Source organism: Mesorhizobium sp. 113-1-2 (genome assembly GCF_016756475.1).
GTDB classification, from domain to species: Bacteria; Pseudomonadota; Alphaproteobacteria; order Rhizobiales; family Rhizobiaceae; genus Mesorhizobium; species Mesorhizobium loti_C.
In genome coordinates this window covers 1,299,041-1,524,054 of the sequence record NZ_AP023242.1, presented here as the reverse complement: position 1 = coordinate 1,524,054, position 225,014 = coordinate 1,299,041, and the positions used below count along the sequence as shown (strand labels likewise).

Annotated in this window: 219 protein-coding genes, 1 tRNA gene, 1 other RNA gene, 3 pseudogenes and 1 riboswitch (2 of these 225 running past the window's edge); of the genes and pseudogenes, 100 read left to right on the top strand and 124 right to left on the bottom strand. The window is 63.4% G+C overall.

Going from position 1 to position 225,014, the window contains the following annotated elements; genetic code table 11:
- From JN279_RS07295 to JN279_RS07275, 5 genes are all read left to right on the top strand, one after another.
- On the top strand, positions 1-561 hold the 3' portion of the coding sequence (locus JN279_RS07295; RefSeq protein WP_096451106.1) for an ABC transporter permease. 417 nt of this gene lie to the left of the window's left edge; only the last 561 of its 978 coding nucleotides appear in the window; the start codon falls outside the window, past its left edge; it ends in the stop codon at positions 559-561.
- Positions 558-1,433: a MurR/RpiR family transcriptional regulator gene (locus tag JN279_RS07290; RefSeq protein ID WP_095201206.1), complete on the top strand. Its 876-nt coding sequence runs from the start codon at positions 558-560 to the stop codon at positions 1,431-1,433. Before JN279_RS07295 ends, JN279_RS07290 begins: the two co-directional genes overlap by 4 nt.
- The gene (locus JN279_RS07285; protein ID WP_202352410.1) at positions 1,430-2,329 is read left to right on the top strand and encodes a PfkB family carbohydrate kinase; all 900 of its coding nucleotides are present in this window, start codon (positions 1,430-1,432) and stop codon (positions 2,327-2,329) included. Before JN279_RS07290 ends, JN279_RS07285 begins: the two co-directional genes overlap by 4 nt.
- A gap of 102 nt (positions 2,330-2,431) precedes the next feature.
- Positions 2,432-2,929, top strand: a complete 498-nt coding sequence (purE, locus tag JN279_RS07280) for a 5-(carboxyamino)imidazole ribonucleotide mutase (RefSeq protein WP_202352409.1) — start codon at positions 2,432-2,434, stop codon at positions 2,927-2,929.
- Positions 2,926-4,002, top strand: a complete 1,077-nt coding sequence (locus JN279_RS07275) for a 5-(carboxyamino)imidazole ribonucleotide synthase (RefSeq protein ID WP_202352408.1) — start codon at positions 2,926-2,928, stop codon at positions 4,000-4,002. Before purE ends, JN279_RS07275 begins: the two co-directional genes overlap by 4 nt.
- Positions 4,003-4,017: 15 nt before the next feature.
- On the opposite strand, the gene JN279_RS07270 is transcribed toward JN279_RS07275, so the two are convergent.
- Positions 4,018-4,437, bottom strand: coding sequence for a lysozyme inhibitor LprI family protein (locus JN279_RS07270; protein ID WP_202352407.1), 420 nt, complete (start codon positions 4,435-4,437; stop codon positions 4,018-4,020).
- Positions 4,438-4,669: 232 nt separating this feature from the next.
- On the opposite strand from JN279_RS07270, the gene ykgO reads away from it, so the two are divergent.
- From ykgO to JN279_RS07250, 4 genes are all read left to right on the top strand, one after another.
- Positions 4,670-4,795 (top strand): type B 50S ribosomal protein L36, encoded by a 126-nt coding sequence (gene ykgO / locus JN279_RS07265; RefSeq protein WP_006327841.1) that lies wholly within the window; start codon positions 4,670-4,672, stop codon positions 4,793-4,795.
- Between the two features lie 109 nt (positions 4,796-4,904).
- Positions 4,905-5,513, top strand: a complete 609-nt coding sequence (locus tag JN279_RS07260) for a tetratricopeptide repeat protein (protein WP_202352406.1) — start codon at positions 4,905-4,907, stop codon at positions 5,511-5,513.
- A gap of 143 nt (positions 5,514-5,656) precedes the next feature.
- Positions 5,657-6,724, top strand: a complete 1,068-nt coding sequence (locus tag JN279_RS07255) for an alpha/beta fold hydrolase (protein ID WP_202352405.1) — start codon at positions 5,657-5,659, stop codon at positions 6,722-6,724.
- Position 6,725: 1 nt separating this feature from the next.
- Positions 6,726-7,190 (top strand): hypothetical protein, encoded by a 465-nt coding sequence (locus tag JN279_RS07250; RefSeq protein WP_202352404.1) that lies wholly within the window; start codon positions 6,726-6,728, stop codon positions 7,188-7,190.
- Positions 7,191-7,252: 62 nt separating this feature from the next.
- Here the strand turns inward: JN279_RS07250 and pyk are convergent, their stop codons facing one another.
- Together pyk and JN279_RS07240 are read right to left on the bottom strand one after the other, a co-directional pair.
- Positions 7,253-8,689, bottom strand: a complete 1,437-nt coding sequence (pyk, locus tag JN279_RS07245) for a pyruvate kinase (protein WP_096451118.1) — start codon at positions 8,687-8,689, stop codon at positions 7,253-7,255.
- A complete protein-coding gene (locus JN279_RS07240) occupies positions 8,686-9,132 on the bottom strand; it encodes a DUF1036 domain-containing protein (protein WP_244734696.1) in 447 nt (148 codons plus the stop codon). Before JN279_RS07240 ends, pyk begins: the two co-directional genes overlap by 4 nt.
- On the opposite strand from JN279_RS07240, the gene JN279_RS38145 reads away from it, so the two are divergent.
- The 4 genes from JN279_RS38145 (at position 9,089) to JN279_RS07225 (ending at position 11,890) form a co-directional block, all read left to right on the top strand.
- Complete coding sequence (locus JN279_RS38145; protein ID WP_244734830.1) at positions 9,089-9,277, top strand: hypothetical protein; 189 nt, start codon at positions 9,089-9,091, stop codon at positions 9,275-9,277. The two genes, JN279_RS07240 and JN279_RS38145, sit on opposite strands and share 44 nt — an antisense overlap.
- 143 nt (positions 9,278-9,420) lie before the next feature.
- Positions 9,421-10,218 carry an N-formylglutamate amidohydrolase gene (locus tag JN279_RS07235; RefSeq protein WP_202352402.1) on the top strand — a complete coding sequence of 266 codons (798 nt, stop codon included), beginning with the start codon at positions 9,421-9,423 and terminating at the stop codon, positions 10,216-10,218.
- An 11-nt stretch (positions 10,219-10,229) separates the two neighbouring features.
- Positions 10,230-10,538, top strand: coding sequence for a DUF1244 domain-containing protein (locus JN279_RS07230; protein ID WP_096458051.1), 309 nt, complete (start codon positions 10,230-10,232; stop codon positions 10,536-10,538).
- 176 nt (positions 10,539-10,714) lie between these two features.
- On the top strand, positions 10,715-11,890 hold the full coding sequence (locus JN279_RS07225; RefSeq protein WP_202352401.1) for an MFS transporter: 1,176 nt from the start codon (positions 10,715-10,717) through the stop codon (positions 11,888-11,890).
- Here JN279_RS07225 and JN279_RS07220 read toward each other — a convergent pair.
- Entirely contained in the window at positions 11,854-12,762 is a 909-nt protein-coding gene (locus JN279_RS07220) for a LysR family transcriptional regulator (RefSeq protein WP_202352400.1), read from the bottom strand. The genes JN279_RS07225 and JN279_RS07220 overlap by 37 nt on opposite strands.
- 114 nt (positions 12,763-12,876) lie before the next feature.
- On the opposite strand from JN279_RS07220, the gene JN279_RS07215 reads away from it, so the two are divergent.
- Positions 12,877-13,836, top strand: coding sequence for an SDR family oxidoreductase (locus JN279_RS07215; protein ID WP_202352399.1), 960 nt, complete (start codon positions 12,877-12,879; stop codon positions 13,834-13,836).
- Between the two features lie 27 nt (positions 13,837-13,863).
- On the opposite strand, the gene JN279_RS07210 is transcribed toward JN279_RS07215, so the two are convergent.
- The 5 genes from JN279_RS07210 to JN279_RS07190 all read right to left on the bottom strand — a co-directional run bounded on the left by JN279_RS07210 (position 13,864) and on the right by JN279_RS07190 (position 21,882).
- Entirely contained in the window at positions 13,864-14,022 is a 159-nt protein-coding gene (locus JN279_RS07210) for a DUF3309 family protein (protein ID WP_096451130.1), read from the bottom strand.
- Positions 14,023-14,136: 114 nt separating this feature from the next.
- Positions 14,137-17,310 carry an efflux RND transporter permease subunit gene (locus tag JN279_RS07205; RefSeq protein ID WP_202352398.1) on the bottom strand — a complete coding sequence of 1,058 codons (3,174 nt, stop codon included), beginning with the start codon at positions 17,308-17,310 and terminating at the stop codon, positions 14,137-14,139.
- A 79-nt stretch (positions 17,311-17,389) separates the two neighbouring features.
- Entirely contained in the window at positions 17,390-18,565 is a 1,176-nt protein-coding gene (locus JN279_RS07200; RefSeq protein ID WP_202352397.1) for an efflux RND transporter periplasmic adaptor subunit, read from the bottom strand.
- A gap of 892 nt (positions 18,566-19,457) precedes the next feature.
- Positions 19,458-20,588: a patatin-like phospholipase family protein gene (locus JN279_RS07195; RefSeq protein ID WP_202352396.1), complete on the bottom strand. Its 1,131-nt coding sequence runs from the start codon at positions 20,586-20,588 to the stop codon at positions 19,458-19,460.
- A gap of 205 nt (positions 20,589-20,793) precedes the next feature.
- Entirely contained in the window at positions 20,794-21,882 is a 1,089-nt protein-coding gene (locus tag JN279_RS07190) for a citrate synthase/methylcitrate synthase (RefSeq protein ID WP_202352395.1), read from the bottom strand.
- A 93-nt stretch (positions 21,883-21,975) separates the two neighbouring features.
- Between JN279_RS07190 and JN279_RS07185 the strand changes: the two genes are divergently transcribed.
- Positions 21,976-23,115 carry a citrate/2-methylcitrate synthase gene (locus tag JN279_RS07185; protein ID WP_202352394.1) on the top strand — a complete coding sequence of 380 codons (1,140 nt, stop codon included), beginning with the start codon at positions 21,976-21,978 and terminating at the stop codon, positions 23,113-23,115.
- A gap of 15 nt (positions 23,116-23,130) precedes the next feature.
- Here the strand turns inward: JN279_RS07185 and ftrA are convergent, their stop codons facing one another.
- Entirely contained in the window at positions 23,131-24,129 is a 999-nt protein-coding gene (gene ftrA, locus JN279_RS07180) for a transcriptional regulator FtrA (protein WP_096458057.1), read from the bottom strand.
- A 109-nt stretch (positions 24,130-24,238) separates the two neighbouring features.
- On the opposite strand from ftrA, the gene JN279_RS07175 reads away from it, so the two are divergent.
- Positions 24,239-24,661, top strand: a complete 423-nt coding sequence (locus JN279_RS07175) for a rhodanese-like domain-containing protein (protein ID WP_244734434.1) — start codon at positions 24,239-24,241, stop codon at positions 24,659-24,661.
- 28 nt (positions 24,662-24,689) lie between these two features.
- On the opposite strand, the gene phaR is transcribed toward JN279_RS07175, so the two are convergent.
- On the bottom strand, positions 24,690-25,301 hold the full coding sequence (gene phaR, locus JN279_RS07170) for a polyhydroxyalkanoate synthesis repressor PhaR (RefSeq protein ID WP_096458060.1): 612 nt from the start codon (positions 25,299-25,301) through the stop codon (positions 24,690-24,692).
- Between the two features lie 81 nt (positions 25,302-25,382).
- Positions 25,383-25,610 carry a hypothetical protein gene (locus JN279_RS07165; RefSeq protein ID WP_202352391.1) on the bottom strand — a complete coding sequence of 76 codons (228 nt, stop codon included), beginning with the start codon at positions 25,608-25,610 and terminating at the stop codon, positions 25,383-25,385.
- Here JN279_RS07165 and JN279_RS07160 point away from each other — a divergent pair.
- From JN279_RS07160 to JN279_RS07135, 6 genes are all read left to right on the top strand, one after another.
- Positions 25,597-26,775, top strand: coding sequence for an acetyl-CoA C-acetyltransferase (locus JN279_RS07160; RefSeq protein ID WP_096451142.1), 1,179 nt, complete (start codon positions 25,597-25,599; stop codon positions 26,773-26,775). The two genes, JN279_RS07165 and JN279_RS07160, sit on opposite strands and share 14 nt — an antisense overlap.
- Before the next feature lie 91 nt (positions 26,776-26,866).
- On the top strand, positions 26,867-27,592 hold the full coding sequence (phbB, locus tag JN279_RS07155) for an acetoacetyl-CoA reductase (RefSeq protein ID WP_096451144.1): 726 nt from the start codon (positions 26,867-26,869) through the stop codon (positions 27,590-27,592).
- Positions 27,593-28,301: 709 nt separating this feature from the next.
- Positions 28,302-31,754, top strand: coding sequence for a helicase-related protein (locus tag JN279_RS07150; protein WP_096451146.1), 3,453 nt, complete (start codon positions 28,302-28,304; stop codon positions 31,752-31,754).
- Positions 31,755-31,769: 15 nt separating this feature from the next.
- Positions 31,770-32,156: an RNA-binding S4 domain-containing protein gene (locus JN279_RS07145; RefSeq protein WP_096451148.1), complete on the top strand. Its 387-nt coding sequence runs from the start codon at positions 31,770-31,772 to the stop codon at positions 32,154-32,156.
- Positions 32,157-32,403: 247 nt separating this feature from the next.
- Complete coding sequence (gene fdxA / locus JN279_RS07140) at positions 32,404-32,742, top strand: ferredoxin FdxA (RefSeq protein WP_008873823.1); 339 nt, start codon at positions 32,404-32,406, stop codon at positions 32,740-32,742.
- A gap of 369 nt (positions 32,743-33,111) precedes the next feature.
- Positions 33,112-33,693, top strand: coding sequence for a CarD family transcriptional regulator (locus JN279_RS07135; protein ID WP_010911999.1), 582 nt, complete (start codon positions 33,112-33,114; stop codon positions 33,691-33,693).
- An 83-nt stretch (positions 33,694-33,776) separates the two neighbouring features.
- On the opposite strand, the gene JN279_RS07130 is transcribed toward JN279_RS07135, so the two are convergent.
- From JN279_RS07130 to JN279_RS07120, 3 genes are all read right to left on the bottom strand, one after another.
- Positions 33,777-34,550, bottom strand: a complete 774-nt coding sequence (locus JN279_RS07130) for an amino acid ABC transporter ATP-binding protein (protein WP_096451150.1) — start codon at positions 34,548-34,550, stop codon at positions 33,777-33,779.
- Positions 34,547-35,227: an amino acid ABC transporter permease gene (locus JN279_RS07125; RefSeq protein WP_096451152.1), complete on the bottom strand. Its 681-nt coding sequence runs from the start codon at positions 35,225-35,227 to the stop codon at positions 34,547-34,549. The genes JN279_RS07130 and JN279_RS07125 overlap by 4 nt, the downstream gene beginning before the upstream one ends.
- Before the next feature lie 139 nt (positions 35,228-35,366).
- Entirely contained in the window at positions 35,367-36,140 is a 774-nt protein-coding gene (locus tag JN279_RS07120; protein WP_096451154.1) for an amino acid ABC transporter substrate-binding protein, read from the bottom strand.
- A gap of 326 nt (positions 36,141-36,466) precedes the next feature.
- Here JN279_RS07120 and JN279_RS07115 point away from each other — a divergent pair, with 326 nt between their 5' ends.
- Positions 36,467-37,330, top strand: a complete 864-nt coding sequence (locus tag JN279_RS07115) for an RNA polymerase factor sigma-32 (RefSeq protein WP_096451156.1) — start codon at positions 36,467-36,469, stop codon at positions 37,328-37,330.
- Positions 37,331-37,503: 173 nt separating this feature from the next.
- The gene (locus JN279_RS07110; RefSeq protein WP_096458062.1) at positions 37,504-39,471 is read left to right on the top strand and encodes a caspase family protein; all 1,968 of its coding nucleotides are present in this window, start codon (positions 37,504-37,506) and stop codon (positions 39,469-39,471) included.
- A 69-nt stretch (positions 39,472-39,540) separates the two neighbouring features.
- Here JN279_RS07110 and JN279_RS07105 read toward each other — a convergent pair whose 3' ends face one another.
- The 4 genes from JN279_RS07105 to thiB all read right to left on the bottom strand — a co-directional run bounded on the left by JN279_RS07105 (position 39,541) and on the right by thiB (position 44,809).
- The gene (locus JN279_RS07105) at positions 39,541-41,010 is read right to left on the bottom strand and encodes a M48 family metalloprotease (RefSeq protein ID WP_096451158.1); all 1,470 of its coding nucleotides are present in this window, start codon (positions 41,008-41,010) and stop codon (positions 39,541-39,543) included.
- A gap of 257 nt (positions 41,011-41,267) precedes the next feature.
- On the bottom strand, positions 41,268-42,044 hold the full coding sequence (thiQ, locus tag JN279_RS07100) for a thiamine ABC transporter ATP-binding protein (RefSeq protein WP_096451160.1): 777 nt from the start codon (positions 42,042-42,044) through the stop codon (positions 41,268-41,270).
- Positions 42,037-43,632, bottom strand: coding sequence for a thiamine/thiamine pyrophosphate ABC transporter permease (gene thiP / locus JN279_RS07095; RefSeq protein WP_096458065.1), 1,596 nt, complete (start codon positions 43,630-43,632; stop codon positions 42,037-42,039). The genes thiQ and thiP overlap by 8 nt, the downstream gene beginning before the upstream one ends.
- 178 nt (positions 43,633-43,810) lie before the next feature.
- Positions 43,811-44,809, bottom strand: coding sequence for a thiamine ABC transporter substrate binding subunit (gene thiB / locus JN279_RS07090; protein WP_096451162.1), 999 nt, complete (start codon positions 44,807-44,809; stop codon positions 43,811-43,813).
- A gap of 43 nt (positions 44,810-44,852) precedes the next feature.
- A riboswitch (TPP riboswitch) is annotated at positions 44,853-44,967 on the bottom strand.
- 88 nt (positions 44,968-45,055) lie between these two features.
- Here thiB and JN279_RS07085 point away from each other — a divergent pair.
- The 4 genes from JN279_RS07085 to JN279_RS07070 all read left to right on the top strand — a co-directional run bounded on the left by JN279_RS07085 (position 45,056) and on the right by JN279_RS07070 (position 48,233).
- A complete protein-coding gene (locus JN279_RS07085; protein WP_096451164.1) occupies positions 45,056-45,700 on the top strand; it encodes a thiamine diphosphokinase in 645 nt (214 codons plus the stop codon).
- A 1-nt stretch (position 45,701) separates the two neighbouring features.
- A complete protein-coding gene (locus tag JN279_RS07080; protein WP_096451166.1) occupies positions 45,702-47,522 on the top strand; it encodes an ABC-F family ATP-binding cassette domain-containing protein in 1,821 nt (606 codons plus the stop codon).
- Positions 47,523-47,691: 169 nt separating this feature from the next.
- Positions 47,692-47,934 (top strand): type II toxin-antitoxin system CcdA family antitoxin, encoded by a 243-nt coding sequence (locus JN279_RS07075; RefSeq protein WP_096451168.1) that lies wholly within the window; start codon positions 47,692-47,694, stop codon positions 47,932-47,934.
- A complete protein-coding gene (locus tag JN279_RS07070) occupies positions 47,934-48,233 on the top strand; it encodes a CcdB family protein (protein ID WP_096451170.1) in 300 nt (99 codons plus the stop codon). Before JN279_RS07075 ends, JN279_RS07070 begins: the two co-directional genes overlap by 1 nt.
- A gap of 32 nt (positions 48,234-48,265) precedes the next feature.
- Here JN279_RS07070 and JN279_RS07065 read toward each other — a convergent pair whose 3' ends face one another.
- Both JN279_RS07065 and JN279_RS07060 read right to left on the bottom strand, forming a co-directional pair.
- A complete protein-coding gene (locus JN279_RS07065) occupies positions 48,266-49,945 on the bottom strand; it encodes a hypothetical protein (protein WP_096451172.1) in 1,680 nt (559 codons plus the stop codon).
- Positions 49,946-50,020: 75 nt separating this feature from the next.
- Positions 50,021-51,319: an adenylosuccinate synthase gene (locus JN279_RS07060; RefSeq protein ID WP_096451174.1), complete on the bottom strand. Its 1,299-nt coding sequence runs from the start codon at positions 51,317-51,319 to the stop codon at positions 50,021-50,023.
- Between the two features lie 213 nt (positions 51,320-51,532).
- On the opposite strand from JN279_RS07060, the gene JN279_RS07055 reads away from it, so the two are divergent.
- Positions 51,533-52,465 (top strand): DMT family transporter, encoded by a 933-nt coding sequence (locus JN279_RS07055; protein ID WP_202352390.1) that lies wholly within the window; start codon positions 51,533-51,535, stop codon positions 52,463-52,465.
- Between the two features lie 32 nt (positions 52,466-52,497).
- Here the strand turns inward: JN279_RS07055 and serA are convergent, their stop codons facing one another.
- The 5 genes from serA to glmM form a co-directional block, all read right to left on the bottom strand.
- On the bottom strand, positions 52,498-54,099 hold the full coding sequence (serA, locus tag JN279_RS07050) for a phosphoglycerate dehydrogenase (protein WP_202352389.1): 1,602 nt from the start codon (positions 54,097-54,099) through the stop codon (positions 52,498-52,500).
- A gap of 64 nt (positions 54,100-54,163) precedes the next feature.
- A complete protein-coding gene (locus JN279_RS07045; RefSeq protein ID WP_096451180.1) occupies positions 54,164-55,339 on the bottom strand; it encodes a phosphoserine transaminase in 1,176 nt (391 codons plus the stop codon).
- Between the two features lie 202 nt (positions 55,340-55,541).
- Positions 55,542-56,324 (bottom strand): outer membrane protein, encoded by a 783-nt coding sequence (locus tag JN279_RS07040; protein ID WP_096458068.1) that lies wholly within the window; start codon positions 56,322-56,324, stop codon positions 55,542-55,544.
- 240 nt (positions 56,325-56,564) lie between these two features.
- Positions 56,565-57,404 carry an outer membrane protein gene (locus JN279_RS07035; protein ID WP_096451182.1) on the bottom strand — a complete coding sequence of 280 codons (840 nt, stop codon included), beginning with the start codon at positions 57,402-57,404 and terminating at the stop codon, positions 56,565-56,567.
- 247 nt (positions 57,405-57,651) lie between these two features.
- Positions 57,652-59,004 (bottom strand): phosphoglucosamine mutase, encoded by a 1,353-nt coding sequence (gene glmM / locus JN279_RS07030; RefSeq protein WP_096451184.1) that lies wholly within the window; start codon positions 59,002-59,004, stop codon positions 57,652-57,654.
- A 369-nt stretch (positions 59,005-59,373) separates the two neighbouring features.
- Between glmM and JN279_RS07025 the strand changes: the two genes are divergently transcribed.
- The gene (locus tag JN279_RS07025; RefSeq protein WP_096451186.1) at positions 59,374-60,210 is read left to right on the top strand and encodes a hypothetical protein; all 837 of its coding nucleotides are present in this window, start codon (positions 59,374-59,376) and stop codon (positions 60,208-60,210) included.
- A gap of 252 nt (positions 60,211-60,462) precedes the next feature.
- Entirely contained in the window at positions 60,463-60,915 is a 453-nt protein-coding gene (locus JN279_RS07020) for a hypothetical protein (RefSeq protein ID WP_096451188.1), read from the top strand.
- A 321-nt stretch (positions 60,916-61,236) separates the two neighbouring features.
- Here the strand turns inward: JN279_RS07020 and ftsH are convergent, their stop codons facing one another.
- From ftsH to ybgC, 10 genes are all read right to left on the bottom strand, one after another.
- Positions 61,237-63,165 (bottom strand): ATP-dependent zinc metalloprotease FtsH, encoded by a 1,929-nt coding sequence (gene ftsH, locus JN279_RS07015; protein WP_095201160.1) that lies wholly within the window; start codon positions 63,163-63,165, stop codon positions 61,237-61,239.
- Between the two features lie 122 nt (positions 63,166-63,287).
- A complete protein-coding gene (gene tilS / locus JN279_RS07010) occupies positions 63,288-64,661 on the bottom strand; it encodes a tRNA lysidine(34) synthetase TilS (RefSeq protein WP_096451190.1) in 1,374 nt (457 codons plus the stop codon).
- Positions 64,662-64,719: 58 nt separating this feature from the next.
- Positions 64,720-65,823 carry a tol-pal system protein YbgF gene (gene ybgF / locus JN279_RS07005; RefSeq protein WP_202352388.1) on the bottom strand — a complete coding sequence of 368 codons (1,104 nt, stop codon included), beginning with the start codon at positions 65,821-65,823 and terminating at the stop codon, positions 64,720-64,722.
- Between the two features lie 179 nt (positions 65,824-66,002).
- On the bottom strand, positions 66,003-66,509 hold the full coding sequence (gene pal / locus JN279_RS07000; RefSeq protein ID WP_095201157.1) for a peptidoglycan-associated lipoprotein Pal: 507 nt from the start codon (positions 66,507-66,509) through the stop codon (positions 66,003-66,005).
- A 245-nt stretch (positions 66,510-66,754) separates the two neighbouring features.
- On the bottom strand, positions 66,755-67,132 hold the full coding sequence (locus JN279_RS06995; RefSeq protein WP_096451194.1) for a four helix bundle protein: 378 nt from the start codon (positions 67,130-67,132) through the stop codon (positions 66,755-66,757).
- Between the two features lie 38 nt (positions 67,133-67,170).
- The gene (gene tolB / locus JN279_RS06990; protein WP_096451196.1) at positions 67,171-68,481 is read right to left on the bottom strand and encodes a Tol-Pal system beta propeller repeat protein TolB; all 1,311 of its coding nucleotides are present in this window, start codon (positions 68,479-68,481) and stop codon (positions 67,171-67,173) included.
- A 40-nt stretch (positions 68,482-68,521) separates the two neighbouring features.
- The gene (locus JN279_RS06985; RefSeq protein ID WP_096451197.1) at positions 68,522-69,679 is read right to left on the bottom strand and encodes a cell envelope integrity protein TolA; all 1,158 of its coding nucleotides are present in this window, start codon (positions 69,677-69,679) and stop codon (positions 68,522-68,524) included.
- Positions 69,680-69,686: 7 nt separating this feature from the next.
- Entirely contained in the window at positions 69,687-70,139 is a 453-nt protein-coding gene (tolR, locus tag JN279_RS06980) for a protein TolR (RefSeq protein ID WP_096451199.1), read from the bottom strand.
- Between the two features lie 10 nt (positions 70,140-70,149).
- Complete coding sequence (tolQ, locus tag JN279_RS06975; RefSeq protein WP_010912029.1) at positions 70,150-70,860, bottom strand: protein TolQ; 711 nt, start codon at positions 70,858-70,860, stop codon at positions 70,150-70,152.
- A gap of 421 nt (positions 70,861-71,281) precedes the next feature.
- Complete coding sequence (gene ybgC, locus JN279_RS06970; protein ID WP_096451201.1) at positions 71,282-71,752, bottom strand: tol-pal system-associated acyl-CoA thioesterase; 471 nt, start codon at positions 71,750-71,752, stop codon at positions 71,282-71,284.
- A gap of 159 nt (positions 71,753-71,911) precedes the next feature.
- Between ybgC and JN279_RS06965 the strand changes: the two genes are divergently transcribed.
- Positions 71,912-73,162, top strand: a complete 1,251-nt coding sequence (locus tag JN279_RS06965; protein WP_096451203.1) for a glycoside hydrolase family 5 protein — start codon at positions 71,912-71,914, stop codon at positions 73,160-73,162.
- An 86-nt stretch (positions 73,163-73,248) separates the two neighbouring features.
- On the opposite strand, the gene JN279_RS06960 is transcribed toward JN279_RS06965, so the two are convergent.
- The 6 genes from JN279_RS06960 to JN279_RS06935 form a co-directional block, all read right to left on the bottom strand.
- Positions 73,249-74,145 carry a metallophosphoesterase gene (locus JN279_RS06960; protein ID WP_096451205.1) on the bottom strand — a complete coding sequence of 299 codons (897 nt, stop codon included), beginning with the start codon at positions 74,143-74,145 and terminating at the stop codon, positions 73,249-73,251.
- Between the two features lie 159 nt (positions 74,146-74,304).
- On the bottom strand, positions 74,305-75,342 hold the full coding sequence (gene ruvB, locus JN279_RS06955; RefSeq protein ID WP_096451207.1) for a Holliday junction branch migration DNA helicase RuvB: 1,038 nt from the start codon (positions 75,340-75,342) through the stop codon (positions 74,305-74,307).
- Positions 75,343-75,385: 43 nt separating this feature from the next.
- Positions 75,386-76,006 carry a Holliday junction branch migration protein RuvA gene (gene ruvA / locus JN279_RS06950; protein WP_202352387.1) on the bottom strand — a complete coding sequence of 207 codons (621 nt, stop codon included), beginning with the start codon at positions 76,004-76,006 and terminating at the stop codon, positions 75,386-75,388.
- A 13-nt stretch (positions 76,007-76,019) separates the two neighbouring features.
- Positions 76,020-76,529 carry a crossover junction endodeoxyribonuclease RuvC gene (gene ruvC / locus JN279_RS06945; RefSeq protein ID WP_056575418.1) on the bottom strand — a complete coding sequence of 170 codons (510 nt, stop codon included), beginning with the start codon at positions 76,527-76,529 and terminating at the stop codon, positions 76,020-76,022.
- Positions 76,530-76,621: 92 nt separating this feature from the next.
- A complete protein-coding gene (gene rcdA, locus JN279_RS06940; protein WP_172222804.1) occupies positions 76,622-77,155 on the bottom strand; it encodes a protease adaptor protein RcdA in 534 nt (177 codons plus the stop codon).
- Positions 77,156-77,538: 383 nt separating this feature from the next.
- Entirely contained in the window at positions 77,539-77,919 is a 381-nt protein-coding gene (locus JN279_RS06935) for a hypothetical protein (RefSeq protein ID WP_202352386.1), read from the bottom strand.
- 327 nt (positions 77,920-78,246) lie between these two features.
- Between JN279_RS06935 and JN279_RS06930 the strand changes: the two genes are divergently transcribed.
- A complete protein-coding gene (locus tag JN279_RS06930) occupies positions 78,247-78,798 on the top strand; it encodes a DUF2269 family protein (protein ID WP_202352385.1) in 552 nt (183 codons plus the stop codon).
- A gap of 42 nt (positions 78,799-78,840) precedes the next feature.
- Here the strand turns inward: JN279_RS06930 and JN279_RS06925 are convergent, their stop codons facing one another.
- The 3 genes from JN279_RS06925 to JN279_RS06915 all read right to left on the bottom strand — a co-directional run bounded on the left by JN279_RS06925 (position 78,841) and on the right by JN279_RS06915 (position 80,990).
- Positions 78,841-79,611 (bottom strand): sulfite exporter TauE/SafE family protein, encoded by a 771-nt coding sequence (locus JN279_RS06925; protein WP_096451217.1) that lies wholly within the window; start codon positions 79,609-79,611, stop codon positions 78,841-78,843.
- A 114-nt stretch (positions 79,612-79,725) separates the two neighbouring features.
- A complete protein-coding gene (locus JN279_RS06920; protein WP_202352384.1) occupies positions 79,726-80,454 on the bottom strand; it encodes a class I SAM-dependent methyltransferase in 729 nt (242 codons plus the stop codon).
- 83 nt (positions 80,455-80,537) lie between these two features.
- Positions 80,538-80,990: an Lrp/AsnC family transcriptional regulator gene (locus tag JN279_RS06915; protein WP_202352383.1), complete on the bottom strand. Its 453-nt coding sequence runs from the start codon at positions 80,988-80,990 to the stop codon at positions 80,538-80,540.
- Between the two features lie 132 nt (positions 80,991-81,122).
- Here JN279_RS06915 and JN279_RS06910 point away from each other — a divergent pair, with 132 nt between their 5' ends.
- The 4 genes from JN279_RS06910 (at position 81,123) to JN279_RS06895 (ending at position 84,512) form a co-directional block, all read left to right on the top strand.
- Complete coding sequence (locus JN279_RS06910) at positions 81,123-82,007, top strand: DMT family transporter (protein WP_202352382.1); 885 nt, start codon at positions 81,123-81,125, stop codon at positions 82,005-82,007.
- A 72-nt stretch (positions 82,008-82,079) separates the two neighbouring features.
- Entirely contained in the window at positions 82,080-82,721 is a 642-nt protein-coding gene (locus JN279_RS06905) for a PH domain-containing protein (RefSeq protein WP_202352381.1), read from the top strand.
- Between the two features lie 101 nt (positions 82,722-82,822).
- Positions 82,823-83,470 (top strand): thiamine phosphate synthase, encoded by a 648-nt coding sequence (locus JN279_RS06900; RefSeq protein ID WP_202352380.1) that lies wholly within the window; start codon positions 82,823-82,825, stop codon positions 83,468-83,470.
- Positions 83,471-83,516: 46 nt separating this feature from the next.
- Complete coding sequence (locus JN279_RS06895) at positions 83,517-84,512, top strand: tetratricopeptide repeat protein (protein WP_446720396.1); 996 nt, start codon at positions 83,517-83,519, stop codon at positions 84,510-84,512.
- Positions 84,513-84,527: 15 nt separating this feature from the next.
- Here the strand turns inward: JN279_RS06895 and JN279_RS06890 are convergent, their stop codons facing one another.
- Positions 84,528-85,544 carry a zinc-dependent alcohol dehydrogenase family protein gene (locus JN279_RS06890; protein ID WP_202352378.1) on the bottom strand — a complete coding sequence of 339 codons (1,017 nt, stop codon included), beginning with the start codon at positions 85,542-85,544 and terminating at the stop codon, positions 84,528-84,530.
- A 108-nt stretch (positions 85,545-85,652) separates the two neighbouring features.
- On the opposite strand from JN279_RS06890, the gene JN279_RS06885 reads away from it, so the two are divergent.
- The 7 genes from JN279_RS06885 to JN279_RS06855 all read left to right on the top strand — a co-directional run bounded on the left by JN279_RS06885 (position 85,653) and on the right by JN279_RS06855 (position 91,718).
- A complete protein-coding gene (locus tag JN279_RS06885) occupies positions 85,653-86,504 on the top strand; it encodes a LysR family transcriptional regulator (protein ID WP_202352377.1) in 852 nt (283 codons plus the stop codon).
- Between the two features lie 116 nt (positions 86,505-86,620).
- Positions 86,621-87,187, top strand: coding sequence for an elongation factor P (gene efp, locus JN279_RS06880; protein WP_019861758.1), 567 nt, complete (start codon positions 86,621-86,623; stop codon positions 87,185-87,187).
- A 24-nt stretch (positions 87,188-87,211) separates the two neighbouring features.
- Positions 87,212-88,012 (top strand): inositol monophosphatase family protein, encoded by an 801-nt coding sequence (locus JN279_RS06875; RefSeq protein WP_202352376.1) that lies wholly within the window; start codon positions 87,212-87,214, stop codon positions 88,010-88,012.
- A gap of 82 nt (positions 88,013-88,094) precedes the next feature.
- The gene (gene trhA, locus JN279_RS06870; RefSeq protein ID WP_202352375.1) at positions 88,095-88,781 is read left to right on the top strand and encodes a PAQR family membrane homeostasis protein TrhA; all 687 of its coding nucleotides are present in this window, start codon (positions 88,095-88,097) and stop codon (positions 88,779-88,781) included.
- A gap of 201 nt (positions 88,782-88,982) precedes the next feature.
- The gene (locus JN279_RS06865) at positions 88,983-90,008 is read left to right on the top strand and encodes a MotA/TolQ/ExbB proton channel family protein (protein ID WP_096451239.1); all 1,026 of its coding nucleotides are present in this window, start codon (positions 88,983-88,985) and stop codon (positions 90,006-90,008) included.
- Position 90,009: 1 nt separating this feature from the next.
- On the top strand, positions 90,010-91,041 hold the full coding sequence (locus tag JN279_RS06860; protein ID WP_095201131.1) for a peptidoglycan -binding protein: 1,032 nt from the start codon (positions 90,010-90,012) through the stop codon (positions 91,039-91,041).
- A gap of 248 nt (positions 91,042-91,289) precedes the next feature.
- Complete coding sequence (locus JN279_RS06855) at positions 91,290-91,718, top strand: hypothetical protein (protein ID WP_096451241.1); 429 nt, start codon at positions 91,290-91,292, stop codon at positions 91,716-91,718.
- Between the two features lie 89 nt (positions 91,719-91,807).
- On the opposite strand, the gene JN279_RS06850 is transcribed toward JN279_RS06855, so the two are convergent.
- Positions 91,808-92,161 (bottom strand): DUF1304 domain-containing protein, encoded by a 354-nt coding sequence (locus JN279_RS06850; RefSeq protein ID WP_096451243.1) that lies wholly within the window; start codon positions 92,159-92,161, stop codon positions 91,808-91,810.
- Positions 92,162-92,405: 244 nt separating this feature from the next.
- Here JN279_RS06850 and JN279_RS06845 point away from each other — a divergent pair, with 244 nt between their 5' ends.
- Complete coding sequence (locus tag JN279_RS06845; RefSeq protein WP_096451245.1) at positions 92,406-93,890, top strand: carboxypeptidase M32; 1,485 nt, start codon at positions 92,406-92,408, stop codon at positions 93,888-93,890.
- Positions 93,891-94,133: 243 nt separating this feature from the next.
- Entirely contained in the window at positions 94,134-96,038 is a 1,905-nt protein-coding gene (locus tag JN279_RS06840) for a DUF3857 domain-containing protein (protein WP_202352374.1), read from the top strand.
- 59 nt (positions 96,039-96,097) lie between these two features.
- Here JN279_RS06840 and JN279_RS06835 read toward each other — a convergent pair whose 3' ends face one another.
- Positions 96,098-97,897 carry an ABC transporter transmembrane domain-containing protein gene (locus JN279_RS06835; protein WP_202352373.1) on the bottom strand — a complete coding sequence of 600 codons (1,800 nt, stop codon included), beginning with the start codon at positions 97,895-97,897 and terminating at the stop codon, positions 96,098-96,100.
- Positions 97,898-98,103: 206 nt separating this feature from the next.
- On the opposite strand from JN279_RS06835, the gene rpmE reads away from it, so the two are divergent.
- Complete coding sequence (gene rpmE, locus JN279_RS06830; RefSeq protein ID WP_096451251.1) at positions 98,104-98,325, top strand: 50S ribosomal protein L31; 222 nt, start codon at positions 98,104-98,106, stop codon at positions 98,323-98,325.
- 55 nt (positions 98,326-98,380) lie between these two features.
- Here rpmE and JN279_RS06825 read toward each other — a convergent pair whose 3' ends face one another.
- The gene (locus JN279_RS06825; protein WP_202352372.1) at positions 98,381-99,088 is read right to left on the bottom strand and encodes a hypothetical protein; all 708 of its coding nucleotides are present in this window, start codon (positions 99,086-99,088) and stop codon (positions 98,381-98,383) included.
- Positions 99,089-99,248: 160 nt separating this feature from the next.
- On the opposite strand from JN279_RS06825, the gene JN279_RS06820 reads away from it, so the two are divergent.
- Entirely contained in the window at positions 99,249-100,358 is a 1,110-nt protein-coding gene (locus JN279_RS06820) for a helix-turn-helix domain-containing protein (protein WP_202352371.1), read from the top strand.
- 16 nt (positions 100,359-100,374) lie between these two features.
- On the opposite strand, the gene JN279_RS06815 is transcribed toward JN279_RS06820, so the two are convergent.
- On the bottom strand, positions 100,375-101,004 hold the full coding sequence (locus JN279_RS06815; RefSeq protein ID WP_096451257.1) for a TetR/AcrR family transcriptional regulator: 630 nt from the start codon (positions 101,002-101,004) through the stop codon (positions 100,375-100,377).
- Between the two features lie 126 nt (positions 101,005-101,130).
- Between JN279_RS06815 and JN279_RS06810 the strand changes: the two genes are divergently transcribed.
- Positions 101,131-101,958: an NAD(P)H-binding protein gene (locus tag JN279_RS06810; RefSeq protein WP_096451258.1), complete on the top strand. Its 828-nt coding sequence runs from the start codon at positions 101,131-101,133 to the stop codon at positions 101,956-101,958.
- A 1-nt stretch (position 101,959) separates the two neighbouring features.
- On the top strand, positions 101,960-102,436 hold the full coding sequence (locus JN279_RS06805; protein ID WP_202352370.1) for an anthrone oxygenase family protein: 477 nt from the start codon (positions 101,960-101,962) through the stop codon (positions 102,434-102,436).
- A 25-nt stretch (positions 102,437-102,461) separates the two neighbouring features.
- Here JN279_RS06805 and JN279_RS06800 read toward each other — a convergent pair whose 3' ends face one another.
- The 4 genes from JN279_RS06800 to JN279_RS06785 all read right to left on the bottom strand — a co-directional run bounded on the left by JN279_RS06800 (position 102,462) and on the right by JN279_RS06785 (position 104,920).
- The gene (locus JN279_RS06800; protein WP_202352369.1) at positions 102,462-102,788 is read right to left on the bottom strand and encodes a SelT/SelW/SelH family protein; all 327 of its coding nucleotides are present in this window, start codon (positions 102,786-102,788) and stop codon (positions 102,462-102,464) included.
- Entirely contained in the window at positions 102,785-103,540 is a 756-nt protein-coding gene (locus tag JN279_RS06795; RefSeq protein ID WP_202352368.1) for an RDD family protein, read from the bottom strand. The genes JN279_RS06800 and JN279_RS06795 overlap by 4 nt, the downstream gene beginning before the upstream one ends.
- A gap of 93 nt (positions 103,541-103,633) precedes the next feature.
- Entirely contained in the window at positions 103,634-104,383 is a 750-nt protein-coding gene (locus JN279_RS06790) for a YebC/PmpR family DNA-binding transcriptional regulator (protein ID WP_096451266.1), read from the bottom strand.
- 213 nt (positions 104,384-104,596) lie between these two features.
- Positions 104,597-104,920, bottom strand: a complete 324-nt coding sequence (locus JN279_RS06785; RefSeq protein ID WP_096451268.1) for an ArsR/SmtB family transcription factor — start codon at positions 104,918-104,920, stop codon at positions 104,597-104,599.
- Positions 104,921-104,972: 52 nt separating this feature from the next.
- Between JN279_RS06785 and JN279_RS06780 the strand changes: the two genes are divergently transcribed.
- The 3 genes from JN279_RS06780 to JN279_RS06770 are packed head-to-tail and all read left to right on the top strand — an operon-like array spanning position 104,973 to position 106,367.
- Positions 104,973-105,455 carry an SRPBCC domain-containing protein gene (locus tag JN279_RS06780; RefSeq protein WP_096451270.1) on the top strand — a complete coding sequence of 161 codons (483 nt, stop codon included), beginning with the start codon at positions 104,973-104,975 and terminating at the stop codon, positions 105,453-105,455.
- Positions 105,456-105,477: 22 nt separating this feature from the next.
- Positions 105,478-105,870, top strand: a complete 393-nt coding sequence (locus JN279_RS06775) for a VOC family protein (RefSeq protein ID WP_096451272.1) — start codon at positions 105,478-105,480, stop codon at positions 105,868-105,870.
- A gap of 29 nt (positions 105,871-105,899) precedes the next feature.
- The gene (locus JN279_RS06770) at positions 105,900-106,367 is read left to right on the top strand and encodes an SRPBCC family protein (protein WP_096451274.1); all 468 of its coding nucleotides are present in this window, start codon (positions 105,900-105,902) and stop codon (positions 106,365-106,367) included.
- A 19-nt stretch (positions 106,368-106,386) separates the two neighbouring features.
- Here JN279_RS06770 and JN279_RS06765 read toward each other — a convergent pair whose 3' ends face one another.
- The 5 genes from JN279_RS06765 to ssrS form a co-directional block, all read right to left on the bottom strand.
- Positions 106,387-107,154 carry a TerC family protein gene (locus tag JN279_RS06765; RefSeq protein WP_202352367.1) on the bottom strand — a complete coding sequence of 256 codons (768 nt, stop codon included), beginning with the start codon at positions 107,152-107,154 and terminating at the stop codon, positions 106,387-106,389.
- 78 nt (positions 107,155-107,232) lie between these two features.
- Complete coding sequence (locus JN279_RS06760; RefSeq protein ID WP_202352366.1) at positions 107,233-108,057, bottom strand: TIGR00282 family metallophosphoesterase; 825 nt, start codon at positions 108,055-108,057, stop codon at positions 107,233-107,235.
- Positions 108,058-108,110: 53 nt separating this feature from the next.
- The gene (locus JN279_RS06755; RefSeq protein WP_202352365.1) at positions 108,111-108,641 is read right to left on the bottom strand and encodes a DUF3592 domain-containing protein; all 531 of its coding nucleotides are present in this window, start codon (positions 108,639-108,641) and stop codon (positions 108,111-108,113) included.
- 77 nt (positions 108,642-108,718) lie between these two features.
- Positions 108,719-109,303: a 5-formyltetrahydrofolate cyclo-ligase gene (locus JN279_RS06750; protein WP_202352364.1), complete on the bottom strand. Its 585-nt coding sequence runs from the start codon at positions 109,301-109,303 to the stop codon at positions 108,719-108,721.
- Between the two features lie 103 nt (positions 109,304-109,406).
- Positions 109,407-109,562, bottom strand: a non-coding RNA gene (gene ssrS, locus JN279_RS06745) — 6S RNA.
- 137 nt (positions 109,563-109,699) lie between these two features.
- Between ssrS and JN279_RS06740 the strand changes: the two genes are divergently transcribed.
- The 7 genes from JN279_RS06740 to msrB all read left to right on the top strand — a co-directional run bounded on the left by JN279_RS06740 (position 109,700) and on the right by msrB (position 114,270).
- On the top strand, positions 109,700-110,539 hold the full coding sequence (locus JN279_RS06740; RefSeq protein ID WP_096451280.1) for an AAA family ATPase: 840 nt from the start codon (positions 109,700-109,702) through the stop codon (positions 110,537-110,539).
- 92 nt (positions 110,540-110,631) lie between these two features.
- Complete coding sequence (locus JN279_RS06735) at positions 110,632-111,078, top strand: GNAT family N-acetyltransferase (protein ID WP_096451282.1); 447 nt, start codon at positions 110,632-110,634, stop codon at positions 111,076-111,078.
- A 62-nt stretch (positions 111,079-111,140) separates the two neighbouring features.
- Complete coding sequence (locus JN279_RS06730; RefSeq protein WP_096451284.1) at positions 111,141-111,335, top strand: type II toxin-antitoxin system HicA family toxin; 195 nt, start codon at positions 111,141-111,143, stop codon at positions 111,333-111,335.
- Positions 111,336-111,346: 11 nt separating this feature from the next.
- Positions 111,347-111,751, top strand: a complete 405-nt coding sequence (locus JN279_RS06725) for a type II toxin-antitoxin system HicB family antitoxin (protein WP_096451286.1) — start codon at positions 111,347-111,349, stop codon at positions 111,749-111,751.
- Between the two features lie 6 nt (positions 111,752-111,757).
- A complete protein-coding gene (locus JN279_RS06720) occupies positions 111,758-112,948 on the top strand; it encodes a vWA domain-containing protein (RefSeq protein WP_096451288.1) in 1,191 nt (396 codons plus the stop codon).
- Positions 112,949-112,966: 18 nt separating this feature from the next.
- Positions 112,967-113,764 carry an MBL fold metallo-hydrolase gene (locus JN279_RS06715; RefSeq protein ID WP_202352363.1) on the top strand — a complete coding sequence of 266 codons (798 nt, stop codon included), beginning with the start codon at positions 112,967-112,969 and terminating at the stop codon, positions 113,762-113,764.
- A gap of 101 nt (positions 113,765-113,865) precedes the next feature.
- Positions 113,866-114,270, top strand: a complete 405-nt coding sequence (gene msrB / locus JN279_RS06710; RefSeq protein WP_013892492.1) for a peptide-methionine (R)-S-oxide reductase MsrB — start codon at positions 113,866-113,868, stop codon at positions 114,268-114,270.
- Positions 114,271-114,337: 67 nt separating this feature from the next.
- Here msrB and JN279_RS06705 read toward each other — a convergent pair whose 3' ends face one another.
- The 14 genes and pseudogenes from JN279_RS06705 to JN279_RS06645 all read right to left on the bottom strand — a co-directional run bounded on the left by JN279_RS06705 (position 114,338) and on the right by JN279_RS06645 (position 127,900).
- On the bottom strand, positions 114,338-114,646 hold the full coding sequence (locus JN279_RS06705; protein ID WP_202352362.1) for a hypothetical protein: 309 nt from the start codon (positions 114,644-114,646) through the stop codon (positions 114,338-114,340).
- A 7-nt stretch (positions 114,647-114,653) separates the two neighbouring features.
- Positions 114,654-115,094 (bottom strand): hypothetical protein, encoded by a 441-nt coding sequence (locus JN279_RS06700; protein WP_202352361.1) that lies wholly within the window; start codon positions 115,092-115,094, stop codon positions 114,654-114,656.
- Between the two features lie 50 nt (positions 115,095-115,144).
- On the bottom strand, positions 115,145-116,041 hold the full coding sequence (locus JN279_RS06695) for a haloacid dehalogenase type II (RefSeq protein WP_244734433.1): 897 nt from the start codon (positions 116,039-116,041) through the stop codon (positions 115,145-115,147).
- A gap of 80 nt (positions 116,042-116,121) precedes the next feature.
- Positions 116,122-116,874: an AraC family transcriptional regulator gene (locus tag JN279_RS06690; protein WP_202352360.1), complete on the bottom strand. Its 753-nt coding sequence runs from the start codon at positions 116,872-116,874 to the stop codon at positions 116,122-116,124.
- A gap of 69 nt (positions 116,875-116,943) precedes the next feature.
- Positions 116,944-117,204 (bottom strand): DUF2312 domain-containing protein, encoded by a 261-nt coding sequence (locus tag JN279_RS06685; protein WP_010912082.1) that lies wholly within the window; start codon positions 117,202-117,204, stop codon positions 116,944-116,946.
- Positions 117,205-117,366: 162 nt separating this feature from the next.
- Complete coding sequence (gene pyc / locus JN279_RS06680; protein WP_202352359.1) at positions 117,367-120,825, bottom strand: pyruvate carboxylase; 3,459 nt, start codon at positions 120,823-120,825, stop codon at positions 117,367-117,369.
- Between the two features lie 290 nt (positions 120,826-121,115).
- Positions 121,116-122,231: a branched-chain amino acid ABC transporter substrate-binding protein gene (locus JN279_RS06675; RefSeq protein WP_202352358.1), complete on the bottom strand. Its 1,116-nt coding sequence runs from the start codon at positions 122,229-122,231 to the stop codon at positions 121,116-121,118.
- 137 nt (positions 122,232-122,368) lie between these two features.
- Complete coding sequence (locus JN279_RS06670; protein WP_013892487.1) at positions 122,369-122,716, bottom strand: DUF6867 family protein; 348 nt, start codon at positions 122,714-122,716, stop codon at positions 122,369-122,371.
- Between the two features lie 17 nt (positions 122,717-122,733).
- A complete protein-coding gene (locus JN279_RS06665) occupies positions 122,734-123,462 on the bottom strand; it encodes an ABC transporter ATP-binding protein (RefSeq protein ID WP_096451304.1) in 729 nt (242 codons plus the stop codon).
- Entirely contained in the window at positions 123,462-124,565 is a 1,104-nt protein-coding gene (locus JN279_RS06660; RefSeq protein ID WP_244734432.1) for an ABC transporter ATP-binding protein, read from the bottom strand. The genes JN279_RS06665 and JN279_RS06660 overlap by 1 nt, the downstream gene beginning before the upstream one ends.
- Positions 124,565-125,689: pseudogene (gene livM / locus JN279_RS06655) on the bottom strand (high-affinity branched-chain amino acid ABC transporter permease LivM); the annotation flags it as partial. The pseudogene livM and the gene JN279_RS06660, both read right to left, overlap by 1 nt.
- Positions 125,690-125,833: 144 nt before the next feature.
- Positions 125,834-126,160, bottom strand: a pseudogene (locus tag JN279_RS38795) (DUF3382 domain-containing protein); the annotation flags it as partial.
- 4 nt (positions 126,161-126,164) lie between these two features.
- Entirely contained in the window at positions 126,165-127,067 is a 903-nt protein-coding gene (locus JN279_RS06650) for a branched-chain amino acid ABC transporter permease (protein WP_096451310.1), read from the bottom strand.
- A 446-nt stretch (positions 127,068-127,513) separates the two neighbouring features.
- Positions 127,514-127,900 (bottom strand): ectoine synthase, encoded by a 387-nt coding sequence (locus JN279_RS06645; protein WP_095201092.1) that lies wholly within the window; start codon positions 127,898-127,900, stop codon positions 127,514-127,516.
- A 133-nt stretch (positions 127,901-128,033) separates the two neighbouring features.
- Here JN279_RS06645 and JN279_RS06640 point away from each other — a divergent pair, with 133 nt between their 5' ends.
- Entirely contained in the window at positions 128,034-128,936 is a 903-nt protein-coding gene (locus JN279_RS06640; RefSeq protein ID WP_202352357.1) for a LysR substrate-binding domain-containing protein, read from the top strand.
- Here JN279_RS06640 and JN279_RS06635 read toward each other — a convergent pair.
- Genes JN279_RS06635 through JN279_RS06625 form a run of 3 tightly spaced genes read right to left on the bottom strand, consistent with a single transcriptional unit; the run spans position 128,929 to position 132,210 of the window.
- On the bottom strand, positions 128,929-129,930 hold the full coding sequence (locus tag JN279_RS06635) for a 4-hydroxyproline epimerase (RefSeq protein WP_202352356.1): 1,002 nt from the start codon (positions 129,928-129,930) through the stop codon (positions 128,929-128,931). The genes JN279_RS06640 and JN279_RS06635 overlap by 8 nt on opposite strands.
- A 16-nt stretch (positions 129,931-129,946) precedes the next feature.
- Positions 129,947-131,260 carry an NAD(P)/FAD-dependent oxidoreductase gene (locus tag JN279_RS06630; RefSeq protein ID WP_202352355.1) on the bottom strand — a complete coding sequence of 438 codons (1,314 nt, stop codon included), beginning with the start codon at positions 131,258-131,260 and terminating at the stop codon, positions 129,947-129,949.
- Between the two features lie 14 nt (positions 131,261-131,274).
- Positions 131,275-132,210 carry a dihydrodipicolinate synthase family protein gene (locus JN279_RS06625; protein ID WP_202352354.1) on the bottom strand — a complete coding sequence of 312 codons (936 nt, stop codon included), beginning with the start codon at positions 132,208-132,210 and terminating at the stop codon, positions 131,275-131,277.
- A gap of 70 nt (positions 132,211-132,280) precedes the next feature.
- Here JN279_RS06625 and JN279_RS06620 point away from each other — a divergent pair, with 70 nt between their 5' ends.
- Positions 132,281-132,985, top strand: coding sequence for a GntR family transcriptional regulator (locus JN279_RS06620; protein ID WP_202352353.1), 705 nt, complete (start codon positions 132,281-132,283; stop codon positions 132,983-132,985).
- Between the two features lie 8 nt (positions 132,986-132,993).
- Here JN279_RS06620 and JN279_RS06615 read toward each other — a convergent pair whose 3' ends face one another.
- Together JN279_RS06615 and JN279_RS06610 are read right to left on the bottom strand one after the other, a co-directional pair.
- Positions 132,994-133,305 carry a hypothetical protein gene (locus JN279_RS06615; protein ID WP_202352352.1) on the bottom strand — a complete coding sequence of 104 codons (312 nt, stop codon included), beginning with the start codon at positions 133,303-133,305 and terminating at the stop codon, positions 132,994-132,996.
- Positions 133,306-133,534: 229 nt separating this feature from the next.
- Positions 133,535-133,912 (bottom strand): winged helix-turn-helix transcriptional regulator, encoded by a 378-nt coding sequence (locus JN279_RS06610; RefSeq protein WP_244734431.1) that lies wholly within the window; start codon positions 133,910-133,912, stop codon positions 133,535-133,537.
- 83 nt (positions 133,913-133,995) lie between these two features.
- Here JN279_RS06610 and JN279_RS06605 point away from each other — a divergent pair, with 83 nt between their 5' ends.
- Both JN279_RS06605 and JN279_RS06600 read left to right on the top strand, forming a co-directional pair.
- A complete protein-coding gene (locus JN279_RS06605) occupies positions 133,996-134,325 on the top strand; it encodes a nuclear transport factor 2 family protein (RefSeq protein ID WP_202352351.1) in 330 nt (109 codons plus the stop codon).
- Positions 134,322-135,122: an SDR family oxidoreductase gene (locus tag JN279_RS06600; protein WP_202352350.1), complete on the top strand. Its 801-nt coding sequence runs from the start codon at positions 134,322-134,324 to the stop codon at positions 135,120-135,122. The genes JN279_RS06605 and JN279_RS06600 overlap by 4 nt, the downstream gene beginning before the upstream one ends.
- A 62-nt stretch (positions 135,123-135,184) precedes the next feature.
- Here JN279_RS06600 and JN279_RS06595 read toward each other — a convergent pair whose 3' ends face one another.
- A complete protein-coding gene (locus JN279_RS06595; RefSeq protein WP_202352349.1) occupies positions 135,185-136,681 on the bottom strand; it encodes a CoA-acylating methylmalonate-semialdehyde dehydrogenase in 1,497 nt (498 codons plus the stop codon).
- Positions 136,682-136,843: 162 nt separating this feature from the next.
- Here JN279_RS06595 and JN279_RS06590 point away from each other — a divergent pair, with 162 nt between their 5' ends.
- The 3 genes from JN279_RS06590 to JN279_RS06580 all read left to right on the top strand — a co-directional run bounded on the left by JN279_RS06590 (position 136,844) and on the right by JN279_RS06580 (position 140,465).
- Positions 136,844-137,725 (top strand): LysR family transcriptional regulator, encoded by an 882-nt coding sequence (locus JN279_RS06590; protein WP_096458081.1) that lies wholly within the window; start codon positions 136,844-136,846, stop codon positions 137,723-137,725.
- 149 nt (positions 137,726-137,874) lie between these two features.
- Positions 137,875-138,318: a hypothetical protein gene (locus JN279_RS06585; RefSeq protein WP_096458084.1), complete on the top strand. Its 444-nt coding sequence runs from the start codon at positions 137,875-137,877 to the stop codon at positions 138,316-138,318.
- Entirely contained in the window at positions 138,315-140,465 is a 2,151-nt protein-coding gene (locus tag JN279_RS06580; RefSeq protein ID WP_096451328.1) for a phospholipase D-like domain-containing protein, read from the top strand. The genes JN279_RS06585 and JN279_RS06580 overlap by 4 nt, the downstream gene beginning before the upstream one ends.
- A 16-nt stretch (positions 140,466-140,481) precedes the next feature.
- Here JN279_RS06580 and JN279_RS06575 read toward each other — a convergent pair whose 3' ends face one another.
- The 10 genes from JN279_RS06575 to rsfS all read right to left on the bottom strand — a co-directional run bounded on the left by JN279_RS06575 (position 140,482) and on the right by rsfS (position 150,058).
- Positions 140,482-141,738 (bottom strand): D-amino acid dehydrogenase, encoded by a 1,257-nt coding sequence (locus JN279_RS06575; protein WP_095201080.1) that lies wholly within the window; start codon positions 141,736-141,738, stop codon positions 140,482-140,484.
- Positions 141,739-141,862: 124 nt separating this feature from the next.
- Positions 141,863-142,408 (bottom strand): nucleoside-diphosphate kinase, encoded by a 546-nt coding sequence (locus JN279_RS06570; RefSeq protein ID WP_244734430.1) that lies wholly within the window; start codon positions 142,406-142,408, stop codon positions 141,863-141,865.
- Positions 142,409-142,419: 11 nt separating this feature from the next.
- The gene (gene rnk / locus JN279_RS06565; RefSeq protein ID WP_096458089.1) at positions 142,420-142,842 is read right to left on the bottom strand and encodes a nucleoside diphosphate kinase regulator; all 423 of its coding nucleotides are present in this window, start codon (positions 142,840-142,842) and stop codon (positions 142,420-142,422) included.
- Between the two features lie 275 nt (positions 142,843-143,117).
- Entirely contained in the window at positions 143,118-144,263 is a 1,146-nt protein-coding gene (alr, locus tag JN279_RS06560) for an alanine racemase (protein WP_202353659.1), read from the bottom strand.
- A 65-nt stretch (positions 144,264-144,328) separates the two neighbouring features.
- On the bottom strand, positions 144,329-144,850 hold the full coding sequence (locus JN279_RS06555; protein ID WP_096451330.1) for an RNA pyrophosphohydrolase: 522 nt from the start codon (positions 144,848-144,850) through the stop codon (positions 144,329-144,331).
- Between the two features lie 35 nt (positions 144,851-144,885).
- A complete protein-coding gene (locus tag JN279_RS06550) occupies positions 144,886-146,067 on the bottom strand; it encodes a divergent polysaccharide deacetylase family protein (protein WP_202352348.1) in 1,182 nt (393 codons plus the stop codon).
- Between the two features lie 193 nt (positions 146,068-146,260).
- On the bottom strand, positions 146,261-147,592 hold the full coding sequence (locus JN279_RS06545) for a S41 family peptidase (protein WP_202352347.1): 1,332 nt from the start codon (positions 147,590-147,592) through the stop codon (positions 146,261-146,263).
- Position 147,593: 1 nt separating this feature from the next.
- Positions 147,594-148,964, bottom strand: coding sequence for a murein hydrolase activator EnvC family protein (locus JN279_RS06540; protein ID WP_096451332.1), 1,371 nt, complete (start codon positions 148,962-148,964; stop codon positions 147,594-147,596).
- A 206-nt stretch (positions 148,965-149,170) separates the two neighbouring features.
- On the bottom strand, positions 149,171-149,653 hold the full coding sequence (gene rlmH, locus JN279_RS06535) for a 23S rRNA (pseudouridine(1915)-N(3))-methyltransferase RlmH (RefSeq protein WP_096451334.1): 483 nt from the start codon (positions 149,651-149,653) through the stop codon (positions 149,171-149,173).
- 27 nt (positions 149,654-149,680) lie between these two features.
- Positions 149,681-150,058, bottom strand: coding sequence for a ribosome silencing factor (rsfS, locus tag JN279_RS06530; protein WP_023766075.1), 378 nt, complete (start codon positions 150,056-150,058; stop codon positions 149,681-149,683).
- A 242-nt stretch (positions 150,059-150,300) separates the two neighbouring features.
- Between rsfS and JN279_RS06525 the strand changes: the two genes are divergently transcribed.
- Entirely contained in the window at positions 150,301-151,152 is an 852-nt protein-coding gene (locus JN279_RS06525) for a mechanosensitive ion channel family protein (protein WP_096451336.1), read from the top strand.
- A 33-nt stretch (positions 151,153-151,185) separates the two neighbouring features.
- Here JN279_RS06525 and JN279_RS06520 read toward each other — a convergent pair whose 3' ends face one another.
- The 5 genes from JN279_RS06520 to obgE all read right to left on the bottom strand — a co-directional run bounded on the left by JN279_RS06520 (position 151,186) and on the right by obgE (position 156,702).
- Complete coding sequence (locus tag JN279_RS06520) at positions 151,186-152,484, bottom strand: MFS transporter (protein ID WP_202352346.1); 1,299 nt, start codon at positions 152,482-152,484, stop codon at positions 151,186-151,188.
- A gap of 95 nt (positions 152,485-152,579) precedes the next feature.
- Positions 152,580-153,167, bottom strand: coding sequence for a nicotinate-nucleotide adenylyltransferase (locus tag JN279_RS06515; RefSeq protein ID WP_096458100.1), 588 nt, complete (start codon positions 153,165-153,167; stop codon positions 152,580-152,582).
- 72 nt (positions 153,168-153,239) lie between these two features.
- Complete coding sequence (locus JN279_RS06510) at positions 153,240-154,526, bottom strand: glutamate-5-semialdehyde dehydrogenase (protein WP_202352345.1); 1,287 nt, start codon at positions 154,524-154,526, stop codon at positions 153,240-153,242.
- A gap of 3 nt (positions 154,527-154,529) precedes the next feature.
- Positions 154,530-155,666, bottom strand: coding sequence for a glutamate 5-kinase (proB, locus tag JN279_RS06505; RefSeq protein WP_202352344.1), 1,137 nt, complete (start codon positions 155,664-155,666; stop codon positions 154,530-154,532).
- Positions 155,667-155,670: 4 nt separating this feature from the next.
- Positions 155,671-156,702, bottom strand: coding sequence for a GTPase ObgE (obgE, locus tag JN279_RS06500; protein ID WP_096451344.1), 1,032 nt, complete (start codon positions 156,700-156,702; stop codon positions 155,671-155,673).
- Positions 156,703-156,834: 132 nt separating this feature from the next.
- Between obgE and JN279_RS06495 the strand changes: the two genes are divergently transcribed.
- Positions 156,835-157,704, top strand: coding sequence for an endonuclease/exonuclease/phosphatase family protein (locus JN279_RS06495; protein ID WP_202352343.1), 870 nt, complete (start codon positions 156,835-156,837; stop codon positions 157,702-157,704).
- Positions 157,705-157,711: 7 nt separating this feature from the next.
- On the opposite strand, the gene JN279_RS06490 is transcribed toward JN279_RS06495, so the two are convergent.
- The 4 genes from JN279_RS06490 to JN279_RS06475 all read right to left on the bottom strand — a co-directional run bounded on the left by JN279_RS06490 (position 157,712) and on the right by JN279_RS06475 (position 160,023).
- A complete protein-coding gene (locus JN279_RS06490) occupies positions 157,712-158,245 on the bottom strand; it encodes a GNAT family N-acetyltransferase (RefSeq protein WP_202352342.1) in 534 nt (177 codons plus the stop codon).
- Between the two features lie 21 nt (positions 158,246-158,266).
- The gene (locus JN279_RS06485; RefSeq protein WP_202352341.1) at positions 158,267-158,854 is read right to left on the bottom strand and encodes a GNAT family N-acetyltransferase; all 588 of its coding nucleotides are present in this window, start codon (positions 158,852-158,854) and stop codon (positions 158,267-158,269) included.
- Between the two features lie 117 nt (positions 158,855-158,971).
- Positions 158,972-159,241 (bottom strand): 50S ribosomal protein L27, encoded by a 270-nt coding sequence (rpmA, locus tag JN279_RS06480; protein ID WP_010912120.1) that lies wholly within the window; start codon positions 159,239-159,241, stop codon positions 158,972-158,974.
- Positions 159,242-159,339: 98 nt separating this feature from the next.
- Positions 159,340-160,023: a 50S ribosomal protein L21 gene (locus JN279_RS06475; RefSeq protein WP_096451350.1), complete on the bottom strand. Its 684-nt coding sequence runs from the start codon at positions 160,021-160,023 to the stop codon at positions 159,340-159,342.
- Positions 160,024-160,403: 380 nt separating this feature from the next.
- Between JN279_RS06475 and JN279_RS06470 the strand changes: the two genes are divergently transcribed.
- The 4 genes from JN279_RS06470 (at position 160,404) to JN279_RS06455 (ending at position 162,901) form a co-directional block, all read left to right on the top strand.
- Positions 160,404-160,493: transfer RNA gene (locus JN279_RS06470), tRNA-Ser, on the top strand.
- 70 nt (positions 160,494-160,563) lie between these two features.
- Positions 160,564-160,956, top strand: coding sequence for a hypothetical protein (locus JN279_RS06465; protein WP_202352340.1), 393 nt, complete (start codon positions 160,564-160,566; stop codon positions 160,954-160,956).
- A 92-nt stretch (positions 160,957-161,048) separates the two neighbouring features.
- Positions 161,049-161,987, top strand: coding sequence for an HNH endonuclease (locus JN279_RS06460; RefSeq protein WP_202352339.1), 939 nt, complete (start codon positions 161,049-161,051; stop codon positions 161,985-161,987).
- A gap of 362 nt (positions 161,988-162,349) precedes the next feature.
- Positions 162,350-162,901: a DUF4142 domain-containing protein gene (locus JN279_RS06455; protein ID WP_202352338.1), complete on the top strand. Its 552-nt coding sequence runs from the start codon at positions 162,350-162,352 to the stop codon at positions 162,899-162,901.
- A gap of 60 nt (positions 162,902-162,961) precedes the next feature.
- On the opposite strand, the gene JN279_RS06450 is transcribed toward JN279_RS06455, so the two are convergent.
- On the bottom strand, positions 162,962-163,903 hold the full coding sequence (locus JN279_RS06450; protein WP_202352337.1) for a helix-turn-helix domain-containing protein: 942 nt from the start codon (positions 163,901-163,903) through the stop codon (positions 162,962-162,964).
- Between the two features lie 195 nt (positions 163,904-164,098).
- Between JN279_RS06450 and JN279_RS06445 the strand changes: the two genes are divergently transcribed.
- Positions 164,099-164,443, top strand: a complete 345-nt coding sequence (locus tag JN279_RS06445) for a hypothetical protein (RefSeq protein WP_202352336.1) — start codon at positions 164,099-164,101, stop codon at positions 164,441-164,443.
- Positions 164,444-164,466: 23 nt separating this feature from the next.
- Here JN279_RS06445 and JN279_RS06440 read toward each other — a convergent pair whose 3' ends face one another.
- Positions 164,467-164,751 (bottom strand): hypothetical protein, encoded by a 285-nt coding sequence (locus tag JN279_RS06440; RefSeq protein ID WP_202352335.1) that lies wholly within the window; start codon positions 164,749-164,751, stop codon positions 164,467-164,469.
- Between the two features lie 153 nt (positions 164,752-164,904).
- Here JN279_RS06440 and JN279_RS06435 point away from each other — a divergent pair, with 153 nt between their 5' ends.
- The 8 genes and pseudogenes from JN279_RS06435 to JN279_RS06405 all read left to right on the top strand — a co-directional run bounded on the left by JN279_RS06435 (position 164,905) and on the right by JN279_RS06405 (position 170,671).
- Positions 164,905-165,390: a hypothetical protein gene (locus JN279_RS06435; RefSeq protein ID WP_202352334.1), complete on the top strand. Its 486-nt coding sequence runs from the start codon at positions 164,905-164,907 to the stop codon at positions 165,388-165,390.
- Between the two features lie 486 nt (positions 165,391-165,876).
- On the top strand, positions 165,877-166,719 hold the full coding sequence (locus JN279_RS06430; RefSeq protein ID WP_202352333.1) for a transporter substrate-binding domain-containing protein: 843 nt from the start codon (positions 165,877-165,879) through the stop codon (positions 166,717-166,719).
- Between the two features lie 90 nt (positions 166,720-166,809).
- A complete protein-coding gene (locus tag JN279_RS06425) occupies positions 166,810-167,556 on the top strand; it encodes an ABC transporter permease (protein WP_202352332.1) in 747 nt (248 codons plus the stop codon).
- Positions 167,557-167,565: 9 nt separating this feature from the next.
- Positions 167,566-168,297, top strand: a complete 732-nt coding sequence (locus JN279_RS06420; RefSeq protein ID WP_202352331.1) for an ABC transporter permease — start codon at positions 167,566-167,568, stop codon at positions 168,295-168,297.
- Entirely contained in the window at positions 168,297-169,112 is an 816-nt protein-coding gene (locus tag JN279_RS06415; protein WP_202352330.1) for an ABC transporter ATP-binding protein, read from the top strand. The genes JN279_RS06420 and JN279_RS06415 overlap by 1 nt, the downstream gene beginning before the upstream one ends.
- Position 169,113: 1 nt before the next feature.
- Complete coding sequence (locus JN279_RS38665; RefSeq protein WP_274608666.1) at positions 169,114-169,248, top strand: hypothetical protein; 135 nt, start codon at positions 169,114-169,116, stop codon at positions 169,246-169,248.
- A 92-nt stretch (positions 169,249-169,340) separates the two neighbouring features.
- The gene (locus JN279_RS06410; RefSeq protein ID WP_202352329.1) at positions 169,341-169,601 is read left to right on the top strand and encodes a hypothetical protein; all 261 of its coding nucleotides are present in this window, start codon (positions 169,341-169,343) and stop codon (positions 169,599-169,601) included.
- A gap of 300 nt (positions 169,602-169,901) precedes the next feature.
- Positions 169,902-170,671: pseudogene (locus JN279_RS06405) on the top strand (SDR family oxidoreductase).
- 29 nt (positions 170,672-170,700) lie between these two features.
- On the opposite strand, the gene recQ reads toward JN279_RS06405, so the two are convergent.
- The gene (gene recQ / locus JN279_RS06400) at positions 170,701-172,533 is read right to left on the bottom strand and encodes a DNA helicase RecQ (RefSeq protein ID WP_096451360.1); all 1,833 of its coding nucleotides are present in this window, start codon (positions 172,531-172,533) and stop codon (positions 170,701-170,703) included.
- Positions 172,530-174,176, bottom strand: a complete 1,647-nt coding sequence (locus JN279_RS38140; protein ID WP_096451362.1) for a sulfotransferase — start codon at positions 174,174-174,176, stop codon at positions 172,530-172,532. The genes recQ and JN279_RS38140 overlap by 4 nt, the downstream gene beginning before the upstream one ends.
- 176 nt (positions 174,177-174,352) lie before the next feature.
- On the opposite strand from JN279_RS38140, the gene JN279_RS06390 reads away from it, so the two are divergent.
- On the top strand, positions 174,353-175,774 hold the full coding sequence (locus tag JN279_RS06390; protein ID WP_096451364.1) for a coniferyl aldehyde dehydrogenase: 1,422 nt from the start codon (positions 174,353-174,355) through the stop codon (positions 175,772-175,774).
- Between the two features lie 181 nt (positions 175,775-175,955).
- Here the strand turns inward: JN279_RS06390 and JN279_RS06385 are convergent, their stop codons facing one another.
- Both JN279_RS06385 and uxaC read right to left on the bottom strand, forming a co-directional pair.
- Positions 175,956-176,294 carry a cupin domain-containing protein gene (locus JN279_RS06385; protein ID WP_096451366.1) on the bottom strand — a complete coding sequence of 113 codons (339 nt, stop codon included), beginning with the start codon at positions 176,292-176,294 and terminating at the stop codon, positions 175,956-175,958.
- A gap of 26 nt (positions 176,295-176,320) precedes the next feature.
- The gene (gene uxaC, locus JN279_RS06380; protein ID WP_096451368.1) at positions 176,321-177,730 is read right to left on the bottom strand and encodes a glucuronate isomerase; all 1,410 of its coding nucleotides are present in this window, start codon (positions 177,728-177,730) and stop codon (positions 176,321-176,323) included.
- Between the two features lie 154 nt (positions 177,731-177,884).
- Between uxaC and JN279_RS06375 the strand changes: the two genes are divergently transcribed.
- Positions 177,885-179,378, top strand: a complete 1,494-nt coding sequence (locus JN279_RS06375; protein ID WP_202352328.1) for a mannitol dehydrogenase family protein — start codon at positions 177,885-177,887, stop codon at positions 179,376-179,378.
- 52 nt (positions 179,379-179,430) lie between these two features.
- On the opposite strand, the gene JN279_RS06370 is transcribed toward JN279_RS06375, so the two are convergent.
- The 6 genes from JN279_RS06370 to JN279_RS06345 all read right to left on the bottom strand — a co-directional run bounded on the left by JN279_RS06370 (position 179,431) and on the right by JN279_RS06345 (position 185,248).
- Positions 179,431-179,838, bottom strand: a complete 408-nt coding sequence (locus tag JN279_RS06370; protein ID WP_096451372.1) for a F0F1 ATP synthase subunit epsilon — start codon at positions 179,836-179,838, stop codon at positions 179,431-179,433.
- Positions 179,839-179,937: 99 nt separating this feature from the next.
- A complete protein-coding gene (gene atpD / locus JN279_RS06365) occupies positions 179,938-181,512 on the bottom strand; it encodes a F0F1 ATP synthase subunit beta (RefSeq protein ID WP_096451374.1) in 1,575 nt (524 codons plus the stop codon).
- 70 nt (positions 181,513-181,582) lie between these two features.
- Entirely contained in the window at positions 181,583-182,470 is an 888-nt protein-coding gene (locus tag JN279_RS06360) for a F0F1 ATP synthase subunit gamma (RefSeq protein WP_096451376.1), read from the bottom strand.
- Between the two features lie 46 nt (positions 182,471-182,516).
- Positions 182,517-184,046, bottom strand: a complete 1,530-nt coding sequence (atpA, locus tag JN279_RS06355) for a F0F1 ATP synthase subunit alpha (RefSeq protein ID WP_095204821.1) — start codon at positions 184,044-184,046, stop codon at positions 182,517-182,519.
- Complete coding sequence (locus JN279_RS06350; RefSeq protein WP_202352327.1) at positions 184,046-184,606, bottom strand: F0F1 ATP synthase subunit delta; 561 nt, start codon at positions 184,604-184,606, stop codon at positions 184,046-184,048. The genes atpA and JN279_RS06350 overlap by 1 nt, the downstream gene beginning before the upstream one ends.
- 246 nt (positions 184,607-184,852) lie before the next feature.
- The gene (locus tag JN279_RS06345) at positions 184,853-185,248 is read right to left on the bottom strand and encodes an AGROH133_08824 family phage infection protein (protein ID WP_202352326.1); all 396 of its coding nucleotides are present in this window, start codon (positions 185,246-185,248) and stop codon (positions 184,853-184,855) included.
- Positions 185,249-185,610: 362 nt separating this feature from the next.
- On the opposite strand from JN279_RS06345, the gene JN279_RS06340 reads away from it, so the two are divergent.
- The gene (locus JN279_RS06340; RefSeq protein ID WP_202352325.1) at positions 185,611-188,586 is read left to right on the top strand and encodes a hypothetical protein; all 2,976 of its coding nucleotides are present in this window, start codon (positions 185,611-185,613) and stop codon (positions 188,584-188,586) included.
- Positions 188,587-188,607: 21 nt separating this feature from the next.
- Here JN279_RS06340 and JN279_RS06335 read toward each other — a convergent pair whose 3' ends face one another.
- Together JN279_RS06335 and JN279_RS06330 are read right to left on the bottom strand one after the other, a co-directional pair.
- Positions 188,608-189,303: an aspartate/glutamate racemase family protein gene (locus JN279_RS06335; RefSeq protein WP_202352324.1), complete on the bottom strand. Its 696-nt coding sequence runs from the start codon at positions 189,301-189,303 to the stop codon at positions 188,608-188,610.
- A gap of 50 nt (positions 189,304-189,353) precedes the next feature.
- Positions 189,354-191,537, bottom strand: coding sequence for a primosomal protein N' (locus JN279_RS06330; RefSeq protein WP_202352323.1), 2,184 nt, complete (start codon positions 191,535-191,537; stop codon positions 189,354-189,356).
- A gap of 90 nt (positions 191,538-191,627) precedes the next feature.
- Here JN279_RS06330 and fsa point away from each other — a divergent pair, with 90 nt between their 5' ends.
- On the top strand, positions 191,628-192,284 hold the full coding sequence (gene fsa / locus JN279_RS06325) for a fructose-6-phosphate aldolase (RefSeq protein WP_019861850.1): 657 nt from the start codon (positions 191,628-191,630) through the stop codon (positions 192,282-192,284).
- An 87-nt stretch (positions 192,285-192,371) separates the two neighbouring features.
- Here fsa and JN279_RS06320 read toward each other — a convergent pair whose 3' ends face one another.
- From JN279_RS06320 to leuS, 3 genes are all read right to left on the bottom strand, one after another.
- Positions 192,372-194,864: a DNA translocase FtsK gene (locus JN279_RS06320; protein ID WP_202352322.1), complete on the bottom strand. Its 2,493-nt coding sequence runs from the start codon at positions 194,862-194,864 to the stop codon at positions 192,372-192,374.
- 267 nt (positions 194,865-195,131) lie between these two features.
- Positions 195,132-195,710 carry an LPS assembly lipoprotein LptE gene (gene lptE / locus JN279_RS06315; RefSeq protein ID WP_096451388.1) on the bottom strand — a complete coding sequence of 193 codons (579 nt, stop codon included), beginning with the start codon at positions 195,708-195,710 and terminating at the stop codon, positions 195,132-195,134.
- Positions 195,697-198,321: a leucine--tRNA ligase gene (gene leuS / locus JN279_RS06310; protein ID WP_202352321.1), complete on the bottom strand. Its 2,625-nt coding sequence runs from the start codon at positions 198,319-198,321 to the stop codon at positions 195,697-195,699. Before leuS ends, lptE begins: the two co-directional genes overlap by 14 nt.
- A gap of 156 nt (positions 198,322-198,477) precedes the next feature.
- Here leuS and JN279_RS06305 point away from each other — a divergent pair, with 156 nt between their 5' ends.
- The 4 genes from JN279_RS06305 to JN279_RS06290 all read left to right on the top strand — a co-directional run bounded on the left by JN279_RS06305 (position 198,478) and on the right by JN279_RS06290 (position 201,101).
- On the top strand, positions 198,478-199,140 hold the full coding sequence (locus JN279_RS06305; RefSeq protein ID WP_202352320.1) for a YggS family pyridoxal phosphate-dependent enzyme: 663 nt from the start codon (positions 198,478-198,480) through the stop codon (positions 199,138-199,140).
- 53 nt (positions 199,141-199,193) lie between these two features.
- Entirely contained in the window at positions 199,194-199,448 is a 255-nt protein-coding gene (locus JN279_RS06300) for a type II toxin-antitoxin system Phd/YefM family antitoxin (protein ID WP_096451394.1), read from the top strand.
- 149 nt (positions 199,449-199,597) lie between these two features.
- The gene (locus JN279_RS06295; protein WP_202352319.1) at positions 199,598-200,647 is read left to right on the top strand and encodes an aldo/keto reductase; all 1,050 of its coding nucleotides are present in this window, start codon (positions 199,598-199,600) and stop codon (positions 200,645-200,647) included.
- 112 nt (positions 200,648-200,759) lie between these two features.
- Positions 200,760-201,101, top strand: coding sequence for a hypothetical protein (locus tag JN279_RS06290; protein WP_202352318.1), 342 nt, complete (start codon positions 200,760-200,762; stop codon positions 201,099-201,101).
- A 38-nt stretch (positions 201,102-201,139) separates the two neighbouring features.
- On the opposite strand, the gene JN279_RS06285 is transcribed toward JN279_RS06290, so the two are convergent.
- Both JN279_RS06285 and JN279_RS06280 read right to left on the bottom strand, forming a co-directional pair.
- The gene (locus tag JN279_RS06285) at positions 201,140-201,850 is read right to left on the bottom strand and encodes a neutral zinc metallopeptidase (protein WP_210347618.1); all 711 of its coding nucleotides are present in this window, start codon (positions 201,848-201,850) and stop codon (positions 201,140-201,142) included.
- A 137-nt stretch (positions 201,851-201,987) separates the two neighbouring features.
- Complete coding sequence (locus tag JN279_RS06280) at positions 201,988-202,893, bottom strand: LysR family transcriptional regulator (RefSeq protein WP_202352316.1); 906 nt, start codon at positions 202,891-202,893, stop codon at positions 201,988-201,990.
- 140 nt (positions 202,894-203,033) lie between these two features.
- On the opposite strand from JN279_RS06280, the gene JN279_RS06275 reads away from it, so the two are divergent.
- Complete coding sequence (locus JN279_RS06275) at positions 203,034-204,215, top strand: MFS transporter (RefSeq protein ID WP_202352315.1); 1,182 nt, start codon at positions 203,034-203,036, stop codon at positions 204,213-204,215.
- Between the two features lie 59 nt (positions 204,216-204,274).
- Positions 204,275-205,309 (top strand): aldo/keto reductase, encoded by a 1,035-nt coding sequence (locus tag JN279_RS06270; protein ID WP_096451406.1) that lies wholly within the window; start codon positions 204,275-204,277, stop codon positions 205,307-205,309.
- Positions 205,310-205,469: 160 nt separating this feature from the next.
- Here the strand turns inward: JN279_RS06270 and JN279_RS06265 are convergent, their stop codons facing one another.
- Positions 205,470-205,742: an usg protein gene (locus JN279_RS06265; RefSeq protein WP_096458115.1), complete on the bottom strand. Its 273-nt coding sequence runs from the start codon at positions 205,740-205,742 to the stop codon at positions 205,470-205,472.
- Positions 205,743-206,045: 303 nt separating this feature from the next.
- Here JN279_RS06265 and acs point away from each other — a divergent pair, with 303 nt between their 5' ends.
- The 3 genes from acs (at position 206,046) to JN279_RS06250 (ending at position 209,735) form a co-directional block, all read left to right on the top strand.
- Positions 206,046-208,001 (top strand): acetate--CoA ligase, encoded by a 1,956-nt coding sequence (acs, locus tag JN279_RS06260; RefSeq protein ID WP_096451408.1) that lies wholly within the window; start codon positions 206,046-206,048, stop codon positions 207,999-208,001.
- The gene (locus tag JN279_RS06255) at positions 208,001-208,750 is read left to right on the top strand and encodes an MOSC domain-containing protein (RefSeq protein WP_202352314.1); all 750 of its coding nucleotides are present in this window, start codon (positions 208,001-208,003) and stop codon (positions 208,748-208,750) included. The genes acs and JN279_RS06255 overlap by 1 nt, the downstream gene beginning before the upstream one ends.
- A gap of 166 nt (positions 208,751-208,916) precedes the next feature.
- Complete coding sequence (locus JN279_RS06250; protein ID WP_202352313.1) at positions 208,917-209,735, top strand: sugar phosphate isomerase/epimerase family protein; 819 nt, start codon at positions 208,917-208,919, stop codon at positions 209,733-209,735.
- Positions 209,736-209,750: 15 nt separating this feature from the next.
- Here JN279_RS06250 and JN279_RS06245 read toward each other — a convergent pair whose 3' ends face one another.
- The 3 genes from JN279_RS06245 to JN279_RS06235 form a co-directional block, all read right to left on the bottom strand.
- Complete coding sequence (locus JN279_RS06245; protein WP_096451414.1) at positions 209,751-211,013, bottom strand: SAM-dependent methyltransferase; 1,263 nt, start codon at positions 211,011-211,013, stop codon at positions 209,751-209,753.
- Positions 211,014-211,410: 397 nt separating this feature from the next.
- Positions 211,411-212,835: a pilus assembly protein TadG-related protein gene (locus JN279_RS06240; protein ID WP_202352312.1), complete on the bottom strand. Its 1,425-nt coding sequence runs from the start codon at positions 212,833-212,835 to the stop codon at positions 211,411-211,413.
- 313 nt (positions 212,836-213,148) lie between these two features.
- Positions 213,149-214,018: a transglutaminase-like domain-containing protein gene (locus tag JN279_RS06235; RefSeq protein WP_202352311.1), complete on the bottom strand. Its 870-nt coding sequence runs from the start codon at positions 214,016-214,018 to the stop codon at positions 213,149-213,151.
- A gap of 169 nt (positions 214,019-214,187) precedes the next feature.
- On the opposite strand from JN279_RS06235, the gene JN279_RS06230 reads away from it, so the two are divergent.
- A complete protein-coding gene (locus tag JN279_RS06230; protein WP_202352310.1) occupies positions 214,188-214,853 on the top strand; it encodes an HAD-IA family hydrolase in 666 nt (221 codons plus the stop codon).
- A 60-nt stretch (positions 214,854-214,913) separates the two neighbouring features.
- Here JN279_RS06230 and JN279_RS06225 read toward each other — a convergent pair whose 3' ends face one another.
- Positions 214,914-215,135 (bottom strand): DUF1674 domain-containing protein, encoded by a 222-nt coding sequence (locus tag JN279_RS06225; protein WP_095204306.1) that lies wholly within the window; start codon positions 215,133-215,135, stop codon positions 214,914-214,916.
- 105 nt (positions 215,136-215,240) lie between these two features.
- Here JN279_RS06225 and htpX point away from each other — a divergent pair, with 105 nt between their 5' ends.
- From htpX to purH, 4 genes are all read left to right on the top strand, one after another.
- Entirely contained in the window at positions 215,241-216,260 is a 1,020-nt protein-coding gene (htpX, locus tag JN279_RS06220; RefSeq protein ID WP_202352309.1) for a zinc metalloprotease HtpX, read from the top strand.
- Positions 216,251-217,639: an RsmB/NOP family class I SAM-dependent RNA methyltransferase gene (locus JN279_RS06215; protein ID WP_202353657.1), complete on the top strand. Its 1,389-nt coding sequence runs from the start codon at positions 216,251-216,253 to the stop codon at positions 217,637-217,639. Before htpX ends, JN279_RS06215 begins: the two co-directional genes overlap by 10 nt.
- A gap of 223 nt (positions 217,640-217,862) precedes the next feature.
- A complete protein-coding gene (locus JN279_RS06210; protein ID WP_096451428.1) occupies positions 217,863-219,587 on the top strand; it encodes a heparinase II/III family protein in 1,725 nt (574 codons plus the stop codon).
- 84 nt (positions 219,588-219,671) lie between these two features.
- Positions 219,672-221,288 carry a bifunctional phosphoribosylaminoimidazolecarboxamide formyltransferase/IMP cyclohydrolase gene (purH, locus tag JN279_RS06205; RefSeq protein ID WP_096451430.1) on the top strand — a complete coding sequence of 539 codons (1,617 nt, stop codon included), beginning with the start codon at positions 219,672-219,674 and terminating at the stop codon, positions 221,286-221,288.
- A 134-nt stretch (positions 221,289-221,422) separates the two neighbouring features.
- Here the strand turns inward: purH and JN279_RS06200 are convergent, their stop codons facing one another.
- Both JN279_RS06200 and JN279_RS06195 read right to left on the bottom strand, forming a co-directional pair.
- On the bottom strand, positions 221,423-222,799 hold the full coding sequence (locus JN279_RS06200) for an MFS transporter (RefSeq protein ID WP_096451432.1): 1,377 nt from the start codon (positions 222,797-222,799) through the stop codon (positions 221,423-221,425).
- 249 nt (positions 222,800-223,048) lie between these two features.
- Positions 223,049-225,014, bottom strand: partial view of an NAD-glutamate dehydrogenase gene (locus tag JN279_RS06195; RefSeq protein ID WP_096451434.1) — the final stretch only. It continues 2,825 nt past the right edge of the window; the window shows 1,966 of its 4,791 coding nt (coding positions 2,826-4,791); the start codon falls outside the window, past its right edge; it ends in the stop codon at positions 223,049-223,051.

Genomic DNA, 225,014 nt, shown 5'->3' with positions numbered 1-225,014 from the left:
AGCACCTACAGAGCGCTGGCGCTGATCTATACCGGCGGCAATCCGGTGCTCGGCCTGCCCGCCAGCTTCCGCGCCATCTTCAACGGCTCGCTGTTCGGCCTGCCTCTGGCGGTCATCATCGTCGCCTGCGTCGCTGTCATCGCCTGGATCATGCTGAAGAAGACGCCGTTCGGCGAGTATCTGCTGGCCGTCGGCGGCAATGAGGAGGCGGCCTACATTGCCGGCGTGCCGATCGCCCGCACCAAGATCGCCGCCTATATGATCTCGGGCCTGCTGGCGGCACTGGCCGCGCAGATCCTGATCGGCCGGCTGGGTGCGGCCGAACCCATCCTCGGCAATCTCTGGGAACTCGACGCGATTGCCGCCGCGGCCATCGGCGGGGCATCGCTGATGGGCGGCAAGGGCAGCATCGTCGGCACCATCCTCGGCGCCGTCATCCTCGGGGCCATGCGCAACGGTTTGACGCTGATGAACGTGCAGTCCTTCTATCAGCTCTTGGCAACTGGTCTTATAATCCTCGCCGCGATGCTTATCGATCGTGTGACGAGGGGGCGTGGATGACCTTGAGCGGGCTGGACCTGAAAGCGGTAGGACCGCGCATCCGCATGATGATGCCGCATCTCACCCCGCTGGAAGCGAAGGTGGTGGAAACCGTCTTCGGCCGGCGCGGCTTCGATGAGACGATCCCGCTGAAGCAGATCGCCGAGGAGTCCGGCGTGTCCGAGGCGATGGTGGTCAAGATCGCCAAGAAGCTCGGCTTCTCCGGCTATCGCGACTTCCGCACCGCCGTCTATGAATACAGCCGCCTGCCGACGGCCGAGATGCATCAGGAACTGTCGTCCGACGACAGTTCGGCGGAGATCGTGCAGAAGGTGTTCCGCACCTCGATCCAGGCGCTGGAGGAGACGCTCGCCATCCTCGATATCGAGGATTTCGACCGTGCCGCCGAGCTGCTCTTCCGGGCGAAGAACCGTGATTTCTATGGAGTCGGCGGTTCGGCGCAGATCGCACGCGACGTCTCGCACAAATTCCTGCGGATCGGCATCCGCGCATCGGTCTACGACGATTCGCACATGATGCTGATGTCGGCCTCGCTGCTTGGCGCGGATGACATCGCTGTCGGCTTCTCGCATTCCGGCAATACCTCGGCCGTCATCGACGCCATACAGCTCGCGCGCAAGAATGGCGCACGCACGCTGGCCATCACCAATTACGACAACTCGCCGCTGGCCCAGATCGCCGACATCGTGCTGTGCTCGACCGCGCAAGGCTCGCCGCTGATGGGCGAGAACGCGGCGGCGCGCATTGCCCAGCTCAACATACTCGACGCACTGTTCGTGGCGGTGGCGCAACGCGACTACCAGGCGGCGGAGCGCAATCTTGGCCGCACCATGTCGGCGGTCACGTCGAAACGAAAAGACCGGGGCTCATGACGCTGCCGAAAACGCCTCTGGTCACCGTCTTCGGCAGTTTGCATTACGACATCATGGTCGACGCCCCCGATCGCCCGCGCAAGGGCGAGACGGTGACCGGCCAGGCCTGGCACCCGAAATGCGGCGGCAAGGGCGGCAACCAGGCGGTTTCAGCGGCACGGGCCGGCGCCAGATCCGCAATGATCGGCGCCGTCGGCGACGACGATTTCGGCCGTGCGCTGCTGGCCAATCTCGATCGCGGCGGCGTCGACCGCCGCTTCGTGCGGGTGGCCGCGGGCGCCGGCTCCGGCATGAGCGTGGCGATCTTCGACGCAGGCGGCGACTATGGCGCGGTGATCGTCTCGGGCAGCAATCTGACGCTCGGCGATGTCGACATTACCTCGGCTTCCGGGATGATAGCCCAGACGACGGTGCTTCTATTGCAGAACGAAGTGCCGGAAGCCGCCAACATTGCCGCCGCTCGCGCCGTGAAGGCGCAAGGCGGCTACGTCGTGCTCAACGCGGCCCCGGCGCGCAAGCTTTCCGACGAGTTAATCGCGCTGGTCGACATCCTCGTGGTCAATGCCATCGAGGCGGAATTCCTGGCCGGCATGGCGGTGGTCGAGAGGCTCGACGGCGCCGCGCAGGCGGCACGGCTTCTGGTCTATCTCTGTCCCGTGGCGATCGTCACGGCGGGCGGCGAGGGCGTCGCCTGCTGCGACAGGACCGGCGAGGCCTTCGCTCTTCCCGCCATCCCGGTCAAGCTTGTCAGCACCCATGGCGCGGGCGATGAATTCGTCGGCGCGCTGGCCGCGGCACTTGCCCGTGGGCAGGACATACGGGCGGCCGTCACCGCCGCCAACGCCGCTTCGGCCCTGCTGGTCTCGACGCCCGAGGCCGAGCGTCAAGGCCTCTAGTGGGCCGGTTTCCGCCTTGCCGGACTGCAAGCAGGCCTGCCTATCCTTGCAGCCTCGCGCGAATTCCGCTAAGGCGCGCCTTTGTCGCCGGGGAGCAGAAGCTTGAACGACCAACGCGCCGACGTCGCCATCATCATGGGCAGCCAGTCCGACTGGGCAACGATGCGCCAGGCGGCCGAAACGCTGGAGGCGCTGGGCGTTCCGCACAAACGGCTGATCATCTCCGCGCATCGCACGCCTGACAGGCTCTATGATTTCGCCAAGGGCGCCAAGGCCGCCGGCTACAAGGTGATCATCGCCGGCGCTGGCGGCGCGGCGCATCTGCCTGGCATGACGGCGGCAATGACGCCGCTGCCGGTGTTCGGCGTGCCGGTGGAATCAAAGGCGCTGTCGGGACAGGATTCGCTGCTCTCGATCGTCCAGATGCCGGCCGGCATTCCGGTGGGTACACTGGCCATCGGCAAGGCCGGTGCGGCCAATGCGGCCCTGCTGGCGGCCGCCGTGCTGGCGCTCTACGACGACAAGCTTGCCCAGCGCCTGGATGCCTGGCGCGCCTCGCAGACCGCCAAGGTCGCCACTGAGCCGACGGATACGCCGTGAGCCTGCCCGCCGGATCGACCATCGGCATCATTGGCGGCGGCCAGCTCGGCCGCATGTTGGCGATGGCGGCCGCCCGCCTCGGCTACCGCACCATCGTGCTGGAGCCGCAGGCGGATTGTCCGGCGGCACAGGTCGCCAACCGGCAGATAACGGCCCCCTATGACGACCCGGTCGCCCTTGCCGAACTGGCGGCGGCAAGTTCCGTCGTCACCTACGAGTTCGAGAACGTGCCGGTCGCGGCGGCAGAAGCGCTTGCCGCCAAGGTTGCGGTCTATCCGCCAGCGCGCGCGCTTGACGTGGCGCAGGACCGGGTGAGCGAAAAGACATTCCTCAACGGCATCGGCATTGCCACCGCGGACTTCCGGCCGGTCGACACTGACGAGGAACTGACGTCGGCGCTGAAAGCATTCAGCGGCAGCGGCATATTGAAGACGCGGCGCATGGGCTATGATGGCAAGGGCCAGCGCGTCTTCCGCAACATGGAAACGGGCGGTTTTGCCGGCACCTGCGAGGCGATGGGCAATGTGCCGCTGATCCTGGAAAGCTTCGTGCCCTTCGAGCGCGAAATCTCGGTGATTGCAGCGCGCGGCTTGGATGGCGCCGTGGCTGCCTACGATCCGACCGAGAATGTCCACCGCCACGGCATTCTCCACACCTCGACCCTGCCGGCCAATGTCAAACCCGAAACGGCTGATGCAGCGCGTGCGGCAGCGGCAAAAATCCTGTCGGCGCTCAATTATGTCGGCGTCATCGGTGTCGAGTTCTTCGTGCTTTCCGACGGTTCGCTGCTGGCCAATGAGATCGCCCCGCGTGTCCACAATTCCGGCCATTGGACCGAGGCCGCCTGCATCGTTTCTCAGTTCGAGCAGCACATCCGCGCCGTTTCCGGCCTGCCGCTGGGCAGCCCGGACCGCCATTCCGATTGCGTGATGGAAAACCTGATCGGCGACGACGTGTTGCGCGTCCCGGCCCTGCTCGCCGAGCCAGACCTGATGCTGCATCTCTACGGCAAGGCCGAGGCGCGGCCCGGCCGCAAGATGGGCCATTTCACCCGCATCAGCCGCCGCGTTTAACGCCCTGAAGCCAACCTACTGAACCTCGTCGCTGTTCTCGTCGGGACTGGCGCAGCTCGCATCGCCTTCCTCGCAATTGGCCGAGGCGGCGAGCTGCTTGATGCGCTCATTGGTCAGCCTGGTCAGACATTCTGAAACCTCCATCGCGTGGATGGAGCCGCCGGCGCTGGCGGCGGTGGTGTGCGCGCATTCGGCGTCACGGAAGGCGATCCAGGCGCGTTGTGCCGCCTGCAGCAATCTTTTGCTGTCGGCATCATCGGAGCTGATCAGGTTCTGATAAGCGGCATTGAGCCTGGCGTCCGCGGCCTGATAGTCCTCGCCGGCGCAGATGTTCATCATCTGCTGGCTGTCGTCGGAGCGGTCGCATTCCTGCGCGCGTGCAACCGATGCTCCCGCCAGCAAGACAAGGCAGGCAGACAGGAATGTTCGGCGCATGGTCATCCCCCAAATCACTTGAAACCAAGGCATCATCCCAGCCCGCCTGGGACCGTGCAATGCCGAGGGAGCCGACATGGCGGATATTTGATGATATGGGGGTGTGGAGCACGCTTGCGGTTGACACGGACAAGGCTCCTCGTTTATGAGCCACCCACCGTTGAAAAGGCGCGTCTTCTGGCGCGCCTTAAAATTTCGACCCGGGACCGGGTCCACACCGACAGGCAAGACCATGAAGATCAAGAATTCGCTCAAGGCGCTCAAGGCGCGTCACCGCGACAACCAGCTGGTTCGCCGCAAGGGCCGCGTTTACATCATCAACAAGACCGCCCCGCGCTACAAGGCGCGCCAGGGCTGAGCTTTCGGCCGGAGGCTTTTCGCCTCCGCCCATTGATGCTTGTCGGCCTGCCGACCTTCTCGCGCTAAAATCACTTTGCTGTTCCGCCGCCCGGGACTAGGATCGGGCGATGCGGATTCTTTTTGCATTTTTGATAGCTCTCCCTGTTTCCGGCGCCATAAGCGTGCCGGTCTGGGCCGCGGACGATCAGCCCGCAGCGCCGGCTGCCCCGGAGGCTCCCGCCGCGCCGATGACCAAACAGGCCCGGCTCGACAAGCTGTTCTCCGACCTCAAGCGCGAACGCAACGAAAAAGCCGCCGAACGCATCGCTGGCAACATCTGGAGCGAATGGTTCCAGTCCGGCAGCGCCTCGATCGATCTGATGATGCTGTGGTCGCAAAAGGCGATGGATAACCAGAAATTCGACGTCGCGCTCGATTTCCTCGACCAGGTGGTGACCTTGCAGCCGACCTATGCCGAAGGCTGGAACCGGCGCGCCACAGTGCATTTCATGATGAAGAACTACGGCAAGTCGATGGCCGACATCGACCGCACGCTGCAGCTCGAGCCGCGCCATTTCGGCGCGCTGTCGGGTCTGGCGCAGATCATGGCACTGACCGGCCACAAACAGTCGGCGCTCGAGGCTTGGCAGAAGGTGCTGGCCATCTACCCGATGATGCGCAGCGCCCAGGACCAGGTCGCGACACTTTCCGAAGAGCTTGCTGGCGAGGGAATTTGATCCCTGAAGGGAGTAAGGGAATAGGGCAGTAAGGCAGTAGGGGTACCTCGGGACACTCACCCTACTGCCCTACTGCCCTACTGCCCTACTGCCCTACTGCCCTCCCCCAAAACCAATCCCAGCCCACCTCCGTATATCCCCGCATGAACCTGATCTACGCCGCCTTCGCCTTCCTTCTCGCATTCATCCTTGTCCTGGTCGGCGTCACCCGTGCCGGCTCGTGGCTTATCGAGCGTCGCTATCAGCCGATCGGAGAATTCGCCGATATCAACGGCGCCCGTATCCACTATGTCCACATTCCGGCACCCGCCAATGCGGAGCTGCCAGCGATCGTCTTCATCCACGGTGCCAGCGCCAATCTCAGGGATCAGATGCTGCCGCTGAGGCCACTGCTCGAGGGCCGGGCCGAGATGCTGTTCTTCGACCGGCCGGGTCATGGCTGGTCGGGGCGCGGCCCTGGCAACAATGAGGATCCGTCGGCGCAGGCCGCCACCATCGCCGCCCTGATGAACCGTCTTGGCATCAAGAAGGCGATCATCGTCGGCCATTCCTTCGGCGGCGTGGTGACGGCGGCTTTCGGCCGCGAGCATGCCGACAAGACGCTCGGTCTCGTCTTCCTGGCGCCGGCAACCCATCCCTGGCCGGGCGGCGCGACATCCTGGTACTACGATCTGACCACCGTTCCGGTGATTGGCCGGCTGTTTTCCGAGACACTGACCTATCCGGCCGGAACGCTTCAGATGGCCGATGCGACGACCTGCGTGTTCTCACCCAACAAGGTGCCGGACAATTATCTCAACACAGCCTCGATTCCGCTGGTGTTGCGGCCTGCAGCCTTTCGCGCCAACGCCGCCGACGTTGCCGGGCTCTACGCCTATGCGCTTGGCGCCGCACCGCACTACAACCAGATCACCGCGCCGACCGTCGTCATCTCCGGCGACCGCGACAAGGTCGTCTACGCCCATATCCATTCCGCCGGCCTGGTACGCGACATCTCGGGCGCTGAACTCGTCTGGGTACACAATCTCGGCCACAAGCCGGACTGGATCGCCGCCGACCTCGCCGTCGGCGCCATCGAGAAGATCGCCGGCAAGGATGTCGACCTGGAGGCGATGGCCAGAACGGTGGAGGCCCGGATTGCCGGCGACGCCTATGGTGTGGGCAAGTGCGCCGACATCAAGGAACCGCACGCCGAGCTCGCGCCGACCTGACATGTATGTCCTCAAGCATGGCATCAAGAAAAACCCGGAAAAGCGATGGGCGCTGCCGGATCGCATCTTCTTCGGCTACGGCGCGTGCCACATTCTCGCCGGCACGTTCCTCGAACATCCGCCTCTTGAAGGATTTTGTGCGGAACGTATCCTTCCGGCCGAGAGCTTCGCGGGAAACCATATCTACGTGACGAACGGCGTCATCGCTTTCGACTACCACGGTTACTCCGGCCGCGACCGCCTCCTGGATCATCATCGAAGGGGTTGGGCCTCCCACAGCGCCGGTTGGCACTGCACGATCGAGAAGGTCGATTTCAACTTGCTCGACACGGCCGAATTAAATCAGCGCAAGATGCTGGGTCCGGATCAGTATCTGTATCACGCCGTTCTTCGTGCGCGCCGGTTTCTTCAACGCATAGACCACGCTGGAGCTGCGGCAAGAGCGCTCAGGATCGCGACGGCTTGAAGCCATTCGGGCCGCACTCTTGAAAGGCGCTCGGCCAATGTTTCCGTGAAGGATGAACCGCTCTAACGGCTGCCTTGCGTTTCCGACCCGACATAGGCGATGCGCAGCATGTTGGTCGAGCCGGGTGTCCTCAGCGGCACGCCGGCCGTGATGATGACGCGGTCGCCCGGCTTGCCGAAGCCTTCTTCCAGTGCAATGCGGCACGCGCGATTGACCATGTCGTCGAGGTCGATGGCATCGGGCGAGACGACGCAATGCGTGCCCCACAAAAGCGACAGCCGCCGCGCCGTGTTGAGGATCGGCGACAGCGCGATGATCGGCACCTGCGGCCGTTCGCGCGCGGCGCGCAGCCCGGTGGTGCCGGACGCCGTGTAGGTGATGATCGCCGACAGTTTCAGCGTCTCGGCGATCTCGCGGGCGGCCAGTGAAATGGCGTCGGCGCCTGTCGCTTCCGGCTCGGAGCGCTGGGCGTTGATGATGCCGGCATAGGTTGGGTCGGTTTCGACCTTGGTGGCGATGCGGTTCATCATCGCCACGGCCTCGACCGGATAGGCACCCGCCGCCGATTCCGCCGACAGCATGATGGCGTCGGCGCCCTCGAAGACGGCGATCGACACGTCGGAGACTTCGGCGCGCGTCGGCACCGGTGCGGTGATCATCGATTCCAGCATCTGCGTGGCGACCACCACCGGCTTGCCGGCGCGGCGCGCGGCGCGCGTGATCTGCTTCTGGATGCCGGGCACCGCTTCCAGCGGCATCTCGACGCCGAGGTCGCCACGGGCGACCATCAGCGCGTCGGACAGTTCGATGATCTCGGCCAACCGGGCAACGGCCTGCGGCTTTTCGATCTTGGCCATGATCAGCGCCCGGCCGCGCGCGATCTTGCGCGCTTCAGCCAGATCTTCGGGGCGCTGCACAAAGGACAGCGCGATCCAGTCGACACCCGTGGCGAGCACCGCGTCGAGGTCCTTGCGATCCTTCTCGGTCAGCGCGCCGACCGGCAGGTCGGTATCGGGCAGGCTGACCCCCTTCTTGTCGGAAATCGTGGTGCCGGCGACGACGGTGCAGGTGATCGACTTGCCGTCGCTCTTCACGGCCTTCAGCTCGAGCTTGCCGTCATCGATCAAAAGACGGTGACCAGCCTCGACCGAACTCAGGATTTCCGGATGCGGCAGGTAGACTCTGGTCGACGTGCCGGGCTCGGGATTGTCGTCGAGCGTAAAGGTCTGGCCTGGCGTCAGCACTTCCTTGCCATTGGCGAACTTGCCGACGCGCAGCTTGGGGCCTTGCAAATCGGCGAGGATACCGATCGGCCGGCCGACCTTCTCCTCGACGGCACGGATGCGGCCGACCAACGTACGCATCAACTCGTGATCGGTGTGGCTCATGTTGATGCGGAACACATCGGCGCCCGCTTCGAACAGTTTCTTCAGCATCTCCTCGGAGGAGGAGGCCGGACCGATTGTGGCTAGGATCTTGACCTTGCGGCTGCGTCTCATTGACTATTTGTTCCCGGGGCGGCTGGTGCGCCTCCCGTTGCGGGCTCATCGGTCAGCTGGACCATCCAGCTTGCCTGTTCGCCCGTGTCATATTCCTGAAATCCGGCGCGCTGGAAGCCCCGGGCGACGCAGTCGTTTACGCCGGCGATCTTGAACTCTTTTTCAGCCACGCACATGTTGATCGGGCCGTCCCAGCGTCCACCGCGCTCGGCGTCTTCTGCATAAAGATAGTAAAACCTTGATGACAGCGGCCCTTCGATCAACGTCTTGCAGCTCGATCCTTCGATGTGCCACCAGCCCTCGGTGATCCAGCCGGCCTTGGCGCGATAGCCGATGCCGACGCCGACCAGGTTCTGCGTGGCGTTGCAGACGCGGAAATCGGCGCGCGCCGGCGAGGCCATGACCATCGCCGACAGGCCAACGGTCAGCATCAGGAGCGGCATGGCAAAGGCAGAGCGCATGCGCTGCCTGCCGGCGGAACCCATCCCAATACCCCTCAAGAACCACATCAGCATCTCTCTGCGCCCCTTTTCGGAAAAGTCCGGGCGCATGTCAACGCGCCGTTTTGACCAATTCCAATCGATTTAGGAAGGCTCCCGGCGCACTATCCGTCGCCCCTCGCCAGATTTCAGCGGAAACCTTGGCCAAACAACGGCATTGCGCACACGTCGTCTTCGTGGAATGACGATAGCACCCTCCCCGGAAGCCAGCGAACAGACCATTTCCCGCCAATGACCCGATCCACAGTTTTCGCGCCTTTCGACATTGTCGAGGGCGACCGCAAGCGGGGCATCGTGCTTCTGGCCGATCATGCCCGCCGCGACCTGCCCGAGGACTATGGCAGCCTCGGCCTGCCCGCGGCAGAATTCGACCGCCACATCGCCTATGACATCGGCGTTGAAATGGTGACGCGTGAACTCGCCGGCTTGCTCGACGTACCGGCGGTCATCGCCAATTTCTCGCGGCTGTTGATCGATCCCAATCGCGGCGAGGACGATCCGACGCTCATCCGCCAGCTCTATGACGGCACCGTGGTGCCGGGAAACTATCCCATCGCGGCGGAGGAGCGCGAAGGGCGGCTCGACCGCTTCTACCGTCCCTACCACGACGCCGTCGGCGCCATGATCGCCTCGGTCGCGCAGGCTTCCGGCCAGGCACCCTTCATCTTCTCGGTGCATTCCTTCACGCCGGTCATGCAGGGCAGGCAGCGCCCGTGGCATGTGGGCATCCTGTGGGATCGGGACGACCGGGTGGCGCGGCCGCTGATCGATATGCTGGCCGAGGACAAAGACCTCGTTGTTGGCGACAATGAGCCCTATGACGGCGCACTGCGCGGCGACACCATGTTCAAACACGCCATCGTCAATGGCTATGCCCATGCGCTGATCGAAATCCGCCAGGATCTGATAGCGGACCAGAAGGGGGCGATCGCCTGGGCCGAGCGTCTGGCACCGATCGTTGACGCCATCGACCGCCGTCCCGATATACATGTCGTGAAGATGTTCGGCTCGCGCACCGGGCCGCTATGACGGAGGTTTCGATGACCGAACTCAGCGACGAGCAGAAGCGCGACTTCGAGGCCGCCGCCTTTCGCCGGCTGGTCGAGCATCTCAGGGAACGCAGCGACGTGCAGAACATCGACCTGATGAACCTCGCCGGCTTCTGCCGCAACTGCCTGTCGAACTGGTATCGCGAAGCGGCCAATGCCGAGGGCGTCGATCTAAGCAAGGACCAGTCGCGCGAGATCGTCTACGGCATGCCGTATGCTGAATGGCAGGCGCTCAACCAAACGGAAGCGTCGGACGCCAAGAAGGCGGAGTTCGAGGCCAGGCGGCCGAAGGATCACTAGCGGTTCTATATGGCACGCCCCTGCGACGGGAGGAGCGCCTGCGATAATCTCCAAAGCCGCCCTGTTCCTCAGAGGGTCCGCACTTGGTCCAAGCACTTGCTCGGACGCGGTTCTTGACTGAAAATTGAATCGATCTAATTTGCCGTGCAAAACCATTTTCTGACCGGATTCGCCTGATGATCGCGTCGAACGCCATGCAGACTGCCATTCGCGGGCGATGGGCCGTGGCCGCCATTTTCCTCGCCAATGGCTTCCTGACCGGCAGCTGGGCGCCGCAGATTCCGGTGTTCCTGACCCGGCTCGACATCTCGAAATTCACGCTTGGCCTGCTGATCCTTTTGTTCGGCGCCGGCGCCGTCACCGCCATGACCTGGTGCGGCCACCTGATCTCGAAACACGGCTCGCGCAGCGTGCTGCGCTGGTTCGGCCTGTGCGGCAGCCTCGGCCTGCTGGTCGTGGCGCTGGCGCCCAACGTACCGCTGGCGGCCATCGCCATGTTCATCTTCGGCGGCTCGATCGGCGGCATGGATGTCGCGATGAATGCGAATGCGGTGGTGGTCGAGCGAAAATTGTCCCGCGCCATCATGTCCTCCTCGCACGGCTTCTGGAGCCTCGGCGGTTTCGCCGGCGGCGCGCTTGGCGGCTTTGCCATCCAGCACTACGGTCACCTCGCCCATGCCGCGGTGGTGACCGTGCTCGCCTTCGCAGCGATCGCGATTGCCGTCGGCTACCTCGTCGCCGAGGACAGGCCACAGGCGGTCGAGCATCACAAATTCACGTTGCCGGCGAACCCGCTTGTCTACCTCGTCGGCCTGATGGCATTGCTGACGATGGTCTCCGAGGGTGCGGTGCTCGACTGGGCGGCACTGTATCTCAGGCAGGAACTCGGCGCCGACCTTGCCGTCGCCGGCCTCGCCTATGCCGCCTTTTCCGGCGTCATGGCGATCATGCGCTTCTTCGGCGACGGCGTGCGCAACCGTTTTGGTGCGGTGGCGACGCTGCGCGGCTCGGCCATTGTCGCTGCCGTAGGCATGCTGATTGCAGGCCTGTCGCCTTCGCCCTGGCTTGCGATCGCGGCCTTTGCACTGTGCGGCTTCGGCATCGCCAACATGGTGCCGATCATCTTTTCGGCCGGCGGCAACCAGGAAGGCATGTCGTCGGGCACTGGCATGAGCGTTGTCACCACCATGGGCTATTCCGGCATTCTGGTGGCCCCGTCCGCGATCGGCTTCGTCGCCGAGCATTCCAGCTTCGGGCCGATCTTCGTCGCAATGTCGGTGCTGCTGATCGTCGTCTTGCTGATGGCGGGCCTCGCTCACCGCGCCGAATTCGCCGCCGCCCCCGCCGAATAGCGCTTCAGCTCCTCGTGGAGGAAATCCGCCACGCGGCGGATGCGCACGCTGCTGCGCACATCGCGATGCATGGCGAGCCACACTGGCAGGCTTGGCAGCGGCAGGCCAGGCAGCAGCTTCTCCACCAGCGGATCGCGGTCGGCCAGCGGCTCCTGGCCGAGGCCGATGCCGTTTCCCGCCCGCACCGCCTCCCACAGGACGATCTGGTTGTCGGCCCTGAACCGGAAACTGCTCCGGGTGACCGGGAGGCCGAATTGCGCAAAGCCCCGGATCATCTCGTCGCTGCGATCGAAACCGATCAGCGGGTGATCGACGAGGTCGGCCGGCACGAGCGGGCGGCCACGCCGGTCGAGATAGGAAATCGCCGCGCAGGCGCAGAGCGGGATGTCGCAGACCTTGCGCGCCACCAGTTCGTTCTGCGCCGGCTTGACCATGCGGATGGCGATATCGGCATCCCGGCGCAGCAGGTTCTCGACCTGGTTCGAGGCAACGATCTCGACCTCGATGCCGGGTTCCTCAATGCCGAGCCGTGCCATCATGTCGGGCAGCACATAGGCCGCCACCACTTCACTGGCGGCGATACGCACCGTGCCTTCGATGGCCTCGACCGAGCCCAGCGCCAGCCGTGAAAAAGCACTTGCCTGCTCGCTGACCGCCTTGCCGCGCTCGAACAGCGTGGCCCCGGCTTCCGTCAGTGCATAGCCGTTGCGCCCACGCCGGAACAGGGTGACACCGAGCGCCTGCTCCAACTCCCCGATGTGACGCCCGAGCGTCGGCTGGCTGGCCGACAGTTTTCGCGCGGCGGCTGACAGGCTGCCGGTTTCCGCGACCGTGACGAAGCTTTTGATCAGGTTCCAGTCGATGTCTGCCATTCAATAATGAATATCAAACCTGCATACATCGTCAATTTCAATTCATCCGTGAGGTAATCATATTCGACCTGCAAACACCGATACGGACCGCAAACACCAAGCAGGAGAACTCAAATGACCAAGATCGCAATTCTCGGCGCCAATGGCCGGCTCGGCCGCGTGGTTGCCAAGGCCTTCATCGACGCCGGCTTCGACGTCCGCGCAATCACCCGCACCGGCAAGGTGCCGGCAGAACTGCAGGGCGCGACGGCGGTTGCCGGCGATGCGCTGGACCGTCAATCGCTGATCCGCGCCACCGAGGGCGTCGATATCATCTTCAACGGCCTCAACCCGATCTATACCGACTGGGGCAAATGCCTGCCGATGGCCGAGAATGTCATGGCCGCCTGCCATGCCAACAACACGCTGCATCTGTTCCCCGGCACCGTCTACAATTACGGCTCGCCGATGCCGGCGGTGATCACGGAAGACACGCCGTTTCACCCGACGACCGAGAAGGGCCGCATCCGCTGTGCCATGGAGGAGCTGTTCCGCCGCGAGGCCGACGCAGGCCGGGTGCGCACCATTCTGCTGCGCGCCGGCGATTTCTTCGGCGGCACCGGCAGCGGCTCCTGGTTCGACCTGGTCGTCGCCGCCAAGATGAGCAAGGGCGTCTACACCGCGCCCGGCCCGGCCGACCTCGTGCATGAATGGGCTTACCTGCCGGATTTCGCCGTGGGCTTCGTCGCGCTGGCCAGGAATCTCGACAAGCTCGGCTCCTATGAGGCGCTGAATTTTCCCGGCCATGCGGTCACCGACCTGCAGATCAGGGCCGCCGCCGAAAAGGCGCTTGGCCGACCGCTGAAGATGAGCTCGATGCCCTGGTGGGTGCTGCGCGCCGGCAGCCCGTTCGTGGCGATGTGGCGCGAGATCGTCTCGATGTCCTATCTGCGCTTCGAGCCGCACCAGCTGGCTTCGACGCGGCTGGAAGGCATCATCGGCGAAATCCCGCACACGCCGCTGGATCAGGCGGTCGCCCACGCCCTCGAGGACATCGGCATCGCCACTGTGAACGGCGTTTCGAAAGCGGCCTGAACGCAACGCTGAGGGCGGCGCGCCAACTCAGAGCCGCCCCATCAAAAGCAGCACCAGAACCACCACCAGCACCACGCCGACAATGCCCGAGGGTCCATAACCCCAGGAGCGCGAATGCGGCCAGGCCGGCACCGCGCCGATGAGGACAAGGATCAGGACGACGATGACAAGCGTGCTGATCGGCATGAGACATTCCCCGCGTTCTTGCCGAGACGATGCTTCGCATTGCTCGTGCAGGGACAATGCAAAAGGCCGCCCGGTTGTTCCGGACGGCCTTTGCCGATCAGATTGGCGTTCGGTCTATTCCGCCGCTTTCGGAAAAGCGATCGCCGGCTCGCCGCCCGCATCCCGGCCCGGTGTGCCCGTCGACGAAACCGTTCCCTTGCCGCGCCGGAATACCCGGCGGAAAAAGGCGTAGAAGCGGCTGTTCTTGCTGCGCGTGAAGATCATCAGCATCGACGGCGTCACCACCAGTGTCAGCAAGGTAGCGAAGGACAGGCCGAAGACGATGGCCGAGGACAGCGAAATCCACCATTGCGTCGACGGCGCGTTGATCGTCGTCTCGTGATGGAAGATTTCCAGCCCAAGGCCGAAGGCGATCGGCAGCACGCCGAGGATCGCCGACACCGCCGTCAGCACCACCGGGCGCGCACGCTCGCGGCAGGTCTGCAGCACCGCATCCATCTTGTCCCAACCCTCTTCGCGCAGCCGGTCATAGGTGTCGATCAGCACGATGTTGTTGTTCACCACCACGCCGGCCAGCGCGATGACGCCAATGCCCGACATGACGATGCCGAACGTCTCGCCTGTAATCAGTAGCCCGAGAAGCACGCCGATCGTCGCCATGACCACACAGGACAGCACCATCAGCACGCTGGTGAACTTGTTGAACTGCATCAGCAGCACGAGGAAGATCAGGAAGATCGCCGCGCCAAAGGCTTTGATAAGGAATGAGCCGGCCTCGGCGCTGTCCTCGTTCGAGCCGGCCAGCTTCCAGCGGATCCCGCTGCCGAGATTCATGTCGGTGACGGCCTGGGTGACCTCCTGCTGCACGGCGGCGACCTGGGTGCCGGCGCTGACATTGGCCTGCACCACCACGGTGCGTGCGCCGTCGATGCGGTTGAGGATGCCAACGCTCGGCTTCGCCTTGCGGACGACGAAGTTCGAGATCGGCACCGATCCTTGCGAGGTCTGCACCCTGAGCTCGTCGAGCGTCGACAGCGTGCGCCGGTCCTCCGGCAAGCGCAGCCGGATGTCGACCGCCTTGTCTGCGCCGGCAGGCCGGTATTCCGACAGCTTCAGACCGTTGGTGACGAGCTGCACCACCGTCCCAACCGAAGTCGGGCTGATACCGTATTGCGCAGCCTTGGCGCGGTCGACCTCGATCGCCCATTCGACGCCGGGCGGCGGCAAGCCATCGGAAATGTCGATGACGCCGGGCACCTTGGCGATGCGCGCCGCAACGGCGCGCGCCTTCTCGTCCAGTCCCTTTGGGTCGACGGCCGAAAGCCTGATCTGGATCGGCTTGCCGGTCGGCGGGCCGGCTTCCGGCACGCGCACCTCGACATCGACGCCGGGAATGCCGGCCATTACGCCTCGCAGATCGCTCAGGATCTGGTTCGCCGACTTGCGCTCGCGCCAGTCGATGAATTCATACTGGATGACGCCGACCACGTCTTCCGGGACATCCTGGCCACCGCCTTGCGTCTTGCCGACGCGGGTGTAGACAGATTTGATGCCGGGCCAGCCAAGCATTCTGTCTTCCGCAATCTTCGTTGCGGTGTCCATTTCGGCCAGCGACAGGTTGCCCCGCGCGTGCACATAGAGCAGGCCGTAGTCGGGCTCGACGCTGGGGAAAAATTCGACACCCGCGCCATATTTCACATAACCAACGAATACGCCGGTCAGCAAGACAACGGTAAGCACCAGCACGGTGATGGGGAAACGGACGGCCTGTTTGACGATGGCCATGTACCAGCCATCGCGATTGTCGTCCTCATGATGCTCGGGCGCCTTGGCGAAGATCGCCCCCAGCGTTGGTGCGAACACCAGCGCATAGAGCATCGAGGCCGAGAGCGTGACGATCAGCGTGATCGGCATATACTTCATGAAGTCGCCGATGATGCCGGGCCAGAACAGCAGCGGCGAGAAGGCGGCGATGCGCGTCATCGTCGCCGCGATGACCGGACCGGCCATGCGCTTGGCGGCTAGCGCGAACGCGTCCGCCTTCGGCATGCCTTCACTCATCCGCCGTTCCGCGAACTCGGTGACGATGATGGCGTCGTCGACGAGCATACCGACAGCCAGGATCAGGCTGAACAGCACGATCATGTTGATCGTGTAGCCCATCATCGCAAGAAGCAGGATGCCGATCAGGAAGGATGATGGAATGGCCAGGCCGATCAGCAGCGAGGCACGGCCGGACAGCGCGTAGAGGATGACGATGAACACCAGGATCACCGCGATCATGACATGGTTCTGCAGGTCTCCCAGCAACTGATTGACAAAGACCGACTTGTCCTGCGTGTAGGTGACGTTCATGCCTTGCGGCATGGCCTTGACGAAGGCGTCGGACACAGCCCGCACCTTGGTGAGCGTGTCGATCAGATTGGCGCCGATGCGCTTCTTCACCTCGATGGCGATGGCCGGTTTGCCGTTGAGGCGCGTGATCGTGGTGGCGTCGGCGAAGGTCGAGCGGATCGTCGCGATGTCCTTGGCCTGCACCACGGCATTGGGACCTGCGACCACCGGCAGCGCCGCCACATCCTCCGGCGTCTCGATCAGCGACGGCACCTTGACGGCGTATTTGCCCTCCGACCCCTCGATGTTGCCGGCGGCAACGAGACTGTTGGAAGCACCGACGGCGCCGATCAGCTGGTCGAGCTGCAAGCCGTAGGAAGACAGCTTCATCGGATCGATGACGACCTCGACGAGGTCGTCGCGGGAACCCTGCAGCGAGCCTTCGAGAACGCCCGGCACTTCCTCGATGCGGTCGCGCAGCTCGCGCGCGGCGGCGGCCAGCACGCGTTCGGGCAATTCGCCCGACAGCGTGACGACGAGCACCGGGAACTCGGAGATGTTGATTTCGGTGACGACAGGCTCCTCAGCCGCCTGCGGCAGGTCGGCCTTGCCGTCCTGCACCTTGGAGCGCGTATCCTGCAGCGCCGTCGCCAGGTTTGTCTGCGGCTGGAACTCGACCATTACATAGCCGCCGCCCTGGAAGGCGGCCGAGCGCATCTCCTTGAGGCCTTTGAGGCTCTTCAGCTTGTTTTCCATCGGTCGCAGCAGAAGTCGCTCGGAATCCTCCGGCGAAATGCCCTGATAGATCAGGCTGACATACATATTCGGAACCGGGACATCCGGCTCAGCTTCCTTTGGCGTCGACTGATAGGCAAACCCACCAGCGATTAAGAGGAAGACCAGGACCGCGATGGTCAGGCGGGCGTTGTTGATCGCGAGTTTGACGATATCCATGGCTAACGCCTGTCGTTGAATTTCAGGAGCTGCGTCGCAGCCGATTGACCCCGCCCGGGGTATCCCGCCGTAGCCAGCGCTACTGCGTCCCGGCGGTGGCTTCGCCGATCAGCTTGTTGATGGTCGCCTGGTCGGCCTCGACCGGCTTGACCTCATCGCCTTCCTTCACCAGCTCCTGGCCGGCGACGATGATGCGTGCATCGGCCGGGATGCCGCCGAGCACGAGGCCGGTCGGCGTGTCGTCGACGAGATCGATCGGGAAGAACGCCACCTTGTTGTCCTTGCCGACGGCGCGGATGCCGAGATCGCCCTTGTCGCCGAGCGTCACCACCGAACGGGGCAGCAGGACCGCATCGGTCGGCAATGCGCTGAGCTGGATCTCCGCCGTCATGCCGGCCGGCACCGAGCCATCGCCATTGGGGATGGCGACCTCGATACGGAAGGTGCGGGTCGCCGACGACGCGTCGCGGCTGATATAGCGCACCGTGCCCTCGACGGTCTGGCCGCTGACCAACCGAACGCTGGCCTTGTCGCCGATCTTGAGATAGCCGAGGTCGCGCTCACTGATTTCGCCGCGCGCGATCACCGGATCGAGCTTGAGGATGGTCGCCACCTCGCCGCCCTGCATGACGGAGCTGCCGAGTTCCACCGGCACCCGGTCGATGACGCCGTCGAACGGCGCCTTGACTTCGTTGCGGTCGAGCTCGGCCTGCGCGGTATCCAGCTGCGACTGCGCCAGGGTCAGATTAGAGCGGGCGGTGTCGAGCTGCAGCTTGGGCAAATTGCCGGTCTTCATCAGCCGCAGCGACGCGTCCAGTTCGGCCTGGCGCTGAGCCACGAGCTGCTTGGCATTGTCGACCATCGAGATCTTTTCCTCGGCCGCCAGCATCAGCACCAGATCGCCCGTCTTGACGTGATCGCCTTGCTTGACCGGCAGCTTGTCGATGACGCCGGCGACGCGGGTTGCGAGCACGGCGCGCTTGTCGGCCTCGGTCAGGCCGGAAATACGGATGGCGCGCGCATAGGTCTTGCGCGGCGGCGTCACCACGGCAACGGTGCGCAGCGGCGCCTTCGGTTCGGCTTCCGCCGTCTTCGGCTTGCTCGCGTCCGGCGCCTTGCCCTGCTCGACCTCGGCTGCCTTGGCCCTGTTGGCCGCTACGCTGCCGACCGATGAGAATTCGCCTGTCCCCATCCACGCCGCGAAACCAATGAGCACAACAATGGCTGCAAGCTTGTGAAACCTGATTTTAGGCATCGTCATTTTTCCACTGCGGGTTCGGCCAGCACCGCGCCTTCATGACGCGGGCGCGTCGCCGATATGGGTGCGCGCCTGACCGTGTTCAATTTGCCGTGATAGGCGAGCGTGCTTCTACATCAAAGTTGCACTGCAATATAGTCCGAAAGTTGCAGCAGCATTGCGTAGCCGGGCAAGGTGTGGCCGCCGCGAAACTGTTCTCGACTTGCTAAAATACCGGTTCAGCGGACTTGCAGCCGGCTGATGATCTACCCTCCCAAGACCAGTCCCGAACGACCGATCCGTCATTGCCGACGAGCAACGCGATGCTCGTCGAAATACCGGCGTCATCACCCACCGGACTATTTACCCTTGATGCGGATTTTGACCGGCTGGCCAGATCATTTTCGGTCAACGAAGGACATCAAGCTCCGGCGACGTGGCGCCTGACCAATATATTGGAATTGCTCGGAAAATGTCACGATGCGCCAATCAGGCGGAGATTGCCCGAGGCCGGTTCGTTGATATTGAACCCGGCGTCGGGAGGGTCGGCACCCCACGGCACTGGAGCGTCTGAGATCGGGGTGGCCCCCCGGTTCGCGAGGTGACGCGAACACGGTGCGGCTGCGGAAACTCAGGCCATTTTCCGTGTCAATTTGCAGGACTGGTGTCGATCGTTCCGCTCACGATTTTCCAGCCACACTGTCCGACCGCGCTCGGCATCGTGGGAATATTGGTGGCAGCAGGCGTCAGCATGATGAAGCCTCCTCCACACGCGAAGGTTGTCGCCTTGCCGGATCGCCCCACCCGCTATTCCGATTTCCGGAAGACCTCGCTGATGGTCTTGATCGATCCGGAGATAGCCGGGCAGCGCCTGACCAGATCGGCTATTGCTCCTTTGGCGCCGACGGGTTCAGGCCCGCCGGCGCTCCGCTTCCGGGTTCTTGCGTGCGGCGAGGAACTCCTTGACTCGGCGGCCCGGTGCGGGACCGCGCAGCGGCTTGAAACCGTCATCGAGTTCGCCGGAGAGATCGAGCGTCGGCCGCTTACCGACCGCGTCGTAATTCTCGTCCAGCCAGTCGCTGGCGGCGGTGCGGCCGAGATCTCTGAGATAGGTCAGGAACGCCCATTCAGCATTGACCTTCGACGATGCCGACAGGTCCTTGAACGCCTCGTCGGCATCGATGCGGTGCATGCGGATGTCGCGGTACTCGCCATGCGGCAGCCGGCCGGCGGCGATCAGTTCCTTGACGAAGGCGATCGAGCGGAATTCGCGCAGCAGCCCGGCATTGAAGGTGATTTCGTCGATGCGGTTCTGTATCTCGTTGGCGCTCCTGGGCGTCCCCTCGCGCACCACCGGATTGATCTGCACCAGCAGCACATCCTCGGTCGCCGCCGTCTTGAAAAACGGGAACAGCGCCGGGTTGCCGCCATAGCCGCCATCCCAATAGGGCACGCCCTTGATCTCGACGGCGCGGAACAATTGCGGCAGGCAGGCCGAGGCCATCACCGTGTCGAGGTCGATCTCGCCATCGGAAAACACCCGCAACTGTCCGGTCTCGACATTGGTGGCGGAGATGAACAGCTCCATCGACTTGCAGGCACGGACATTTTTGAAGTCGATCTCCTGCTGCACCACGTCGCGCAGCGGATTGAGGCCGAGCGGGTTGGCGACATAGGGCGAAAACACCCGCGACATGGTGTCGAAGACGACGTAGCCCGGCGTGTTCTCGATCGACCAATTGCCCCAGGCGACATCCCACGGCATGCGCTGCACCGGACTGAACCGGCCTTTCGCCGCCACGGCGCGCCAGAAATCGTCGAGCTTCTTGCGCGCGCCCTCGACCCCGCCGCGCACATATCCGTCGGCCAGCGCCACCGCGTTCATGGCGCCGGCGCTGGTACCGGACACCGCTGCGATCTCCAGCCTGCCATCCTCCAGCAGGCGATCCAGAACGCCCCAGGAGAAGGCGCCATGCGAGCCGCCGCCCTGAAGCGCGATGTTGATCTTCTTCTTTTCCTCCGCCTTGCCGTTCTTCGTCATGGCGTTCCTGTCATGCTGATGCGCCAGCCCGCCCCAACGTCATTGAAGGAAGCAGTCATTGGCGGCCTATGTTGCAGTGCAGCATATAAGGACGAACCAAGGCAAGAACACGAACACGGTCGCGTGATCACATGAAATTTCATTTATGCAGAAAGCCCCTCCACTGAAGCGGAGAGGCCCTCATCTTTCGAAACAGACCGGGTGTCTAGGCAACCAGATCCGGCACCGGACCAACATAGCGCGATTGCGGCCGGATCAGCCGCCCCGTCGTCTGTTGCTCGCGCGCATGCGCGATCCAGCCTGCAACGCGCCCGGCGGCGAAGGCATTGCTGAAGGCCTGTGGCGGGAAACCCGCCGCTTCCAGCACCAGCGCGGTGTAGAATTCGACATTGGTCTGCAGCGAGCGCTGCGGCTTGGCGATCCGCAGCACTTCGAGCGCCGTCTTTTCGACCTCCTCGGCGAAAGCCAGCCGGCGGCCGGTCTCGCCCGCGCCACCGAGCTGCCGCACGACTGCTTTCAGCACGTCGGCGCGCGGATCGCGCACACGGTAGATACGATGGCCGAAACCCATGATCCGCCTGCCATGCGCGATCTCGTTGCGCAGCCAGCCGGCCGCATCGCCATGCGCCTCGATTGCGTCAAGCATCTCGATCACCGGGCCGGGCGCGCCGCCATGCAGCGGCCCCTTGAGCGCGCCAAGCCCGGCCAGCACCGAGGAGGTCAGCCCGGCCAAAGTCGAGGCGACAACGCGGGTGGCGAAGGTCGAGGCGTTGAGGCCGTGGTCGCAGACGGTCACCAGATAGGTGTCGAGCGCCTTTGCCAAGGCCGGCGACGGGACCGAACCCCTGAGCATCCGCAACATGTCGGCGGCATGACCGGCCTTGCCATCCGGCGCGATCGGCTGCTCGCCGCGCTGCAGACGCAGCAAGGCCGGCGTCAGCACCGCGGGCGCCGCGATCAGCCGCAAGGCATCTTCCAAGGTCTCGCCATCCGGCAGCAGAGCCATGCCGGCGCGCATGGCGCTGTAGGTTTCGAGTGGCGCCAGCAGCGACAGCGAAGGCAGGGTCCGCTCGAACACCTCGGCACGCGCCTCACCCAGTTGCGCCGTCAGTTCGGCATCGCCAGGCAGATCCTCGAAGAAGCCGTCGAGCAACAGCCTGATAACCTGCGGAAAGCTCCATCGCCCGGCCAGTTCCGGCAGCGAATGACCACGGATCGTCAGGCGCCCGCCCAGACCATCCACGTCGGACAGCACGGTTTCGGCCGCCACTACATCATCGAGCCCATTCGCCATAGCCTTGTCTCCTTGAAGCTTTTGCGGATCGGAGATAAGGCTGGACAAACCAAGCATCAATCTTGATCAATAGAATCAATATCAGGGCCGAAAATGTCGGAATGGCTGTCGCGGGAAGAGGCGCTGGAGAGGCTCAAGGTGCGGCCACAGACGCTCTATGCCTATGTCAGCCGCGGGCGCATCGGCATGCAGCCGGATGAGGCCGACCCGCGCCGCAGCCGGTACCGCGCCGATGACATCGCGGCGCTGGCAACCCGCCGGGCGCGCGGACGCAGCCCCTCGGCCATCGCCGAAAGCGCCATCGCCTGGGGTGAGCCGTCGATCGTCACCGCAATTTCGACCGTTGTGCACGGTCGCCTCATCTACCGGGGGCAGGACGCCGTTGCGCTCTCCAGATCGGCAACGCTGGAGGAAACCGCCGCCGTGCTGTGGGGCCTGGCTGAACCGGTGGCTTTCAAGACGCCGTCGTCGCAGGCGCCTCATCCAGTCGGCCGCGCCTCGACCTTTGCCCAGCTTGCCTTGCTTGCCAGCCAGGGGCGGCCTTCGCTTGGACGCAGCGCCGCCTCGCTGTGCACCGAGGCCGCGCAAACGGTGGGAGCGCTGGCTCAGTCGCTGGGCGCCGCAGCCGGCAAAGAGCCCGTCCATCTGCGGCTGGCGCGAGGCTGGTCGGTGGATGACGCCGGTGCGGAAGCCATACGGTGCGCCCTTGTCCTGCTTGCCGATCATGAACTCAACGCATCGACCTTCGCTGCCCGCGTTGCGGCCTCGACCGGAGCCTCGCCTGCCGCATGCCTGCTGGCGGGCCTGGCAACGCTGTCCGGCCCGCGCCATGGCGGCGCCGGCGAGGCTGTGATGCAGCTCGCCGAGGATGCCGCAAGACACGGCGCCGATGCAGCGATCCGGCGCTGGCTCGGCCACGACCGGCCATTGCCGGCATTCGGCCATCCGCTCTATCCCGACGGGGATCGCCGTGCCACCGCACTTTTGGCCGCTATCCCCGTCGACGAGACACTGCGGCAGCTGGAAAAGGCCGCGATTGCCATGACCGGCACGCGGCCGAATATCGACTTCGCCCTGGCTGCGCTGACACGCGGTCTCGGTCTGCCGCGCGATGCGCCGTTCCATCTGTTCGCGCTGGGACGCAGCGTCGGCTGGGCCGCGCACATGGTCGAACAGATCGTCAGCGGCAGCATCATCCGGCCGCGCGGCCGCTACGAGGGACTGTTGCCCTGACCGTGTGTGACGTCGTCAGGCGGAGTTGGCATTGGTCCCGAACCGCGCTCGATAGGCTGCGGGCGTGGTGGCGAATTGCTGACGGAAGTGATGCCGCAACGTCGCTGCCGCGCCAAAGCCGGCGGTTTCGGCAATCCGCTCGATCGGCAAGGCGGTGTCCTCCAGCAAAGTGCGCGCCCGCGAAAGCCGCTCCGAAAGCAGCCAGCGCGCCGGCGTGACACCGGTCGCGGCGGCGAAGCGGCGCAGAAATGTCCGCTCGCTCATTCCAGCCAGGCCGGCCAAAGTGGCAACAGAATAGTCGGCGGCGATGTCAGCGCGCATTCTGTCGATCAGCGGCCCGAGCCGGCTGCGTTCGTGCGGCTCCGGAACGGAACTCTCGACATACTGCGCTTGGCCGCCATCCCGATGCGGCGGCACGACTAGGCGGCGTGCCACCATGTTGGCCGCCTTGGTGCCGAAGTCGCGCCGGACCAAGTGCAGGCACAGATCGATGCCGGCCGCGCTGCCGGCCGATGTCAGCACATTTCCCTCATCGATGTACAAGACGTCAGGAACCACGGTGATGTCCGGGTACATCTCCCTCAGCCGCTCGCTGTAGCGCCAATGCGTGGTTGCCTTCTTGCCTGACAGCAGCCCGGCCGCGGCAAGCACGAAGACGCCCGAGCAGATGGACAGGATGCGCGCGCCCCGCTCATTGGCCTTGCGAAGCGCTTCGATCAGCAAGGGCGGCACTGGACACTCCACACCGCGCCATCCCGGCACGATCACCGTGCCGGCCTCGCCGATCAGGTCAGGTCCGCCGTCGGCGACGATGCGTACACCGCCCATTGCGCGCATTTCGCCGGCGTCGATGCCGGCGACTGCGAAACGGTACCAATCCGCACCCATCTCCGGCCTGGGCAAGGCGAACATCTCGGCCGCCACGCCGAACTCGAACGTGCACAGCCCGTCATAGGCGACAGCAACGACAAGCCGATTGGGAGGGGGCGGTTTGGCAGGCGGCACATTTGGCATGATCTTGACGATATATGGCAAAGCTGCCAGCTGCAATCGCCTGGCTCGGTGCGCTACCTCAGCTCCAGCAAAAGTGATGGAGACCAGCTCCATCAGAGATGGAGACCCCTTGACGAGCTATGTGACAGACATTCCGGCGGCATCACCGGAAATTGCCCGCGACCACTTCCTAGGCCGGCTTTCCGTCGAGACCGACTGTTCCGACGTCGCCGCGACCCTGCGCGCCGGCGAGCCGGACTTTGTGCTTCTGCATGTGGTCGGTTCGCCTGATGCCTATGAGCGCCGCCATGTACCCGGCGCGCTGCATCTGCCGCACCGTGAGATATCGGCCGAGCGGATGGCAGAGTGGCCGGCAGGCACGCTGTTCGTGGTCTATTGCGCCGGGCCGCATTGCAATGGCGCGGACCGCGCGGCGTTCAAGCTGGCCAGCCTCGGCCTGCCGGTCAAGATCATGATCGGCGGCATAACAGGCTGGCAGGACGAAGAGCTGCCTTTCGCCTCAGGCAAGGAGCCTGGTGCTCTGCGGGCGTGATCCGAACGCGTAGCCGTGCCTTACCGGCTCACGACATCGTGTCGAGCTTGCGCTGCATCGCCGCGATCTGGTCCTTCAACTGCTGCAGATCGTCGGACTTCTCCGGCGGCGCATCCTTCCTGGCCGGTTCGGCGGGAGCCGCGGCCGGCGCCGAGCCTGCGGGGGGAAAAGGCGTGAACAGCCGCATCGCGTTCTGGAACATTTCCATGTTGCGGCGTGTCTGTTCTTCCAGCGCCTTCATCGGCGTCGCAATTTTCATGACGTCCAGCGGCGACTTGCCGATTGCGCCCTTCATCTGCTCGCGAAACCGCTCCTGCTCCTTGGAGAAAGCGATCATCGACTGTTCGAGGAAGCTCGGCACGATCATCTGCATCTGGTCGCCATAGAAGGCGATCAGCTGGCGCAGGAACGGGATCGGCAGCATGTTCTGCCCATCCTTGTTCTCCAGCTCGAAAATGATCTGGGTCAGCACCGGATGCGTGATGTCGTCACCGGTCTTGGCGTCCTGGACGGTGAACTCCTCGCCTTTCTTGACCATCTCGGCCAGATCCTCGAGCGTCACATAGGTGCTCGTCCCCGTATTATAGAGGCGGCGGTTGGCGTATTTCTTGATAATGATCGGATCGTCTTTTGCGGCCATCTGCATCCTCCCCGGACACCGGCACGCCTGAGTAAGCAGCCGGTAACGATTGCGCCCTTTTCGAGGATATGCGCAAAAGCCTTATAATTCCAAGCAGTTTGTGCAGTGCGGGATCACATAATGCTGCATAGCAGGCAAAATATGCTGCGCAGCAGCGGCCAGCCTGCCGGCACGGCGACGCGTGACCTGCTTGGCGCGCATGGGCGCCATGCCGATTTCCGGTTTGACTTGGGGTTGGGAAAGGGCAAGAAAAGTCCTCAACGACAGAACAACACCTTGAAGTCTGGAGAAGAAAATGTCCGATTCCATCGTCATTGCCAGCGCCGCGCGCACGGCCGTCGGCTCCTTCAACGGCGCCTTTGCCGCCACGCCTGCGCATGAACTCGGCGCCGTCGTCATCAGGGAACTTCTGTCGCGCGCCGGTGTCGAGGCCGCCGAGGTCGACGAGGTCATCCTCGGCCAGGTGCTGACCGCGGCTCAAGGACAGAACCCGGCCCGCCAGGCCTCGATCCTTGCCGGCCTGCCCAAGGAAACCACCGCCTGGGGCCTCAACCAGGTTTGCGGCTCGGGCCTGCGCGCCATCGCGCTCGGCATGCAGCAGATCGCCACCGGCGACGCCAAGGTGATCATCGCCGGCGGCCAGGAATCGATGTCGCTGTCGCCGCACGCCGAACATCTGCGCGCCGGCGTCAAGATGGGCGACTACAAGATGATCGACACCATGATCAAGGACGGCCTGTGGGACGCCTTCAATGGCTACCACATGGGCAACACCGCCGAGAACGTCGCCCGCCAGTTCCAGATCACCCGTGACGACCAGGACCAGTTCGCGCTGGCCTCGCAGAACAAGGCCGAGGCCGCGCAGAAGGCCGGCAAGTTCAAGGACGAGATCGTCGCCTTCACCATCAAGGGCAGGAAGGGCGACACCATTGTCGACCAGGACGAATACATCCGCCATGGCGCCACGCTCGACGCCATGACCAAGCTGAAGCCGGCCTTCGACAAGGATGGCACGGTCACTGCCGCCAACGCTTCCGGCATCAATGATGGTGCGGCCGGCGCGCTGCTGATGAGCGAAGCGGAAGCCGCAAGGCGTGGCATCACCCCGCTGGCGCGCATCGCGTCCTGGGCAACCGCCGGCGTCGATCCAGCGATCATGGGCACCGGACCCATTCCGGCCTCGCGCAAGGCTTTGGAAAAGGCCGGCTGGTCGGTCGGCGATCTCGACCTTGTCGAAGCCAACGAAGCCTTTGCCGCCCAAGCCTGCGCCGTCAACAAGGACATGGGCTGGGATCCTTCGATCGTCAACGTCAATGGCGGCGCCATCGCCATCGGCCACCCGATCGGCGCCTCGGGCGCGCGCATCTTCAACACGCTGGTCTACGAGATGCGCCGGCGTGGCGCCAAGAAGGGCCTTGCCACGCTCTGCATCGGAGGCGGGATGGGCGTCGCGCTCTGCGTGGAAGCGCTCTGACAAAAACTGAAGATGGGCGGCGCGAGCCGCCCGTTTCCTATCCAGTGCCTGCTAAGCCCGACAACAGGGCGATTTCAAAAAGGGGAAATGCATGACCAAGGTTGCAATCGTCACGGGTGGATCGCGCGGCATCGGCGCGGCGATCTCGATAGCTTTGAAGAATGCCGGCTATTCGGTTGCCGCGAACTATGCCGGCAACGACGAGGCGGCGGCGAAGTTCAAGGCCGAAACCGGCATTCCGGTCTACAAATGGTCGGTTGCCGACTATGACGCTTGCGCTGCCGGCATCAAACAGGTCGAGGCCGACCTCGGCCCGGTCTCGGTTCTGGTCAACAATGCCGGCATCACCCGCGACGCCATGTTCCACAAGATCACTCGCGAGCAGTGGAAAGAGGTTATCGACACCAATCTGTCTGGCGTTTTCAACATGACGCATCCGCTGTGGAACGGCCTGCGCGAGCGCAAGTTCGGCCGCGTCATCACCATCTCCTCGATCAACGGCCAGAAGGGCCAGGCCGGCCAGGTCAACTACTCCGCCGCCAAGGCCGGCGATATCGGCTTCTCGAAGGCGCTTGCGCAAGAGGGTGCTCGCGCGGGCATCACCGTCAACGTCATCTGCCCCGGCTACATCGCCACGGAGATGGTCAAGGCGATCGACGAGAAGGTGCTCAACGAACGGATCATCCCGCAGATCCCGGTCGGCCGCCTCGGCGAGCCGGAAGAGATCGCGCGTTGCGTCGTCTTCCTCGCTTCCGAAGATGCCGGCTTCATCACCGGCTCGACCATCACGGCCAATGGCGGCCAGTACTTCGCCTGAGATGTCCAGCGGCTTCAACCCGTGACGAACGGACCGGGAAACCGGTCCGTTTCCAATTGACGCCCAGGAGCCAAAACGCCTCACCGCGGCGCGATGACCCAATCCGGCACGCAAAGGTTAATGGCGACAGCGGCGTCTGTGCGAACCCTGTGGCCAAGCCTGTGGATTGTCGGTGGATAAGCTGTTCACAACACAAGATATTGAGGGAACAAAACGGGAAAATAGCTTCGGCGCTGCTTTGTCGCCGATTCGTTCCGGCTTTGAGCGGAAGTTAACGTTAATGGCCCGGAATCCGCTGTAGCTGCTTAACGCCCGGTTCAGAAAGATTAACAATTTCATAATCTTGAGCGGCGGACACCGGGTCGCTGCCCTCGTTGCCCGGCAAAGGTTAAGGCCAGAGATCGCCCAGCATAAAACGGGCCAATTCGACGATTCAGCATGTGGTGAGACTCATGGTCACAAAATCCATATGTAGCCGTGAACAAAAGCTGAATCTGAGCGAGTCGCCGATTCGTCGCTGATTCGTTCCAGACTCGTTCCATCAGTTAAGCAGCAGCCAATTTAGCGCTAGACATAGAGGCCTTCGAGCCGCCGGTGGAACATTCCGCTTTCGCTTCGCGCCCGAAATCCCTATGTGTCGCCTGTCATACGCGCCAGTTGAGGCACGCTCCCGACAACCAGAGGCCTGAAAGCCCATATTTCCGAGCCGATGAACATCCAGCCCAAACACACCGAGCCGCTGATCCTGTCGGGCCGCGACGTGACCGCCGTGCTTGGGCCGACCAACACCGGCAAGACCCATCTCGCCATCGAGCGCATGGTGGCGCATGAGACCGGCATCATCGGCCTGCCGCTCCGGTTGCTGGCCCGGGAGGTCTACACCCGCGTCTGCGAAAAGGTCGGTGCCCACAAGGTCGCGCTGATCACCGGCGAGGAGAAGATCCAGCCGCCAGGCGCCAAATATTCGGTCTGCACCGTCGAAGCCATGCCGCGCGAGACCGACGCTGCCTTCGTCGCCATCGACGAGGTGCAGCTCGCCGGCGACCTCGAGCGCGGCCACATCTTCACCGACCGCATCCTGCATCTGCGCGGCCGCCAGGAAACGCTGCTGTTGGGTGCAGCCACCATGCACGGCATCCTGCAGCGCCTGCTGAAGGGCGTCTCGGTGGTGACGCGGCCGCGGCTGTCGCACTTGGCCTATGCCGGTTCGAAGAAACTGACCCGCCTGCCGCGGCGCACCGCGATCGTCGCCTTCTCCGCCGACGAGGTATATGCCATCGCCGAGCTGATCCGCCGCCAGCAGGGCGGCGCCGCCGTCGTGCTCGGGGCGCTCTCGCCGCGCACCCGCAACGCCCAGGTGGCGCTGTTCCAGTCGGGCGATGTCGACTATCTCGTCGCCACCGACGCCATCGGCATGGGCCTCAACCTCGATCTCGACCATGTCGCCTTCGCCCAGAACCGCAAATTCGACGGCTACCAGTATCGCAATCTGACGGCGGCCGAGCTTGGCCAGATCGCCGGCCGCGCCGGCCGGCATCTGCGCGACGGCACCTTCGGCGTCACCGGTCAGGTCGACCCGCTTGACGAAGAGCTGGTCAAGAAGATCGAGAGCCATGATTTCGATCCGGTGAAGGTGCTGCAGTGGCGCACCGCGCATTTCGACTTCGCCAGTCTCGATGCGCTGAAGCGCTCGATCGAGACCAACGCACCGGTCGAGGGCCTGACGCGCGCGCTGCCGGCGGTCGACGCACAGGCGCTCGAATATCTCTCCCGCGACGGCGACATCCGCGCGCTCGCCACCGATGCCAAGCGCGTGGCGCTGCTGTGGGAAGCTTGTGCTCTGCCTGACTACAGGAAGATCGCGCCGGCCCAGCATGCCGACCTCATCGCCTCGATCTACATGGACCTTGCCCGCCACGGCCATGTCGACGAAAACTACATGGCCGAGCAGGTGCGCCGCGCCGACACCACCGAGGGCGACATCGACACGCTGTCGCACCGCATCGCCCAGATCCGCACCTGGACATTCGTGTCGAACCGGCCCGGCTGGCTGGCCGATCAGGCACACTGGCAGGAAAAGACGCGCGAAATCGAAGACAGATTGTCGGATGCGCTGCATGAGCGGTTGACGAAACGCTTCGTAGACCGCAGGACTTCCGTCCTCATGCGGCGCCTTAGAGAAAATACCATGCCTGAAGCCGAAATTAGTCCTACCGGAACCGTCCTTGTCGAAGGCCATCATGTCGGCGAGTTGCAAGGGTTCCGCTTCACCGCCGACCAGACCGCCGGCGGCGAAGACGCCAAGGCCGTGCGAACGGCCGCGCAAAAGGCGCTGGCCGCCGAATTCGAGGCGCGTGCCGAACGTTTTGGCGCCTGCGCCAACGGCGACTTGGCGCTCGGCTCGGACGGCACGCTGCGCTGGATCGGCGCGCCGATCGGCACGCTGGTCTCCGGCGAAGACGCGCTGAAGCCGCGCCTGGTGTTGCTGGCCGACGAACAACTGACCGGCCCGGCGCGCGACAAGGTCGCCGCGCGCGCCGAACGGTTCGTCAATTTCCAGATCGAGTCGCTGCTGAAGCCGCTGGTCGACCTGAAGAACGCCGACCAGATTTCCGGTATTGGCCGGGGCATCGCCTTCCAGCTGGTCGAGAATTTCGGCCTCATCAACCGCCGCGACATCGCCGAGGAGATGAAGTCGCTCGACCAGGAAGGCCGCGCGGCACTGCGCCGGCTCGGCGTGCGCTTCGGCGCCTACCATGTCTTCGTGCCGGCGCTGATCAAGCCGGCGCCCGCCGGGCTGGTGACCTTGCTGTGGGCGCTGAAGAACGACGGCAAGGACAAGCCTGGTTTCGGCGACGTGGTCCACGCGCTGGCGTCGGGCCGCACCTCGGTGGTGATCGATCCGGCCTTCGACAAGGCCTTCTACAAGCTTGCCGGCTACCGCAATCTCGGCCGCCGCGCCGTGCGCATCGACATATTGGAACGGCTGGCGGACCTCATCCGTCCGGCGACCAACTGGAAGCCCGGCCTCGGCCAGCGTCCGGACGGCGCCTATGATGGCCACTCCTTCATGGTGACGCCGCCGATGATGTCGATCCTCGGCGCCACCGCCGACGACATGGAAGAGATCCTGAAAGGTCTCGGCTACCGCGCCGAGCCGAAGCCGGCGACCGAAGTCAAGGCGCGGCTCGAGGCGCAGGACACTGCCGCGCGCGAAGCCGCTGCAGCAAAGCTTGCGGCGGAAGAAGCCGCACGCGCCGAGCAGGCCAAGGCGGCGGAAGCCGCGGCAACGGATGCAGCCGCCGAAGCGGCGGTCGAGGGTTCGGAGCCGGCTGTTGCCGAGACCGCCATCGAAGCGCCGGCCGAAGCCATCGCGGAAGTGGCGGCGGAGCCCGTCGCGGAGGAGCAACCGGAAACTCCGGCCGAAGCCGTGGAAGAGCCCGCTACAGAGGCCGCTGTTGCTGAAGTGGCTGCTGAACCTGCTGCCGAGCCAGAGGCGGAAGCCATTGCTGACGTCAGTGTCGCTGAGGGCGCCGACGCCCTAACCTCCCCCTCGATGGGGGAGGTCGCTGCGCGAAGCGACGCGGGTGGGGGTGATGGCGCCAACGATTCAGGCAGTGCTGACGGTACCGCCGCTCCCCCCACCCCGGCGCTGCGCGCCGACCCTCCCCACGAGGGGGAGGGTCAAGTGGCCGAAGCGCCCAAACCGATCCTGCTGTGGCGCCAGGGTCGTTTCGAACAGCGCCCCCGTCATCACGAAGGCCGCAACAACCGCCAGCGCAACGGACAAGCGCGCGGCCGAAACAATGCACCCACCGATGCCGCCGGCGCACAGGCCACGGCTGCTCCCGGAGAACGTCCCGAGGGACGACGCGATGGCGCCGGCAAGCCGCGCTTCGACCGTTCGAAGTTCAAGCCCAAGCCGCAAGGTGAAGGCGAACAGCGCCGCGACGGCCGCCCGCAAGGCGAACGTCCCGAGCGCCGCGAAGGCCGTCCCGACTGGAAGGGTGGCCGGCCCGAGGGCAAGGGTGGTCCCGATCGCGGCAAGGGCGGCGCAAAGCCGGCCTTCCAATCAAAGCCGCGCGAGGAACGTCCAGTGCGCTTCGACCCGGATTCGCCCTTCGCCAAGCTCGCCGCCTTGCGCGACCAGCTGAAGAAGTAGGCTCGGTGTGGTTCGATGGTTGCTGAAGGCCGCCAGCGCATCGACAAATGGCTGTTCTTCTCGCGCGCGGTGAAATCGCGCTCGCTGGCGGCGAAGCTGGTTGTCGCCGGGCGGGTGCGCATCAATCGCGACAAAGCAGCGCAGGCCTCCGATCTGGTCAAGCCGGGCGACGTGCTGACCATCACGCTCGACCGCCGCATTTTCGTCTGGAAGGTGCTCGGCGCCGGGGTCAGGCGCGGCCCGGCTGAGGAAGCCCGCACCCTCTATGAGGACATGTCGCCCCCGCCGACGCCGAAGGGCGAGGTGCTTCCCGATGCCATCCCGGCGCTGCGCGAGGCCGGCAGCGGCCGCCCGACCAAAAGAGAGCGCCGGCAGACCGACCGTTTGCTTGGCGAAGAGTGAGACCTGCCGGCTCTAAAGTGAGCCGATCTCAGGCCAACGGCGGACACGCGACGGAACGGAACCCGGCAAACAAGCCGCTCGACGCGACATCGCACGCCCTTGTCGCGCCTGCGGCCTGGAATGCCATTCCTGAAACGCCGAAGCCGACGGGCATCGCCACCCTTGCAAGCGACGGGCAAAGGCGTTACCTCACGGAAAAAGCCCAAGAAAACTGGCCCATTAAGCTGGGACATCCCGGAGCCGACCGATGACCTATGTCGTGACCGACAATTGCATCAAGTGCAAATACATGGACTGCATCGAGGTCTGTCCGGTCGACTGTTTCTACGAAGGCGAAAACATGCTCGTCATCCATCCCGACGAGTGTATCGACTGCGGCGTCTGCGAGCCCGAATGCCCCGCCGACGCGATCAAGCCCGACACCGAGCCCGGTCTCGACAAATGGCTGCAGATCAACACCGAATATGCCGAGAAATGGCCCAACATCACCGCCAAGAAGGAACCGCCGGCCGACGCCAAGACGTTCGACGGCGAGGCCGGCAAGTTCGAGAAATACTTCTCGGCCGAGCCCGGCGAAGGCGATTGACAATACGGCCGTTAAGGCTTGTATGACGCAGCGTAACGGGCACACTGGATTAACCGCCTTGACAGGCGGCGATTGGTTGTGGCCTTCGCTTATGCAGCAAAACCTTGATTCTTCCGACTTTTTGTGTTACATCAGCCAAACATGCCGGTGACACAACGTCGATTTATGGCGCAGACGCCCCAAATCACTGAAAGGTGAAAATCCCATTCCGGACCAGAGCGATCTGGGCCAGGCGGTCGCAGTTCGTGCGGTTTGCCGGTCCCGGCCTTTCCGGTGGGTTCATCTGTTGTGCGGCTAACGATCGGTTTCCCCGGTCGCACGAGTTCAGCCGGCACCGCCGCCGGCCCACAACAAGGAGTTCAGGGCGTAATGGCAACGATCACCCCACAGAAGAAGTCCACTGGTGCGCGTCATGGTTTCAAGACCGGCGAATACATTGTCTACCCGGCGCATGGCGTCGGCCAGATCGTGTCGATCGACGAGCAGGAAGTGGCCGGCCATAAGCTGGAACTGTTCGTCATCGACTTCCAGAAGGACAAGATGCGCCTGAAGGTGCCGGTCGCCAAGGCGACCTCCATCGGCATGCGCAAGCTGTCGGAAGAGGATTATGTCGAGCGTGCGCTGAAGGTCGTGCAGGGCCGCGCCCGCGTCAAGCGCACCATGTGGTCGCGCCGCGCCCAGGAATACGATGCCAAGATCAATTCCGGCGACCTGATCTCGATCTCGGAAGTCGTGCGCGACCTCTACCGTGCCGACAACCAGCCGGAGCAGTCCTATTCCGAGCGCCAGCTTTACGAGGCGGCACTCGACCGCATGGCCCGCGAGATCGCGGCCGTCAACCGCATGTCGGAAACCGAAGCCGTGCGCCTGATCGAGGTCAACCTCAACAAGGGCCCTAAGCGTGGCGCCAAGGCCGACAACGAGGAAGCCGAGCAGGAAGAAGCTGCCTGAGCTCTTGAGCCTTTAAGTTCACGAAAAACCCGGCCGCGCGCCGGGTTTTTTGTTTTGGAAGATCGGTCGCGGCGGGTAGCCGTCTACGCCTGCCCCCCGCCCTCCTTCTCCGCTTCCTGCTTCAGCGTCGCGATAAACCGCTTCGTCCGCTCACGCTCCGGATTGCCGAACAGCACGGCCGACGGCCCTTTTTCGACGACGACGCCGGCATCGAGGAACACCGCTTCCTGAGCGATCTTGGAGGCAAGCCGCAGATCATGCGTTGCCATCACCATGGTCGTGCCTTCGCTGGCGAGCTTGCCAAGCACGTCGACCACCTCTTGCGCCAGTTCCGGATCGAGCGCCGAGGTCGGCTCGTCGCAGAGCAGCACTTTCGGCGACGGCGCCAAGGCGCGGGCGATCGCCACACGCTGCTGCTGGCCACCTGAGAGCGTCGCCGGCCAGGCATCGGCCTTGTGGGCCATGCCGACCTTTTCCAGCAAAGCGAGCGCTCGCTCGCGCGCCCTCTCCGTCGGCCACTTCAGCACCGTCACCAGCCCTTCCATGACATTCTCGATCGCGGTGCGGTGCGGGAACAACTGGAAGTTCTGGAACACCATGCCAGTCTGCAGGCGCAGCCGCCTGATGTCGGCGGCCGGCACCTTGACGCCCGGACGAAACTCAAGCGTCTCGTCGCCGATGCGCACCGTGCCCGAAGTCGGGATTTCCAGGAGGTTGATGCAGCGCAACAGCGTGCTCTTGCCGCCGCCCGAAGGGCCGACAAGCGCCGTGACGCTGCCTTCGGCAATCGCGACCGTCACGCCCTTCAGCACGAGATTGTCGCCGAAGCGCTTTTCGATGTTGGTGAGGCCGATCATGAGCGTGCCTCCAGGAAGCCGCCATAGCGGTTGAGCCGTTCCTCCAGCCGCGTCTGCAAGGCCGACAGCACCGAGCTCATCGCCAGATAGAGGATCGCTGCCTCGACATAGAGGATCAGCGGCTCATAGGTGGTGGCGACGATACGCTGCGCCGCCTGGAACATTTCCGGCACGGTGATGGCGGCGGCCAGCGACGTGTCCTTGACCAGCGAGATGAAGGTGTTGGAGAGCGGCGGCACCGCGACGCGTCCGGCCTGCGGCAGGATGGTGCGCCGCATCGCCTGGCTCCAGGTCATGCCGATCGAATAGGCGGCTTCCCACTGGCCCTTCGGCACCGAGCCGATGGCCGCACGGATGATTTCCGACGTGTAAGCGCCGATGTTCAGCGTGAATCCGATCAGCGCTGCGGTGAAAGCATCTAGCAGGATGCCGACCGACGGCAGGCCGTAGAAGATCAGGAACAACTGCACCAGAAGCGGCGTGCCGCGGAATATCCAGACATAGAAGCGCACGACCGCGACCAGCGGGTTCGGCCCGAACAACCGGCCGAGTGCCGCGCCCAGGCCGACGGTCAGGCCGAGAACGAAGGACAACAGCGTCAACGGCACGGTGAAGATCAGGGCGGCCCAGAGCAGCGAAGGCAGCGACTCCAGCATCAGTTGCAGCCAGTGCGGCACGAAAGACCCTCCGGAATGATCGAGACGGCATCATTGAAACGCGAATGCGAGCGCCATATCACGACAAAAGCGGCGAGCCGTCAAAAGACGCTCGCCGCTGAGTGCTTTGCGGGACCCATGGCCGGCCCCTCCCAAAAAATTACTTCGAAACGTCCTGGCCGAAATAGGTGTCGGCGATCTTCTTGTAGGTGCCGTCGGCCTTGATGTCGGCCAGCGCCTTGTTGATGGCGGCGACCAGTTCCGGATCGCCCTTGCGCACGATGACGCCGGAATAGTCGGCGTTTTCCTCTTGTGCGGCGATCTTCACATTGGCGTCGGGCTTGTGCTTCTTGAAGTCGAGGAACGACAGGCTGTCATTGATCGTAGCGTCGGCGCGGCCGGTGAGCAGCAGCTGGATCGACTGGTCGAAGCCGTCGGTACCGACCAGCTCGGCGCCGTTCGTCTCAGCCAGCTTGCCAAAGTTCGAAGTCAGCGACTGCGCCGACTTCTTGCCCTTGAGATCGGCGAAGGTCTTGATGTCGGTGTTGTCGCCGCGCACGATCAGCACCGCCTTGGAGGCGATGTAGGGATCAGAGAAATCATACTTGGCCTTGCGGGCGTCGGTGATGCCAACTTCGTTGATGACAGCGTCATAGCGGCTGACGTCGAGGCCGGCGATCAGACCGTCCCACTTGCCTTCGAGGAACTCGACCTTGACGCCGAGCTTGTCGCCGATTGCCTTGGCGATTTCGACGTCGAAGCCGACCAGGGCGCCGGAAGCGTCATGATAGGTGAAGGGTGCGTAGGTGCCCTCGGTGCCGACCTTGAGGGTCCCGGCCTGCTTGATCTGGTCGAGATTGGCGCCGGCGTGGCCAGCGGTGACCGCCAGGGCCTGCAGCGTTCCGGCGACGATAAGCGACTTGAGCCATTTCATTTTTTTGTGATCCCGTCCTTGGCCTGATGTCAGGCTTGTTGTGAGGACTGGAAAATGACAGATGCCGGCCGAAAGAATAAGGAACCAGATTTCAAAAACAAAGAAGTCCAGAAACCAAATTCTCTAAAAGCGATTTTTCGCAGCGTTTGAGGACTCCCGGCAACCGCATCGAAATCGCCCGGACGGCATCGCTCGCCTGCCCGCGCCAGCGGAACCTTTCTCGCGCATGGCAGTTTTGGCTGTTCTAGGGCGCGACGCCGCAATTTCAACCGGTGCCCTGCCAGTTCGTAACGTCGGCTATATCGCCTGAGCCAGGGGAGCGCCTCATGATGGAAGACACGGCAGGACGGATCATGGTCCGCGCGGCAATGAAGGCTCCCTACCTCGAACGCGATGAGGAACATCGGCTGGCCTTGCTCTGGAAGGAAGACAACGACCAGAACGCGTTGCACTGCATCACCGTCGCCCATATGCGGCTGGTCATTTCCATGGCCTCGAAATTCCGTCACTACGGCTTGCCGCTTGGTGACCTGATCCAGGAAGGCCATGTCGGTCTGCTGGAGGCCGCCGCCCGCTTCGAGCCCGAGCGCGAAGTGCGGTTTTCGACCTATGCAACGTGGTGGATCCGCGCCTCTATGCAGGACTACATCCTGCGCAACTGGTCGATCGTGCGCGGCGGAACGAGTTCGGCGCAGAAAGCCCTGTTCTTCAATCTGCGACGCCTGCGCGCCCGGCTGGCGAACGGCGCGGAGCCGCTCTCCAACACAGCGCTCTACCACGAGGTGTCGGTTGCGCTTGGTGTCTCCGAGGCTGATGTGGCGATGATGGATTCACGGCTGTCCGCGCCCGACTCCTCCCTGAACGCGCCGCTTGCCGACGATGCGGGCGCCACCGAGCGGATGGATTTCCTGGTTTCGGACGACCCCCTGCCCGACGAGATCGTCGGCGACAAGATCGATGTCGCGCGTCGTTCCCTCTGGCTGAAAGCGGCTCTCGCTGCCCTCAACGCCCGGGAGCTTCGCATCATCGAGGAACGCCGGCTGACCGACGAAGGCGCCACGCTCGAAGCCCTCGGCGAAACGCTGGGCATTTCCAAGGAACGCGTCCGCCAGATCGAGGCGCGCGCCATGGAAAAGCTGAAGCTGGCGCTGGTGAAACAGAACCCGGAATTTCTGGCGACGGCCGCCTGACGGCAATAGAGCGATTCGAGATTTAAAATATAAGATTTATTTTAAATAAAATATGTCGCTGTAGCGGGGGATTCTATTCTTTTTAAGCTTGCGGATTGTGATTTCTCTAAAAGATCCAGGCATGGCAAAAAGCCTCTTTGGGCTACCAGACCATAACAAAGGTGGGTTTTGCCATGCTGAAACGCTACGCGTTCCTTGCGGCCTTGATTATCATGAGCCTCTCGACGCTCGACGCTCGCGCCGATCGAAGGGTTGCGCTGGTGATCGGCAATTCGCAGTACCAGCAAATCCCGGCGCTCAAGAATCCGGACAAGGACGCTGAGGACGTTTCGAACACGTTCCGGCAGGCCGGTTTCGACGTGTTCGTCGCCAAGGACGTGACCAAGCTCCAATTCGAAGAGAAGTTCCGCAACTATCTGGCCGCCGCCGACGGCGCCGATCTCGCCGTCGTCTATTATTCCGGCCACGGCTTTCAGATCGGCGGCGAGAATTTCCTGATCCCGGTCGATGCGTCGCTGAAGGATGCGGCCGACATGGAGGTCCAGACAATCAGGCTTGACGACGTGCTGCAGCAATTGCGCACGAAGTCGAAGATCCAGATGATCATCCTCGATGCCTGCCGCAACGATCCGTTCCCGCGCAAGGACTACTGGCTGCGCGACCAATTGATCGTCTCCGGCGGCACCGGGCTCGCGCAGGTAACAGGCTCGCAGAATGCGCTGATTGCCTTTGCCACCGAGCCCGGCTCCGTCGCCTATGACGGGTCCGGCGATCTTAGCCCCTTCTCATCGGCCTTTTCCCGCCGCGCGCTGGCGCCGAACCAGGAAATCCGCGCCGTCATGGCGGCGGTGCGCCGCGATGTGGTCAAGGCGACCAATGGCAGGCAGGTTCCGTGGGAGAATTCCTCGCTGATCGACGATGTCGTGCTGATGCGCGAGGCGGAGCAACCGGCGCTGCCGGCGCCCGACGCCCAGCAAAGCCAGCAAGTAGCGGAGCGCGGTATCCAGGCCGCCGCAGCCGCCGAAGCTATCGAAAATCACGACATCAGCGTCCCGGTCGGCGTCGGTCCGATTGCGCTGAAGCTGGATTTTCCGGCCAAGGATGCCTCGATCAACCTCAAACTGGCCGGCTATCCGGCCGTTGGAACGCTGTCTTTGCCGGATCGCGTCCTGTCGCCGCAGTCGAGCCTGATGGCCGCTGAAGTCGATCAATTGCGCTACGAGCCGCAGATCGGCTCGGTGGCTCCCGTCGAGATTGGCTTTCAAATCCGCGCCGGCGACGCGTCGAAACGGGCGACGATGACACTGTCGCCGAGCATCGACCCCTGCGACCAGGCCGCCGGCGAGCCGCTCGACCTGCAAGGCGTCGTCCCCGGCCGGTTACCGAACGAGATTGCGGGCGGCGCGGTCGAGGCTTGCGAGGCGGCGGTGAAAGCCTATCCCGATATCGCCCGCTTCCGTTACGAACTCGGGCGGGCGCTGCTGGCCGCCGGCAACATCGACGAGGCCAGGAAGGCCATCCAGGAAGCGTCCGACAAGGGACACGTCCGCGCCGTCTACGAGCTCGGCTACCTCGCCTCCTCGGGAATAGGGATGCCCGTGGATGCCACGCAAGCGAATGGTCTCTATTCGCAAGCGTCCGACAGGGGCGACCCCTACGCCATGAGCGCGTGGGGCCGCGCCCTGTTCAATGGCGTCGGCGTCCAGCGCGATACCGGCAAAGGACTTGACCTCATGCTCACGGCAGCAGCGATGGGGCATATCGGCGCCATGAATGATCTTGCGATGATCTTCAAGGAAGGCCGCAATGGCGTGCCCGCCGATCCGGCCCGTGCCTTGGCTTTCCTCAGGGCCGGCATCGAGCGGCAAGAGGCCTATTCGATGGGCGTTCTCGGTCTTTCGCCCAGGCCAAGCACGCTGACGGTCGCGGCGTGCAAGCCCAAGGTGGTGACGAAAGTCATCACGAAGATAAAGGTGATCCGTACACCTGTCCCAAAAGCGCCGCCGCCGAAGATCGTCAAGCCAAGGGTCCCGATAGTGCCGGGGGAAACCGGACCAGCGCCCTGGCGTGGCGGCAATGGCGGCGACTCTGACCACAACACCGGCGGTGGCAACACTGGCGGTGGCAATACTGCCGGATGAGCCACGCCATCGCCGCACAAGCAGTGTCGAAACTGACTATTCCGCAGCGGCCTGAACGCCGACGCCGACTTACTTGTCGGTGACGATCTTGACCTTGTCGCCGGCCGAAACCGCGGCCCCCGGCGACAGCGCATTGAGCACCCGGAACAGGTCGAGCTTGCGGTCGACGCCGACCATCTGCGCGGCGAGCGAGCCCATGGTCTGGCCCGGCTGCACGGTGAGCACACGGATATGCAGCGGCTTCAAGGCCGCCTTTTCCGCAGGACTGAGGATACGAAACGACCCGCTGACCGAGCGCGCCACCGTCTCCAGCGAGGTGCTGGCCGACGGTGCCGCGGTCAGCAGCCGGTAGACTTGGCCGCCGGCGCGGATCACCGCGATATCGAACTGCCAGCCTTCCGCGCCGGCATGCGCGGTCGCGGCCTCGTTGCCGTTGATGGTTTCCTGCTTGACGGTGCTGTCGTCGAGACCGGCCACCCAGCCGCTTCTGATGTAGTCGGTCAAGGCGCGGTTCTTGTCGATCGAGACGCCGTCGAAGCGGATCGCAATGTCGCCCGGCCCCGTCGCCGTCACCGCCGCCGCCGAATTGTCGATGATGAAACCGTCCGGCACCGTGAAGGAGACGCCGAGGCCCGGATGAAGGAAGGTCTCGCCGCGCACATAGCCTTCTTCCGGCGTATCGCCATAGAGCAGGCCGTCTATGCCGGCGAGGAAAGAATCGCGGTCGCGCGTGCCGACCCCGGGCATGCCGAACTGGCGGGCGTGACGCTGCGCCAGGTCGATACGCTGTGGCGTGTTGGGGTGCGTCGCCAGGAAGTCGAGGCTGGCATCGGTGGCACCGCTGATCGAGCGGAAGTCGGTATAGGCCGACATCGACTGCAGGAAGCGGCCAGCGGCATAGGGATCGTAGCCGGCTTCGCCGATCGACTTGATGCCGATGGCATCCGCCTCCAGCTCCTGGTTGCGCGAGAACTGCGCCAGTCGGAGCTTGCCGCGGATCAATGCCGCCTTGGCGGTCGGGCTGTCGCCGAGCACATCCGAGACCACCTTGGTCGCCAGGCCTTCCTCGGCCTCCAGCTGCTGACGCTGCAGGCCGTGATTGGCGGTGACGTGGCCCATCTCATGCGCGATGACGGCGGCGAGTTCCGACGAATCATTGGCGAGCGCCAAAAGGCCGCGCGTGATGTAGAGATAGCCGCCCGGCAGCGCGAAAGCGTTGACGTTCGGCGAATTGAGAATGGTGATGCGATAGGTCTGGGTCGGGTTCGCCGACACCACGGTCAGATTGCCGACCACCTTGGCAACCATGCGCTCGAGCTTGGGATCGGAATACTCGCCACCATAGGTGGCCAGGATGCGCGGATGCTGCGCCTTGGCGAGTTCGGCAAGCTTGTTGTTGGCGCCGACATTGTCGACCGTGATCGGCCTGTCGGACGGCTGGAAGCCGGACTCCTGGACTTCCGGAGGCGTGAACATCTGGCAGCTTGCCAAGGCCACGGCAAAGCCGGCCAGCGCCAGAAAGCGCGCCAGCGGATTCATTCGTAGCTTGTCGACGCCGATCGCCAGAACGGCTTCCTTTCAGGTCCCGGCGCATGACCACGAAAATCGGGGGCGATCCTCGGAACCCATCATGCGCTAAAAACAAACTTCTACAGCATCCGTCGCGCGTCCCTCGGGGCGTGCGGCGGATGCTGTAGGCAAATCACGGCTTGTGCCGACCAGTAGGCGGACCTAGCCACACTACTTCTGCCATGGCAAGCAAGCGCCCCATCGCCTGTAGCCGGTTTGACCGTAAATTATGTCGGCTTCCGGGCAATATCTCGTGATACCGCATTCCCGGCACTCGCACCGACATAGCGCTGGAACACCTCCGGACCAGCCCCGGCAAAGAAATCTTCCGCGCTGCCGGTGGCAGCGACTGCACCATTGTCCAGAAACACCACATTCTGGCCGATCCGGTGGGCATCCTGAGGCTGATGCGTGACGAACAGCACTGTCATGCCGCGTTCGGCATGCAAGCCGGCAACCAGATCGAGCATGTCGTCGCGCAAGGCCGGCCCCAGCGAAGCAAAGGGTTCGTCGAGCAGAAGCACCGGGCGATCGCGCACCAGGACGCGCGCCAACGCAACACGCTGGCGCTCGCCGCCGGAGAGTTCATGCGGCAAGCGTCTTTCCTTGCCGCCAAGCCCTGTGCGTTCCAACGCCTCGGCGATGGCGATTCGATCGGCCTCGGTCAGCCGCAGCGCTGGCGAGCGGCCGAGCCCGACATTCTGCTCGACGGAAAGATGGGCAAAAAGATTGTTTTCCTGGAACACCATCGACACCGGCCGCGCGGCTGGCGGCGCGGCGCCGACATCGGCCCCGCCGATCAGCACGCGGCCGGACTGCGGTGTCTCGAAGCCAGCGATCAGGTTGAGCAACGTCGACTTTCCCGAACCGCTCGGCCCCATAATGGCGGTGATTTCCGCCGCGGCGAACCCGACATCGAAAGCAATCAGCGCCTCGCCATAGCTGAACGAGACCTTGTCCAGCCGTACCGGAACGCCCTTCCTGCCCACCGCCCCGTCAGACATTACGGACCTTTTCCCTTCCCAGCCAATCCGCGGCCAGTACCAAAGCGAGGCAGACCAGGCCAAGCAACAGCGCCAGGCCGGCGGCGTCCTCGGTGCGGTAGCTGCCCATGCGCGAAAGCAGAAGGTAAGGCAAGGTCTGCACGGAATCACTGCCGAACAGCGCAATGACGCCGAGATCGCCAAGCGACAGCGCCATGGCGAAAGCAAAAGCGGTGGCGAGCGGCCGCCGCAATGACGGCCAGTCCACCAGCCGCAGCCTCGCCCAGCCGGAAATGCCGAGCTGCGCGCAGAGCCGTTCGTGACGCTCGCTCGCCGCGTCATAGGCGGGGCGGACGGCGCGCAGCGCGAACGGCATCGCCATAACAGCATTGACGGTGGCGACCATGACCGGGGCGATGGCAAAGACATCGCCGGCATGGCGCAGCAACAGGAACCAGCCGGCGCCGATGACGATCGGCGGCACGACCAGGACAAAACCGGCGCCGGTGTCGGTTGCATGTTCGAGCACTGTCCTTGGACCGGCGCGGCGGTTCAACGCCAGTGCCCGTCGCGCCATGGTCAGGGCCAGCGACAGCATCACCGAAAGCAGCGCCGACAGGAAGGCCAGCACCGCACTGGTCAGTGTAACCTGCCGAACAGTGGCTTCGCCGGCGAGCCGGCCGAGATCGGCCCCTAACCCGGCGAGCACCGTGGCCGCCATGGGTCCGACAACGAACAGCAGCGCCAGCACGATAAGCGCGGCGTTCAGTGTGGTCTCGGTCCCGTTGACGGAGAGATAGCGGCGCGGCGCGACCGGCAGGTTGGTGTCGCCGACGACATTGGCGCCAAGCCGCGTCAGCGCCAGCACCACGACGAAGGTGAGCGCGATCTGCAGCGTCGTCAGGGCGACAGCCCGCGCGGGATCGAAATCGAAGCGCAGCGCCTGGTAAATGCCGACCTCCAGCGTCGTCGCGGCCGGCCCACCGCCCAGCGTCAAAACGATGGTGAAGGATGTGATGCAGAGCATGAAGACCAGACCGGCGACGCCGGGTAAGGCACCGCGCAGCGTCGGCCATTCGATCAGCCGGAACGCCGGCCGCGCCCCCATGCCGAGCTGGCTCGCCAGCCGCCATTGGTCGGCGGGAATGGTCTGCAGCGCCTCAAGGAACAGCCGCGTCGCCAACGGCAGGTTGAAGAAGACGTGGGCGACGAGAATGCCGGGCAGGCCATAGATGCCTGGCCAGCCCTGACCGCCGACGGCGCTGAACAGCCCGGCGAAATAGCCGGCGCGGCCGTAAAGCGCGAGAATGCCGAGCGCCGCGACGATCGCCGGCAGCGCCAGCGGCACGGCGAAGAGCTGCAGGATGAAGGCGCGGCCGAAAAAACGCGGATGCCGCGACAGCGCGCGTGCGACGAACAGAGCTGGGATAACCGAGAGCAGGGTCGAAAGGGCTGCCTGCCAGAGCGTGAAGCGCACGACACGTAGGAGATAGGGATCGAAAGCTGCCCAGGCGCCCGAAAGGTCATGAGCGCCTTCGACAAGCAGCCCGGCAAACGCGCCGCCGATCAGCAGTGTGATGGCGGCGAGCGCGATGATGCCGGCACTGATGCGGGAGTCAGACGCGCGCCTTCCACCCTCCCCTTTGTGGGGAGGGTCGGAACGCGGATGCCGCGAAGCGGTGTCCGCGAGCCGGGGTGGGGGTGAGGCAGTGCTCAGCGTCGCAGCCCCCACCCCGCTCCGCTTCGCGGATCGACCCTCCCCACAAGGGGGAGGGTGAGAAGCGCACTCATTTGCTCATCACCGCCAGCCATTCATCGACCCAGGCCTTGCGGTTGGCCGCGACCTCTTCGGGGCTGAACAGCAAGGTCTTGGTCGGCTTGACCAGTTTGTCGAAGGCCGGGTTGAGCGGCTTGTCGGTCTTTCCAGCCGGGAACATCCAGTTGGTCTCGGGGATGGCGTCCTGGAATTTCGGGCCGGTCATGAAGGCGATGAATTTTGCCGCCAGCGGGTTCTTGGCGCCGGTCGTGGTGATGCCAGCGACCTCGATCTGCAGATACTCGCCTTCCTCGAAGGAAGCCGCCTGGTAGCGCTGCGTGTTCTCCGCGACCATGTGGTAGGCCGGCGACGTCGTGTAGGACAGCACCATCGGCGCCTCGCCCTTGGTGAACAGGCCATAGGCCTCGCTCCAGCCCGGCGTCACGGTGAGCACCTTTGTCTTGAGCTTGGCCCAGGCTTCCGGCGCCTTGTCGCCATACACCGACTTCACCCACAACAGCAGGCCGAGGCCGGGTGTCGAGGTGCGCGGATCCTGGATGACGATCTTGTCGTCGGTGCTGCCTTCGACCAGTTCCTTCAGGCTCTTGGGCGGCGTCTTCAGCTTCTGCGTGTCATAGACAACAGCGAAATAGCCGTAATCGAAGGGCACAAACGTATCGTCGCTCCAGCCACCCGGCACGTTGACATCGGAGACCGTGCCATGCGGGGCGAACAACCCGCTAGCCTTGGCATCAGCGGTGAGATTGGTGTCGAGGCCGAGCACGATATCGGCCTTGGTCGACGCCCCTTCGAGCTTGACGCGGTTGAGCAGCGCCACGCCATCGGCGACCGAGACGAACTCGACATCGCAGCCGCATTCGGCCTCGAATTCCTTCTTAACCACGGGGCCGGGACCCCAGTCGGCGGTGAAGCTCTCATAGGTGTAGACGGTGAGCTTGTCCTTGGCCAAGGCCGGCCCGGACAGCGTCACGACCATGGCTGAGACAAGAGCGTATAAAAGCGTGCGCATCGGCGCCTCCTTCGTTCGAATTGAAAGGAATTGAGGCGTCGGACTGGCCGAAACGTCTAATCCCTCCGCCGGTACAAACCGGATCAGGTTCAGCGGGTTGGCGAGATTGCCTCTCAGCCGGTCCGCGAAGATCGCGTCCGGCACCCCGTTAGAGCGTTTCGACACATAGGCCCGGCCGAGGAACCGCGCAAGTGGCAGTTTGCCGGCCTTCCGTTTCCGCTGCCGGGCTGGTACAGGCCACCAGATATGAGCACATTCACCATCCTGCTTGGCGGCGATCTCATCCGCACGCCCCGGCTCGACCGCCAGGTCGAAGGCTCACGCGTCATCGCCGCGGATGCCGGCATCGGCCATGCCCGGCTGCTCGGCCTTGTGCCCGAACTGTGGGTGGGCGATTTCGATTCGGTTCCCGCCGATCTCCCCGCCGACCTCGCCGCGGTGCCGCGCCAGACCTTCCCGGCGGAGAAGGACAAGACCGACGGCGAACTGGCGGTCGCCGCAGCCCTCGAGCGCGGCGCGACTCGTCTTGTGCTGGCGGGTGCCTTCGGCGGCAAGCGTGCCGACCACGCTTTCCTGCATCTGGCGCTCGGCTTGCGGCTGGCCGAGGCCGGAACGGATGTGCTGCTGACCAGCGGCGCCCAGGAAGGTATCCCCCTGCTGTTGGGAACGGCCGGCTTCGACTATGCCGACGGCACGCTGTTTTCGATCCTCGGTTTTTCCGAGCTTGCCGGCCTGACCGTCACCGGCGCGAAATGGCCGCTGAACCAGGTCGAGGTGGCCTTCGGTTCTTCACTGACCATCTCCAACGAGGTTCGGGGCCGCCTCGAGATCGCGCTCGGCCACGGCCGCGCACTGCTGCTCGCGCATCCCTATCCGCTACCCGAAAGCTGACATGGCCCCGCCCCTTCTCAATCTCGACGGGATAAAACTGACCTTCGGCGGCACGCCGCTGCTCGATGGCGCCGCCTTGACGGCTTCGGCCGGCGACAAGATTGCCCTGGTCGGTCGCAATGGATCCGGCAAGTCGACGCTGCTCAAGATCGCCGCCGGCCTGATCGAACCGCAGGACGGCGAGGTGTTCCGTCAGCCTTCGGCGACCGTCCGCTATCTGCCGCAAATGCCAGACATGGAAGGTTTCGCCACCGTGCGCGCCTATGTCGAGGCGGGGCTGGGGCCTGCCGACGATCCGTACCGCGCCAGCTATCTGATGGAGCATCTCGGTCTCACGGGCGAGGAGCGGCCGGGCGATCTCTCCGGCGGCGAGGCGAGGCGCGCCGCCCTGGCGCGCGTCATGGCGCCGGAGCCCGACATTCTGCTGCTTGATGAGCCGACCAACCATCTTGATCTGTCCGTCATCGAATGGCTCGAAGAGGAGCTCGTCCGCACCTCATCGGCGCTCATCGTCATCTCGCACGACCGCCGCTTTCTCGAGCGCGTGTCGCGCGCCACTGTCTGGCTCGACCGGGGCCAGACCCGCAGGCTGGACAAGGGTTTCGGCCATTTCGAGGAATGGCGCGACCTGGTTCTGGAAGAGGAAGAGCGCGAACAGCACAAGCTCGGCCGCCAGATCGTGCGCGAGGAACACTGGCTGCGCTACGGCGTGACGGCGCGGCGCAAGCGCAACATGCGCCGGTTGGGCGAGTTGCAGACCATGCGCCAGCGCTTCCGCGGCCATCGCGGCGCCGAAGGGACGGCGACCATGGTGGCGAGCGACGCCGCCGAATCCGGCAAGTTGGTGATCGAGGCGAAGAACATCGAGAAGAGCTTTGGCGACCTCACCGTGGTCAAAGGCTTCTCGACCCGCATCCAGCGTGGCGACCGCGTCGGTCTCGTCGGCCCGAACGGCGCCGGCAAGACGACGCTTTTGAAGATGCTGACCGGCGAATTGGCGCCGGACGCCGGTTCGATCAGGCTCGGCACCAATCTGGAAATCGCCACACTCGACCAGAAGCGCGAGGCGGTCGATCCGCAGGAGACGCTGGCGCAATACCTCACCGACGGGCGCGGCGAAAACCTCGTCATCAATGGCGAGCAGCGCCATGTCGTCTCCTACATGAAGGATTTCCTGTTCAAGCCGGAGCAGGCACGCACGCCGGTGCGCGAACTGTCCGGCGGCGAGCGGGCGCGGCTGATCCTGGCGCGCGTGCTGGCGCGGCCGGCGAACCTCCTGGTGCTCGATGAGCCGACCAACGATCTCGACATGGAGACGCTGGAGCTGCTGCAGGAACTGGTCGCCGGCTTTGCCGGCACCGTCATCCTGGTCAGCCACGACCGTGATTTCCTCGACCGCACGGTCACCAGCATCATCGCACCGGACGGCGACGGGCGCTGGATCGAATATGCCGGCGGCTATTCCGACATGCTGGCGCAGCGCGGCGGCACCAGGCTCGACGACCGCAAGGCGCGCGCCAAAGCTGAAGCCGGCGACGCACAGTCGCCAGGCAAGAGCGAACCGGCAGCCCCGAAAGGGCCTGCGAAGAAACTGTCGTTCAAGCAGAAATTCGCCCTGGAATCGCTCCCCAAGAAGATCGAGGCGGTGACCGCGTCGATCTCGCGGCTGGAGAACAACATCGCCGACCCGGCCTATTACGAGCGCGATCCGGCCTCGTTCCAGAAGACCATCGCCGCCCTCGACAAGGAGCGCGCCACGCTGGCCGCGCTCGAGGAAGAGTGGCTGGAACTGGAGATGCTGCGCGAGGAGATGGAAGGGTGACGAGCATTCGGCCGTAGGCCGATCAATCGACAACGATTTGTCGATTGAAGCGACGAACCGCCCGCAGCCATAGCGGAGGGCCGGGCGCTCCCACCCGCAACCCAGGTCGCTCGATTATTGCCTCCATACGAGAATGCGCATACATTATGCGCATATTGCGGAGGCTATTATGCGTAAGATTGCCTTGAATGCGATCCGTCAGCCAGCCAATCTGTCGATCGATTCGAACCTCATGAGGGAAGCCAAGGGGCTGGACGTGAATGTCTCACGCGCCGCGGAAGCTGGCATCGCGGAGGCGGTGGCGGCTGAAAAAACGCGGCTGTGGAAGCTTGAGAACCGCGCCACGATGGACGCCTGGAACGACTACGTCGAAAAGAACGGCATCCCCTTGGAAGAGCACCGGCAGTTCTGATGCCCCGCTATGATGTCTTCGCCGGTCGGATCGAAGGCAACTATCTGCTCGACGTTCAATCCGACCTGCTCGACAATTTCAAGACCCGAGTAGTCGTCCCTCTGCTGCCGGTCGCGACGGTGCCGCCACCGATGCGAAAGCTTCATCCGATCTTCGAGATCAACGGCCGAAAGCTGGTCATGGCGACACACCTGATTGCCACCGTCCCAGTGAGTGAATTGGGGGAAAGTCGCCTGAACCTGACAAAGCACCACGACGACATCGTCGCCGCGCTCGACATGCTGTTCCAGGGCTTCTGAACGAAGGCGACAGCCGAGCGAAACGCCCGTCGTCAGCCCGCTGTCTTCGCCTGCCAGGCCTTGATCGCCTCGTCGAAGACCTTCTCGCCCGGAATGCCTTTTTCCATGGTCAGCAGCGCCCGCCGTCCGGTCTTGTAGACCACCGGCACATCGATCCAGTCCTGGCCGCGCAGCAAGGTCATGTTGGCGTCCTCGTCGGCCTTGGTGTCGTTGAGCGCAACGAGGAAGAAGCCGTCGGCGATCTTGGCCGGAATTCCGATCAGCGGGCTGCCGGCATCCTGCTCCGAACTCTTCATGGCGACGCGCAATATGTTGTCGACACCACCGCCCTCGAAACCGTCGGGCGTCAGGAAGATCATCTCGATGATATGGCTGGCCGGCAGCGTCTGGTCGGTGTTGCGGCGGATGGTCATGCGCAGCTGGATGTCCTTGCCGGGAATGGTCGCCTCGGCGCGGATCGCCGGCTCGGGCGGCAGGTCGCCGCCGGGCGATTCCTGCACCAGCGACCACACGATGCTGCCGGGCTCGGCCGAACCCTGCGCCGTGCTGGTGCGCTCCTCATAGAAGATCGCCTTCTGGCCGACCGGCACCGAGCTTGCCGTCGCTGGAGCGGCGGCCGCCGGTGCTGCGGGCGCAGCGCCTGTAGGTGCTGCCGGCGGCGTGGCGGCAGCATCGGCCGGCGCCGCCGGTGCGGTTCCGTTGGCAGGCGGGGTTGCGGCGGGGGCGGTGCCTGCCGCAGGCGCAGGTGCGGCTGCGGCTGGTGCCGCCGCGGCGGGCGCGGCTGCAGCCGGTGGCGGCGCGGCCGGCGCATTCGTCGCCGATGGCGGCGTGGTCAGCGCGGCGACGGATTCCCCCTCGCCTATGCCGGTTTGTCCACTGGCCGGGCCGGGGTCGGTTTCGCCGCCTTCAGGCGTCAGCCGCTGCGTGAATTTCGTCGCTTCGGCGCCCGCTGCAGGTGCCGGCGGCGTCGCCGCCGCGTCGGTCGCCGGCTTGGCCGGTGCCGGTTTCACCGGTTCGGTCTTGGCAACAACCTTGCTGCCGCCCAGGCCCAGCATCTTGCCGAAAGCATCCTTGTTCAGCCAGATGCCATAACCGCCGCCGGCAACGACCAGCAAGGCGACAACGGCGGCGATCAGCCCGCCATAACTGCGCTTGCGCTCGGCCGGACGCAGGCGCTGGAACGTATCGGCCGCCGCCGGCTCGTCGTCGTTCGGGAAGACATCGGCGCGGTCATCGTCCTGCTCCGCATCCATGCCCGGCAAGGCATGGTCGGCGAGGTCGGGGGCTACTGGTTGCACCGGCGCGGGCTTCTGCCAGCTCGGCTCGGTCTTGGCGGCAGGCGGCGGCGCGGGACGGCTAGGCTCGGGCTTCGCGGCTGGCGGTGCCGGCCACGCCGGCTCCGCCTTCACCGGCTGGCGCGTGTGGCTCGGCTGGTTCTTGTTGCGGTCGATCGAGGAAAAGATGTGTTCCAGCTCGGCAAGCGGATCCGTTTCCGGCACGCTCTTGGCATAGTCGCGCTCGACGCTGGCAATGGCGTCTTCCAGCGAGCGCTTCTGCTTGGCTATGACCTCGGCGGCCAGCGGCGGCGAATATTCCGCGAGCTTCTTTGCCAGCGCGGAACGGGCACCATCGTAGGTCCGTGTGCGCGTTTCGGGCGTCGGCTCGCCGTATTTGTCGAGCGCCTTTTTCAGAACAGCAACGAAATCTGCCATGCTTCAGTCGACCTGTATTTTGCTTCCGCGCCGGCCCCCGCAAATCAGCCGCTATGCCCGGAAAGGCTTCAGAAACTAGTCTTGAAACGGATCGGTCACAAGTATCGTGTCGTCCCGTTCCGGGCTGGTGGAGAGGAGGGCTACCGGCGCGCCGATCAACTCCTCTATGTACCGGACATATTTGACGGCCTGGGCCGGAAGATCGTTCCAGCTGCGCGCGCCGGCAGTGGTGCCTTTCCACCCTTCCAGCGTCTCGTAGACCGGTTCGACACGGGCCTGCGCGCCCTGGCTCGCCGGCAAATAGTCGATCATCTCGCCGTCGAGGCGATAGCCGGTGCAGACCTTGATCTCGTCCAGCCCGTCGAGCACGTCGAGCTTGGTCAGCGCGATGCCCTTGATGCCGTTGACGGCGACGGCCTGGCGCACCAGCACCGCGTCGAACCAGCCACAGCGGCGCTTGCGCCCGGTGACGACGCCGAATTCATGGCCGCGCGTGCCGAGGAATTCGCCGATCTCGTTCTTCTGTTCGGTCGGGAACGGACCTTCGCCGACGCGCGTCGTGTAGGCCTTGGTGATCCCAAGGACATAACCGATGGCGCCCGGACCGACGCCCGAGCCGGCGGCGGCCTGGCCGGCCACCGTGTTGGACGAGGTGACGAACGGATAGGTGCCGTGATCGATATCGAGCAGCGTGCCTTGCGCCCCCTCGAACAGGATGCGCTCGCCGGCGCGGCGCTTGTCGTCGAGGATCTTCCAGACACGGTCCATATAGGGCAGGATCTCATCCGCGACCGAGGTCAATTCCGCCATGATCGCGTCATGCGTGACTTCGCCATGGCCAAGCCCGCGGCGCAGCGCATTGTGGTGCGTCAGCAGCCTGTCGACCTTCAGGGGAAGCGTTTCCAAATCCGCCAGATCCATCACCCGCACCGCGCGCCGACCCACCTTGTCCTCATAGGCGGGACCAATGCCCCGGCGGGTCGTGCCGATCTTCGTCCCGGAATTTGAGGCGGCGTCCTCACGGAATCCGTCCAGCTCCCGGTGCAACGACAGGATAAGCGCTGTGTTTTCGGCTATTTTCAGGCGATCCGGCGTCACGTCGACACCCTGCGCCTTGAGCTTCGCCACTTCCGCCACGAAAGCATGCGGATCGAAGACGACGCCATTGCCGATGATGGACAGCTTGCCCTGCCGCACGACGCCGGACGGCAACAGCGACAGCTTGTAGACCTTGCCGTCGACGACCAGCGTGTGGCCGGCATTATGGCCACCCTGGAAACGCACCACGACATCGGCACGCTCCGACAGCCAGTCGACGATCTTGCCCTTGCCTTCGTCGCCCCATTGCGAGCCGACGACCACCACATTGGCCATGTTTCTTTTCCCTTGAGACGCCGCCGAGCGGCTTGGATATGGTTCGAAACGACAGGCCTCTATAGCGTCAAGACCTCGCGAGTGCGACCTTTCTTTGCCGCCGAAAATGCCCTGAGGCACAACAATTTTCGGCTTTGACATCATTTACTTGGACAGGCGGTGGCAATAGGCCGGCAAACACCGTAGCGCATCCGCCGCGGCCGGAATCCCGCGATGCATCGACACGCCTACTTATTCCTGCTGCTCACCACCTTGCTGTGGGGCGGCAATTCGGTGGCCGGCAAGCTCGCGGTCGATCATGTCTCGCCGATGATGCTGGTCTTCCTGCGCTGGATGCTGGCGGTGGCGATCCTGCTGCCGATCGGCTGGCGCACGATCCAGGAGGACTGGCCGGTGGTGCGCAGGCACCGGCTCATCCTGGCGGCACTCGGCGCCAGTGGCTTCACGCTGTTCAACACCATCTTCTACACGGCGCTCAACTACACGACCGCCATCAACGTCTCGATCGAACAGGCGGCGATGCCGATCCTAATCATCGTTGCCAATTTCATCTTCTTCCGGCTGCGCGTGAACTGGGCGCAGATCGCAGGCGTCGTGCTGACCATTGCCGGCGTCATCCTGACCGCTTGCCACGGCGACCCGCGCCGGCTGCTGACGCTGGAGCTCAATTTCGGCGACGCCATCATGCTGGTGGCGGTCGTCCTCTACAGCGGCTATTCGGTCGGGCTGCGGCTGAAGCCTGCGATGCGCTGGCAGAGCCTGATGCTGGCCATGTCGATCGCCGCGCTCATCACCTCGCTGCCCTTCTTGCTGTGGGAGGTCGCTGCCGGCAAGGTCATCGTGCCCGACGCGCGCGGCTGGACGGTCATCGTCTACACTGCGATCGGCGCCTCGGTCATCTCGCAGATAACTTACATCAGGGGCAACGAACTGATCGGCGCCAACCGCGCCGGCCTGTTCATCAATCTGGTGCCGATCTTCGGCACGCTGCTTTCGGTGCTGATCGTCGGCGAGACGTTCCAGCTCTATCAGGCACTGGCGCTTGTGCTCGTGCTGGGCGGCATCGGTCTCGCCGAATACAGCGGGCGCAAGATGGCGATGACCCCGCCGTCAAGGCGCGCTGAGCAGCAAGAAGGCGCGACATAGGCCGCGCCTTCCGATCTTGGCAAAAAGCCGGATCAGATCCCGCCCACGTCGAACTGCAGCCGTTTGGCCGAGTCGATCGACTTGTGCGCCCGCACCTGCTCCAGCACTTTTTCCGGGAACGGCGCGTCGAGATAGAGCAGCGCGATGGCGTCGCCGCCCGGCCGGTTGCGGCCAAGCTGGAAGTTGGCGATGTTGACGCCGTTCTCGCCGCACACCGTGCCGAGCAGGCCGATGATGCCGGGAGCATCGGCATTGGTGGTGTAGAGCATGTGCTGTCCGACCTCGGCGTCGAGGTTGATGCCCTTGATCTGGATGAAGCGCGGCTTGCCGTCCGAGAAGCAGGTGCCGGCGATCGACCGCGTCATGTGCTCGGTCTTGACCGTCAGCTTGATGTAGCCGTCGAACACGCCCGACTTGTCGCGCTTGACCTCGGCGACGATGATGCCCCGCTCTTTCACCATGATCGGCGCTGACACCATATTGACGTCGGCGACCTGCGGCCTGATCAGCCCGGCAAGGGTGGCACTGATCAGCGCGCGCGTGTTCATCGTCGCCGTCGAGCCGTCGAACAGGATCTCGACCTCCTTGATCGGATCCTCGGTGACCTGGCCGACAAAGGCGCCGAGCACTTCGGCGAGCTTGACGAAGGGCTTCAGCCGCGGCGCTTCTTCCGCCGTGATCGACGGCATGTTGATGGCGTTGGAGACCGCACCCTTGATCAGATAGTCGGCCATCTGCTCGGCGACCTGCAGCGCGACATTCTCCTGCGCTTCCGCCGTCGAGGCGCCGAGATGCGGTGTCGCCACCACGTTTTCCATGCCGAACAGCGCGTTCTGTTCGGCCGGTTCGACCTCGAACACGTCGATGCCGGCACCCGCCACCTTGCCGCTCTTCAGCGCCGCGATCAGATCGGCCTCGACGACCAGCCCGCCGCGCGCGCAATTGATGATGCGCACGCCGTTCTTCATCTTGGCGATTGCCGCGGCATCGATGATGTTGCGCGTCTTGTCGGTCAGCGGCGTGTGCAGCGTGATGAAGTCCGCGCGCGAGAACAGCTCGTCGAGCTCGACCTTGTCGACGCCGAGCTCCTCGGCACGCTTGTCCGACAGGAACGGGTCGAAGGCGACGACATGCATCTTCAGGCCGACGCCGCGCGTCGCCACGATCGAACCGATATTGCCGCAGCCGATGACGCCCAGCGTCTTGCCGGTGATCTCGACCCCCATGAAGCGGTTCTTCTCCCACTTGCCGGCATGGGTCGAGGCGTTGGCCTCCGGGATCTGTCGCGCCAGCGCGAAGATCATCGCGACCGCATGTTCGGCCGTCGTGATCGAATTGCCGAAGGGCGTGTTCATCACGATGATACCCTTGCGACTCGCCGCCGGTATATCGACATTGTCGACGCCGATGCCGGCGCGGCCGATGACCTTGAGGTTCGGGGCGGCGTTGATCAGCTTCTCGGTGACCTTGGTCGCCGAGCGGATGGCGAGGCCGTCATACTGGCCGATCACTTCGAGCAGCTTTTCCTTGTCCTTGCCGAGGTCGGGCAGATAGTCGACCTCGACGCCGCGATCCTTGAAGATCTGCACGGCGGTGGGAGAAAGTTTGTCAGAGACGAGAACGCGGGGCGCCATGGCGGCCTCCTTGAAATGGGGATTGATCCGGGAATGGGCGGCCCGCAGGCCGCCACGGAAAGTCTCAGGCCGCCGCCTTCAGCGACGCCTTCTGCGCGGCGAAGGCCCAGTCGAGCCAGGGCAGCAGCGCTTCGAGATCTGATGTCTCGACCGTCGCGCCGCACCAGATGCGCAGGCCGGGGGGCGCGTCGCGATAGGAACCGATGTCATAGGCGACGCCTTCCTTGTCGAGCGCCGAGACCAGCCCCTTGGCGAAAGCCGCCTGCCCGTCGGCATCGAGCGCCGCCACATCGGGATCGGTGAAGGACAAGCAGACGGACGTGTTCGACCGCGTCGCCGGATCGACTGCGAGATGGCCGAGCCATGACGACTTGTCGACAAAACCGTCGAGCACGGCGGCATTGGCATCCGCTCTGGCAATCAACGCATCGAGGCCGCCGGCCGACTTCGCCCATTGGAGCGCGTCGAGATAGTCCTCGACGCACAGCATCGACGGCGTGTTGATGGTCTCGCCCTTGAAGATGCCTTCGATCAGCTTGCCGCCCGAGGTCAGGCGGAAGATTTTCGGCAGCGGCCATGCAGGTTTGTAGCTCTCCAGCCGCGCGACAGCGCGGGGCGACAGGATCAGCATGCCGTGTGCGCCCTCGCCGCCAAGCACCTTCTGCCAGGAGAAGGTGACGACATCGAGCTTTTCGAAATCGAGCCTCTGCGCAAACGCCGCCGAAGTGGCATCGCAGATGGTCAGGCCGCCGCGCGCGGCAGGAATGAAATCGCCGTTCGGCACGCGCACGCCCGATGTGGTGCCGTTCCAGGTGAAGACCACGTCACGGTCGAAATCGATCTTGGCCAGATCCGGCAGGTCGCCATAGCCGGCCTCGAGCTTACGCACGTCTGGCAGCTTCAACTGCTTGACCACATCGGTGACCCAGCCGGAGCCGAAGCTTTCCCAGGCGACCATGTCGACGCCGCGCTCGCCGAGCAGCGACCACAGCGCCATCTCGACAGCACCTGTGTCCGACGCCGGCACGATGCCGATGCGGTAGTCGGCGGGAACCTGAAGGATTTCGCGCGTCAGCTCGATCGCCTGTTCGAGCTTGGTCTTGCCGATCTTGGCGCGATGGGAACGGCCGAGCGCGGCATTTTTGAGCGCCTCGACCGACCAGCCGGGACGTTTTGCGCAGGGACCTGAGGAGAAATTGGGGTTTGCCGGACGGAGTCCGGGCTTCGTATGCGTCGTCATCGTGGTCTATCCTTCCAGATAGTGGCCCCTCGTTGGGGAGGGGTGGCCCACGGACGGCGATATGCGTTCAGGCTTCGGGCGTCAAGAGGAAAGTTTTTGTCGCTGCCGGGATACCGGCGAATCCGTGATCAGGATCGCGTGATTTCAAACGCAAACGGCGGACCTCAGGGATCCGCCGCCAAAATGCTGATCTATCCCGGGCCTACCAGAGATCGTAGCGCAGCCCGACCTTGACCTGGTGATTGCTGATTCCCTTCTTGACCGGAAAGGAGGTCAGGCTCTCGGCCGTCACATACTCCGCGCTCGGGGCGGAAAAATACTGATAGCCGAGATCGACGGAAACATTCTTCGTCACCTGGTAGGCAAGGCCCGCATTCAGCGTATAGGCGAGGGAATATTTTGTCGCATTGTCCTGCACGCTGAAACTGTTGGCGGGGACATTGTTGTCCGTGTAACTCGCCGAAAGCTTGTGCGTGCTACGGACAAAACCGATGCCGGCGCCAACATAAGGCGTGATTCCGACATATGTGCCGAGATCGACATAGCCATTGAGTATCCCTGAGAAGGCATAGTTCTTCAGGGATCCCGATCCCTGGGTCGGAAATGTCGGCAGTGCGACGACGGCTGAATCGTCATAGCTGAAGTTGGCGTTGTTACCCGGCAAATAGCCGAAGTTGAGATCGGCGCGGAGATAATCGTTGAAATGATATCCGAAGCCGACGCTCGCGAAGACCGCGTTCTCGCTCTCGCTAAAGCTTTCATCGTTGATCGTTGACGGGAAGGTGAAATCCCCATTTTTGAAGCTCTTCTGCACCAGATAGGAGACGTCGCCGCGCAGATACCAGCCGGAGCCGACCTCGACCGGCACATAGTCGGGCGCCTGATCGGCGTAGATCGGCGGATCGTAATCGGCGGCGAATGCCGGTGTCAGCGGCAAGAGGCCGAGTCCGGCAAGCGCCAGCACAATACGCGATGTGAGTGTCATGGTCCCGACTCCCGGATTTGGCGACATCTGCAATCAACACGGCAGCCATCGTTTCAGGAAGCATTGTTAACCATAGTGGTTAAGTCACGGTTAAGGCTAACAGAGCGTTAGCGAATTCATTTCAGCTAATGCATGTCGCTCCAAATTGACCTTGCTCCCAGACACTTCATTGGCGACAGCACAAACGAAAACCGCCCGGTCAAGCCGGGCGGTTCGCGTCTATTCGAGGCAGTAAAGTTCTTACTTGGTGTAGATCGGCTCAGGTTCGGGCTGGTAGGCCACCACCGGTGCCGCGCACCCATTGTTGCCGCCGAACTGATAGCGCAGGCCGCCGCGCACCTCGTGGGTGTTGATGCCACGGTCGAAGCCCGGGCCGGAGCTGGTCACATCCCATTCGAACATGCGGCCGCCCTGGATATGGGAGAAGCGATAGCCCGCATCGAGGATGATCTTGTCGGTCAGGCAGTAGGAAGCGCCGGCCATGAGCGCGTAAGCGAAGCGCCAGTTGGATGCTCCCGGATTGCGCTCGGTAGCGCCCGGGGTCGGGTCATAGACGGTATCCCATTTGACATGCGCGCCGCCGATGCCGGCGCCGACATAAGGCGTGATGCCGTGCCAGGTGCCGATATCGACATAGGCATTGGCGAGCAGCAGGAAGGCGCTCATCTTCGACGCTTCGACCGAAGTCGAAACGAGATCCGAGGTACCGCCGTTGAAGTTCGACTTGAACCAGTAGTCGGCGGTCACGTCAGTGCGGAAGTGATCGTTGATCTTGTAGCCGACGCCGCCGCCGAGCGAGAAGCCGCCCTTGAGCTTGCCGTAGTCGAAGCTCTTGCCGCCGGGCGTGACCGAACAGTTACAGGGATCGACTGTGTAGGTCATGTAGTCGATGCCGCTCACGTACGACTTGTGGTAATCGAGGTCGCCACGGATGTACCAGCCACCGACATCGACCGGCTGCTCATAGACCGGCGGCGGTGCCTCTTCGACCTGCGGCTCGGGCAGGTCGGCTGCAAACACTGGCCAGGCCAGGCCCGCGAACAGCAGCGCGAACAGGGCCTTTCTTGCTGTATTGAACATGCTTGTCACCCCTAGGAACCCTCGGAACGCGATCGCGTCCGAATGAGATTGGCTTTCAAGCGTGGATAATGAATTGGAAAAGTTAAAAGGCGTTTAACCCTGTCGATTAACCACGAATCTCTAAAATTCGAAGGATTCGGGGATGATTTCGACAGTCTGAGGTCAGTTCCCGGCCAACAAAAAAGCCCGCCGGAAGGGCGGGCCTCGATGCAATCAGCGGCGTGGCGTGCCGCGGGCGCGCCGGAGATCAGGCGGCGCTGCGGGTCTCCGAAATGACCTCGACGATGTCGTTGACGACGGCCTCGACCAACTGCGGATCGTCGCCCTCGGCCATGACACGGATCAGCGGCTCGGTGCCGGACGGACGGATGACCAGCCGCCCGGCCTTGCCGAGACGGTGGCGTGCATCCTCGATGGCGGCTTTGACCGGAGCTTCCTCGAGCGGCTTGCCGCCGGCGATACGGACATTCTTCAGGAGTTGCGGCACCGGTTCAAACTTCTTCGACAGTTCGCTGACCGGACGGCCCTGGCGCTTGATGCAGGCCAGCACCTGCAGCGCCGATACGAGGCCATCGCCGGTGGTCGAGAAATCCGACAGCACAATGTGGCCCGACTGCTCGCCGCCGACATTGAGCCCGTGCGCGCGCATGTGCTCCACGACGTAGCGGTCACCGACCTTGGTACGGTGCAATTGCAGCTTCATGTCGCCGAGGAAGCGTTCGAGGCCGAGATTGGACATGACCGTCGAAACCACGCCGCCGCCGGCAAGCCGTCCACTCTGGTGCCAGGACTCGGCGATCAGCGCCATGATCTGGTCGCCATCGACGATCGTGCCATTCTCGTCGACGATGACGACACGGTCGGCATCGCCATCGAGCGCGATGCCGATATCGGCGCGCACTTCGTGCACTTTCTTCTGCAGGCCGGCCGGATGGGTCGAGCCGCATTCCTTGTTGATGTTGAAGCCGTTCGGTTCGACATTGATGGCCACGACCTCGGCCCCAAGCTCCCACAGCGCCTCGGGCGCCACCTTGTAGGCGGCGCCATTGGCGCAATCGACAACGATCCTGAGGCCCGAGAGCGACATCGAGCGCGGCAAGGTGCGCTTGGCGAATTCGATATAGCGGTCATGCACACCGTCGACGCGCTTGGCGCGGCCAAGCCCGTCGGAATCGGCGAGTGCCAGATCTATATCCTTGTCGAGCATGCTCTCGATGCGCTCTTCGATCTCGTCGGAGAGCTTGTAGCCGTCCGGCCCGAACAGCTTGATGCCGTTGTCGTAATAGGGGTTGTGCGAAGCCGAGATCATGACACCGATATCGGCGCGCAGTGAACGCACCAGCATGGCAACGGCCGGGGTCGGGATCGGGCCGAGCAGGAACACGTCCATGCCTGCGGCGCAAAGGCCGGCCACCATCGCATTCTCGATCATGTAGCCGGAAAGCCTGGTGTCCTTGCCGAGAACGACACGATGGCGGTGGCTGCCGCGCTGGAACGAAAGGCCGGCGGCCATGCCGACGCGCATGGCGATTTCAGCGGTCATCGGAAACTTGTTGGCGCGCCCGCGAATGCCGTCGGTGCCGAAGTAATTTCCTGCCATGCTAGTTAGAGTCCCTGACGGTTCTTTTGCCGGCATCTCATGCCACAATTGGCCGATGCGCCATGATCACATTGTGTGATTATATGTTACCAATCCTTAGAAAATCATTGTTGTGCGCTGCACACAACAAGGCCGCAACCCAACATGCTGGCACTGTGGCACGGCAATATACCAGTTCTGCGAGCTATTCGGCGCAGCTGCACGCGGAAAATCTTGTTTTCAACCCGGTAAGGGACAATGATTTCATCACCTTATCGGGAGAACCGAGCTTCCGGCGATATATACCTCACTTAGCATCTGGCGCAACCGATCGTTGAGCGTTATTGATTCGCCGGGACGTATAATGGGCTGCTGCAACGGAGAAACGCTATGCTCATCCACCGACTTGCCACTTTGACCGGCCTTGCCGTAGCGACGTTGTTCCTGGCTGCGCCAGCCAACGCGTTGACCATGGCCGAATGCAGCACGAAGTATAACGCCGCCAAGGATGCGGGGACACTTGCCGGACAGACCTGGAACCAGTTCCGCAAGGCACAGTGCGGCACCGACGCCGCGGCCACCACCGACACCAAGCCGGCAACGACCAAGGCTGCCGAAACCAAGCCGGCCAAGGCCGCCAAGCCTGCGGCCGCGGCGGCCGACAGCACGGCCAAAGGCCTGACGGCTAAGGAATGCAGCGCCAAGTACCAGGCGGCTAAGGCCGCCGGCACGTTGAACGGCATGAAGTGGAACGACTTCCGCAAGGCTGAATGCGCCGCCGGCGCATCCGCCGCCGCCGACACCACCAAGCCGGCAACCACCAAGGCCGCCGCGGCTGCCGCCGACGGCAAGGGCCTGACGATGGCCGAGTGCAGCGCCAAGTACCAGGCTGCCAAGACGGCCAACACGCTGAAGGGCCAGAAGTGGAACGACTTCCGCAAGGCCGAATGCGGCGCCGCTGCCGCCGATGACGACACCGTGCCTGCTCCAAGTGAAGCAAATTACACCAAGGAGCCGGCAAAGCCGACGACGGTTGCGCCCAAGGGCGTCACCTTCCCATCCGCGATCTCGCCGAAATATGCCAGCGAGACCCCCGGAAAGGGCCGCATGCATACCTGTCTCGACCAGTATTATGTCCTCAAGGACGCCAACGCGCTTGGCGGCCTGAAGTGGATCCAGAAAGGCGGCGGCTTCTACAGCCTGTGCAATGCCAAACTGAAGGGCTGATCGCCTAGTTATTCGAAGAAAGAAGGCCCACGCATCGTGAGATGCGCGGGCCTTTTCGTTGCGCGTTTGTTGCGCGCGAAGACGCTTGCGGCTCTACCCGCATCTGCATCTGTCGGGAACGACCGGCATCATCAACCCGCCCACACTTCCGACCGGCAGGTTTTATAAGTAGCTCGCAAAGATTCCGGTTGAACATATACGGAACAAACAGTATACAAAAGGACATCGAACGTTATCAACCAGGAGGGTCTTATGTTCAATTTGAAATTGGCGGTATTGGCTGTGACGGCATTGGTTGCCTGGGGCGTCGCCCCTGCAAGCGCACTGACGATGAAGGAATGCGGCGAGACCTATCGGGCAGCCAAGGAAGGCGGCACTCTGAACGGCATGGACTGGGCCGCTTTCCGCAAGGAGAAATGCGCGACGTCCGCAGCGGAGAGTGTCAGCGCGGATACCGTCAAAACCGCGCCGCAGCCGAAAAAGGAAACCAGCGCGGCGGTCGCCCCCACTGTAGCGCCGGCGGGCGTAACATTCCCGACCACCCTTGCCGCCGAGTTCGAGACCGAAAAGCCCGCGAAGGCGCGGATGAAGACCTGCCTGCAGGGTTACCACGGCAACAAGGAGGCGGGTACGTTAAACGGCCTTCGCTGGATCCAGAAGGGCGGCGGCTATTACAGCCTGTGCAATGCGCGGCTTAAGGGCTGATCGCCAGCAGCATTCGAAAAGCAAAAGCCCGCGAGCCGCAAGGTTCGCGGGCTTTTTGTGGACTGCGGAAGATAGTCCAACTGCCGCCAGTGGCCACGCGGCCAATCTCCCCCCTCCTGGGGATTGAGGAGCGATCCGCGCAGCGGACTGAGAGCCAATTGCCTGGCTTTCAGAGCAACGAAAGCCTGCAAGGCAGAGGGGCGCGAAGGATCGCCGCTTTCATTCCAGCTTGGGACCGCGCCCCCAGCCGCTCTCCAATTCCAAACAAAAACGCCGCGGACCAAGCCGCGGCGTTTCTCGATCAGTCTTTCTCGCGCCACCTCAACTCGATGGTTGGGGCTCCATGCCGCCTTCGGGCTCGGGACCCTTCTTGCGGCGGCCGCCGGACTTCGGCACGGCCGAGCCACGGCTGGGCGGCGTGTCGTCGCCAAGGTCGCGCGCCGGCTTCTCGCCGGCGATCAGCTGCTTGATCTCGTCGCCCGACAGCGTCTCGTATTCGAGCAGGCCCTGGGCCAGCGCGATCCATTCCTTCTTCTTCTTTGTCAGGATGGACTTTGCCGTCGAATAGGCCTCGTCGATCAGGCGGCGCACTTCGGCGTCGATGATCTGCGCGGTCTCTTCCGAGATGTTCTGTGTGCGCGCCACCGAATGGCCGAGGAACACTTCCTCCTGGTTGTCGCCATAGGCGACATGGCCAAGCTTGTCGGAGAAGCCCCAGCGCGTGACCATGGCGCGCGCCAGCTTGGTTGCCTGCTCGATATCGGAGGAAGCGCCCGAGGTGATGTTCTCCTTGCCGAACTTGAACTCCTCGGCGACGCGGCCGCCCATCATGATGGCGAGGCGCGAGATCATGTACTTATAGCTCATCGAATAGCGGTCGCCCTCCGGCAACTGCATGACCATGCCGAGCGCCCGGCCACGCGGGATGATGGTGGCCTTGTGCAGCGGATCGGCCGACGGCACGTTGAGCGCCAGTATGGCGTGGCCGGCCTCGTGATAGGCGGTCAGCTCCTTCTCGGCCTGGGTCATGGCCGACGAACGGCGCTCGGCGCCCATCATGATCTTGTCCTTGGCGTCCTCGAACTCGGCCATGGTGACGAGGCGCTTGTTGCGCCGCGCCGCCATCAGCGCGGATTCGTTGACTAGGTTCATCAGGTCGGCGCCGGAGAAGCCCGGCGTGCCACGTGCCACGACCTTGAGGTCGACATTGGGCGCCAGCGGCACGTTGCGCACATGCACCTTGAGGATCTTCTCGCGGCCGACGATGTCGGGGTTCGGCACCACCACCTGGCGGTCGAAACGGCCCGGCCTGAGCAGCGCAGGATCGAGCACGTCGGGGCGGTTGGTGGCTGCGATCAGGATGATGCTTTCGTTGGATTCGAAACCATCCATCTCGACCAGCAGCTGGTTCAGCGTCTGCTCGCGCTCGTCATTGCCGCCGCCGAGGCCGGCGCCGCGATGGCGGCCGACGGCGTCGATTTCGTCGATGAAGATGATGCAGGGGGCATTCTTCTTGGCCTGGTCGAACATGTCACGCACGCGGCTCGCGCCGACGCCGACGAACATCTCGACGAAGTCCGAACCGGAAATGGTGAAGAACGGCACGTTGGCTTCGCCGGCGACCGAGCGGGCGAGCAGCGTCTTGCCGGTGCCGGGAGGGCCGACCAAAAGCACGCCGCGCGGAATCTTGCCGCCGAGGCGCTGGAACTTCTGCGGATCGCGCAGGAATTCGACGATCTCTTCCAAATCTTCCTTGGCCTCGTCGACGCCGGCGACATCCTGGAAGGTGACGCGGCCATGCGCCTCCGTCAGAAGCTTGGCTTTCGACTTGCCAAAACCCATCGCACGCCCGGATCCGGACTGCATCTGGCGCATGAAGAATATCCAGACGCCGAGGATCAGGATCATCGGCAGCCACGAAATCAGGTAGCCGAACAGCGAATTGGAACCGTCGGTCTCAGGCCGCGCATTGATGGTGACGTTCTTGTCCTGCAGCCGCGAGACCAGCTGGGGATCGCCGGGCGAATAGGTCTGGAAGCTGGTGGAATTGTCGGTGTAGGTGCCGGTGATGCGTGCGCCCGCAATGGTCACCGTCTTGACCCGGCCGGCCGCGACATCCTGCAGGAACTGCGAATAAGGCACATCGCTCGAAGCCCCGCGCGTCTGCGGCGTCTGGAACAGATTGAAAAGCGCGATGAGCAGGACCGCTATGATCGCCCAGAGCGCGAGATTGCGATAGTTCGGATTCATCAATTGTCCCGTTGGCGTCCGCACACGGACAGCATCATGAGAGGAAACTTGGGCCTAACATAGGGAGAGCGTCTCCCCTTGCCAAGCAGAACAGCACGTCTGGGTTAAGCTTTCGGCCACCATCAATCGGCACTGTGGCCGCGCAATGGCGGAGCGGGAAGCGGTGACGCTCCGATCAGCCCGGCTGCGGCCCGCGCTGGCGCCAGATCGAAGGACGGCAGGAAGCGGGCAAAAGGCGACACGACCGGCCGTACCGCGAACCCTGGCGACCCCGGTTCGCCCTGCGGCAGACGAGGATTTTCAAGGGCTTGCCGCGATGCCGGTTCCGCAGCCAAAGCGGCGCGCATCAGGCTCGCCGGGGTTTCTCCATCATCGACCGCCAGCCGCTTCGCTGCTGCCGCACCCAACGGAGCGATCAACAATGCGCCTGACCTGTCGTTCAATGTGATGTGGCGGCGGCCGTCCCAGACGGCGTTGTCGGCGACCATGGCAGCCTGCGGCAAACCCCGCGCCTCGCGGCGCAGGAAGAGGCCGGCACGCCGGAAATCGACCACGGTCCGCGACAATGTGGCGCAAAGAAATCCGGCCTTCAGCCGGCCGAACAATGCCTCGCTACGCGCCTGGTCCGGCAGAAAGGCAACGCCGCCGGCGGTGGCCAGCAGGATACGCAACGCGTAGATGGCCGCCCGATTGTCGTCCACGGTCAGCAGAGCGGGATCGAGGCGGATGAGGCCGATGGCTGGCTGGCTGGCGAAGCGATGGATCAGATCGGCGGCGCCGGCGCCAAGCTGCCTGCGTTCGACGGCGGCCTGCCCGGCGAGCAGCAGCACATCCTCGATACGCCCGACAGTTTCGCCGGCAACAGCGGCGCGCACACGCGGCCGCTCGAAGGCCTCGTCGATATTGGTCGGATCATCGGCCCAGCCGACATGCTCACGCCCCAAGAAATCGCGAAGCGCCGAGCGCCGCGTGCCCAGAAGCGGGCGAACGATCCACTCGCGCCAGTCATAAAGGGTGGCCGGCGCCATGCCGGCAATCCCGCGGCCCGCCATGAAGGCAAACTCTCGGCCCTTATCCCGCGCCTGCCGCATCAGCACCGTCTCGGCTTGGTCGTCGGCGGTATGGCCAGTCACGATCAGGCCGATGCCTTCCGCGCGCGCCGCCTGTGCCAGCAAATGGTAGCGCGCTTCCCGCGCCGCCGCCGGCAGACCAGTCGATGGTTTGCTTCCGGCCCAGACCAGGGTGCGGTGGGCAATGCCACGCTCCAGGCAAAGCTTCGCTACAGCTTGCGCCTCGGCTGCCGAGCCCTGCCGCAAGCCATGGTCGACCGTCGCAGCCAGCAGCTTCGCGGACGGCGCGGTTCGGTCGAGATGCTGTTTGAGAAGAAGAAGCAGGGCGGTCGAGTCGCTGCCGCCGGACACGGCCGCGACGGCGCCGTGGGTAAAATCGATATGCGAAAAAAGTCCGGTCGAAAGATCAGGCTCGGTGTCGAGCATCAACGCATGTCGACCAAAAGTGGTCCCAGCTTTGGGAATAAGACATGCCTAGGAAAAATCAGCACGCAGCCAGGGCCTTCTCCTGCTTGACGCGTTCCTTGAGTGCATTGGAAATATCGGGGTAGCGCTTGCCGACTTCGCTGAAGGTGGCGCAGGCAACGTCGTGCTGCTTGAGACCGACCAGCGACACGCCGAGCTTCAACAGCATGTCGGGCGCCTTCTTGGCCTTCGGGTAGTCCTTGCTGGCGGCGAGGAAGACTTCGGCCGCGTCGCGGTATTTCTGCTGGCCAAGCAGCGATTCACCAAGCCAGTAATGCGCGTCCGCCGTCTTGGCGTCCTTGGGGAAGCGCGAGATATGATCGCGGAAACCCTGTTCGGCGGTGCTGTAATCGCCCGACAGGATGAACTGATAGGAATTGCGGTAGAGCTCTTCCGGGTCCTTGGTGGAAGGCAGCGCCGCGACGATCGTGCCATTGGACTTGCCGGCCTTGGCCGGTGCCTTGGTGGCCGGGGCAATATCTTGCGTCGGCGCGGTCGACTGGGTGTTGCCGCCGGCATCGATCACATTGCCGTTCTTGTCGACGGTGATGGAACCAAAGGTCTTTTCCGGCGCGCCGGTGCCCGGGATCACCTTGCCTGGATCGCCATCGGGTGATTCGACGATGACGTCCTCGACCGTCTTGCCGCCGGTCGACTGATCGCTGCCAGTAGCGGCGCCGGCATCAGCCGGCGCCTGCGTTGCCGGGACCGCGGCCACGTCGGTGTTGGTGTCAGTGGTTGCGTCGGACTTCTTCTTCGGCGCCGCCGGTGTCTGTCCGCCCTGCGAGCCGCCTTCCAGTTGCTGGAAGCGGAACTCGTTGTCTTCCTGCTGCTTGCGGATTTGCTCCTGCATCTGCAGGACCTGGAAATTAAGTTCCTCGATCTTGCCGTTCATCTGGCGCAGCTGGTCTTCCAGGCTTGTGACGGCAGTAGGATCGGACTGCACCATCTGAACCTGATCCAGGTTCTTCTTTTCACCGAAAAGCTTCGGCAATTCGATGCTGGGCAGATGGAAGGAAAACCCGCTGTCGGTTGATTGCCCCGTGCCGCTAGCCCCCAGGGCTGTGACGCCTGAAAGGAGCAGCAGCGCAAGCGTGCCGCTCAGAACCGATCTCAAATGCATGTGCCTCTCGCCGTGTGTCGTTGGTCTGTTTCGCGCCTTCCAACCAGAGTGGGACCAGCCAAGCGCCCTCGGCTCATAGCAGGGCGCGAGACTTCGGCCAAATTTTGTTTCGGACACCCAGATATGAAAAAGGCGGCCCGGAGGCCGCCTTTCGCGAAGCTGTGTTGTATTTTTGCCGATCAGGAACCGGCGCCGCTGAGCGTGGTGACCGCACGGCGGTTCTGCGACCAGCAGGAGATGTCGTCGCAGACCGCGACCGGACGTTCCTTGCCGTAGGAAATGGTCTTCAGGCGGCTGGAAGCGACACCCTTGGACACGAGGAAGTCGCGGGTGGCGGCGGCGCGGCGGGCGCCAAGCGCCAGATTGTATTCGCGCGTGCCGCGCTCGTCGGCATGACCTTCGACGACGATGGCATACTGCTTGTACTGGTTCAGCCACTGCGCCTGGCGCGAAAGCGTCTGCTGTGCGTCAGCTCGGATCGAGGTCGAGTCCGTGTCGAAGAAGATGCGGTCGCCGATATTGACGGTAAAGTCCTGCGCCGAACCCGGCGTTGCAGCGCCCGCGCCGTTGAGGCCAAGGTCAGCGGCGTTGTTCGGCGTCTTCTTCGAGGCGCAACCGGTGATGGCGAGCATCGCCACCAGCGCGATCATGGCCGGGTTTCTGGTAAGTGCTGCGATACGGCCCATGCCGCCTCTCCTTCGTATTTCGAGTGATCGTATTCGAGTGATTTCGTTGATCACCCAGTAACCACGTTTGGGTTAACCGGCATTCAAGAAACACGGTTAAAAATTGGTTTAGCTGCCCGTCCGCAGCCGTTTGGCTTGAAGCCACAGTTGGCGCGGACCCTAGGCGGAAATGCGGCCAAAACGCGACAAAGGCGTGGAAAATGGGGAACTGAAGAACTGGGGAATTGAAGAATTGGAGAAAGAGGTCACTTGAGCGCTCCTCTGAGATTCACCAGCATTCCGTAGATCTGGCTATAGGAATGCTGCCACCTGTCGAGCTGTGTCTTCTGTATGTACTCAAGGTCGAACGCGTAGGAGATCCATGTCTCCACTTCGCTGCACGATCCCATCGCCATCGAAATAAAGCGCGCGAATTCGGCTTTGGAGTGAGGTTGTTTGGCAAAACCCTCGGCCAGATTGGCGCAGATTGCCTTGCTGGAGCGACGCAACTGGTCGGCGAGCGCATATTGCTCGATCTTCGGAAAGGCAAGCGTGGCTTTGTGAATCTCAAGAGAAGCCGCGTAGGCGCGCTTGTAGACCTCAAGGTCTCTGGCGCGCCCAACGTAGTGTCCCTGCTTCTCCATTCCTCAGTTCTTCAATTCCTCAATTCTCCAATTCCCTCTTATTCCAGCAGCGGCGACCAGGCGGGATCGGACGCGAAGTTCGACGTCGGAATCGGCTGCTCGTTCCGGCCGGTAAGATCGACCGAAACCAGTTTCGGGCCGCCATTGGAGTCGCGGAAGAACATCAGCACGCGGCCGTTCGGCGCCCAGGTCGGTCCTTCCTGCTGGAAGCCCGAGGACAGGATGCGCTCGCCCGAACCGTCGGTCTTCATGACGCCGATCTGAAACTCGCCGCCGGTCTGCTTGGTGAAGGCGATGAGGTCGCCGCGCGGCGACCACACCGGCGTCGAATAGACGCCATCGCCGAAGGAGATGCGGGTCTGGCCCGAGCCGTCGGCGCCCATCACATAAATCTGCGCGCGGCCGCCACGGTCGGAGGTGAACACCACCTTGCTGCCGTCGGGCGAATAGGAGGGCGAGGTGTCGATGGCGGTCGAATTGGTCAGCCGCGTCGTCGAGCGGCTGCGCAGATCCATGGCGAAGATGTTGGAATTGCCGTCGTCGCGCAGCAGGCTCATGATCACCTTCTGGCCGTCGGGCGAGAAGCGCGGCGCAAACGTCATGCCCGGGAAATTGCCGACCAGTTCGCGCTGCCCGGTCTCAATCTGCAGGAGATAGACCCTGGGCTGGCCGCTTTCATACGACATGTAGGTGATTTCCTGCCGGTTCGGCGAGAAACGCGGCGTCAGCACGATCGAGCGACCATCCGAGAGATAGCGGACATTGGCGCCGTCCTGGTCCATGATAGCCAGGCGCTTCTTGCGCGCATTCTTGGCGCCGGACTCGTCGATGAACACCACGCGCGTATCGAAATAACCCTTCTCGCCGGTCAGCCGCTCATAGATGGCGTCAGCGATGATGTGGGCGACGCGGCGCTGGTTGGCGTCGTTGGCGAAGAACTGTTCGCCGGCCATCTGCTGTCCAGCAAAAGTGTCCCAAAGCCGGTACTGCGCACGGATGCGCCCGTCTGCTTCCTTGCTGACGCTGCCGGTGACCAGCGCTTGGGCGTTGATCACCTTCCAGTCGTCGAAGCGAGGGGCGGCGTCCGGGTTCGTTATCTTCTCGATGAAGGCGCTCTTGTCGATCGGCGCGAACAGGCCGGAACGCTTCAAATCAGCAGTGACGATCTGGGATATCTGGGCGCCAAGCGCGTCGCCACCCTGGAAATCCGTGATGGCGATCGGCAGCGGCTCGACATTGCCCTTGTTGACGTTGAGCTCGACGAGCGCCCATGCCGGCATGGGGATTACGGCCGTCATGCCCAGCGCCATGGCTGCAATCGTCAGGAGCGGCTTGAGGAAAGATCTCATATCTTCTCGCTTCTCTTCTTTGATTGGGTTGACGCCAGGCCTAAAGGCCGAGCATCTCCCTTGGATCGAAAGTGACCCGGATGTCGTTCCAGATATCCTGTTTGCCGGCAGGAACCTGCAGGCCGGCCACGTCGCATTTCTGAACCGCGCGAACCGCGCTTTCATCGAACTGCCGGTTGCCGCTCGACTTTTCGACGGACGGGCGTCCGTCGAGCTTGCCGGAGTTGTCCAGGTTGAAGCGCACGACGACGACGAAATTTTCCGAGCCTTCCAGCCCGACCGGCAAGGTCCAGCAACCGCCCAACTGGCTTTCCAGGGCGCCCTGCTCCGACTTCGACAACTTCTGGCCCTGATCCTTGTCGCCACCGAGCGAGGCCTGCTGCGTCGAGCGCTTGGCGCCGCCGCCGGATGGCTTCTGCTTGTCGAGGAGAGCGGAGATCTCGGCGGCGTTGAACTGCTTGTCGTCGGATTTCGGTTTCGACGAGGCTTCCTTGACCGGCTTGTCGGCATCCTTGCGTTCCGGCGCCTTGGCGCTTTCAGCCTGGGCCGGCTGCGGCTTCGGCCGTGCCTCAGGTGCCGGCGCCGAACTCGGCAATTGCGTCTCTTCGGTCGGCGGGTCCTTGGCTATGGCCTCGGCGACGGCATCCGGCTTGACCTCGGGCGTCGGATCGATAGCAGCGGTCTTGTCCTGCGGCGGCGGGGTCGGCGCCGGCTTGGCCGGCGTCGGCTTGGGCTCGGTCTGCTTGACCGGCTCGGGCTTGACCTCTTCCTTGGGCGTCGGCGCCGGCGCCACTTCCGTCGCCGGAATGGGCTTCGGCTTTTCCTGCGGCTTCGGCACGTCCTCGGTCTTCGGCTTTTCTTTCGGAGTCGGCGCCGGCGGCGGAGCCGAGGTCGTGTCGACCGGCTTCGGTTTGGCCTCCGGCGTTATCGGCTTGTCGGTGTCGACGCTGTTTTCGCCGATCTTCTGCGAAGCCGGCACGATGTCCGGACGCTGCGTCGGCAGCGGCGCCGGCTTTTCATGCATCACGGCCTTCTTGTCGCCCTGCAGCGTCTGCGCAATGGCTTCCATCGGCACGATATCGACCGCGACGGACTCGACATCGGCGGACGGAAGCGCTGCCGGCGCCGACAGCGTGAACAGGCCGAAGGCCAGCACCGCCGTATGTAAGATCACCGATGTGGTGAGGCCGGTCTTCATCTCGCGTCTATTGATCCTGTTCCTGCAGCGAAACCAGGCCGATATTCTTGTAGCCGGCGGCCGAAATGCGGGCCATCACCTTCATTGCCGTGCCATAGTCGGTGGACTTGTCACCACGTATGAAGATGCGCTCCTCGTAGCCGGTCTTCGAGATCGCCTGTAGCTTGGCCACCAGCTCCTCGATCGGGATCTCGGTTTCCTGCAGGAATATCTTGCCCGTGGCATCGATCGAGACGGTGATCGGCTGCGTATCGGCATTCATCGCCTTGGCCTGCGTGTCAGGCAGGTCGATCGGCACGCCGACTGTCAACATCGGTGCCGCGACCATGAAGATGATCAGCAGCACCAGCATCACGTCGACCATCGGCGTGACGTTGATTTCGGACATCAGCGCATGGTGACGGCCGCGCCGCCTGTGGCCGCGCCCGCCGCGTCCCGCCATGCCTACGGACATACCCATCAGCTACTCCTCAGGCCTTCGGCGCGACTTTTTCATCGATTTGGCGCGAGAGTATGGCGGAGAACTCGTCGGAGAACCCTTCCATGCGCACCGCGAGTTTGCTCGCATCCGATGACAGCTTGTTGTAGGCGATGACCGCCGGGATGGCGGCGAGCAGGCCGATGGCCGTCGCCAGCAGCGCCTCGGCGATGCCGGGCGCAACCACTGCAAGGCTGGTGTTCTTGGAGCCGGCAATGGCCTGGAACGAGGTCATGATGCCGATGACCGTGCCGAACAGGCCGATGAAGGGGGCTGCCGAACCGGTGGTGGCGAGGAAGCCGAGCCGCCCCTCCAGCTTCTCCATCTCGCGGGTCAGCGCCAGGTCCATCGCCTTGTCGATGCGGGTCTGCAGCCCGAGTGGCGTCTTGGCGCCCTTCTCGAAACTCTTCTTCCACTCGCGCATGGCAGCGACGAAAATGGCGCCCATGCCTGAGGTTTTGCGGTCGGCGAGCGTGCGGTAGAGCTCCTCCAGCGACTGTCCGGACCAGAAGACCTGCTCGAAGCGGTTCAGCGCCAGCCGCATGCGGCCATAGGCAACCAGCTTGTCGATGATGATCGCCCAGGTCCAGACCGAGGCGCAGAGCAGCCCGATCATGACCAGCTTGACCACCCAGCTGGCCTGCATGAACAGCGCCCAAATCGACAATTGCGCGCCCGGATCGGCGAGTGCGATATTTTCCATCGTTACGTCCTTAAGATTTTCCGGGCGAAGCTGGCGGCTGGCCCATGGCATCCCTTGTGGTCGGTTCGCACGCAGCTACCGGACACCCCAAACCGTGCCGTTGTCGGCCTTTTCAGGGCAAATATTGGTGAAAGGAAGGCGCCGGATTGCGCCAATCTTCACCAATCTCTTCATGAACCGTTATGGTTAAGGATGGGTTAGTGAATAAGGCGCGGCGCATTGCCGCGCCCGCCTGCTGCAATGCCCTCGTCCAAGCGCGACGCCGGGTGGGCTGAGATTCAGGTCAGGCCGAGTCGAAAACGGCGGACGCCGAGAACCGGAGCGGGGCGTACTTTTGGGTACGTGAGCTCAGTTCTACTGCGACGCAGTAGAACGGGGAAGCGCAGGAGACCGCCGTTTGCAGGCCGGCCTCACCTGAATATCAACCCACCCGAGGCATGAACGCCGCGACCCATTCCTTGGGAAAACGCCTCGGCCGGCCGTTCTCGCCGATGATCGCCGCCTCGACCTTGGCTTCGACCAGGATCTCGTCGCCACGCTTGAGCTGCTGGGCCATGAAGATGCGCGCGCCGGAAATGCTGTCGGTGCTTGTGTCGACGGTCAGGATGTCGTCGATGCGGGCGGGGCTGCGGAAGTCGATCTCCATGCGGCGCACCACCCAAACGATCTTCTCGCCATGCTTGCCGTCGGCGAGCTCCGTATGATGCACGCCGGTGAGCCTGAGATAGTCGGAGCGGCCGCGCTCGAGGAATTCCAGATAGCGCGCGTGGTAGACGACGCCGGAGAAGTCGGTGTCGGCATAATAGACCCGCGCCATCAGCCGGTGGCCGAACGCCGTCAGCGCGCCGGAAAGCCCCGCCAGCAGCGTCGCCGATTCACCATGATCGCCCATTGCGCTTCCTTTTTCAGTCTCGACGAGGCACCTGTTCCCTAGAGCAATTCCAGGAAAAGTGTGAGCGGTTTTCCGTCCGGAATTGCGTCGAAACAAAGAGTTAGAGTGGCTCGCCGTTTCTGTGAAACGGTGAACTACTCTAACGTGACATGGCATCGGATGGCACTGTTGACGGCGATGATCAAGCGTTTGATGGCGGCGCTGCTTGTGCTGATGGTTTTGGCTTGGCCCGGCCAGGCGGCGACTTTTACGATGAAGCGCGGCCTCAATCTCGACCAGTGGGTCACCTGGCCCGGCGAGGACCAATGGGGCGACGCCAAGGCGATCCTGCCCTATCCGGAATGGCGGAAATTCCTCAAAGACGACGACCTTAAGGCGCTGAAGGAGGCTGGCTTCGACTTCCTGCGCATGCCGGTCGATCCCTCACCCTTCCTGTCCGACCAGACCACGGCGTTGCGTGATGACCTCTATGCCAGCGTGCTGGACTCGGTGCGCATGATCAACCGCGCCGGCCTGAAGGTGATCGTCGATATGCACATGATCCCGGCGGGCAGCAGCCGCAAGATCGGCATGGCGCAAGTGATGGACGACCCGCAGACCTTCGACCGCTATGTCGACATGGTGCGCAAAATGGGTCGCACTTTGGCCAGCGAAGATCCCAGACAAGTCGCCTTCGAGCTGATGAACGAACCGATCGTCGATTGCGACAGCGACGGCACCAGCCTGTGGCCGGACCGCCAGCGCAAATTGTTCGCCGCGGCGCGATCCTCGGCAACCAAGCTGACCCTGGTGCTCACCGGCGCCTGCTATTCCGCCGCCTCGTCCCTGGAAAAGATCGATCCCAAGGCGACCCCCGATGACAATGTCATCTGGACCTTCCATTCCTACGATCCGTTCCTGCTCACCCATCAGGGCGCGACCTGGGCCGGCGATTTTATTCCCTACGTGACCGGCCTGCCCTATCCGCTGACATCAGTGCCGAAGGCGCAGCTCGACGTGACGCTTGACACCATCCGCGCCCGGATCAAGGCCGAGGCGCCGTGGACACGGCAAAGTGGCCTGCTGGCCTATCTCGACGAACAGGTCGCCAGCATGGACAGCCCCGACAAGCTGCTCGGCCTGATGGATGCGCCGTTCAACAAGGTCGAGGCATGGGCCGAGGCCAACGGCATCAACCCGGAAAACATCACGCTGGGTGAGTTCGGCATGATCCGCCAGGAATACGGCAATGCTTATGTGATGCCGGCCGAGTATCGGGCCGCCTATGTCAAGGACATGATCGCACGCGCCGAAGCGCACGGCTTCTCATGGTCGGTCTGGAGCTATGGCGGTGCCTTCGGCATCGTCGACGCCTTCAATGGCGACAAGGCCGAGCCTGACGTGATGGACGTGATCCGCTCGCTTCACTGAGGCCGGGCATGATCCCGAAAAGTGGATCCCGGTTTTCGGACAAACGGTTTCCGTTTGTCCTGAGATCATGCCCAAAACGTAAGATTTCAACCGAGGTCGATCTGCAGGATCTCCGGCCGCACGCCGAAACGCACCGGCATGATGCTGAAGCCGAGCCCGCCGGAGACGATCAAATTACGATCGTTCTCGACGACATGGCCGTAGGCGTAGCGATTGCCGAAACGCGACGGAACGACGGGCGAATAGCCGAACAGCCGCACCTGCCCGCCATGAGTGTGGCCCGACAAGGTCAGCGAAACCCGCCACGGCACGGTCGGGAAAATGTCAGGCTCATGGGCGAGCAGGATGATCGGCGCAGTGTCACCGACCTTGGCCAGCGTGCCGTCGAGATCGTCGAGCCCCTTGCAGTCATCACCCCTCCTGGCCGGCAGCAGCGCCAGTTGGTCGGCCAGGCCGGCGATCCAGACGCCATGGCCATCCTTCTCCAGGCGCACGACATCATTCTCCAGCACCGGGATGCCGACCTTCTCCAGGGCCTTGCGCGCGATGATCGGGCCGGCTCCGGCGCGCTGCGCGAAGCCGTCGCTCCACCAATCGTGATTACCAAGGATCGACAGGACGCCGAGCGGCGCCTTGAGGCCCGACAACGCGGATGCCCATTGCGATGGCGTCACCGGCCCCGTCACCAGAGGCATGCCGGCAATGTAGTCGCCCAGCAGCACAATGACGTCCGGCTGCAACGCGTTCGCGTCTTCGCAGAGCGAGGCAATATGCTCCTGCGTCATCCAGGGCCGGCAGGCGTGGATGTCGGCGAGCGCGACAACCCTCAGCTTCAGGCCATCAGGCCAGTGCGGCGGCTTCAGCGCGTAGCGCTTCACATGCGTCAAAAGCATCGGCTCGATGCCGACCGCATAGGCGCCGAGCGCGGCAGCGGTCAGGAACGACCCGCCGACAAAGCGCAGGAACCCGCGTCTGGTTATCATGGATTGGCTCCCAGCCCTTCGATCGCAGCGGTTCCCCGCACGCGTTCGATAAAATCCAGGATTACGCCGGCAAATCGGCAAAGACGCGCAGATTTTGCGCAGGACGGGTCACATATCCTTGATCACTGGTCTGGGAACTCGCGCCGGATCGCTTGGCGGCTATTCTTCCTGGAACAGGTTGATCTGCTGCTGTGCCAGGTCCTTCGGCGCGTCGAGGCCGAGATGGCGCCATGCATTGGCCGTCAGCATGCGTCCGCGTGGCGTGCGTTGGATGAAACCCTGCTGGATGAGATAGGGTTCGATGATGTCCTCGATGGCGTCGCGCGGCTCGGATAGGCCGGCGGCGATGGTCTCGATGCCGACCGGCCCACCGCCGAAATTGCGGGCGATCATGGAGAGATAGCGCCGGTCAAGCGCGTCGAGGCCGAGCGCGTCGACTTCCAGCCGGGTCAATGCCTCGTCGGCGATGTGACGGTCGACATGGCCATCGCCGGCGACCGAGGCGAAATCGCGCACACGGCGCAACAGCCGGCCGGCGATGCGTGGCGTGCCGCGCGCGCGCCGCGCGATCTCCAGCGCGCCGTCGTCGCCGAGCGGCATTTGCAGGATGCGGGCGCCGCGCCGCACGATCTGCTCCAGCTCCTCGACCGTGTAGAAGTTGAGCCGCACCGGAATGCCGAAACGGTCGCGCAGCGGATTGGTGAGCAGGCCAAGCCGCGTGGTGGCGGCGACCAGCGTGAAACGGGCAAGGTCGATCTTCACCGAACGCGCCGCCGGTCCCTCGCCGATGATCAGGTCGAGCTGGAAATCCTCCATCGCCGGATAGAGGATTTCCTCCACCGCCGGGTTCAGTCGATGGATTTCGTCGATGAACAGCACGTCGCCTTCTTCGAGATTGGTGAGAAGCGCCGCGAGATCACCCGCCTTGGCGATGACCGGCCCTGAGGTCGAGCGGAAATTGACGCCGAGTTCGCGTGCCATGATCTGCGCCAGCGTCGTCTTGCCGAGCCCCGGCGGACCGACGAACAGCACATGGTCGAGCGCCTCGTTGCGGCCCTTGGCAGCCTCGATGAACACTTTGAGATTGGCCCGCACCGCCGCCTGGCCGACAAAGTCGGCGAGCGTCTGCGGCCGCAAGGTCTGATCGGCATCCTCGCCGCGTTTTTCCGGCGCAATGAGACGGGGCGACAGGCTCATGCTGCCTTCCTCGCACAAGGCAGAGGACCGGACAAGCGAGCCCTCACCGCGCCAGTTCCTTCAGGCCGAAGCGGATCAGCTTCGAGGCGTCCGCGTCCTCGCCCGCTGTCTTCAGCGCTGCGGCAACCGCATTGGCGGCGGTGTCGCGCGAATAGCCGAGATTGACCAGTGCCGAGACCGCGTCGGTGATCGGTGCGGCTGCTACGCCTTCACCAAGCTCCTGCTTCAGGCCGATGGTGCCGGAGGCAGTACCCGCATAGGCCGGCGCCTTGTTCTTCAATTCGGTAACGATGCGCTCGGCCACCTTTTTGCCGACGCCAGGGGCTCGGCTGACCATGGCGATGTCGCGCAGTGCAATCGCATTGGCGAGGTCGGCCGGCGTCAGGGTCGACAGGATGGCAAGCGCTACCTTGGCGCCGACACCCGGCACATTGTTCATCAGCAACCGAAACCACTCGCGCTCAAGCTGCGACTGGAAACCGTATAGCCGGATCATGTCCTCGCGCACATAGGTCTCGATGAACAGCACCACCGCTTCGCCAGGTGAAGGCAGCGCCGCCAGCGTGCGCGCCGAGCAATAGGCGACATAGCCGACGCCATGAATGTCGACGAGACAATGATCCTCGTCGATCTCGTCCAACGTGCCCTTGAGCTTGCCGATCATTTCCGACAGCCTCTCATGACGCCAGCGCCATCCGATAGGCGGCGCTCTGGCGGTGATGCGCATGGCAGATGGCTATGGCCAGCGCGTCGGCGGCATGTTCGGTGTCGAAGGTCGCCTTGGGCAGCAGCACCTTGACCATCATGTGGATCTGCTTCTTGTCGCCATGGCCGACGCCGATGACAGCCTTCTTCACCGCATTGGGCGCATACTCGGCGACGACCAGGCCGGCCCGCGCCGGCACCAGCATGGCGATGCCGCGCGCCTGGCCGAGTTTCAGCGTCGCCACTGCATCCTTGTTGACGAAGGTCTGTTCGACGGCCGCCTCATGCGGCATTGCCGCATGCAGGACTTCGGCAAGCCCGTCATGCAATTGGCAGAGCCGCGTCGCCAGTGCCGCCTTGTCCTCGGAGCGCACGGTGCCGGACGCGACGAAGCGCAAGGAATTGCCGAGGCTCTCGACGATGCCCCAGCCGGTGCGCCTGAGCCCCGGATCGATACCAATGATGCGAATCGCGTCCCCCATCCGGTTACTTTACCTCCGGGGGACAGCGATGCCAGCGAAATGTGAACAAACCGGAAACGGCATCTATCGAGCCGGAAATATTCCGAAGCCGATTAGTTGCGGGCGAAAGCGGTGTTGAGCAGGCTGATCTGGTCCGAAACCGGATTGGGCCGGCGGCCCACAGGCTGCATGTCGACCACTGCGCCGGCGCCGTAGATCTCGTCGTCCATGCGGCGCACCAGCGCCTGCAGGCGAAGCGAGCGGTTGACGAGGTCGAGGAAATCCTCGGGCAGTTCGGCCCAGCCAGCGGCTTCGTCATGCGCGGAAGCGGTATCGAGGCGCACCTTGGATTTTTCCGAAGCGACCTGGTCGCGGGTCATTTCGCCGGAATTGGCCGCACGCTGCAAAAGCAGCCAGGAGGCAACCTGCATCAGCCTGGTCGTCAGCCGCATCGATTCGGCCGCGTAGAGCGTGGCCGCCAGCCGCGACAGCTTCTTGGCCTCGGCGCGGCCCTTGCCGTCGAGATATTCAGCCGCCTGTTCGACCAGCCCCATGCCTTCCTGGTAGAGCGGTTTGAAGGAATGCGAAAAAACCCGACGCTCCGCCAGTTTAACGGTTTTCGCACTGCCCTTCGAAGGCTCGTTCATTGCTACGCCCCTGCACTTGCAACCGGCCGATTCGGTTCTCTGCCGATACACCCGGCACCCTATCCAACTGAAGCTTGAAAATGCGCTTCGCCGGGGGTGAAGGCAAGCACATGTTTAACAGAAGGTTAACAGCGGACCGACACCCGGCGTGCAACCGGAATGCGGACAAAAAAAGAGCCGCGGATAAGGCGGCTCTCAGGAGTTTAACAGGGAGGCGTCAAACAAAGTGGCTCCAACCACTCGGTAAGAATCCAGATCACTGGATGCGCATAGTAAACGCCTGTAAAGCTTAATGAACCTTTAACGGCACCGATGTTTTTTGACTGAACGCCCCATTCCTGTGCCGTAACAGCACAGCCCCAAGAACCCTATCGGCCTTCGATTCAGGCCTTTTTCCAGACCGCGGGCAGGGCGATAAAGGCAAACAGGAGCATGGCCGCGTAGAAGCCCATCGAAGACGCCGCCACCATCGGTTCGATCGCGGCATTGCCGGCAAGCAGGAAGTAGAGGCCGATCAGCAGGCCGATGCCGCTGATGGCCGTCAGCCAGAAATGGACGACGGCCAGCGTCTTTTGTCCGACCGCCGGAAACAGATGATAGAAGAAGGCGAAGACTGCCGACATCAGCCATCCCGCGACCATGGTGTGAGCGTGGGTCGGCATCTGGCCATGATCCTGGCTGATCGCCATGTGGATGCCGAGCGCCATCCCGCACAGTGCATAGATGATCGCCAGTGTGAAGAAATTCCGTGCTACCCCTTGCATGCTTGTCCCCTCGAATTGCCTTTTCCCGTTTTCGGGAATGGGTTGATCGTCAGGCGATTGCTGTCGCCACCGGGCTCCCGGTGTCGGCGCACTAGCATCGGCAGTGTTTCAAGACGATGTCGCGCTCCCCTGACGCATCCGACAATAGCAGAAATGAAACCGCGCATCGGCTTGTTGTTGGCAACCGCGCTGGTTGAAAGCCGCCGAAACAGAAACTGTTTTTCGCGACATCGTTCCGAAACAGGCGCCACGCTAAACGCCCGCTCCTCTGGCGGCCGGGGCATATCCGCTCCGCCGCAAAACCCGAAATATCCCAAGGAGCAACGGATGGACTGGTATTCGATCGTCAAATTTCTCCACATCGTCTCGGCCATTTTGTGGGTCGGCGGCGGCTTCGTGCTGTTCCTGCTCGGCGTGCTTGCCGAGCGCGCCGGCAACATCGCGGACAAGCTTCAGGCGATGCGCGCCAGCGGACAGCTGGGCGGGTGTTTCTTCGCGCCGATGTCGATGCTCACCCTGATCTTCGGCCTGATCATGTGCAGCTTCTGGGTCGGCTTCTCCGACCTGTGGATCATCATCGGCCTGGTCGGCTACGCCACGACCTTCTCGATCGGCATGTTCATCTTCAAGCCGACCGGCGAGCGCATGGGCGCGATGATCGCCAAGGAGGGCGTCACGCCGGCTGTGCTTGCCATCGGCCAGCGCATGATGAGCGCGGCGCGCTTCGACTATGCGGTGATGCTGGTGATCGTCGCCGACATGGTGCTCAAGCCGACCATGCATGATGTCGGCATCCTCGCTGGCATGATACTGGTCCTGGTGGTGGGCGCCACGCTGGCCTTCAGTGGAAGCCGCCGGCTCGTGGAAAGCGCCGCCTGACGCTGGCGGTGAACCGCGCGCGGCAGCAAATCCGCCGGCCTGTTACATCAGGCCGGCAAGACCATCCCACAAAAGCTTCAGCGCCACGACCGCCACGGTCGCGTAGGTGAAGGGATAAAAGATCTCGGGCCGCATCCGCCGCACCAGCCAGGCGCCGGCGATGGTCGACAGCGGCGCCAGCGGCATCAGCACGGCCGATGCCGTCAGATTGGCGGTGTCGAACTGGCCGAGCGCGAAATAGGGGATGAGCTTCAACGCATTGGTCGCGGCAAAGAAGATCGCGGCCGTGCCCGACAGGACCTTGGGGTCGAGCCGGATCGGCAAGGCATAGACCTGGAAGGGCGGGCCGCCGACATGGGCGACGAAGCTGGTGAAGCCGGCAACCGTCCCCCAGATCGCCGCGGCCAGGCGGTTGGGCTCGGCGGCATGGTCGGCGCCATGGCGGAACTGCAGATAGAGCCAGCGCAACACGAAGATGATGGCGACGGCGCCGACGATCAGCCGCACCGCCTCTTCGGTGACCAGTGCGGCCGTCAGCCAGCCGAGGCCAATGCCGATGACGGCGCCCGGCATCATGTCGACCAGCATCTTGCGGTCGTAAACGCCCCACCACGTCCACACCGAGACGATGTCCATCAGGCACAGGATCGGTAAGAGGATGGCGGCCGCCTGCACCGGCGGTATGGTCAGCGCCATCAGCGGCACGCCGACGAAACCGACGGCGCCGCCAAACCCGCCCTTGGACAGGCCGACCAGAATGACCGCCGGTATGGCGGCCGCGTAGAACCACGGATCGAGAAGCAGGCCTGACATGGGGAGGGACTGGTCTGGAGGGAAGGCGTCAGTGCCTGAATAACCCAGAATTGCGTTTCGGGCGACTGCAAATCCGGACCGGTTGCCGAACACCCGCCAATGTCCGGCTCGTGCCTATCGCCGCGCCGAGACCAGCAGGAACATCGGCCGCTCGAGTTCTTCCGCCAGTTCCGGCCTGGCCGTGATCTGGGCGTCCGTCGGACAGAATTCCTCGACATGCCCGATGGTGAAACCGGACCGGATCAGCGCGTTCAGCGTGGTGCCGATGGTGCGGTGGTGTTTCACCACGCCCTTGGCCAGCCAGTCGGTCCTGCGCGGACCTTCCACCAGATACCGGTCTACAGGCCATGTCCTGCGGCCTTCGGCATCGACCGCCCAGCTGGGCCTGGTCGGAGCCATGTAGATCGGATGTTCCGTCGAGAAGACGAAATGCCCGCCCGGCGACAAGGCCTGATGCACCGTCCTGAACAGGCGCGCGACGTCCTCGACATAGTGCAGCGCAAGCGAGCTGTAGGCGAGATCGAAGCTGGCTCGCGGCAGGCTGAGCTGGTCAAGGTCGGCTCGCTCATAGATGATGCCTGCGTCCGGGCCGGCCGCCCTCGCCCGGCCCAGCATGTTCTCCGACAGGTCCAGCCCAAGGACGTGGCTCGCCCCGTGCTCATGCGCCCAGCGGCAGAACCAGCCGAAGCCGCAGCCGAGGTCGACGATGCGCAAACCGCCGACTTCAGGCAGTATCGCCCGCAGCGCCGGCCATTCGGCGGCACCGTCCAGGCCTTCGATCGACCGGCCAAGCTGGCTGTAGCCCGCGAAGAAATCCGGCTGGTCATAGATATTCTGTGCCATGTCCGTCCTCGTCTCTCAGCCTATCATCTGACGAACTGACATTTGGTGGACTGGCCGCGCATTTCCACCATGGCCATGTGGAGTCAAGACGATGACGAAGTCCCGAGTGGCGGCGGCCGCCGCCGGATCGGTTGCGCCTTGATGATGGCGGTGCTTGTCTCGGCCTTATCGGCAATGCGGTCGAGAATGCCGTCGAGATCGCCGATCGAGCGCACGAACAGCCGCGCGACGAAACAATCATCACCCGTCACCTTGTCGCATTCGGCGAACTCGGCAATCTCCTCGATCAGCTTCTGGACGATATGCAGCTTGCCCGGCAGAGGCTTGATGCGCACGATCGCCTGCAAGGTGTAGCCGAGCGCCAGCGGATCGATCTCGACGGTGAACGCCCGGATGACGCCGCGCTCCTCGAGCCGCCGCAGCCGCTCCGAAACGCTCGGCGACGACAGCCCGACCTGGGCAGCCAGTTCCTTCAGCGAGGTCCGCGCATCCCTCACCAGGATTTCGAGGAGACTTCGGTCGAGATCGTCAAGCATTTCAGATTTCTCACAAATTCGCAGAAGTTACCTAATATAATTAGGCAATCTCTCCATACCGCCTTTTCCACGAGATGGAAAGTGTCCACATCGCATGAGATCATGTGCCCTCAACAGGTCCAGAGGTCTATCATGAACGATACGGTACGCGGCACGGTCGAAATGTCGGCCGCAATGGCGATCCTGGGAACGATCGGATGGTTCGTCATCATGTCCGGCCAGCCGATCATGGATGTGGTGTTCTGGCGCTGCGCGTTCGGCGCGGTGACGCTGCTGATTATCTGCGCTTGCCTCGGATTGCTGCGCAACAGGCTGTCCTTGCGCGTCATCGGTCTCGCCGCGCTTGGTGGTGCGGCCATCGTCATCAACTGGCTGCTCCTGTTCAGCGCCTTCTCGCGCGCTTCGATCTCGATCGCCACCGCCGTCTACAACACCCAGCCCTTCATGCTGGTCGGCTTCGGCGCGCTCTTCTTCGCCGAGCGGCTGACGCTGACCAAGCTGACCTGGCTGACAATCGCCTTCGCCGGCATGGTGCTGATCGTCGAGGCGGCCCCTGACGCCGGCGATGTCGGCACCAACTATTTTGCCGGCATCCTCATGGCGCTGGCGGCCGCCTTCTTCTGGGCCGTCGCGGCCATCGTCACCAAGAAACTCAAGGGCACACCGCCGCATCTGATCGCGCTGATCCAGGTCTGCGTCGGCGTCGTCATGCTGGCGCCCTTCGCCAACCTCGCGCATCTTCCGGCCGATGCATGGAGCTGGGCCATGCTGGCGACGCTCGGCATCGTCCACACCGGGCTGATGTACATATTGATGTACGGCGCCATCCAGAAGCTGCCGACGCATCTGCAGGGATCGCTGTCCTTCATCTATCCGGTCGTCGCCATCCTGGTCGATGTCGTGGCTTTCGGCCATCGGCTGCATCTCAGCCAGATCATCGGCGCCGCTTTGATCCTGACGGCGGCGGCCGGCATGAATCTCGGCTGGTCGCTGTGGAAGTCGAAAGTGCCGGCGTAGCCTCCTCGAATGTGGATGGCTGCGACGATACTTTCGAACCCATGATCTCGCGGCGGATAACGCGTTGCTGATTTGCGCGGCGATCGCCGTCCGTGCGATGTGGATGCGGGCACAAAGCAACGGGGTAAAGGCGTGGCGCTCGGATCTTTTCAGGGACGGCTGTTGCCCCGCGAACACATCGTTTGGAGCGGCATTCCCGCGCAAGGCCTGTTCTTCACCAGCCGGGATATGTTTCTCATTCCGTTCAGCCTGCTCTGGTGCGGTTTTGCAATTTTCTGGACCTATACCGCGGCAACGCAAGGTGCGCCGCTCTTCTTCGACGCATGGGGCGCAATGTTCATCTGCATCGGGCTCTTCTTCGTGTTTGGCAGATTTGCTGTCGACGCTTGGCTGAGACAGCGCATCTCCTATGCGGTCACCGACAAACGCATTCTCATCATGCGCACCGCGCCTTTCGCCACCTTCACATCGATCGATCTGGAGCGTCTTCCCGACATCCAGCTCACCGGCGAGGGCGAAAAGCGCGGCAGTTTGCGCTTCGGCGCAGCGGCATCGGTCTTCGGAAGTCCGGGCGGCTGGTCTCAATCGCGCTGTCGAAGTTTTGGCAGCTGGTCGCCGGCTCTCGACCCCGTGCCGCAGTTCCTTGGCATCGAGGACCCGTCGAAAGTCTTCGACATCGTCACGAAAGCCCGCAATGGTCTTCGCTCCACCTGATGTCGCCTGACAGCTGACGCCTGTTCAATTCCGGCAGTTTGCTCTATGCCGCAATCCAACCATCTTCGCCCGGCATAGGCGAAACCCGGGATTGAAGAACCATGAACGACGCCACACCCCCAAATCGCTGCCGCATCGTGCTGATCACTCCGCCCGGCGTGCCGGCCGCCCGCATCGCCACCGCATTCGACGGTGGCGACGTCGCTTCGCTGATCCTGCCCGAGAACGGCATGGACGAGGCCTCCTTCCAGGCCTTTGCCGAACAGATCGTGCCGGCGGCGCAGGCCGCGGGGGTGGCGGTCGTCATTGCCGGCGACACCCGCGTCGCGGGGCGTGTCCAGGCCGACGGCATCCATGTCGAGGTCTCCAAGGCCGAGCTTGCCGAGACGATCGAACATTTCCAGGCGAAAATGATGGTTGGCGCCGGCGGTGCCAAGACGCGGGACGATGCGCTCGAGCTTGGCGAGACGCGGCCCGACTACATCTTCTTCGGCCGCTTCGGCTACGACAACAAGCCCGAGCCGCATCCGCGCAACCTGTCGCTGGGACGATGGTGGGCCGACATGATCCAGATCCCCTGCATCGTCATGGCCGGGTCCGATCTGGCTTCCATCGAGGAAGTGGCGGCCACCGGCGCCGAATTCGTCGCGTTGTCGAGCGCAGTCTTCGCCGATGGCGTCGATCCGCAAGCGGCGATTGCCCGAGCCAACGCGCTGCTCGACGAAACCGCGCCACGCTTCGAGGACTGATGTGGTTCCGGTGAGGCTTCCCCTTCAGGCCTTGCTTGCAGCGGCCATGATTCAGGCCGCCGCCGCCGAAACCATACCCTTGCCGCAACCCAAGCCTGAAGCCGGCGTGCACACCGACAAGCCGATCGAAAACCAGCTGCCGCAACCCGCCACCACGGCGGAGCCCGCACCGCTGCCCTCGGCCGACAGCATCAATCCAGACCGTTTCGGGGCCAAGCCCGCGGACGCGGCCTATGGCGCCTTCCAGCGCGGGCTCTACAAGACGGCCTACAACCTGGCGCTGCCCCGCGCGCAAAACGGCGACCCGGCGGCGCAGACATTGGTGGCCGAAATCCTGTCGCGCGGGCTCGGCGTGCCGTTGAACGCGGCGGAGGCGGCAAAATGGTATGCTAGCGCTGCGGAGCAGGGCGTGCCGGAATCGCAGTTCCAGTATGCGCTGATGCTGCTCGACGGCCGTTACGTCAAGAAGGACACGAAGGAGGCCTACGCGCTGATGCAGGCGGCCGCCGAAGCCGGCAACCAGCTGGCGCAGTTCAATTTCGCGCAGATGCTGGTCCAGCAGGATCCCGGCGAGGCGGGTCTAGCCAAAGCAGCCGCCTATTATGAGCGCGCTGCCGCGACCGGTCTCGCCGACGCGCAATACGCCATGTCCCAGATCTACGCCAACGGCGTCGGAGGCAAGCCGCGCGACGATGTGCAGGCAAGGCGCTTTTTGGCGCAGGCGGCACGGCAGAACTACGATACCGCGCAGATCGATCTCGCCGCCTGGATGATCGAGGGCCGCGGCGGCGCCCGCGACCTGAAATCGGCGTTCGGCTGGACGAAGCAGGCTGCCGAGGGCGGCAATGTCGCCGCCCAGAACCGCCTGGCAAAGCTCTATATGCAAGGCATCGGCACCGACCCGGACCTGGTGCTCGCCGGCGCCTGGTATATCGTCGCCCGCCGCGCCGGTCTCATCGATCCCGACATGGACGATTTCCTGCAAGGGCTGGGCGACGACCAGACCAAGCAGGCTCTGCAGAAGGCGAACCGCCTGCCTTGATGGCGGCCCGTGCAGTCATTGCATGTGATCGAGGACGACCTTGCCAAATGGCGAGCCATGTTCGAGATGGTGAAAAGCCTCTTCTGCCTCCACCCAGGGAAAGACCCGATCGACCACCGGCCGCAGTCCGTTCACGAGGAGCGCCCGGTTCATCGCCTCGAAGGATTCGCGTGAACCGACCGGTATGCCGCGCGCCGTGACCTGGCGGCGAAAGATGTCGAGCGGATTGATCGACCCGTCGCTGCCGCCGAGATAGCCGATGACGTTGATCTGGGCGCCGCGCGCCGCGGCCTTCAACGATTGCTCGAAGCTTTGTGGTCCGCCGACTTCGATAATGTGGTCGGCCCCGCGTCCGCCGGTCAGCGTCAGCACCGCCGTCGCCCAGTCCGGATCGCTGCGGTAATTGATGCCGTCATGCGCTCCAAGCGCCTTTGCCCGCGTGAGCTTGTCGTCGCTGCTTGACGTGACGATGACACGTGCGCCGGCTACCGCGGCGAACTGCACCGCAAACAGCGAGACGCCGCCAGTGCCCAGGCTGAGCACCGTCTCGCCCGGCTTCAACTGGCCTTCCGTGAACAGCGCGTGCCAGGCCGTGACCGCGGCACAAGGCAATGTCGCCGCTTCGACATCGCTCAGATGTGGCGGCGCGAGCACGGCCGCCTGTTCGTCCAGCCGCGCGAATTCGCTGAGCAGACCATCGATGGGACCGCCGCGTTGATAGGACGGTTCGGCCATGGCAAAGCTGCCGCCGACCCAGCGCTGCCAGAACGTGCCACAGACGCGGTCGCCCACCTTGAAGCGGGTCACTTCGGCGCCAACCGCGACCACTTCGCCGACACCGTCCGAAAGCGGTATCAGCGGCAGCGCAAAGGCGGTGTGGTAACTGCCACGGGCGATCTCCACGTCACGGTAGTTGAGCGCGGTTGCCTTGACCCTGATGATCATCTCCTGGCGGCCTGGTTCCGGCATTGGCCGCTCGACCAATCTGAGATTGTCGATGCCGCCGGGCGCCTGCAATTCGATTGCCTGCATTGTCTTCCCTTTCCTTTTGGAGATCCGTCGAAAGGAAAATCGCTTGCCAGCATCGTGATTTCAAATTCATAATAATCAGAATGATTATGCACCTGGAGCATTTTCGGAATGCTGGAAGAATTGCGCACGCTTGTTCTCTTCGCCGAGGAAGGCTCGATCCAGAAAGTCGCGCAGCGTCTGCCGCTGACGCAGCCTGCCGTTACCCGGCAGATGCAGCGGCTGGAGGATATGCTCGCGACAACGCTTCTCGATCGCCGGCAGAAGCCGCCGCGCCTGACCGCGGCGGGATTGGAGGTGCTGGCGCGGGCAAAGGACATACTGGCTTCGGTCGAGGCTCTGAAAGCGTTCGCCGCCGACGCCGAGCCGCAAGGCGTGCTGCGTGTCGGCCTGGCGCATGGCTTGTCCGATGCCGGCGTTGCCGGCGCCATCGCCGGCGCGGCTGCTGCGTTTCCAAAAATATCGTTGCGGCTCAAGACCGGCTGGAGCGCGGAGCTCATCGACCAGTTCGAACGCGGCCAACTCGATATGGCGATCGTTCTGCGGCCTGCCGATCATCAAGGCTCGGAAGTGCTCGGCACCGAACGTCTCTGCGTCATAGCCCAGGCTGGCGGCACCGAACCCCATGTCACGAACGCTCGCATGCCTTGGGTTCTTAGCCCCGAACCTTGCGACGCGCGTCAGAGCCTCCTCGCCAATTTGGGCGGCGAACGGCATCGGCTTGTTGTGGCGGCGGAAATCCAGGACCCGGCGATGCAGATGGAATGGATACGTCGGGGACACGGCCTTGGCCTCATGCCGTTGCGGCTCGCGGCGCGCGGACTTCCCGACGGCCTCGCGCTTGTCGATGTCGACCTTTCATTGCAGGTCGTGGCACTGCGCTCCCCGCACCTCAACCGGCTGGCGATGGCCGCACAGGCCATAGCGAAGGCCGTCGGCGAAGCCATCAAGATCGAGGCCTGATGCCGGCGAGCCGGCTGGGCTCCGTCCGGCGTCCCTTGCCTCTCCTGGCGATTTGTGGTCTTGGGAGCCCCTAAATCGCTTGTCCCGGCGAAAATCTCATTCCGGATCCCATCATCATGGCCAAGATCAATGGCAACGAAATCCGTCCCGGCTACGTCATCGAGCACGATGGCGGCCTGTGGGTCGCGGTCAGGACCAACACCGTCAAGCCCGGCAAGGGCGGCGCGTATAACCAGGTCGAACTAAAGAACCTCATCAACGGCACCAAGCTCAATGAGCGCTTCCGCTCGGCCGAGACGGTCGAGCAGATCCGCCTCGACCTGAAGGATTTTTCCTTCCTCTACGAGCAGGACGACGCGCTGGTGTTCATGGACACCCAAAGCTACGAGCAGCTCGAACTGAACAAGGATTTCGTCGGCGACCGCGCCGCATTCCTGCAGGACGGCATGATGGTGACGGTTCAGCTCTATGAGGAGAGGCCGATCGGCATTTCGCTGCCCGATTATGTGACCCTGACCATCACCGAGGCCGACCCGGTGGTGAAGGGCCAGACGGCGGCATCCTCCTACAAGCCGGCGGTGCTGGAGAACGGCATCCGCGTACTGGTGCCGCCCTTCATCGGCGCCGGCGAACGCATCATCGTCGACACCAACGAAATCACTTACGTGCGCCGCGCGGACTGACACGCGGGCACAGGAAGACACACTATGGCACGCTCAGCCCTTCTCAACGTCATGGTCCAGGCCGCAATGAAGGCCGGCCGCTCGCTGTCGCGCGACTTCGGCGAGGTCCAGAACCTGCAGGTCTCGCTGAAAGGCCCGGGCGACTATGTCAGCCAGGCCGACCGCAAGGCCGAGGACATCTTGTTTGCCGAATTGTCGAAGGCACGTCCGGGCTATGGCTTCCTGATGGAAGAGCGCGGCGTGGTGGAAGGCGACGACAGCCAGCACCGCTGGATCGTCGATCCGCTCGACGGCACCACCAATTTCCTGCACGGCATTCCGCTTTTCGCCGTCTCGATCGCGCTGGAGCGCCAGGGCCAGATCGTCGCCGGTGTCATCTACAATCCGGCGATGGACGAACTCTATACGACCGAGCGCGGCGGCGGCGCCTTCATGAACGACCGCCGGTTGCGCGTCGCCGGCCGCATCAAGCTGGTCGACACGGTAATCGGCTGCGGCATGCCGCATCTGGGACGCGGCCACCACGGCAATTTCCTCGTCGAATTGCGCAACGTCATGGCCGAGGTTTCCGGCATCAGGCGGCTTGGCTCGGCCTCGCTCGATCTCGCCTATGTCGCCGCCGGCCGTATGGACGGCTTCTGGGAAACCGGCCTGTCGGCCTGGGACATCGCCGCCGGCCTGCTCTTGATCCGCGAAGCCGGCGGTTTCGTTTCCGATATGGATGGCGGACAAGACATGCTGGACAACGGCTCGGTCGTCGCCGGCAATGAGGTCATCCAGCGCGCACTGCTGAAGACGGTGAAAACGCCCCTGGCACCGCGCTGAACAGCCGCAGTCGCAAAACCGCCACCTAAGCTTGAAATACTGTCCGGCGGTTGCCCAGATATGGGGTGACGCAGGACGATCGATGACCAACACACCGCCGCAACTCGACATTCCGTTCATCGGGCGCTGGCACTATTCGCGCGCCGAGTTGATCGCCGACGGTATCGTCCATGCTGTCGGCATCGTGTTGGCGATCGCGGCCGGTTCGGCACTGCTGGCGCTGGCGGCGTTTCGGGTCGGGCCGGGCGAATACATCGCCGCCACGTTCTATGTCGTTTCGCTGCTTACGGTTCTGTCGGTGTCGCTGGCCTACAATCTGTGGCCGGTGTCCTCCCCGGCTAAATGGGTTCTGCGGCGTTTCGATCACGCCGCGATCTATCTCTTGATCGCCGCCACCTACACGCCCTTTCTCGCCCAGCTCGACGCTTCGCCGCTGGCCCGCTGGATGATCGTGCTGGTCTGGATCGCGGCGGCGGCAGGCATCGCCATCAAAGTGTTCTTCCCCGGCCGCTTCGACCGGCTGGCTGTGGTCTTCTACCTCGCCATCGGCTGGAGTGGCATCGTCCTGGTCAAGCCGCTCGTCGAGACGCTGCCGACGACCTCGATCGTGCTCATCGTCGCCGGTGGCATCGTCTATTCCTGCGGCGTCATTTTCTTCGCCTGGAAGGGACTGCGCTTCCACAACGCGCTGTGGCACGGCTTTGTCGTCACCGGCGCCGGCCTGCACCTGGCGGCCATGGTCGACTGCCTGGTCATCAACCGGCTCTGACTTGGCTTTCGATCGCCGATCGCACGAGCGGGCACAGGGGCCCCACGGCAATATTGCCAAGCGCCATTCAATTTGGTCACAATTCCGTTTAGAGTCGCCAACTACGTGATCGGCGGCGCTGGAGCAATTCCAGGGAAAGTGTGAGCGGTTTCCCGTTCGGAATTGCGTAAAGGCAAATAGAGCATCGGAAACGGGGCACGGATGGCTTTTCTCAGATCCTTCGGCATGGGCAGGCGCTCCGACGTTCTGATCTACGATCCGCATAAATTGTCGAGTCCGCAGGTCTTCCTGCTGACCATGGTCATCTTCCTGGCCATCGTCGCCTTTATTGCCGCCATCCTGACCCGCCAGATCTCGACGGCTTTCGTCACCAATCCCGGGCTCAACGGCCTGATCATCGGTGTGCTCGTGGTCGGCATCCTGCTCGCCTTCGCCCAGGTCGGGCGGCTGTTTCGCGAGGTGCGCTGGGTCAACTCCTTCCGCGCCGGCTCGGAGACGACAGAACCGGTGCTGCTGGCGCCGATGAAAGCCATGATCGGCCGCTCCTCGACCATGGCCTTCTCGACCTCCTCGATGCGCACCATGCTCGATTCCATCGCCACGCGCCTTGACGAGAGCCGCGACACCTCGCGCTACCTGGTCGGCCTCCTGGTGTTCCTCGGCCTGCTCGGCACCTTCTGGGGCCTGCTCAACACGATCGGCTCGATCCGCGAGACCATCGAATCGCTCGACCCCGGCACGGGTGATGCCGCGGCGGTGCTCGATTCGCTGAAGCAGGGGCTGTCGGCACCGCTGGCCGGCATGGGCACGGCCTTCTCCTCCTCGCTGTTCGGCCTGTCGGGCTCGCTCGTCCTCGGCTTCCTCGACCTGCAGGCGGGCCGCGCCCAGACGCGCTTCTACACCGAGCTTGAGAACTGGCTGTCCTCGGTCACGGATCTCTCCTCCGACATCGTCGTCTCCGATCCGGCCAAGACCGAATCTTCCGACGAGATTCGTGTGCTGTCGGAGCGGCTGCGCAGCATGCAGGAGAATGGCGGCGGCTCCAATCCGCGCGTCGCCACCGCCATGGCCAATCTCGCCGACGGCATTTCCGGCCTGGTCAAGAACATGCGCTCCGAGCAGCAGATCATGCGCGACTGGGTCGAGGCCCAGTCCGATGAGCAGAAGGCGATGCGCAACACGCTGGAAAAGATCGCCGACGCCCTGAAGAAGCCCGGGGTGCACTGACATGGCGCTTGCCAGGGGCCGGCGCACCGATCGCCGCATCGACTACTGGCCGGGCTTTGTCGACGCGCTGTCGACGCTGCTGCTCGCCATCATGTTTCTGCTCACCGTCTTCGTTCTGGCGCAGTTTCTGCTCGGCCGTGAAATCTCCGGCAAGGACACCGTTCTCAACCGGCTCAACTCGCAAATCAACGAACTGACCCAGCTGCTGGCACTGGAGCGCTCGACGGCACAGGACAAGGACGATTCGCTCGCCAATCTGCAGGCGTCGCTATCGGCGGCCGAGGCCGAGAAGAGCCGGCTCGAACAGTTGCTGGCGCAAGGTGCCGGCGCCGGCGATGCCGCCAACCAGCGGGCCGCGGTGTTGGGCGGCGAACTCGACAACCAGCGCCAGATCAGCCAGCAGGCGCTGAGCCAGGTCGAGATTCTCAACCAGCAGATCGCGGCACTGCGCAAGCAGATCGGCGCGCTCGAGGATGCGCTCAACGTGTCCGAGACCCGCGACCGCGATTCCAACACCAAAATCGCCGATCTCGGCCGCCGCCTAAACGTCGCCCTGGCGCAGCGCGTGCAGGAATTGAACCGCTACCGCTCCGACTTCTTCGGGCGCCTGCGCGAGATCCTCGCCGACCGCGAGAACATCCGCATCGTCGGCGACCGCTTCGTCTTCCAGTCGGAAGTGCTGTTCCCGACCGGCTCCGAGGTGATCAACGATGCCGGCAAGGTCGAAATGAAGAAGCTCGCCGACGCCATCATCGAACTGCAGAAGGAAATTCCGCCCGAGATCAACTGGGTGCTGCGCGTCGATGGCCACACCGACAACAAGCCGCTCTCCGGCACAGGCCGCTATCGCGACAATTGGGAGCTGTCGACGGCGCGTTCGACCTCGGTGGTCAAGTTCCTGATCGAGAACGGCGTGCCGGCCAACCGGCTGGTCGCCGCCGGCTTCGGCGAGTTCCAGCCGCTCGATCCCGCCGACACCGACGAGGCGCGCAACAAGAACCGCCGCATTGAACTGAAGCTCACCGAACGGTGATTCATCATCACGGAAAAGTCACGCGAACTTGTTCGTCGGCTCAACTCTAGGGCGCAGGCCGGAGCGGGCAAGGCCTGAAAAGATTATCTTTTTTTAATTACACTTCACGCCGAAGCGCTCCTAGCTTGCCGCGCAGGGCCGAGAACCGCCGGCGATGCCTCCCATCGCGACGCGACGGAACTGGACGACCCACGGCAGGGAGGCAGACGTAAGAACCGCTGCCTTTCTCTTCAGGAGGAGACGCGACGATGCGCTCTTTTAACCCCACGCTCAGAACTGCAGCACTGACCGCATTCTTCATCGCCATTCCGCTCGCCGGCGCCTATGCCGCGGGCCATCACAAGGGCGTTCTCGATGCCACCAACCCGACCGATTTGACGGGTCCGCGTGTCGAAGCCCTCATTGAACAGGCTCAAGGCGTCCGCCAGGGCATCGTCGACGCACGGCAGGCCAACAGCATCACCCCGACCGTGGCGGCACACCTGGAAATGCGCGCCGACCAGATCCGCCGGGCGGCCGAGAAGATTGCCGCGTCGGATCACGGCAGGATACCGGCCGCGCAGTATCATGACCTGCTGAGCCATCTCGACCGTGTCGACCAGCGCTTGATGATCTATACTGGCAGCGGTTTCCAGATGGGCGACGGCTCCGACGGAGGAAACTATCCGAACGGCTGAGCCTCTAAGGGCCCAAGAGGAAGGGACCATCTGGCGCCTTCGGGACCCCAATCCCGCGGGCGTCCTTTTTCCTCGCCTGTCCCGCTTGCCTACCAACCAAGCCAGACCGCGATCAGGGCGACCACCGCCGGCACGGTCTGGATGAACAGGATTTTGCGGCCGACCGTTGCCGCGCCGTAGAGGCCGGCAATCGCGACGCACAACAGGAAGAAAACTTTGACCTGAAAACCGGCGGCGCCGAGATAAAGCCCCCAGATCAGGCCGGCGGCGAGAAATCCGTTATAGAGGCCCTGATTGGCGGCCAGCACCTTCGAGGCATTGGCGAATTCCGGCGTCAGGCGGAATGTCTTGTGCCCGCGCGGCGTGTCCCACAGCACCATCTCGAGATAGACGATGTAGACATGGATCAAGGCCACCAGCCCGACCAGGATGTTGCCGATCATTTGCTCCCCCTTCACGCGTTACCGGCAGCATTTCATGTGTCGCATCGCCTGCGCAAGGCGCATCTGGCGGACGGTATCCAGAGCAATTCCAGGAAAAGTGTGAAGCGGTTTTCCCTTGGGAATTTGCGTCAAAACAAAGAGTCAGAGCAGGTTGCCGTTTCCGTGAAACGGTGAACTGCTCTGAGGGTTGCCAACGCTTTTGCGTTGGTGTCTTTTCGCGCCGTCCTCAATCACGGAAGCCGCCATGTCCTTTCAGAAACTCGACGACCTCGGCCACAAGCTCGAAGCGCTTGAGCATGCGCTGGCCATTCTCGGCGCCGATGAGGCGACGCATATGGCCGTCGGCGGCGGCGAGAAGCGTGCCGAGGCGATGGCGGCACTGGCCGGCATGTACCACACCAGGGCAACCGCACCGGAAATCGCCGACTGGATCACCGCCGCCGAAGGCGAGGCGCTCGACGACGAGCAACGCGCGGCTCTCGGCGAACTGCGGCGGCAATACACCAACCTGACCTGCCTGCCGGTCGAGTTCGTCGAACGCCAGACGACGGCGCGCATGCGGTGCGAGCAGCTGTGGCGCGACCTGCGCGCCAAGAACGATTGGGCGGGCTTCCAGCCGGCGCTCGAGGGCGTGGTGGCGCTGGTGCGCGAAGAGGCAGCTCTGCGCTCCGCCGTGCTCGGCCTCGCCCCCTACGATGCGCTGATGGAGCAATTCGACCCCGGCAACCGTACGGCGGACATCACCCCCGTCTTCGCGGAGCTGAAAGCCTTCCTCAAGGGATTCGTGCCGGAGGCGCTGGCGATCCAGGAAGCGCGGCTGCGCAAGCATCCGCTGAAGCCGCTTTCGGGCACCTATGCGATCGACAAGCAGCGCGAACTTGGCCTTGCCATGATGGCGGCGGTCGGTTTCGACCTGACGCACGGCTCACTGTCGGTGTCGCACCATCCCTTCTGCGGCGGCGTGCCCAGCGACGTGCGCATCACCACCCGCTACAAGACATCGGATTTCCTGTCGGCGCTGATGGGCGTGCTGCACGAGACCGGCCACGCGCTCTACGAGCAGAACCTGCCGAAGGCCTGGTCGCACTGGCCGCTCGGCAAGGCGCGCGGCATGGCCGTGCATGAAAGCCAGAGCCTGTTCGTCGAAAAGCAGGTCGGCCGCAATCCCGCCTTCTGGCGCTGGGCGCTGCCGGTGCTGGAAAGGCATCTTGGCGAGACCTGGTCGCTCGACGACCTCCTGCCGCATGTGCATCGCGTCGAGCGCGGCCTGATCCGCGTCGACGCCGACGAGGTGACCTATCCCCTGCATGTCATCCTGCGCTACGAGTTGGAGCAGGAGCTGGTCGCGGGCAGGCTGGAGGTGGCTGATCTTCCCGAAGCCTGGGACGCCAAGATGCGCGACTATCTCGGCCTCTCCACATTGGACAACCCGGCCGACGGGCCGATGCAGGACGTGCATTGGCCGGGCGCCGCCTTCGGCTACTTCCCGTCCTATACGCTGGGCGCGATGATGGCGGCGCAGCAATGGGCCGCTCTGACGCGGGAGCATCCCTCCGCCGACGACGATCTGGCGAAAGGGAATTTCACTGCCATCAACGACTGGCGCCGCAAGAAGATATGGTCGCAGGGATCGCGCTGGTCGACGCCGGAACTGCTCGAACGCGCCACCGGCGAAAAGCTCAACGCCGTGTATTTCGTCAATCACCTGAAGCAGCGCTACGGCGGATGAGATCGGCCATCGTGCCATCCCGATTTCGGTGACAAGCGGCAACAGCCGGCGAACAACAAGGCGATGAGGCGCCATCGCCTGATGGCGATCTTGCAGGATCGCCTCTACTTTTCTATCACTGGTGGCATTCGACGGCACATTGCAAGACGTGCGGATCATGAGGGCGGGTGCTTTCCGGTGACATCTTCTGCGATCACGCGGCTTTTCGTCTTGATTGCCTTTGCGTTTTTTTGCGTCCCGGCCATGGCCGACGCCGAAATCCACAAGGGCAGCCCTGGCAGCTGGATCGACCGGATCGAACTTCCGAAGGCGGACCCGCGCTTCGACAGCCGGATCAAGAACGGCATCTCCAATCTTGTCTCGGAATATCAGATCCGGCAGCATCCTGGTGGCATCGAGGTATTCGACCGCTATGCCTACAGGATCGTCGACCGCACCGGACTCGAGCGCGGCGCCGCCATAAATTTCGAGTTCGACCCGGCGACGTCGCAGGTAACGATGAACTGGCTGAACATCATCCGCGACGGCGTCGTCATCGACCGGCTGCCCGGAGCCACCTTCGATGTGTTCCGGCGCGAGAAGGATGCCGAGAAGGGCCTGTTCGACGGCTGGCTCACGGCTTATGTGAATGTCGACGATGTCCGTGTCGGCGACATCATCGACTATGGCAAAACCACCGTCAGGACACCGATCGTCGGCGCGGATCTGTTCTTCCACTCGGTCGCCATGGCCTGGGGCGAACCGATAGCGCTCATCCGCGAGAAGGTCATCTGGCCGGCAAACCAACCCTTGAACATCCGCCAGGTGCGCACCGACATCCAGCCGGATGTCAAAACCGACGGGGCGTTGAAAACCTATACCTGGCAAAGCATCAACCCTGCCCCGGTCAAGCCCGAGGAGAACCTGCCTGCGGATTTCCTGACCTATCCGACGGTCCAGATCTCCTCGACGGCCAAATGGCAGGATGTCGTCGATGCGATGTTGCCCTACTACCGGCTCGACCAGGAATTGCCGGCCGCTTTCGCTTCGAAGCTCGATGACATCGCCGCCAGATACGCCAAGCCGGAAGACCGCATGATCGAGGCGATGCGGCTGGTCCAGGACACCATCCGCTATGTCAGCCTGTCGATGGGCCGCGGCTCCTATATTCCCCGCAGCCCCAGCACCGTGATCGCCTCGGGCTTCGGCGACTGCAAGGACAAGGCCCTGCTTCTTGCCTCCAGCCTGCGCCGGCTTGGCGTTGAGGCCGAGCCAGCCCTGACCGATCTCGACGACGGACTGGCGCTTGGCGACATGCTGCCGACGATACGCGCCTTCGACCACGTCATCGTCAAGGCATCGATCAAAAGCCAGACCTACTGGATCGATGCGACCAATTACCTGCAGGGTGGCCGGGCCGAAAACCTTGTTCCGCCCGACTATGGCTTTGCCTTGCCTGTCGTCGCCGGCAAAGCGCAAATGGAGAGGATGGAGCGCAAGGAGCTTTTCCAGCCGACCACCTTCGTCAGCGAAGCCTTCGATTTTCCCAAACTCAAAGGCGAGGCGCTCAAGCTGACGGTCAGCACGACCTACCGGGACGCGGACGCCGACTCAATGCGCTACAGGCTGGTTTCGCAATCGGCCACCAAGCTCGCCGACGACTATCTCCAATACTACAACCGGCAATATCCGGGGATGATCAGCCTGGTGCCGTTGTCGACAAAGGACGACCGTGACGGCAATGTCGTCACCACGGTCGAATCCTACGAACTGCCGGCCGAGGATCTCGATGCCGATGATCTCGTCAAGAACTTCCCACTGAAGGCGGATGTCGGCATCAGCAATTTGCCGGAGCCGGACATGGTCGGCAGGAGCGGGCCGATCTGGCTCGGCAGCCCGATGTTCAAGCGCCACCAGTGCATCGTCAGGAACCTGAAGGCGGCGTTTGTCGGTCCCGAAAAGTCCGACGACGTGATCACGCCTTATGTCGCCTTCAAGGCGCGCTGGTCGAGCACGCCGACCGAATTTCAGGTCGACTGGTTTCTCAAGACGATCGGCGACCGGGTTCCGGCCAAGGATATCGGCTTGTATCTGAGGTCACGCAGGAAGATGAGCGACAATTCCTCCTGGAGTTACAATTTCGGCTATGCCGAACCTGAGGCGAACTGAGCCCTCCAAGCAATTCCAGGGTGAAACGGTTTTCGTCCGGAAATCGCGCTGGTCCGTGATTATTCCGCCGCGCCTCTGAAAGCGCTGGCGCCGGTCTCGAACTGCAGCTTGGCCAGCCTGGCATAGATGCCGCCCTTGGCCACCAGGCTCTGATGCGTGCCTTCCTCGACGATGCGGCCGCCATCCATCACCAGGATCCTGTCGGCCTTCAGCACCGTCGCCAGCCGATGGGCGATGACGATGGTGGTGCGGCCTTGCATCAGCCGTTCCAGAGCCATCTGCACCAGCGTCTCGCTTTCGGCGTCGAGTGCCGAAGTGGCTTCGTCGAGCAGCAGGATCGGCGCGTCGCGCAGGATGGCGCGGGCGATAGCCACGCGCTGGCGCTGGCCGCCGGACAGCGTCACGCCGCGCTCGCCGACCTGGCTGTCATAGCCGTTCTCGAGCTTGAGGATGAATTCGTCGGCCAGCGCGTCCTTGGCCGCCGCCTCGATCTCGGTATTGCCTGCGCCCGGCCGGCCGAAGCCGATATTGTCGCGCGCGCTCGCCGCGAAGATGGTGACGTCCTGCGGTACGATGGCGATGCGCTCGCGGACCGAAACCGGATCGGCTTCGCGCACGTCGACGCCGTCGATCAGGATCTTGCCGGTCTCGGGATCGTAGAAGCGCAGGATCAGCGAAAAGACCGTGCTCTTGCCGGCCCCCGAGGGGCCGACGATGGCCACCGTCTCGCCGGGCATGACCTGGAAACTCAGGCCGTGGACGGCGGCACGGTCGGGCCTTGCCGGATAGGAGAAGGAGACGTCGTCGAAGACGATCGCGCCCTTGGCGACCGCCGGCAGCGGCTTCGGATCAGCCGGCGCCTGGATCGCCGGCTTCTCGGCCAGGATCTCGGTCAGCCGCTCGGCCGCGCCCGCCGCCTGCGCAAGCTCGCCCCAGACTTCCGACAGCGCGCCGAGCGCGCCGGCGGCGAACACCGAATAGAGCAGGAACTGGCCAAGCGTGCCCGGCGATATCGCGCCATCGAGGACGTCGCGCGAGCCGAACCAGAGCACCGCCACGACCGACGAGAAAATGGTGAAAATGGCAAAGAAGGTGAGAAAAGAGCGCGCGAAGATCGAGGCGCGTGCCGCCTCGAAGGCAGCCTCCACGGCACCCGAAAAATGACTGGTGACCAGCTTCTCGTTGGTGAAGGCCTGCAGCGTGCGCACCGCACCGATCTGCTCGCTGGCATAGGCTGTGGCATCGGCAAGCGTATCCTGCGCCTGCCTTGCCTTGCGCCGCACCGAACGGCCGAAGGCGACCAGCGGCAGCACGATCACGGGTATGGCAGCTATGACCAGGCTGGACAGTTTCGGGCTGGTGATGACCATCATTCCCACCGCGCCGAGGCCAAGGATGACGTTGCGCAGCGCGACAGAAGCCGTGGCGCCGACGGCCGACTTGACCTGTGTGGTGTCGGCGGCGAGCCGCGAGACGATCTCGCCCGACTGGGCGGTGTCGAAGAAGGCAGGCGACAGCGTCGTCACATGGGCAAAGACATCGCGCCTGATATCGGCGACGACGCGCTCGCCGAGCGTGATGACGAAATAGTAGCGGCTGGCCGATGCCGCCGCCAGCACGGCGGCCATCGCCACAAGGGCGGCGAAATATTCGGCGATGAAGGTGGTGCTGGACGACGAGAAACCATGGTCGATCATGCGTCGCACGGCCAGCGGCAGCGCCAATGTCGTTGCCGCCGCGATGGCCAGCGAGATGAGGGCGCCGACGACCAGCGTGCGATATCCAGTGAGATAGGGGAACAGGCGCCTGAGCGGCTTGAGCGAGCGTCGGCGCTCGTCTGCGCTGCTTGATTGCGCCATCTCGATGTTTCCTCTAGCCGCTTAAGTTTTATGCGCTTCAAAATGCGCTTGCCGCGGCCTTGTGATTCAATTCCGCCTGATGTATAGGCTCGCCGACCGTTTTAGAAGCCGTGGCTCCTCAATAGCTGCGGCTTCGAGTTTTAAAAAGAGGCGCATCGACGCAGGCTTATGCCCGTCAGCCGCGCCGGCAAGCCAGGAACCGAGCCATGAAGAGCGCTATCCATCCCGATTATCACACCATCAAGGTCGTCATGACCGACGGCACCGAATACATGACCCGTTCGACCTGGGGCAAGGAAGGCGATACGATGAACCTCGATATCGACCCGACGACGCACCCGGCCTGGACCGGCGGCCAGCAGACCCTGCTCGACCGCGGCGGCCGACTGTCGAAGTTCAAGAAGCGTTTCGAAGGTTTCGGCCTCTAAGCCCATTTCGGCATTGCCGCAGATCAAAAACCCGCCTTCGAGGCGGGTTTTTTGTTCAGCGAATAATGGCCCTGACAAAGTCGCCCTTGATGACGACCGAGGGCTTGGCACCGGCGGTGTTGGTGATCGTGCTGTCGACGAAGGACGCCGTCGCGGCGACCGAGTAGCTGACCGCAACCCCCTGGCCGAAAGACAGCGTAGCATCCAGCGCCTTGCCGGTGATGGCGATGTTTTCGTCCTGCCGGACGCTGCCAAAGGCGAGATTGGCTCTCAGCGCGTCGCCCTTGAGCTCGACGGTCGAGGCATGCCCGTCCAGTGAAACATCGGCCGCCTTGCTGTTTATGGCGATGGTGGAGAAACTCCCCACCATGCTGGCCTGCAGCGCCGCCTGGTCGATCGACACCGAACTTTCCGGCTGAATGTTGGCGCTGATCTCGACCCTGCAGTCCGAGGGATCCAGCCATGATGAGGGGGCAACGTCGATACGCAATGTCGAGGCCTCCAGCTTCATGTCGCTGGCAAGGCTGCAGTCATTGGCGAACCAGCTCGAATACCAGCGCGCGAACCAGCCTTCGCGGCGGCTGCCGATCGTTGCCCGGTAGGGAGCCGAGGTCGAAGTGGTCAGCCTGACGGAACTGGCTTCGCCGGATATGACGACGGCGCTCACGCCGGCGAGATCGAGTGTCTTGCCGGCATCCCCCCTTTCCGGTGACGCGAGCACGACGCTGCCGAAGGACAGCAGGCCAAGAATTGCGGATTTCATTGATATCTCCGATCATGTGTGACGGTCCCGCCTGGACCGTGGCGCTGTCGGAATGACCCGGGACGTCGTTTTCCGCGACCTCGATCGCGATCCGGGACGACCGTGAACGCAATCCGGGTCATTGTCGGTCGCTGCCAGCCTTGGAACCACGCCTGCGATCATGATCTTCATTCCCCTGCCGTTCGTCGTCTCCCTGCTGCTCGTCATCCTGCTCATGCAGATGGTCCGTCGAAGCGAGGCCGACCCGCGCGATAACATCGCTTTCATGCTGCTGATGGCGGCCTATGCCTTGCAGTCGGTGCTGATTGGCATCCGTTGGGGTTATGACACCAGGATCGTCATGCCGGTCCTGTCGGTACTGGCGGCGCTGATCGCGCCGCTTGCCTGGATCGCCTTCAGTGGCCTGACGAAGGAACGGGCGGAGCATCGCCTGGCACGGCTGTGGCCGCATCTGCTGCCGGCCTGCCTGGTCGCCCTGCTGCTGATCTTCTGGCGCGAGCCGGTCGGGCCGGTGATCATCCTGGTGTTCCTGTCGTATGGGCTGGCACTGCTTTGGCTTGCGCTGGCCGGCCCGGATATCCTCGTCGAATCGCGCCTCGACGGCGTCTTGCTGTCCTACCGATCGCTGTGGGTGACGGCTCTGGCGATCCTCGCGTCGCCCATCACCGACATCATCATCAGTTTCGACATGCAATGGACCGGCGGCGTTCATTCCGGCGCGGTCATTGCCGGCGGCAACGTGCTGGCGCTGCTGCTTCTCGGCGGTGCCGCCGCGGTCGCCAGCGAAGCCGCCGCTCCGGACGAAGACGAGGAAGAAGAGGATGGGCCGCAGGAGCAGATCGCACCACAGGCAACCAGCGAAGACTCCGCGATCGCGGCGGCGGTCGACGCGCTGATGCGATCGAAGGAGCTCTACAAGGACGTCGATCTCAACCTTGGGCGCATCGCCAGGCGGCTCGGCCTGCCGGCACGGCAAGTGTCGTCGGCCATCAATCGCATCCACGGATCGAGCGTGTCGCAATATGTCAACAACCAGAGGATCGACGAGGCGCGCCGCCTGCTGGCGACGACGGACGAACCGATCACCCGCATCATGTTCGACGCCGGTTTCCTCAGCAAATCGAACTTCAACCGCGAGTTCCTGCGCATCACCGGCCTGAGCCCGAAGGCATGGCGGCTTGAGCACCAGCCGCCAGGCGGTGCGATGCCGGTTAAATCCTTGCCAGCCACATCCTTGTTGGCCACATCTTTGCCGGAGGAAGGAAAATGAACAGGCGCGGCGCCATTCAGTCTCCGGCCAGTTCCCTGAGCGCCATGCGCTTGTAGGCGGCGACCAGCCTGTCGCCCTCCTCCCGCTCGACCGAGATCGCCAGCCGCATGACAGCCTCGCCCATTTGCCAGACGAGAAACGCCGCAGTCTCCAGGGCGACGGGATCGGCGCCGGGACGCAAGCGCTTCAGCACCGCCACGAGGAATTCAGCATTGGCCCGGCTGTCGGCGAGTTCGAGTTGGCGCAGCGCCTTGTCGGCCTGCGTGCCCGACCAGATGTCGCGCATCACCGGCTCGGCCAGGAACAGCCCGTAGTAAATCTCGACCAGCTCTGAAAACGCCTGGTTCAGCCCTTCCACATCACTGACATCGGCAAGTGCCGCCGAGATACAGGCCTGGCTTTCGGCCGTGTAGCGCTCGGCCAGCGCCCAGATGATCGCCCGCTTGTCGGGGAAGAACTGGTAAAGCGAGCCGATCGACACCCCTGCCCGATCCGCGACTTCTCCCATGCGCATGGCGTCGCTGCCTTGCTCGGCGATCAGCGCCGAGGCTGCGGCCAGCATGCGCTCCACCCGCTCGCGGCTGCGCTGCTGGCTCGGCGCCCGCCGTGGCGAAGCGATCTGCTCATTGGCCGGCGTGCCTTCCATGGACTGTCTCCCAACAACGCATTCGGCACAATCGCCGAGGAAATGGCTTGACTCGCAAAATACGAGGGTTTATCACGTTTTGCAAATGTGAGGATTACTCATGTTTTGCAACAGAGGAAAACCACCATGACCGACACCAAACCAATCCTGATCCTCGGCGGCACCGGCAAGACCGGCCGCCGTCTCGCCGAGCGGCTGACGGCGCGCGGCATTCCGGTACGCATCGGTTCCCGTTCCGCCGAGACTCGTTTCGACTGGGAAGCTCCCGCAAGCTGGGCTCCCGCACTCGAGGGCGTCAGCGCGGTCTACATCAGCTACTATCCCGACATCGCCGTGCCGGGCGCCGCCGAAGTGATCGGCGCCTTCGCCCGCCTTGCCGTGCGGCATGGCGTTCGCCGGCTGGTGCTTTTGTCGGGCCGCGGCGAGCAAGAGGCGCAGCGCGCCGAAGAGATGCTGAAGGCTTCCGGGGCCGACTGGACGATCCTGCGCTGCGCCTGGTTCTCGCAGAATTTCAGCGAAGGCTTTCTCGTCGAACCACTGCTGGCGGGCGAGGTCGCACTGCCGGTCGGACCGGTCGGCGAACCCTTTGTCGATGTCGACGACATCGCCGACGCCGCCGAAGCGGTGCTGACTGAGCCCGGTCATGTCGGCCAGCTCTATGAGCTCACGGGGCCGCGGCTGTTGAGCTTCACTGACGCGGTCGCCGAGATTGCCAAGGCGGCAGGACGCGACATCCGCTTTGTCAGAATTTCGCATGACGAGTTCACGACCGCTGTCGCGTCATACGAACTGCCACCCGAAATCGTCTGGCTGCTCAATGAGCTGTTCACCCAGGTGCTCGACGGCCGCAACGAGTCGCTCACCGACGGCGTCCAGCGCGTGCTCGGCCGTGCACCGAAAGACTTTTCCGCCTACGCAACCGAAACCGCCGCTAGCCGAATCTGGAGTCACTGAGATGATCAAGCTTGTCCCCGCCCTCACCATCATCGCCGCAATCGGCTCGGGCGTCGTCGGCGGCGTGTTCTTTGCCTTTTCCAATTTCGTCATGGCAGCACTCGCCCGGCTGCCTGTCCCGCAAGGCATCGCGGCGATGAATTCGATCAACGTCACGGTGATCACGCCGACTTTCATGACGGCGCTTTTCGGCACCGGCCTCATCTGTCTGGTGCTTATCGCCGCCGCCATCATGGGCTGGAGCCAGTCCGGCTCGTACTGGCTGCTTGCCGGCGCGGTGATCTACCTGATCGGCAACCCGATCGTCACCATGGTCTTCAACGTGCCGCTCAACGACGCGCTTGCCGCCGTCGACCCGGCCAGCAGCAATGGCGCCGCCGTCTGGGCGAACCATCTGAGCCAATGGGTGATGTGGAACCACGTCCGCACCGTCACCGCCATTGTGGCGATGGCCTGCTTTATCTTCGCATTGCTCTGAGGAGAGCCTTGCAAGAAGACGCCGCTCAGGCGGGGTCTTCTTGCGTATGCCCCTTTGACGTGTGGCCCTTGCGGTCGGAATGGCCGAGGTCGCGATCGGGGTCGATGACGTCGCGCACCAGCTGCTTCAGCTTTGCCGCGTCGGGAAAGCCGCCATCGCGCTTGCGGTCCCAGATGAGAACACCGTTGCAAGAAATGGTGAAGATGCCGCCGGTGCCGGGCACCAGCGTCACTTCACCGAGATCGGTACCGAAGGTCGACAAAAGCTCCTGCGCCATCCAGCCGGCGCGCAGCAGCCATTGGCACTGCGTGCAATAGGTGATGACGATCCGAGGTTTCTCAAAAAGGCTCATTCATGTGTCTCGCGGGTGCGAACGGTTGTGCCGGCTACCCGATCATGGATCGGCTCATGGCCCAATGCTATCGATATTCCGATCCAGAGCGGCCAGACCAAAGCCAAGGTAGTAACGATTTCCAGCCAGAAATAGCTCGGCGCAGGTGTCGCAACGCCCCCCCAGGTCTGAAAGGCGGACCAGGCTCCCGTCAGTACGAGGGGGAAAGCGCCGAGAAACTTGATAAACTGTCGATGAAACGCCTTTTGCAATGGCAGGCCTCTCCTTTGCCAGTTATCCTCGTCATACACGACGAGCACCAAAGCCCGCTTGCCGACTGATCGGCCCAAGGCCATTTCCATGACAAGAAGATAGATCGCCAGAGCGGGTAACTGGGGGAAGCCCAGATCCAATGTCGTAAGTCGAAACGTCTCCTCCGAACCAACTTTGATCGAAACCGTCTCGGACTTTGCAAGCTGGGCCATCTTAGCTTTTTCGACCGCCCAATCGGCAACTGGAACGTCGAAGTTATAGGATTTGCACACTTGCCGACGTTCGGGCAACAGACCGCCATGCACCTTGCCCGACCTGCATATTTCTACGAAGTGATCCTTCACCCCACCGCCGGCCACCAGGAACAGTCCAGCAACCAGAAAATAGAGGGGTATCATCACGACAAGGTAGTCGATGATCAAAGCGAGGAACCGACGCCATATGCCACCCCGGCGAGGCCAAGCCATCGCAGTGGCAACTTCAGGCCTGTCGCCAGTCATCTCCCCTCCCGTCGATAACTCGTTGAGCTATACGTTGGGCGGGGAGACCTTGACTATGGTGTTCCTCTACACTTCCGCGTGACGGTCAGAAACTCAAGCCGCGCTGAGCTTGGCCATGGTCTCGTCGTCGACCTCGAAGTTGGCGTAGACGCTTTGCACGTCATCGTCGTCCTCGAGCGTAGCGACCAGCTTCATCAGCGACTGTGCCCGTTCCTCGTCGACCGGCACATTGTTCTGCGGCCGCCAGATCAGTTTCACCGATTCTGCCTCGCCGAGCGAAGCTTCCAGCGCCTTCGACACCTCGCCGAGATTCTCGAAGGCGCAATAGATCGTGTGGCCTTCCTCGTCGGTTTCCACGTCGTCGGCGCCGGCTTCGATCGCCGCGTCCATCACCTTGTCGGCGCTGCCGGCCGATGCCGGATAATAGATTTCGCCGACACGGTCCCACATGAAGGACACCGAGCCGGTTTCGCCCATCGCGCCGCCGGCCTTGGTGAAGGCAGCGCGCACATTCGACGCCGAACGGTTGCGGTTGTCGGTCAGCGCCTCGACGATGACGGCGACGCCGCCCGGGCCATAGCCTTCATAGCGCACGGCCTCATAATTCTCGGCATCGCCCATCGAGGCCTTGTTGACGGCACGCTGGATGTTGTCCTTCGGCATCGACACGGCCTTGGCGTTCTGGATCGCCAGCCGCAGGCGTGGGTTCATCGATGGGTCGGGCGTGCCGCTCTTGGCGGCAACGGTGATTTCGCGCGCCAGCTTGGAAAACATTTTCGAGCGCACCGCGTCCTGACGGCCCTTGCGGTGCATGATGTTCTTGAACTGTGAATGGCCAGCCATGGCACCCCTGTCGTGTTCTCGGCTAGAGCATCTCGCAGCCAGGTGGATCACCTCGCCTTTGCAAAAATGCTCGAATTCAAAATTCAGAGCGTCGCAGGTGCAACCCGTGGAAGCACGGCGTTCTCTGTCGGAATGGCCGGCTTATAGATAAATCGGCTCAATTCGTCCAGCCGCGCCGTGCTGCGGGCAACCAACAAGGACGACTGCAAGCGCTCACGCCTCGAGATCCGACTTCAGCTGGTCGATGATGCTGAGCGCATGGCCGGCATACTGGCTGATCCAGCGGTCATGGATCTGCTTGATCGGCAGCGCATTGAGGTGGTTCCAGCGTTCCCGCCCGTCGCGGCGCGCAACGATCAGTTCCGCCTCCTCCAGCACCTTCAGGTGCAGCATGACGGTGCAGCGGTCGATGTCGGGAAAGGCGTCGCACAGCATGCCGGTGGTCTTTGGCTCGTCCTTCAACCGGTCCAGCATTTCGCGCCGTCGTGGATGCGCCAGCGCCTTGAAAACATTGTCGTCCTGGGATCGGCTTGACATGTTATATTTCTATAACATATCGTCGAGCCAATCAAGCAGAGGAGCTGTGGATATGTCTCTCGGATTCCGCGTTTCTGGCCGCATCGGCAAACCGGTCGCCGAAGTCTTCGACGCTGTCGTCAATCCGAAGAAGCTGAGCGGCTATTTCACCACCATCGGCGGCGCCAGCGCGCCGCTGCAAACCGGCATGGGCGTCGTCTGGTGGGGCAAGGTACCGGTCGAGGTCGATGAAGTGGTCAAGGACAGCCGCATCGTGCTGCGCTGGGACGCCACCGACGCCGACGGCAAGCCGGCCTACAAGACCCGCATCGAGATGAATTTCGAACCGCTCGACGATGGCGGCACCTTCGTCACCATCGCCGAGAGCGGGTGGCAGGAAGGCGCGGCCGGGCTGAAGAAATCCTACCTCAACTGCGAGGGCTGGTCGCAGATGCTGGCCTGCATGAAGGCCTATGTCGAATACGGCATCAATCTGCGCGACGGCTATTACCGCAGCGAGATGAAGGGCGAACCCGCCAACGAGACCAATGTGTGAGCCATGGAAAACGGAGGCCGAGATGACGAAAGCAACGCCGTTCCTGATGTTCGAGGGCAAGGCTGAAGAGGCAATGGCCCTTTATTGCGAGACCATTCCCGGCAGCAGCGTCCTTGACATCACCCGCTATGGCGCCAGCGAGGATGGCCCGGAAGGGACACTGAAGCTGGCACGCGCGTCCATCGCCGGCCTGGACGTCATGATCTTCAACAGCCCGGTGCACCACGCCTTCACCTTCACGCCGTCGGTCTCGTTCTATGTCGACTGTTCCTCCTCGGAGGAACTGGACCGTATCGTCGAGACGCTGGCGAAGGACGGCGGGTTTCTGATGCCGCCTGACAATTACGGCTTCAGCCGCCGTTTCACCTGGCTCAACGACAGGTTCGGCGTCTCCTGGCAGGTCAACCTGGCCTAGACGCCGCAAAATTTTCGAAGGAGGTTGCCATGGAGATTCGCGAAACCCCAACCGCCGAAACCGGCATGCTGATCCGGCGGCCCATCGCCGAGGTGTTCGAGGCCATTGTCGATCCGGCTATCACCACCAAATTCTGGTTCACCCATGGCAGCGGCCGGCTGGACAGCGGCAACGAGGTCCGTTGGGAATGGCGCATGTATGGCGCCTCGACGACAGTCCGTGTGAGCGAGATCGTCAGGAATGAAAAGATCGTCATGCAATGGAGCGATCCGCCGACAACGGTGGTCTGGACCTTCGCCGAAATGCCTGATGAGACGACCTTTCTCGATGTCCGCAACTTCGGCTTTTCCGGCACGGGCGACGAACAGGTGAAAGAGGCGATCGGCTCAACCGGCGGCTTCACGCTGGTGCTGGCCGGCGCCAAGGCCTGGCTGGAACAGGGCCTGACGCTCGGTCTGATCGCTGATCGCCACCCGAAGGGCGTGCCGGGGCGCTAGATGCCCCGGCATGCCAGTCTCAATGCCCGTCGCCGGACTTCGCTTTCTTGCGCCGCCGCGCCAGCATATTGAGCCCCTCGACCAGGGCCGAGAAACCCATCGCCGCGTAGATGTAGCCCTTGGGCACGTGATAGCCCATGCCGTCGGCGATCAGCGTCATGCCGATCATCAGCAGGAAGCCCAGCGCCAACATGACGATGCTCGGGTTCTTGGCGATGAAGTTGGCCAGCGGCCCTGCCGCCAGCATCATCACGGTGACGGCCACGATCACGGCAATGTACATGATGGCGATCTCGTCGGTCATGCCGACGGCGGTGATGATCGAATCGATCGAGAAGACGAGGTCGAGAAGCAGGATCTGGAAGATCGCGCCGGCAAGCGAGATCTTGATCGTCTCGCCCATCATCGTGTCCTTGTGGTCGTCGGGATCGACCGTGTGATGGATTTCCTTGGTCGCCTTCCACACCAGGAACAGGCCGCCGGCGATCAGGATCAGGTCGCGCCAGGAGAAGCCGTGGCCGAAGGCGGTGAAGACCGGCGTCGTCAGCTGGACGATGATCGAGATGGTGGCCAGCAGCACCAGCCGCATGACCAGCGCCGCCGAAATGCCGAGCCGGCGGGCGCGGGCCCGCTGCGCTTCCGGCAGCTTGTTGGTCAGGATCGAGATGAAGATGAGATTGTCGATGCCGAGCACGATCTCGAGCACCACCAGCGTCAGCAAGGCGACCCACGCGGTTGGATCGGAAACGAATTGAAAATGCGGCGCAAGAAATTCGATAAGCTGCATGGAGGTCGTTGTCCCCTCTTTTAACGATCTGAAGCAGATGTCGTCGGCAGTTAGGTACTGCGCGCGCCTATATCAATGTCACGACCAGAAGGATGGAACCGTTTCTTCGAGTCTCGGCCCGCGACGAAACGGCGCGATCTTCTCGGTCAGACCGGTACGGTCGGAAATATTGACACCGACCCCGCACAAGGTCGCCGGTCCGGTCGCCGCCTCGAAGCGCCCTTTCGGCACTTTCGACAGGAACCGGTTGAGCGGTTCTTCCTTGTCCATGCCGAGCGAGGAATCGTAATCGCCGCACATCCCGGCGTCCGACAGATAGCCGGTGCCGCCATTGAGGATCTGGTGGTCGGCGGTCGGCTGATGGGTGTGGGTGCCGACGACCAGGCTGGCGCGGCCATCGACGAAATGCGCGAAGCACATCTTTTCCGAGGTTGCCTCGGCATGAAAGTCGATCACCACCGCATCGGCCTGCTCGCCGAGCGGACAGGCGGCAAGCTCGCGCTCGCCGGCCTGGAACGGATCGTCGAGCTCGGGATGCATGAACACCCGACCCATGATGTTGGCGACCAGCACGCGCGCGCCGCTCCTGGCGATATAGACACCTGAGCCGCGCCCGGGCGTGCCCTTGGGAAAATTGGACGGGCGCAGGAAGCGCTCTTCGCGCGGTGCGAAGGCGAGCGCGTCGCGCTGGTCCCAGACATGGTTGCCGGTGGTGACAACATCGGCGCCGGCCGCGATGGTTTCGCGAAAGATCTCTTCGGTGATGCCGAAGCCGCCGGCAGCATTTTCGCCATTGACGATGACGAAATCGAGTTTGAAATCCGAGATCAGGCCGGGCAGTTGTTCCCAAACCGCCGTCCGTCCTGTCTTGCCAACCATGTCGCCGAGGAAAAGAAGTCTCATATCCACTTCTATCCAGAGGCACAGACGATAGGCAAGCGATACCGCGACTGGCCCTAACGCCGGCCGAAAGTGCCACGCTGTTGTTGAGGCGGCTTTGCGCCCGCGCCCGCAACGCCAACGGACGATGGCATCATGGGCGACGTCGACGGCGGCTTCCGTCCGCGCAACCAGAAGAACCAGATGTAGAAGATGGTGAAACCGCCTGTAACGGCAACCAGCAGCAGCCCACCGCGCCAGCCCTTCATCGCCGCGGTGTCGAGCTTCGATGGATCGGCGGGGTCGTAATAAAATTCGACCTTGTCGCCCACGGCTGCCTTGTAGAGGCCGATGATCTTTCCCTTGCCGGACCAGCTCATCGGCGCGTCGTTGGCCACATAGGTGACGGCGACATCGATGCCATCCGTGGTGATGCCGCTTTCCTGCCTTTCACTGTAGGGACTGACGGAGGTTACGGTGGCGACCGTCTGCTGCCAGGCGGCCTGGTGATGCAGAGAGGTTCCGATGATATGCAATGCCATCGCCAGCAGCGTCACCGCGATCAGCACGAACGGCATCAGCAGGAAGCGTGCAAAAACAAAAACCATGGTCGCCATCAGCCCGGACTGTATTATGGCAATACTATCCGGCGTATCTTGGAAACGCGTTAAGCAGATCGCGATCTTTAAGCGATGGCGAAGCGGCGCAACCCACTCTCGGTGAGTATTTCCGGGATGATGACATCGTGGTTCTCATCCGGCACCAGCGCCACCTCCTGGCAGTCGAAGGCTATGCCGACCAGCCGTGGCGGCAGCCCCTTGTCGATCAGTTTGGCGATGGCGCGGTCATAATAGCCAGCGCCGTAGCCAATGCGGTGGCCACGCGCATCGAACGCGGCGAGTGGCACCAGCATCACCGCGGGATCGAGCACCTCGGCCCCTTCATGCGGCCCGACGGTGCCGAACCCCATCTCGACCATCGGCGCGCCGCGCACCAGTTCGCGAAAGACGATGGTGGTCTTGTCGAGGATCGCCGGCAGGCAGAGCCGCGCGCCCTGCTCGCGCAAGGCGAACATCAGCGGCCTGACGTCGACTTCCGAGCGCATAGGCCAAAAGCCGGAGACTATCTGGCCCGGTTCGATCGCGAGGTGATCGCGCGCCGTCTCGGCCATTTCGAGCGCGATTTCCACGCGCCAGAATTCATCGAGCGCATCGCGACGGGCGAGTGCCTCACGGCGCAGTTGTTTTTTCAAATCCTTCGGAGATGTCATGCGCGGATGATAGAAAAGGTCAGAACTGGATGGCGTTTTAGGAGCGACGTTTTCTACCCCATCATCCACCGGAATGCGTGGGCGCATACAAGCATACAATAAGTGACGATCCACACAACCGGTGGAGAGAGCGATCCCGGGAACCTACAAAGTAGGTGGGCGCCGTGTGAGAAAACCCACGGGTCTTCCCAGGGACAGCTCCCTAAGGATCGTTAAGGCCCCGGGGAAAATGTTCTCCTGCCGGGAAGCACAGACCGTCCCGCCCAATATAGGCCGCTCATCGGTCAAGCGCCAGTCAGACAGCCAGTCTCGGTGGCTTTATTCGCCACCCGCGTCGAACCCTTGCACAGGCCGGGCGGCGTCCTTACGCTCACCGGAATGAACCAAGGAGCAAAAATGCGTTTCGAAGGCACGGCGGCCTATGTCGCCGACAAGGATCTGATGGTGGCGGTCAACGCGGCGATCGCGCTGGAGCGGCCCCTGCTGGTCAAGGGCGAGCCCGGCACCGGCAAGACCGAGCTAGCCCGGCAGGTGGCGGCGGCACTTGGCCTCGACCTCATCGAATGGCATGTCAAATCGACGACGCGGGCGCAGCAAGGCCTTTACGAGTATGACGCCGTATCGCGGCTGCGCGACAGCCAGCTCGGCGATGCCAGGTTCAACGACATCAAGAACTACATCAAGCGCGGCAAGCTGTGGGAGGCGTTCGCGGCCGGCAAGAAGGTCGTGCTGTTGATCGACGAGATCGACAAGGCCGACATCGAATTCCCCAACGATCTGCTGCAGGAACTCGATCGGATGGAGTTCTTCGTCTACGAGACCGGCGAGACCATTCGCGCCGCCGTCCGCCCCATCGTCATCATCACCTCCAACAACGAGAAGGAGCTGCCGGACGCCTTCCTGCGCCGCTGCTTCTTCCACTACATCCGCTTTCCCGACGTCGACACGCTGCACAGGATCGTCGACGTCCACTATCCCGGCATCAAACAGAACCTGGTGCGGGCGGCGCTCACCCAGTTCTACGAAATCCGCGACGTGCCAGGCCTGAAGAAGAAGCCGTCGACCTCCGAGGCGCTCGACTGGATCCGCCTGCTGGTCGCCGACGACATCGCACCGGAGGATTTGCGCGCCGACCCGAAGAACGCGCTGCCCAAGCTGCATGGCGCGCTGCTGAAGAACGAACAGGATGTGCATCTGTTCGAGCGGCTGGCCTTCATGGCGCGAAGGCAGCAATAGCCAGGCAGCAATAGCGCTTTCCCCGGCCGTGGACCGTTGCTGCCGGCCGACCAGGAAGGCAGCTTCGGCGCAGAACCTTCGGAGGAGATGAAATGTCTGAAATTATTGTCCGCCCGCTCGCGCAGTCCGACCACGCCGACTGGAAGCGCCTGTGGACCGACTATCTCACCTTCTACGAGACCAAGCTGCCGGAAGAGGTCTACGCCGTGACCTGGAAGCGGCTTTTCACGGCGGGCGAATTCGAGCCCAAGGGTTTTATCGCCACGCTCGACGGCAAGGCTGTTGGCCTGACGCACTACCTCTACCACCGCTCAGGCTGGTCCGAGAAAAACAACTGCTACCTGCAGGACCTGTTCGCCGACCCGGAGGTGCGTGGCAAGGGCATCGGCGCCGCGCTGATCAAAGCGGTGCAGGACGCGGCAGAAAAAATCGGCGTCAAGAACGTCTACTGGATGACGCACGAGACCAACACCAGGGCGCGCAAGCTCTACGACCACGTCGCGCGCCGCACCGGCTTCATCGAGTATGACCTGCTGTGAAGAAAGCTGACGATTGAAATTGCAGCTTTTGCGCAATATATTGCGCATGATCAAGAGTGTGGATGCCACTGATCGAGACCAATACGCGCAAGATCGTCTCAAGGCTTTTGCGCGACGGTTGGCTAAGTGTCGGCGGCGGCAAGCATGAAAAGTATGAGCATCCGGATCGACCCGAGGTGATAATCATCGTGCCTCGGCATCGTGAACAATCTCCCGGGGTGGCCCGGTCGATCGCCCGACTGGCTGGATGGATTTGAGGACGGACAGCATGACGCATTATGTCGGAATTCTAGATGGCGCGAGAGATGTCTGGGGGGTGCGGGTGCCCGATCTTCCCGGCTGCCATGGTGGCGGCGCAAGCCCCGAAGAGGCCATTGCCGATGCGACGTCCGCTGTGCGCGAATGGGCCGAAGCACGCTTGGCAAAACATCTGCCTCTGCCTGGATCCAGTACAGTTGCCGAGCTGCTCAACCAGGGTGAAATCGACAGCGCCTCAGGTGAATCCGCCGTGATGATACCGGTGCTGATCGACTCCGGCCGCCCCGTCCGGGCCAATCTATCGCTCGACGCCGGTCTCCTGGCGGCGATCGACGAGGAAGCCGGTCGGCGTGGCTTGACACGTTCCGCTTTCATTGCAAGCGCCGCCCGAGAGAAGATCGAGGGCCATAGATAATCGACCATGTTCATCCCCTTCTTCCTCGAACTGAAGGCCGCGCGTGTTCCCGTCTCGCTCCGGGAATATCTGTCGCTGCTGGAAGGGCTGGAAGCCGGGCTGGTCGACTATGACGTCGAGGGTTTCTACTACCTGGCCCGCGCTGCTTTGGTGAAGGACGAGCGGCATATCGACCGCTTCGACCAGGTGTTCGCGCATGTCTTCAAGGGCATTGAAGCGCTGGGCGGACTTGATGCGGTCGACGTCGCCAATATTCCCGAAGAATGGCTGCGCCGGCTCGCCGAAAAGCACCTGACCGAGGAAGAGAAAAAACTGGTCGAGGCGCTCGGCGGTTTCGAGAAGCTGATGGAGACCTTGAAGCAGCGGCTCGAGGAACAGAAAGGCCGCCATCAGGGCGGCTCGAAATGGATCGGCACCGGCGGCACCTCGCCCTTCGGCGCTTATGGCTACAATCCCGAAGGCGTGCGCATTGGCCAGCACGAAAGCCGCAACCGCCGCGCGGTAAAGGTCTGGGACAAGCGCGAGTTCCGCAATTTCGATGATGCCGTCGAGCTTGGCACCCGCAACATCAAGATCGCGCTGAAGCGGCTGCGCCGCTGGGTGCGCGAGGGCGCCGAGGAGGAATTTGACCTGCCCGGCACCATCCATGCCACCGCCGAGCATGGCTATCTCGACGTCCAGACACGGCCCGAGCGGCGCAACGCGGTGAAGCTTTTGATGTTCTTCGATGTCGGCGGCTCGATGGACGATCACATCAAGAGTGTCGAGGAGCTGTTTTCGGCGGCACGAGCCGAATTCCGCCAGCTCGAATATTTCTATTTCCACAACTGCCTCTACGAGGGCGTATGGAAGGACAATCGCCGCCGCCATGCCGAGGTGATCCCGACCTTCGATCTCCTCCATAAGTATGGACCTGACTACAAGGTGATCGTCGTCGGCGATGCCTCGATGAGCCCTTACGAGATCGCCCATCCCGGCGGCTCGGTCGAACACTGGAACCCGGAGGCCGGCGCCGTCTGGCTTGGCCGCCTGCTGCAGCAATGGCCGAATGCGGTGTGGCTCAATCCCGAGAGCGAAAAGAACTGGGGTTACACCCACTCCATCGCCATGATCCGCGACATTTTCGGCGGCCGCATGTTCCCGCTGACGCTGGCCGGGCTCGAAATCGCGACGAAGCAGCTTTCCAGAAAGCACTGAGCAATTTCCGGGGCCACCATGACCTGCTTCCTCTGCCTGCAATGCGGCGTCCAGTTCACGGCGACGGAGACGCCGCCGCAACACTGCCCGATCTGCGAGGACGAGCGGCAGTTCGTGCGCTGGGAAGGCCAGGCCTGGACCACGCCGCAGGAGCTTGCCATAGGGCATAGGCTGGTGATGCGGGACGATGCCGGCGGGCTCGGCTTCGGCATCGAGCCGCGCTTCGCCATCGGCCAGCGGGCGCAGCTGGTGCAGACGCAGCACGGCAACGTTTTGTGGGACTGCATCCCGATGGTGAGCGACGAGGCTGTGGCCGAGATCAACCGCCGCGGCGGCTTGGCGGCCATCGCCATCTCGCACTGCCATTTCTATTCGGCGATGGGTAAATGGAGTGACGCGTTTGGCGGCGTGCCGATCTATCTCCATGCCGATGACCGCCAATGGATCATGCGGCCGCATCCCTCGATCGTCAGCTGGCAAGGCGAGACACTGGCCATAAACCCGTCGCTGACCCTTATCCGCTGCGGCGGCCATTTTGCCGGCAGCCAGGTGCTGCACTGGCGGCGCGAGGGCGGCAACGCGTTGCTGACCGGCGACACCGTGCAGGTGACGCCGACGCGCCGCCATGTCAGCTTCATGTACAGTTATCCGAACCAGATACCGCTCAACGCGACGGCCGTGCGCCGCATCGCGGCAGCACTGGAACCCTTCGACTTCGACGACATCCGCGGCGCATGGTGGGACCTGAACATCATCGGCGGCGGGAAGAATTCGTTCGCCACTTCGGTTGCCCGCTATCTCGCGGCGATCGCATGACAGGCCGAGCGAAAATGTGGGCAAATCGCGTAACAGATGCCTATGTTGGTGCGAATATGAGGTTGCAATCAACAACGAGCCGGCAAGGCTGAGGAGATCAAATGGACACCCACACCTACCCTGTCACCCGCACCGATGCCGAATGGCGAGCCCGGCTGACGCCGGAGCAATATGCGGTCATGCGCGGCCACGGCACCGAGCGGCCAGGAAGCTGCGCCCTGCTTTACGAGAAGCGCGCCGGTACATTTTCCTGCGTCGGCTGCGACCAGCCGCTGTTCGAATCCAAGCTGAAGTTCGAGAGCGGCACCGGCTGGCCGAGCTTCAACGATCCCGTGCCCGGCTCCGTCGAGAACACCATCGACCGCAGCTACGGCATGGTCCGCACCGAGTGCCATTGCGCGCGCTGCGGCAGCCATCTCGGCCACGTCTTCGAGGACGGCCCGCCGCCGACCGGCCTGCGCTACTGCATCAACGGCGTGGCGCTGAAATTCGAGCCGGCCGCCTGATCGGCATCTTATGGCTTTCGGCAAAGGGCGGCTTCGGCCGCCCTTTTTCGTGGCGCGTGTAATGCCTTCAGACCGCCACCGTGGCGACGAGCCAGAGCGCCGAGCCCAACAGCATCAGCGAGGCCTTGGCGCCCGATTGTTCTGCCGTCCGCCAGACCGCGATAGCGAGAAAGATGTTGTAAAGCACCGGTGCGAAATGCACCGCCAGCACGAGGCCGAGCGGCATCTTCAGTCCAAGCAGGATCAGTGCTGACGCAGACGAAGCAACGTTGATCCCCGTCCCGACAAGCATCATGTCGCGCCAGAACAGCCGGTCAATCGGCACCTGGCCAAGCCAACGCGAGCGGAAGAAGGACCTGACGCCTTCCAGGAACACCCGCGCCCTACTCCTGTCCAAGCACTTCGGTGACGGCGCGCTCGACGCGCGAGCATTCCGTCACCAGCCAGTCGGTCATGGCAGGCCAATTGTCCTCGGCAAAGCAGTTGACCCGCCACATCGAATTGATGCCGAGCCCCTCGCAGCTTTGCTCCGGCCTGAGCTTAAGCCTGTCTTCGATCGCCGGCTGGAACGGCTTCAGCCGCGACCAGCTCTCCGTGGCGCCAATTTTCTCGTTACGGCCGAAGAAGACGCCGACATGGTTCTGCGCCGGCGCGACATACATCGAAATGACCAGGGCGAAGTCGGGCAGCCCGCGCTGCCAGAACCAGGGTCCGCGCCGCGCCAGCCGGGCCCTTTCTTCCGGATGCCGCTCGGCAAACAGCGACCAGAAGCCGCGATGGCGGAATTCCGAGGCGCGGCGGCCGCCGAAGTCAAATTCGCTCATGACCGGCTGGCCCCGCTGCCCGAGACTGTTTGGTAATACGCTCTGGCGAGTCATATGATGGCGTTTTGAGAAACCGTAGCGTAGCGGACATTTGGGTCCGTGCGCAACGGAGGCGCGGAAAACGCCATCAACCGGCCAATGCGGCAGGTGTCGCTCCTGGTCTCGCCTGAGGATGGCGAGGACCGTTCAGATCTCGCGGCCTGGACCTTACGAAGGAGATCAGTGCTTCTTATCCGCTGCGCGATGCATGGCGGCAAACTCTGCCAAGGTTGGGAAATGCCCTCCGACCTTCGGCTGGGCAAGAGGACGCTTCGTTGCACCGGGCCCTCCATCCCAAACCTGCGGTCAATCCAAACGCTGGCGAGCCCGATGCTTTCTGCTGGCGCATGATCATGAAACAGACTCTGAGCCACATGAAGGACTTCGTCTTGCTGAATGCCCAGATCCTGCTTCAGCCTGTCGAACAGGAAACGAAAATTGCCCAGATCCGGCTTGTAGCTGCCAATGTCTTCCGCCGTGTAAACGGCATCGAAGCTCACACCGAGCTTCCGGTTTGAAGCCGCGAAACTCTGGCCGTCGACATTGGATAATACGACCAAACGGAAGTGCCGTTTCAGATAGGCCAGCGCCTCCCTGGAATCCGGAAAGGCAGGCCAATCGGGTACCGAGGTGCCGAAACGTTCATGCAGATCAGCCTGCGCGGTAATCCGCCAATGTCGAGCGAGCCTTGCGTGTACTGCCGCCAACAGTGTTCTGTAATGCAAGGAAGGAGTTTCGGCTTCCTGCCGCGTCTCTATATCCCCATAGGTTTCTAACGCTTCGTCTCGGCTGATTTCGCGATTTGCGAGGCTGAGAAGCGGCTGAAGCGCGTTCCAGATGCCGGTTTCCCAGTCGATCAGCGTGCCATAGACATCGAATGTCAGCACTTTGAAGCGAGTCAAATCCATGTCGGTGATCCTCACATACGCGAAATTTTCGCATCCGTAGCGCCGCGCGAGGCCGATATCTTGGCAAAACCTTCCGGATTTTAGGCTTTTCCTCCCGTTCTTCTAAGCAGATTTCGGCGAACTTCGGCCGGGGTTGAGGTTCGCTCCCGCCGCATTGCGCGCGTCAGGGCGCTTTGGTCAGAGTGACCGCTGAAAATCGCCACATCCGCGATGGAAAGGCGCGGATCGGCTAACATCCGTTCAGCCGCATCGAGGCGCATTGCAACCAAATGCGCGTGCGGGGTGGTCGCGCGGCGCCTGATGAAGGCTTCATGGAGACGGGTTGGGCTCATCCCTGCCGCTTCTGCGATATCGGCAATGCGGATTGGGTCGGCGAGTTTTCGTTCCATGAACGCCGTTGCTCTTCTGACAGCAAGCTCTGCGCGATCTGGACGATCCCTGTGAGGAGTGATGCGATCCAGCAGCAATGTGGACCAGGCGTGGCGAAGCGAGGCGGAAAGCTCCTGCGATGCCGCCAGCGCCGCCATGTAGTCGATCAGGCCGTGAACCTCCCGGCCGATCGCAAAGAATGCGGGTATGTCTTCATCCGGCTCCCGGATACCGGGGCGGGACGGCAGGTCGAGGACGACGAAAGAGTCGGTCTGCTTGGCGTAGAATGCGTGCCGGCAACCGGCAGAAACAAAAGCGCCAGTGCTGTCCGAAACCCGTCCTGAACGATGCCCCAGATCGATTTCAAGTGCTCCGGAAATGGGCAGGATCACTTGGGGATAGTCGTGCTGGTGCCTCTCGACCTCCCCGGAGTATCTTCGGATTTCAACAACGGTCTCGTTCATCGATAAGTCCTGCGCAAGCGCGGAGCATCGCTCTCGTGATGAGAAGCCGCCGGTTTCCGGCCACGCGCCTCAGACCATGCCGAGCGCGGCCATGTACAGATCGAGGATGGCATCCTCTTCCTGGCGCTCGGCCTGGTCCTTCTTGCGCAGCCGGATGATGGTGCGGATCGCCTTGGTGTCGAAGCCGGTGCCCTTGGCCTCGGCGAACACTTCCTTGATGTCGTCGGCGATCGTCTTCTTTTCTTCCTCGAGCCGCTCGATGCGCTCGATGAGGGCACGCAGCTGGCCGGCGGCAACAGTCTGGCTGGTCTCGGTGATATCGTCGGCCATGTTTTTCTCCAAAGATTGGTTCTGTGCCGCGACTCGCGGAAAGACGGCGGCAAATTCGAGCCGGTTCGATGCCCGACCGGCGGCGGCGGGTCAAGCTGTTATCGAACAGCCCACTACGGGCTGCCGACAGAAGCCGACAGCCTGCTCGTTCTTTGCGGGCGCTTAAGCGAACGCGATCAGCAGATCCTTGGCATCGATCTGGTCGCCGGCCTTGACCAGCACCTCGGCGACCGTGCCGTCGCGCTCGGCATGCAGCGCCGTCTCCATCTTCATCGCTTCGATGGAGAGCAGCACGTCACCGGCCTTCACCGCCTGGCCGGCGGCGACCGAAAGTGCCGAGACCACGCCCGGCATCGGCGCGCCGACGTGCGCCTCGTTGCCAGGCTCTGCTTTGCGGCGCGCCTTGGCGGCGGAGGCGCCATGCGCCCGGTCCGGCACCTTCACGCGACGCGGCTGGCCGTTGAGCTCGAAGAACACGGTGACCATGCCCTTGTCGTCGACATCGCCGATGGCAAGGCAGCGCACGACCAGTGTCTTGCCCTTCTCGATGTCGACGAAGATTTCGTCTTCGGACTTCATGCCGTAGAAATAGGTCAGCGTCGGCAGGACGCTGACCGGGCCGTAGGTCTCCTGTGCACCGGCAAAGTCGGTGAACACCTTCGGATACATCAGCCACGAGGCGAACTCGTATTCCGAGAGCTTGCGCTCGAGCTTCTCCTCGATTTCCTTGCGGCTGGCCTTGAGATCGGCCGGCTTCAAGAGCGAGCCCGGCCTCGCCGTGATCGGCTTGTCGCCCTTCAGCGCCTTCTTCTGCAGCGCCGCCGGCCAGCCACCGGGCGACTGGCCGAGATCGCCGCGCAGCATCGAGACGACCGAGTCCGGGAAGGCGATGTCCCTGGCCGGGTTCTCGACATCGGCGACGGTCAGATCCTGGCTCACCATCATCAGCGCCATGTCGCCGACGACCTTGGATGACGGCGTCACCTTGACGATGTCGCCGAACATCAGATTGACGTCGTGATAGGTCTGCGCGACCTCGTGCCAGCGAGTCTCCAGCCCGAGCGAACGTGCTTGTTCCTTGAGGTTGGTGAACTGTCCGCCCGGCATTTCATGCAGGTAGACCTCCGAGGCCGGCCCCTTGAGGTCGCTTTCGAAGGCGGCGTACTGGTTGCGCACCGCTTCCCAGTAGAACGAGATCTTGCGGATCCATTGCGGATCGAGGCCCGGGTCGCGCTCGGTGCCCTTCAGCGCCTCGACGATCGAACCCAGGCAAGGCTGCGAGGTGTTGCCGGAGAAGGCATCCATCGCCGCGTCGATGGCGTCGACGCCGCTCTCCACCGCCGCCAGCACGGTCGCCGCCGACAGGCCCGACGTGTCGTGGGTGTGGAAATGGATCGGCAGGTCGGTCGCCTCGCGCAGCGCCTTGAACAGCACGCGGGCGGCGGCCGGCTTCAAGAGGCCGGCCATGTCCTTGACGGCGAGGATGTGGGCGCCGGCAGCCTGCAATTCGCCAGCGAGCCCGACATAGTATTTGAGATCGTACTTGGCCCGCGCCGGATCGAGAATGTCGCCGGTGTAGCACATCGCCGCCTCACACAGCTTGCCCTCGGCGCCGACGGCGTCCATGGCGACGCGCATGTTCTCGACCCAGTTCAGGCAGTCGAAGACTCGGAACAGATCGATGCCCCCGGCAGCCGCCTGCTTGACGAAATGCTGCACGACATTGTCGGGATAATTGGTGTAGCCGACGCCGTTGGCGCCGCGCAGCAGCATCTGCAGCAACAGATTGGGCGCCGCCTCCCGCACTTTGCTCAGCCGCTCCCACGGATCCTCGGTGAGGAAGCGCATGGCGACGTCGAACGTCGCGCCACCCCAGCATTCCAGCGACAGAAGCTGCGGCAGGGCACGCGCATAGGTGCTGGCGATATTGGCGATGTCGTGCGTGCGCATGCGCGTCGCGAGCAGCGACTGGTGGCCGTCGCGCATCGTCGTGTCGGTGACCAGAACTTCCTTCTGCTCGCGCATCCAGCCGGCGAATTTTTCCGGGCCGAGCACGTCGAGCTTCTGCTTGCTGCCGCCGGGCACGTTGCCGTTGAGGTAGGGCACCACGGGTGCGGCCGCATCGGCCTTCGGCATCGGCCGGCCGCGCGTTTCCGGATGGCCGTTGACGCTGACATCGGCCAGATAGTTGATGAGCTTGGTCGCGCGGTCCTGCCGCTTGACCTGCTGGAACAGCTCCGGCGTCGTGTCGATGAACTTGGTCGTATAGGAATTGTCGGCGAAGCTCGGGTGGTTGATGATCGCTTCGAGGAAGGTCAGGTTGGTGGCGACGCCGCGGATGCGGAATTCGCGCAGCGCGCGGTTCATGCGGGCGATCGTCTCTGCCGGCGTCGGCGCCCAAGCCGTCACCTTCTCCAGCAGCGGATCGTAGAAGCGGGTGATGACCGCGCCGGAATAGGCGGTGCCGCCATCCAGCCGGATGCCGAAGCCGGTGGCGCCGCGATAGGCGGTGATGCGGCCGTAATCCGGAATGAAATTGTGCTCGGGGTCCTCGGTGGTGATGCGGCACTGCAAGGCATGGCCGTTCAGCCTGATGTCCTTCTGCGCCGGCACGCCCGATTGCGGTGTGCCGATGGCGAAGCCGTCGAGGATGTGAATCTGCGCCTTGACGATATCGATGCCGGTCACCTGCTCGGTGACGGTATGCTCGACCTGGATGCGCGGATTGACCTCAATGAAATAGAATTTCCCGGTATCGGCGTCCTGCAGGAACTCGACCGTGCCGGCGCCGATATAGCTGGTCTCGCGCGCGATCTTCAGCGCGTAGCCGCAAAGCTCCTCGCGCTGCGACATTTCGAGATAGGGTGCGGGCGCCCGTTCGACGACCTTCTGGTTGCGGCGCTGGATCGAGCAGTCGCGCTCGAACAGGTGCACGGCATTGCCACGCGTGTCGCCGAGCACCTGCACCTCGACGTGGCGGGCGCGCTCGATCAGCTTTTCGAGATAGACCTCGTCCTTGCCGAAGGCGGCCTTCGCCTCGCGCTTGCCTTCCGTGACTTCCCGGGCGAGATCGGCCTCGGCGCGGATGGCGCGCATGCCGCGCCCGCCGCCGCCCCAGGAGGCCTTCAGCATCACCGGATAGCCGATCTCCTTGGCCAGTTTCTTGACCGCTTCCATGTCGTCCGGCAACGGATCGGTGGCGGGGATGACCGGCACGCCGACCTCGATGGCGAGGTTGCGCGCCGCGACCTTGTTGCCGAGGCGGCGCATCGTGTCCGGCTTCGGGCCGATGAAGGTGATGCCGGCTTGCGCGCAGGCTTCGGCGAATTCGGGGCTTTCGGACAGAAGGCCGTAGCCCGGGTGGATGGCATCGGCGCCCGAAAGCTTGGCGACGCGGATCACCTCCTCGATCGACAGATAACTCTCGATCGGCCCCATATCTTTGGCCAGATGCGGGCCGCGCCCAACCTGGTAGCTCTCATCGGCCTTGAAACGGTGCAGCGAATATTTGTCTTCCTCGGCCCAGATCGCCACGGTTTTGAGGCCCAGCTCGTTGGCCGCGCGAAAGACGCGGATGGCGATTTCTGACCGGTTGGCGACGAGGATCTTCGTGATGGCCAAGGACTGGGCTCCAGCAGCGGCAGGGACGGGAAATCGGAGCAATGATTAGCGTGAAAATGCTGCAGTGCAAACAAAATCGACGTCAATTTAAACCGATTTAAATCAAATATCCGGCCAACACTCGCACGCCTCAGCCCGAACGGACGGAACAAGGGCGACAATTTCGATCCTGGATGCGATCTCTTCCGGCTGGAAAAGCGGCAAGGATGGTTATCGGCCGCCGAAGAGTGCCAAAGAAAATGCCCGGCGCAACGCGCCGGGCATCATGATATCAGACCTGCCTGAGCGGCTTATTTCGGGAACCAGGAATACTTTCCGTCGTCCTTCTTCTTCCACTCGTACATGATGTAGCCCGGCAGCTTCGGGTCGCCCTTGGCGTCATAGGCAAGATCGCCCAGAACGGTCGGGAACGGGCCGCTTTCATGCATCGCCTTGGCAACGGCCTGCGGGTCGTTCGTCTTGGCGGCAGCGGCCGCCTCGGCGATCACCTGCACGGCGGCATAGGCATAGAGCGTGTAGGCTTCCGGCTCGAAGCCCTGCGCACGGAACTTCTCGACGAGTTCCTTGTTGGCCGGGATCAGGCGCGGATCGGGTCCGAACGTGTTGAGCGTGCCGGCGACGGCGTCGCCCGCGATCGCGGCAAGTTCGTCCGTCACGATGCCGTCACCCGACATCATCGGTGCCTTGAGGCCCTGGTCCGCCGACTGGCGGATGATGAGGCCGGCTTCGGTGTGCAGGCCGCCCCAATAGATCAGGGTGACGCCGGCTTCCTTCATCTTGGCGATGAGCGCCGAGAAGTCCTTGTCGCCGACATTGACGCCTTCATACATCACTTCCTTGACGCCGGCGGCATTCATCGCCTTCTTGGTTTCATCGGCGAGGCCCTGGCCATAAGGGGTCTTGTCGTGCACGACGGCAATCTTGGCATCCTTGAAATTCGCCGCGATATAGGCGCCTGCGATGGCCCCCTGCTGGTCGTCGCGTCCGCAGGTGCGGAACACGTTCCACAGGCCGCGCTCGGTGAACTTCGGATTGGTCGCGGCCGGGGTGATTTCGACGATGTTGTTTTCAGCGTAGACTTCCGAGGCCGGGATCGAGACGCCCGAGTTGAAGTGGCCGACCACGTACTTGACGCCGTCGCCGACGAACTTGTTGGCGACCGAGATACCCTGCTTCGGGTCGGAGACGTCGTCGCCGACTTCGAGCTTGATCTGCTCGCCATTGATGCCGCCCTTGGCATTGATCGCGGCAACGGCCGCTTCGGCGCCCTTCTGCAGTTGTGCGCCGAAGGCCGCGTTCGGGCCGGTGATCGGACCGGCGACGCCGATCATTACGTCAGCCCACGCGCTGCCGCCGAACGCGACCAGCGCGGTCAGGGCGACGGCGGACAAAAGTGTCTTTTTCATTTAAACGCTCCCATTAACGGAGTGGGCGTGGATGAAGCTTTCATGCGATGCCCACCCTTATCGCAGAAAGCATAGTTTGCCGATTTTCAGGCACTTGTCACGCCGATTCATCCCTGACGCGGCGTTAATGATGAACGTCAACCTTTCGGTTTCCAGCTCAAGATTGAAGCTCTTTCGTAGAGCCAATTATACTGTGTGACCATCTGGTTTGTTCGTGTGTATTGATAGCCGACGAAGCCCAATATCATCAGCACGATGGTGTCGACGATATAGTAGTGCAGCGAGAACATCGTGCCGTCGAACAGCGCATGATGGATGAAGCGGATGCCGATGCCGAGACCCAGCAGATAGGCGAACAGCTGGATGAAGGAGCGCCATGTCTGGGCGCTGGCCTTGCCGGTCATCCAGGCCGCCCAGCCGCCGAGCAAGCAGGTGACGAAGAAGAACTGCCAGATTGACGGTTCCTCGTAGAGAATGCCTTGCATGGTGAGGACTCCTGAACTCAGTGATGTCCGCCTTCGAGATAGGCGGCGCGCACTTCGGGATTGGCGAGCAGTTCCTTGCCGGTGCCGCTCATCGTCACATTGCCGTTGACCATGACGTAGCCGCGCGTCGCGAGCTTCAGCGCTCCGAACGCGTTCTGCTCGACCAGGAACACGGTCAGCCCTTGCGTGCGGTTCAACTCGCGGATGGCGTCGAAGATCTGCTTGACGATCAGCGGCGCCAGCCCCAGCGACGGCTCGTCGAGCAGCAGCAGTTTCGGTCGCGCCATCAGCGCGCGTCCGATCGACAGCATCTGCTGCTCGCCGCCCGACAGCGTGCCGCCGCGCTGGGCGATACGCTCCTTGAGCCGCGGGAACAGCGTGAACACCTTCTCGACGTCCTCGTCATAGTGCTTGAGGTTGTCGAGGCTGGCGCCCATCTGCAGGTTTTCCATCACCGTCATGCGCGGGAAGATGCGGCGACCTTCCGGCGATTGGGCGATGCGCATGCGTGCGATCTCATGCGTCGGCAACTGGGTGATGTCGGTGCCGGCGAAGGTGATTGTACCGGTGCGGGCACGCGGGGCCCCGAAAATGGTCATCATCAGCGTCGATTTGCCGGCGCCGTTGGCGCCGATCAGCGCAACGATCTCGCCCTCCTTGACGGAGACATCGACGCCGTTCAGCGCCCGGATATTGCCATAGTAGGTCTCCACGCCCTTGATATCGAGCAGCGTTGTCCCGGCCATTATTTACGCCCTCCACGCGGCTTGGCTGTCGAGGTTTTTCCGGTCGGCTTGGCCGTGGCCCGCTCGGACGACTTTCTTGGCAGATTGGCCTTTGCATCGACCTGCGCCGCCTTCGAGGCACCCTTCGACACCGTGACGCGCTCGCCCTCGCTGTGGCCTACGGTGTCGCTCACCGGTCCGGCCAGGTATGAAGACGATGTCCCCGGGCCATGCGCGGCATCCGGACCTATGTCAAGCTGCTCGATGACGTCCTCGTCACCGACCTCGGTCAGCACGGTCTCGACCTCCTCGTCGTCGACGCCGAGATAGGCCGCGATGACGCGTGGATCGGTGCGCACCGATTGCGGATTGCCGTCGGAAATCTTGCGGCCATATTCCAGCACCACGACATGGTCGGAAATCTGCATGACCACCGACATGTCGTGCTCGATCAAAAGAATCGAGGTGCCGGTGTTTTTCTTGATGTCGATCAAGAGCTCGTTGAGCGCCGCCGATTCCTTCGGGTTGAGGCCGGCTGCCGGCTCATCGAGACACAAAAGCTCCGGACCCGTGCACATGGCACGCGCGATCTCGAGGCGCCGCTGTGCGCCATAGGGCAGATCGCCGGCCGGATCGTCGGCGCGATCGACGAGATCGGCCTTCTCAAGCCAATGCTTGGCCAGGTCCATCGACTCGGCTGATGCCTTGCGGTAGCCGCTGAAGCCGAACAGGCCAAGCACCGTATAGCCCGATGCCTTCATCAGCTTGTTATGCTGGGCAACCAGAAGGTTCTCCAACAGCGTCATGCCCGAGAACAGGCGGATGTTCTGGAAGGTGCGCGCCACCTTGGCGCGTGCCGGGATCTCATGATTGGGCAACCGCTCCAGCAGATAGCTTGAGCCGTCGGCCCGGTTGAGCGTGATCATGCCTTCGGACGGCTTGTAGAAGCCGGTGATGCAGTTGAACACGGTGGTCTTGCCGGCGCCGTTGGGGCCGATCAGCGCCGTGATCTCGCCGCGTCTGGCGGTGAAGGAGAGGTCGCCGATGGCGATCAGGCCACCGAACTTCATCGACAGATGTTCGACCTGCAGGATGGCGTCGTTCATTTGCGTGGTCGCATTCATCAGCCGTGGCCCTCCTTGGTGAAGGAGCTTGAGACAGCCCTTCGCTCCTTGAGGAAGGCGGTCGGTTCACGACTGCCGACGAAGCCGCGCGGCTTCCACAGCATGACGATGACCATGGCCATGCCGAACAGAAGCATGCGGTAGAGTTCAGGGGTGAAGTCCGGCCCGAAGATCTGCTTGAGGAAGTCGAGTTCGCGCAGCGCCTCGGTGCCGCCGATCATCACCATCGCGGCAACCGCAATACCAACCAGCGAGCCCATGCCGCCGAGAACGACGATGGCAAGGATGATGGCGGATTCCAGGAAGACGAACGATTCGGGACTGACGAAGCCTTGCCGGGCGGCGAAGAACGAGCCGGCGAAGCCACCGAACATGGCACCGGTGGCGAACGCCGTCAGCTTGGTCGTGGTGGTGTTGATGCCGAGCGAGCGGCAGGCGATCTCGTCCTCACGCAAGGCTTCCCAGGCGCGGCCGACCGGCAGACGGCGCAGCCTGATGGTGACGAAGGCGGTAAGCAGGCACAGGCCCAGGATCAGATAGTAGAGGAAGATCTTGTAGTAGGCGCTCGAGGTCGCAATGTGCAGAACCTTGGCAATGTAGTTGGGGTCCGACACGTTGAAGGTCATCAGGCCGAAGAAGGAAACCTTGGGAATGCCGGAGATACCGGCCGACCCGTTGGTGACCTCGCGCCAGTTGATCAGAACCAGGCGGATGATCTCGCCGAAGGCGAGCGTCACGATCGCCAGATAATCGCCGCGCAGGCGCAGCACGGGGAAACCGAGCAGCACCCCCCACAGCGCCGCCATGCAGCCCGCGGCCGGCAGCAGGATCCAGAACGACAGGCCGAATTGCGTGGCGAGAAGCGCATAGGCATAGGCGCCAAGCGCATAAAAGGCGACGTAGCCGAGGTCTAGCAGGCCGGCAAGGCCAACGACGATGTTCAGTCCCCAGGCCAGCATCACATAGATCAGGATCTGGATGCCGAAATTGTCGACCCATTTCAGCGAGCCCTGCAGCCCTCCAGCAATCGACCAGGCGTTCAGCGACAGCACCGCGACCACGAGGATCGGGTACAGCACCAGCGCCGTGATGCCCAATTTGGTGAAGTTGGCGTGAATGAAGGCGCGGAAGTAGTAGATCACGCAAGCCAGCACATAGATGACCGCCAGGGCGCGCAGGAATTGCAGATAGCCGGCCGGTTCTGCTCCCACCCATCCGGCGAGGGAGCTATTCAACGCGAACAGCAGCACCACCGCGACGACAGCCACGATGAACGCAGGCAACTGAAAGAACCGTGACCCCACGCTGGCCGGCAACAGACCGGTGGCGACGTTGGCGATCTTTTGATTGGCCATGAAGGGCTGGCCATAGGCGACATAGAGGAAACGGCCGACGGCCGTGGCGATCACCACGGCGGCGAGCAAGCCCCAGCGCTGAGTCAGGACCAGTTCATTGGACATGTTCTGACCGGTCTTCAGCCCGATGAACAGCACGAACAGGCCAAGCGCGATGGCGCCGGCATAGAACGCTTCCTTAACAGCGCGTTGGATGGGGGTGGCGACGACGTCGCGCTCCGGAGATACGGTAACGGCCATGATCTCAGACCTTTTCGACTTCAGGCCGGCCCAGAATGCCGGAAGGCAGGAAGATCAGCACGATGGCCAGGATCGAGAACGCCGCGACGTCCTTGTAGTCGATCGAGAAATAGGCCGACCACATGCTCTCGATGAAGCCGATCAGCAGCCCTCCGAGCACGGCGCCCGGCAATGAGCCGATGCCGCCAAGCACCGCCGCGGTGAATGCCTTCACACCCGGCACAAAACCGTCGGAGAAAGCCACCACGCCATAGTACATCAGGAACAGCGTGCCGGCGACGGCGGCAAGCGAGGCACCCATGATGAAGGTGATCGAGATGGTGCGGTCGACGTCGACGCCGAGCAGTGCGGCCATCTTGCGGTCCTGTTCGCAGGCGCGTTGGGCCCGGCCTAGCGAGGTCCTGTTGACCAGATACCAGAACAGCACCAAGAGCAGCGCGGTGACGATGACGATGATGATCTGCTTCAGCGACACGCTGACGCCGTCGATGTTGTAGACTTGGCTGACCATCGGCGGGATCGGCTTGTTGCGCGGGCCCTGCGTCACCTGGACGAAGTTCGACAGCGCGATCGACATGCCGATGGCGGTGATCAGTGGCGCCAGCCGGAACGAACCGCGCAGCGGCCGGTAAGCCACCTTTTCGATCGTCCAGTTGTAGAGGCTGGTGAGCAGCATCGCCACGATCATCATGACCAGCAGCGCGATGACCACGGGCACCGAATAGAACATCGCGCCGAGGATGAGGAAGACGATCAGCGCCGTGAAGGCGCCCACCATGAAAATGTCGCCATGGGCGAAGTTGATCATCCCGATGATGCCGTAGACCATCGTGTAGCCGATCGCGATCAGCCCATAGATCGATCCCAGCGTCAGCCCATTGATAAGCTGCTGGACAAAGTACTGCATGTGTACATGGCTCCCCTGGAATGTCGCCCATGCAGACGCATTCCTTTTCGTATTTCCCCTAGTCGTAAAGTTTCGAGCCCGGATTGCAACGTGATTTTTTTGACTGCCCCGCGTGTTTCTGATTCACGTCGTTTCGACCGCCCGTTTTTTGCACCCGACCCCTGGACTACCGCGGACCCTATCATTGGCATAACGCAATGTCTTTGACGATTCGGCGGTATCATGCGCCCCGTTTCGAAGAAATCGCCGTCAAAATTAGGTGATAAGAAGAATCGTTGCGTTCCTGACACGGTTCGTTTTTTCGCCACACTCCTTTCCCCAAGGTCAGGATTCCTCCTGGCTGGCCTCAAAGCCATGCTCGAATGGATCGCGGTCGCTCGCGAGCATCGCATTCAAGCGACTGCGCCTGCCTGGCTGCCGATCGAGGAAATTGCCACTACTCCGGATCAGTACGCCGATCCCCCGTCTTCGCTCAGCGCATGCCGCTCCGTGCCCTGAAGGGGAGGATTGAAGACACTCACCAGGATCATATCGCCGGAGGCGTCGGCACGCAGATAGTGGTCATCATGTTCGTCTAGCACATAGATCGTGCCCGGCTCGATGCGATGCACCGCACCGGACATGTCTTCGACCTCACCAGCGCCGGCGATGCAGTAGCAGGCCTCGAAATGCCTGCGATACTGGAGGCGCGATTCGCTGCCGGCGCGCACGACAGTGTGGCAGACGGTGAAGCCCATGCCGTCCCGCTGTGTCAGCAGGCGGTGGCTGGTGCCATTGCCCCAATCCACGAAGAAGTCAGATTTTTCTACATCAGCCAATTGTCTGGTGAACATGTTTTCTTTCCCTGCAGATCGTGGCCCGAGCCAGGAATGCCAATAGGGCCGCTGGAACGGATGCAGGAGTGCCGCAACGTGCACGGACATTCAAATGATTGCTTCTCACCTGATGTGTTAGTAAATTTTACAGATGGACTATATCCCGTTGAATGCCATCCGCGCCTTTGAGGCCGCCGCACGTCGCTTGAGCTTTTCGGCGGCGGCCGAAGAGCTTCACGTCACCCATCCGGCCATCAGCCACCAGATAAGGCGGCTCGAAGAGTGGCTGGGCACGCCTCTGTTCCACCGGGACGCACGCAAGGTACGGCTGACGGATGCCGGCGTGATCCTGCAGGCGTCGGCGAGCGGAGCCCTTGCCGAGCTTGGTGCCACATGCCGGCGCATCCGCCGCAATGCGGGGTCGGCGACACTGTCCGTAGGCTGCATACCGTCCATCGCCAGCCGCTGGCTGGTTCCCCGCCTGCCGGACTTCACCGCCAGCCATCCCGATATCGGCATGCGGGTCGCTTATGCCAAGGCCGAGGACAGGCTTGGAGATGGTGAGAACGATGTGCTGATCACGCTCGGAGCCGATCCGACGCCTGGCGTCACCAGCCTCAAGCTGTTTTCACGCCTCAACCGGCCGGTGTGCAGTCCGCATTACCTGGCTGGCAGGCAGCATCTGCGAACAGCTTCGGGTATCGCTGCCGCCGACCTTTTGCATGACGAGAACCGGCAGGGCTGGCGCGAATGGTTCTCCGAGGCCGGCCTTCCCGGTGTCGATGTCGGCAACGGGCCCGTCTTCGCCGACTTCAACATTCTTGCGACTGCGGTCATCGCCGGCCACGGCGTGGCACTTTGTCCGGTCGACGTCTTTCGTGATGAACTGAAGCGCGGCGACCTGGTGGTTCTGTCCGATGTCTCGACCAACCGCGACAAGAGCTATTTTCTGACGATGTCGGTGGATGCCTCGGCCGCCGCTCTCACCTTCGCCGACTGGTTTCGCCGGGCGGTCTCGGTCGATGCTGATGATCAGCGATCCGGCATCACTTGACCACGAAACCATGGGCGAACGGATCGCGGTCGTCGATGAAGATCGTGTTCAGTCCGGTCATGCGCGCCCAGCCGCCGATCGAGGGGATGATCGCCGGCTTGCCCGCGACGGTGACCTCCTTCTCGACCTTGCCCTTGAACAGCGAACCGATGATCGATTCATGCACGAAGGCGTCGCCGGCCTTGAGCTTGCCCTTGGCATGAAGCTGCGCCATGCGCGCCGAGGTGCCGGTGCCGCACGGTGAGCGGTCGATGGCCTTGTCGCCGTAGAAGACGGCATTGCGGGCGTCGGCCCCTTCCACCGTCGGCTTGCCGGTCCACAGCATATGCGACAGCTTGTTGATGCCGGGGTTTTCCGGATGCACGAAAGTGTATTTCTCGTTGAGCAGCTGCCGCACCACCGGGCTCCAGGCGATGAGGTCGCCGGCGGAATGGCCCGCCATGTCGCGATAGTTCTTCTGCGGCTCGACGATGGCGTAGAAATTGCCGCCATAGGCGACATCGACGCTGATCTCGCCGAGCCCGGGACATTCGACCGTCAGACCTTCGGCATAGAGGAACGACGGCACGTTGGTGATGCGCACCTCCTCGACATACTCGCCGACCTGTTTGTATTCGGCGATGACCAGGCCGGCCGGCGTGTCGAGCCTCAGTACGCCCGGCGTCTTCGGCTTGATCAACCCATGCTCGATGGCCATCGTCACCGTGCCGATGGTGCCGTGGCCGCACATCGGCAGGCAGCCCGAGGTTTCGATGAACAGGATGGCTATGTCGCAATCCTCGCGCGTCGGCGGATAGAGGATCGAACCCGACATCACGTCGTGACCGCGCGGTTCGAACATCAGGCCAGTGCGGATCCAGTCATATTCGGCGAGGAAGTGCGCCCGCCGTTCCATCATCGTCGAGCCCTCGAGCAACGGGCCGCCGCCGGCGACCAGCCGGACCGGATTGCCGCATGTGTGGCCGTCTATGCAGAAGAAGGATTTCCTGGCCATGGCGTTCCTCGAAAATTCAAAACCGTTGTGGACTGAAAGGGGCGAGATCAACAGGCGCAACCTGCCCCAGAATGATTTCCCGGATCAACCGTCCGGTCGCCGCGGCCTGGGTCAGGCCGAGATGGCCATGGCCGAAAGCGTAGACCACCGGCCGGCTTCCCGACGCCTTGCCGATGACAGGTACCGAATCCGGCAGCGAGGGCCGGAACCCCATCCATTCGCGCCCGCCCGAGGGATTGAGTCCAGGCAGGAATTGCTGCGCCTTCCGCAGGAGCGCTTTCGACCTGGCATAGTTGGGCGGCCGCTCGATGCCGCCGAGTTCGACGGCGCCGCCGACGCGCAGGCCCGTTTCGAGCGGCGTGATGACGAAGCCATGGCCGGAGAAGATCAGCTGCCGCTTCACGTCGAAGGCGCTTTTGGGCAGCGTCGTGTTGTAGCCGCGCTCGGTCTCCAGCGGAATGCGGTCGCCAAGCTGCCGTGCCAAAAGGTGCGACCATGCACCAGCGGCGACGACGAGGTGCCTGGCTTGCCTGGTCGTGCCGTCGGCCAGGGTCAGCGTCGCGCCATCCTGGTCCGCCGCGACCCGGCTGATCCTGGCCATTTCAAAGCGGGCGCCCCTGGCCTCGGCGTAGGCCCACACCGCCTTGCCAAGCAATTTCGGATCGGAGACGGTCTTCCAGCCCGGCACGAAGGTGCCCTTGATGAAGCGCGGGGACAGGCCAGGCTGCAAACCGGCCAGGTCCTTACCCTCGACATGGCGAAAGCCGATGCCGAAACGCTCGCGCGCGGCCCAGCCGGACAGCGAGGCGCGGAACTCGGCCTCGCTTTCATAGAGTTCAAGCGAGCCATCCTCGCGCAGCATCGGCCGCGTGCCGGAGCGATCGAGCAGATCCATCCATTCCGCTTCGGCGAGCTTCATTATGCCGGCCTGGGCGGCGAGGCTCGCTTCGTATTTCGCCGGCGCGCCGGCGCGCCAGAAGCGGATCAGCCACGGCAGCAGCTTCGGCAGATAGGCGGGCGGAATGCTGAGCGGGCCGAGCGGATCGGCCAGCCATTTCGGCAGGTTCTTGATCATGCCCTTGTGTGCCAGCGGCAGCACGTCCGAGAAGGCGAAAGCGGCGGCATTGCCGGAGCTCGTCTCCTCGCAGATGCCAGTTCGGTCGAAGACCGTAACGTTCCGCCCTGCCTCGGCAAGGAAGGCCGCCGCGCAGATGCCGATGATGCCGCCGCCGATGATGGCGATGTCCTCGCCTTCCCCCCGCGAACGGGGAGAAGGTGCCCCAGTGGCGGAGCGTCGCTCCTGTTCCGGGGATTTGGAATTTCCTGGCACGTCGGTGCTGTCCCTTACTCGGCTGCCACCAGTTTGTCCGCCGATAGAGGAGACGTCTGGAGCGACGGCAGCTTCGGCCGCACCGCCAGCGCATCCCGTATGATCTTCTCCACCGCCTTGCGGCGCTCGCCCGACAGCGGCTGGCGCGGCATGCGCACCCGGTCATTGGTACCAATCGCCAGCACTTCGGCAAGCTTGATGTTTTGGACCAGATAGGTCGAGACATCGAGGTCGAGCAGCGGCCGGAACCAGCGATAGATGGCGAGTGCCTCCTCGCGGCGCCCCTCTCTCATCAGCTGGTAGATGGCAACGGTCTCGCGTGGGAAGGCGGTGACCAGGCCGGCCACCCAGCCGATGGCGCCGACCGACAGCGCCTCGAAGGCGAGATTGTCGACGCCGGTGAACAGATCGTAGCGGTCGCCAAGCCGGTTGATGATCTCGGTCGAGCGCCTGATGTCGTCGGAGGATTCCTTGATGGCGACGAAGCGCTTGTCCGATGCCAGTTCCTCCATCTGGTCGACGGTAACGTCGACGCGGTAGGCGAGCCGGTTGGAGTAGATCATGACCGGCAGGTCGCCGGCCTCGGCGACCGCGCGCAGAGCCGCCACCGTTTCTTCCGCATTGGTGTGGTAGATCGGGCTCGGCACCACCATCAGGCCATTGGCGCCTTCCTTGGCGGCGCGCCTGGCGATGCTGGCCGCTTCCCGGGTGCCCGCTTCATTGACCGTCAGCAGCACCGGCTTCTTGCCAGCGACTTTCTGCGCCGTCTTCAGCACCTCGATCTTCTCGTCAGGCGATAGCATCGGCCCTTCGCCGAGCGAGCCGCAGACGATGATGCCGTCGCAGCCGGCCTCCATCTGCAGGTTGAAGCAACGCTCCATCTCGGCATGGTCGAGCCGATCGTCGGCGGTGAATTTGGTCGTGACGGCGGGGAAAACTCCGGTCCACATGGCTGTCTCTCCAAGTTGATATATCAGCCGTATATCTATTAAGAGCTGGCCTGTCAACGCTGACTCCATTATGATATATGAAAAATATATCAGGAGCCGGCCATTGATCTCCCCGCTGATATCCATCGCGACGAACGCAACCTTCGAGCCTGCGGCGACCAAGGCCTATCGCATGCTGGAGCACATGATCGTCACGCTGGAACTGGCGCCGTCGAGCTTCGTCACCGAAGGCGCGCTGATCGACAAGCTCGGCCTCGGCCGCACGCCGGTACGCGAGGCGATCCAGCGGCTGGCTTGGGAAGGGCTGCTGGATGTCCGGCCACGCGCCGGCATCGCGATCGCGCCGCTGCATCCCGGCGACTGGCTGCGCGTGCTCGACGCCCGGCGCGGCGTCGAAGTGGTGCTTGCCCGTTCGGCCGCCCGCTTTGTCACCCGCGAGGCCGCCGACCTGTTTCATGAGGCGGCGCTTGCCATGCAGAAGGCGGTCATCTCAGGCAACGTGCTGGCCTTCATCCAGGCCGACAAGGCGCTCGACGAGGCCCTGGCGCTGGCTGCTGACAACCCCTTCGCCGCCCGCTTGGCCGCGCCTCTGCAAACCCACAGCCGCCGCTTCTGGTTCCGCTACAAGGCGGATACGGGCCTGGCCGAATCCGCCGAGCATCATGTCGCGCTGATCCGCTCGATCCTCGACGGCGACGAGGAGGGAGCCGCCAAGGATGCCAAGCGGCTGATGGCGCTGCTGCGCGGCCATGCCGAGGTCGCCGCGACGCGCTGATTGAGCAGTCAGATCCCTTGCGTGGTGGTGATGGCGGTATTCTCCCACCCGTCACCGGTCGCGAAAATGCAGCTTCGGCCCTGCACGTCGGTCACCAGCATCGACCAGGTCCCACTTGCCGAAACATAGACCTCGACAATGGCGGCCTGACCAACCACACCGTAGCCGATCTGCTTTTGTTGCAGGGCCTTTGCCAATGCCGCGACGAGGTCACTGTGGCCGCCGCAGATGAATTGCGCCTGCGCCGATAGCGTCGACAGCGCCAGCGCGATGCCGACCGCGGCTATCCTGATCCATCGAAACGAAAATTTGTGTGCCATCTGGCACCTCCTTCGCCTTCGCGTTCCGGCAAAGGGAGGCACATGAGGCAGCCTCAATACACCGAAACACTCCAGGCCGGGTTCGACGTCTTCATCACGTCACTCCTTCTGGTTTCCGGTCTGTCGTCAGGGGAACTTTATCATTCCCTAGAATCGATATGGTGAGGCCCCGATGCGAAAACAAGCGCCATTTCGGAGCTCGGGGCGCGTTGCAGGACGACGACCCGCATCAAGCTTCCGCGGGTTCACGAAGTGCCGCCCATTTCAGCAAGGCATCGAGAGCCGGGCACAGGGCCTGGCCCCAATCGGTCAGGCAGTACTCGACCTTGGGCGGCACTTGGTGGTGCACGATCCGGCGCACGATTCCGTCGGCCTCCATCTGCCGCAGTTGCTGAATCAGCATTTTCTGCGAGATCGCCGGGATCGCCCGTTCGAGGTCGGAAAAGCGCAGCACCTTGCCGCCGAACAGGTGAAACAGGATCACCAGCTTCCAGCGGCCTTCGAGAATGCGCAGCACATTCTCGACGCCGCTCGCTGCCGAAGAAGGCGTCAATGACTCGGGCTCACCTTCAGGTAAGTACCTTACTTTTTCGTCGGTTCTTGTCATTTCACCAGCATATCTCATTTTAGGAACCGGACAAGCGCCGCCGGCCTCGACGGGCGGCGGCAACGCGCATCGGAGACGACAGCATGACCGCAACCCTTCCGCAGCTACTGGCCGATTATTTCGCCGCCAAGAACCGGCATGACATTAACGCCATGCTCATTCCTTTCTCGCCGGACGCCACGGTCAAGGACGAAGGCAAAACCCATCGGGGTTCGGACGCGATCCGCAGCTGGATGGAGGAGACGACACGCAAATACCGGGTGACCGTCGAGGTCGCCGAGGCGACCGCCAATGGCGATGCATGGCGAATCGCCGGCATCGTGTCAGGGAATTTCCCAGGCAGCCCTGCGACGCTCCACTATAACTTCACGCTGGCCGACAACCGGATCGCCCTGCTGGAGATCGGCGCATGACCATCGTCCAGAAATTTGCAATCGACGACCGGGAATTCGCCGGCAAGCGCGTTCTGGTTACCGGCGGTACCAAGGGTGCCGGCGAAGCCATCGTGCACAGGCTTTCGGCGGCAGGAGCTGTCGTTCTCACGACCGCCCGCTCAGCGACCGAAGCATGCCAGCCGAAGCTGTTCGTGCAGGCCGATGTGAGTACTTTGGCGGGTATCGAGACGGTGGTCGCGGCCATCATGGAACGGCTTGGCGGCATCGACATCATCGTGCACAGCGTCGGCGGGTCGAAGAGCCCAGGTGGCGGGTTTGCCGGACTGACCGATCAGCTCTGGCAGGACGAGCTCAGCCTCAATCTGCTGGCGGCCGTGCGGCTCGATCGCCTGCTTGTCCCACATTTGATCGAGCAAGGCGCAGGCGCGATCGTTCACATATCGTCGATCCAGCGCCGCCTGCCGCTGCACGAATCCACCATCGCCTATGCGGCGGCCAAGGCCGCCCTTTCGACCTACAGCAAGGCGCTGTCCAAGGAGCTCGGCCCCAAAGGCATCCGCGTCAACGCCGTGGCGCCGGGCTGGATCCACACCAGCGCTTCGGAAGCCATGGTGAAGCGACTGGCCTCCCACTCGGGTTCGGATGAGGCAACCGCCCGCCAGAGCATCATGGATGCGCTGGGCGGCATCCCGATCGGCCGGCCGGCATGGCCGCAAGAGGTTGCCGAACTTGTGGCATTCCTCGTCTCGGACCGTGCGGCATCGATCCACGGCGCCGAATACGTCATCGATGGTGGCACGATTCCAACAGTGTGATGCCGCGCAAAAAACAAAGGGCGCGGCCAAAGCCGCGCCCTTAACTCGATGAAAATCCGAATTCAGTTCATCGTCGGAATGACGAACTCGGCACCGTCCTTGATGCCGGACGGCCAGCGCGAGGTGACCGTCTTGGTCTTGGTGTAGAAGCGGAAGGCGTCCGGGCCGTGCTGGTTGAGGTCGCCGAAGGACGAAGCTTTCCAGCCGCCGAAGGTGTAATAGGCGATGGGAACCGGGATCGGCACGTTGACACCGACCATGCCGACCTGGACACGGCTTGCGAAGTCACGAGCGGCGTCGCCGTCGCGGGTGAAGATGGCGACGCCATTGCCCATCTCGTGGTCGTTGGCGAGTTTGATCGCGCTCTCATACGTCGGCGCGCGCACCACCGAGAGCACCGGCCCGAAGATCTCTTCCTTGTAGATGCGCATGTCCGCCGTGACGTTGTCGAACAGGCAGCCGCCCATATAGTAGCCGCCCTCATAGCCCTGCATCTTGAAGCCGCGGCCGTCGACGACGAGCGTGGCGCCTTCCTTGACGCCGGTGTCGACATAACCTTTCACGCGCTCCAGTGCCTGCGCCGTCACCAGCGGGCCGAAATCGGCGGCCGAATCCGTCGACGGGCCGACTTTCAGGCTTTCCACGCGCGGTACCAGCTTTTCCATCAGCCGGTTCGCGGTGTCGTTGCCGACCGGAACGGCCACCGAGATCGCCATGCAGCGCTCGCCTGCCGAGCCGTAGCCGGCGCCGATCAGCGCGTCGACGGTCTGGTCCATGTCGGCGTCGGGCATGATGATCATGTGGTTCTTGGCACCACCAAAACACTGCACGCGCTTGCCCGCCGCGGTGCCGCGCGAATAGATGTAATGCGCGATCGGCGTCGAGCCGACAAAGCCGACGGCCTTGATATCGGGATCGTCGAGGATGGCGTCGACCACTTCCTTGTCGCCGTTGACGACGTTGAGGATGCCCGCCGGCAGGCCGGCCTCGAGGAACAGCTCGGCGATGCGGATCGGCACGCCCGGGTCACGCTCCGACGGCTTCAGGATGAAGGCATTGCCGCAAGCGATTGCCGGCGCGATCTTCCACAGCGGGATCATCGCCGGGAAGTTGAACGGCGTGATGCCGGCGACGACGCCGAGCGGCTGGCGCATCGAATAGACGTCGATGCCGGGGCCGGCGCCATCGGTGAACTCGCCCTTCATCATGTGCGGCGCGCCGATGCAGACCTCGACCACTTCGAGGCCGCGCTGGATGTCGCCCTTGGCGTCGGCGATCGTCTTACCGTGCTCGCGCGCCAGAATGTCGGCCAGTTCGTCATAGTCGCGGGCGACCAGTTCGAGGAATTTCATCAGCACGCGCACGCGGCGCTGCGGGTTGGTGGCGGCCCATTTCGGCTGTGCTGCCTTGGCGTTCTCGACGGCCGCGCGCAGTTCCGCCTGCGAGGCGAGCGCCACCGTGCCGCGCACGGAGCCATCCATCGGCTGCATGACGTCCTGCTTGCGGCCGCTGGTACCGGCGACACGCTTGCCGCCGATGAAATGACCGTACTCGATCATGATGTCTCTCCCTTGTTTGTGATGGGTGTATTCTCCGCCTTTGTGGTGGCGAAGGCAACGCGAGGGAGAACGCAACCGTTGTGCGAAAATTAGATATCGATTGACGGGCGAGCATCAATTCTCGCAAATGGCCGACAACAAGATATCTCCTGGGGGATGCCCATGAACTGGGATGACGTCCGCATCTTCCTCGCCGTGGCGCGTGCCGGCCAGATCCTTGGCGCCGCCAGGCGGCTGGAGCTCAACCATGCCACCGTCTCGCGCCGCATCGCAGCACTCGAGGACGCGCTGCGCACAAAACTCTTCCGCCGGCTGACCACCGGCAGCGAGTTGACGCCCGCCGGCGAGCGGTTCCTCGATATTGCCGAGCGCATGGAGGGCGACATGATCGCCGCGCGTTCGACCATATCAGGCGAAGGCGACGATATCTCCGGCACCGTGCGCATCGGAGCACCCGACGGCTTCGGCGTCGCCTTCCTGGCCAGACGCCTCGGCGAACTGACCGCGCTGCACCGCGAGCTGACGATCCAGCTCGTGCCGGTGCCGCGCTCCTTCTCCCTGTCGCGGCGCGAGGCCGACATCGCCATCACCGTCGAGCGGCCGACCGAAGGTCGGCTGGTGGCGGGCAAGCTGGTCGACTATTCGCTCGGCCTGTTTGCCTCGCGCGCCTACGCCGATGCCAATGGCCTGCCCAAAACAGCGGCCGAACTCGGCCGGCACACCCTCATTGGGTATGTGCCTGACCTGATCGTCAGCCCATCGCTCGACTACGCCGCCGAATTCAGCGCGGACTGGCGCACCAGCTTCGCCATTTCCTCCGCACTCGGCCAGGCCGAAGCGGTGCGCTCGGGCGCCGGCATCGGCATCCTGCACACCTTCGTCGCCCGTTCGATGCCGGAGCTGGTGGCCGTCGATGTGGTGGCGCCCATCCGCCGCGCCTACTGGCTGGTCTATCACGAATCAGTCAGGCCGCTGCGCCGCATCCAGATCGTCGCCGGCTTCATCACCAAGGCGGTGGAGCGGGAAAGAAGCCTTTTCCTTTAGAAGCGCTGTCAGAGGCGCCTGGCAGGTGCAACACACGACGCCTTTCCCTTGCCACAAAACCGGCCAGTGTGGCATCAGGCGTGCGGTCGCCGGCCACGAGGCAAGGCCGCCGGGTGGGGAAATCGTTCAGAAAGCTGGCGCGGATAAACATGCGAGCCGTTCTTGCCATCCTGCCGCTGCTTTTCGTCTCGGCCTGCGCCAACCCTTGGGCCAAGGTGCCGGAAGCCGAATTGCCCAAGCCGATCCGCTACGCCATGGCGCGCCCCTCGCCTTTCGTCATTGGCAATTATTGCGGCCCCGGCACCCGCACCGGCGATCTGTCGGCCCGGCCGGTCGACCGCCTCGACGCCGTATGCCAGGTCCATGACGCCTGCTACATCGCCCGCCACAATCATTGCGACTGCGACGGCGCGCTTATCACCTCCGCCAGGGCAATTCGCGACGACAAGACGGCGCCACGCAAGATGCGCGGCGAGGCAGAATTGCTGATCGCTACCTTCGCCATTCCCGTCTGCAAGGTGTTTCCACAGGGCTTCATGCCGCCGCGCGACCCGGCACAGTTGAGCGCGATGAAGGCCGGAGCCGCCGGTTGAACCGCAGCGCATCCATCATCCTTGCCCTAATCGGGCTGGCCGCCCTTGCCGGTTGTACCGGCACAGGCCGCAATGCCTGCGACCTCCTGCCGGGACAGGAAGCCTGCGCGCGGCCTTCCCTGTCGGCCGGCACGCCCGGGCCGCAGGTCGCGGCGTCGCAGTTTTTCGGCGATGCCGGCGCCAGTGACTACGAAAGACGATTCCTGGCGCTGCTTGCCCATAATCAGCTCGGCGCCATGGACCGCGCCAACGGCACCGGCCCATTCGGGCGCAACCGGCGCGACGTGCAGAACAGTGACTTCCAGGCGACCTATTCGACGCTGCAGCAACTGGCCGGACCGGTCGCCAGGGCGCTTCTGCCGCCCGCCAGTGGCGGCAGCGGCGAGGGCCAGTTCGACGGACGCTGGCGGGTGTCGCGGCAGACGCTTTACATCGATGCGGCGGCGCGGCCCACAGCCCCCAAGACTTTCGATTTCTCCGGCCTGCAGGCACGCAGCACCGAGATCGTCGTGCGCCAGGTCGGCGAGCAGCCTGCCGACATCGAGGCCACCTGCGACGGCGCGTTGGCGATCCGCGACGCCGGCGCCTCGCGCACCATCGCCGCCGGCGCGGCATTTCGGTTCCGCCTGTCTGGCGAGGACGACGCAGTCAGCCTGTTTCCAAGCGACAGCCTGAACCGCTGCACGGCAAGGATCCGCTCCAGCCTTGCTTCGGCCGGCGCGCCGCTTACGATCCGGCGCGAAGAGGCCGCCGATCCCTCGCTCGCCAGCTTCGACAGCCGCTACGAGCGTTGCCCGGTCCCCGACAGCGCCGGCCTCGACGCGCTTGAACGCGCCTTCTATGCCAGCCGCTGGCTGTCGCAGACCTGCGCCCTGCCGATCGGCGCGCCCAAGCTGCTGCGCAAGTCGCGCGACGGCTTCAACGCCAAGGTCGAGGCGCTGATGGGCGCGCCTCTGTCCGATGCGGCAATAGACAAAGGCGACCCCGATCTGCCGCTCGATTTCTCCAGGGCGCCAAGGCTGAAGCTGATCTATCTGTCCTCGCTCGAATTCAAGGCCGACTTTTCAGGCTGCATCATGGAACGGCTGATCCGTCATCATGCAGCCCTTGGCACCAAGGTGCGCATCATGGTCACCGACGTGCTGGAGCGCGAGAAGGACGACGCCATGCTGCACCGGCTGGCGGCTGAATTCCCCAATGTCGAATTGCAGGAGTACCGCTGGCGCGCCGACCATGGCGCGCCGATCGACGAGCAGATTTCACAATTGCACAAGACCCATCATATCAAGATGCTGGCGACGCTGGCTGAGGATCCCGCGCGCTCGCGCGTCATCATCGGCGGCCGCAACATCCATGATGGCTTCCTGTTCCATCAGCCGATCGACCTGTCACGCTATCCGGACCTGCAGCAATACGGCAAGACCGACGGGCTTTCGCTGAACTACTATTCGAACTGGAGCGACTTCGACATCGAGTTCGCCGACAGCGCCACGGTCGAGACGCTCGCCGCGCATCTGTCGACGATATGGTTGCGCGACGCCGACACCAATCTGGCGCGCCCCTTCTCCATCCCGGTTCGCGGTGATGGCCCCCAAGGCAATGCCCGGCATTTCATTTCGGTGCCCTATGAAGACGACCATGCGCTGGAGGCCTATTTCGTCGAGCTGGTCGATGCCGCTCAACACCACATCCAGATCGTCAACCCCTACCTTAATTTGACGCCGAGCCTCGCCCAGGCCGTTGACCGGGCGCTTGCCCGTGGCGTCAAGATCGACATTGTCGGCCGCATCGATCTCAAGGGCGATATCGGCGGCAAATTCCTCACCGCGCTCAACAAGCTGTTCGTCGAGAAATATGGCGACCGCATCAACATCCGCGAGTTCAAGGCGCCCGACGTGGTGCTGCATTCCAAGATCATGATGATCGACGAAAGGCTGGTCGCCATCTCCTCGGTCAACCTCAACAACCGCAGCTTCTTCCACGATTCAGAGAACGGCATGATGGTGCTCGATCCCGCCTTCTACATCAGGATGAAGCCGATCTATGACGACTATCTCGCCCACTCGAACCCGGTTTCCACCAAGGTGACGATCCCGTGGGCCTATCGGTTGCTGTTCGATGAGGCCTGGGTCAGGCAGGCGTTCTGATCTTCTCGCCCTGTGCCTATTTCAGGTAGCGCTCCTGCGCGAGGGCACGGGCATCGATGTCGGGCACCTTGTTGGACATGATGTCAGCCAGCACCTTGGCCGAGCCGCAGGCCATGGTCCAGCCGAGCGTACCATGGCCGGTGTTGAGGAAGAGATTGGAAAGCTCGGTGCGGCCGATCAGTGGCGGGCCATCCGGCGTCATCGGCCGCAGCCCGCACCAGAAGGTCGCCTCGCGCATGGCGCCGGCGCCCGCAAAGAGATCGCCGACCGAATGTTCGAGCGTGCGGCGCCGTGATTCATGCAGCCTGAGGTCGAAGCCGGAAATCTCGGCCGTGCCGCCGACGCGGATGCGGTCGCCGAGCCGTGTGATTGCCACCTTGTAGGTCTCGTCCATCACGGTCGACACCGGCGCCAGGGCTGCATCCTTGATCGGCACGGTGATCGAATAGCCTTTGACCGGATAGACCGGGATCGACCGTTTCATCCTGCGCATGAAGCCCGCCGAGTAGCTGCCCAGCGCCATCACATAGGCTTCGGAGGCCTTGAAACCCTTGCTGGTGCTGAGATTGGCAATGCGGTTGCGGCTGCGGATAACGCGCCAGATCGTCGTGTCGTATTCGAACGTGACGCCACGCGCGACACAGAGCTCGGCCAGTTTCTCGGTGAACATCTTGCAGTCACCGGTTTCGTCATGCGGCAGCCTGAGCCCGCCGACGAACTTCTCGCGCACACCGGCCAGCGCCGGCTCCGCCGCGATGCAGCCATCCTGATCGAGGATCTCGTAGGGCACGCCATATTTCTTCAGCACCTCGACATCGCCGCCGGTGCCGTCGAGCTGCTTTTGCGTGCGAAACAGCTGCAGCGTGCCCTGGGTGCGCTCGTCATAGGTGATGCCGGTCGCCTCGCGCAGCGCCTTCAGCGTGTCGCGGCTGTATTCGGCCAGCGGCACCATCCGCGACTTGTTGATCGCATAGCGCTCGGCCGTGCAGTTGCGCAGCATCTTGACCAGCCAGGTCCACATATGCGGGTCGAAGGCCGGCCGCACCACCAGCGGGCCATGCTTCATCAACAGCCATTTGATCGCCTTCAGCGGAATGCCGGGTCCGGCCCAGGGCGATGCATAGCCGGGTGAAATCTCGCCGGCATTGGCGAAGCTGGTTTCCAGCGCCGGGCCCTTCTGGCGGTCGAGCACCGTCACCTCGTGGCCAGCCTCGGCAAGATAATAGGCCGTGGTCACCCCGATGACGCCGCCGCCCAGCACCATGATCTTCATCGTTCACTCCTTGCCGCGCCGCGCATCCTCAGGACGCCCGTGGACGCGACCGCATTTCTCGATTTGCGCATGATCCCAAATGAAAATCGATGCCGATTTTCGAGAACCATGCGCTGTGGCCCATTCACGCCGCCGAGGGACCGGGGTCGTCGTCTTCTGTCTGCCGCATTCCGGCCGTCTCGCCAAGAGGCCGCCAATCGTCTGCGGCGCTGTAGACGAGAGTAAGCCCGTGCGGTCGTCGCCGATCGGCCCGGTCCTTCTGCCTGACCGCGCGCCGGGCAGCCTCCGGCTGGTAAAGCACGGCCTTGATCAGGATCGACTCCCGTCGGCCATCGGCGTGCTCGATCAAAGCCGTTTCGCCCTGCGCCATGCCTAGCATGCAGAGCCCGCGCCTCGTCGCCACCGACAGGCTGGAGCCGACCGGTCCGCGCACCTCGTTCTGCACCAGGGTGCGCGTCTCGGTCTGACCGGCATCAATGCTGAACACCACTCTGCTATTGAGCGTCACAATATCGGGCTCGACCGAATCAAGCGGAACGACATCGGCGCTTGAAAGCTTGTGTTCGAGCATACGCGCGATCGGATCCGCGAATGCCTGCCGGCGCGCCAGCATGACTTCGAGGACTGCGAAGTCCTTCGTCGTCAGGCAGCAATTCGTGCTCGTCATCATCGCCTCCACGATCAAGGCCGTTGCGGGCCGGAGGGCGGCGTATCGACGGCTTCAACGGTCACCGACAGTTCCCGGCCGCCACGGCTGCTCCAGCACACCGCCTGCCCGATGGTCGCGCCGATAAGCGCCGTTCCCATCGGCGTCAGCACCGAAATCCTGTTTTCGGCAATGTCGGCTTCGCCGGGATAGACCAGCATGATGCGCTGGGTCTCCCCGCCGTCGGCACGGACCGTCACGATCGAACCCATACGCACCACGCCGGCCGGCATCGCCGCCGCGTCCGTGATGACGGCCCGGTCCATTTCCGAAAGCAGCTCCTCGGCCGTCTCGGGGGTGCGATCGAGCAAGGCCCTCGCCAGGCTGGTCAACCTGCCGTGGTCGGTATCACTGATCAAAATCTGGCTGCTTGGTCGCAGTCCGATTGCATGTTGCATGGCAAACCTCATGGATCGGCGCATCGAACGAATGCGCGCTTGCCACCGCGCTGACGGCGGCGTGATGAAAAGCCGGCAGCCGCGAAAAGCTGCACGACTTGATGGCGATGGTGGATGTATGGATGCCCCGATAAGGACGGACGCCGGAAGGCGGCCGCGCCGGGGCTACGATCCCGCGATCGGGCAGACCCTGAACAAGGTTCTGGTATAAGCGAGGTTGCTCATGCTCCGAACCTTGCCGACAGGCGCCCGCTTGTCAAGCGCGGCCAAACCGCTCAACCGCCGACATAATGGCGATAAAAGCGCGGACCGAGACTGGCCAGGATTTCATAGCCGATGGTGCCGGCATGGCCGGCGGCATCGTCGACGCTCTGCGAGGGGCCAAGCAGCTCGACCAGATCGCCCTCGCGCAGCCTGCCGGGCGGCAGAGCGGAAATGTCGAGAATGATCGAATCCATCGACACGCGCCCGAGGAAAGGCAGACGCAGTCCTTCGAACCAGGCCGCCGAAGCGGAGCGGCGCAGCCAGCCATCCGCATAGCCAAACGAAATCGTCGCCAGGCTCAGCGGACCGTCCGCGTGATAGGTGTGGCCATAGCCGATGCCGGTGCCCTTTTCGACGCGGCGCGTCTGCGCCACCTTGGCCTGCAGCCGCACCACGGGCAGCATCGGATTGGGTTCGCCGGGCGTCGGGTTGATGCCGTAAAGCGCCGCACCGGGGCGGGCGAGATCGTAATGATAGGACGGCCCGAGAAAGATGCCGGAAGAATTGGCAAGCGAGGCAGGCGCCCGGGGCAGCATGGCGCGCAGCCGCTCAAACGCCAGTCGCTGCTGTTCATTGGCCGGATGATGCGGCTCGTCGGCGCAGGCCAGGTGGCTCATCACATATCTGATGTCGATGCCGTCGAACGCGCTGCTATCCCCGGCCAGTGCCTCGACTTCGGCTGGCGCCATGCCGAGCCGCGACATGCCGCTGTCGACCTGGAGCGCGGCCGGCAGCCGGCGCCCGGCGTCGTGTGCCACCGTGCGCCAGGCTTGCAACTGCGCGCCACTGTTGATGGCCGCGCAAAGCCCAGCCGCCACCGCTTCCGGCTCGGAGCCCGGCGGCAGCCCGTTCAGCACGTAGATGTCTGGTCCGGTACCGATCGCCTTGCGCAACGCGATGCCTTCAGCCAGCAGCGCGACGAAGAAGATGTCGCAGCCTTCCCGGGCCAGCGCTGCTGCCACCTGGGCCGCGCCGAGGCCGTAGCCATTGGCCTTGACCACGCCGGCGCAACGCACGCCGCCCAACCGCGCCTTCAGCCGCCGGTAGTTTTCACGGATGACGCTGAGATCGATGGTCAGGATGGCGCCAGCCGCCACTTCGCTGACCGGCCAATCGGTGACGGTTTTCGCGGCATTCCGGTTGACGGTGTCGTTCATGGCGACCCTCATTGCATCGGCCATCAATACGATCCCCGCACCGGCGCGGCAACCGCGACGCGCCGCTACCGCGCCAGATGGCTGAACGCCGCCACCACCTCTTCGTAGACCTTGCGCTTGAACGGCACGATCAGGTCGGGCAGGTCCTGCATCGGCCGCCACGACCATTTGTCGAATTCGGCGGTATGGCCTCCCGGCGGCGGATTGATCTGGATTTCGCTCACATCGCCATGAAAGCGGAAGGCGAACCATTTCTGCGTCTGGCCGCGATAGCGGCCCTTGAAGGCAATGCCGACGAGATGATCCGGCAGGTCGTAGTTGATCCAGTCCGGCGCCTCGGTGAGCAGCGAGACGCTCTGCATGCCGGTCTCCTCATAGAGCTCGCGCTCCGCCGCCTGCAACGGTTCCTCGCCCTTGTCGATGCCGCCTTGCGGCATCTGCCAGAGCTGCGTCGTGCCGGCGAATTCGCTGTCGGGTTCGGCGATACGATGCCCGACCCAGACCAGGCCCTCGCCATTGAGGATCATCAACCCGACACAGGGGCGGTAGGGCAGCGTTTCGCGGTCGACCTTTTTCGTCTTCGCCATTATCTGTGCTCCGAGGGGTTCACGGCCAGGCGTGGCTAGCCTTTTTGCGGATCGATCGCCACTGCTGAAATCGGCACGATCTCGATGCCGCGCTTCTTGGCCTCGGCAATCCAGGACGACACGGTGTCGACCGTCAGGTCGAAGGCCGAGCCGATGCCGACGGCAGAGCCCTTGGCCCGCGCGGTAGCTTCGAGACTGTCCAGTTTCTTCAGGATGGCGCCGCGATCCTGCACCGCGTCGATCGCCGTATCGCCGGCGACGAAGGGCACGCCGTCCTTCAGCGCCAGGTCGGGCGCCAGGCTGCGCGCCGACGAACCATCGTCGATATAGGCGAGACCCCGTTTGCCGAGTTCGGCCATGAACGGCTCCATCGCCGCCGTGTCGGCGGAAAAGCGTGCGCCCATATAGTTCATGACGCCGGTATAGTTCGTCGTCCGCGACAGCACCCAGTGCAGATTCTTGAGATTCTCCTCGGCGCTCGCCGCCACGGTCAGCGTGTTGCGGCCGGGGTTGACATTGGGATAGTCGAACGGTTCGAGCGGCACCTGCATGACGATCTCGTGGCCGCCCTGCCGGGCGGCCTGCATCCAGCGGCCGATGCTGTTGCCTTGCGGGGCAAAGGCCAGCGTCACTTCCGCCGGCAACATGGCAATCGCCGCCTGGGTGCCGGTCTGCGACACGGCAAGCCCGCCGATGACGATTGCCACCCGCGCACCGCGCGCGCCGGACCACGGCCGCGCATAGACATCGAAGGGCCGCCTGCCATCGGCGGAGCGCATCGGCAAGGGTCCGGTGTCGCTGGTTTCGATCAGCGCCTTGTCGGGAAGATGCGCGATCTTCAGGTTCTGCCCGACGGTCGATGGATCACGGATGATGATCGCCGCCTGCGGAGGACCATCGCCCTCCTCCTTCTGCACATGGATGATCTGCGGACCACCGGTCTTGGTTGGCGTTTCAACCTTTGGCGCCGCGACAGGGGCCAAGGCGGATGGCGCGGCAGCGGGCTCGGCCGCCGCCGTCACCTTCGGCGTCGAAACGGCGACCTCTTGCGGCTTGCGAAATGGCTTTTCCCTGAGGGCTATCGCGGCCGAGGCGCCGACCACCGCCAGCACGACAATTGTCGGCACGATCACGCCCGCACTGACCTTGCCGGTAGCGCGCGGCGCCCGGACGGCCTGTCCCAGCGGGCGTTCGATGTCCTTGCCGATATCAGCCAAGCCCTGTCCCCGGAGCACATGATTCCGAAGGCGCCCCTTCGGCGACATGCGCGAATTCATCAACTCTGGCGCGCCACTGGCATCGTATCTGGAGGCCTTGTCTTGCCTCGCCGAATCAAACTGCCGGAACCTTTCGGTCCCGGCAGCATCGCATTGCTTCGTTCAGCCGGCCAGAGCTGGGCCAGCCAAGCCGTTACTGGTTGAGCACGGCCTTTTCCGGATTGGGTGGGAAGGCCGGGTCGGTCTTCTCGCCGCGCAGCAGCTGCTCGGCGAAGATGAGCTGCAGATCGTCCTTCGGATCCGGCGGCACATAGGCTGCCGAGCCCGAGCCGGTCGAGCTCTCGTCGGCGCCCTTGATGTGGCCCTTGAGGTCGGACTCGCCGCGCGTCAAATCCCTGCCCTGCAGTTCCGGCGGCAGCGGCTGGTCGACCTTGATGTCGGGCGTGATGCCCTTGCCCTGGATCGACTTGCCCGACGGCGTGTAATAGAGCGCCGTCGTCAGCCTGAGCGCGCCATTCTCGCCGAGCGGAATGATGGTCTGCACCGAACCCTTGCCGAAGGACTGCGTGCCGACCACCGTGACGCGGCGCAGATCCTGCAGCGCGCCGGCGACGATTTCGGAGGCGCTGGCAGAGCCGCCATTGACGAGCACGATTATCGGCTTGCCGTTGACGTCGTCGACCTGCTTCGGCTTGGCGTCGAAGCGGGTGACGTCCTTCGGATCGCGGCCGCGCGTCGAGACGATCTCGCCGCGCTTGAGGAAGGCGTCGGACACGCTCACCGCCTGGTCGAGCAGACCGCCCGGATTGAGGCGCAGGTCGAGCACATAGCCCTTGAGCTTGTCGTCCGGCACCTGCTTCTTGATGGTGTCGATGGCGCTCTCGAGGTCGTCATAGGTCTTTTCGGTGAAGGAGGTGATCTTCATGTAACCGATGTCTTTCTCGACCCGGAACTTGACCGCCTTGACCTTGATGATGTCGCGCACCACCGTCAGCTCGATCGGCTTGTCGGCACCCTGGCGCAGGATGGTGAGCTTGATCGGCGTGTTGACCAGGCCGCGCATCTTGTCGACCGCGTCGTTGAGCGTCAGGCCGCGAACCTCTTCGCCGTCGATCTTGGCGATGTAGTCACCGGCCAGCACACCAGCCTTGGCGGCAGGCGTGTCGTCGATCGGCGTGATCACCTTGACCAGGTCGTTCTCCATGGTGACCTCGATGCCGAGGCCGCCGAATTCGCCCTTGGTCTGCACGCGCATGTCCTGCGCCTGTTCGGCGTTCATGTAGGAGGAGTGCGGGTCAAGCGACGAAAGCATGCCGTTGATGGCGTTCTCGACCAGCGACTTGTCGTCGGGCGGCGTGACATATTGTGCCCGCACCCGCTCGAAGATGTCGCCGAAGATCGCCAGCTGCTTGTAGGTCTCCGATCCCGCAGCGTTCGCCGACGAGCCAGGAGCACCATAGACAAGGCTCATGGCGGAGGCGCCCATCAGCGCACCGGCAAACAGAAGCGACAGTTTCCGCATCATTTCACGTCCTTCCAGAAAAACGGTCCGCCCACCATGGGGCCGGATCGACGGGTTTTCCATCCTTGCGGAACTCGACATAAAGTTCCGGCGTGGCATTTCCATTCTTCGAAACCGAGGTGCTTGCCACCCGGGCCTCTCCCATCGCGCCGACCGGCTCTCCTGCGAGCACCGACTGGCCGGTCACGACGCTGATTCTGCTCATCCCCGCCAGAACGACATGATAACCGTCGCCGGCATTGAGGATCAAGAGTTGACCATAGGAGCGAAACGGCCCCGCATAAAGCACATTCCCATCCGCCGGCGCGGTAACGATGGCTCCCGATTGTGTCGCAAGCATGTCTCCAAGCATCACCGCGCCGTTACCGTCATCGGCGCCGAAGCGACGCTTGATGCGGCCGGTGACCGGCAGCGCGATCTGCCCCTGCAGCGCCGAAAAGGGAGCAGCCGCGGTGAGCCGATTGCCTTCGGGGACCGGCAGTGCTGCCAGCGATGCCGTTTTGTCACCACCCGTCTGATCGTCACCCGGCTGAGCGGCGGCGGCTGCCTTGGCGGCATCCGCGGCCTTGCGGGCCCTGTCGGCCTGCGCTTCGAGCGAGGCAATCAGGTCCTTCAGGCTGGAGGCCTTGGCCGCCAGTTGCTCTGAACGCTGCTGTTCGGCCGCCATTTGCGCCTGCGTATCGGCCTCGAGCTTCTGCTTGGCTTCCAGCAGCATGCCGAGCCGCTTCTTTTCCGCCACCTGCTCGCCGACGGCCTCCGTCAGCCGCGCCCGCTCGGCCTCGATCGAGGCCGTCACCCGGGTCTGCTCCTTGAGGTCGGCCAGCAGGCTGTCGGTCTGTTGGCGCAATTCCGGCACCACGGCGCCGAGCAGGATGGCGCTGCGCACCGACGACAGCGCATCCTCCGGCTTGACCAGGATCGCCGGTGGCGGGTTGAGACCCATGCGCTGCAGCGCGCCCAGCACTTCGGCCAGCACGTCGCGCCGCGCCACAAGCGAGGCGCGGATCTTCTGCTGCTGGCCCTTCAGCCCTTCCAACTTGGCACCGATGTCCTCGATGTCCTGGCCAAGCTTCTGCTCGGTCATCGCCGACTGGATCAGCGCCGCGGTGATCGAGGCATGGTCCTTCTTGACCGCGGCGATATCGGCGGCGAGCTTGGCCAGCCGTTCCGACGACAGCGTTATTTCCTTGGAGACCTGTTCGTATTCAGCGCGGCTCTGGTCCGGATCGGGCGCCATGTCGAGCGTGTTCTCGGCCCGGGTGGCATGCAACGACAAAAGCACCGCCACCGCCGCGATGCCGCAGCGCGCGCGCCCTAAGCGCCCGGTTGATGAGCCCGCTGTTGAGCCCAGTGTCGATTTCCAGCCTTCAGACATTCGCGATCTATACTATCCGCGGCTTCGTTAACGAATCATCAACCATGTTTGGGAGCCCGTCTCCGACTGCATGTTGCCCAAAAGTGGTCCCCTTTTTGGGAAAACGGCACGCCTAAAAACCAGAGATTTTCCATCTTGCGCGGCATTGGGGCGGAAATCCGGGCAATGGGCGACGAATCACGCTGCCGGCAACTGTAGCGGCAGGCTCACGAGCGATGATAGGGGTGGCCGGAAAGGATTGTCGCCACCCTGTAGAGCTGCTCGCCCAGCATCACCCGCACCAGCTGATGCGGCCAGGTCAGCGCACCGAACGACAGCACCAGGTCGGCCTGGTCGCGCAGCGACGGATCGTGGCCGTCGGCGCCGCCGACGGCCAGCACCAGCGCCTTGCGCCCACCGTCGCGCAACTGTCCAATACGGTTGGCGAGATCCTGCGAGGAAAGGCTCTTGCCGCGCTCATCGAGCAGGATCAGCGCCGTGCCCGGCTGCAGCTGCGCCTGCAGTCTCGAACTCTCGTCGCGCTGGCGCTCGGCGGCGCTCTGCGCGCGGCCCTCGGCGATCTCGGTGATCCCGGCGAATTCGAGCCCGACCGCTGGCCCGCTCTTGGCGAAGCGCTCGAAATAGCGGTCGGCCAACTCCCGCTCGGGGCCGGCTTTCATTCGGCCCACGGCATGAACTGAAATCTTCATCCCGCCTCTATAAACCCCGTGAAGGGCTTAGTGGAGGGTCTCTTCCTCGAGATCCGGCGCCTGCCACATCTTTTCGAGATTGTAGAATTCGCGGACTTCGGGGCGGAAGACATGGACGATGATATCGCCCGAATCGATCAGGACCCAGTCGGCGCCGGACAGCCCCTCGACGCGCGCCGTGCCGAGGCCGGCATCCTTGAGCGCCTTGAGGAGATGGTCGGCGACAGCCGAGACATGACGGTGCGATCGACCCGACGCGACGACCATGTAGTCGCCGAGGCTCGATTTCCCCTGAATGTCGATTGAGACAATATTTTCGGCCTTGGAGTCTTCCAGACTGGCAAGGACTGTCTTGATGGCGCGGGACACGGCGTCGTCTACGCTGATCCCGGCCGGCGAAGGCATGATGTCGGCCTTCTTCCGCAGTGCTGTTCTCAGTGTATTTCCTTTCGCAGCAAGAACAACCAAATCACCCCCAAAAGCAGGTGACACCACTTAGATAGGCAGAGTTCCCTGACAGTTTCAAGACGCAGTCCCAACTCACGCGAACTCGCCGGTTGCCCACTTGTTCCACATGGCGGGCAAAAAGATCGGAACCCGGGCGTCTGGCATGGGTTATCGGCTGACCGACCAACCGGAATCCAGCCATGCCGATCGACCCGCAAAACACCCTTCTCACCGTCCAGGCCGGCCTGGCACAGCTCAGCACGTTGATCGTCTCCTATTCCTTCTCGGCTATCGGCGCGATCATCCTGCTGGTTGTCGGCTACCTCGTCGCCGGCCTCGCCGAGCGTTCGATCTTCGCCGGCCTCGGCCATATCCATGGTTTTGATGCGACGCTGCGGCATTTCTTTTCCAAGATCGTCCGCTACGCCATCCTGATCCTCGTCGTCATCATGGTGCTCGGCCAGTTCGGCGTGCAGACCGCCTCGATCATCGCCGCGATCGGCGCCATCGGTCTTGCCATTGGCCTGGCGCTGCAAGGCACGCTGCAGAACATCGCCGCCGGCATCATGCTGCTGGCGCTGCGGCCGTTCCGCATCGGCGAATCCGTCGAGGTCGGCGTCATATCAGGCTCGATCGAGGAAATCGGCCTGTTCGCCACCAGGCTCAGGACCGCCGACGGCGTCTACATCCTGGCGCCCAATTCGACGCTGTGGAACCAGCCGGTGCGCAACTTTTCGCGCAATGGCGTGCGCCGCGCCGACATCAGCTTGAGCATCGGCTCGTGGAACGACATCGACGGCGCGCAGAAGACACTGCTTGCCATTGCCGCTGCCGAGAATCGCATTCGTCGCGAACCAGCGCCGATCGCCTTCGTGGCCAGCCTCGGCGACACGACCGTTTCGCTCACCCTGCGCTATTGGACCGCGGCCGCCGACTACTTCTCCACGAACATCGACATGACGAAACGCGCCAAGCAGGCTTTCGACAGCGCGGGCATCTCCATCCCGCTACCGCCACCGGAAGCGCCGGTGACCGAGGCCCGCAAGCAGTAGGGCAATTCAGCCCAGACCGCGAAAAAAAGGACTTCAGTCCTTGACCCGGCCTTGCGGTTCGTCGGTGGTGAAGGCGAGTTCGACGGGCAAGGGCGCCTGCGCCGACATCGGCGTGAAACTGCCCGTAGCGGTTGCCGGGACCGGCCGAGCCGCTATTACCCGCCATAGCACGAACAGGCAAAACAGCGCGGCGATGATGATCCCGACATAGATGAACGTCGCGGTGCCGAAAACCACCGAAAGCGCCGTGACGATGCCCGGCACAACGAAGCCGGCCAGCGACCAGGCAAACAGCATCGAACTCGACAGGGCGAGAAGCTCATCCTTCTTGGCGCGGTCAGCGGCATGTGCGCTTGAGAGGGAATAGATCGATTCCGCCGCACCGTCCCAGATCAGGTAGATCACCACCAGGACCATCAGCGCACCGCCGTCGAACACGATGGCAAGCACGCTGGCGACAATCGCCAGCATCGCGGCGCCGGCGAGCACGAAGCGCCGATCCGTGCGGTCCGAAATCCAGCCAAGAGGGATCTGCAGGATCAGCGTTCCAACCGGCATCGCCGACAGAAGCAGCGCGACGTCACCTTGCGTGTAGCCCTTGGCGGTGGCGTGTATGGGCGCAAAGCCCGAGATGATCATCGACAAGCCACCGACCGCCAGCATACCGGCGACCCCAACAGGCGAAATGCGCCATGCTTGCCGCAACGCGACAGAAGCCGCCTGCGGCGCTGGCGGCTGAGCAAGGCGGGTCATGCCGACGGGCAGGATCGACAAGGCCGTAAAGGTGATGCCGATCAGAGAGGCTGCGGCGGTGTGGATGTCGACGATCGCAAGTGTCGCATAGCCGACACCCAACCCGGCAACGTAGGAGACGTAGAATACCGCCATAACCCGCCCGCGTATGGCATTGGGGAGCGCGTCGTTGAGCCAGCTCTGCGCGACGATGAACAGGCCGCATATGGCAAAACCGTAAAGGGCGCGCGCGCCGATCCACAATAGGGGATGCGGCCCGGCGCCGATGGCCGCGTTGGAAAGCGCGATCAGCGCCGACAGCACCATGAAGGCGCGGGCGTGGCCGACCCGGCGCACCAGTGGTCCGGTGAGGATACAGCCGGCAAGGCCGCCGGCCGAAAGCCCGGTGACGATCAGCCCGGCCCAGGTCGGATCGAAGCCTTCGACACCAAGCCGGACCGGGATGTAGGCGAACATCAGCCCGTTGCCGATGGCGATCAGCGCCATCGACACGATGACGCTGGCAATCGCGATCAGCGGCGTCGCCGCGCTGCCATGCTCCGGCTCGATCGTAGGTTGGGTTTTGGTTTGAATTGCCATTTCAGGTCAGCATCGCCGATCGGCTGGGCACGCGCCGCTGTAAAAACGACATGGCCGGACGGCTGAAACGCTGGCGCTTCCCTTAGCGGAGAAGCTTACCCCTTCGCCATCTTCCGGATCGCGCTCGACGACAGCGACGAGCGCGGGCCGTGGATGAAAGTCCAGGCCGGCGCCTGCATGCGGGCAAGCAGCGGCGCGTCGCCTTCGTCGATGCGGGCATAATCGAAGGTCTTGGCGACGACCGACGACAGGAACGACAGCGTCGCGCCCGGCCGGTCGATGACCGCGATCGGGAAGGTCAGCACGATCTCGCGCCAGCGCTGCCAGCGGTGGAAGTCGCGCAAACTGTCCGCCCCCATGATCCAGACGAACTCCACGCCGGGGTTGCGCGCCTTGACCAAAGCCAGCGTGTCGGCGGTGTAGCGCACATGATGCGCCGCCTCGAAGGCGGTGACCTTGATCTTCGGGTTCCTGGCGATCTTCTCCGACAGCTGCAGCCGTTCAGTCAGCGGCGCCAACTCGCGCGTGCTCTTCAGCGGATTGCCCGGCGTCACCATCCACCACAGCTGGTCGAGCGCCAGGCGCCGCAGTGCAATTTCGGCGACCAGCGCATGGCCAGCATGCGGCGGGTTGAACGAGCCACCGAACAGGCCGACCGTCAGCCCTTTTTCGGCATGAGGCATCTTCAGGTAACGGGAGGGGACCGCCGGTTCGGAAGATGCCAGCATCGCCTCAGGCTCTAGCGACAAAAAGCGTCAAGGCCTCACCTGTCCCGACCCGCGCACGCGGTATTTGAACGAGGTCAGCTGCTCGACGCCGACCGGCCCGCGCGCATGCATCTTGCCGGTGGCGATGCCGATCTCGGCGCCCATGCCGAACTCGCCGCCATCGGCGAATTGCGTCGAGGCATTGTGCAGCAGGATCGCCGAATCGATCTCGTTGAAGAACCGCTCCACCGCCTTCGCATCCTCGGCGATGATCGCCTCGGTATGATGCGATGAAAACGTCTCGATGTGCTCGATCGCACCACCGATGCCGTCGACCAGCTTCACCGCGATGATGGCGTCGAGATATTCCGTCACCCAGTCGGCATCGGTCGCCGGCTTGGCGTCGAAAAACACCTTCAGCACCTCGGCATCGGCATGGATCTCGCAGCCGGCGGCGCGCAAAGCATCGAGGATCGGCACCAGATGGGTTGATACCACCGCACGGTCGACCAGCAGCGTCTCGGCGGCACCGCAGACCCCGGTGCGCCGCATCTTGGCGTTGACGGCGATCTTCACCGCCATGTCGAGATTGGCCGACCCGTCGATATAGAGATGGCAGATGCCTTCGAGATGGGCAAAGACCGGCACCCGCGCTTCGCTCTGCACCCGCCCGACCAGGCTCTTGCCGCCGCGCGGGATGATGACGTCGAGCGTGCCGCCGAGGCCCTTGAGCATCTCGCCGACGGCGGCGCGGTCGGTGGTCGGCACCAGTTGGATGGCGTCTTCCGGCAAGCCGGCGGCCTTCAGCCCCTCGACCAGGCAGGCATGGATGGCGGCGGACGAATTGAGCGAGTCCGAACCGCCGCGCAGGATCACCGGATTGCCGGCCTTGAGGCAGAGCGCACCGGCATCGGCGGTGACGTTGGGCCGGCTCTCATAGATGACGCCGACGACACCGAGCGGCGTGCGCACGCGCTCGATCTGCAGACCGTTCGGCCGCTCCCAGGCAGCGATGACATCGCCGACCGGATCCTTGAGTTCGGCGATTTCACGGATGCCGTCAGCCATGGCGCGGATGCGCGCCGGATTGAGCTTCAGTCGGTCCATGAAGGAGCCGGAAAGCCCGGACTCGTGGCCATTAGACACATCGATGGCATTGGCGTCGAGGATGTCCTGCTCACGGGAAATGATCGCGTCGGCCATGGCGACAAGCGCGCCATTCTTGGCGGCAGTGGCGGCGATGGCCAGCGGTCGGGCAGCGGCGCGAGCACGGCGGCCGATATCGGCCATCAGCGCCACGGTGTCGTCTCCGGATTTTTCATGCAGCTTCAGCATGGCTCATCCTCCGCTTATGTCGCCTCCAGAGTGACTCACCACGAGATCGTCGCGGTGGATCATCGCCGAACGCGCTTCGTAACCGAGCACGGTTTCGATCTCGGCCGTCTTCAGGCCTGCGATCCTTACGGCATCGGCGGCATCATAGGCAACCAGCCCGCGCGCGATCTCGCGGCCCTCGGGCGACAGGATCGCCACCGTATCGCCGCGCGAGAAATTGCCGCTGACCAGCTTGACGCCGGCCGGCAGCAGCGATTTGCCCGATGTCAGCGCGCCGACAGCGCCGGCATCGACGGTCAGCCGGCCGGCCGGTTCGAGCTGGCCGGCGATCCAGGTCTTGTAGCCTTTCACCGGATTGGCGCTCGGCTTGAAGAAGGTGGCGCGCTCGCCGCGCTCGATCGCCATCAATGGCGACAGCCGCGTGCCCGAGGTGATGATCATCGCCGTGCCGGCGGCGGTGGCGATCTTGCCGGCATCGAGTTTTGTCCGCATGCCGCCGCGCGACAGCTCGGAGGCGGCCGCCCCCGCCATCGCCTCGATATCAGGCGTGATGCGGTCGACCACCGGAATGAATTTTGCTCCTGGATCCTTGGCCGGCGGCGCCGTGTAGAGCCCGTCAATGTCGGACAGCAGCACCAGAAGATCGGCGCCCATCATCGTCGCCACCCGCGCGGCCAGCCGGTCATTGTCGCCATAGCGGATTTCGGAGGTGGCGACCGTGTCGTTCTCGTTGATGACCGGCACCGCCTTCATCTTGAGCAGCGTCGAGATCGTCGCGCGCGCATTGAGATAGCGGCGTCGCTCCTCGGTATCGCCAAGCGTCAGCAGGATCTGGCCCGATTTCAGCGCACCCTTGCCGAGCGCATCCGACCAGGCGCCGGCCAGCGCAATCTGTCCGACGGCGGCAGCCGCCTGGCTCTCCTCGAGCTTCAGCGCCCGCTTGCCGAGGCCAAGAATGGTGCGGCCAAGCGCGATGGCGCCGGAGGAGACGACGAGGATTTCGGCGCCGCCCTGGGCAAGCACCGCGATGTCGTCGGCGAGCGAGTCCAGCCAGTCGCGCTTCAGGCCGCTCGCGCGGTCGACGAGCAGCGCCGAGCCGATCTTGACGGTGATGCGCCGGTATTTCTTCAGCGACTGCATGGCCTTACTTTTCCCAGCGCGTCTCGACCACGGGCGCGGCCTCCGCGCGCGCCTCGGCAATCACCGTCATCAGTGCCCGCAGCACGGCCTCGACCCCTTCGCCGGTGACGGCGGACAGAAGCATCGGCGCGCGGCCGGCCGCGCGCTTCAGCGAGGCGACCTTCTTCTTGCGTTCATCGGCATCGAGCGTATCGACCTGCGAAAGTGCCAGTATCTCGACCTTCTCGACCAACCCATTGCCATAGGCATCGAGCTCGGCGCGCACGGTCTTGTAGGCCTTGCCCGGATTTTCCTCCTGCGCCGAGACCAGGTGCAGCAGCACGCGTGTGCGCTCGACGTGGCCGAGGAAGCGGTCGCCGATGCCGACGCCCTCATGCGCGCCTTCGATAAGGCCCGGAATATCGGCGATGACGAATTCGCGCGCATCGATGCGGGCAACGCCGAGGCCGGGATGCAGTGTCGTGAACGGATAGTCGGCGATCTTCGGCTTGGCGGCGGTGACAGCGGCGAGAAATGTCGACTTGCCGGCATTGGGCAGCCCGACCAGCCCGGCATCGGCGATCAGCTTCAGCCGCAGCCAGATGTTGAGCTCCTCGCCGGGAAGGCCGGGATTGGCGCGGCGCGGCGCCTGGTTGGTCGAGGTCTTGAAATGCTGGTTGCCGAAGCCGCCATTGCCGCCCTTGGCGAGCAGGAAGCGCTGGCCGACCACGGTGAGGTCGCAGATCAGCGTCTCATTGTCTTCCTCGAACACCTGGGTTCCGGCCGGCACTTTCAGCGTGACGTCGGCGCCCTTGGCGCCGGTCATGTTGCGGCCCATGCCATGGACGCCGGTCTTGGCCTTGAAATGCTGCTGGTAGCGATAATCGATCAGCGTGTTCAACCCATCCACCGCTTCCAGCCAGACATCGCCGCCACGCCCGCCGTCGCCGCCATCCGGCCCACCGAACTCGATAAACTTCTCGCGCCGGAACGACACCGAACCGGCGCCTCCGTCACCCGAGCGGACATAGACCTTGGCTTGATCGAGAAATTTCATGGGATTGCAGTTTCTTTTATTGGCCTTGCGGCATTGCTCTAAACCTTGGGCCTTGCTCTAAACCAAGGCGCGGCCAAGGGCGAGGCCGTTTTGTGACAATGGCCGCTTGGGGTCGGCCGGAGAAATCTTGCTATGAAGCTTGTAACCTATAACATCCAATACGGCATTGGGCTTGATGGGCAATACGACGTCGCGCGCATTGCCGACGCGGTGCGCGGCGCCGACGTGATCGCGCTGCAGGAGGTCACCCGCAACAATCCGAGGAACGGTGGACGCGACATGGTCGCCGAGATCGGCGAAGCGCTGCCCGATTATTTCGCCGTCTATGGCAGCAATTTCGAGGCCAATATCGGCTCGCGCATCGAGAACGGCCGCGCCATCACCACCACCTTCCAGCTCGGCAACATGATGCTGTCGAAGTCGCCCATTCATCTGTCGCGCAATCTGCTTTTGCCGCGCAGCCGCAGCTTCGAGATGATGAACTTCCAGCGCGGCGCGCTGGAAGCACTGATCGAGACGCCGCTTGGCTTCATCCGCTTCTATTCCATCCATCTCGATCACCGCAGCCCGGTCGAACGCGCCAGCCAGATCCAGTTCCTGCGCCGCCGCCTGTTGAACTATGCGCTCGAAGGCGGCGCGCTGTCCGGCGTCGCCGAGATCGGCCTGCCGGAATTGCCGCACCCCGAGGCGTTTGTCGCCATGGGCGATTTCAACATGCTGGCCGGCTCGCCCGAATATGTCGAACTGGCCGGCCGGTCGGACCACCAGTTCGGCATGCCGCTGACCGCCGATTTCGCCGTCGATGCCGCCGTGCGCCTGAACGTCACTGGCGACGATCTCGTCAGTTGGGTCGACCCCAAGGACCCGGCAAACACCAGCCGCCACAAGCGTATCGACTACGTCTTCACGAGCGCCTCGCTTGCCCGGTCGTTGCAGCGCCTGTGGGTCGACCACAAGGCAACCGGTTCGGACCATCTGCCGGTGTGGGCCGAACTGGGCTGACGGCTGTTCATCCGGCTGCGTTTTCGCGTTCGACGATCGCCATCATGATCGTATCGCCGTATTGCCCGTCGATACGGATAGCGTCGCGCTGCACACCCTCCCTGACAAACCCGACCTTGTCGTAAAGAGCGATGGCGCGGGCATTGTCGGCATGCACGGACAGCTCGACGCGGACAAAGCCGGCCTTGCGTGCCTGCGCCAAGGTCTCATTGATAAGCCGCAGTCCGAGGCCACGCCCGCGATGGGAGGCAACAATTCCCATTCCGAGGGAGCCGCGATGGGCGTGGATGAGCCGGTCATGGCGTGAGATATCGCACCAACCGACAACCCCGCCGCGAACAATGGCGACGAAACCTGGATCGCCTGCCGCGAGACGGTCCAATACGAATCGCCTGACTTGATCCAGCGGTGGCGCCTCGAGGAAGGACAGGTACTTCCGCTCACGCGCAACGAGATCAAGCGCGCGATGAAAGCTTTCGATGTGACCAGGCGTTATCGGCGCGATCGCGATCGTTTCAATATCGTTGCTGTCATCGACCATTGGCTTGACCGGCGCCATCCATCAAAAGTGGACCCAGTTGCGCAGGCTGATCCACGTCTTGCGATCCAGCCTGTAGCGCTCGACCGGCACCTGGCCGGCGACGATCGAGTTCAGCATGCCCTGGCCGGCGTACTGGAAGCCGCACTTGTGGATCACCCGGCGCGAGGCCGGATTGATGACCCGCGTCGAGGCATGCAGCACCTGGACCGACGTCTTCTGGAAGGCGAGGTCGACCAGCGCGTGGGCGGCCTCCGTCGCATAGCCGCGCTTCCAGTAGGGTTCGCCGATCCAGTAGCCGAGCTCCAGCCCGCGATCGGTGGTGTTGAGCCCGGCGCAGCCGACAAACGCGTCGGTGCCGGCCAGCGTCAAGGCATAGGCGATGCCGGAGCGGCGCGACCTTGTCATGGCCAGGAAAGCGCGCGCCTCGGCCTCGCCATAGGGGTGCGGCATGCGCGCCAGCATTTCGGCGACATGACGGTTGTCGGCAAGCTCGACCAGTTGCGCGATGTCGCTCTCGCGCGGCGCCCGCATCACCAGCCGCTCGGTGACCAGCACCGGGCAGTCTATCGCGTAACTTTCGTCTTCTGAGTCTTCCGCTTCGGCAACCATTTCAAAGTCCTCCAGGCAAGAAAAAAGGGAGATGGAAACCCATCTCCCCTGATCCTTTTCCTGGCGTTGCCAGACACCGGTCCCGAGATGGGCGCCGGTGTTCTAGAGCGGAACCGGCTACTCCGCGGCTTTGGTAATCGGGTTGACCGATACGTAGGTTCGGCCGTTGGCTTTTTTGTTGAACGTCACGGCGCCGGATTCGAGCGCAAAAAGGGTATGGTCCGTGCCCATGCCGACATTGACGCCGGGATGCCAGGTCGTGCCGCGTTGACGAATGATGATGTTGCCCGGGATGACGGCTTCGCCGCCGAACTTCTTCACGCCCAGACGCTTGGAATGCGAGTCGCGACCGTTGCGCGACGAGCCGCCAGCTTTCTTGTGTGCCATCTAACTAACTCCGTTGCGCCGCAAGGCGCCTAAAAGGCCTTATGAACGCGTTCGCGTTCCGTTTCAAGTCCGATCCGGCGGATGTTTCGCCGGAAAAATTACTTCTTCGCCAGTTCCTTGGCCTGTTCACGCCAGTCCTTGATCTGGTCGGCGCTGAACGGCATGTGTTCGTCGATCTTGGCGACATCCTTGTCGGTCAGCTTGGCGAGCTGCGCGAAGGTGATGATGCCCTGCTCGTTAAGATCCTTGGCGGCGACCGGGCCGATGCCCTTGATCACGGTCAGGTCGTCCGGCTCGCCCTTCGGCGCCTTGAACAGCGGCGCGGCGGCCGTCTCGGCCGTCACTTCTGCCTTGGGGGCAGCTTCCTTCTTGGCCTTGGCTTCCTTCGGCGCGGCCTCGGCCTTCGCCTCGGCGGCAACCTCAGCCTTGGCTTCCGCCTTCACGGCGGCCTTCTTGGCAGGCTTCGCGCCACCCAGCAGGATCTCGGCGATCCGCACGGTGGTCAGAAGCTGGCGATGGCCGATCTTGCGGCGCGAATTCTGGCGGCGGCGCTTCTTGAAAGCGATGACCGTGCGGTTCTTGCCCTGCTCGACGACTTCGGCGGTGACCAGAGCGCCATCGACGAACGGCGCGCCGAACGTGACATTCTCGCCCTCGCCATGCGCGAGCACGTGGCCGATCTCGACGATATCGCCGACATTGGCTTCGACTTTTTCGATCTTCAGGAGATCGTTGGCGGCAACGCGATACTGCTTACCGCCCGTTTTAATGACTGCGAACATTTTTTGCCTTTCGCTGTTCGGTCGGCCTCGATGAACCGCCTGAGGCGGTTCGGCCGTCTTTTTGTCAGTCTGCGGGTTCAAAAAACAAGCGGCGCGGAAGAACCCTCCACGCCGATTGCGCGCTGTCCCTAACCGAAGGTTGAGGTGGAGTCAAGGCAACAGCCGTTGCCGAGAGGCGGGCAACCACTGATCGCGTCAACATGACTGCCGGCGTCACCGTCGCTTGGCGGCGAGGCGTGGACGGCCGTGGACCCCGGCATGGACCTGCCATGAATCCGCTGCCTCTCCGGCAAGCCAAATAACTGGTGGATTTGGCCTTGTAACCTGCCCGATCAGCCGTTATCTAGTGCGCCGCGCCGGCGACGGCCGACCATGACCGCGGAGAGGTGGCAGAGTGGTCGAATGCACCGCACTCGAAATGCGGCATGGGTGCAAGCCCATCGGGGGTTCGAATCCCTCCCTCTCCGCCATTCAGCATTGAAATTATTATGTTTTCTTGATTTTCGGTGCGCTTACGTACAAGACTGCGGACAGCTCTAGATGCCCACACTCAGCGACAGCTACGAAGTTATCGGGCGCATCCTCGCAAAGCTTATCCTGAATGGCCTTCGCCGGCAGGAGTTGGAAGCAAAGCCTATCTACTCAGAAAATTACCCGACTGGCGACGATGTGCATCATTTCGTCGACGTCATGGAGTGGCTCCGCGCCGAGGGCCTGGTAACAGTCTTGTCTCAAAATATAGCCGGCGGCTACTTTGGTGCCCAGTTGACCGCCAAGGGTATCGTCGCAATCGAGAAAGGCTCATTCAACGGGTCGTCCTCGATCCGTGAAACGGTCGAGGCAAGGCCGGGCGGCCTGACATCCGACAACTACGGCAAGATCGGTTCCTTTGTCGGAGGTCTGATCGGCGGCTTCGCCCAATCGGCGCAATAACAATCACGGCGACGGCGACTGCGAACGGCTGTGTCTTTTGAGAGTTCTTCGACCTCGACCTTGGGCGCCGCGATATTCGAGCTGTTGCACCTATGAAATTGCCCCGACCCCATACCTCAGCGAGGACATTCGATCCCCCCGAACGATGTATTTATTGCGGGAAGCCAGGCGGGGAGGAGGGCCTCCGAGATGAGCATATCATTCCGGACGGACTTGGTGGGAGGTTGGTGTACGCCAAAGCAAGCTGTCATGCATGCGAGAAAATCACGTCGGCTTTCGAGGGGCGCATTATAAGTCAGGCCTATGGCGACACTCGCGCTATCCTGGGCTTGCGGCGTGGCAACGGCCGAAAATGGCCAGATGAATTCAACGTCCAGGTCACGCGCGAAGCAGAGAAGATTGATGTCGCTGTTAAGGGCGACGAGCTGCCAGCTGCGGTTTGGCTGACGTGCCTAAACCATCGACCTCTTATCCTCGACAACAAACCAGTCAGCGGAAATGTGAAGGTCGATCTAGCACTGTGGTCTCCACTGAAGGACTACCAAGATCGGCTCGCCGCTTTAGGGCCTGGAACCGTTTCCGTGGCGAAACGCTACCGCTTCGACGAATTCTTTCGCTTCATAAACAGAATTGCCTTCGCCTATGCACATGCCTCTTTGAGAGGGAAATTTTCGCCGCTGACGGTCGAGTACATCCTTCGAGATCGGGGCAAGTGGATCACGAGGTATATCGGCGGCGATATCATCGGTCGACCTGACGATGCCTCCCACGACATCCATGAACTCTACCTAGCCCAAATCAAAGCCCACGGGCTTACCTATGTCGCGGTTCGAGTTCACCTCTTTGCGCTGAATGATTTTCCGGCCTATGTGGTGATCGTCGGAACCGAGAACGCGGAAACAGAACAGCCAACTGGCGCTGCCCACGATGTGAAAGACCCGGGCTCCTGGACCAAAGTGAATTTTGAACGATTTCGAGCTGAGACCGTCCCTCACCCCAGGGTTCGCTTTCGCCGAGTGCCGGACGAATGAGAAATCCGCCCCGAGGTCCTCTGAAAAGGTTGTAGCGAGGGTGCCTGGCGGGCTGGACTACGCGAGCCCTGCCGATCTTATCAGACTGCAACAAGGGGGCTTCATGCGGATAGTGATTTGCTTCGGCTTTGTTCTCGTGGGAACGGCCAACTCATTGGCTCAATCATTTCGTGCTCGATTGGCCACCAGCCTGCGTTGGCTATGACGAAAAGGTCGTTCCACGTCCTCTAGTCAAGGCTTCCTCGACACAAGAGCTGAAACGTCCAAAACGCGACTAAACCGTGCAATCCCGACTTTGCCTCCAGTCGATAGCATTTCGTCGTGTCCAATGCAGCGGCACTCAAAACGAAGGAGGAATAGCCATGCTTATTAATCGTCGCCGCGTTCTCGAAGTCGCGGCCGCACTTCCGATCATTTCGGTCGCGTCGTCTATCACAGCCTCGGCGGCATCCGCAGCGGCCTTCGACTTCTCCAGCATCAAGACTGTCAAGCAATTTGGTGCCGAAGTCATAGGCCGCGCTGACCTATCGCGAGCGGCCTGTGAGGTCGCGCTGAAAAAGGCGACGCGTGCCGATGCCAAGGAGTTCGCCGGCTTCGAGCTAAAGGAGGCCGAGACAGTCATCGCTGTGTTGAAGGAACTTGGAACCCCGTTGCCTCCGATGGGCGACGCCGCGAAAAGCGCGCTCGAACACATCGCCGGTTCGGCGGCAGGCACTGCGTTTGACACAGCCTATATCGGGGCAGAGTACGAAAACCATGCCTTCTTGCGCGACTTAGCGGAAGCCTATCTGAAGAATTCTGACCCGTCGGACCCATCTGAACAGCATGGGCGCCAGCTCGCGACCGTCGCACATTGGGCTTTCTGGGAACATACTGCTCTCACTCAGCGAATCGCCCGCGAATTGGCGGCCTAGGACACCGCTTCAGCCGGCGTCTCATCATTGCCGAGCGCGTTTGAGTACGCGCTCGGCGACCTATAGATTTCGCGCTCGCCGCCATGTGGCTGGGCTGGTCCCTACGAGACGCACAAAGACGCGGGTGAAATGGCTTTGGTCCGAAAAACCACAACTCAGAGCCACTTCCGCGAGAGTGGTTTTTTCGTTAATCATCGCCGACTTAGCACGTTCAACGCGGCGGTACAGAAGCCATTGATGCGGCGCCAGGCCGGTGGTCTTGCAAAAAGCCTTCGAAAAATAGCTCACTGACAATTTACACGCCGCTGCCACGTCTTTCAGTGGCAACTGGCCTGTAAGGTCACTCTCGAGCAGCTCGATTGCCAATCGTGCCTGCCACGGCGCCAACCCGCCACGATGCTGCAGGGATCGCGGCTTTAGCCCGCCATAAGTTTGCGCCAAATGAACTGCGGCCGCCATCATCAGATGGTCAAGAAAAAGTCGGTTCGTTTCCTCTGGCGCCTTAATTGCCGCACGCACGGTACCGATGAGCCCGCGAATGACGTCGTCATCGATGGGCTGCGCGGGGACATAGGCAAGCTCGCTGATTGATCGCGCTTCTAGGTCTTCGGCCACCGTGTTGAAAGTAGCGCGAGGGATGTAGAAATGAACCGTATGATGCGGCCCCATTATGATAGCGTTGGGCTTTCGCTGGAGGTCGCGGAGGATGGTGTGTCCCGCCCGAAGCGTTCCTACTATGCCGGGCCGTCCGTCCTCCCACGATATATGGTTGGGATAGTCCTGTAGCTGCGTTTGGACGAGAAACGCATCTTCCGGGGGAACAGGTACGCTAGGCTCGGGCTTATGGCAGTATCCGGACGTTTCGGTGTAAGCAATTTCTCCAGTACGCAGCGAGCCTGTTTTAAAAATGCTAGCCTTTGCAAGCTTGAAATAGCTCGCAAATCGATCGCCATAAGCGCCGGCAGCAGGCAGCCGTGATTCTAGGTCGGTAGATCCTTTCATGGGGTTGCGCGCCTGCAATTTGAGGATGCCCTAAAGGATCGATGCTCCAAAAATGCACTGCACTGGGTTCCGTCGCATTATGAGCACCGCTGTGCCGTCCAAGCAATACGTGTTCCCCGCATCGCACGCGAGATATTGCCAGACGGTCGGCACCGCTATTGAGCGGTCGTCCTCTCGGAAGTCCTGCAGTGCAGCATGGCGCAAGTCCTCTTCCCCGCGCAAGTGCTTCACGCGGCCAATCAGTCCCGGCTTTACCCATTGTGTCGCCGCGCGCTTCATGCCCTTTGGCGGCGGCCCAGCGTGCTCCTGGACGCTCTTCCAAAGTCGGTCGCGGATCGCGCCGCGCGAATTGATGAAGGCCGATCCCACGTAGCGGCCCGTCGCCCGATCAGCCATCAACGCAAAGGCCGGCTTCCCGGCCTCACGCTCGACGCCGAGCAGATCGTATTCGTCGACCGAGTATCGCGCGAGTTGTGGGCGGTGTTGAATGTGGGAGCGGCGGCGCTCTTTGACCTTGCCGCATACCGTCAAAAGACCTGACGGTAGAGGGGTTGGTTGCCGTCTCAACCCATACGACGCTTAAGATGACCACCCGCCACGGCAGCTACCACACCGCCGGTAAGTATGTTTTGAAGGCGCGTCGTCCCATCCGGGCTGAGCCAATGCCAAGCGTCCGGGGTGACGACGTGATAGAACCAGGTAGCGCCAGCCAATAGAATGCAGATCGAAAACAACCACAGGCCACAAATGGCGGCGCGCTCAAAGTGATCCCGAAAATTCTCGTTACGACGATGTTCGAGGTTGGCCTGACGAGAGGCGATTTCCTCGGCGGACTCCCTCTCCGCCATTGATTTCCTATATGCCTGATATTTAACGTTTTTTTCGTGCTGACTGGCTTCTTTCGCCGTGCATCAGCGCACATGTCACGTGACAAAAATCCGACTATGGCCGATAAATAATTGGATCTCTCAGGGGACCATCCTGCGGAGGACCGTTTCGATATGCGCTCCGCGCGCAATCCAACAGTGTCCGGCCGCTCCTTGGATCGGCTGTTCACAACGGGTGACAAGATGATCGGGCGAACTATAGCGGCTGCCTTTGCAATTGCGGTTTCCCTTTCGCCTGCGCATGCGCGACTAGAGCATCGTCTACCGAGCGGTTATAAATGGGGCCGCTGCCTGCTTACTGTTCACGGTCAGACCCGCATATCCGGAAAATGCTACTACCAAATCGAGAAGGGCGGCGATTTCAATATCCAGGGGCCCCGGCAAGTTTTTGCGGGGATCGACTATCCTGACACGCACAGTGGGGCTGGTGAAATGTCCCGGGATTACTGGGCGGTTGTCTACAAGGACGGAGATTCCTGGACGGGCTACTCGAACTCGGAGATTGACGAAACGCACGCCGACGAACTCGATTGGGGTGAGCTTCGCCGCGAAGGCGCATGCTATGTTGGCAAGGACGTCCGGGTTTGCCTCTGGCACTAGCCATTCGCCTCCTGACTGGCGGATTCATCTCCTGGTACCCCACTGCACGACCCCAGCCGGAATTACCCTGCCGTCCCCGATTGCTCCTTGCCGCCGCGCCGGCTCCTCGGCGGCACACTGTCCAACGGGCATGATTTGCTGGAGCAGCATCGGGACCGAGGCTTTCAAAGTGACTTTCGCGGACTTCGCCGGTTCACGAGATCTTGATGACTCGTCTGGCGCTGATCACGCACAGCAATGGCGCAAGGGTGAAGGCGGTAAACAGCCAGCTGGCAGCACCGCGCGATAGCTTACTTCGACAAACCGGTAGCTTAGCAAGATGACCCCGCTATCGCGCCGGGTTTTCCCCGTGCCGCGGAACTTGCACCAGTGCAGCGTCGAGAATGCGCTCAATGTGGAGCGGAAAACAGCACTTGTGGGGGAATTGGGGCTAGGCTAAGCAATTGGTATCTGAGGGTTCCAAGAACAAAAAAAGGGAGAAGTATCGTGACATCATCACGTTGGATTGCGCTTGCAGCACTTGCGTTGACCTGTTCAACCCCGGCGCTGGCCAAGGACTGGAAGACCGTGACGGTTGCCATGGAGGGCTCCTACGCCCCGTGGAACCAGACCGACGCCAGCGGCAAGATCGTCGGCTTCGAGGTGGACATCCTCAACGACGTCTGCTCCCGCGCGAAGCTCGAATGCAAGATCCAGGCGCAGGACTGGGACGGCGTTATCCCCGGCCTCACCGCAGGCAAGTTCGACATTGTCATGGACGGCATGTCGATCACCGAAGACCGCATGAAGACCATCGACTTCTCGATCCCCTATGCCTCCTCGCCGGTGGCTTTCCTTGCCGACAAGAATGGGCCGCTGGCGCAGTTGTCCAACAGCGGCAAGATGATCGATCTTTCCAAGGACGACGCCGAGTCCAAGGCGGCGCTCGACACGCTGCGCAAGGAACTGACCGGCAAGAATGTCGGCCTGCAGGTTTCGACCACGGAGGCGACGTTTGCCGACAAATATCTCAAGGATGTCGCCAACGTCCATGAATACAAGACCACCGACGAGCATGATCTCGACTTGATGGCCGGGCGCCTCGACGTGGCCTTCGCCGACACCACCTATTTCCTCGGCACGCTGGCCAAGCCCGACGCCAAGGACCTGGAGTTTGTCGGGCCGCAGTTCAAGGGCGGTCCGATCCTTGGACCAGGCATCGGTGCAGCCTTCCGCAAGACCGACAAGGACCTGCAGGATATCTACAACAAGGCGCTCAAGGCTGCTCTCGATGACGGCTCGGTGTCGAAATACTCGATGCAGTGGTTTAAGATCGACATTACCAAGTAGTGTCGCAAAGGGAGCAGCCAAGGCTGCTCCCGTTTTGCATTGAGGCGGGCGAGCTGTCGATGCATCATCTCGACGCCCGGGGAGGCGTAGGTGGACTTTCTCAACAGTCTCAAGGATCAGCTGTCGACGGCCTATGAGCTGTTGGCGGCCGGCTGGGGCTTGCAGCTGCTCTGGGGCATTGGCTGGACGCTCGCCGTCACCGTCGTTTCGATGATGATCGGCGCCGTGCTGGGTTCGCTCGTGGCGGCGGCCAAGCTTTCGCATCGCGGCGGACTGAGGTTCATCGGCGAGAGCTACACGACCGTGTTCCGCGGTGAGCCGGAGCTTTTGGTCATCTACCTCTTCTACTATGGCGGCACGCAGATCCTGACGGGCGTGGCGCGGTCCACCGGATCGATCGGTTCGTCCGACATCTTGAACATGCCGAGCTTTCTGGGCGGCGTTCTCGCGGTCGGCATCATTTCGGGCGCCTATCAGGCCGAGGTCTTCCGCGGGTCGTTCCTGGCAATCCATCGCGGCGAGCTGGAAGCGGCACGCGCCTACGGCATGTCGGCCTGGCTGCGTTTTCGCCTCGTGATCATGCCTCAGGTGCTGCGCCTGGCGGTGCCGGGGCTGGGCAATGTGTGGCAGCTGACCATCAAGGATTCAGCTTTGATCTCGGTCACCGGCGTCGCTGAGCTGATGCTGACGGCGAACAAGGCCGCGCGCTCAACACACCATTCGCTGCTTTTCTACACGGTCGCCGGCATCCTCTACCTCGTGATGACCTCGATCTCGACGCCGATCTTCGACAAGGCCGAGCGTTACACCTCACGCAGCTTTCTGCGTCCGAAATAGGAGGTGGCGGTGGATTACAACTTCTACCTTTCGACCATGTGGAGCGTGCTGAAAGCACTGCCGCTGACGCTCGAGATCTGGTTCTTCGGTGTCGCCATCGGTCTGGTTATCGCCACCGGCCTGACCTGGCTGCGGGCATCGGGCCACAAATCCGGCGAATATTTCACCCGGGCCTATGTCTTTGTCTTCCGCGGATCGCCGCTGCTGGTGCAGCTCTATCTGATCTATTTCGGCCTTTCCCAGTTCGATTTTGTGCGCCACAGCCCGATTCTTTGGCCGATCCTGCGGGACCCCATGTATTGCACGATCGTCGCGATGGCGCTCAACACCGCCGCTTATGAGAGCGAGATTTTCCGCGGCGCGCTCCGGGCCGTGCCGGTCGGGCAGATCGAGGCAGCCAAGGCCTTCGGCATGTCTACGTTCACACGGTTCCGCATTGTGACGTTGCCCATAGCGCTCCGCCTGGCCTTGCCGGCCTATTCGACCGAGATCATCCTGATGACGAAGGCGACCGCGCTCGCTTCCGTGGTGACGATCATGGAGATGATGGGAACGGCACAGAAAATCCAGCACGACACGTTCCGGCCGATCGAGGTGCTGACGTGCGCCGGTGTCATCTATCTGCTGCTCAACCTGTCGATCGCCCGGCTGTTTGCCTGGGTTGAATACCTGCTTTCACCGCATCTGCGTCCCCCGCCCGAGCAGAGCCAGCAAATCAAACCTGTCCCGGAGGTGTTGTGATGTCGGCAAATGTCGCCGCTGCCGCGAAAGCAGCACCGTCCCCGGACGACAAGTCAGCCATCAGCGTCAAGGACATGCGCAAGTGCTTTGGCGATCATGAGGTGCTCAAGGGCATTTCGCTCGAGGCTCATAAGGGCGACGTCATTTCTATCCTCGGCTCTTCGGGCTCGGGCAAGAGCACGATGCTTCGCTGCATCAACCTCCTGGAAACCCCGGACTCCGGCGAAGTGCGGGTCGACGGCGAGCTCATCAAGATGAAGCAAAGCCGCGACGGTCATCAAGCGCCGGCCGATATGCGCCAGGTCGAACGGATTCGGGCCAATCTCGCCATGGTCTTCCAGAGTTTCAATCTCTGGTCGCACATGACCGTGCTCGAGAACCTTGTCGCGGCGCCGACGCATGTGCTCAAGCGGCCGCGCGCCGAATGCCTGGAGCAGGCCGAGGCATTGCTGAAGCGCGTGGGGATATGGGAGCGTCGCAACTACTATCCCCCTCACATGTCAGGCGGCCAGCAACAGCGCGCCGCCATAGCGCGTGCCCTGGCGATGAATCCCAAGGTGATGCTGTTCGACGAGCCGACATCCGCGCTCGATCCGGAACTGGTCGGCGAGGTGCTGCGCGTCATGCGCTCGCTTGCGGAGGAGGGGCGCACCATGTTGGTGGTAACGCACGAAATGAGTTTTGCCCGCGACGTATCGAGCAAGGTGATGTTCCTGCACAAGGGCGAGGTGGATTGCCTGGGCGAACCGAAGGAGATGTTCGCGCGCCCCCCCACCCAGCAATTCGGGCAGTTTATCGCGAATTTCAACAAGTGACGTGAACCGCGAAACGCTTCTTCAGCTCAACTGGCTGGATTGGTGCGCCGCAATGGCGCTATCAAACACGCATCAAAAGGTCAACTTATCGACCGAAGCAAGCTTTGCCATGATGGCTGATGGAAAGACCGATTGAACCGCCCCAAGGTGCCGGCTTCAACGGGCTGGCGGGAACGGATTTCTAAGCCTTTGCTGCTATCGGTTTGCTGGCGGACGGAGTTCCCGGCAGTGACCCAGCGCACGTTCATCATCTTGCTCATCCTGCCGGCGATGGCGGTCGCGCTGTCGGCGACATCGTTTCCGGGTTCGATGATCGGCTTCCTGGTCGCGATCGCTGGAGTTTTCTTCGTCGCGGTACCGGGCGCGGCCATCGGCGACGCGCTCAGACAGGGCGGCGTCCCAGTTACCGGCGAGCAGCTCCTGTGGGCTCTGGCCGGCCTTTACGCCCTGCTCCCCCTTGGCGCCGCCGTGCGGCATGGCCACGGCTGAGGCGCAATGATTTCGATAGAGCCCGATCGGCGGCGCTGCGCCTGGCGCTTCTGCTGGCGCTGCCGCTGATTGCCTGGCTGTCGGTCAATTCAATGCAGCGTGCCTGGCCGTGAAGCGGCGCCAGGTCTCTCGCGTGGTTCGCAGGCCTAGCTTCAGGCCGATCCACCTGATGGACGCAGGCGAAATTCACCTGCGCATTAAGTTCATTTGACCGGCTTCGATTGAACGGTAGGCTGAAAGCAAGCCGCCGATTGCCGCATGGGGTCGGTTCCCGTCCCATGCGCGCAGAGGCCGCCTGTTTTGAGCATTTTCGATCGATTTTCCCTGAAGGGACGAGTGGCCCTGATCACCGGCGGCGGACGCGGCCTCGGCTTCGAGATCGCGCGCGCCTTTGCCGAAGCCGGGGCCCATGTCGTGGTGAGCGGACGCACCGCCGCCACGCTCGATGGTGCTGTCGCTGCCATCACGAGAAATGGCGGCAGCGCGCAGGCGGCGGTCTTCGACGTGGCCGACATCGGAGCGGGCCGCGCGATGATCGCCGAGATCAGCAAGACCCGAGGCCGTCTCGACATCCTGGTCAACAATGTCGGCGCCCGCGACAGGCGGCCGCTCGCCGCCTTCAACGACGACGACATTCTCGACCTGATCAGGACGGATCTGTTGTCGGCGATCTCGCTGTCGCGCGATGCGGCCGAGATCATGAAGGCCCAAGGTCATGGCCGGCTGATCGCGGTGACCTCGATCGTCGGCGAGATGGCGCGGCCCGGCGACGCCATCTACCCCGCCGCCAAGCAAGGGCTGACCGGGCTGATGCGCAGCATCGCCGTCGAATATGGCGCCCACGGCGTGACCAGCAACGCCATCGCGCCGGGAATGTTCGCCACCGAGATCAATGCCGCGATGGCGGCAAACCCGATCTGGTTGCCTTCGCCCGCCAGCGGGTTCCGCTGCAGCGCTGGGGGCGGCCGCAGGAGATCGCCGGCGCCGCGCTTTTCCTCGCCAGCGAGGCGGCCTCCTTCGTCAACGGGCACGTCCTGACCGTTGATGGCGGCATGTCGATCCAAATGTGACGATTGCCGGCAGTATCTGGAGGAGGTTTTCAGGCCGATCCGTCCGACCGGTGCGCGGCAATCGCCTTCAGAAAAATCGCCCCGAACTCCTTGAGCTTCGCCCCGCCCACGCCATTCACTTCGGCGAAAGCATCAAGGTCACGTGGACGCCGTTCGGCCATGTCGATCAGCGTGCGGTCGGAAAACACCACATAGGCCGGCACCTGGCGCTCCTTGGCCAGGCGCAGCCGCAGGGATTTCAGCATAGCCAGCAGCGAGGCATCGACGCCTTCGGCACCCGAAGCCTCGGCCGCTCGCATCTTGCGCAAGGCGCGGGCGCGCATCTCGACACGGTAGTGGAACGGCACCTCGCCGCGGCCAAGCGCATGGCCTTTTTCGGCGATGGCGAGGCCGCCATGGCCGCTCGGATCCGGCTCCAGGAAACCGTTCGCGACGAGCTGCCGGATCAGCGACAGCCAAAGATCCTTCTTGTGCGCCGCCCCGCTGCCGAAGCTGGCCAGCCTCTGATGGCCTCTGGCCAAAATCTTCTCGGTTTCGTGGCCGAGCAGGATGTCGATGACGTGCGCCGCGCCGAAGCGCTCGCCGCTCTGCGCGACAGCCGCCAGGATGATGCGCGCCTCGACAGCGCCATCGGCGCGCGGCACCTGGTCGACGCAGTTGTCGCAATTGCCGCAAGGCTCGGCTTCCTCGCCGAAATAGCCAAGCAGCACCTGGCGACGGCACTGCGCCGTCTCGCAATAGCCGATCAGCGTGTCGAGCCGGCGATGCGCGCGCCTCTTATGCTCAACGGCCGAGTCCTCGTCGTCGATGAACAGCCGGCGCATGCGGATGTCGCCAAGGCCGTAAAGCATGTGCGCTTCGGCCTTGCGCCCGTCACGCCCGGCGCGGCCGATCTCCTGATAATAGGCTTCCAGGCTGCCCGGCATGTCGGTGTGGAAGACATAGGCGACATCCGGCTTGTCGATGCCCATGCCGAAGGCGATGGTCGCCACCATGACGACGCCGGACAGCGTCATGAAAGCGTTTTGGTTCGCCTCGCGCGCCTCCTTGCTCATGCCGGCATGATAGGCGAGCGCGGTGACGCCGTTCTTCTCCAGGAAGGCCGCCATCTCTTCCGTCTTCTTGCGTGACAGGCAGTAGACGATGCCGCTCTTGCCGGGATGGCGTTCGATGAAACGCAGCAATTGCCGCTTGCTGTCCTGCTTGGACTCGATGGCGAGCTTGATGTTGGGCCGGTCGAACCCCAGCACCAGCGTTTCGACCCGCTCCGCGAACAGCCTTGCCTCGATATCGCCGCGTGTGCTCTCGTCCGCCGTTGCCGTCACCGCGATGATCGGCACGTTGGGGAAGATGTGCCGCAGCCGCGACAGGTCTTCATATTCGGGCCGGAACGCCGGCCCCCATTGCGAGATGCAATGCGCCTCGTCGATGGCGATCAGGCTGATTTCGAGCCTTGAAAGCGCCTCGAGCATGCGCTCGGTCATCAGCCGCTCCGGCGCCAGATAGAGCAGCCGCGTCTGGCCGGACGCCACACGGCGCCAGGCGGCGACATTGGCCTCGCGGTCGAGCGAGGAATTGATCGTATCGGCACCGACGCCGGCCAGCCGCAAGGCGGCGACCTGATCCTGCATCAGCGCCACCAGCGGCGACACGACGAGGGTGAGCCCACCCATGACCAGCGCCGGAACCTGGTAGCAGAGCGATTTGCCGGCACCCGTCGGCATGACGGCCAGCACATGGCGCCCGCCGAGCAGCGCGTCCATGACATCGGCCTGGCCGGGACGGAAATCGTCGAAACCGAACACGTCCTTCAGGACGCGCCGCTTGGGATCCTCGGCCCTAATGCTGGTAGCCTGCGTCATTCAGCCAATTCCGTCGTCGATATGCCGGCCGAATTGTCATAGCCGAACTCCCGGCAGAAGCAGTCGACGCGCTCAAGAAACGGCGGCGGCAGCCCGCGCAGATAGGTCCTGAACGCTTCATTGCGCTCCCATTTTCTCAGCGAGGTCGACCGAATGGGATTGTTTGCATCGCGGCTGAAGAGCGTAGCCGTCGTCAGGCCGAAGGAGCGGGCAATCCTCGCCTGCACGATGTCCGGCTCGGCGATCAGGTCCTCATAGCGCAAATAGGAGATGACCCTTTCCGGCTGGGCCTGTCGCAACCGCATCAAACCGTCATACTCGGCCTCCCAGCGCTCCATGGTCACGTGAAAAGGCCGCAGAGCAATGGTCTCCGGATGAGAGCTGGTCAGCACGTCGAAAGGATGCCGCACGCAATAGATCAGGCCGACCGAGGCCGGCAAGTCCTCAAGATCCCTATAGCTCACGAAAGTGCGTTTTACGACCAGGTTGGCTTGGTAGCGATCCAGTTCGATCAGTGTCTGGTACGGCGCTTCGCCGGCATGGATATAGATATCCTCAAAACAGCCCATCAGATTGAGGCTGAGCGTGGTGCCGCTGCGCGCACAGCCGGCGATGAAAATTCTGTTTCGCGGTCTCATTGCCGAACGCAGCATTGGCGCCTTGCGTCGAAGGTGCCAGAAAAACCGCCGCGCGCGGCGACGCAACGTCGCAATCGGCTTCCGGGCCGCGGTGGCCCGCACCTCGGAAAAGCCAAGCTCGGCGAGCGCGATTCCGCTTTCTCCGGCGACCGCATAGAGCAGCCAGCTCTGATCGTCCTGCTCAAAAATGGCCGGGTCTCGCAACGCGTTTTCCCTGCCCTTTGCCAGACCGATTCGGCTGGGGCGGATCGGCAAACCGGCCCCTTCGAACTCCATCAGCGGCCGCAGCACTTCGCTGTCCCCGCGCACGGTCCAGTCCTGCCAATCCTCTGCGAGATCGATCGTGCCGTAAAGGATCCGTTCCGGCGCGTCGCCCCGACGTGTGTAATAGACCCGCAGCCAGCGGCCGGACTTCTGCAGCGCGACATGGCGTGGGGCGAGATCGCGCCGCATGGCGGGCAGCACGACCGGACCGCGTTGGAAATCCGAAATGCCGTTTCTAGATCGGTAGACGGTGATCGCTCCCGTTCCAAGCAAACCGTACCACCAGCCATCGTGACGGAAGATGCGCGCGTAGAACGGCCCGAGCGGCTCGGAAAGCGGAGTGAAACGAAGCCCGTCGACGGATGTCGCGGCGAAGCTCGTCTGGCCTTCGCCGGATTTTGCCGGGCCGTGAAAATACATCACGAAATGCCGAAGCTTGCGGTCGACGTGAACATCCGGCGAGGCGATATGCCCGACGATGAATGGGCATTGATCGAGAGACAGCACACCACCGGGGTGGATGCGCCAAGGCCCGTGCAGCGAATCGGAGTAGGCAAGGCGGATATAGGTCCCCATGTGGTGGGCAAAGTAGAGATAGTAGGCACCAAGCCGACCGGGCACCCAGTCGGGCATGCTGATCAGCGACGGCCCGTTGATGTTGGCCCCGTCATCGCCGGGCAGCATATCCGGCGTAATGACGGGGCCGTGTCGCATGGCAGTGACACGGATTTGCGGAATCATGCGGCACGCGCCCTTGGCGGAGATTTCAGCTTACCGCATTCGGTACAACGCCATGGATGCAAACGGAAGGTCAAACAATAGCCATGTGAGCCTCGCCTGCCCTTGCGGCAAGTGCTCCCAGCTGGATTCGGGCTGGCTCTGATGTAAGCTGGACTGGAGCAAGGAGAGAGCGCGCGATGCTTCAGGTGAGACAGGATGTCCTCGGCGAGCGATTCCAGCTACAGCGCACAGTCTTCGAGAAGCAGCCTTTTCCGGACCTGAGCGTTCGGAAAGACCGCCTGAAGCGCCTGCTGGCCCTGACCGAACGGCACGAAGCCGAGATTTGCGCCGCGATCAACGCCGACTTCGGCAGCCGCTCGACACACGAGACACGCCTTGCCGAACTGTTTGTCGTGCGCGCCGGTATCCGCCACACGCTGTCTCATCTGAAGGGCTGGATGCGGGAGCGTCGTGTCGCCACCACCTTGCCGTTCCTGCCGGGCAAAAATCGCCTCGTGCCGCAGCCGCTCGGCGTCGTTGGCATAGTCTCGCCATGGAACTACCCCTTCCAGCTTGCCGTCGCGCCGGTCACGGCAGCGCTTGCCGCCGGCAATCGCGTGCTGGTCAAGCCGTCCGAACTGACGCCGGCTTTCTCGGAGTTGTTGGCCAGATTGGCCGCCGAGCATTTTTCGCCCGACGAGTTGAGCGTCATCACCGGCGATGCCGAGATGGGCAAGGCCTTCGTGTCGATGCCGTTCGATCATCTGCTGTTCACCGGCTCGACCGCGGTCGGCCGCCAGGTCGCGATCGCCGCTGCCGCCAACCTGACCCCGGTGACGCTCGAGCTCGGTGGCAAGTCGCCGGCGATCTTCGATCCCTCCTGCGATCTCGATGCGGCAACAGCCAGCATTGCCTATGGCAAGCTGCTCAATGCCGGTCAGACCTGCATCGCGCCGGACTATCTGCTGGTGCCGAAGGGGCAGGCAGGCACGGTCACGGCCAAGCTCGCAGCCGCGGTGGCGCGGCTCTACCCCACGCTGCGCGACAACCCCGACTACACCGCCATCATCAGCGACCGGCACTTTCAGCGCCTGCGCGCCATGATCGCGGAAGCCCGCGAGGCCGGCGCCGATGTCACCGAAATCAACCCGGCCGGCGAAGACCTTGGCGCCACGAGCCGCAAGCTTTTGCCGACCCTGGTTCGAAACGCCGGACCTGACCTGCGGCTGATGCGCGAGGAGATTTTCGGCCCGGTGCTGCCGATCGTCGAATACGGCACCGTCGACGAGGCGATCAGCCATGTGAACCAGGCCGACCGGCCGCTGGCGCTCTACTGGTTCGGCAATGACAGCACCAACCGCCAGCGCATCCTGCGTGAGACGGTCGCCGGCGGCGTCACCATCAACGACTGCATGCTGCATCTGGTGCAGGAGAACCAGCCTTTCGGCGGCGTCGGCGCCAGCGGCATGGGCGCCTATCACGGGCAATGGGGCTTCCGCACCTTCAGCAAGGAGAAGCCGGTTTTCCTGCAGTCGCGCGTGAGCGCCGGCGCCCTGCTGCGACCGCCCTACGGCAAGACGTTCGAGCGGCTGTTCGGCCTGCTTCAGCGGATCACCTGATCAAGCGTCGTGGCCTCCGCGCATTAAGTCTATATTCACCATGATCCGGCAGGTTCCAATTCTGCGGTGATGTTTTTGAGTACCGCGGCGCGACAAGCGCCCAGGCAACAAACCCGCGCCTCCTTTGAGGGCGCGGGTTTTTCATTTCGAAAGAGAGCGCGAAGTCGGCCGCGGCTCGCCCTCAGGCGAGGAAATCAGCCCGGTGCGGCGTAAAACTGTCGACCAGCCGCCCCGCTTCCAGCGCCTTGACGCCATGCACCAGACCCGACGGCACGATGAAGCTGCCCCCGGTTTCGAGGATTTCGGTTTGGCCGTCGATGGTCACCTCGAAACGGCCTTCGGCGACATAGCTCGACTGGACATGTGGATGCGAATGCAAGGCGCCGACACCGCCCTTGTCGAAACCGAATTCGACCAGCATCAGCTCATCGGTGGAGAGGAGAACGCGCCGCCTGTTGCCGTCCGGCGTTGGTGTCCAGGCGCCCTCGCCGGCATGCGCGAAGATCTTCGTCATCGTCATCTCCTCATTGCGGACGGCAGCATGCGTCAGAGCCGATAGGCTTTCTTGGCCAGCGTATAGGCCAATTCCCCTGCCAGCTCATGCGCCTCGTCCTCACGCAGCCGGTGCTCGGCGACAAGGCGCGCAAGGAAGGCGCAGTCGACCCGGCGCGCCACATCGTGGCGAGCCGGGATCGAGGGAAAGGCGCGCGTATCGTCGTTGAAGCCGACAGTGTTGTAGAAGCCGGCCGTCTCGGTCGTCATCTCGCGGAAGCGGCGCATGCCCTCCGGACTGTCGTGGAACCACCAGGCCGGCCCGAGCTTCAGCGCCGGATAAACGCCGGCCAGCGGCGCCAGTTCGCGCGCATAGCTGCTCTCGTCGAGCGTGAAGAGGATCACGGTCAGGTCACGCTCCAACCCGACGCAGTCGAGCAGCGGCTTCAGCGCGGTCACATAGTCGGTCCGCGTCGGAATATCGAAACCCTTGTCGCGACCGAACTTCTTGAAAACGTCCGGCGAATGGTTGCGCCAGGAGCCGGGATGGATCTGCAGCACCAGCCCGTCATCCCGGCTCATCTTGGCCATTTCGGTGAGCATCTGGGCGCGGAACAGTTTTCGCTCGCGCTCGTCCTCCGAGCCGCGGCGGATGCGGTTGAACAGCTCCTGTGCCGCCGCGTCTGAGAGATTGGCGGTCTCGGCCGTCGGATGGCCGTGGTCGGATGAGGTCGCGCCAAAACTTTTGAAGAAGGCGCGGCGCTGGCGATGCGCGTCGAGATAACCGGCCCAGCTGCCGGTGTCGCAGCCGGTGATCTCGCCCAGCCGGTCGAGATTGGCCGAAAACCCGTCGAAATCGGGATCGACAACCGCGTCCGGCCGATAGGCGGTGACGACGCGGCCCTCCCAGCCGCTGTCGCGGATCATCTTATGCCATTTGAGATCGTCGAGCGCGCCTTCGGTCGTGGCGATGACCTCGATGTTGAAACGCTCGAACAGAGCGCGGGGGCGGAAATTCTCCCACTGCAGCACCGTCGCGATCGTGTCGTAATGCCGGTCGGCTGTCGCTGCATCCAGCGGCTCTTCGATGCCGAACAGATGCGCCAGCACATGGTCGAGCCAGAGCCGGGTCGGCGTGCCACGAAACAGGTAGTAGTGCTCGGCAAAGCGCCGCCAGATGGACCTGCCGTCGGTCTCGACCGGGGCGCCGTCCAGGCTCGCCACGCCGAGATCCTCCAGACGCACGCCCTGGCTGAACAGCATGCGGAAGATGTAGTGGTCGGGCACGATGAGCAGTTGCGCCGGATCCGGGAAGGGCTCGTTCTGTGCATACCAGCGCGGATCGGTGTGACCATGCGGGCTGACGATGGGCAGGTTCTTGACGCCGGCGTAGAGGTCGCGGGCAAGCGAGCGCGAATGCGCTTCGGAGGGAAACAGCAGGTCCGGATCGGTCAGCGCGACCATGGGAAAGCGGCTCCTCCCAGTTTGGATAGCGGTACGTTCGGGCCAAGGCGAAGTCAATGTGCGCAGGCAAAACGGCATCCTTGCGGCAGGCGCAAACAGGTGTTACGCCGCCTGTCATCCGCCGCGTCCCCAAGCCCTCAGCCCCGGTATCATGATGACCAGAAGCCATCTGTCCGACGCCACGCTACAGAAGCTGCCCGCCGGGACCAAAATTCCCGCATATGATCGCGGCAAGGTTGCCCCTGGCATCGTGCATCTCGGCGTCGGCGCCTTCCATCGCGCCCATCAGGCCGCCTATGTCGACGAGTGCCTGGCGGCGGGCGAAACGGACTGGGGCATTGTCGGTGTCTCCTTGCGCAGCCCCGACACGCGCGATGCGCTGGCGCCGCAGGACGGGCTCTACACGCTGGCGATCCGCAGCAGTGGTGTGGAAGAGCTGCGCGTCATCGGCTCGATTCAGTCGATGCTGGTGGCGCCGGAAGATCCGGGCGCCGTGCTGGCCGTTCTGACCGATCCGCGCACCCGCATCGTCACGCTGACCATCACCGAGAAGGCCTATCTCAGGGCGGCGGGCGGAGGGCTGGACACCGCTCATCCCGACATCATCCACGATCTGGCCAATCCGCGAACACCGAAGACCGCGCATGGTTTTCTTGCCGAGGCGCTTGCCCGGCGACGCGCCACGGGTACATCCGCCTTCACCGTGCTGTGCTGCGACAACCTGCCCGCCAATGGCGCCACACTGCACCGGCTGCTGATCGAATTCGCCGCATTGCGCGATGCCAGGCTCGCCACGGCGGACGATACCGCAATCGCCGACCACATCGCAAACCAGGTCGCCTTTCCCTCCAGCATGGTCGACCGCATCGTGCCGGCGACGACGGACGCCGATCGGACGCGCGTCGCTGGCGAACTCGGCGTCGAAGATGCCTGGCCCGTGATGACCGAGCCCTTCCGCCAATGGGTGGTCGAAGACAATTTTCCGGCAGGCCGGCCGGCCTGGGAAAAGTTCGGCGTCACCATGGTCGGCGATGTCGGTCCCTTCGAGGACATGAAGCTCAGGCTGCTCAACGGCGCGCATTCAGGCATCGCCTATCTCGGCCTGCTCAGCGGCCACGCCACCGTCGACCGCGCTTTCGCCGATCCGGCGATCCGGCAATTTGTCGACGGGCTCTGGGCCGAAGCCATCCCGACATTGCCGGAAGATGCCGGGCTCGACACATCAACCTACACAGCCGAGCTTGCCGAGCGTTTTTCAAACACAGCGCTCGCCCACCGCACGGCGCAGATCGCCAATGATGGCAGCCAGAAACTGCCACAGCGGATCATCGCGTCCGCCATCGAGTGCCTCGAAGCCGGTACCGAGTTCGTACATCTCACGCTGGTGGTGGCGGCCTGGATCGCCGCCTGCGCCGCGCGTGGAAAAACCTTGCCCGAAAGCCATTTCACCGATCCGCTCGATGCAGCGTTGACGGTGCTTTTGGACCAGCAGCTACCGGCGAACGAGACCGTGACGGCGGTGTTCGACCTGGCCGGCTTCGCTGGAGACCACGCCGAACGCCAGACGCTGATCGAACTCGTGGCCGTGCATCTGGTCCACTTGCGGCGGGATGGTCCGACACTGGCCTTTGCCGCCTTGGGCATTTAAACAAAAAAGCGAGGCAAGGCCCCGCTTTTTATCAAGTCACTCGATGCAGACTTCAGGCCGGGAGAATCGCGCCTTCCAGCGTGGTGAGCTGGCTGAGGAACTGCTCGGCCTTGCTGCGCGCCTGGTCGTCCTTGGCGTCTGCGGCATCTTCCTTGGCTTCCTGGATGCGGCGCGCGAGATCCGCACGATCGACATCCTTCACGGCGACAGCCGATTCCGCCAGCAGCGTGCAGCCGGCCGGAACGATGTCGGCGAAGCCGCCGAACACGACATAGCGTTCTTCGCCGCCCGCCGCGGTCTTCACGGTGACGACACCCGGCTTGATTGTGGTCATGACCGGCGCGTGATGCGCCATCACGGTCATCTCGCCTTCGGCGCCCGGAATGACGACGGACTCGACCTGCTCGGAAACCAGCAGGCGCTCCGGCGAGACCAGTTCGAATTTGAAAGCTTCAGCCATGATCACTTTAGCGAGTAGGGATTAGTGAGTAGCGAGTAGGGAAGAAACTCGCTCGGCTCACCTTGCCCTATTCGCTACTCCCTATTCGCTATTCGCTTCTTATGCCGCTTCAGCCGCCAGGCGCTGTGCCTTCTCGACCGCTTCCTCGATGCCGCCGACCATGTAGAAGGCGGCTTCCGGCAGGTGATCGTAGTCGCCGTTGCAGAGGCCCTTGAAGCCCTTGATAGTGTCGGCGAGGTCGACCAGCTTGCCCGGCGCGCCGGTGAACACTTCGGCGACGAAGAACGGCTGCGACAGGAAGCGCTCGATCTTGCGGGCGCGGGCCACGGTCTGCTTGTCCTCTTCCGACAGCTCGTCCATACCCAGGATGGCGATGATGTCCTGCAGCGACTTGTAGCGCTGGAGGATCGACTGCACTTGGCGGGCGACGGCATAGTGCTCGTCGCCGACAACCAGCGGGTCGAGCATGCGCGAGGTCGAATCCAGCGGATCGACCGCCGGATAGATGCCCTTTTCGGCGATGGCGCGGTTCAGCGTCGTCGTCGCGTCAAGGTGGGCAAACGAGGTCGCCGGCGCCGGATCGGTCAGGTCGTCGGCGGGCACGTAGATGGCCTGCACCGAGGTGATCGACCCCTTGGTGGTGGTGGTGATGCGTTCCTGGAGCGCGCCCATGTCGGTGGCGAGCGTCGGCTGGTAGCCGACGGCCGACGGGATACGGCCGAGCAGAGCCGACACTTCCGAACCTGCCTGCGTGAAGCGGAAGATGTTGTCGACGAAGAACAGCACGTCCTGGCCCTGGTCGCGGAAATATTCCGCAACCGTCAGGCCGGTCAGGCCGACGCGGGCGCGGGCGCCCGGCGGCTCGTTCATCTGGCCGTACACGAGGGCCGCCTTGGAGCCTTCGCCGCCGCCCTTCTTGTTGACGCCGGATTCGATGAACTCGTGATAGAGATCGTTGCCTTCGCGGGTGCGCTCGCCGACGCCGGCGAACACCGAATAGCCGCCATGCGCCTTGGCGATGTTGTTGATCAGTTCCTGGATCAGCACGGTCTTGCCGACGCCGGCGCCGCCGAACAGGCCGATCTTGCCGCCCTTGGCGTAAGGTGCCAGCAGGTCGAGCACCTTGATGCCGGTGATCAGGATCTGCGCTTCCGTCGACTGCTCGACATAGGCCGGAGCCGGCTGGTGGATCGAGCGCATCTCGGTCGCGTCGACCGGGCCTTCTTCGTCGACCGGCTCGCCGATAACGTTGATGATGCGGCCGAGCATGCCCGGGCCGACCGGCACGGAGATCGGGCCGCCGGTGTCACGCACTTCCTGGCCGCGCACCAGGCCTTCGGTGGAGTCCATGGCGATGCAGCGCACCGTGTTCTCGCCGAGATGCTGGGCAACTTCGAGCACGAGGCGGTTGCCGACATTGGTGGTCTCGATCGCATTCAGGATCGGCGGCAGGTGATCGCCGAACTGCACGTCGACGACGGCGCCGATGACCTGACGGACCTTGCCGACAACGCCGGTTGCCTTGGTGGCAACAGCCGAGGTCTTGGCCGCTGCGGCCTTTGCTGGCGCTGCCGCCGTCTTGGCCGGAGCTGCCTTGGCCGCCTTCGCGGGGGCTGCGGTCTTCGCGGCTGCGGCCTTGGGGGCTGCCGTCTTGGGGGTCGCTGCTTTCGCCATCGTCTTTACCCTTTTCGTCCTTTGTTTCTCACGCGGTCCGGTCGCGGGCAGATTGACCCGCGAACCGCGCCTAGAGCGCCTCGGCGCCCGAAATGATTTCGATCAGTTCCTTGGTGATCTGCGCCTGCCGCTGGCGGTTGTAGGTGATCGACAGCTTGTTGATCATCTCGCCGGCGTTGCGCGTCGCATTGTCCATGGCGCTCATCTTGGCGCCCATCTCGCCGGCCGCGTTTTCGAGCAGCGCCCGGAAAACCTGCACGGAGATGTTGCGCGGGATGAGGTCGGAGAGGATTTCGCCCGGCTCCGGCTCGTATTCATAGACGGCGTTGGCGCCATCCGCCGACACTGCCGGAGCAGACGAAGCGACGCCGGCCGGAATGATCTGCTGCGCGGTCGGAACCTGGCTAATCACCGACTTGAACTGCGAATAGAACAGCGTGCAGACGTCGAAGGCACCCTCGTTGAAGAGGTGGATGACCTTCTTGGCGATCGCGTCGGCGTTGACGAAGCCGAGCGTCTTGACCTCGCGCAGATCGACGCGATCGAGGATCATCGCTGCATAGTCGCGGCGCAGTATGTCGAAACCCTTCTTGCCGACGCAGATGATCTTGACCTGCTTGCCGTCGGCGAGAAGCCGGCGGATATGGTCGCGGGCGTGACGGGCGATCTGCGAATTGAAGCCGCCGCACAGGCCGCGCTCGGCGGTGCAGACGACGAGCAGATGGACGTCGTCCTTGCCGGTGCCGGTCATCAGCGCCGGGGCATCGCCGCCGCCGCCGATCGCCTGGGTGATGTTGGCCAGCACGGAACCCATGCGCTCCGAATAGGGGCGCGCCGCTTCCGCGGCCTCTTGCGCACGGCGCAGCTTCGCCGCGGCGACCATCTGCATCGCCTTGGTGATCTTCTGCGTCGCCTTGACCGAGGCGATACGGTTACGAAGGTCTTTTAATGAAGGCATGCTTCAAACCTGATCCCGTCTTGTCTCATCCGGACTGGCGCTTCGCTCAGGCGAAGGTCTTGGCGAAAGCGTCGATCTCGGCCTTCAGCTTGGCGCGCAGATCGTCCGACAGTGCCTTTTCCTTGCGGATGGCGTCGAGAACGTCCTTGCCGGCCGCACGCATGTGGCTGAGCAGACCATGCTCGAACTTGCCGACCTGGTTGACCGGCAACTTGTCGAGATAGCCATTGACGCCGGCGAAGATCACCGCGACCTGCTCTTCCGTCTTCAGCGGCGAGAACTGCGGCTGCTTCAGGAGTTCGGTCAGACGCGATCCGCGGTTGAGCAGGCGCTGCGTGGCGGCGTCGAGGTCCGAGCCGAACTGCGCGAAGGCCGCCATTTCGCGGTACTGCGCGAGCTCACCCTTGATCGAGCCGGCAACCTGCTTCATCGCCTTGATCTGCGCGGCCGAGCCCACGCGGCTGACCGACAGACCGACGTTCACCGCAGGACGGATGCCCTGGAAGAACAGGTTGGTTTCGAGGAAGATCTGGCCGTCGGTGATCGAGATCACGTTGGTCGGGATATAGGCCGACACGTCGTTTGCCTGCGTCTCGATGACCGGCAGCGCGGTCAGCGATCCGCCACCCAGATCGTCATTGAGCTTGGCGGCGCGCTCGAGCAGGCGCGAGTGCAGGTAGAAAACGTCGCCCGGATAGGCTTCGCGGCCCGGCGGGCGGCGCAGGAGCAGCGACATCTGGCGATAGGCGACAGCCTGCTTCGACAGATCGTCGTAGCTGATCAGCGCATGCATGCCGTTGTCGCGGAAATATTCGCCCATGGTGGCGCCGGCGAACGGCGCCAGGAACTGCATCGGCGCCGGATCGGAAGCGGTGGCGGCGACGATGATCGAATATTCTAGCGCGCCGCGCTCTTCCAGAACCTTGACGAACTGCGCGACGGTCGAGCGCTTCTGGCCGACGGCGACATAGACGCAGTAGAGCTTTTCCTTCTCAGGACCGTTGTCGTGCACCGACTTCTGGTTGAGCATCGTGTCCAGGATAATGGCGGTCTTGCCGGTCTGACGGTCGCCGATGACCAGCTCGCGCTGGCCGCGGCCGACCGGGATCAGCGCATCGATGGCCTTGAGGCCGGTCGACATCGGCTCGTTCACCGACTTGCGCGGAATGATGCCGGGTGCCTTGACGTCGACGCGCTTGCGTTCGATCGCCTTGATCGGGCCCTTGCCGTCGATCGGATTGCCGAGCGCGTCGACGACGCGGCCGAGCAGGCCCGGACCAACCGGAACGTCGACGATGGCGCCGGTTCGCTTGACGATGTCGCCTTCCTTGATGTCGCGGTCGGCGCCGAAGATGACGACGCCGACATTGTCGGCTTCGAGGTTGAGCGCCATACCGCGGATGCCGCCGGGGAATTCGACCATCTCGCCGGCCTGGACATTGTCGAGGCCGTAGACGCGGGCGATACCGTCACCGACGGACAGCACCTGTCCAACTTCGGAGACCTCGGCCTCCTTGCCGAAATTCTTGATCTGGTCTTTCAGAATTGCGGAAATTTCCGCGGCGCGGATGTCCATCAGCCGACCTCTTTCAGTGCAAGCTTGAGCGAATTGAGTTTGGTTTTGAGCGACGTATCGATCTGGCGCGAGCCCATCTTGACCACCAGCCCGCCGAGCAACGACGGATCGACGGTGACGGAGATGGCCACGTCCTTGCCGGCAACGCTCTTCAGCGCAGCCTTGAGTTCGGTCTGCTGGGCAGCCGTCAGTTCATGAGCCGACGTTACCTCGGCAGAGGTCTCGCCGCGATGTTCGGCGGATATCTGGCGGAACGCCTTGATCATGCCGGGAACGGCGAAGAGCCGGCGGTTCTGGGCGACGACGCGCAGGAAATTGCCGGCCAGACCGGTGATCCCGGCCTTGTCGGCGATCGCCGCGATAGCCTTGGCCTGATCCTCGCTGGAGAACACCGGGCTGTTGATCAGCCGGGTCAGGTCGGGGCTGCCCGCGAGCATCGCCTCGAAACTGTTGAGGTCGGCCTCGACCTTGGCCACGGAATTTGCCTGCAGGGCGAGTTCGAACAGCGAACCCGCATAGCGTTCTGCGACACCTGAGATTGGCGATGACGATTGAGCCACGGACCGTCTTTTCTCTTGTCTGACAGGCCGCAGATTGTTGGCGCGAGCAAAAACTCTGGCTAAATCTTTGACCTTACTGCATTTTTTCAAGCACGGAGGCGCGGCTTCCGCTATCCCCGGCCGAAAGTCGATTGCCGTCTAGCACAGGCATTTTAAGACCGCAATGCGTCGTTCCGCATGCTTTTCAGGCACTATTGTCGCATCTGGCGAAAGACTCCCGCCTTATGCGCCGCAATACCCTTGGATTCAGGGCACAAAGCCGAAGGCAAAGGCGAGCGGCAATGCCGCCAAGACCAATTCCACCACAATGGAAACCCAATTGAAAGGTGTGTTTGCGCCATCCGACATCATCGACAGCAGCCGGCCGAAGGCGGTGAACAGCCAGGAGAAGCCGAGCGTCATGTAAACCAATGGCTGCGCCAGCAGGATGCAGCACAGGCCGACGCCGAGATAAAAGCCTGACATCCTGCCGCGCCCCTCGGCGATCGCCGCCGCCTTCTCAGGCTTGGCTTGCAGGCGCAGGATGCGGAAGGCCAGGTTGGGTGCCAGGAAAAACAGAAGCCCGAGCAGAACGGTGAAGACGGCGCTCGACCAGGCCAGCCATTCGCCCTGGCTCGTCGGCCACGGAAGCGCAAAGTCCATTCTGTCTCGACCCCTCACAAGAATTGCGGATGCATTGAATGTCACCCGTGGCGGAAGTCAAGCGCGCAGCCGGCACACCGAGGTTTCGCCAAGGCCTCCCAGGAAATGCCCGCCTGGGAAGCATCGGCTCCGCCGCCGATATGGCTGTTGTGCAAGAAAATCCACGCACGCGAGTATGCCGGATGCAATTCCTTCGACAGTATAGATTGCGCGCCTTGCCGCAACGTAAGCCAAGTATTATGGTCTCGATGTTTATTTCGTCGACTGCTTGTTCATTTTAGCAATTGCACATGTTTCACGATCACTTGTGAAATCTGCGCGGACGGAGTGCGGCAGGCAGGATCTCGAATGCGGAGACGATCATGCCGAATCTCGGTCGCGCGTTGAACCTGGCCCGCATCTGGGTCGCCGCGGCCGCCCTTGCCGGGATCACGCAAGGCGCGCGCGCCGACTGCGTCGCCGAACGGCCGACAGCGATGGTTCCCGCCGATCCCCTTGTCTGCCACCAGCTTGAGGCCACGATCAAGAAACCCTCGGCGCAGTCCCTGGGGGACTACGAAAACAAGCTCAACCAATATCTCGGCAGCTACTGCTACCGCGACGAGGCGGCCGGATGGGTGCACGACAAATTCGTGCGCCAGGCCGGACCGCGCATCGCGACCCTGGTCAACGGCGCCTGGCAGGGCAAGGATTTCGGAACCCATGCGCCTGTCATGATCTGGTATTCGCCCGAGATGATGGACTGGCTTCGCAAGAACCGCTCGGCCGAGGGCGAGGTCGATCATCCGCCGCCCGTACCCGACGGCGCCATCATGGTGAAGGAAATGTTCTCCGAGCCGGCATCCGATTGCCGGACGGTCGATCCCGTCAAGCTTTTTCCAACCAGCGGCGCCGCGATCATGATCCGCGATGCCAGCGCCTCTTACGACGGCTGGTTCTGGGGCTGGTACGGCTTTGGCAGCCAGAGCGGCTGGACTCCGGATTGGCCGGCCCTGCCGGCCGACAACAACAGCCTGCCCAACATGGGCTTCGCCCAATATTGCATGAACTGTCATGCCTCGGCAGCCGACAATCTGACTTTCGCATCGCCCAAGAATATCGCCGGCGAGCCAGGCAAGCCGCTCAACTATCTCGCACAGGATTTCTTCGACGGAGCGCCGGCTCCGACTTTGCACCAGACCGTCGTTTTGCCGGTCAATGCCAGCCCGCGCCTTGGTCAACCGCTCTACAGTCCGAACGCCGACGTGATCGCCGCGCTGCGAGCCTATGTCCGCGAGATGCCGAGCTACGACACCGTCTCGCGAATGCCTTCCGAGACCTACGACAACACCTGGGTCGGGGCCAAGGGCCCCGATGCATCGGACACTTTCCTGACCTCCAGCCAGTGTCTCGGCTGTCATGATGCCGGCAGCACCGGGCTGCAGTTCGACATGACCAAGCCGAACCCACATGGCGACGGCCTGATCAACCTGTCGCCCTTTGCGACCTGGCGAACCTCGCCGATGGGGTTGGGCGGCCGCGATCCGATCTTCTTTGCGCAACTGGCCAGTGAAACGCAGAGCTTTCACCCCAAAATGTCCGGCGTCGTGCAGGACGTCTGTCTCGGCTGCCACGGCATCGCCGGAGAGCGGCAGTTTCACATCGACGACAAGGCGCGCACGGGCAAATGCGAACCGTTCTCGCGCGCAATGGTCGATGCGACGCCATGGCCGGCCGACAATCCGAGTGCCGCGCATGCCAATTATGGCATGCTTGCCCGCGACGGCATCACCTGCACGTCGTGTCACCGCATGGTGCTCAACAGCAAGGCCAGCGACCCGCTCGGTGACCAGCCGCAGAACGCTTGCGTCGACGAGCGTCAGGAGCTGCTCAATCCGCATGCAACCGGTTTTGCCAAGACCTTCACCGGCAGCTTCATGGTCGGTTCGCCCGATACGCTGATCGGCCCCTTCGAGAAACCGGAGGTCGGGCCGATGCACACCGCTCTCGGCATCAAACCGGTTCACGACGCCACGATCATGAGTTCCGAGGTTTGCGGGACCTGCCACACGGTTCATCTGCCGGTTCTGCAAGGCACCAACACGCTGGCGCATATCTATGAGCAGACGACCTATCCGGAATGGGCGTTCAGCGCCTATCGAACCGGCAGCACCCCGGACGGGCAGCTTCCGTTCGGCCCCGGCGCCACGCCACGCAGCTGCCAGGGCTGCCACATGCCGTCGGCGGAAAAGGACGGATCGCCAACGACGAGCAAGATCGCCAGCATCCAGGAGAATCTCAATTTCCCACAGACGGAATCCAGCAACGCGCCGGACCTTCTGGCTCGCGAGGGCTTTGCCCGTCACACTCTGGTTGGCCTCAATGTCTTCCTGGTTAAGATGGCGCAGCAGTTTCCCGATGTCTTCGGCATCAGGACGCACGATCCGATGATGGGCAAGAAGGCCGTCGATCCGCTCGTCCTCACCGAGCAGGCGATGCTCGACCAGGCCTCGCAGGCAACCGCCACCGTCGCCGTCAGCAACCTTGCCCTGACCGCCGATACGCTCGACGCCAAGGTGACGGTGAAGAACCTTGCCGGTCACAAATTTCCCTCCGGCGTCGGTTTCCGGCGCGCGTTTCTGAACTTCAGTGTGTTCGACCAGAACGGCGAGCCGCTCTGGGTCTCCGGCCGCACCAACGCCGCCGGCGTCATCGTCGGCGCCGACGGCAAGCCGCTCGATGGCGAACTTTGGTGGAAAGACGATTGTTCCGGCCGCGTGCACCCTGGCGAACGGCCGCATCAGCCGCACTACCAGAAGATCACGCGCCAGGATCAGGTCCAGATTTATCAGGAGCTGGTCTCCACCCCGCCGGCCGATACGCCCAATCCGGTCTGCAATGCCCATTCGAAGCCGGAAGGCGAACTCACCACCAGCTTCCTGTCGATCTGCACGGAGGTGAAGGACAACCGCATATTGCCCTCGGGCTTCCTGCCGCTCTCGGACCGGCTGGAAATCGCCAAGGCCTTGGGCGCGGATGAAGAGCTCGCCGTCGATGTCGGCACAACTGCCGTCGAGGACGACCCCGACTATGTCGAGGGCGGCAGTGACACGCTGAGCTACTCGATCCCGCTTGCCGATCTGCCGAAGGGCGCACGCCCTGCCAGCATCGAGGCGGATCTCTACTACCAGGCGACGCCGCCATCCTATCTGCAGGACCGGTTCTGCACCGCCAAAGGCCCCGACACCGATCGCCTGTATTTTCTCACCGGCCATCTCAACCTGGCCGGCACGGAAGCGGACGGATGGAAGCTGAAAGTGGTCGGCAGCGGAGCAGTCGCCGTGGCTGCCCCGCCCTGACAGGCTTTCCGTTGAATTGCTTCAGGGCAGCATGAATTCCACCGCTGCCTCGGCGTGGATGCGTGTCGTGTCGAAGACCGGAATGTCGAAATCGTCCTGGCCGATGAGCATGGTGATCTCGGTGCAGCCCATTATGATGCTGTCGGCGGCTTCCTCGCGGCGCAGGCGTTCGGCCTCTTCTATATAAGCCGTCTTCGAAGCATCGGTGACAATACCCTGGCAGAGCTCGTCATAGATGACGCGATGCACCATGTCGCGCCCGGCCGCATCGGGCACCACTGGCGACAGGCCGTATTTGTCGGTAAGCCGGCCCTTGTAGAAATCCTGCTCCATGGTGAAGCGCGTCGCCAGCAGCGCCGGACGCTGCATGCCAGCACGCTTGATCGCTGCCGCCGTGGCATCGGCGATGTGTATCAGCGGGATGGAGACGGACGTCTGCACCTGGTCGGCCAGCTTGTGCATGGTGTTGGTGCACAGAAGCAGGCCTTCCGCGCCACCGGCCTCGAGCTTGCGCGCCGCTTCGACCAGAAGCATGCCGGCCCCCTCCCAATCGCCATGATGCTGCCGCTCGGCGATCTCGGCAAAATCGAACGACCACAGCAGCAGTTTGGCCGAATGCAGCCCGCCAAGGCGCTCGCGCACGATCTCGTTGAGCAGGCGGTAGTAGATGGCGGTCGATTCCCAGCTCATGCCGCCCAGAAGGCCAAGGGTTTTCATTCGATCTTCCGTTTCTCGCTGGCCTGCAGCGTATCGCCGATATGGCGACCTTACAAAAAGCTCTGCGGATCGATATCCACCTGCACGCGGACCGAACCACGCTGTTTCGGCCCATTGGCCAGCATGGCGCGGATGAAACCTTGCATGTCGGCGCGCCGTTCGCCCTGGATCAGCAGGCGGAAGCGGTGGCGGCCACCAAGCAAAGACAGCGGCGCTTCGGCCGGACCCAGCACGAACAGGTCGGACGCCTCGGGCGCGGCGCGACGCAGGCCGCGTGCATGACCTTCTGCTTCCGCTCGTGTCACCGCGCTGACGATGACGCCGGCCAGCCGGCCGAACGGCGGCAGTGCCGCCCGTTCGCGCTCGGCGATCTCGCGCTCGTAAAAAGCCTCGGCATCGCCGGAGACGATCGCCCGCATCACCGGATGGTCCGGCTGAAACGTCTGCAGCAGGCCGAGGCTCTTCTTGCCGGTGCGACCGGCGCGACCGGTCACCTGGCTGAGCAGCTGAAAAGTACGCTCGGCGGCGCGCGGATCACCATTGGCAAGGCCGAGATCGGCATCGACGACGCCGACCAGCGTCATGTTGGGAAAATTGTGGCCCTTGGCGACCAACTGCGTGCCGATGACGATATCGGCCTCGCCATCGGCGATCGCCTCCAGTTCCAATCGCAGCCGCCGCACGCCGCCCATCAGGTCGGATGACAAAACGATGGTGCGCGCATCGGGAAAATGCGTGACGACCTCCTCGGCGATGCGCTCGACGCCCGGCCCGCAAGCGACCAGGTGATCAAGCGTGCCGCATTCCGGGCAGGCTTCGGGGCGGCGCTCGTTGTGCCCGCAATGATGGCAGACCAGCTGGCCACGAAATCGATGCTCGACCAGCCAGGCCGAGCAGACCGGACAGCCGAAGCGATGGCCGCAGACCCGGCACAGCGTCAGCGGCGCATAGCCGCGCCGGTTGAGGAACAGCAGCGACTGTTCCTTCCTCTCCAGCGTCTTGCGCATATGGTCGAGCAGCACCGGCGACAGGAAGCCGCCGCGCGCCGGCGGCGCGCGTCGCATGTCGATCGACTTCAGCTGCGGAAGTGCTGCCTCGGCGAAGCGGGCGGAGAGAACCGCTCTGTTGTATTTGCCTTGGCTCGCATTGACCCGGCTCTCGACCGATGGTGTCGCCGACGCCAACACCACCGGAAAGCTACCAATGTGACCGCGCACCACCGCCATGTCGCGCGCATTGTAGAAGACACGGTCTTCCTGCTTGTAGGCGGGATCGTGCTCCTCATCGACGACGATCAGCCCAAGCTCTTTGAACGGCAGGAACAGCGCGGAGCGGGCACCAGCAACGACGCGCACCGTGCCCTCAGCCACTTGCCGCCAGACTTTTTCGCGCATCCTGGGCGGCAGGTCGGAATGCCATTCACCCGGCTTGGCGCCGAAGCGCTGCTGGAAACGCTCGAGGAAAGCGTGGGTCAGTGCGATTTCCGGCAAAAGGATCAGCACCTGCTTGCCCTGGTCGAGGGCTGCCGCCACCGCCTCGAAGTAAACCTCCGTCTTGCCCGAACCTGTGACACCATCGAGCAGCGCAACATTGAACACGCCGGCCGCGACATTGGCGCGCAGCATCGATGCGGCCTCGCTTTGGTCCGGCATCAGTTCCGGCACGGCGTAGCTCGAGTCAGGCGCGGCGACCACCGGGCGCGGCGGGATCATCACCGTCTCGAACACGCCTTGCGCCTTCAGCCCCTCGATCACCGTCGACGACACGCCGGCAGCATGGGCGAGGCCCGAGCGTGTCCAGGCCAGTCCGCCCTCGGCCGTCTCCAGCACGCGCGCCCGCGCATCCGTCATCCGGTCCGGAATGATAAGCGTGCGCTGCAGCCCCTCGATCCAGGGTTCGGGGTCGAAGGCCTCGGGAGCTCGCAGCAGCATCCGCGCGACCATGCCCGGCGCCGACAGCGTGTATTGCGCCACCCAGTCGACGAAACGGCGCATGGCGCGGTCGATCGGCGGGCAATCGAAAACCTGTTCGATCGGGCGCAGCTTTTTCGCGTCGATATTCTCGACCGCGCCATCCCAGACGATGCCGGCGACCTGGCGCGGCCCGAGCGGCACGCGCACGATCGAGCCCGGCACCACGCGCATGCCGGCCGGCACGGCATAGGTGTAGGGGCGTTCGGCAGGCATCGGCACCAGCACCGGTGCGGCTGCGACAAAGGGCGAATCTTCGATCATGAGGCGTGACCTTGCCCTGACTTTGGTCTAGATCAAAGGCCGACCCCGAATGTGCATGGCATGCACATAAGAATCTTCAGGAGACCCGTCATGAAATTTTTTGTCGACACCGCCGACATCAAGGATATCCGTGAACTCAACGATCTGGGACTGCTCGACGGCGTCACCACCAATCCGTCGCTGATTCTCAAATCCGGGGGCAAGATCGCCGACGTCACCAAGCAGATCTGCGATATCGTCGCCGGCCCGGTCTCGGCCGAAGTCGTGGCGACCGAATACAAGGACATGATGGCGGAGGCCGAGGTGCTGGCCAAGATCGCGCCCAATGTCTGCATCAAGGTGCCGCTGACACTGGACGGCCTGAAGGCCTGCAAGACGATCCGCACCCAGATGAACCGCATGGTCAACGTCACGCTGTGCTTCTCGGCCAACCAGGCGCTGCTCGCCGCCAAGGCCGGCGCCTCGTTCATCTCGCCCTTCGTCGGCCGCATCGACGACACCGGCTCGGACGGCATGGAGCTGATCCAGGAGATCCGGCAGATCTACGACAATTACGATTTCCAGACCGAGATCCTGACCGCTTCGGTGCGCACGGTGAACCACGTCAAGCAGGCGGCGCTGATCGGCGCCGATGTCATCACCGCGCCGCCGGCGACGCTGAAGGCGCTGGTCAAGCACCCGCTGACCGACAAGGGCCTGGAACAGTTCCTCGCCGACTGGGCAAAGACCGGCCAGAAGATCGGCTGAGGTCGCGCTTCCCTCAAGTAAGAAAGGCCGGGCGACCGGCCTTTTTTATTGTTCAGAAGAAACCGGATCGCCGAAAAGGGCGGCCGATCAATCCGTGCCGTCGTCGTCAGGCGCGGCCGCCGGCGGGCGCCGACCCATGATGATCTCGCGTTTGCCGACATGATTGGGCGCGCCGACCAGGCCTTCCTTCTCCATGCGCTCGACCAGGGATGCGGCGCGGTTGTAGCCGATGCCCAGGCGGCGCTGGATGTAGGACGTCGAGCACTTCTTGTCGCGCACCACCACCTTGACCGCTTCCTCATAGCTGGAATCGCCGTCCTCGGCTGCGACCGATCCCTTGTCGAAGACCGCGCCCTGGTCGTCTTCGACCTCTTCGTCATCCTCGTCGGCTGTCACGGTTTCCAGATATTCCGGGCGTCCCTGGGCCTTCAGATGCGCCACGACATGCTCGACCTCCGCGTCGGAGACAAAGGGGCCGTGCACGCGCGAAATGCGCCCGCCGCCCATCATGTGCAGCATGTCGCCCTGGCCGAGCAGCTGCTCGGCGCCCTGCTCGCCCAGAATGGTGCGGCTGTCGATCTTGGAGGTGACCTGGAAGGAGATGCGGGTCGGGAAGTTGGCCTTGATCGTGCCGGTGATGACATCGACCGAGGGACGCTGCGTCGCCATGATCAGATGGATGCCGGCGGCGCGCGCCATCTGCGCCAGGCGCTGGATGGCGCCTTCGATCTCCTTGCCGGCGACCATCATCAGGTCGGCCATCTCGTCGACGATGACGACGATGTAGGGCATCGGTGCCAGGTCGATTTCCTGCTGCTCGAACAGCGGCTCGCCGGTGCCCTTTTCGAAGCCGGCCTGCACCGTCATGACGACCGCCTCGCCCTTGTCGCGGGCTTGGGCGGCGCGTTCGTTATAGCCGTCGATGTTGCGCACGCCGAGCCGCGCCATCTTGCGATAGCGGTCCTCCATCTCGCGCACCGCCCATTTGAGCGCGGTGACCGCCTTCTTGGGGTCGGTGACGACGGGCGTCAGAAGATGCGGGATGCCGTCATAGACCGAGAGTTCGAGCATCTTGGGATCGACCATGATCAGCCGGCATTCTTCCGGCTTCAGCCGGTAGAGCAGCGACAGGATCATGGTGTTGATGGCAACCGACTTGCCGGAGCCGGTGGTGCCGGCGACAAGCAGATGCGGCATCTTCGCCAGCTCGGCGATGACAGGCTCGCCGCCGATCGTCTTGCCAAGGCAAAGCGCCAGCTTGCAGCTGGTCTTGCGGAAACCCTGCGATTCGATCAGCTCGCGGAAATAGACGGTCTCGCGCGTCTCGTTCGGCAACTCGATGCCGATGACGTTGCGGCCGGGCACGACGGCGACGCGCGCTGAAACCGCCGACATGGAGCGGGCGATATCATCGGCGAGACCGATGACGCGGGACGATTTGACGCCCGGCGCCGGCTCGAACTCATAGAGGGTGACGACCGGACCGGGGCGAACGTGGATGATCTCGCCGCGCACGCCGAAATCCTCGAGCACGCTTTCCAGAAGATCGGCATTCTGCTCGAGCCGCTCCTGCGACATGTAGAAGCCCTGCCCTTCCGGCGGCTGCTGCAGCAGCTCTTCCGAGGGAAGTTCGTACGCCTCGCCCGTCGTGGCTGGCACGATCTTGCCGGCCTTGGGCAGTGGCGCGGACACGCGCACGGCCGGAGCCTGCCCGGCCTCCCCCGCGACCTGCGCCGGAGCGGCACTGCCCGCGACAGCGGGAACTGCAACCGCCATTTGGGCCCGTCGTGGTGCGCTGCTCGCCACCGGCTGGACCACGGCTTCGTTCGAGTTGGCCGGACGGACTTCCGGCGGGGCAGACGGAGCCCGCTGGCCTGGAAGGCAGTCGATCACACGGAACAATGCGGTCGGATCGGCCATGGACGCGGCGCGGACGTCGACCCGTGGGGAGACAACCGGCGCTGCCCGACGGGGAGTTGGGACCGCCCGAGGCGCCGGCAACGGGCTCTCGATCATGTAAGGCGCCATGAGCTCGAAGAAGACGTGATTCGACAGATAGGGCCAGCGCACGGTTTCGCGGCCTGGTGTCTTGACCAGCGCAGCCATTCCCTGGGCGGACGCCGCCGGTGCGGATGTCCGTGCCGGCGCGGCCGTCCTCGGACCAACCGGCGCAACAGCCCGCGCCTTTTCGCTGGTATGCCCGGCTGGGATGGATGGTACGGACGAGGCAGGAGGCCGGCTGCTCGTCTGCGGGGGCAAGGCGTGGGACGCCGCGGTGGATTTTGCCATCGCCTGCGGCGCCGGCGGCGCTAGTGGCTCACTTTGCTCGGCGGCAATCTGGTCGCGTTCCGGACGGCGCGTATTGGCCTCATAATCCGGCGTGCGCGTAAACCGCACGTTGGGCGCCAGGAAGAAATAGTCCTGCCAGGCAGGGCTTTCGTTGCCGCCGAGATCAACAGGTGGCGGGAGATTGCTGGCCTTGGCCGCGCCGGGCTGCTGGCCGTTGAAACGCTTTCCCTCGGGGTCATCGGGCGAAGCTGACTTCAATGAATTGACCCGAGGAAAACGCTTGGATTCCATTCTCAAGACTCACTCTGAAACATCTGCTGAGACATAGGGAGCGAGTGGTTAACAGTTGCTTCCCGTCAGCACCTTTGGAGCGACCGAAATGCATCTTTCGCAGCGATGTGTGGGATCCGGATTCGAGCAGCCAATCGTCATTCGGCGATCACCGCGCCATCCAATACGTCGAGCTAAAAAGGTGAGCTGAAAATAGGGTGCTCGGCCGCTGCGGGGCGGCCGGGCACCAGGATCGAAAGGTCGTCTTCCGTGAAACGAAAAGCGGCGCTAGCTGGCCGCCTTGCCGTGCCGGACCAGATCCTGGGCGATGGACAGCTGCAGGGCCTCGGCCAGTTCGCGCGCGGCGCGATTTTCGGCGTCGATCTGCGCCCGGTACGAGGCAAATTCCTGGCGCGGCCTGTCGAAGGACGAGGTGATCGCGCGCTTGCCGACCGTGATGACGGCACCGGTTTTCATATCGGTCAGCGTATAGCTGGCGTTCAGCGTCACCGAACCGGCGGTGGGCTCGTCTTCGTCGGTTCCAACCTGCACGAGCGCCGCCGAATCGACGGCTTCGGTCACGGTGAGATCGAGCGAATAAAGCGGCGAGGCCGGTTCGCCGGCGCCACGCCCAAAGCCGAAGATCAGATTGTTGCGCACCTGCTGGGCATAACGCGTCTTGACCGGCTTGATGGCGATCGACGCCAGTTCGGTATTGGCGGTCGAGCCCGTCGACAACGGCGCGTTGGAATAGAGCGGCCGCACCGTGCAGGCCGAAACCAGCGCAAGCGCGCCGACAAGGCCGGCAAGCGCAACGCGGCGCAGCAAACGGCTCAGCTCTGTCTTTTCCCGATCAGGCAACGACATTGACGATCCTCTGCGGCACGATGATCACCTTGCGCGGAGCCTTACCTTCGAGCGCTTTCTGCACGAAGTCGAGAGCCAATACCGCTTTTTCGACCGCACCTTGGTCCGCGTCGCGGGCAATTGTCAAATCCCCCCGCTTCTTGCCGTTGACCTGCACCGGATAGGTCACTTCGTTGTCGACGACCAGCGCCGGATCGAAGACCGGCCACGGCCGTTCGGCGACCAGATCGGTGCCGCCGAGCGTCTCCCAGCACTCTTCGGCCAGATGCGGCATGACAGGCGCGATCAGATGCACCAGGATCTCCACCGCCTGGCGGCAGGCGCCTTGCAGTGCCGGATCGGCCTTGCCTTCCGCCACCTGGTTGAGCGGCGTGGTCAGCACGTTGGCCAGTTCATAGATGCGCGCGATGGCACGGTTGAAGCCGAGCTTCTCGATGTCCTCGCCGACCGCTTTCAGGATCTTGTGCGTGGCCTTCGAGACCGCTCCCGCCTCACCAATGTTTGCCGCGGCAGGCTTGACGCCTGCCAGCGTCTCGGCCGCCGTCGACACCAGACGCCAGATGCGCTGCATGAAGCGGTGCGCGCCGGCGGCGCCATCATCGGTCCATTCGACATCGCGCTCGGGCGGCGAATCCGACAGCATGAACCAGCGCGCCGTGTCGGCGCCGTAGCCGTCGGTGATGTCTTCCGGGCTCACCGTGTTCTTCTTCGACTTCGACATCTTCTCCAGCGGGCCGATGGTGACAGCCTCGCCGGTGGCGATGTCGAAGGCCCGGCGTTCGCCGTCGACGCCCTCCAGCCGCACCTCGGTCGGCGCCAGCCAGCGGCCGTTCGAAGCCGATCCGACGCGATAGGTTTCGTGCACCACCATGCCTTGCGTGAACAGGCCCTTGAACGGCTCGGCCAGGTCGACATGGCCGGTCTCGCGCATGGCGCGGGTGAAGAAGCGCGAATAGAGCAGATGCAGGATCGCGTGCTCGATGCCGCCAATATACTGGTCGACCGGCAGCCATTCGTTGGCCGCCTTGGGATCGGTCGGCTCATGCGCCCAGGGCGCGGTGAAGCGGGCGAAATACCAGGACGAATCGACGAAAGTGTCCATCGTATCGGTCTCGCGGCGCGCATCACCACCGCATTGCGGGCATTTCACGTGCCGCCAGGTCGGGTGCCTGTCGAGCGGATTGCCCGGCCGGTCGAAATCGACATCGTCCGGCAGCTTGACCGGCAGGTCGGTCTTGGGAACCGGCACCACGCCGCAATCCTCGCAATGGATCATCGGGATCGGGCAGCCCCAGTAGCGCTGGCGCGAAATGCCCCAGTCGCGCAGGCGGAAATTCACCTTGCGCTCGGCCATCGGCCGGTTGCCGATCGTTTTCTGCTCCAAGAGCTTCGCCACCTCGTCGAAGGCGCGATCCGGCTTCATGCCGTCGAGGAAGCGTGAATTGATCATCACGCCGTCGTCGACATAGGCCTCCTCGATGATCTGGAAGGTCTTCGCATCGCCGCCTTCCGGCATCACCACCGGGATCACCGGCAGGCCGTATTTGTTGGCGAAGTCGAGATCGCGCTGATCGCCGGACGGGCAGCCGAAAATGGCGCCGGTGCCGTATTCCATCAGCACGAAATTGGCGACATAGACAGGCAGCGTCCAGCTGTCGTCGAACGGATGGACGACGCGGATGCCAGTGTCGAAACCCTTCTTCTCGGCCGTCTCCAGTGCGGCCACCGAGGTGCCCATATGGCGGACCTCGTCGATGAACTTCGCCAGCTCCGGATTGGTCTCGGCGGCCTTTTTGGCCAGCGGATGATCGGCGGCGACGGCCATGAAGGAGGCGCCGAAGATGGTGTCGGGCCGCGTCGTATAGACTTCCAGCTCATGCTCGCCGGCAACGTCCGACGCCAGCGGCCAGCGGATCAGCAGGCCTTCCGAACGGCCGATCCAATTCTGCTGCATCAGCTTCACTTTTTCCGGCCATTCGTCGAGGCCGTCGAGCGAATCCAGCAGGTCCTGCGCATAGTCGGTGATCTTGAAGAACCACTGCGTCAGCTCGCGCTGTTCGACCAGCGCGCCCGAGCGCCAGCCGCGCCCGTCGATGACCTGTTCGTTGGCGAGCACCGTCATGTCCTCCGGGTCCCAGTTGACCTTGGAGGATTTGCGCGTCACCAGCCCCTTCTCGACGAAATCGAGGAACAGCATCTGCTGGCGGTGGTAGTAATCGACATCGCAGGTGGCGAATTCGCGTGCCCAGTCCAGCGACAGGCCCATCACCTTGAGCTGCTCGCGCATGGTGGCGATGTTCTGGTAGGTCCATTCCTTGGGATGGACCTTGTTCTGCATCGCCGCGTTCTCGGCCGGCATGCCGAAGGCGTCCCAGCCCATCGGGTGCAGCACGTTGAACCCTTTGGCCCGTTTGTAGCGCGCCACCACGTCGCCCATCGTGTAATTGCGGGTATGGCCGATATGGATGCGCCCCGACGGATAGGGGAACATCTCGAGCACGTAGTATTTCGGCTTCGGGTCGTCATTGCGCGCTTCGAACAGCTTCTTCTCGGCCCAGGCCTTCTGCCATTTGGGTTCTGACGCGCGCGGATTGTATCGTTCGGTTGCCATGGGACGTTTTTCACTTAAAAGCAGGCGCGAACCGCGGGCGATCGGCTGTGCGGTTCAGGGAATGTGGTCCGGGTGTTCACCATGGTTTGGCAAACCCGTCAACCATATGGGCATCGCGACGGCTAAAAACGCGGGTCAAAACAGCGGGATTTGCATATGGGTGACACCGTTCAGCAGTTTTTCGCGGTCAACGCGAAGATCGCCGCCGCCGAACAGGAAGCCCGCCGCGAGGCCGGCGCGGTGACGCTGGTGGCCGTCTCCAAGACCTTTGCTGCCGCCGACATCCGGCCGGTGATAGAGGCCGGCCAGCGCGTCTTCGGCGAGAACCGCGTCCAGGAAGCGCAAGGCAAATGGCCTGATCTGAAGCAGGCTTTTCCTGACATCGAGCTGCATCTCATCGGTCCGCTGCAGTCGAACAAGGCCAAGGAGGCGGTGGCGCTGTTCGACGTCATCGAGACGGTCGACCGCGAGAAAATCGCCGCCGAACTCGCCAAGGAGATCGCCAGGCAAGGCCGCGCCCCGAAACTCTATGTCCAGGTCAACACCGGTTCGGAGCCGCAGAAGGCCGGCATTGAACCTCGTGACGCGGTGGCCTTCGTCGCCCGCTGCCGCGATGTCCACGGCCTCGCCATCGAAGGCTTGATGTGCATCCCGCCGGCCGACGAGAACCCCGGCCCGCACTTTGCCCTGCTGGAGAAACTGGCGCGCGAGGCCGGCGTCGAAAAGCTGTCGATGGGCATGTCCGGCGACTATGAGACGGCGATTGCCTTCGGCGCCACCAGCGTCAGGGTCGGTTCGGCGATTTTTGGTAGCCGATAGTCCCTCTGCAGAGTCTGGTATATGCTTGCTAAGCCATTCAGCGAGCAGTCCTCATGAACTGGGATATTCAGAGCGCAAAGAGCGATCTCTCGAAGCTGTTGAGACAGTTGCGAGAAAAGGGACCGCAAACCATTACCGTGCATGGAAAGCCGGCTGCCTTCGTCCTGGCTGTTGAGGACTATGAACGGTTGATCGGGGCAAAACCCTCGCTTGGGCAATATCTTCTTTCCGGTCCCGGGTGGGATGAAGACTTCGCCGAGAAGGTCAATCGCCGCTCAAACACGATGATCCGAGCCATCGATCTCTGACAAATTCTGACACCACCATCGGAAATGCAGCGGTAGTGACGATCGATCGGGGATGGTCCAGCTTGAAAGGTTCATTGCGCCACCGCTGGAAACGAAACGTTCCGTTCCTATTTGTTTTGTGTCCTCACAATTCTCCTGGAGCCTTCACCATGCGCTACAACCAGCTTGGCAATACGGGGATGTTCGTCTCCGAACTGTGCCTCGGCACCATGACCTTCGGTGCCGCCGGCGAAAATGCCCAATGGGGCCTGATCGCCAGCCTCGACCAGAAGGGCGTCAATGAGATTGTCGGCCGCTCGATCGCCGCCGGCGTCAATTTCTTCGACACGGCCGATGTCTACTCATTTGGCCAATCCGAACGTTTGCTCGGCCAGTCGCTCAAGGACCTTGGCGTCGCCAGGTCGAGCGTGGTCATCGCCACCAAGGTGCATGGCGCCATGGGCCAGGGCCCGAACGAGCGCGGCTCGTCGCGCGGCCACATTATGGATTCGGTCGATGCCAGCCTCGAACGGCTGCAGCTCGACCATATCGATCTCTACCAGCTGCACGGCACCGACGCGGTGACGCCGATCGACGAGACGCTGAGGGCGCTCGACGATCTCGTTGCCAGCGGCAAGGTCCGTTATGTCGGCGTGTCCAACTGGGCGGCGTGGCGCATCGCCAAGGCGCTCGGCATCGCCGACCGTAAGGGTTTTGCCCGTTTCGAGACCATCCAGTCCTATTATTCGATCGCCGGCCGCGACCTCGAGCGCGAGATCGTGCCGCTCATCAACGAGGAGAAACTCGGCCTGATGGTGTGGTCGCCGATGGCCGGTGGCCTGCTTTCCGGCAAATACGGCCCCGGCGCGCCCGGCAATGGCGAGGGCCGCCGCGCGTCCTTCAACTTCCCGCCGGTCAACGAGGATCGTGCCTGGGCGGCCGTCGCGGTCATGCGCGAGATCGCGAAAAAGCATAATGTGAGTGTCGCCACCGTGGCGCTCGGCTATGTCCTGGCCAAGTCCTTCGTGATGAGCGTGATCATCGGCGCCAGCCGCATGGATCAGCTCGAACAAAACCTTGCCGCGGCTGAAGTGAAGCTCGATGCGGATGATCTCGCCAAACTGGACGAGGTCAGCGCGCTGCCGGCCGAATATCCCGGCTGGATGCTGGAGCGCCAGGCAGCTGGCCGCCGCCCAGCGCCGTTCACGCCGAAAGCGTAACCGGCTCCACACGATTTAAAGAAAGCCGCGTGTCCTTCGGGCACGGGGCTTTTTCGCGCTTCGTCAAGCCGAACTGTCGCCTTGTACCGGACGCAGGTTCGCAGCTACCATCATGACGCCGGAGCAGCATACCGGAATGTCAGGGGCGATGATGGCGCTATCCGCCGAGGAATTTCGAGACAGGATCATCGCGATCTTGGCTGATCGCCAGGCAGCGGCTTCCGCCAGCCCTTACGATTGGAAAGTCTGCGTCGGAGCCGTCAGTGCCGCGCGAGGCGAATTTGAAAAGGTCGCCGTCGCCGGTACGGCGCATGACTACGCAGCCGCCGTGATTGCTCATTTGGAGCGGCTGCGGGACGCGTATTATGACCCGGATGGGGAATACACGTCCGGGCGATCGGACATCGGCACCGTCATTGAAAAGATCAGGAAAGCCTTGAAGGCTATCACCTGATGATGGCGCACCTCACCCGGAGTTGGATAGACTCGGTATTAAAGCGGATTGGCAAAAGTATTGCAGTCCGCGATCGCTTTTCCGGCAAGGCCCCGATCAAACCAGCGGATCCTCTGTTCTGAGGTGCCGTACCTCTTGGCCGTCGAATTTCCGGAGGCATTGGCGGCCCGATCGTCTCCAAGAGATCGCAGCAGTTCTCTGGCTTGGGCCAGATCGGTGCCTTCCAACAACCCCTTGTCCTGAACGTAGCGGCTCCACAGTCCGGCAAAACAATCGGCCTGCAGTTCGACCTGTTCCGACCGGATGATGGCGGCTTGCTGGTCACCGTCGGCGACAAGCTGCTGCGGAACGGCCGAGATGTTCTGCACGTGGTACGCAACCTCCCGGGCGACAATCAACGCCTTGGCGAAATCTCCGGTCAAACCGACCTGTCGAAGCTCGGGGAACGCCGGATCGAGATAAATCCTGTGGTCTGCCGCGCAGTATGATGTCCCTGAAACGGCACCGCATGCGGTGGCGATGAAGCCGGTGAACAGCACCAGCTTAGGCTCCTCGTAAGTCGATCCGCCGGCTTTGAAGGTGGCGCCCCAGAAATCCTCCGTTTCCGCCAGAACCACCGAGACAAGCTGCTTGACGTCATCATTTCCGGCGTTTGCGGCAGGCACGGCTGTTATCGAGGCCTCGGCTGCCTCGGAGATCGTTGGGGCATGCAGCCATGTCGCGATGGCTAGCAGGGATGCCGTGACCAAGGACAAGCGGACCAAATCACGCCTCCTGAATTGCCAACGCTTTCGGTGCCTGGGCGCGAAGCGCCTGCTATGACCGGGCAGGAATCCATATCCTGCCCCTGCTGGGTTGTCGAACGGACCTTGAAAACCGCGCTTCGTCAGAGCCGCACGGTCTCGGCCAGGAAATCGAGAAAGGCCCGGACCCGCGCCGGCAGGTGGCGGCCCTGGCCGACATAGACGGCGTGCGTCGCCTCCTCGTCGCCCGGATTGAAATCCTCCAGCAGCGCCACCATCCGTCCGGCAGCGATATCGGCCGCGACATGCCAGCGCGCCAGCCGGGAGATGCCCGTCCCGGCCAGCGTCATCAGCCGCATCGCCTCACCGTCGCTGACCAGCGTATTGCCGGTGATCGGGACCATGACCGCGCGGCCCTCCGCGTCGAGGAAGGGCCAGCCATCGATATGCCTGACGAAGCCGAAGCCCATGCGGTTGTGGCTGTCGAGATCGGCCGGCGTCAGCGGCGTGCCATGCGCGGCAAGGTAGGACGGTGCCGCAACCACCACAACCGGGCTTTGCCCGAGCTTGCGCGCCACCAGCCGTGATTCGCCGAGCGGCCCGGCGCGGATGGCGACATCGGCGCGTTCGGCCATCAGGTCGATGACGCTGTCGGTCAGCACCAGATCGACCGATATTTCCGGGTAGCGCTCAAGGAAGCGCGGCAAAAGTGGGATCAGCCGGTGCACCCCGAACGGCACGTAGCTGTTGACGCGCAGCCGTCCGCGCGGCGCGGCACCCGCCGCCGCCTCGCGCTCGGCAGCCGCCATGTCGGCCAGGATGCGCAGCCCGCTCTCGTAGAAGGCGGTTCCCTCGGGCGTCAGCTGCAGCTTGCGTGTCGAGCGGCTGACCAGCCGCGCGCCAAGCCGGGCTTCCAGCCGCGCGATCAGCTTGCTCACCGCCGACGGCGTCATGCGCAATGCGCGTGCCGCGGCCGAGAAGCTGCCCGCTTCGACGACGCGCACGAAGACTTCGATCTCGCCGGAGCGGTTAATGTCGGGTCTGGCCATCTGTGAATCTATTTCACAGAAAATATGCCTTGATCAAGTCTGGTTCACAGTGCGTGGCGACACGATCTTCCCGGTCTGGGCGCGGGTTTGGACAAGGCGCTCGTCGCCTTAACGACCCGTCTTGGAAGTGGAAAACCGCCATGCCTCTTGCTCTTTATGCCCTCGCTGCCGGCGCCTTCGGCATCGGTGTCACCGAATTCGTCATCATGGGTCTTTTGCTCGACGTCAGCAAAGACCTCGGCGTCTCGATCTCGGCCGCCGGCCAGCTCATTTCGGGCTATGCGCTGGGCGTCGTCATCGGCGCGCCGCTGCTCACCATCGCCACCGGCAACTGGCCGCGCAAGACCGTGCTTCTGGCGCTGATGGCAATCTTCACCATTGGCAATCTCGCCTGTGCGCTGGCGCCCGACTATTGGACGCTGATGGGCGCTCGCATCATCACCGCCTTTGCCCATGGCACCTTCTTCGGGGTCGGCTCGGTGGTCGCCACCGGTCTGGTCGCGCCCAACAAGAAGGCCTCGGCGATCGCGCTGATGTTTACCGGGCTCACCATCGCCAACATCCTCGGCGTGCCTTTCGGCACCTGGCTCGGCCAGGCCTTCGGCTGGCGCGCGACCTTCTGGGCCGTGACCGCGGTCGGCCTCGCGGCCTTCGCTGTCATCCTGGCCCTGGTGCCCCGCAGCCAGGCAGCACCCGAGAAGAGCGACCTGCGCGCCGATCTTGCCGTGCTGCGCCGCACGCCGGTTCTGCTCGGCCTCGCCACCACCGTGCTCGGCTACGCCGGCGTCTTCGCTGTCTTCACTTACATCGCTCCGCTGCTGACCGAGATTAGCGGCTTCAAGGAAGCCGCCGTGTCGCCGATCCTGCTCGTCTTCGGCGGCGGTCTCATCGCCGGCAATCTCGCCGGCGGCAAGGTCGCCGACCGCTGGCTGGTGCCGGCGGTGCTGGGCAGCCTCGTGGTGCTCGCCCTGGTGCTCGCGACCATGAGCTTTGCCATCCACAGCCAGGTGATGGCCGTGATCTATGTCGGCCTGCTCGGCGCCGCTGCCTTCGCCACCGTGGCGCCGCTGCAGATGTGGGTGCTGGACAAGGCGCAAGGTGCCGGCCAAAGCCTCGCCTCGTCCTTCAACATCGCCGCCTTCAATCTCGGCAACGCCGCCGGCGCCTGGCTTGGCGGCGCGGTCATCGCCCATGGCATGGGGCTGGGTTCGCTCACCTGGGTCGCCGCTCTGCTGCCGGTCGCGGCGCTTGGCGTCGCCGGGCTGGCCCTGCGCCTCGACCGCACCAACGCGCTCGGTGCGCCTGTCTCCGTTCGGCCCTGACGCTCGTCGGCGGACCGGATTTTTTCGACACCTCTTTCCAAACCACCAGGAGTAAGAAAATGGACTATCGACGTCTCGGCGCATCGGGCCTGAAGGTCCCTGCACTTTCCTTCGGCGCCGGAACCTTCGGCGGTTCCGGCCCGCTGTTCGGCGCCTGGGGCAACAGCGACGCCAAGGAAGCGCGGCGGCTGGTCGACATCTGCCTGGAGGCTGGCGTCAATCTGTTCGACACCGCCGACGTCTATTCGAACGGCGCCTCGGAAGAGGTGCTCGGCGAAGCCATCAAGGGCCGGCGGGACGCCGTGCTGATCTCGACCAAGACGTCCTTGCCGATGGGCGACGGGCCGGCCGACTACGGCTCTTCCCGCTCGCGGCTGATCAAGTCCGTGGACGCCGCGCTGAAGCGCCTCGGCACCGACTACATCGACCTGTTGCAACTGCACGCCTTCGATGCCGGGACGCCGATTGAAGAAGTCCTGTCGACGCTGGACGATCTCGTGCGCACCGGCAAGCTGCGCTATGTCGGCGTCTCCAATTTTTCAGGCTGGCAAGTGATGAAGTCGCTGGCGGAGGCCGACAAGCATGGCTACCCGCGCTACGCCGCGCATCAGGTCTATTATTCACTGGTCGGCCGCGACTATGAGTGGGAGCTGATGCCGCTCGGCCTCGACCAGGGCGTCGGCGCGCTGGTGTGGAGCCCGCTCGGCTGGGGGCGGCTGACCGGAAAGATCCGCCGTGGCCAGAAGCTGCCGGAAAAGAGCCGGCTGCATGACACGGCTGATTTCGGTCCGCCGGTCGCGGACGAACATCTCTACCGGGTGATGGATGCGCTGGACGCGGTGGCTGATGAAACCGGCAAGACCGTGCCGCAGATCGCCATCAACTGGCTGCTGCAGCGCCCGACCGTTTCCTCCGTCATCATCGGCGCCCGCAACGAGGAACAGCTGAGGCAGAACCTCGGAGCCGTCGGCTGGTCGCTGACGCCGGAACAGATCAAAAAACTGGACGCAGCAAGCGAAGTGACAGCGCCCTACCCGTATTTTCCGTACCGCCGCCAGGAAGGTTTTGCCCGGCTGAACCCGCCGGCGGTGTGACCACCGCGCGCCAAAGTTAAGGCGTGTCGAGATTCAGGTCAGGCCGAGTCGAGAATGGTGGCTTCCGAGATCCGGAGCGGAGCGTACTTTTCGTACGTGAGCACCGGAAGCGCAGGAAGCCGCCATTCGCAGGCCGGCCTCACCTGAATATCGGCACGCCTTAGTGCAGCACGAACTCCCCATCCACCTTCCGCCACTCATTCGGCGCGATCAGCTTCTGGTGCGTGTAGACCACCGAGTGCAGCGGCCCGTCCAGCTTGGCCTTCCAGAATTCGATGAATTTGATCAGCACCGGAAACTGCGGGGCGATGTCGTAGTCCTGCCAGATGAAGCTCTGCAGGAGGTGCGGGTGGTCGGGGAAGTGATAGAGAATCTTGGCCGTGGTTAGGCCATAACCCCTAAGCATCAGGTCCATTTCGGCATGGTCGCGCATTGCGGTCCCCAGGTTGATTAACCTCGCCTCCCAACGCAACATTGTGCGCGCCGTTGCTTAACTGTCTATTGATTTTTCCTGATCGAAACAGGGTTTTCGACGCGAAAACATACAGTTAGCAGCGACCCAAACCGAGTGCTGACAACGTATGGCGATGCCCCTGCGGCATCCCGCCGCGCGAATCCAACGTCTAATGTTGCCGTCACGGCGGAACTGGTAATAATGCCGCCGAATTCGCGGCCGCTTCGCCGCGATCCCGCCGGCGTTTCAAGCCGGCGGATTGGTTCGGGAGGAAAACCAGAAATGTCCGAGGTTCATGTCCATCGCGTCCAGCCGGCGTGGAAGAAGAATGCGCTGATCGACAATGACACGTATCTCAAATGGTACGCCGACAGCATCAAGAACCCGGACAAGTTCTGGGGCAAGCACGGCAAGCGCATCGACTGGTTCAAGCCCTTCAGCAAGGTCAAGAACACCTCCTTCGACGGCAAGGTCTCGATCAAATGGTTCGAGGACGGGCTGACCAATGTTTCCTACAATTGCATCGACCGCCACCTGAAGAAGCGCGGCGATCAGACCGCCATCATTTGGGAAGGCGACAACCCCTACGACGACAAGAAAATCACCTACAACGAGCTTTACGAGCATGTCTGCCGGCTCGCCAATGTGATGAAGAAGCACGGCGTCAAGAAGGGCGATCGCGTCACCATCTACATGCCGATGATCCCGGAAGCCGCCTATGCGATGCTGGCCTGCACGCGCATCGGCGCCATCCATTCGATCGTCTTCGGCGGCTTTTCGCCGGATGCGCTCGCCGGCCGCATCGTCGACTGCGAATCGACCTTCGTCATCACCGCCGATGAGGGCCTGCGCGGCGGCAAGTCCATCCCGCTGAAGGAGAACACCGACAAGGCCATCGACATCGCCGCGAAGAACTTCGTCATGGTGAAGAATGTCCTCGTCGTGCGCCGCACCGGCGGCAAGATCGGCTGGGCGCCCGGCCGCGACGTCTGGTATCACGACGAAGTCGCGACGGTGAAGGCGGAGTGCAAACCCGAGAAGATGAAGGCGGAAGACCCGCTGTTCATCCTCTACACCTCGGGCTCGACCGGCAAGCCGAAAGGCGTGCTGCACACCACCGCCGGCTATCTCGTCTATGCCTCGATGACGCACCAATATGTCTTCGACTACCATGAAGGCGACATCTACTGGTGCACCGCCGATGTCGGCTGGGTGACCGGCCACAGCTATATCGTCTATGGTCCGCTCGCCAACGGCGCCACCACGCTGATGTTCGAGGGCGTGCCGAACTACCCGTCGCAGTCGCGCTTCTGGGAAGTCATCGACAAGCACAAGGTCAACATCTTCTATACCGCGCCGACCGCGCTGCGCGCGCTGATGGGCGCCGGCAACGACCCGGTGAAGAAGACCTCGCGCAAATCGCTGCGCGTGCTGGGTTCGGTCGGCGAGCCGATCAATCCGGAAGCCTGGGAGTGGTATTTCAGCGTCGTCGGCAACGGCAAGGTGCCGATCGTCGACACCTGGTGGCAGACCGAGACAGGCGGCATCCTGATCACGCCGCTGCCGGGCGCCACCGACCTCAAGGCAGGCTCGGCGACGCGGCCCTTCTTCGGCGTCAAGCCGCAACTGGTCGACGGCGAAGGCAAGGTGTTGGAAGGGGCGGCCGACGGCAACCTCTGCATCACCGATTCCTGGCCGGGCCAGATGCGCACCGTCTATGGCGATCACGACCGCTTCGTGCAGACCTATTTCTCCACCTACAAGGGCAAGTACTTCACCGGTGACGGCTGCCGCCGCGACGCCGACGGCTATTACTGGATCACCGGCCGCGTCGACGACGTCATCAACGTCTCCGGCCATCGCATGGGCACGGCCGAAGTCGAATCGGCGCTGGTCAGCCACGACAAGGTCTCGGAGGCCGCCGTCGTCGGCTATCCCCACGACATCAAGGGCCAGGGCATCTACAGCTACGTCACCCTGATGAAGGGGGTGGAGCCCACCGAGGAGTTGCGCAAGGAGCTCATCGCCCATGTTCGCAAGGAGATCGGCGCCATCGCTTCGCCCGACAAGATCCAGTTCTCGCCCAGCCTGCCCAAGACGCGCTCGGGCAAGATCATGCGCCGCATCCTGCGCAAGATCGCCGAGGACGATTTTGCCGCCCTCGGCGACACCTCGACGCTCGCCGATCCGGCCGTCGTCGACGACCTTATTGCCAACCGGCAGAACAAGAAGGGCTGATGGCAGGCGAAGCTGTATTGGGCTCTGTCAGCCAGCTCTGGCGCTATCCCGCGAGCTCGCTCGCCGGCGAGCGCCAGGACGCCATCCTGGTCGGACCCGCAGGCATGGCGGGCGACCGCATGTTCGGCCTTGTCGACACCTCGGGCAATGAGATCGCCCGGCCCGACCGCGAAGCGAAATGGCACAAAGTGCCGCGCATCCGCACCCGGCTGGCCAATGACCGCGACCTGGAGGTCGCCGTCCCTGACGGCGACTGGCTGAACGCCCCCAGCGCCGAATGCGACCACGCCATTTCGGCCTATCTCGGCTTCGCCGCCTCTATCCGGCCCTTCGGCCGGGAGAATGCGCCGCCGGCCTATGCCGGTCCGGTCACCGCGGCCCGGTATACCAAGGCGCCGGTCCACCTTTTGACCACGGCTTCGCTGGCGCGGCTGAAGGCGCTGCATCCGGAAGGTGCCGCCGACCCGCGCCGCTTCCGCCCCAACATCGTCGTCGACATGGCGGCGGTGGAAGGCTTGTTTCCCGAAACCGAATGGATCGGCCGCAAGCTCGCCATCGGCGACTTGCTCCTGACGATTTCCGAACCGTGCCGCCGCTGTGGCTTCACCATCATCGCCCAGGACGGCTTCGAGCACGATCCCGGTATCCTGCGCAATTTGGTGCGCCACAACGCCCACAATCTCGGCGTCTATTGCACGGTAGACCGGCCCGCCCGCGTCGAGGTCGGCGCACCGATGCGCTTCGTCTAAATCATACCGCCAACGCCGCGCCATATAGCGACGGTATGATCTCTGCACCTCCCTGCAAGCTTGGTGCAGCGTGTAATACGCCTGACAGAAAACGGCGTCATACAGCCCCCCGGGGGCGATCCGTCCTGCTGCCCGACATCTTGAAATCTCACCGATCGGAGTCCCGATGACCCCTCTGCCCATTCTCGGCGCCGCCATGACACTTGACGACCTCGAGATCCATCGCGACTGGCTCTTCGAAAAACAGCGTGACCTGGAATTGCAGAGCTTTGCCGAGGCCAGTGTTCTCAACGGCGACTGGGCACCGCTCGCCGAGCGAGCCAGAAAGCTCCTCGACGGCCATCGGGGACGGCTTGGAATTCACGGACCTTTCTGGGGCTTCACCATTGCCTCGCAGGACCCCGATATTCGCGATGTCGTCAGCAAGCGTCTGGTCCAGGGCATCGAGGTCTGCGCCGCCATCGGTGCGACGCAGATGGTTGTTCACAGCCCCTATACGACCTGGTCCTATAACAATCTCGACAACAATCCCGGCGAGCGCGAGAAAATCATCGACTATTGCCAGCTCACTCTACGTGATGCCGTCAGGCGGGCCGAGGACATCGGCTGCACGATGGTTCTGGAGAACATCGAGGACAAGGACCCGCATATCCGCGTGGTATTGGCCGACAGCTTCAACTCCCCGGCGGTCGCCGTCTCGATCGACACTGGCCATGCCTATTATGCCCATGGTTCGACCGGTGCGCCGCCGGTCGATTACTATGTGCATGCCGCCGGCAACCGCCTGCGTCACGTCCATTTGCAGGATGCCGACGGCTACGCCGATCGTCACTGGAGCCTCGGCGAAGGCACGCTTCCATGGCGCTCGGTCTTTGCCGCGTTGGCGAAGCTCGAAAGCAGTCCGCGCCTCATCATCGAGATCAGGGACAAGTCCAAGATCCCGGCCTCGGCGGCCTACATCGCCTCACTTGGCATCGCCGAGTAAGGCGCGAACTCCCGGCTACCGATAAAGGTCGGCCCGTGTCGGCGGCAGGCCGCTCGGCCCCCGCGCGCGCTTGGTGACGACGGTCTGGAAAATCTGCGCCGAGCCGCGATCGAAGGTGATCGAACAGCCGGTGAGGTAAAGCAGCCACAGCCGAGCCTTGGGCTCGCCGACCTCGGCGGTCGCCTCTTCGAAACGCGCCTGCAGGCGCTCGGCCCACAGCCTGCAGGTGCGGGCATAGTGCTCGCGCAGATTCTCGACATCGGCGACGAGGAAGCCGTGCGCCTCGAGATTGCCGAGCGTCATGCCGATCGTGTCGACCTCGCCGCCGGGGAAGATGTATTTAATGAGCGCCTTGTACTCCGCGCCCTTGCGCAAAGTCTTGCGCGTGCCACCCTTGCCGCGCCTTGTGATGGCGTGGTGCAGATAGATGCCGCCCGGCTTCAGCAGGCGATGGACGGTCGAGAAATAGGTGGCGTGGTTGGCGAGACCGACGGCCTCGAACATGCCGATCGACGAGATCTTGTCATAGCTGCCGTCGAGCTCGGTGTAGGATTTTATGTCGATGGTGATCCTGTCCTCCAGCCCCTCGGCGCGGATGCGCTCGCGTGCCAGCCGGGTCTGTTCCTCCGACAGCGAGACGCCGTGGCCGATGGCGCCATAGTGCTTGGCGGCATGGATCAGCATGGCGCCCCAGCCGCAGCCTATGTCGAGCAGCCGGTCGCCCGGCTTCAGCCTGAGCTTACGGCAGATATGGTCGAGCTTGTCCTTCTGCGCCTGGTCGATGCCGTTGGCGAAATCAGTGAAGTAGGCGCAGGTGTAGACCATGCGCTCGTCGAGGAAGAGGCGGTAGAAGGCGTTCGAAATGTCGTAGTGATGTTCGATCGCCTGCTTGTTCGACCCGCTGACGAAGGGATTGCGTCCGGCCAGATCGGCCCGTTTCGTCATCTGCTTGCGCGAGAACAGGACGGCGGGCAGGTCGCGCAGGATCGCCAGTTTCGGCAACGCCTTCAGCCTCAGCTTTCCCTTGGACGGCAAGGCGTAAAGATCGAACAGCGATCCGTCTTCCACGTCGATCGTCCGGGAAATCCACATCTCCAGCAGCGTCGTGAAATTCGGCCGGCGGGCCAGCTGCCAGACAATGTCCTGATCGTTGATGGCAAGCACCGGACCGCCGGCGGGACCGATCCGCTCACCGGTCCACAGCTTGACGGCAAAACCCGGTTTCAGCGCCTCGATCACGGTGCGAACGATGCGCGCGGCTCTCTCGGTGGCGTCCATGGTCCCTCCCGTGACCCGATAACGCCATGTTGTCCGTTTGGGCCTTGGATCGCAAGCCGAAGCACGCGGATCTGGCTGGGCGCCGTTTTATGGCGGGGCGCCTTTTTGTGCATGGCACTTGTCATTTGCTGCAACGCACCCCATCATGTCTGTGTGTTCAACAAATCGAAAGGAGGTGATCCGATGTCGAGTGATTTCGTTTTCCAGAACGTGGCCTCAGCGGATTGCACTTTCGGGAAGCAGTCTTCCCGTTAAGGCGCGAGATGCGCGGCAGGTAACCCGAAGGGGTTGCCGCCACAGGCCGCGCCATGGACGGAAACACGGAAGGCCGCCGGCTTCGAAAGAAGCGGCGGCCTTTTCCTTTGGCCATTGCGAAAGACCAGCTGGTGTTCAAAATTCACTTGGCGATGGTCAGCCGCTCGATGTTCTGCACGATGGCATTGAACGCGTCGTTCAACTCGGAACCCGTGGCCGCCTCGTAATAGTGCTTTAGCGTGGACGTGTCCGCGGTCGAGCAATCCTGGAGCACGCTCTTCGCCTGATCCCGCTCGGTCGAAGTCATAGACGGATCGTCGAGGTCGAAGCCGATGGTGAAGATCTCGATGCCGTCGCGCTTCATGTTGTCGCAGATGTTTTCGGCATTGCTTCGCGACATCTGGCCTGCATTCTGCGATCTGGGCGCGCCGCGTCCGCCGGCAAAGGCCGTGTTGAACTGGCCGTCCGTCATCAGGATGGCGACCTTGCCGACTTTCCTACTGTCAAAATTGGCGGGGCCGGCACCCAGCCTGGCGTCGACGATCGTCGAGCGCCAGTTGGGTGAAAGCATGTAGTAGCCCCATTGCACGGCAATGCCGCCTGCGGTCACGCCACCCGCCTTGAAACTCGCAATGGTGTTCAGCAATTTCTGCTTGTCGGCTGAGAGCGGAATGAGCTCCGGCTTCGGACAGCTTCCCATACGATCGTCACGATTGATCTTGGCGAGATAGGTCTTGCCCTGGTTGTTCAGGCGCGGCGCCGACGGCCCGTCGGACGAATAATCGGCATAGCCATCCTTGTCCTTGCGCTCGGTGGCACAATTGTCGGGCCGCGTGGGCACGGATGAGTCCACCTGGATCGGCGTATCCACCGGTGGCGGCAGATTCGAGCCTCCTGGCTGCTCAACGAAAACGCTGTCCGCGAGGCCGCCTGTATTCACCGCCTCGGCATAGGGAACAATGGCCACGCGCACGCGCGGATTCTTTGGATCGATGTTGTTGTCCAGCAGGTCCTCGACAGCCGCCGAAGCGGCCGTTTGCAGGTCACCGATCTTGTCGGTCTTGGCCCACCAGTTGGCGGCCATCGATCCGGTCACATCGAGCATCATCGCCACTTCGATGGTCTTGTCCGAATAAAGCGATGTTGTCGACGCGGTGACGCGCTTCGTGTCGCCCATGCCGAAGACCGGGAAGAACACGGCGACATCGACGTGGACGTCCGCCTGCACCGTGTTGGCGGTCCTGTCGACAACAAGCTTGTCGAGCACGATCTGGTCGGGTTGCAGAATGCCCGCCATGCTGTTGGCCACGAGAAAGTTCTGCACCGCCTTGCTGGCATCGGCTTCCTTGATGACCCCGGTCGTCAGGTCGCGCGCCGTCGATGTCACCGCGGCGTCGACGACGCCCTGCAGGCTCGATTTGGCGTTGTAGAGCTGCGAGATGTTGACCGAGAAGCCGGCGGCCAGCGCCAAGACCGAGGCAGCAAAGCCGAACAGGATTGTGAAATTTCCACCGCTGTGTCTGGCGAACCCGCCGACCGCGTGAACAAGACCCCCGTAATTTCGCATCCAACAGCCTCCGCATGCCTCGGCCTCGTCGCCGCAGTGAGGGCAATGCAGGATTCCGGCCGGAAGCCGCTCGTCGGGCGCCGGAACTAAGCCCTAGACAATCAATCTGTTGTTTTTGTTGGATTTCGCTCTTTACAAAGGTGAATGACCGGTAAACGGGAGAACGCGGTTTCTGCGGCGTTTAGGGATCGCTTACCATGCTCGAATCGAGGCGATGGCGGAATGCTCCATAACGTCCTGTTGCGGCACAGGCCTTCTGTGCCGAAGCGGGCCAACCGTCCCGAGGTTGTGAAACACAAAACGGTACGAAGGACTAAGCGAGCATCTGTGCGCTGACCGTCCGGTCGATGCCGTGATGGGGCGGATTGAACAAATTGCCCTCCTGCTCATAGGTCCACACCTTGAACAGGCTGAGCCGGTGCGGGCCGAAGCTGTGCAGCAAGGGCACGTCGGTGGCGTCGCGGCCGCGCGCGATGACGACGCGGCCGGTCCTCGGCCGGTTGTGGCGTGGATCGAACGTGTACCACTTGCCGTCGAGGAACACTTCCATCCAGGCCGAGAAGTCCATCGGCGCCGGATCGATCGGCACGCCGATGTCGCCGAGATAGCCGTTCACATAACGCGCCGGAATGTTCATGCAGCGGCAGAGCGTGATCGCCAAATGGGCGAAGTCGCGGCAGACGCCGACCCGTTCCTCATGCGCCTGTGCCGCCGTGCGGGTCGAACGCGCATAGCCGTAGCCGAATGACAGCCGGTTGTGGACATAGTCGACGATCGCCTGCACCCGCGCCCAGCCGGAGGGAAGATGACCAAACAGCTGCCAGGCGAGATGGCTGAGATGATCGGTCTCGCAATAGCGACTGCCCAAGAGATAGCCGAGCACCTCGTCGGGCAATTCGGCTACCGGCATTTCCCGGGCCAGCGTGTTGACCTCGTCCGTCTCGCCACTGTCTTCGATCACTGCATCGTAGAGGATGCGAAAGGTGCCGGCCGGTGCGGTGAAGCGGCGGCAGCCATTGCCATGCAGATCCTGGTAGAGCCTGGTCGGCACCGAAGGCGATGTCAGCACCCGCGTCTGCCGCTTGATGTCGGCCTGCCTGTCCTTGTGGATCTCGAGCAGCGAAATCACCGGAGTGGCCTCGGCGCATTCAATGGAGATTTCGTAGCCGAGCCGGATCAGCATCGCAGGTCCCCTTCGATCGTCATGGAAAACAATGCCGTTGAAACGCCGCAAGCTGGCTGTGGTTCCCTGGATCGCCCGCAAAATACGCCCGCGTGCCTTTCCATGGCCGTACCTTGACGTTACGGTTGCACCCTCCCTCGACACACTCTCCCGGACTTCAAGGAAAATCATGTTTGCTGGCAGAAAATTCGCCGCCTTTCTCTTCGATATGGACGGCACCCTCATCAATTCCATCGCCTCGGCGGAGCGGGTGTGGAGCGACTGGGCGCACCGCCATGGCCTCGACGTCGCCGCCTTCCTGCCGACGATCCACGGTGTGCGGGCGATCGAGACCATCACCAACCTAGCCCTTCCAGGCGTCGACCCGGCGCATGAGGCGGACCTGCTGCTGCAGGCCGAGGCCGCCGATCTGGATGGCATTGTCCCGATCCCCGGCGCCGTGGCGTTTCTCAAGGCGTTGCCCGGTGAAAGCTGGGCGATCGTCACCTCGGCGCCGCGCTCCCTGGCGCTTGCACGCATGGAGGCGGCCGGCATTCCTGTCCCCGCGGTCATCGTTGCGGCGGAAGACGTTTCCCGTGGCAAGCCGGCGCCCGACTGCTTCCGGCTTGGCGCGCAACGGCTCGGCTTCGATGCGCGCGACTGCCTGGTGTTCGAGGATGCCCCGGCAGGCATCGCGGCGGCGGAGGCCGCCCAAGCCGCGGTCATGGTGATCAGCGCCACGCACTCGCACCCGCTGCCGACGCAGCATGCCGCGATCGCGGGCTACAACAATGTCGGCATCACCGTCGACGAGCGCGGCTGGCTGGCGCTTGAGGCGCAGCGCAGCGCTGCTTGAGGCACCGGAGCGCGGGCAACCACCGTTTGCAGGCCGGCATCACCTGAATATCGGCGCACTCTAAAAATCGCTGGTCAGGCCTTTGACTTCCCAGTCGCCGTAGCGGCCGGGTTCCTTGCCGCCGCGGCCGCCGATTTCCCGAGGCAGCGCGGCTTCCTTCTGGCGATAGTCTTGCCGCCGTGCCTCGGCTTCCGCCAGCGCGCGGCGGGCGGCGGGCGTCAGTTCTTTTGACGGCGCGCCGTCATCCCGGCCGGCGGGCGTTTTACTGGTTTCGTCGGTCATGCGATATTCCCCGAAGATTGAAACAGGGGCAGGCGTTTCCCATCATATAGCCATGAACCCAAGACGATCGACCCCTTTTTGCCACCGACACGACAGGAGCAGACGATGAACACCCTTCGCACCGCCATGCTTCTTGCGGCGATGACGGCGCTGTTCATGGGCGTCGGCTTTCTGATCGGCGGTTCGGGCGGCATGATGATCGCGCTGGTGATCGCCGCCGGCACCAATCTGTTCAGCTACTGGAACGCCGACAAGATGGTGCTGTCGATGAACCGCGCCGTCGAGGTCGACGAGAAGAACGCGCCTGAATATTACGCCATCGTCGAGGCACTGGCCAAGCAGGCCGGGGTGCCGATGCCGAAGACCTACCTGATCGACAATCCGCAGCCCAACGCCTTCGCCACCGGCCGCAACCCGCAGAACGCGGCGGTCGCCGCCTCCACCGGCCTGCTGCAGCGGCTGACCCATGAAGAGGTCGCGGCCGTGATGGCGCACGAGCTCGCGCATGTGCAGCATCGCGACACGCTAACCATGACCATCGTCGCCACCTTTGCCGGCGCCATCTCGATGCTGGGCAATTTCGCCTTCTTCCTCGGCGGCAACCGCGACAACAACCCGTTCGGCTTTGTCGGCGTGCTGGCGGCGATGATCGTGGCGCCTTTTGCCGCCATGATCGTGCAGATGGCGGTCAGCCGCACCCGCGAATACGAGGCCGACCGGCGTGGCGCCGAAATCTGTGGACACCCGCTGTGGCTGGCATCGGCGCTTGACAAGATCGCCCGTGGAGCAGAACGCATCCCCAACCCCGATGCGGAGCGCAATCCGGCGATGGCGCATCTCTTCATCATCAATCCCCTGCACGGCGAGCGCATGGACAATCTGTTCTCCACCCATCCGAGCACCGACAACCGCATCGCCGCTTTGCAGGAAATGGCACGGCAGATGGCAGGCGGCAGCACCCAGGCCGCGCCGCGCCAGGCGCCGGCGCCCCGGCAGGCCGAGGAGCAACAGCCGTCCGGTCCGTGGGGTCAGGCGCCTCAAGCAGAACAGCCGGCGGAGCCGGCCGCGCCGAAGCCCAACCCATGGGGACGCAACCCGACCGGGCCTAAAGGCCGCTGGTCGTGAGCGTGGGAGCACCTCGGCGCACAGGCTCAGGCGATCAGGACCATAGAGACGGCGGCGAATTCGTCGCCGGCCTTGCCGCCCGCAAGGCAGCGGCGCGGCTGCTTGCCGCCGTCATCGACGCCAGGACGCCGCTCGACGGATTGACCGACCACGAAAACGGCCACCCGCAATACAAAGCGCTCGATTTGCGTGATCGCGGCCTGGTGCGTGCCATCCTGGTCACCGCGCTGCGCTTCCGCATGACCATTGCGGGGCTGCTGGCGCGACGCCTGGAAAAGCCCCTGCCGCCCAACGCCACCGCTTTGTCGCACATACTGCATGTAGCGGCGGCACAAATCCTGTTCCTCGACATTCCCGACAGCGCCGCTGTCGACCTCGCGGTGACGCACGCCAAGTCCGATCCACGCACGCAGCGCTTTTCCGGCCTCGTCAACGGCGTGCTGCGCACCCTGGCACGTGCCAAGGACACTGAACTGCCGAAGGCTCTTGCCGCCACCGACGAAGCGCCAAAATGGTTTTCCGACCGGCTGAAAGCCTCCTATGGCCCTGATAAGGCCAGGCAGATTCTCGCAGCCCATCGCGTTGAGGCGCCGGTCGACTTCTCGGTCAAGGCCGATCCCGAACTCTGGGCCGAAAGGCTCGGCGGCATCGTCTTGCCCACCGGCACGGTGCGCGTGGAAAACCTTGCCGGGGCCGTCACCGAACTGCCCGGCTTCGCGGAAGGCGCCTGGTGGGTCCAGGATGCCGCCGCCAGTCTGCCGGCACGGCTGTTCGGCGATGTCAGGGGGTTGCGTGTCGCCGATCTCTGCGCCGCGCCTGGCGGCAAGACCGCCCAGCTGATCCTGGCCGGCGCCAGGGTCACCGCCGTTGACACCTCGAAGAACCGGCTGGCCCGGCTGACGCAGAATCTCGACCGCCTCGGCCTGTCGGCCGAAATCATCCAGGCCGACCTCCTCAAATACGAGCCGGAGGAGCTGTTCGACGCCGTGCTGCTCGATGCGCCCTGCTCGTCGACCGGCACGGTGCGCCGGCACCCCGACGTGCCATGGACCAAGACGGCGGCCGATGTCGAAAAGCTCGCCGACCTGCAAGGGCGGTTGCTCGCCCGTGCCGTCACGCTGGTTAGGCCCGGCGGCCGGATCGTCTTTTCCAATTGTTCGCTCGACCCACTCGAAGGCGAAGACCTGCATCGTGCTTTTCTCAAGGACACAGCGGCGGTCGTCGACGATCCGCTGCAGCAGGGCGAGGTCGCTGGCGTCGATTCGTTCCTGACGGCGCAAGGCACGCTGCGCACCACGCCCGCCGATCTCGACCTCGGTGCCGCGGAGCGCTCGGGCCTTGACGGCTTCTTCGCCGCCCGCATGCGCCGAGCCGGCTAATGCATGTCGCCCAAAAGTGCGTAGCGGTTTTGGGGTGACGACATGCATGTAACAAAAACAAATCGCGTCGCATCGCGCGGCGCTATTTGAGTTAACCGGCAGAATTTGCTGACTTTTTTAGGGAGGGTATCGGGCACCGACCCCATTCCCAGGAATTCGCCTTCGCACGACTCGTTCAATCATGTAAACTCCGCACCGGGGTAGAGGACGACCAGGAGGGCTTTTGGCACTCGTTGCCAGCAACACGACGCGTCTGTGGACGCTGGTCGCGAAGGAGTTCTGGCGCAAGACGCGCCGGCGCCTGCGTGCCGGGCCGGTCTATCGCTGGCGCTATTCCGGCCGCACGCCCGAACGTGTCCTGATCGCACCACCGGACCTGCGCCTCGCCGACCCGCAGATCGCGCTCGAGATCTATTACGGCCGCTATCCCCTGTCGGGGCATCTGGTCGAGACCGGCGGCAAGTCGCCTTTCCAGATCAACGTGCCCAATCATGGCTGGCAAAAGACGCTGCATGGTTTTCGCTGGCTGCGCCACATGCGCGCCGCGGGCACCGAGCTTGCCGCCGCCAATGCGCGTGCCCTGGTGTCCGACTGGATCGCCATGCATGGCAACAACATTGCCGGCATCGCCTGGGAGCCCGGGACGACGGCCAAGCGCATCATCGCCTGGCTGCAGCATTCCTCCGTCGTGCTGCAGGGCGCCGAATTCCCCTTCTACCGCGCCTTCTTGAAGTCGCTGGCCGTCCAGATCCGCTATCTCAGGTCGATGGCGCGTGAAATGCCAGACGGCAAGGACCGGCTGCGCGCCCGCATAGCACTTGCCTTCGCCGCTCTGTCCCTGCCGGCGCCGGCTTCGGCGCTGCGCGGCGCCACCCGCAACCTCGCCGAGGAACTCAACCGCCAGATCCTTGCCGACGGCGGCCACATCTCACGCAATCCGATGACGGTTCTGGAGATCCTCGCCGACCTTTTGCCGCTGCGCCAGACCTACGCCAACCAGGCGGAGGCCCCACCGCAGGCACTGATCGGCGCCATCGACCGCATGCTGCCGGCGCTGCGCTTCTTCCGCCACCAGGATGGCAGCCTTGCCCGCTTCAACGGCATGGGCGCCACCATCCATGACCGCATCGCCACCATATTGCGCCATGACGACACTGCCGGCGCGCCGCTGCTGCACGCGCCGCATTCGGGCTATGAGCGGCTGTCAATGGGCGGGGTCACGGTCATCGCCGACACCGGCCTGCCGCCGCCGGTCGACGTGTCCAACGCCGCGCACGCCGGCTGCCTTGCCTTCGAACTGTCGTCCGGCCGCCAGCACTATATCGTCAATGCCGGCATCGACACCTATGGCGCCGCCGAGTTCCGGCCGCTGGCCCGCGCCACCGCCGCGCACTCGACCGCCACCATCAACGACACCTCGTCGGCGCGCTTCAGCCATTCGCTGCGCGTCAACGACCTGCTCGGTTCGCCGCTGATCGGCGGCCCGCAGAATGTGCAGTGCAAGCGCATCGACCAGAAGGGCGTCCAGGGTTTCATTGCCCGTCATGACGGCTATGTCCCGCGTTTCGGCTTCCTGCATGAGCGTGAGCTGAAGCTGTCTACGAATGGCAACGTGCTGGCCGGCAGGGACCGGTTTCAGCGCCCCGGCAATGCCGCGATCCGCAACAATGGCCGTGACTTCATCACCGTGCGCTTCCATGTCCATCCCGACATCAACCTTTTGCAGGACGAGCACGACCGGCTGGTGCTGACCGCCGACCAGGCCGACAGCTGGGTATTCACCGCAAGCGAAGTGGTGCCCGAGGTCGAGGAATCGATCTATTTCGCCGGTCTTGGTGGACCGCGCCGAAGCCGGCAGATCGTGCTTGCCTTCAAGGCGTCCGACGTGTCCGAAGTCCACTGGCAGCTGACGCGAACCAGCATCGCCGGTTATCCCGAAAACAACTGAGGCGGCCCAGGCCGGTTTGATTTCCAGGCGTCATGTGCTACGGCGCGGGCATCCACCACACCAGCCGTGAAAGGCCGCCAGCCCATGGCCGTCGCCGCCAAGAACATTCCCGCTCCGGATCTCGTCCCGGTCCGTCGTGCCTTGCTCTCCGTTTTCGACAAGACCGGCCTCATCGACTTCGCCAGGGCATTGGCCGCGGCCGGTGTCGAGCTGGTCTCGACCGGCGGCACCGCCAAGGCTCTCGCCGAGGCGGGCCTGGCGGTGCGCGACGTCTCCGAGCTCACCGGCTTTCCCGAGATCATGGATGGCCGCGTCAAGACGCTGCATCCTTCCGTGCACGGCGCACTGCTTGGCGTGCGCGACGACCCCGAGCATGCGGCGGCAATGCGCAAACACCGCATCGAGCCGATCGATCTCCTCGTCTCCAATCTCTATCCGTTCGAGGAAGTCCGCCGCTCCGGCGCCGACTATGCATCGATCGTCGAGAACATCGACATTGGCGGCCCGGCGATGATCCGCGCCTCGGCCAAGAACCACGCCTACGTCGCCATCGTCACCGACCCAGGCGACTATGCCTCGGTGCTGAACGCACTGGAGATGAACATCGGCTCGCTGTCGCTGGATTTCCGCAAGAAGCTGGCAGCCAAGGCCTTTGCCCGCACCGCCAGCTATGACGCGGCGATCTCCGGCTGGTTCGCTGAGGCGCTGGAGATCGAGCATCCGACCTGGCGCGCCTTCGGCGGCAGGCTGGCCGAGGTGATGCGCTATGGCGAAAACCCGCACCAGGGCGCCGGCTTCTACGTCAATGGCGACAAGCGGCCGGGCGTCGCCACGGCGCGGCAATTGCAGGGCAAGCAGCTCTCCTACAACAACATCAACGACACCGACGCCGCCTTCGAACTGGCCGGCGAGTTCGATCCCAGCCGCTCCGCCGCTGTGGCGATCATCAAGCACGCCAACCCCTGTGGCGTCGCCGAGGGCGCCTCGCTGAAATCGGCCTATGCCAAGGCGCTGGCTTGCGACCCGGTCTCGGCCTTCGGCGGCATCGTCGCTGTGAATCGCACCCTCGACGCCGAGGCGGCGGAAGAAATCGTGAAGACCTTTACCGAGGTGATCATCGCGCCCGATGCGACGGACGAAGCGGTGGCGATCGTTGCCGCGAAGAAGAACCTGCGCCTGCTGGTCACCGGCGGCCTGCCGGATCCGCGCTCGCCCGGCACGACGGTCAAATCCGTTGCGGGCGGCCTGCTCGTCCAGGGCCGGGACAACGCCGTGGTCGACGACCTCGAACTGAAAGTGGTGACCAAGCGGGCGCCGACACCGGCGGAGATGGCCGATCTCAAATTCGCCTTCCGCGTTGCCAAGCACGTCAAGTCGAACGCCATCGTCTACGCCAAAGACGGCGCCACCGTCGGCATCGGCGCCGGCCAGATGAGCCGCGTCGATTCCTCCCGCATCGCCGCCCGCAAGGCGCTCGATGCGGCGGAAGCAGCAGGCATGGCCGAACCGCTGACCAAGGGCTCGGTCGTCGCCTCCGACGCCTTTTTCCCCTTCGCCGACGGCCTGCTTGCCGCGGTCGCAGCCGGCGCCACCGCCGTGATCCAGCCGGGCGGCTCGATGAACGACAAGGACGTCATTGCGGCGGCCGATGAACACGGTATTGCGATGGTGTTTACCGGGGTCAGGCATTTCCGGCACTGAGCGCGTTTACCCTCCCCTCGATGGGGAGGGTCGGTGCGCTCGCTTGCGAGCGCGCCGGGGTGGGGTGATGGCGCTGCCCCCCACCCCGCTCCGCTTCGCGGATCGACCCTCCCCACAAGGGGGAGGGTAAGGCACTACTCCACCGGCTGGTCCGCGGGATACGGCGTGCGAACCAAAATCGCCATGCCGATGGCCAGGAACAGGAAGATCACCGCCATGCCGAGCCGCGCCGAATCGCTGAGCGCGGTGATGGTCGCCACCAGGAACGGCGCCAGGAAGCTGGTTGCCCGGCCGGCCAGCGCGTAGATGCCGAAATAGCGGCCGGATTCCGCCGCCGTAACGCTGCGCGCCATGTAGGAACGCGACGACGCCTGTACCGGGCCGAAAGCCAGGCCGATCAGCAGTCCGTACAGGATGTAGGCCTTCTCGGCCGCCGTGCCGAACAGGCCGCCGGAATCGGCGGTCGAGAGCTGGATCAGGCCGAGCAGCGTGAAGCCCGGACCAGTCGAGACGACGCCGATTGTGGCGACCGACAGCATGACCAGCGCGATCATCACCACCGCCTTAGAGCCGAGCGCGGTGTCGAGCCGCGCCGCGATCCAGCAGCCGAAGATGGCAACGACATTGAGGATGATGCCGAACATGCCGATCTCGGTGATCGACCAGTGGAACATGCCGGCCGCGAAGGTGCCACCGAGCGCCAGCAGCGCATTGACGCCATCCTGGTAGATCATGCGGGCGACCAGAAAGCGGAAGATGCCACCGCGCTTGCGCACCTCGGCCAAAGTCGATTTCAGCTCCAACAGGCCCTCGCGCACCGCCGGCCCGATCGGAATGCCCTTGATGGCGTCGGGTGTGAACAGGAACATCGGCAGGATGAATAGGAAATACCAGCCGGCCGACAGCGGCCCGGTGGCGCGCGCATCCTCGCCCAGATACGGATCGAGCCCAAACAGCGGGGTAATGCCGATGATCGTCTTGCCGGTCTCCAGCGAGCCGGCGAGACAGGTGACGACGAAGATCAGCGCGATCATGCCACCGAGATAGCCGAGGCCCCAGGCCATGTTGGAGATGCGGCCGATCTCGCTCTTCGGCACCAGCCGCGGCATCATCGAATCGTTGAACACAGTGGAGAATTCCGCAGCCACCGACGCCAGCGAAAACAGTGCCACGATCAGGAACAGGTTCGAGCCGGGCGCGGCAAACCAGAGCAGGGCGAGACTGCTGATCTTGATCGCCGCAAAGAAGGCAATCCACGGCTTGCGCGGCCCGGTCTGGTCGGCGATCGAGCCAAGGATCGGCGACAATATCGCGATGACCAGTCCGGCAGCGGCGATGCCATAACCCCAGACGGCCTGGCCGGTGTTGGGATCGCTCGCCATGCGCGAAACGAAATAGGGGCCGAAGATGAAGGTGGTGACCACCGTGAAGAACGGCTGCGCCGCCCAGTCGAAGAACATCCATCCCCAGATGCCGCGCCCGGACGCCCGCTGCACTGCTACCTCGGCCATATACCCTCCACTCGCCTCATGTCGTTGGCGGCGCCATGTCTGCATGTTTTCCGATGGTCATGCAAACACAAGCGTCGTGCTGCCGTTCATTGGCTTGCAGCACTTTCATTGCCGAGTGAACGGGAGCAAGAGAGCGCTAACCCCTACCTCCCCCTTGTGGGGACGTCGGACCGAAGGTCCAGGTGGGTCGGCGCCGCCCCCCACCCCGCCGCTTCGCAGCGACCCTCCCCACGAGGGGGAGGGTAAGCCTCACATGCCGGTCAGATCGCTCATCAGACCTGACGCGACCGACAGCCGCGACACGGTTATGTCGCCGCCTTCGGTCAGCGCCTGCAGCCGCTCGCGGATGCGTGCCACCCGCTCGCCACCGGCTTCCAGCCACGCCGCCACCGGATCGGCCGTCTTGGCATGGCCGGTGAGTGCCGCCACCGCGATGCCGCGCCGTGCAGCACCGATCGTGTCGGTGGCGCGCGACAAAGCGAGCTGATCATAATAGTCCGACGGCGTGATCGAGCGCGCGGCGTCCTCGACACGCGGGATGCGGAAGGCATCGCTCACCGCAAAGAACGCTCTTGCTGCGGCGACGATGTCGGCATTTGCCATCCGCGCGGTCAGCGCGATGTCGGGGATCAATTCCGCCACCTCGCTCAGTGCCAGCTGTTCGGCGAGTTTTTCCGGCGCGCCGGCCTTGAACAGTCCATGCCGCTTCTCCTCGATCCGCTCGCGCGAAAACGCCGGCAGCAGCGAAGCGAGCTTCGGCTCGAGCGCTTTGCGCGCCTCCTGCAGCTCGGCGATACGCTGGCTAAGCGGCGCCGTGCCGGCGTCGTTCTTCAGATACCAGCCGCTGGTCACGTAGATGAGCCGGCTCACCATCTGATAGAGATCGAGCTGCACCTGGCCGTCGATCTGGTTGTCGAGCGCGTCGATCTCGCGATAGAGCGCCGGCAGGGCAAAGCCGTCACGCACCACAGCGAAGGTGCGCACCACATCGGCGGCGGTGCGTCCCGTGGCTTCCTGCAGCCGGTTGACGAAGGACGGGCCGCCGCGATTGACCAGATCATTGGCAACGACGCGGGCGATGATTTCGCGGCGCAGCCTGTGGCCGTGGATTTCGGCGGCGTATTTCTTCGCCATCCGGTCGGGGAAATAGCCCATCAGGTCGCGGTCGAAATGCGCGTCATCCGGCACGTCGCTGGCGACAATGTCGGAAAACAGCACGATCTTGGCATAGGCGAGCAGCACGCCGAGCTCGGCCCGGGTCAGCGGCTCGCCGCGCGCCTCGCGCTCGGTAAGGGCTGCCGGCGACGGCAATGTTTCCACGGCACGGTCGAGCAGGCCGCGTGCTTCGAGCGCCGACATGAAGCGGGCCTGATGCGCGATGTCGGCAAGGCCGCGCTTGCGGGCGATCGAAAGCGCCAGCGTCTGCTCGTAGTTGTTGGACAGCACCAGCCCGCCGACCTCGCCGGTCATCTCGGCCAGCAGCTTGTTGCGGGCCGGGCGCGTCAGCGAACCCTTGCGCATGGCCGACGCCAGCGCGATCTTGATGTTGACCTCGACGTCGGAGCAATTGACGCCGCCCGAATTGTCGATGGCGTCGGAATTGCAACGGCCGCCATTCATGCCGAACTCGATGCGCGCCCTCTGCGTGACGCCGAGATTGGCGCCCTCGCCGATCACCTTGGCGCGCACGTCGAGCGCGGTGATGCGGATGGCGTCATTGGCGCGGTCGCCGACCTCGGCATTGGTTTCGGTGGAGGCCCTCAGGTAAGTGCCGATACCGCCGAACCACAGCAGGTCGACCGGCGCCTTGAGGATGGCGGTCATGATCTCGGCCGGCGTGGCGGTGGTTTTGCTGAGTCCAATCGCCGCCGCCGCCGCGGCCGGCAAGGTGATCGACTTCTGGCTGCGCGAGACGATGACGCCGCCTTCCGACAGCTTGGTCTTGTCATAGTCCTGCCAGCTCGAACGCGGCAGCGCGAACATGCGCTCGCGCTCGGTCATCGAGGCCGCCATGTCGGGATCGGGATCGATGAAGATGTCGCGATGGTCGAAGGCGGCGATCAGCCTTGTGTTCGGCGACAAAAGCATGCCGTTGCCGAACACGTCGCCCGACATGTCTCCGACACCGACGACGGTGAAGGGCGAGGTCTGGATGTCGCGGTTGATCTCGCGGAAGTGCCGCTTGACCGCTTCCCAGGCGCCCTTGGCGGTGATG

Bases quoted from the DNA above. Each gene is read 5' to 3' on its own strand.
- JN279_RS07290 (WP_095201206.1), top strand. From the start codon at position 558: ATGACCTTGAGCGGGCTGGACCTGAAAGCGGTAGGACCGCGCATCCGC.
- JN279_RS07285 (WP_202352410.1), top strand. From the start codon at position 1,430: ATGACGCTGCCGAAAACGCCTCTGGTCACCGTCTTCGGCAGTTTGCAT.
- JN279_RS07270 (WP_202352407.1), bottom strand. From the start codon at position 4,437: ATGCGCCGAACATTCCTGTCTGCCTGCCTTGTCTTGCTGGCGGGAGCA.
- ykgO (WP_006327841.1), top strand. From the start codon at position 4,670: ATGAAGATCAAGAATTCGCTCAAGGCGCTCAAGGCGCGTCACCGCGAC.
- JN279_RS07260 (WP_202352406.1), top strand. From the start codon at position 4,905: ATGCGGATTCTTTTTGCATTTTTGATAGCTCTCCCTGTTTCCGGCGCC.
- JN279_RS07255 (WP_202352405.1), top strand. From the start codon at position 5,657: ATGAACCTGATCTACGCCGCCTTCGCCTTCCTTCTCGCATTCATCCTT.
- JN279_RS07250 (WP_202352404.1), top strand. From the start codon at position 6,726: ATGTATGTCCTCAAGCATGGCATCAAGAAAAACCCGGAAAAGCGATGG.
- pyk (WP_096451118.1), bottom strand. From the start codon at position 8,689: ATGAGACGCAGCCGCAAGGTCAAGATCCTAGCCACAATCGGTCCGGCC.
- JN279_RS38145 (WP_244734830.1), top strand. From the start codon at position 9,089: ATGACCATCGCCGACAGGCCAACGGTCAGCATCAGGAGCGGCATGGCA.
- JN279_RS07240 (WP_244734696.1), bottom strand. From the start codon at position 9,132: ATGCCGCTCCTGATGCTGACCGTTGGCCTGTCGGCGATGGTCATGGCC.
- JN279_RS07235 (WP_202352402.1), top strand. From the start codon at position 9,421: ATGACCCGATCCACAGTTTTCGCGCCTTTCGACATTGTCGAGGGCGAC.
- JN279_RS07230 (WP_096458051.1), top strand. From the start codon at position 10,230: ATGACCGAACTCAGCGACGAGCAGAAGCGCGACTTCGAGGCCGCCGCC.
- JN279_RS07225 (WP_202352401.1), top strand. From the start codon at position 10,715: ATGATCGCGTCGAACGCCATGCAGACTGCCATTCGCGGGCGATGGGCC.
- JN279_RS07220 (WP_202352400.1), bottom strand. From the start codon at position 12,762: ATGGCAGACATCGACTGGAACCTGATCAAAAGCTTCGTCACGGTCGCG.
- JN279_RS07215 (WP_202352399.1), top strand. From the start codon at position 12,877: ATGACCAAGATCGCAATTCTCGGCGCCAATGGCCGGCTCGGCCGCGTG.
- JN279_RS07210 (WP_096451130.1), bottom strand. From the start codon at position 14,022: ATGCCGATCAGCACGCTTGTCATCGTCGTCCTGATCCTTGTCCTCATC.
- JN279_RS07205 (WP_202352398.1), bottom strand. From the start codon at position 17,310: ATGGATATCGTCAAACTCGCGATCAACAACGCCCGCCTGACCATCGCG.
- JN279_RS07200 (WP_202352397.1), bottom strand. From the start codon at position 18,565: ATGCCTAAAATCAGGTTTCACAAGCTTGCAGCCATTGTTGTGCTCATT.
- JN279_RS07195 (WP_202352396.1), bottom strand. From the start codon at position 20,588: ATGACGAAGAACGGCAAGGCGGAGGAAAAGAAGAAGATCAACATCGCG.
- JN279_RS07190 (WP_202352395.1), bottom strand. From the start codon at position 21,882: ATGGCGAATGGGCTCGATGATGTAGTGGCGGCCGAAACCGTGCTGTCC.
- JN279_RS07185 (WP_202352394.1), top strand. From the start codon at position 21,976: ATGTCGGAATGGCTGTCGCGGGAAGAGGCGCTGGAGAGGCTCAAGGTG.
- ftrA (WP_096458057.1), bottom strand. From the start codon at position 24,129: ATGCCAAATGTGCCGCCTGCCAAACCGCCCCCTCCCAATCGGCTTGTC.
- phaR (WP_096458060.1), bottom strand. From the start codon at position 25,301: ATGGCCGCAAAAGACGATCCGATCATTATCAAGAAATACGCCAACCGC.
- JN279_RS07160 (WP_096451142.1), top strand. From the start codon at position 25,597: ATGTCCGATTCCATCGTCATTGCCAGCGCCGCGCGCACGGCCGTCGGC.
- JN279_RS07165 (WP_202352391.1), bottom strand. From the start codon at position 25,610: ATGGAATCGGACATTTTCTTCTCCAGACTTCAAGGTGTTGTTCTGTCG.
- phbB (WP_096451144.1), top strand. From the start codon at position 26,867: ATGACCAAGGTTGCAATCGTCACGGGTGGATCGCGCGGCATCGGCGCG.
- JN279_RS07150 (WP_096451146.1), top strand. From the start codon at position 28,302: ATGAACATCCAGCCCAAACACACCGAGCCGCTGATCCTGTCGGGCCGC.
- JN279_RS07145 (WP_096451148.1), top strand. From the start codon at position 31,770: ATGGTTGCTGAAGGCCGCCAGCGCATCGACAAATGGCTGTTCTTCTCG.
- fdxA (WP_008873823.1), top strand. From the start codon at position 32,404: ATGACCTATGTCGTGACCGACAATTGCATCAAGTGCAAATACATGGAC.
- JN279_RS07135 (WP_010911999.1), top strand. From the start codon at position 33,112: ATGGCAACGATCACCCCACAGAAGAAGTCCACTGGTGCGCGTCATGGT.
- JN279_RS07130 (WP_096451150.1), bottom strand. From the start codon at position 34,550: ATGATCGGCCTCACCAACATCGAAAAGCGCTTCGGCGACAATCTCGTG.
- JN279_RS07120 (WP_096451154.1), bottom strand. From the start codon at position 36,140: ATGAAATGGCTCAAGTCGCTTATCGTCGCCGGAACGCTGCAGGCCCTG.
- JN279_RS07115 (WP_096451156.1), top strand. From the start codon at position 36,467: ATGATGGAAGACACGGCAGGACGGATCATGGTCCGCGCGGCAATGAAG.
- JN279_RS07110 (WP_096458062.1), top strand. From the start codon at position 37,504: ATGCTGAAACGCTACGCGTTCCTTGCGGCCTTGATTATCATGAGCCTC.
- JN279_RS07105 (WP_096451158.1), bottom strand. From the start codon at position 41,010: ATGAATCCGCTGGCGCGCTTTCTGGCGCTGGCCGGCTTTGCCGTGGCC.
- thiQ (WP_096451160.1), bottom strand. From the start codon at position 42,044: ATGTCTGACGGGGCGGTGGGCAGGAAGGGCGTTCCGGTACGGCTGGAC.
- thiB (WP_096451162.1), bottom strand. From the start codon at position 44,809: ATGCGCACGCTTTTATACGCTCTTGTCTCAGCCATGGTCGTGACGCTG.
- JN279_RS07085 (WP_096451164.1), top strand. From the start codon at position 45,056: ATGAGCACATTCACCATCCTGCTTGGCGGCGATCTCATCCGCACGCCC.
- JN279_RS07080 (WP_096451166.1), top strand. From the start codon at position 45,702: ATGGCCCCGCCCCTTCTCAATCTCGACGGGATAAAACTGACCTTCGGC.
- JN279_RS07075 (WP_096451168.1), top strand. From the start codon at position 47,692: ATGCGTAAGATTGCCTTGAATGCGATCCGTCAGCCAGCCAATCTGTCG.
- JN279_RS07070 (WP_096451170.1), top strand. From the start codon at position 47,934: ATGCCCCGCTATGATGTCTTCGCCGGTCGGATCGAAGGCAACTATCTG.
- JN279_RS07065 (WP_096451172.1), bottom strand. From the start codon at position 49,945: ATGGCAGATTTCGTTGCTGTTCTGAAAAAGGCGCTCGACAAATACGGC.
- JN279_RS07060 (WP_096451174.1), bottom strand. From the start codon at position 51,319: ATGGCCAATGTGGTGGTCGTCGGCTCGCAATGGGGCGACGAAGGCAAG.
- JN279_RS07055 (WP_202352390.1), top strand. From the start codon at position 51,533: ATGCATCGACACGCCTACTTATTCCTGCTGCTCACCACCTTGCTGTGG.
- serA (WP_202352389.1), bottom strand. From the start codon at position 54,099: ATGGCGCCCCGCGTTCTCGTCTCTGACAAACTTTCTCCCACCGCCGTG.
- JN279_RS07045 (WP_096451180.1), bottom strand. From the start codon at position 55,339: ATGACGACGCATACGAAGCCCGGACTCCGTCCGGCAAACCCCAATTTC.
- JN279_RS07040 (WP_096458068.1), bottom strand. From the start codon at position 56,324: ATGACACTCACATCGCGTATTGTGCTGGCGCTTGCCGGACTCGGCCTC.
- JN279_RS07035 (WP_096451182.1), bottom strand. From the start codon at position 57,404: ATGTTCAATACAGCAAGAAAGGCCCTGTTCGCGCTGCTGTTCGCGGGC.
- glmM (WP_096451184.1), bottom strand. From the start codon at position 59,004: ATGGCAGGAAATTACTTCGGCACCGACGGCATTCGCGGGCGCGCCAAC.
- JN279_RS07025 (WP_096451186.1), top strand. From the start codon at position 59,374: ATGCTCATCCACCGACTTGCCACTTTGACCGGCCTTGCCGTAGCGACG.
- JN279_RS07020 (WP_096451188.1), top strand. From the start codon at position 60,463: ATGTTCAATTTGAAATTGGCGGTATTGGCTGTGACGGCATTGGTTGCC.
- ftsH (WP_095201160.1), bottom strand. From the start codon at position 63,165: ATGAATCCGAACTATCGCAATCTCGCGCTCTGGGCGATCATAGCGGTC.
- tilS (WP_096451190.1), bottom strand. From the start codon at position 64,661: ATGCTCGACACCGAGCCTGATCTTTCGACCGGACTTTTTTCGCATATC.
- ybgF (WP_202352388.1), bottom strand. From the start codon at position 65,823: ATGCATTTGAGATCGGTTCTGAGCGGCACGCTTGCGCTGCTGCTCCTT.
- pal (WP_095201157.1), bottom strand. From the start codon at position 66,509: ATGGGCCGTATCGCAGCACTTACCAGAAACCCGGCCATGATCGCGCTG.
- JN279_RS06995 (WP_096451194.1), bottom strand. From the start codon at position 67,132: ATGGAGAAGCAGGGACACTACGTTGGGCGCGCCAGAGACCTTGAGGTC.
- tolB (WP_096451196.1), bottom strand. From the start codon at position 68,481: ATGAGATCTTTCCTCAAGCCGCTCCTGACGATTGCAGCCATGGCGCTG.
- JN279_RS06985 (WP_096451197.1), bottom strand. From the start codon at position 69,679: ATGAAGACCGGCCTCACCACATCGGTGATCTTACATACGGCGGTGCTG.
- tolR (WP_096451199.1), bottom strand. From the start codon at position 70,139: ATGGGTATGTCCGTAGGCATGGCGGGACGCGGCGGGCGCGGCCACAGG.
- tolQ (WP_010912029.1), bottom strand. From the start codon at position 70,860: ATGGAAAATATCGCACTCGCCGATCCGGGCGCGCAATTGTCGATTTGG.
- ybgC (WP_096451201.1), bottom strand. From the start codon at position 71,752: ATGGGCGATCATGGTGAATCGGCGACGCTGCTGGCGGGGCTTTCCGGC.
- JN279_RS06965 (WP_096451203.1), top strand. From the start codon at position 71,912: ATGGCACTGTTGACGGCGATGATCAAGCGTTTGATGGCGGCGCTGCTT.
- JN279_RS06960 (WP_096451205.1), bottom strand. From the start codon at position 74,145: ATGATAACCAGACGCGGGTTCCTGCGCTTTGTCGGCGGGTCGTTCCTG.
- ruvB (WP_096451207.1), bottom strand. From the start codon at position 75,342: ATGAGCCTGTCGCCCCGTCTCATTGCGCCGGAAAAACGCGGCGAGGAT.
- ruvA (WP_202352387.1), bottom strand. From the start codon at position 76,006: ATGATCGGCAAGCTCAAGGGCACGTTGGACGAGATCGACGAGGATCAT.
- ruvC (WP_056575418.1), bottom strand. From the start codon at position 76,529: ATGGGGGACGCGATTCGCATCATTGGTATCGATCCGGGGCTCAGGCGC.
- rcdA (WP_172222804.1), bottom strand. From the start codon at position 77,155: ATGAACGAGCCTTCGAAGGGCAGTGCGAAAACCGTTAAACTGGCGGAG.
- JN279_RS06935 (WP_202352386.1), bottom strand. From the start codon at position 77,919: ATGCAAGGGGTAGCACGGAATTTCTTCACACTGGCGATCATCTATGCA.
- JN279_RS06930 (WP_202352385.1), top strand. From the start codon at position 78,247: ATGGACTGGTATTCGATCGTCAAATTTCTCCACATCGTCTCGGCCATT.
- JN279_RS06925 (WP_096451217.1), bottom strand. From the start codon at position 79,611: ATGTCAGGCCTGCTTCTCGATCCGTGGTTCTACGCGGCCGCCATACCG.
- JN279_RS06920 (WP_202352384.1), bottom strand. From the start codon at position 80,454: ATGGCACAGAATATCTATGACCAGCCGGATTTCTTCGCGGGCTACAGC.
- JN279_RS06915 (WP_202352383.1), bottom strand. From the start codon at position 80,990: ATGCTTGACGATCTCGACCGAAGTCTCCTCGAAATCCTGGTGAGGGAT.
- JN279_RS06910 (WP_202352382.1), top strand. From the start codon at position 81,123: ATGAACGATACGGTACGCGGCACGGTCGAAATGTCGGCCGCAATGGCG.
- JN279_RS06900 (WP_202352380.1), top strand. From the start codon at position 82,823: ATGAACGACGCCACACCCCCAAATCGCTGCCGCATCGTGCTGATCACT.
- JN279_RS06895 (WP_446720396.1), top strand. From the start codon at position 83,517: ATGATTCAGGCCGCCGCCGCCGAAACCATACCCTTGCCGCAACCCAAG.
- JN279_RS06890 (WP_202352378.1), bottom strand. From the start codon at position 85,544: ATGCAGGCAATCGAATTGCAGGCGCCCGGCGGCATCGACAATCTCAGA.
- JN279_RS06885 (WP_202352377.1), top strand. From the start codon at position 85,653: ATGCTGGAAGAATTGCGCACGCTTGTTCTCTTCGCCGAGGAAGGCTCG.
- efp (WP_019861758.1), top strand. From the start codon at position 86,621: ATGGCCAAGATCAATGGCAACGAAATCCGTCCCGGCTACGTCATCGAG.
- JN279_RS06875 (WP_202352376.1), top strand. From the start codon at position 87,212: ATGGCACGCTCAGCCCTTCTCAACGTCATGGTCCAGGCCGCAATGAAG.
- trhA (WP_202352375.1), top strand. From the start codon at position 88,095: ATGACCAACACACCGCCGCAACTCGACATTCCGTTCATCGGGCGCTGG.
- JN279_RS06865 (WP_096451239.1), top strand. From the start codon at position 88,983: ATGGCTTTTCTCAGATCCTTCGGCATGGGCAGGCGCTCCGACGTTCTG.
- JN279_RS06860 (WP_095201131.1), top strand. From the start codon at position 90,010: ATGGCGCTTGCCAGGGGCCGGCGCACCGATCGCCGCATCGACTACTGG.
- JN279_RS06855 (WP_096451241.1), top strand. From the start codon at position 91,290: ATGCGCTCTTTTAACCCCACGCTCAGAACTGCAGCACTGACCGCATTC.
- JN279_RS06850 (WP_096451243.1), bottom strand. From the start codon at position 92,161: ATGATCGGCAACATCCTGGTCGGGCTGGTGGCCTTGATCCATGTCTAC.
- JN279_RS06845 (WP_096451245.1), top strand. From the start codon at position 92,406: ATGTCCTTTCAGAAACTCGACGACCTCGGCCACAAGCTCGAAGCGCTT.
- JN279_RS06840 (WP_202352374.1), top strand. From the start codon at position 94,134: ATGGCCGACGCCGAAATCCACAAGGGCAGCCCTGGCAGCTGGATCGAC.
- JN279_RS06835 (WP_202352373.1), bottom strand. From the start codon at position 97,897: ATGGCGCAATCAAGCAGCGCAGACGAGCGCCGACGCTCGCTCAAGCCG.
- rpmE (WP_096451251.1), top strand. From the start codon at position 98,104: ATGAAGAGCGCTATCCATCCCGATTATCACACCATCAAGGTCGTCATG.
- JN279_RS06825 (WP_202352372.1), bottom strand. From the start codon at position 99,088: ATGAAATCCGCAATTCTTGGCCTGCTGTCCTTCGGCAGCGTCGTGCTC.
- JN279_RS06820 (WP_202352371.1), top strand. From the start codon at position 99,249: ATGATCTTCATTCCCCTGCCGTTCGTCGTCTCCCTGCTGCTCGTCATC.
- JN279_RS06815 (WP_096451257.1), bottom strand. From the start codon at position 101,004: ATGGAAGGCACGCCGGCCAATGAGCAGATCGCTTCGCCACGGCGGGCG.
- JN279_RS06810 (WP_096451258.1), top strand. From the start codon at position 101,131: ATGACCGACACCAAACCAATCCTGATCCTCGGCGGCACCGGCAAGACC.
- JN279_RS06805 (WP_202352370.1), top strand. From the start codon at position 101,960: ATGATCAAGCTTGTCCCCGCCCTCACCATCATCGCCGCAATCGGCTCG.
- JN279_RS06800 (WP_202352369.1), bottom strand. From the start codon at position 102,788: ATGAGCCTTTTTGAGAAACCTCGGATCGTCATCACCTATTGCACGCAG.
- JN279_RS06795 (WP_202352368.1), bottom strand. From the start codon at position 103,540: ATGACTGGCGACAGGCCTGAAGTTGCCACTGCGATGGCTTGGCCTCGC.
- JN279_RS06790 (WP_096451266.1), bottom strand. From the start codon at position 104,383: ATGGCTGGCCATTCACAGTTCAAGAACATCATGCACCGCAAGGGCCGT.
- JN279_RS06785 (WP_096451268.1), bottom strand. From the start codon at position 104,920: ATGTCAAGCCGATCCCAGGACGACAATGTTTTCAAGGCGCTGGCGCAT.
- JN279_RS06780 (WP_096451270.1), top strand. From the start codon at position 104,973: ATGTCTCTCGGATTCCGCGTTTCTGGCCGCATCGGCAAACCGGTCGCC.
- JN279_RS06775 (WP_096451272.1), top strand. From the start codon at position 105,478: ATGACGAAAGCAACGCCGTTCCTGATGTTCGAGGGCAAGGCTGAAGAG.
- JN279_RS06770 (WP_096451274.1), top strand. From the start codon at position 105,900: ATGGAGATTCGCGAAACCCCAACCGCCGAAACCGGCATGCTGATCCGG.
- JN279_RS06765 (WP_202352367.1), bottom strand. From the start codon at position 107,154: ATGCAGCTTATCGAATTTCTTGCGCCGCATTTTCAATTCGTTTCCGAT.
- JN279_RS06760 (WP_202352366.1), bottom strand. From the start codon at position 108,057: ATGAGACTTCTTTTCCTCGGCGACATGGTTGGCAAGACAGGACGGACG.
- JN279_RS06755 (WP_202352365.1), bottom strand. From the start codon at position 108,641: ATGGTTTTTGTTTTTGCACGCTTCCTGCTGATGCCGTTCGTGCTGATC.
- JN279_RS06750 (WP_202352364.1), bottom strand. From the start codon at position 109,303: ATGACATCTCCGAAGGATTTGAAAAAACAACTGCGCCGTGAGGCACTC.
- JN279_RS06740 (WP_096451280.1), top strand. From the start codon at position 109,700: ATGCGTTTCGAAGGCACGGCGGCCTATGTCGCCGACAAGGATCTGATG.
- JN279_RS06735 (WP_096451282.1), top strand. From the start codon at position 110,632: ATGTCTGAAATTATTGTCCGCCCGCTCGCGCAGTCCGACCACGCCGAC.
- JN279_RS06730 (WP_096451284.1), top strand. From the start codon at position 111,141: ATGCCACTGATCGAGACCAATACGCGCAAGATCGTCTCAAGGCTTTTG.
- JN279_RS06725 (WP_096451286.1), top strand. From the start codon at position 111,347: ATGACGCATTATGTCGGAATTCTAGATGGCGCGAGAGATGTCTGGGGG.
- JN279_RS06720 (WP_096451288.1), top strand. From the start codon at position 111,758: ATGTTCATCCCCTTCTTCCTCGAACTGAAGGCCGCGCGTGTTCCCGTC.
- JN279_RS06715 (WP_202352363.1), top strand. From the start codon at position 112,967: ATGACCTGCTTCCTCTGCCTGCAATGCGGCGTCCAGTTCACGGCGACG.
- msrB (WP_013892492.1), top strand. From the start codon at position 113,866: ATGGACACCCACACCTACCCTGTCACCCGCACCGATGCCGAATGGCGA.
- JN279_RS06700 (WP_202352361.1), bottom strand. From the start codon at position 115,094: ATGAGCGAATTTGACTTCGGCGGCCGCCGCGCCTCGGAATTCCGCCAT.
- JN279_RS06695 (WP_244734433.1), bottom strand. From the start codon at position 116,041: ATGGATTTGACTCGCTTCAAAGTGCTGACATTCGATGTCTATGGCACG.
- JN279_RS06690 (WP_202352360.1), bottom strand. From the start codon at position 116,874: ATGAACGAGACCGTTGTTGAAATCCGAAGATACTCCGGGGAGGTCGAG.
- JN279_RS06685 (WP_010912082.1), bottom strand. From the start codon at position 117,204: ATGGCCGACGATATCACCGAGACCAGCCAGACTGTTGCCGCCGGCCAG.
- JN279_RS06675 (WP_202352358.1), bottom strand. From the start codon at position 122,231: ATGAAAAAGACACTTTTGTCCGCCGTCGCCCTGACCGCGCTGGTCGCG.
- JN279_RS06670 (WP_013892487.1), bottom strand. From the start codon at position 122,716: ATGCAAGGCATTCTCTACGAGGAACCGTCAATCTGGCAGTTCTTCTTC.
- JN279_RS06665 (WP_096451304.1), bottom strand. From the start codon at position 123,462: ATGGCCGGGACAACGCTGCTCGATATCAAGGGCGTGGAGACCTACTAT.
- JN279_RS06660 (WP_244734432.1), bottom strand. From the start codon at position 124,565: ATGAATGCGACCACGCAAATGAACGACGCCATCCTGCAGGTCGAACAT.
- JN279_RS06650 (WP_096451310.1), bottom strand. From the start codon at position 127,067: ATGCAGTACTTTGTCCAGCAGCTTATCAATGGGCTGACGCTGGGATCG.
- JN279_RS06645 (WP_095201092.1), bottom strand. From the start codon at position 127,900: ATGTTCACCAGACAATTGGCTGATGTAGAAAAATCTGACTTCTTCGTG.
- JN279_RS06640 (WP_202352357.1), top strand. From the start codon at position 128,034: ATGGACTATATCCCGTTGAATGCCATCCGCGCCTTTGAGGCCGCCGCA.
- JN279_RS06635 (WP_202352356.1), bottom strand. From the start codon at position 129,930: ATGGCCAGGAAATCCTTCTTCTGCATAGACGGCCACACATGCGGCAAT.
- JN279_RS06625 (WP_202352354.1), bottom strand. From the start codon at position 132,210: ATGTGGACCGGAGTTTTCCCCGCCGTCACGACCAAATTCACCGCCGAC.
- JN279_RS06620 (WP_202352353.1), top strand. From the start codon at position 132,281: ATGATATATGAAAAATATATCAGGAGCCGGCCATTGATCTCCCCGCTG.
- JN279_RS06615 (WP_202352352.1), bottom strand. From the start codon at position 133,305: ATGGCACACAAATTTTCGTTTCGATGGATCAGGATAGCCGCGGTCGGC.
- JN279_RS06610 (WP_244734431.1), bottom strand. From the start codon at position 133,912: ATGACAAGAACCGACGAAAAAGTAAGGTACTTACCTGAAGGTGAGCCC.
- JN279_RS06605 (WP_202352351.1), top strand. From the start codon at position 133,996: ATGACCGCAACCCTTCCGCAGCTACTGGCCGATTATTTCGCCGCCAAG.
- JN279_RS06600 (WP_202352350.1), top strand. From the start codon at position 134,322: ATGACCATCGTCCAGAAATTTGCAATCGACGACCGGGAATTCGCCGGC.
- JN279_RS06595 (WP_202352349.1), bottom strand. From the start codon at position 136,681: ATGATCGAGTACGGTCATTTCATCGGCGGCAAGCGTGTCGCCGGTACC.
- JN279_RS06590 (WP_096458081.1), top strand. From the start codon at position 136,844: ATGAACTGGGATGACGTCCGCATCTTCCTCGCCGTGGCGCGTGCCGGC.
- JN279_RS06585 (WP_096458084.1), top strand. From the start codon at position 137,875: ATGCGAGCCGTTCTTGCCATCCTGCCGCTGCTTTTCGTCTCGGCCTGC.
- JN279_RS06575 (WP_095201080.1), bottom strand. From the start codon at position 141,738: ATGAAGATCATGGTGCTGGGCGGCGGCGTCATCGGGGTGACCACGGCC.
- JN279_RS06570 (WP_244734430.1), bottom strand. From the start codon at position 142,408: ATGATGACGAGCACGAATTGCTGCCTGACGACGAAGGACTTCGCAGTC.
- rnk (WP_096458089.1), bottom strand. From the start codon at position 142,842: ATGCAACATGCAATCGGACTGCGACCAAGCAGCCAGATTTTGATCAGT.
- alr (WP_202353659.1), bottom strand. From the start codon at position 144,263: ATGAACGACACCGTCAACCGGAATGCCGCGAAAACCGTCACCGATTGG.
- JN279_RS06555 (WP_096451330.1), bottom strand. From the start codon at position 144,850: ATGGCGAAGACGAAAAAGGTCGACCGCGAAACGCTGCCCTACCGCCCC.
- JN279_RS06545 (WP_202352347.1), bottom strand. From the start codon at position 147,592: ATGATGCGGAAACTGTCGCTTCTGTTTGCCGGTGCGCTGATGGGCGCC.
- JN279_RS06540 (WP_096451332.1), bottom strand. From the start codon at position 148,964: ATGTCTGAAGGCTGGAAATCGACACTGGGCTCAACAGCGGGCTCATCA.
- rlmH (WP_096451334.1), bottom strand. From the start codon at position 149,653: ATGAAGATTTCAGTTCATGCCGTGGGCCGAATGAAAGCCGGCCCCGAG.
- rsfS (WP_023766075.1), bottom strand. From the start codon at position 150,058: ATGCCTTCGCCGGCCGGGATCAGCGTAGACGACGCCGTGTCCCGCGCC.
- JN279_RS06525 (WP_096451336.1), top strand. From the start codon at position 150,301: ATGCCGATCGACCCGCAAAACACCCTTCTCACCGTCCAGGCCGGCCTG.
- JN279_RS06520 (WP_202352346.1), bottom strand. From the start codon at position 152,484: ATGGCAATTCAAACCAAAACCCAACCTACGATCGAGCCGGAGCATGGC.
- JN279_RS06515 (WP_096458100.1), bottom strand. From the start codon at position 153,167: ATGCCTCATGCCGAAAAAGGGCTGACGGTCGGCCTGTTCGGTGGCTCG.
- JN279_RS06510 (WP_202352345.1), bottom strand. From the start codon at position 154,526: ATGCTGAAGCTGCATGAAAAATCCGGAGACGACACCGTGGCGCTGATG.
- proB (WP_202352344.1), bottom strand. From the start codon at position 155,666: ATGCAGTCGCTGAAGAAATACCGGCGCATCACCGTCAAGATCGGCTCG.
- obgE (WP_096451344.1), bottom strand. From the start codon at position 156,702: ATGAAATTTCTCGATCAAGCCAAGGTCTATGTCCGCTCGGGTGACGGA.
- JN279_RS06495 (WP_202352343.1), top strand. From the start codon at position 156,835: ATGAAGCTTGTAACCTATAACATCCAATACGGCATTGGGCTTGATGGG.
- JN279_RS06490 (WP_202352342.1), bottom strand. From the start codon at position 158,245: ATGGTCGATGACAGCAACGATATTGAAACGATCGCGATCGCGCCGATA.
- JN279_RS06485 (WP_202352341.1), bottom strand. From the start codon at position 158,854: ATGGTTGCCGAAGCGGAAGACTCAGAAGACGAAAGTTACGCGATAGAC.
- rpmA (WP_010912120.1), bottom strand. From the start codon at position 159,241: ATGGCACACAAGAAAGCTGGCGGCTCGTCGCGCAACGGTCGCGACTCG.
- JN279_RS06475 (WP_096451350.1), bottom strand. From the start codon at position 160,023: ATGTTCGCAGTCATTAAAACGGGCGGTAAGCAGTATCGCGTTGCCGCC.
- JN279_RS06465 (WP_202352340.1), top strand. From the start codon at position 160,564: ATGCCCACACTCAGCGACAGCTACGAAGTTATCGGGCGCATCCTCGCA.
- JN279_RS06460 (WP_202352339.1), top strand. From the start codon at position 161,049: ATGAAATTGCCCCGACCCCATACCTCAGCGAGGACATTCGATCCCCCC.
- JN279_RS06455 (WP_202352338.1), top strand. From the start codon at position 162,350: ATGCTTATTAATCGTCGCCGCGTTCTCGAAGTCGCGGCCGCACTTCCG.
- JN279_RS06450 (WP_202352337.1), bottom strand. From the start codon at position 163,903: ATGAAAGGATCTACCGACCTAGAATCACGGCTGCCTGCTGCCGGCGCT.
- JN279_RS06445 (WP_202352336.1), top strand. From the start codon at position 164,099: ATGGCGCAAGTCCTCTTCCCCGCGCAAGTGCTTCACGCGGCCAATCAG.
- JN279_RS06440 (WP_202352335.1), bottom strand. From the start codon at position 164,751: ATGGCGGAGAGGGAGTCCGCCGAGGAAATCGCCTCTCGTCAGGCCAAC.
- JN279_RS06435 (WP_202352334.1), top strand. From the start codon at position 164,905: ATGCGCTCCGCGCGCAATCCAACAGTGTCCGGCCGCTCCTTGGATCGG.
- JN279_RS06415 (WP_202352330.1), top strand. From the start codon at position 168,297: ATGTCGGCAAATGTCGCCGCTGCCGCGAAAGCAGCACCGTCCCCGGAC.
- recQ (WP_096451360.1), bottom strand. From the start codon at position 172,533: ATGACGCAGGCTACCAGCATTAGGGCCGAGGATCCCAAGCGGCGCGTC.
- JN279_RS38140 (WP_096451362.1), bottom strand. From the start codon at position 174,176: ATGATTCCGCAAATCCGTGTCACTGCCATGCGACACGGCCCCGTCATT.
- JN279_RS06390 (WP_096451364.1), top strand. From the start codon at position 174,353: ATGCTTCAGGTGAGACAGGATGTCCTCGGCGAGCGATTCCAGCTACAG.
- JN279_RS06385 (WP_096451366.1), bottom strand. From the start codon at position 176,294: ATGACGATGACGAAGATCTTCGCGCATGCCGGCGAGGGCGCCTGGACA.
- uxaC (WP_096451368.1), bottom strand. From the start codon at position 177,730: ATGGTCGCGCTGACCGATCCGGACCTGCTGTTTCCCTCCGAAGCGCAT.
- JN279_RS06375 (WP_202352328.1), top strand. From the start codon at position 177,885: ATGACCAGAAGCCATCTGTCCGACGCCACGCTACAGAAGCTGCCCGCC.
- JN279_RS06370 (WP_096451372.1), bottom strand. From the start codon at position 179,838: ATGGCTGAAGCTTTCAAATTCGAACTGGTCTCGCCGGAGCGCCTGCTG.
- atpD (WP_096451374.1), bottom strand. From the start codon at position 181,512: ATGGCGAAAGCAGCGACCCCCAAGACGGCAGCCCCCAAGGCCGCAGCC.
- JN279_RS06360 (WP_096451376.1), bottom strand. From the start codon at position 182,470: ATGCCTTCATTAAAAGACCTTCGTAACCGTATCGCCTCGGTCAAGGCG.
- atpA (WP_095204821.1), bottom strand. From the start codon at position 184,046: ATGGACATCCGCGCCGCGGAAATTTCCGCAATTCTGAAAGACCAGATC.
- JN279_RS06345 (WP_202352326.1), bottom strand. From the start codon at position 185,248: ATGGACTTTGCGCTTCCGTGGCCGACGAGCCAGGGCGAATGGCTGGCC.
- JN279_RS06340 (WP_202352325.1), top strand. From the start codon at position 185,611: ATGCCGAATCTCGGTCGCGCGTTGAACCTGGCCCGCATCTGGGTCGCC.
- JN279_RS06335 (WP_202352324.1), bottom strand. From the start codon at position 189,303: ATGAAAACCCTTGGCCTTCTGGGCGGCATGAGCTGGGAATCGACCGCC.
- JN279_RS06330 (WP_202352323.1), bottom strand. From the start codon at position 191,537: ATGATCGAAGATTCGCCCTTTGTCGCAGCCGCACCGGTGCTGGTGCCG.
- fsa (WP_019861850.1), top strand. From the start codon at position 191,628: ATGAAATTTTTTGTCGACACCGCCGACATCAAGGATATCCGTGAACTC.
- JN279_RS06320 (WP_202352322.1), bottom strand. From the start codon at position 194,864: ATGGAATCCAAGCGTTTTCCTCGGGTCAATTCATTGAAGTCAGCTTCG.
- lptE (WP_096451388.1), bottom strand. From the start codon at position 195,710: ATGTCGTTGCCTGATCGGGAAAAGACAGAGCTGAGCCGTTTGCTGCGC.
- leuS (WP_202352321.1), bottom strand. From the start codon at position 198,321: ATGGCAACCGAACGATACAATCCGCGCGCGTCAGAACCCAAATGGCAG.
- JN279_RS06305 (WP_202352320.1), top strand. From the start codon at position 198,478: ATGGGTGACACCGTTCAGCAGTTTTTCGCGGTCAACGCGAAGATCGCC.
- JN279_RS06300 (WP_096451394.1), top strand. From the start codon at position 199,194: ATGAACTGGGATATTCAGAGCGCAAAGAGCGATCTCTCGAAGCTGTTG.
- JN279_RS06295 (WP_202352319.1), top strand. From the start codon at position 199,598: ATGCGCTACAACCAGCTTGGCAATACGGGGATGTTCGTCTCCGAACTG.
- JN279_RS06290 (WP_202352318.1), top strand. From the start codon at position 200,760: ATGACGCCGGAGCAGCATACCGGAATGTCAGGGGCGATGATGGCGCTA.
- JN279_RS06280 (WP_202352316.1), bottom strand. From the start codon at position 202,893: ATGGCCAGACCCGACATTAACCGCTCCGGCGAGATCGAAGTCTTCGTG.
- JN279_RS06275 (WP_202352315.1), top strand. From the start codon at position 203,034: ATGCCTCTTGCTCTTTATGCCCTCGCTGCCGGCGCCTTCGGCATCGGT.
- JN279_RS06270 (WP_096451406.1), top strand. From the start codon at position 204,275: ATGGACTATCGACGTCTCGGCGCATCGGGCCTGAAGGTCCCTGCACTT.
- JN279_RS06265 (WP_096458115.1), bottom strand. From the start codon at position 205,742: ATGCGCGACCATGCCGAAATGGACCTGATGCTTAGGGGTTATGGCCTA.
- acs (WP_096451408.1), top strand. From the start codon at position 206,046: ATGTCCGAGGTTCATGTCCATCGCGTCCAGCCGGCGTGGAAGAAGAAT.
- JN279_RS06255 (WP_202352314.1), top strand. From the start codon at position 208,001: ATGGCAGGCGAAGCTGTATTGGGCTCTGTCAGCCAGCTCTGGCGCTAT.
- JN279_RS06250 (WP_202352313.1), top strand. From the start codon at position 208,917: ATGACCCCTCTGCCCATTCTCGGCGCCGCCATGACACTTGACGACCTC.
- JN279_RS06245 (WP_096451414.1), bottom strand. From the start codon at position 211,013: ATGGACGCCACCGAGAGAGCCGCGCGCATCGTTCGCACCGTGATCGAG.
- JN279_RS06240 (WP_202352312.1), bottom strand. From the start codon at position 212,835: ATGCGAAATTACGGGGGTCTTGTTCACGCGGTCGGCGGGTTCGCCAGA.
- JN279_RS06235 (WP_202352311.1), bottom strand. From the start codon at position 214,018: ATGCTGATCCGGCTCGGCTACGAAATCTCCATTGAATGCGCCGAGGCC.
- JN279_RS06230 (WP_202352310.1), top strand. From the start codon at position 214,188: ATGTTTGCTGGCAGAAAATTCGCCGCCTTTCTCTTCGATATGGACGGC.
- JN279_RS06225 (WP_095204306.1), bottom strand. From the start codon at position 215,135: ATGACCGACGAAACCAGTAAAACGCCCGCCGGCCGGGATGACGGCGCG.
- htpX (WP_202352309.1), top strand. From the start codon at position 215,241: ATGAACACCCTTCGCACCGCCATGCTTCTTGCGGCGATGACGGCGCTG.
- purH (WP_096451430.1), top strand. From the start codon at position 219,672: ATGGCCGTCGCCGCCAAGAACATTCCCGCTCCGGATCTCGTCCCGGTC.
- JN279_RS06200 (WP_096451432.1), bottom strand. From the start codon at position 222,799: ATGGCCGAGGTAGCAGTGCAGCGGGCGTCCGGGCGCGGCATCTGGGGA.